Source organism: Streptomyces sp. NPDC088785 (genome assembly GCF_044750685.1).
Taxonomy (GTDB): Bacteria; Actinomycetota; Actinomycetes; order Streptomycetales; family Streptomycetaceae; genus Streptomyces.
Map to the genome: position 1 here is coordinate 167,761 of NZ_JBIVKH010000003.1, position 229,627 is coordinate 397,387.

At 71.8% G+C, this 229,627-nt stretch carries 199 protein-coding genes, 6 tRNA genes and 1 riboswitch (1 of these 206 cut by a window edge); of the genes, 112 read left to right on the forward strand and 93 right to left on the reverse strand.

The window, feature by feature from the left end; translation table 11 throughout:
* Positions 1–19: 19 nt before the first annotated feature.
* Entirely contained in the window at positions 20–232 is a 213-nt protein-coding gene (locus ACIP5K_RS11375; protein ID WP_401407912.1) for a hypothetical protein, read from the reverse strand.
* A 195-nt stretch (positions 233–427) separates the two neighbouring features.
* Between ACIP5K_RS11375 and ACIP5K_RS11380 the strand changes: the two genes are divergently transcribed.
* The 4 genes from ACIP5K_RS11380 to ACIP5K_RS11395 all read left to right on the forward strand — a co-directional run bounded on the left by ACIP5K_RS11380 (position 428) and on the right by ACIP5K_RS11395 (position 5,032).
* Positions 428–928 (forward strand): MarR family winged helix-turn-helix transcriptional regulator, encoded by a 501-nt coding sequence (locus ACIP5K_RS11380; RefSeq protein ID WP_401407914.1) that lies wholly within the window; start codon positions 428–430, stop codon positions 926–928.
* A gap of 20 nt (positions 929–948) precedes the next feature.
* Positions 949–3,501: an MFS transporter gene (locus tag ACIP5K_RS11385; RefSeq protein ID WP_401407916.1), complete on the forward strand. Its 2,553-nt coding sequence runs from the start codon at positions 949–951 to the stop codon at positions 3,499–3,501.
* Between the two features lie 207 nt (positions 3,502–3,708).
* The gene (locus ACIP5K_RS11390) at positions 3,709–4,527 is read left to right on the forward strand and encodes a YceI family protein (protein ID WP_401407918.1); all 819 of its coding nucleotides are present in this window, start codon (positions 3,709–3,711) and stop codon (positions 4,525–4,527) included.
* A 43-nt stretch (positions 4,528–4,570) separates the two neighbouring features.
* Complete coding sequence (locus ACIP5K_RS11395; RefSeq protein WP_401407920.1) at positions 4,571–5,032, forward strand: PPOX class F420-dependent oxidoreductase; 462 nt, start codon at positions 4,571–4,573, stop codon at positions 5,030–5,032.
* Positions 5,033–5,035: 3 nt separating this feature from the next.
* Here ACIP5K_RS11395 and ACIP5K_RS11400 read toward each other — a convergent pair whose 3' ends face one another.
* Both ACIP5K_RS11400 and ACIP5K_RS11405 read right to left on the reverse strand, forming a co-directional pair.
* Positions 5,036–5,797: a TetR/AcrR family transcriptional regulator gene (locus tag ACIP5K_RS11400; protein ID WP_401407922.1), complete on the reverse strand. Its 762-nt coding sequence runs from the start codon at positions 5,795–5,797 to the stop codon at positions 5,036–5,038.
* Between the two features lie 84 nt (positions 5,798–5,881).
* Positions 5,882–7,447 carry an MFS transporter gene (locus ACIP5K_RS11405; protein WP_401407924.1) on the reverse strand — a complete coding sequence of 522 codons (1,566 nt, stop codon included), beginning with the start codon at positions 7,445–7,447 and terminating at the stop codon, positions 5,882–5,884.
* Between the two features lie 114 nt (positions 7,448–7,561).
* On the opposite strand from ACIP5K_RS11405, the gene ACIP5K_RS11410 reads away from it, so the two are divergent.
* Entirely contained in the window at positions 7,562–8,428 is an 867-nt protein-coding gene (locus ACIP5K_RS11410) for an endonuclease/exonuclease/phosphatase family protein (RefSeq protein ID WP_401407926.1), read from the forward strand.
* 76 nt (positions 8,429–8,504) lie between these two features.
* On the opposite strand, the gene ACIP5K_RS11415 is transcribed toward ACIP5K_RS11410, so the two are convergent.
* The 5 genes from ACIP5K_RS11415 to ACIP5K_RS11435 all read right to left on the reverse strand — a co-directional run bounded on the left by ACIP5K_RS11415 (position 8,505) and on the right by ACIP5K_RS11435 (position 14,729).
* Positions 8,505–9,878, reverse strand: coding sequence for a glycosyltransferase (locus ACIP5K_RS11415; protein WP_401407928.1), 1,374 nt, complete (start codon positions 9,876–9,878; stop codon positions 8,505–8,507).
* Between the two features lie 26 nt (positions 9,879–9,904).
* Positions 9,905–11,800, reverse strand: coding sequence for an ATP-binding protein (locus tag ACIP5K_RS11420; RefSeq protein ID WP_401407930.1), 1,896 nt, complete (start codon positions 11,798–11,800; stop codon positions 9,905–9,907).
* A 68-nt stretch (positions 11,801–11,868) separates the two neighbouring features.
* Positions 11,869–12,618, reverse strand: a complete 750-nt coding sequence (locus ACIP5K_RS11425) for a response regulator transcription factor (protein WP_401407932.1) — start codon at positions 12,616–12,618, stop codon at positions 11,869–11,871.
* 75 nt (positions 12,619–12,693) lie between these two features.
* Positions 12,694–13,692, reverse strand: coding sequence for an amidohydrolase family protein (locus ACIP5K_RS11430; RefSeq protein ID WP_401407934.1), 999 nt, complete (start codon positions 13,690–13,692; stop codon positions 12,694–12,696).
* A 176-nt stretch (positions 13,693–13,868) separates the two neighbouring features.
* A complete protein-coding gene (locus ACIP5K_RS11435) occupies positions 13,869–14,729 on the reverse strand; it encodes a DUF2797 domain-containing protein (RefSeq protein ID WP_401407936.1) in 861 nt (286 codons plus the stop codon).
* A gap of 143 nt (positions 14,730–14,872) precedes the next feature.
* Here ACIP5K_RS11435 and ACIP5K_RS11440 point away from each other — a divergent pair, with 143 nt between their 5' ends.
* Together ACIP5K_RS11440 and ACIP5K_RS11445 are read left to right on the forward strand one after the other, a co-directional pair.
* The gene (locus ACIP5K_RS11440) at positions 14,873–15,268 is read left to right on the forward strand and encodes a hypothetical protein (RefSeq protein WP_401407938.1); all 396 of its coding nucleotides are present in this window, start codon (positions 14,873–14,875) and stop codon (positions 15,266–15,268) included.
* Between the two features lie 99 nt (positions 15,269–15,367).
* Positions 15,368–15,808, forward strand: coding sequence for a VOC family protein (locus ACIP5K_RS11445; RefSeq protein WP_401407940.1), 441 nt, complete (start codon positions 15,368–15,370; stop codon positions 15,806–15,808).
* 291 nt (positions 15,809–16,099) lie between these two features.
* On the opposite strand, the gene ACIP5K_RS11450 is transcribed toward ACIP5K_RS11445, so the two are convergent.
* The 3 genes from ACIP5K_RS11450 to ACIP5K_RS11460 form a co-directional block, all read right to left on the reverse strand.
* Entirely contained in the window at positions 16,100–16,525 is a 426-nt protein-coding gene (locus tag ACIP5K_RS11450) for a hypothetical protein (protein WP_401407942.1), read from the reverse strand.
* 165 nt (positions 16,526–16,690) lie between these two features.
* A tRNA-Arg gene (locus ACIP5K_RS11455) sits at positions 16,691–16,763 on the reverse strand.
* Positions 16,764–16,981: 218 nt separating this feature from the next.
* Positions 16,982–17,072, reverse strand: a tRNA-Ser gene (locus tag ACIP5K_RS11460).
* Positions 17,073–17,231: 159 nt separating this feature from the next.
* On the opposite strand from ACIP5K_RS11460, the gene ACIP5K_RS11465 reads away from it, so the two are divergent.
* Together ACIP5K_RS11465 and ACIP5K_RS11470 are read left to right on the forward strand one after the other, a co-directional pair.
* Positions 17,232–17,717 carry an SSI family serine proteinase inhibitor gene (locus ACIP5K_RS11465; protein WP_401407944.1) on the forward strand — a complete coding sequence of 162 codons (486 nt, stop codon included), beginning with the start codon at positions 17,232–17,234 and terminating at the stop codon, positions 17,715–17,717.
* Between the two features lie 203 nt (positions 17,718–17,920).
* Positions 17,921–21,871 carry a PAS domain-containing protein gene (locus ACIP5K_RS11470; protein WP_401407946.1) on the forward strand — a complete coding sequence of 1,317 codons (3,951 nt, stop codon included), beginning with the start codon at positions 17,921–17,923 and terminating at the stop codon, positions 21,869–21,871.
* A 50-nt stretch (positions 21,872–21,921) separates the two neighbouring features.
* On the opposite strand, the gene ACIP5K_RS11475 is transcribed toward ACIP5K_RS11470, so the two are convergent.
* From ACIP5K_RS11475 to ACIP5K_RS11515, 9 genes are all read right to left on the reverse strand, one after another.
* Positions 21,922–23,568, reverse strand: a complete 1,647-nt coding sequence (locus tag ACIP5K_RS11475; RefSeq protein WP_401408972.1) for a long-chain fatty acid--CoA ligase — start codon at positions 23,566–23,568, stop codon at positions 21,922–21,924.
* 111 nt (positions 23,569–23,679) lie between these two features.
* On the reverse strand, positions 23,680–24,252 hold the full coding sequence (locus ACIP5K_RS11480; protein ID WP_401407948.1) for a SigE family RNA polymerase sigma factor: 573 nt from the start codon (positions 24,250–24,252) through the stop codon (positions 23,680–23,682).
* Between the two features lie 210 nt (positions 24,253–24,462).
* Entirely contained in the window at positions 24,463–25,329 is an 867-nt protein-coding gene (locus tag ACIP5K_RS11485) for a DUF1906 domain-containing protein (RefSeq protein ID WP_401407950.1), read from the reverse strand.
* A gap of 76 nt (positions 25,330–25,405) precedes the next feature.
* Positions 25,406–26,572: a lipid-transfer protein gene (locus ACIP5K_RS11490; RefSeq protein ID WP_401407952.1), complete on the reverse strand. Its 1,167-nt coding sequence runs from the start codon at positions 26,570–26,572 to the stop codon at positions 25,406–25,408.
* Positions 26,569–26,991, reverse strand: a complete 423-nt coding sequence (locus tag ACIP5K_RS11495; RefSeq protein ID WP_401407954.1) for a MaoC family dehydratase — start codon at positions 26,989–26,991, stop codon at positions 26,569–26,571. The genes ACIP5K_RS11490 and ACIP5K_RS11495 overlap by 4 nt, the downstream gene beginning before the upstream one ends.
* Positions 26,988–28,172 (reverse strand): acyl-CoA dehydrogenase family protein, encoded by a 1,185-nt coding sequence (locus tag ACIP5K_RS11500; protein ID WP_401407956.1) that lies wholly within the window; start codon positions 28,170–28,172, stop codon positions 26,988–26,990. Before ACIP5K_RS11500 ends, ACIP5K_RS11495 begins: the two co-directional genes overlap by 4 nt.
* A 1-nt stretch (position 28,173) precedes the next feature.
* The gene (locus ACIP5K_RS11505; RefSeq protein WP_401407958.1) at positions 28,174–29,136 is read right to left on the reverse strand and encodes a bifunctional MaoC family dehydratase N-terminal/OB-fold nucleic acid binding domain-containing protein; all 963 of its coding nucleotides are present in this window, start codon (positions 29,134–29,136) and stop codon (positions 28,174–28,176) included.
* A gap of 5 nt (positions 29,137–29,141) precedes the next feature.
* The gene (locus tag ACIP5K_RS11510; protein ID WP_401407960.1) at positions 29,142–30,356 is read right to left on the reverse strand and encodes an acyl-CoA dehydrogenase family protein; all 1,215 of its coding nucleotides are present in this window, start codon (positions 30,354–30,356) and stop codon (positions 29,142–29,144) included.
* 315 nt (positions 30,357–30,671) lie between these two features.
* A complete protein-coding gene (locus ACIP5K_RS11515; protein ID WP_401407962.1) occupies positions 30,672–30,983 on the reverse strand; it encodes a hypothetical protein in 312 nt (103 codons plus the stop codon).
* Positions 30,984–31,363: 380 nt separating this feature from the next.
* Here ACIP5K_RS11515 and ACIP5K_RS11520 point away from each other — a divergent pair, with 380 nt between their 5' ends.
* Both ACIP5K_RS11520 and ACIP5K_RS11525 read left to right on the forward strand, forming a co-directional pair.
* A complete protein-coding gene (locus tag ACIP5K_RS11520) occupies positions 31,364–32,275 on the forward strand; it encodes a bifunctional DNA primase/polymerase (protein ID WP_401407964.1) in 912 nt (303 codons plus the stop codon).
* 88 nt (positions 32,276–32,363) lie between these two features.
* Positions 32,364–32,864, forward strand: a complete 501-nt coding sequence (locus ACIP5K_RS11525) for a hypothetical protein (RefSeq protein ID WP_401407966.1) — start codon at positions 32,364–32,366, stop codon at positions 32,862–32,864.
* 71 nt (positions 32,865–32,935) lie between these two features.
* Here ACIP5K_RS11525 and ACIP5K_RS11530 read toward each other — a convergent pair.
* Together ACIP5K_RS11530 and ACIP5K_RS11535 are read right to left on the reverse strand one after the other, a co-directional pair.
* Positions 32,936–33,020: transfer RNA gene (locus ACIP5K_RS11530), tRNA-Ser, on the reverse strand.
* 69 nt (positions 33,021–33,089) lie between these two features.
* On the reverse strand, positions 33,090–34,628 hold the full coding sequence (locus tag ACIP5K_RS11535; RefSeq protein WP_401407968.1) for a S1C family serine protease: 1,539 nt from the start codon (positions 34,626–34,628) through the stop codon (positions 33,090–33,092).
* 368 nt (positions 34,629–34,996) lie between these two features.
* Between ACIP5K_RS11535 and ACIP5K_RS11540 the strand changes: the two genes are divergently transcribed.
* From ACIP5K_RS11540 to ACIP5K_RS11550, 3 genes are all read left to right on the forward strand, one after another.
* Positions 34,997–35,800 (forward strand): glycerophosphodiester phosphodiesterase, encoded by an 804-nt coding sequence (locus ACIP5K_RS11540; RefSeq protein ID WP_401407970.1) that lies wholly within the window; start codon positions 34,997–34,999, stop codon positions 35,798–35,800.
* Between the two features lie 72 nt (positions 35,801–35,872).
* A complete protein-coding gene (locus ACIP5K_RS11545) occupies positions 35,873–36,511 on the forward strand; it encodes an ATP-binding protein (protein WP_401407972.1) in 639 nt (212 codons plus the stop codon).
* A gap of 102 nt (positions 36,512–36,613) precedes the next feature.
* The gene (locus ACIP5K_RS11550; RefSeq protein WP_401407974.1) at positions 36,614–37,576 is read left to right on the forward strand and encodes a DUF5926 family protein; all 963 of its coding nucleotides are present in this window, start codon (positions 36,614–36,616) and stop codon (positions 37,574–37,576) included.
* Between the two features lie 251 nt (positions 37,577–37,827).
* Here the strand turns inward: ACIP5K_RS11550 and ACIP5K_RS11555 are convergent, their stop codons facing one another.
* Together ACIP5K_RS11555 and ACIP5K_RS11560 are read right to left on the reverse strand one after the other, a co-directional pair.
* On the reverse strand, positions 37,828–38,472 hold the full coding sequence (locus ACIP5K_RS11555) for a hypothetical protein (RefSeq protein ID WP_401407976.1): 645 nt from the start codon (positions 38,470–38,472) through the stop codon (positions 37,828–37,830).
* A gap of 56 nt (positions 38,473–38,528) precedes the next feature.
* Complete coding sequence (locus ACIP5K_RS11560) at positions 38,529–39,302, reverse strand: bifunctional DNA primase/polymerase (RefSeq protein ID WP_401407978.1); 774 nt, start codon at positions 39,300–39,302, stop codon at positions 38,529–38,531.
* Between the two features lie 668 nt (positions 39,303–39,970).
* On the opposite strand from ACIP5K_RS11560, the gene ACIP5K_RS11565 reads away from it, so the two are divergent.
* The gene (locus ACIP5K_RS11565; protein WP_401407980.1) at positions 39,971–41,362 is read left to right on the forward strand and encodes a PP2C family protein-serine/threonine phosphatase; all 1,392 of its coding nucleotides are present in this window, start codon (positions 39,971–39,973) and stop codon (positions 41,360–41,362) included.
* Between the two features lie 120 nt (positions 41,363–41,482).
* On the forward strand, positions 41,483–42,934 hold the full coding sequence (locus ACIP5K_RS11570; RefSeq protein ID WP_401407982.1) for an aminopeptidase P family protein: 1,452 nt from the start codon (positions 41,483–41,485) through the stop codon (positions 42,932–42,934).
* An 83-nt stretch (positions 42,935–43,017) separates the two neighbouring features.
* On the opposite strand, the gene ACIP5K_RS11575 is transcribed toward ACIP5K_RS11570, so the two are convergent.
* Positions 43,018–43,479: an ATP-binding protein gene (locus ACIP5K_RS11575; RefSeq protein WP_401407984.1), complete on the reverse strand. Its 462-nt coding sequence runs from the start codon at positions 43,477–43,479 to the stop codon at positions 43,018–43,020.
* Between the two features lie 204 nt (positions 43,480–43,683).
* Here ACIP5K_RS11575 and ACIP5K_RS11580 point away from each other — a divergent pair, with 204 nt between their 5' ends.
* The 9 genes from ACIP5K_RS11580 to ACIP5K_RS11620 all read left to right on the forward strand — a co-directional run bounded on the left by ACIP5K_RS11580 (position 43,684) and on the right by ACIP5K_RS11620 (position 53,975).
* Positions 43,684–44,475, forward strand: coding sequence for a hypothetical protein (locus ACIP5K_RS11580; protein WP_401407986.1), 792 nt, complete (start codon positions 43,684–43,686; stop codon positions 44,473–44,475).
* Between the two features lie 194 nt (positions 44,476–44,669).
* Complete coding sequence (locus ACIP5K_RS11585; RefSeq protein ID WP_401407988.1) at positions 44,670–45,410, forward strand: YcnI family protein; 741 nt, start codon at positions 44,670–44,672, stop codon at positions 45,408–45,410.
* A 96-nt stretch (positions 45,411–45,506) separates the two neighbouring features.
* A complete protein-coding gene (locus ACIP5K_RS11590; protein ID WP_401408975.1) occupies positions 45,507–46,163 on the forward strand; it encodes an SCO family protein in 657 nt (218 codons plus the stop codon).
* Positions 46,160–46,657, forward strand: coding sequence for a copper chaperone PCu(A)C (locus tag ACIP5K_RS11595; protein ID WP_401407990.1), 498 nt, complete (start codon positions 46,160–46,162; stop codon positions 46,655–46,657). Before ACIP5K_RS11590 ends, ACIP5K_RS11595 begins: the two co-directional genes overlap by 4 nt.
* A gap of 15 nt (positions 46,658–46,672) precedes the next feature.
* Complete coding sequence (locus ACIP5K_RS11600; protein ID WP_401407992.1) at positions 46,673–48,688, forward strand: copper resistance CopC/CopD family protein; 2,016 nt, start codon at positions 46,673–46,675, stop codon at positions 48,686–48,688.
* 6 nt (positions 48,689–48,694) lie between these two features.
* On the forward strand, positions 48,695–49,975 hold the full coding sequence (efeB, locus tag ACIP5K_RS11605) for an iron uptake transporter deferrochelatase/peroxidase subunit (protein WP_401407994.1): 1,281 nt from the start codon (positions 48,695–48,697) through the stop codon (positions 49,973–49,975).
* A gap of 260 nt (positions 49,976–50,235) precedes the next feature.
* Positions 50,236–51,168 (forward strand): prephenate dehydratase, encoded by a 933-nt coding sequence (pheA, locus tag ACIP5K_RS11610; RefSeq protein WP_401407996.1) that lies wholly within the window; start codon positions 50,236–50,238, stop codon positions 51,166–51,168.
* Positions 51,169–51,799: 631 nt separating this feature from the next.
* Positions 51,800–53,071 carry a serine--tRNA ligase gene (serS, locus tag ACIP5K_RS11615; RefSeq protein WP_401407998.1) on the forward strand — a complete coding sequence of 424 codons (1,272 nt, stop codon included), beginning with the start codon at positions 51,800–51,802 and terminating at the stop codon, positions 53,069–53,071.
* Positions 53,072–53,147: 76 nt separating this feature from the next.
* The gene (locus tag ACIP5K_RS11620) at positions 53,148–53,975 is read left to right on the forward strand and encodes an HAD family hydrolase (RefSeq protein ID WP_401408000.1); all 828 of its coding nucleotides are present in this window, start codon (positions 53,148–53,150) and stop codon (positions 53,973–53,975) included.
* Positions 53,976–54,273: 298 nt separating this feature from the next.
* On the opposite strand, the gene ACIP5K_RS11625 is transcribed toward ACIP5K_RS11620, so the two are convergent.
* The 5 genes from ACIP5K_RS11625 to ACIP5K_RS11645 all read right to left on the reverse strand — a co-directional run bounded on the left by ACIP5K_RS11625 (position 54,274) and on the right by ACIP5K_RS11645 (position 58,332).
* On the reverse strand, positions 54,274–54,483 hold the full coding sequence (locus ACIP5K_RS11625) for a hypothetical protein (RefSeq protein ID WP_401408002.1): 210 nt from the start codon (positions 54,481–54,483) through the stop codon (positions 54,274–54,276).
* A 292-nt stretch (positions 54,484–54,775) separates the two neighbouring features.
* The gene (locus tag ACIP5K_RS11630) at positions 54,776–55,495 is read right to left on the reverse strand and encodes an ABC transporter permease subunit (protein WP_401408004.1); all 720 of its coding nucleotides are present in this window, start codon (positions 55,493–55,495) and stop codon (positions 54,776–54,778) included.
* Positions 55,496–55,515: 20 nt separating this feature from the next.
* Positions 55,516–56,427 (reverse strand): ABC transporter ATP-binding protein, encoded by a 912-nt coding sequence (locus ACIP5K_RS11635; protein ID WP_401408006.1) that lies wholly within the window; start codon positions 56,425–56,427, stop codon positions 55,516–55,518.
* Positions 56,424–57,311, reverse strand: coding sequence for an ABC transporter permease subunit (locus ACIP5K_RS11640; protein ID WP_401408008.1), 888 nt, complete (start codon positions 57,309–57,311; stop codon positions 56,424–56,426). The genes ACIP5K_RS11635 and ACIP5K_RS11640 overlap by 4 nt, the downstream gene beginning before the upstream one ends.
* A complete protein-coding gene (locus ACIP5K_RS11645) occupies positions 57,301–58,332 on the reverse strand; it encodes an ABC transporter ATP-binding protein (RefSeq protein WP_401408010.1) in 1,032 nt (343 codons plus the stop codon). The genes ACIP5K_RS11640 and ACIP5K_RS11645 overlap by 11 nt, the downstream gene beginning before the upstream one ends.
* A 296-nt stretch (positions 58,333–58,628) precedes the next feature.
* Here ACIP5K_RS11645 and ACIP5K_RS11650 point away from each other — a divergent pair, with 296 nt between their 5' ends.
* The 8 genes from ACIP5K_RS11650 to ACIP5K_RS11685 all read left to right on the forward strand — a co-directional run bounded on the left by ACIP5K_RS11650 (position 58,629) and on the right by ACIP5K_RS11685 (position 67,824).
* Positions 58,629–59,471 (forward strand): M24 family metallopeptidase, encoded by an 843-nt coding sequence (locus ACIP5K_RS11650; protein ID WP_401408012.1) that lies wholly within the window; start codon positions 58,629–58,631, stop codon positions 59,469–59,471.
* Positions 59,471–61,252 (forward strand): SDR family oxidoreductase, encoded by a 1,782-nt coding sequence (locus ACIP5K_RS11655; protein WP_401408014.1) that lies wholly within the window; start codon positions 59,471–59,473, stop codon positions 61,250–61,252. Before ACIP5K_RS11650 ends, ACIP5K_RS11655 begins: the two co-directional genes overlap by 1 nt.
* Before the next feature lie 95 nt (positions 61,253–61,347).
* On the forward strand, positions 61,348–62,232 hold the full coding sequence (locus ACIP5K_RS11660) for a metal-dependent hydrolase (protein ID WP_401408977.1): 885 nt from the start codon (positions 61,348–61,350) through the stop codon (positions 62,230–62,232).
* Between the two features lie 51 nt (positions 62,233–62,283).
* Complete coding sequence (locus ACIP5K_RS11665; protein ID WP_401408016.1) at positions 62,284–63,210, forward strand: MerR family transcriptional regulator; 927 nt, start codon at positions 62,284–62,286, stop codon at positions 63,208–63,210.
* Between the two features lie 147 nt (positions 63,211–63,357).
* Entirely contained in the window at positions 63,358–63,909 is a 552-nt protein-coding gene (locus ACIP5K_RS11670; RefSeq protein ID WP_401408018.1) for an RNA 2'-phosphotransferase, read from the forward strand.
* Positions 63,910–63,954: 45 nt separating this feature from the next.
* Positions 63,955–64,413: a hypothetical protein gene (locus ACIP5K_RS11675; protein ID WP_401408020.1), complete on the forward strand. Its 459-nt coding sequence runs from the start codon at positions 63,955–63,957 to the stop codon at positions 64,411–64,413.
* A gap of 365 nt (positions 64,414–64,778) precedes the next feature.
* The gene (locus ACIP5K_RS11680) at positions 64,779–66,590 is read left to right on the forward strand and encodes a DUF262 domain-containing protein (protein ID WP_401408022.1); all 1,812 of its coding nucleotides are present in this window, start codon (positions 64,779–64,781) and stop codon (positions 66,588–66,590) included.
* Positions 66,574–67,824, forward strand: a complete 1,251-nt coding sequence (locus ACIP5K_RS11685) for a CBS domain-containing protein (RefSeq protein ID WP_401408024.1) — start codon at positions 66,574–66,576, stop codon at positions 67,822–67,824. Before ACIP5K_RS11680 ends, ACIP5K_RS11685 begins: the two co-directional genes overlap by 17 nt.
* Before the next feature lie 19 nt (positions 67,825–67,843).
* Here the strand turns inward: ACIP5K_RS11685 and ACIP5K_RS11690 are convergent, their stop codons facing one another.
* Positions 67,844–68,746 (reverse strand): LLM class flavin-dependent oxidoreductase, encoded by a 903-nt coding sequence (locus ACIP5K_RS11690; protein WP_401408026.1) that lies wholly within the window; start codon positions 68,744–68,746, stop codon positions 67,844–67,846.
* Between the two features lie 283 nt (positions 68,747–69,029).
* On the opposite strand from ACIP5K_RS11690, the gene ACIP5K_RS11695 reads away from it, so the two are divergent.
* On the forward strand, positions 69,030–69,920 hold the full coding sequence (locus ACIP5K_RS11695; protein WP_401408028.1) for a Cof-type HAD-IIB family hydrolase: 891 nt from the start codon (positions 69,030–69,032) through the stop codon (positions 69,918–69,920).
* Here ACIP5K_RS11695 and ACIP5K_RS11700 read toward each other — a convergent pair.
* From ACIP5K_RS11700 to hisC, 6 genes are all read right to left on the reverse strand, one after another.
* Positions 69,910–70,962, reverse strand: coding sequence for a M23 family metallopeptidase (locus ACIP5K_RS11700; RefSeq protein ID WP_401408030.1), 1,053 nt, complete (start codon positions 70,960–70,962; stop codon positions 69,910–69,912). The two genes, ACIP5K_RS11695 and ACIP5K_RS11700, sit on opposite strands and share 11 nt — an antisense overlap.
* Positions 70,963–71,140: 178 nt before the next feature.
* Entirely contained in the window at positions 71,141–72,874 is a 1,734-nt protein-coding gene (locus ACIP5K_RS11705; protein ID WP_401408032.1) for a GAF domain-containing protein, read from the reverse strand.
* A 110-nt stretch (positions 72,875–72,984) separates the two neighbouring features.
* Positions 72,985–76,512, reverse strand: coding sequence for a thiol reductant ABC exporter subunit CydD (gene cydD / locus ACIP5K_RS11710; RefSeq protein WP_401408034.1), 3,528 nt, complete (start codon positions 76,510–76,512; stop codon positions 72,985–72,987).
* 55 nt (positions 76,513–76,567) lie between these two features.
* Positions 76,568–77,572, reverse strand: coding sequence for a cytochrome d ubiquinol oxidase subunit II (gene cydB / locus ACIP5K_RS11715; protein ID WP_401408036.1), 1,005 nt, complete (start codon positions 77,570–77,572; stop codon positions 76,568–76,570).
* A gap of 21 nt (positions 77,573–77,593) precedes the next feature.
* Positions 77,594–79,099: a cytochrome ubiquinol oxidase subunit I gene (locus ACIP5K_RS11720; RefSeq protein ID WP_401408038.1), complete on the reverse strand. Its 1,506-nt coding sequence runs from the start codon at positions 79,097–79,099 to the stop codon at positions 77,594–77,596.
* A 258-nt stretch (positions 79,100–79,357) separates the two neighbouring features.
* Positions 79,358–80,437: a histidinol-phosphate transaminase gene (hisC, locus tag ACIP5K_RS11725; protein WP_401408040.1), complete on the reverse strand. Its 1,080-nt coding sequence runs from the start codon at positions 80,435–80,437 to the stop codon at positions 79,358–79,360.
* A gap of 377 nt (positions 80,438–80,814) precedes the next feature.
* Between hisC and ACIP5K_RS11730 the strand changes: the two genes are divergently transcribed.
* From ACIP5K_RS11730 to ACIP5K_RS11740, 3 genes are all read left to right on the forward strand, one after another.
* Positions 80,815–81,927, forward strand: a complete 1,113-nt coding sequence (locus ACIP5K_RS11730) for a LacI family DNA-binding transcriptional regulator (protein ID WP_353943606.1) — start codon at positions 80,815–80,817, stop codon at positions 81,925–81,927.
* A gap of 226 nt (positions 81,928–82,153) precedes the next feature.
* Positions 82,154–83,233, forward strand: a complete 1,080-nt coding sequence (locus ACIP5K_RS11735) for a metallophosphoesterase family protein (RefSeq protein WP_401408043.1) — start codon at positions 82,154–82,156, stop codon at positions 83,231–83,233.
* A 183-nt stretch (positions 83,234–83,416) separates the two neighbouring features.
* On the forward strand, positions 83,417–84,298 hold the full coding sequence (locus ACIP5K_RS11740) for a hypothetical protein (protein ID WP_401408045.1): 882 nt from the start codon (positions 83,417–83,419) through the stop codon (positions 84,296–84,298).
* An 83-nt stretch (positions 84,299–84,381) separates the two neighbouring features.
* Here ACIP5K_RS11740 and thiC read toward each other — a convergent pair whose 3' ends face one another.
* Positions 84,382–86,184, reverse strand: coding sequence for a phosphomethylpyrimidine synthase ThiC (thiC, locus tag ACIP5K_RS11745; RefSeq protein ID WP_401408047.1), 1,803 nt, complete (start codon positions 86,182–86,184; stop codon positions 84,382–84,384).
* Positions 86,177–86,332, reverse strand: a riboswitch (TPP riboswitch). It overlaps the preceding gene by 8 nt.
* 71 nt (positions 86,333–86,403) lie before the next feature.
* On the opposite strand from thiC, the gene ACIP5K_RS11750 reads away from it, so the two are divergent.
* A complete protein-coding gene (locus ACIP5K_RS11750; RefSeq protein WP_401408049.1) occupies positions 86,404–87,759 on the forward strand; it encodes a YibE/F family protein in 1,356 nt (451 codons plus the stop codon).
* A gap of 67 nt (positions 87,760–87,826) precedes the next feature.
* Here the strand turns inward: ACIP5K_RS11750 and ACIP5K_RS11755 are convergent, their stop codons facing one another.
* From ACIP5K_RS11755 to ACIP5K_RS11770, 4 genes are all read right to left on the reverse strand, one after another.
* A complete protein-coding gene (locus tag ACIP5K_RS11755) occupies positions 87,827–88,294 on the reverse strand; it encodes an SsgA family sporulation/cell division regulator (RefSeq protein ID WP_401408051.1) in 468 nt (155 codons plus the stop codon).
* 100 nt (positions 88,295–88,394) lie between these two features.
* Positions 88,395–89,174, reverse strand: a complete 780-nt coding sequence (locus ACIP5K_RS11760; protein ID WP_401408053.1) for an IclR family transcriptional regulator — start codon at positions 89,172–89,174, stop codon at positions 88,395–88,397.
* Positions 89,175–89,338: 164 nt separating this feature from the next.
* Positions 89,339–89,557 carry a DUF5326 family protein gene (locus tag ACIP5K_RS11765; protein WP_401408055.1) on the reverse strand — a complete coding sequence of 73 codons (219 nt, stop codon included), beginning with the start codon at positions 89,555–89,557 and terminating at the stop codon, positions 89,339–89,341.
* 166 nt (positions 89,558–89,723) lie between these two features.
* Positions 89,724–90,041, reverse strand: a complete 318-nt coding sequence (locus ACIP5K_RS11770; protein ID WP_401408057.1) for a cupin domain-containing protein — start codon at positions 90,039–90,041, stop codon at positions 89,724–89,726.
* Positions 90,042–90,113: 72 nt separating this feature from the next.
* Between ACIP5K_RS11770 and ACIP5K_RS11775 the strand changes: the two genes are divergently transcribed.
* From ACIP5K_RS11775 to ACIP5K_RS11795, 5 genes are all read left to right on the forward strand, one after another.
* The gene (locus ACIP5K_RS11775) at positions 90,114–90,491 is read left to right on the forward strand and encodes a phage holin family protein (protein WP_401408059.1); all 378 of its coding nucleotides are present in this window, start codon (positions 90,114–90,116) and stop codon (positions 90,489–90,491) included.
* A 9-nt stretch (positions 90,492–90,500) separates the two neighbouring features.
* Positions 90,501–91,001, forward strand: coding sequence for a low molecular weight protein-tyrosine-phosphatase (locus ACIP5K_RS11780; RefSeq protein ID WP_401408061.1), 501 nt, complete (start codon positions 90,501–90,503; stop codon positions 90,999–91,001).
* Positions 90,998–92,137, forward strand: a complete 1,140-nt coding sequence (locus ACIP5K_RS11785) for a cystathionine gamma-lyase (protein WP_401408063.1) — start codon at positions 90,998–91,000, stop codon at positions 92,135–92,137. The genes ACIP5K_RS11780 and ACIP5K_RS11785 overlap by 4 nt, the downstream gene beginning before the upstream one ends.
* Positions 92,138–92,366: 229 nt before the next feature.
* Entirely contained in the window at positions 92,367–93,272 is a 906-nt protein-coding gene (locus tag ACIP5K_RS11790; RefSeq protein WP_401408065.1) for a LysR family transcriptional regulator, read from the forward strand.
* 59 nt (positions 93,273–93,331) lie between these two features.
* The gene (locus ACIP5K_RS11795) at positions 93,332–93,814 is read left to right on the forward strand and encodes an NUDIX domain-containing protein (protein ID WP_401408067.1); all 483 of its coding nucleotides are present in this window, start codon (positions 93,332–93,334) and stop codon (positions 93,812–93,814) included.
* 126 nt (positions 93,815–93,940) lie between these two features.
* Here the strand turns inward: ACIP5K_RS11795 and ACIP5K_RS11800 are convergent, their stop codons facing one another.
* Positions 93,941–95,410 carry a globin domain-containing protein gene (locus tag ACIP5K_RS11800; protein ID WP_401408069.1) on the reverse strand — a complete coding sequence of 490 codons (1,470 nt, stop codon included), beginning with the start codon at positions 95,408–95,410 and terminating at the stop codon, positions 93,941–93,943.
* A gap of 695 nt (positions 95,411–96,105) precedes the next feature.
* Here ACIP5K_RS11800 and ACIP5K_RS11805 point away from each other — a divergent pair.
* The 3 genes from ACIP5K_RS11805 to ACIP5K_RS11815 all read left to right on the forward strand — a co-directional run bounded on the left by ACIP5K_RS11805 (position 96,106) and on the right by ACIP5K_RS11815 (position 98,014).
* Entirely contained in the window at positions 96,106–96,972 is an 867-nt protein-coding gene (locus tag ACIP5K_RS11805; protein ID WP_401408071.1) for a GNAT family N-acetyltransferase, read from the forward strand.
* Between the two features lie 115 nt (positions 96,973–97,087).
* Complete coding sequence (locus ACIP5K_RS11810) at positions 97,088–97,552, forward strand: MarR family winged helix-turn-helix transcriptional regulator (RefSeq protein WP_401408073.1); 465 nt, start codon at positions 97,088–97,090, stop codon at positions 97,550–97,552.
* A 9-nt stretch (positions 97,553–97,561) separates the two neighbouring features.
* Complete coding sequence (locus ACIP5K_RS11815; protein ID WP_401408075.1) at positions 97,562–98,014, forward strand: GNAT family N-acetyltransferase; 453 nt, start codon at positions 97,562–97,564, stop codon at positions 98,012–98,014.
* A 100-nt stretch (positions 98,015–98,114) separates the two neighbouring features.
* On the opposite strand, the gene ACIP5K_RS11820 is transcribed toward ACIP5K_RS11815, so the two are convergent.
* The 4 genes from ACIP5K_RS11820 to dnaB all read right to left on the reverse strand — a co-directional run bounded on the left by ACIP5K_RS11820 (position 98,115) and on the right by dnaB (position 103,500).
* A complete protein-coding gene (locus ACIP5K_RS11820; RefSeq protein ID WP_401408077.1) occupies positions 98,115–99,578 on the reverse strand; it encodes a serine hydrolase domain-containing protein in 1,464 nt (487 codons plus the stop codon).
* Positions 99,579–99,699: 121 nt separating this feature from the next.
* Complete coding sequence (locus ACIP5K_RS11825; protein WP_401408079.1) at positions 99,700–100,434, reverse strand: VOC family protein; 735 nt, start codon at positions 100,432–100,434, stop codon at positions 99,700–99,702.
* A gap of 323 nt (positions 100,435–100,757) precedes the next feature.
* Positions 100,758–101,882, reverse strand: coding sequence for a DUF6183 family protein (locus tag ACIP5K_RS11830; RefSeq protein ID WP_401408081.1), 1,125 nt, complete (start codon positions 101,880–101,882; stop codon positions 100,758–100,760).
* 139 nt (positions 101,883–102,021) lie between these two features.
* Complete coding sequence (dnaB, locus tag ACIP5K_RS11835; RefSeq protein WP_401408083.1) at positions 102,022–103,500, reverse strand: replicative DNA helicase; 1,479 nt, start codon at positions 103,498–103,500, stop codon at positions 102,022–102,024.
* Positions 103,501–103,961: 461 nt separating this feature from the next.
* Here dnaB and ACIP5K_RS11840 point away from each other — a divergent pair, with 461 nt between their 5' ends.
* The gene (locus ACIP5K_RS11840) at positions 103,962–105,299 is read left to right on the forward strand and encodes an MATE family efflux transporter (protein ID WP_401408085.1); all 1,338 of its coding nucleotides are present in this window, start codon (positions 103,962–103,964) and stop codon (positions 105,297–105,299) included.
* 226 nt (positions 105,300–105,525) lie between these two features.
* Here ACIP5K_RS11840 and rplI read toward each other — a convergent pair whose 3' ends face one another.
* From rplI to rpsF, 4 genes are all read right to left on the reverse strand, one after another.
* Positions 105,526–105,972: a 50S ribosomal protein L9 gene (gene rplI, locus ACIP5K_RS11845; protein ID WP_401408087.1), complete on the reverse strand. Its 447-nt coding sequence runs from the start codon at positions 105,970–105,972 to the stop codon at positions 105,526–105,528.
* Positions 105,973–105,990: 18 nt separating this feature from the next.
* On the reverse strand, positions 105,991–106,227 hold the full coding sequence (gene rpsR / locus ACIP5K_RS11850; protein WP_003949403.1) for a 30S ribosomal protein S18: 237 nt from the start codon (positions 106,225–106,227) through the stop codon (positions 105,991–105,993).
* A gap of 60 nt (positions 106,228–106,287) precedes the next feature.
* Complete coding sequence (locus tag ACIP5K_RS11855; RefSeq protein ID WP_401408089.1) at positions 106,288–106,899, reverse strand: single-stranded DNA-binding protein; 612 nt, start codon at positions 106,897–106,899, stop codon at positions 106,288–106,290.
* Between the two features lie 72 nt (positions 106,900–106,971).
* Positions 106,972–107,262 carry a 30S ribosomal protein S6 gene (rpsF, locus tag ACIP5K_RS11860; RefSeq protein WP_010353482.1) on the reverse strand — a complete coding sequence of 97 codons (291 nt, stop codon included), beginning with the start codon at positions 107,260–107,262 and terminating at the stop codon, positions 106,972–106,974.
* Positions 107,263–107,550: 288 nt separating this feature from the next.
* On the opposite strand from rpsF, the gene ACIP5K_RS11865 reads away from it, so the two are divergent.
* The 3 genes from ACIP5K_RS11865 (at position 107,551) to ACIP5K_RS11875 (ending at position 110,296) form a co-directional block, all read left to right on the forward strand.
* Positions 107,551–107,871: a hypothetical protein gene (locus ACIP5K_RS11865; RefSeq protein ID WP_401408091.1), complete on the forward strand. Its 321-nt coding sequence runs from the start codon at positions 107,551–107,553 to the stop codon at positions 107,869–107,871.
* 127 nt (positions 107,872–107,998) lie between these two features.
* A complete protein-coding gene (femX, locus tag ACIP5K_RS11870; RefSeq protein WP_401408092.1) occupies positions 107,999–109,120 on the forward strand; it encodes a peptidoglycan bridge formation glycyltransferase FemX in 1,122 nt (373 codons plus the stop codon).
* A 144-nt stretch (positions 109,121–109,264) separates the two neighbouring features.
* Positions 109,265–110,296, forward strand: a complete 1,032-nt coding sequence (locus ACIP5K_RS11875) for an alanine racemase (RefSeq protein WP_401408093.1) — start codon at positions 109,265–109,267, stop codon at positions 110,294–110,296.
* A gap of 92 nt (positions 110,297–110,388) precedes the next feature.
* Here the strand turns inward: ACIP5K_RS11875 and ACIP5K_RS11880 are convergent, their stop codons facing one another.
* Both ACIP5K_RS11880 and ACIP5K_RS11885 read right to left on the reverse strand, forming a co-directional pair.
* A complete protein-coding gene (locus ACIP5K_RS11880) occupies positions 110,389–111,891 on the reverse strand; it encodes a glycosyltransferase family 87 protein (RefSeq protein WP_401408094.1) in 1,503 nt (500 codons plus the stop codon).
* Positions 111,892–112,019: 128 nt separating this feature from the next.
* Positions 112,020–114,767: a transglycosylase domain-containing protein gene (locus ACIP5K_RS11885; protein WP_401408096.1), complete on the reverse strand. Its 2,748-nt coding sequence runs from the start codon at positions 114,765–114,767 to the stop codon at positions 112,020–112,022.
* A 371-nt stretch (positions 114,768–115,138) separates the two neighbouring features.
* Here ACIP5K_RS11885 and ACIP5K_RS11890 point away from each other — a divergent pair, with 371 nt between their 5' ends.
* The 3 genes from ACIP5K_RS11890 to ACIP5K_RS11900 all read left to right on the forward strand — a co-directional run bounded on the left by ACIP5K_RS11890 (position 115,139) and on the right by ACIP5K_RS11900 (position 118,333).
* Complete coding sequence (locus ACIP5K_RS11890) at positions 115,139–115,819, forward strand: PadR family transcriptional regulator (RefSeq protein WP_401408098.1); 681 nt, start codon at positions 115,139–115,141, stop codon at positions 115,817–115,819.
* 43 nt (positions 115,820–115,862) lie between these two features.
* The gene (locus ACIP5K_RS11895) at positions 115,863–116,945 is read left to right on the forward strand and encodes an inositol-3-phosphate synthase (RefSeq protein WP_401408100.1); all 1,083 of its coding nucleotides are present in this window, start codon (positions 115,863–115,865) and stop codon (positions 116,943–116,945) included.
* Between the two features lie 134 nt (positions 116,946–117,079).
* Entirely contained in the window at positions 117,080–118,333 is a 1,254-nt protein-coding gene (locus ACIP5K_RS11900) for an MFS transporter (RefSeq protein ID WP_401408102.1), read from the forward strand.
* Between the two features lie 119 nt (positions 118,334–118,452).
* Here the strand turns inward: ACIP5K_RS11900 and ACIP5K_RS11905 are convergent, their stop codons facing one another.
* On the reverse strand, positions 118,453–119,925 hold the full coding sequence (locus ACIP5K_RS11905; RefSeq protein ID WP_401408104.1) for a CCA tRNA nucleotidyltransferase: 1,473 nt from the start codon (positions 119,923–119,925) through the stop codon (positions 118,453–118,455).
* 221 nt (positions 119,926–120,146) lie between these two features.
* On the opposite strand from ACIP5K_RS11905, the gene ACIP5K_RS11910 reads away from it, so the two are divergent.
* From ACIP5K_RS11910 to trxA, 7 genes are all read left to right on the forward strand, one after another.
* Positions 120,147–122,612 (forward strand): DUF6049 family protein, encoded by a 2,466-nt coding sequence (locus ACIP5K_RS11910; protein WP_401408106.1) that lies wholly within the window; start codon positions 120,147–120,149, stop codon positions 122,610–122,612.
* Between the two features lie 45 nt (positions 122,613–122,657).
* Positions 122,658–124,910, forward strand: coding sequence for a murein biosynthesis integral membrane protein MurJ (murJ, locus tag ACIP5K_RS11915; RefSeq protein WP_401408108.1), 2,253 nt, complete (start codon positions 122,658–122,660; stop codon positions 124,908–124,910).
* 120 nt (positions 124,911–125,030) lie between these two features.
* Positions 125,031–126,764 carry a protein kinase family protein gene (locus ACIP5K_RS11920; protein WP_401408110.1) on the forward strand — a complete coding sequence of 578 codons (1,734 nt, stop codon included), beginning with the start codon at positions 125,031–125,033 and terminating at the stop codon, positions 126,762–126,764.
* A gap of 46 nt (positions 126,765–126,810) precedes the next feature.
* Complete coding sequence (gene sigM / locus ACIP5K_RS11925; protein WP_401408112.1) at positions 126,811–127,524, forward strand: RNA polymerase sigma factor SigM; 714 nt, start codon at positions 126,811–126,813, stop codon at positions 127,522–127,524.
* Complete coding sequence (locus tag ACIP5K_RS11930; protein WP_401408114.1) at positions 127,521–128,495, forward strand: hypothetical protein; 975 nt, start codon at positions 127,521–127,523, stop codon at positions 128,493–128,495. The genes sigM and ACIP5K_RS11930 overlap by 4 nt, the downstream gene beginning before the upstream one ends.
* A gap of 143 nt (positions 128,496–128,638) precedes the next feature.
* Complete coding sequence (trxB, locus tag ACIP5K_RS11935) at positions 128,639–129,616, forward strand: thioredoxin-disulfide reductase (RefSeq protein ID WP_401408116.1); 978 nt, start codon at positions 128,639–128,641, stop codon at positions 129,614–129,616.
* 45 nt (positions 129,617–129,661) lie between these two features.
* Positions 129,662–129,994, forward strand: coding sequence for a thioredoxin (gene trxA / locus ACIP5K_RS11940; protein WP_401408118.1), 333 nt, complete (start codon positions 129,662–129,664; stop codon positions 129,992–129,994).
* A 149-nt stretch (positions 129,995–130,143) separates the two neighbouring features.
* On the opposite strand, the gene ACIP5K_RS11945 is transcribed toward trxA, so the two are convergent.
* From ACIP5K_RS11945 to rpmH, 9 genes are all read right to left on the reverse strand, one after another.
* Positions 130,144–130,761 (reverse strand): GNAT family N-acetyltransferase, encoded by a 618-nt coding sequence (locus ACIP5K_RS11945; protein ID WP_401408120.1) that lies wholly within the window; start codon positions 130,759–130,761, stop codon positions 130,144–130,146.
* 301 nt (positions 130,762–131,062) lie between these two features.
* On the reverse strand, positions 131,063–132,169 hold the full coding sequence (locus ACIP5K_RS11950; RefSeq protein ID WP_401408122.1) for a ParB/RepB/Spo0J family partition protein: 1,107 nt from the start codon (positions 132,167–132,169) through the stop codon (positions 131,063–131,065).
* Positions 132,166–133,242, reverse strand: a complete 1,077-nt coding sequence (locus tag ACIP5K_RS11955) for a ParA family protein (RefSeq protein ID WP_401408979.1) — start codon at positions 133,240–133,242, stop codon at positions 132,166–132,168. The genes ACIP5K_RS11950 and ACIP5K_RS11955 overlap by 4 nt, the downstream gene beginning before the upstream one ends.
* 318 nt (positions 133,243–133,560) lie before the next feature.
* A complete protein-coding gene (gene rsmG / locus ACIP5K_RS11960; protein ID WP_401408124.1) occupies positions 133,561–134,277 on the reverse strand; it encodes a 16S rRNA (guanine(527)-N(7))-methyltransferase RsmG in 717 nt (238 codons plus the stop codon).
* 112 nt (positions 134,278–134,389) lie between these two features.
* The gene (locus ACIP5K_RS11965) at positions 134,390–134,899 is read right to left on the reverse strand and encodes a protein jag (protein WP_401408126.1); all 510 of its coding nucleotides are present in this window, start codon (positions 134,897–134,899) and stop codon (positions 134,390–134,392) included.
* A gap of 54 nt (positions 134,900–134,953) precedes the next feature.
* The gene (gene yidC, locus ACIP5K_RS11970; RefSeq protein ID WP_401408128.1) at positions 134,954–136,243 is read right to left on the reverse strand and encodes a membrane protein insertase YidC; all 1,290 of its coding nucleotides are present in this window, start codon (positions 136,241–136,243) and stop codon (positions 134,954–134,956) included.
* Positions 136,244–136,251: 8 nt separating this feature from the next.
* Positions 136,252–136,602, reverse strand: coding sequence for a membrane protein insertion efficiency factor YidD (gene yidD, locus ACIP5K_RS11975; protein ID WP_401408130.1), 351 nt, complete (start codon positions 136,600–136,602; stop codon positions 136,252–136,254).
* Entirely contained in the window at positions 136,599–136,970 is a 372-nt protein-coding gene (rnpA, locus tag ACIP5K_RS11980; RefSeq protein WP_401408132.1) for a ribonuclease P protein component, read from the reverse strand. The genes yidD and rnpA overlap by 4 nt, the downstream gene beginning before the upstream one ends.
* Before the next feature lie 20 nt (positions 136,971–136,990).
* Positions 136,991–137,128: a 50S ribosomal protein L34 gene (gene rpmH, locus ACIP5K_RS11985; protein WP_006381191.1), complete on the reverse strand. Its 138-nt coding sequence runs from the start codon at positions 137,126–137,128 to the stop codon at positions 136,991–136,993.
* A 415-nt stretch (positions 137,129–137,543) separates the two neighbouring features.
* Here rpmH and dnaA point away from each other — a divergent pair, with 415 nt between their 5' ends.
* From dnaA to ACIP5K_RS12030, 9 genes are all read left to right on the forward strand, one after another.
* Positions 137,544–139,640: a chromosomal replication initiator protein DnaA gene (gene dnaA / locus ACIP5K_RS11990; protein WP_401408134.1), complete on the forward strand. Its 2,097-nt coding sequence runs from the start codon at positions 137,544–137,546 to the stop codon at positions 139,638–139,640.
* Between the two features lie 901 nt (positions 139,641–140,541).
* Entirely contained in the window at positions 140,542–141,672 is a 1,131-nt protein-coding gene (gene dnaN, locus ACIP5K_RS11995) for a DNA polymerase III subunit beta (RefSeq protein WP_401408136.1), read from the forward strand.
* Between the two features lie 169 nt (positions 141,673–141,841).
* Positions 141,842–142,717, forward strand: a complete 876-nt coding sequence (gene gnd / locus ACIP5K_RS12000; RefSeq protein WP_401408138.1) for a phosphogluconate dehydrogenase (NAD(+)-dependent, decarboxylating) — start codon at positions 141,842–141,844, stop codon at positions 142,715–142,717.
* Between the two features lie 70 nt (positions 142,718–142,787).
* Positions 142,788–143,912 carry a DNA replication/repair protein RecF gene (recF, locus tag ACIP5K_RS12005; protein WP_401408140.1) on the forward strand — a complete coding sequence of 375 codons (1,125 nt, stop codon included), beginning with the start codon at positions 142,788–142,790 and terminating at the stop codon, positions 143,910–143,912.
* A complete protein-coding gene (locus ACIP5K_RS12010) occupies positions 143,909–144,454 on the forward strand; it encodes a DUF721 domain-containing protein (protein WP_401408142.1) in 546 nt (181 codons plus the stop codon). The genes recF and ACIP5K_RS12010 overlap by 4 nt, the downstream gene beginning before the upstream one ends.
* A gap of 273 nt (positions 144,455–144,727) precedes the next feature.
* Complete coding sequence (gene gyrB / locus ACIP5K_RS12015) at positions 144,728–146,800, forward strand: DNA topoisomerase (ATP-hydrolyzing) subunit B (protein ID WP_401408144.1); 2,073 nt, start codon at positions 144,728–144,730, stop codon at positions 146,798–146,800.
* A 42-nt stretch (positions 146,801–146,842) separates the two neighbouring features.
* Positions 146,843–149,464, forward strand: a complete 2,622-nt coding sequence (gene gyrA / locus ACIP5K_RS12020; protein ID WP_401408146.1) for a DNA gyrase subunit A — start codon at positions 146,843–146,845, stop codon at positions 149,462–149,464.
* A gap of 18 nt (positions 149,465–149,482) precedes the next feature.
* A complete protein-coding gene (locus ACIP5K_RS12025; protein ID WP_401408148.1) occupies positions 149,483–150,181 on the forward strand; it encodes a DUF3566 domain-containing protein in 699 nt (232 codons plus the stop codon).
* A gap of 120 nt (positions 150,182–150,301) precedes the next feature.
* Positions 150,302–150,375: transfer RNA gene (locus tag ACIP5K_RS12030), tRNA-Ile, on the forward strand.
* A gap of 1,062 nt (positions 150,376–151,437) precedes the next feature.
* Here ACIP5K_RS12030 and ACIP5K_RS12035 read toward each other — a convergent pair.
* Positions 151,438–151,773 (reverse strand): DUF6344 domain-containing protein, encoded by a 336-nt coding sequence (locus ACIP5K_RS12035; RefSeq protein WP_401408150.1) that lies wholly within the window; start codon positions 151,771–151,773, stop codon positions 151,438–151,440.
* Between the two features lie 336 nt (positions 151,774–152,109).
* On the opposite strand from ACIP5K_RS12035, the gene ACIP5K_RS12040 reads away from it, so the two are divergent.
* Both ACIP5K_RS12040 and ACIP5K_RS12045 read left to right on the forward strand, forming a co-directional pair.
* Positions 152,110–152,238: a DLW-39 family protein gene (locus tag ACIP5K_RS12040; RefSeq protein WP_003999697.1), complete on the forward strand. Its 129-nt coding sequence runs from the start codon at positions 152,110–152,112 to the stop codon at positions 152,236–152,238.
* Positions 152,239–152,443: 205 nt separating this feature from the next.
* Positions 152,444–153,982, forward strand: a complete 1,539-nt coding sequence (locus ACIP5K_RS12045) for a hypothetical protein (protein ID WP_401408152.1) — start codon at positions 152,444–152,446, stop codon at positions 153,980–153,982.
* Between the two features lie 63 nt (positions 153,983–154,045).
* Here ACIP5K_RS12045 and ACIP5K_RS12050 read toward each other — a convergent pair whose 3' ends face one another.
* Together ACIP5K_RS12050 and ACIP5K_RS12055 are read right to left on the reverse strand one after the other, a co-directional pair.
* Positions 154,046–155,665 carry a serine/threonine-protein kinase gene (locus ACIP5K_RS12050; RefSeq protein ID WP_401408154.1) on the reverse strand — a complete coding sequence of 540 codons (1,620 nt, stop codon included), beginning with the start codon at positions 155,663–155,665 and terminating at the stop codon, positions 154,046–154,048.
* Between the two features lie 138 nt (positions 155,666–155,803).
* Positions 155,804–156,352 carry a helix-turn-helix domain-containing protein gene (locus ACIP5K_RS12055; protein ID WP_401408156.1) on the reverse strand — a complete coding sequence of 183 codons (549 nt, stop codon included), beginning with the start codon at positions 156,350–156,352 and terminating at the stop codon, positions 155,804–155,806.
* Positions 156,353–156,535: 183 nt separating this feature from the next.
* Between ACIP5K_RS12055 and ACIP5K_RS12060 the strand changes: the two genes are divergently transcribed.
* A tRNA-Ala gene (locus ACIP5K_RS12060) sits at positions 156,536–156,608 on the forward strand.
* 73 nt (positions 156,609–156,681) lie between these two features.
* On the opposite strand, the gene ACIP5K_RS12065 is transcribed toward ACIP5K_RS12060, so the two are convergent.
* A complete protein-coding gene (locus tag ACIP5K_RS12065; protein ID WP_401408158.1) occupies positions 156,682–157,380 on the reverse strand; it encodes a DUF5324 family protein in 699 nt (232 codons plus the stop codon).
* A gap of 317 nt (positions 157,381–157,697) precedes the next feature.
* Here ACIP5K_RS12065 and ACIP5K_RS12070 point away from each other — a divergent pair, with 317 nt between their 5' ends.
* Positions 157,698–158,225, forward strand: coding sequence for a peptidylprolyl isomerase (locus ACIP5K_RS12070; RefSeq protein WP_401408160.1), 528 nt, complete (start codon positions 157,698–157,700; stop codon positions 158,223–158,225).
* 117 nt (positions 158,226–158,342) lie between these two features.
* The gene (locus tag ACIP5K_RS12075) at positions 158,343–159,236 is read left to right on the forward strand and encodes a rhomboid family intramembrane serine protease (RefSeq protein WP_401408162.1); all 894 of its coding nucleotides are present in this window, start codon (positions 158,343–158,345) and stop codon (positions 159,234–159,236) included.
* Positions 159,237–159,513: 277 nt separating this feature from the next.
* On the opposite strand, the gene crgA is transcribed toward ACIP5K_RS12075, so the two are convergent.
* Complete coding sequence (crgA, locus tag ACIP5K_RS12080) at positions 159,514–159,771, reverse strand: cell division protein CrgA (RefSeq protein WP_111663030.1); 258 nt, start codon at positions 159,769–159,771, stop codon at positions 159,514–159,516.
* Positions 159,772–159,923: 152 nt separating this feature from the next.
* Between crgA and ACIP5K_RS12085 the strand changes: the two genes are divergently transcribed.
* The 6 genes from ACIP5K_RS12085 (at position 159,924) to ACIP5K_RS12110 (ending at position 164,421) form a co-directional block, all read left to right on the forward strand.
* Entirely contained in the window at positions 159,924–160,703 is a 780-nt protein-coding gene (locus ACIP5K_RS12085) for a DUF881 domain-containing protein (protein ID WP_401408164.1), read from the forward strand.
* 23 nt (positions 160,704–160,726) lie between these two features.
* Positions 160,727–161,419, forward strand: coding sequence for a class E sortase (locus ACIP5K_RS12090; protein ID WP_401408166.1), 693 nt, complete (start codon positions 160,727–160,729; stop codon positions 161,417–161,419).
* Positions 161,420–161,458: 39 nt separating this feature from the next.
* Entirely contained in the window at positions 161,459–161,620 is a 162-nt protein-coding gene (locus ACIP5K_RS12095) for a hypothetical protein (RefSeq protein ID WP_024760376.1), read from the forward strand.
* An 11-nt stretch (positions 161,621–161,631) separates the two neighbouring features.
* Positions 161,632–162,285 carry an aminodeoxychorismate/anthranilate synthase component II gene (locus tag ACIP5K_RS12100; RefSeq protein WP_401408982.1) on the forward strand — a complete coding sequence of 218 codons (654 nt, stop codon included), beginning with the start codon at positions 161,632–161,634 and terminating at the stop codon, positions 162,283–162,285.
* On the forward strand, positions 162,282–163,604 hold the full coding sequence (locus tag ACIP5K_RS12105) for a class E sortase (RefSeq protein WP_401408169.1): 1,323 nt from the start codon (positions 162,282–162,284) through the stop codon (positions 163,602–163,604). Before ACIP5K_RS12100 ends, ACIP5K_RS12105 begins: the two co-directional genes overlap by 4 nt.
* A 73-nt stretch (positions 163,605–163,677) precedes the next feature.
* Positions 163,678–164,421 carry a class E sortase gene (locus ACIP5K_RS12110; RefSeq protein WP_401408171.1) on the forward strand — a complete coding sequence of 248 codons (744 nt, stop codon included), beginning with the start codon at positions 163,678–163,680 and terminating at the stop codon, positions 164,419–164,421.
* A gap of 93 nt (positions 164,422–164,514) precedes the next feature.
* On the opposite strand, the gene pknB is transcribed toward ACIP5K_RS12110, so the two are convergent.
* From pknB to ACIP5K_RS12140, 6 genes are all read right to left on the reverse strand, one after another.
* Positions 164,515–166,509 carry a Stk1 family PASTA domain-containing Ser/Thr kinase gene (gene pknB / locus ACIP5K_RS12115; RefSeq protein WP_401408173.1) on the reverse strand — a complete coding sequence of 665 codons (1,995 nt, stop codon included), beginning with the start codon at positions 166,507–166,509 and terminating at the stop codon, positions 164,515–164,517.
* 205 nt (positions 166,510–166,714) lie between these two features.
* Complete coding sequence (locus tag ACIP5K_RS12120; RefSeq protein WP_401408175.1) at positions 166,715–168,181, reverse strand: peptidoglycan D,D-transpeptidase FtsI family protein; 1,467 nt, start codon at positions 168,179–168,181, stop codon at positions 166,715–166,717.
* The gene (locus ACIP5K_RS12125; protein ID WP_401408177.1) at positions 168,178–169,617 is read right to left on the reverse strand and encodes an FtsW/RodA/SpoVE family cell cycle protein; all 1,440 of its coding nucleotides are present in this window, start codon (positions 169,615–169,617) and stop codon (positions 168,178–168,180) included. Before ACIP5K_RS12125 ends, ACIP5K_RS12120 begins: the two co-directional genes overlap by 4 nt.
* Before the next feature lie 25 nt (positions 169,618–169,642).
* Positions 169,643–171,214, reverse strand: a complete 1,572-nt coding sequence (locus tag ACIP5K_RS12130; RefSeq protein WP_401408179.1) for a Stp1/IreP family PP2C-type Ser/Thr phosphatase — start codon at positions 171,212–171,214, stop codon at positions 169,643–169,645.
* A gap of 137 nt (positions 171,215–171,351) precedes the next feature.
* The gene (locus tag ACIP5K_RS12135; RefSeq protein WP_401408181.1) at positions 171,352–171,867 is read right to left on the reverse strand and encodes an FHA domain-containing protein; all 516 of its coding nucleotides are present in this window, start codon (positions 171,865–171,867) and stop codon (positions 171,352–171,354) included.
* A gap of 10 nt (positions 171,868–171,877) precedes the next feature.
* Positions 171,878–172,717 (reverse strand): FhaA domain-containing protein, encoded by an 840-nt coding sequence (locus ACIP5K_RS12140; protein ID WP_401408183.1) that lies wholly within the window; start codon positions 172,715–172,717, stop codon positions 171,878–171,880.
* A gap of 455 nt (positions 172,718–173,172) precedes the next feature.
* Between ACIP5K_RS12140 and ACIP5K_RS12145 the strand changes: the two genes are divergently transcribed.
* Positions 173,173–173,256 (forward strand) — tRNA-Leu (locus ACIP5K_RS12145).
* 257 nt (positions 173,257–173,513) lie between these two features.
* On the opposite strand, the gene ACIP5K_RS12150 is transcribed toward ACIP5K_RS12145, so the two are convergent.
* Entirely contained in the window at positions 173,514–174,167 is a 654-nt protein-coding gene (locus ACIP5K_RS12150) for an FMN-dependent NADH-azoreductase (RefSeq protein ID WP_401408185.1), read from the reverse strand.
* Between the two features lie 162 nt (positions 174,168–174,329).
* Between ACIP5K_RS12150 and ACIP5K_RS12155 the strand changes: the two genes are divergently transcribed.
* The 4 genes from ACIP5K_RS12155 to ACIP5K_RS12170 all read left to right on the forward strand — a co-directional run bounded on the left by ACIP5K_RS12155 (position 174,330) and on the right by ACIP5K_RS12170 (position 177,933).
* Positions 174,330–174,692, forward strand: a complete 363-nt coding sequence (locus tag ACIP5K_RS12155; protein ID WP_401408984.1) for a winged helix-turn-helix transcriptional regulator — start codon at positions 174,330–174,332, stop codon at positions 174,690–174,692.
* A 222-nt stretch (positions 174,693–174,914) separates the two neighbouring features.
* Positions 174,915–176,369, forward strand: coding sequence for a DUF2252 domain-containing protein (locus tag ACIP5K_RS12160; protein WP_401408187.1), 1,455 nt, complete (start codon positions 174,915–174,917; stop codon positions 176,367–176,369).
* A gap of 285 nt (positions 176,370–176,654) precedes the next feature.
* On the forward strand, positions 176,655–177,554 hold the full coding sequence (locus tag ACIP5K_RS12165; RefSeq protein WP_401408189.1) for a hypothetical protein: 900 nt from the start codon (positions 176,655–176,657) through the stop codon (positions 177,552–177,554).
* Positions 177,555–177,585: 31 nt separating this feature from the next.
* A complete protein-coding gene (locus tag ACIP5K_RS12170; RefSeq protein WP_401408191.1) occupies positions 177,586–177,933 on the forward strand; it encodes a rhodanese-like domain-containing protein in 348 nt (115 codons plus the stop codon).
* A gap of 78 nt (positions 177,934–178,011) precedes the next feature.
* Here ACIP5K_RS12170 and ACIP5K_RS12175 read toward each other — a convergent pair whose 3' ends face one another.
* The 6 genes from ACIP5K_RS12175 to paaA form a co-directional block, all read right to left on the reverse strand.
* Positions 178,012–179,175: an acyl-CoA dehydrogenase family protein gene (locus ACIP5K_RS12175; protein ID WP_401408193.1), complete on the reverse strand. Its 1,164-nt coding sequence runs from the start codon at positions 179,173–179,175 to the stop codon at positions 178,012–178,014.
* A gap of 169 nt (positions 179,176–179,344) precedes the next feature.
* Positions 179,345–180,442 (reverse strand): 2Fe-2S iron-sulfur cluster-binding protein, encoded by a 1,098-nt coding sequence (locus ACIP5K_RS12180; protein WP_401408195.1) that lies wholly within the window; start codon positions 180,440–180,442, stop codon positions 179,345–179,347.
* Positions 180,442–180,996 carry a 1,2-phenylacetyl-CoA epoxidase subunit PaaD gene (gene paaD / locus ACIP5K_RS12185; RefSeq protein WP_401408197.1) on the reverse strand — a complete coding sequence of 185 codons (555 nt, stop codon included), beginning with the start codon at positions 180,994–180,996 and terminating at the stop codon, positions 180,442–180,444. Before paaD ends, ACIP5K_RS12180 begins: the two co-directional genes overlap by 1 nt.
* Entirely contained in the window at positions 180,990–181,730 is a 741-nt protein-coding gene (paaC, locus tag ACIP5K_RS12190; protein WP_401408199.1) for a 1,2-phenylacetyl-CoA epoxidase subunit PaaC, read from the reverse strand. Before paaC ends, paaD begins: the two co-directional genes overlap by 7 nt.
* Positions 181,727–182,038: a 1,2-phenylacetyl-CoA epoxidase subunit PaaB gene (gene paaB / locus ACIP5K_RS12195; protein ID WP_401408201.1), complete on the reverse strand. Its 312-nt coding sequence runs from the start codon at positions 182,036–182,038 to the stop codon at positions 181,727–181,729. Before paaB ends, paaC begins: the two co-directional genes overlap by 4 nt.
* Positions 182,035–183,051: a 1,2-phenylacetyl-CoA epoxidase subunit PaaA gene (paaA, locus tag ACIP5K_RS12200; RefSeq protein ID WP_401408203.1), complete on the reverse strand. Its 1,017-nt coding sequence runs from the start codon at positions 183,049–183,051 to the stop codon at positions 182,035–182,037. The genes paaB and paaA overlap by 4 nt, the downstream gene beginning before the upstream one ends.
* A 289-nt stretch (positions 183,052–183,340) precedes the next feature.
* Between paaA and ACIP5K_RS12205 the strand changes: the two genes are divergently transcribed.
* The 3 genes from ACIP5K_RS12205 to ACIP5K_RS12215 are packed head-to-tail and all read left to right on the forward strand — an operon-like array spanning position 183,341 to position 186,208.
* Complete coding sequence (locus tag ACIP5K_RS12205; protein WP_401408205.1) at positions 183,341–184,144, forward strand: DUF5819 family protein; 804 nt, start codon at positions 183,341–183,343, stop codon at positions 184,142–184,144.
* Positions 184,141–185,379, forward strand: a complete 1,239-nt coding sequence (locus tag ACIP5K_RS12210; RefSeq protein ID WP_401408207.1) for an HTTM domain-containing protein — start codon at positions 184,141–184,143, stop codon at positions 185,377–185,379. Before ACIP5K_RS12205 ends, ACIP5K_RS12210 begins: the two co-directional genes overlap by 4 nt.
* Positions 185,380–185,389: 10 nt before the next feature.
* Positions 185,390–186,208, forward strand: a complete 819-nt coding sequence (locus ACIP5K_RS12215; RefSeq protein ID WP_401408209.1) for a TrmH family RNA methyltransferase — start codon at positions 185,390–185,392, stop codon at positions 186,206–186,208.
* An 18-nt stretch (positions 186,209–186,226) separates the two neighbouring features.
* Here ACIP5K_RS12215 and paaN read toward each other — a convergent pair whose 3' ends face one another.
* A complete protein-coding gene (gene paaN / locus ACIP5K_RS12220; protein ID WP_401408211.1) occupies positions 186,227–187,933 on the reverse strand; it encodes a phenylacetic acid degradation protein PaaN in 1,707 nt (568 codons plus the stop codon).
* A 207-nt stretch (positions 187,934–188,140) separates the two neighbouring features.
* Between paaN and ACIP5K_RS12225 the strand changes: the two genes are divergently transcribed.
* Together ACIP5K_RS12225 and ACIP5K_RS12230 are read left to right on the forward strand one after the other, a co-directional pair.
* Positions 188,141–189,649 (forward strand): 3-hydroxyacyl-CoA dehydrogenase, encoded by a 1,509-nt coding sequence (locus ACIP5K_RS12225; RefSeq protein WP_401408213.1) that lies wholly within the window; start codon positions 188,141–188,143, stop codon positions 189,647–189,649.
* Complete coding sequence (locus ACIP5K_RS12230; protein ID WP_401408215.1) at positions 189,646–190,236, forward strand: TetR/AcrR family transcriptional regulator; 591 nt, start codon at positions 189,646–189,648, stop codon at positions 190,234–190,236. Before ACIP5K_RS12225 ends, ACIP5K_RS12230 begins: the two co-directional genes overlap by 4 nt.
* A 7-nt stretch (positions 190,237–190,243) precedes the next feature.
* Here ACIP5K_RS12230 and ACIP5K_RS12235 read toward each other — a convergent pair whose 3' ends face one another.
* On the reverse strand, positions 190,244–190,786 hold the full coding sequence (locus ACIP5K_RS12235) for an Lrp/AsnC family transcriptional regulator (RefSeq protein WP_401408217.1): 543 nt from the start codon (positions 190,784–190,786) through the stop codon (positions 190,244–190,246).
* Between the two features lie 173 nt (positions 190,787–190,959).
* Between ACIP5K_RS12235 and pdhA (ACIP5K_RS12240) the strand changes: the two genes are divergently transcribed.
* From pdhA (ACIP5K_RS12240) to ACIP5K_RS12270, 7 genes are all read left to right on the forward strand, one after another.
* Positions 190,960–192,099, forward strand: a complete 1,140-nt coding sequence (gene pdhA / locus ACIP5K_RS12240; RefSeq protein ID WP_401408219.1) for a pyruvate dehydrogenase (acetyl-transferring) E1 component subunit alpha — start codon at positions 190,960–190,962, stop codon at positions 192,097–192,099.
* Positions 192,096–193,106 carry an alpha-ketoacid dehydrogenase subunit beta gene (locus ACIP5K_RS12245; RefSeq protein ID WP_401408221.1) on the forward strand — a complete coding sequence of 337 codons (1,011 nt, stop codon included), beginning with the start codon at positions 192,096–192,098 and terminating at the stop codon, positions 193,104–193,106. Before pdhA (ACIP5K_RS12240) ends, ACIP5K_RS12245 begins: the two co-directional genes overlap by 4 nt.
* A 53-nt stretch (positions 193,107–193,159) precedes the next feature.
* Positions 193,160–194,608, forward strand: a complete 1,449-nt coding sequence (locus tag ACIP5K_RS12250; RefSeq protein WP_401408223.1) for a dihydrolipoamide acetyltransferase family protein — start codon at positions 193,160–193,162, stop codon at positions 194,606–194,608.
* Positions 194,609–194,666: 58 nt separating this feature from the next.
* Complete coding sequence (locus ACIP5K_RS12255; RefSeq protein ID WP_401408225.1) at positions 194,667–195,587, forward strand: NTP transferase domain-containing protein; 921 nt, start codon at positions 194,667–194,669, stop codon at positions 195,585–195,587.
* 596 nt (positions 195,588–196,183) lie between these two features.
* Positions 196,184–197,464, forward strand: a complete 1,281-nt coding sequence (locus ACIP5K_RS12260; RefSeq protein WP_401408227.1) for a molybdopterin molybdotransferase MoeA — start codon at positions 196,184–196,186, stop codon at positions 197,462–197,464.
* A gap of 88 nt (positions 197,465–197,552) precedes the next feature.
* On the forward strand, positions 197,553–198,644 hold the full coding sequence (locus ACIP5K_RS12265) for a potassium channel family protein (RefSeq protein ID WP_401408229.1): 1,092 nt from the start codon (positions 197,553–197,555) through the stop codon (positions 198,642–198,644).
* 23 nt (positions 198,645–198,667) lie between these two features.
* Positions 198,668–199,648, forward strand: a complete 981-nt coding sequence (locus ACIP5K_RS12270) for an NAD(P)H-quinone oxidoreductase (RefSeq protein WP_401408231.1) — start codon at positions 198,668–198,670, stop codon at positions 199,646–199,648.
* A 46-nt stretch (positions 199,649–199,694) separates the two neighbouring features.
* Here ACIP5K_RS12270 and ACIP5K_RS12275 read toward each other — a convergent pair whose 3' ends face one another.
* Entirely contained in the window at positions 199,695–199,889 is a 195-nt protein-coding gene (locus ACIP5K_RS12275; RefSeq protein WP_401408233.1) for a hypothetical protein, read from the reverse strand.
* A 507-nt stretch (positions 199,890–200,396) separates the two neighbouring features.
* Here ACIP5K_RS12275 and ACIP5K_RS12280 point away from each other — a divergent pair.
* Positions 200,397–200,948, forward strand: a complete 552-nt coding sequence (locus ACIP5K_RS12280; RefSeq protein ID WP_401408987.1) for a bacterial proteasome activator family protein — start codon at positions 200,397–200,399, stop codon at positions 200,946–200,948.
* A gap of 408 nt (positions 200,949–201,356) precedes the next feature.
* On the forward strand, positions 201,357–202,910 hold the full coding sequence (locus ACIP5K_RS12285) for a protein kinase (RefSeq protein WP_401408235.1): 1,554 nt from the start codon (positions 201,357–201,359) through the stop codon (positions 202,908–202,910).
* A gap of 30 nt (positions 202,911–202,940) precedes the next feature.
* On the opposite strand, the gene ACIP5K_RS12290 is transcribed toward ACIP5K_RS12285, so the two are convergent.
* Both ACIP5K_RS12290 and ACIP5K_RS12295 read right to left on the reverse strand, forming a co-directional pair.
* The gene (locus ACIP5K_RS12290) at positions 202,941–203,396 is read right to left on the reverse strand and encodes a pyridoxamine 5'-phosphate oxidase family protein (RefSeq protein WP_401408237.1); all 456 of its coding nucleotides are present in this window, start codon (positions 203,394–203,396) and stop codon (positions 202,941–202,943) included.
* A gap of 107 nt (positions 203,397–203,503) precedes the next feature.
* Entirely contained in the window at positions 203,504–204,163 is a 660-nt protein-coding gene (locus ACIP5K_RS12295) for a response regulator (protein ID WP_401408239.1), read from the reverse strand.
* Between the two features lie 383 nt (positions 204,164–204,546).
* Here ACIP5K_RS12295 and pdhA (ACIP5K_RS12300) point away from each other — a divergent pair, with 383 nt between their 5' ends.
* From pdhA (ACIP5K_RS12300) to ACIP5K_RS12310, 3 genes are read left to right on the forward strand one after another with little or no spacing between them, the layout of a single operon-like run.
* The gene (pdhA, locus tag ACIP5K_RS12300) at positions 204,547–205,758 is read left to right on the forward strand and encodes a pyruvate dehydrogenase (acetyl-transferring) E1 component subunit alpha (protein WP_401408241.1); all 1,212 of its coding nucleotides are present in this window, start codon (positions 204,547–204,549) and stop codon (positions 205,756–205,758) included.
* 1 nt (position 205,759) lies between these two features.
* Complete coding sequence (locus ACIP5K_RS12305; protein ID WP_401408243.1) at positions 205,760–206,740, forward strand: alpha-ketoacid dehydrogenase subunit beta; 981 nt, start codon at positions 205,760–205,762, stop codon at positions 206,738–206,740.
* Between the two features lie 17 nt (positions 206,741–206,757).
* Positions 206,758–208,134, forward strand: coding sequence for a dihydrolipoamide acetyltransferase family protein (locus ACIP5K_RS12310; protein WP_401408245.1), 1,377 nt, complete (start codon positions 206,758–206,760; stop codon positions 208,132–208,134).
* Between the two features lie 70 nt (positions 208,135–208,204).
* Here ACIP5K_RS12310 and ACIP5K_RS12315 read toward each other — a convergent pair whose 3' ends face one another.
* A complete protein-coding gene (locus tag ACIP5K_RS12315; protein WP_401408989.1) occupies positions 208,205–209,035 on the reverse strand; it encodes a D-alanyl-D-alanine carboxypeptidase family protein in 831 nt (276 codons plus the stop codon).
* A gap of 200 nt (positions 209,036–209,235) precedes the next feature.
* Here ACIP5K_RS12315 and ACIP5K_RS12320 point away from each other — a divergent pair, with 200 nt between their 5' ends.
* Complete coding sequence (locus tag ACIP5K_RS12320) at positions 209,236–209,892, forward strand: GntR family transcriptional regulator (protein ID WP_401408247.1); 657 nt, start codon at positions 209,236–209,238, stop codon at positions 209,890–209,892.
* The gene (locus ACIP5K_RS12325; protein WP_401408249.1) at positions 209,889–211,199 is read left to right on the forward strand and encodes a nitrate/nitrite transporter; all 1,311 of its coding nucleotides are present in this window, start codon (positions 209,889–209,891) and stop codon (positions 211,197–211,199) included. The genes ACIP5K_RS12320 and ACIP5K_RS12325 overlap by 4 nt, the downstream gene beginning before the upstream one ends.
* Before the next feature lie 30 nt (positions 211,200–211,229).
* On the opposite strand, the gene ACIP5K_RS12330 is transcribed toward ACIP5K_RS12325, so the two are convergent.
* On the reverse strand, positions 211,230–212,054 hold the full coding sequence (locus ACIP5K_RS12330) for a maleylpyruvate isomerase family mycothiol-dependent enzyme (RefSeq protein WP_401408250.1): 825 nt from the start codon (positions 212,052–212,054) through the stop codon (positions 211,230–211,232).
* A gap of 182 nt (positions 212,055–212,236) precedes the next feature.
* On the opposite strand from ACIP5K_RS12330, the gene ACIP5K_RS12335 reads away from it, so the two are divergent.
* Positions 212,237–213,034, forward strand: coding sequence for a carbon-nitrogen family hydrolase (locus ACIP5K_RS12335; protein ID WP_401408251.1), 798 nt, complete (start codon positions 212,237–212,239; stop codon positions 213,032–213,034).
* A 369-nt stretch (positions 213,035–213,403) separates the two neighbouring features.
* On the opposite strand, the gene ACIP5K_RS12340 is transcribed toward ACIP5K_RS12335, so the two are convergent.
* Positions 213,404–213,904 carry an LURP-one-related/scramblase family protein gene (locus ACIP5K_RS12340; RefSeq protein ID WP_401408253.1) on the reverse strand — a complete coding sequence of 167 codons (501 nt, stop codon included), beginning with the start codon at positions 213,902–213,904 and terminating at the stop codon, positions 213,404–213,406.
* A gap of 180 nt (positions 213,905–214,084) precedes the next feature.
* Between ACIP5K_RS12340 and ACIP5K_RS12345 the strand changes: the two genes are divergently transcribed.
* The 3 genes from ACIP5K_RS12345 (at position 214,085) to ACIP5K_RS12355 (ending at position 218,819) form a co-directional block, all read left to right on the forward strand.
* Positions 214,085–215,578, forward strand: coding sequence for an FG-GAP repeat domain-containing protein (locus tag ACIP5K_RS12345; protein WP_401408255.1), 1,494 nt, complete (start codon positions 214,085–214,087; stop codon positions 215,576–215,578).
* 104 nt (positions 215,579–215,682) lie between these two features.
* Complete coding sequence (locus ACIP5K_RS12350) at positions 215,683–217,002, forward strand: hypothetical protein (RefSeq protein ID WP_401408257.1); 1,320 nt, start codon at positions 215,683–215,685, stop codon at positions 217,000–217,002.
* Complete coding sequence (locus ACIP5K_RS12355) at positions 216,999–218,819, forward strand: NHL domain-containing thioredoxin family protein (RefSeq protein ID WP_401408259.1); 1,821 nt, start codon at positions 216,999–217,001, stop codon at positions 218,817–218,819. The genes ACIP5K_RS12350 and ACIP5K_RS12355 overlap by 4 nt, the downstream gene beginning before the upstream one ends.
* Positions 218,820–218,846: 27 nt before the next feature.
* Here ACIP5K_RS12355 and ACIP5K_RS12360 read toward each other — a convergent pair whose 3' ends face one another.
* From ACIP5K_RS12360 to ACIP5K_RS12370, 3 genes are all read right to left on the reverse strand, one after another.
* On the reverse strand, positions 218,847–219,065 hold the full coding sequence (locus ACIP5K_RS12360) for a DUF6458 family protein (protein ID WP_401408261.1): 219 nt from the start codon (positions 219,063–219,065) through the stop codon (positions 218,847–218,849).
* Positions 219,066–219,195: 130 nt separating this feature from the next.
* Entirely contained in the window at positions 219,196–220,494 is a 1,299-nt protein-coding gene (locus ACIP5K_RS12365) for a M18 family aminopeptidase (protein ID WP_401408263.1), read from the reverse strand.
* A gap of 409 nt (positions 220,495–220,903) precedes the next feature.
* Positions 220,904–222,742, reverse strand: coding sequence for an acyl-CoA dehydrogenase (locus tag ACIP5K_RS12370; RefSeq protein WP_401408265.1), 1,839 nt, complete (start codon positions 222,740–222,742; stop codon positions 220,904–220,906).
* A 255-nt stretch (positions 222,743–222,997) separates the two neighbouring features.
* On the opposite strand from ACIP5K_RS12370, the gene ACIP5K_RS12375 reads away from it, so the two are divergent.
* The 3 genes from ACIP5K_RS12375 (at position 222,998) to ACIP5K_RS12385 (ending at position 225,780) form a co-directional block, all read left to right on the forward strand.
* Positions 222,998–223,489, forward strand: coding sequence for an SseB family protein (locus ACIP5K_RS12375; protein WP_401408267.1), 492 nt, complete (start codon positions 222,998–223,000; stop codon positions 223,487–223,489).
* Between the two features lie 138 nt (positions 223,490–223,627).
* Positions 223,628–224,596 (forward strand): pirin family protein, encoded by a 969-nt coding sequence (locus tag ACIP5K_RS12380; protein WP_401408269.1) that lies wholly within the window; start codon positions 223,628–223,630, stop codon positions 224,594–224,596.
* A 65-nt stretch (positions 224,597–224,661) separates the two neighbouring features.
* A complete protein-coding gene (locus ACIP5K_RS12385) occupies positions 224,662–225,780 on the forward strand; it encodes an AI-2E family transporter (RefSeq protein WP_401408271.1) in 1,119 nt (372 codons plus the stop codon).
* On the opposite strand, the gene ACIP5K_RS12390 is transcribed toward ACIP5K_RS12385, so the two are convergent.
* Positions 225,732–227,951 (reverse strand): SpoIIE family protein phosphatase, encoded by a 2,220-nt coding sequence (locus tag ACIP5K_RS12390; RefSeq protein ID WP_401408273.1) that lies wholly within the window; start codon positions 227,949–227,951, stop codon positions 225,732–225,734. The genes ACIP5K_RS12385 and ACIP5K_RS12390 overlap by 49 nt on opposite strands.
* A gap of 136 nt (positions 227,952–228,087) precedes the next feature.
* On the opposite strand from ACIP5K_RS12390, the gene aspS reads away from it, so the two are divergent.
* On the forward strand, positions 228,088–229,627 hold the 5' portion of the coding sequence (gene aspS, locus ACIP5K_RS12395; protein WP_401408275.1) for an aspartate--tRNA ligase. The gene runs 227 nt beyond the window's last position; the window shows 1,540 of its 1,767 coding nt (coding positions 1–1,540); it begins with the start codon at positions 228,088–228,090; the stop codon falls past the right edge of the window.

Genomic DNA, 229,627 nt, shown 5'->3' on the forward strand with positions numbered 1-229,627 from the left:
GGGCCGCGCGCCGGGAGAGCTAGGAGAGCGCCAGCCAGGCCACCGCCGCCACCACGATGATCGCGACGACGATGCCGACGATCAGTCCCGCGCCGGGACCGGACTTCACCGGCGCCGCCTGCGCGCGCGGCGAGGGAGCGCCGCCCTCGTCGACGAAGGCGCGGAACATCTGGGTGTTGCCCGCGGGGTCGATGTTGCCTTCGGGGCCCGGGCCCTGGGGGTTGTGTGCCATGGGGCAGGACCCTAGCGAATCGGGGCCACGGGCGCCACAGGTCACGTGGAGCCCCGTTGAGCTGCGGCTTTACATCATCCGACCCGGACGTTTGCCTAGTTTTTAGGGTCGAACGCCCTTTTTAGTTTGCCTGCGGCAACCAACTGCTTCTATGGTTGCCCTAAGCAACAAATAAGGTTTTGGTCAGGAGGTGCTGTGGCCGCACAGCGTCATTACGACGAACTGGCCCGACAGCTCAGCGCCTTCGGCGCCGTCAAGAGGGACATGGCGCGCATCCTGCCCCACGACTGTCCGGCAGGTTCGGCCGCCGTCCTCGCTCTCCTCAAGCGCTACGGCGACATGCGGATGAGCAGGATGGCCGAGCTGATGGCCGTCGACATGTCCGTGGCCAGCCGGCACGTGGCCCACACCGCGGACCGCGGCTGGATCGAGCGCCGCCCCGACCCCGCCGACCGGCGCTCGCGCATCCTCACCCTCACCGCCGAGGGGCACGCACAGATGGACGAGCTGGACGCACGGACGACCGAGTTGCTCGCCGAGCGGCTGAGCGACTGGTCCGACGACGAGGTCAACCAGCTCATCGCCCTGATGACGCGACTGCGCGACAGCTTCGGGGACTGCCGGACGACGGCGTCCCGGACACCGCTCCCCGTCGCCGCGCAGGATTCGACACCGACCACCCGTACACCCGCGTAACACGTAAGAAAAGGATTCCCATGGCAACATCCACACCGTCCGGTGTGCGGGGCAGCCATGCCGCCAAGCACGGAGGCAACGCCCCCGCCGCCGGCGCCACCATGACGCACCGTCAGATCATGGAGGCGCTGTCCGGGCTGCTGCTCGGCATGTTCGTCGCCATTCTGTCGTCGACGATCGTCACCAACGCTCTGCCCGAGATCGTCGGCGACCTCGGCGGCGGCCAGTCCGCCTACACCTGGGTCGTCACCGCCTCGCTGCTCGCGATGACCGCGACCACGCCCCTGTGGGGCAAGCTCGCCGACATCTTCAGCAAGAAGGCACTCGTCCAGATAGCCCTGGTCGTCTACGTCGGCGGCTCGGTCGTGGCGGGGCTCTCGCAGAGCCCCAGCATGCTGATCGCCTGCCGCGTGGTGCAGGGCATCGGCGTCGGCGGTCTGTCCGCCCTCGCCCAGATCGTGATGGCCGCGATGATCTCCCCGCGCGAGCGGGGCCGCTACTCCGGCTACCTCGGTGCCACCTTCGCCGTCGCCACCGTCGGCGGCCCGCTGCTCGGCGGTGTCATCACCGACACCTCGTGGCTGGGCTGGCGCTGGTGCTTCTACGTCGGTGTGCCGTTCGCGGTCATCGCGCTCATCGTGCTCCAGAAGACGCTGAAGCTCCCCACCGTCCGGCGGGAGAACGTCAAGGTCGACTGGGCCGGCGCCTTCTTCATCACCGCCGCGGTCTGCACCCTGCTCCTGTGGGTCACCTTCGCCGACGACAAGTACGACTGGATGTCGTGGCAGACCGCCGCGATGGTGGGCGGCGCGATCGTGCTCGCCCTGATCTTCGTCCTCGTCGAGTCGAAGGCCGCCGAGCCGATCATCCCGCTGCGGCTCTTCCGCAACCGCACGATCACGCTCGCCTCGATCGCCTCGCTCTTCGTGGGTGTCGCGATGTTCACCGGCACCGTGTTCTTCTCCCAGTACTTCCAGCTGGCGCGCGGCAAGTCGCCGACGATGTCCGGTGTCATGACGATCCCGATGATCGGCGGCCTGTTCATCTCGTCGACCGTCGCGGGCCAGATCATCACCAAGACCGGCAAGTGGAAGGCGTGGCTGGTCTCCGGCGGCGTCCTGATCACGGCGGGCCTCGGCCTGCTCGGCACGATCCGCTACGACACCCCGTACTGGCGCGTCGCGATCTTCATGGCCCTGATGGGTCTCGGCATCGGCATGACGATGCAGAACCTCGTGCTCTGCACCCAGAACCAGGTCGCCCCGCAGGACATCGGCTCGGCCAGCTCCACGGTCACCTTCTTCCGCTCCCTCGGCGGTGCGATGGGTGTCTCGGCGCTCGGTTCGATCATGTCCACCCGCATCACCCACTACGTCAAGGACGGCCTCGCCGACCTCGGCCCGAAGGGTGCCGCGCTCGGCCACGGCGGTACGGGCGGCGGCGCCATCCCGGACCTGGACAAGCTGCCCGCGCCGCTGCGCACGATCATGGAGAGCTCCTACGGGCACGGCATCGCCGACGTCTTCCTGATCGCCGCGCCGATCGCGCTGGTCGCCCTGATCGCGATGGTGTTCATCAAGGAGGTCCCGCTGCGTACGTCCGGCGGCCTGGACCAGGCCAAGGAGGCCGAGGCGACCGCCTCCGCCGCCCCCGCGGGCCTCGCCGGCGCCACGGCGGGCGAGCCGGAGAAGGTGCCGAGCCTGGTCGGCGCGGGCGAGCCCGCCGCCGATGCGCAGACCCAGCGCCTCGCGGCCGTCGCGTCGGCCCCGGCCGGCAGCGTCCCGGCGCAGCCCGGCACGGGCGGCGGCATCCCGGTGCACGGCTTCGTCCGCGGCGCCGAGTCCGCCCCGGTCCCGCGGGCCGCGGTCACGCTGATCTCCCTCGGCGGACGGCAGCTGGGCCGCGGCGTCGCCCAGGGCGACGGTTCGTACGCCGTCGACGCCCCCGGCGCCGGCTCCTACGTCCTGATCGCCTCCGCCGACGGCTACCAGCCGCAGGCCTCCACGGTGGTCGTCGGCGAGGACACCGGCAACGGCGTCGCCTACGACATCCTGCTCAGCGGCACCAGCGGCCTGAGCGGTGTGGTCAGGGCCGCGGAGACCAAGGCCGCCGTCATCGGCGCCATGGTCATCGTGACCGACGTCCGCGGTGACGTGCTGGCCACCGGGCTCTCCGGCCAGGACGGCGAGTTCACCTTCGCCGAGCTGGTCCCGGGCGCGGTGACCGTGGCCGTGAACGCGGCCGGGCACCGGCCGCTGGCCCTGCCCGTCGAGGTCGGCGGCACGGGCGTCACCCGCGTCGAGATCGAACTGAACTCCGGCTCCCAGGTGCAGGGCACCGTCCGCGCCGCGGGCCGCTCGCTGAACGACGCGCGGGTCACGCTCGTCGACGCCGCGGGCAACGTGGTCGCGACCTCCACCACCGGTGAGGACGGCGCGTACGCCTTCACCGACCTGGACGGCGGCGAGTACACGGTCATCGCGACCGGTTACCCGCCGGTGGCCACGCACCTGACCGTGAACGGCAGCGGCGTCGACGGTCACGACATCGAACTCGCCCACCCGGGCGAGTGACCGACCCCGGGTGACACCGGTGCGGCCCGCGTTTCGAGCGGAGACGCGGGCCGCACCGTCCGCCCGGATGTGGGAAAGGGGCCCCGGACCCGGTGGCGTCGTCAACGGCAGGGGACGGCCGAGACGCCGCGGGCCGGGGCCGTTTCACGTACGGGACGTACTCACCTCCCCTACGTGTGTGAGAACTTCAGCTAGGAGATGTGGACGATGGGACTCAGTGCGCGGATCCGGACGCGGGACGGGTGGGCTCTGCCGCACGCCGTCGTCACGGTGACCGACATGACGGGCGCGCAGGTGCTGCGCGCCGAGGCCGACGACGAGGGCGCCGTGCACGACGCGGCCGTCCTCGCCCCGGGCCCCTACACCGTGATCGTGACCGCCGTCGGGTACGGCCCCGCGGCCTCCACGGCGCTGGTCACCGCCACCGGGCGGGCCGAGGTCGGCACCGTCGTGCTGGCCCGGCAGGGTGGCGCCGAGCTGCCGCCGCCCGGCCCGTGGACCGTGGACCCGGCGCACTCCGCGGTCGCGGCGACCGCCCAGCACCTGGGCATCACCTCCGTGCACGGCCGGTTCACCGACTTCCGCGCACGCATCGACATCGCGCAGGACGTGGAGAAGTCCCGGGTGGAGGCCGTGATCCGGTCGGCGTCCATCGACACCGGCAACGGGATGCGCGACGGCCACCTGAAGTCCCCCGACTTCCTGGACGTCGAGACGCACCCCGAGATCACCTACCGGTCGACGGGCCTGACCCCGGCCGGCCCCGACCGCTGGACCGTGCACGGCGAGCTGAACCTGCACGGCGTGGTGCGCCAGGTCGACCTCGACCTCAGCTACCTCGGCACCGGCGCCGACCCGTGGGGCGGCACCCGCGCCGCGTTCAAGGCGACGGCCGAGCTGCGCCGCGAGGACTTCGCCATGAACTACAACCAGGTCGTCCAGGCGGGCATCGCCGCGATCGGCGCGACCCTCAGGGTCGAGCTCGACATCCAGGCGGTCCAGGGCGACGCGCTGCCCAGCATGTAGCGCGGGACGCGGGCGGACGGACGCGGGTCACTAGGCTCGGGGCATGGCTTCGAACATCGCGACCAATACCCGGGTGTCCCTGGACGAGTTGCTCGACTTCGTCCGTCCGCGGCACCGCGCCCTCCTCATCACCGCCCGCACCGACGGCACCCCGCAGGCGTCACCGCTGACCTGCGGGGTGGACGGTGCCGGGCGGATCGTCGTCTCCACCTACCCCGAGCGCGCCAAGACCCGTAACGCCAAGCGGGATCCGCGGGTGAGCGTGGTCGTGCTGAGCGACGAGTGGAACGGGCCGTGGGTGCAGATCGACGGCTCCGCCGAGGTCATCGACGCCCCCGAGTCGGTCGAGCCGCTCGTCGAGTACTTCCGCGCCATCTCCGGGGAGCACCCGGACTGGGACGAGTACCGCGAGGCGATGGTGCGGCAGGGCAAGTCGATCATCCGGATCACCCCGCGGTCGTGGGGCCCGGTGGCGACCGGCGGCTTCCCGGCGCGGCTGGCCTAGGCCCTAGCCCCGCCGCTCCCGCGCCACCAGCGCCGCGATGCCGGCGAGCTGGAGGTCGAGCGCGATGTGGAAGTCGAGGTCGCGCACCTGCTCGACCGTGCCCCCGGCCGCCACCTGCGCCAGCGTCTCCTCGGCGTGCCGCAGCATCTCCGGCTTGTCGGCCGGGGCGGTGAAGGTGGTCATCGTCCGCTGGAAGTACTCGTCCTGGGTCATGCCGACATCGGCGCACCGCTGCCGGAAGTGGCCCTCGACGGTGCCGTACCCGTACACGAACTGCATGACGCTGGCGATCGCGCCGCGCTGCGCGCTCATCGGCAGTCCGGTGCGGGCGAAGACGCGCTGCACCACGGCGGAGAACTCCAGCGAATTCGGCCCGATGTTCAGGTAGTTGCCGACCAGCGGCGAGATCCACGGGTGGCGCACCAGCAGCGCCCGGTACTCGGTGGCGAGCTCGCGCACCTGTGCGCCCCAGTCGTCGCCGTCGGCGCCCGTGTCGGTCACCCGGGGTTCGCCGAAGGCCCGGTCCAGGGCGAGTTCGAGCAGGTCGTCCTTGGTGTCGACGTACCAGTAGACGGACATCGCGGTGACGCCCAGCTCGCCCGCCAGCCGCCGCATGGAGAACTTGGCGAGCCCCTCGGCGTCGAGCAGCTTCACCGTGGCGTCGGTGATCCGCTCGCGGTCCAGGCCGCTGGGCTGCTCGCTGCGCCGGCCGCGTCCGGGCCTGCTCTCTTCGAGCCAGACGCTCATCCGCGCTGCCTTCGCCATGGCGCACCTTCCGTGGGTCGAGGGGCCGGGCCGGGCGGCCCCGGGCTCACACCCGCGGAATCCGCCCGTCCGTATGCATCGATGCTAGGGCTGTCCGGGGCCGGCCGGGACGGCGCCCGGAGCCGTCGCCCCTGCTGACTCTGCCCGCTCGGCGCGCCGGAGCAACGCGGCGGCGAGGAGTCCGCCGACGAGCACGGCGCAGGCGCCGACGAGCTGGCTGGTCTCCAGGCCCGCGGCGAAGGCGTCGGCGATCCTGGCCCGCTCACCGGCGGAGCCGGCGGCGGCGAGCGCCGCCGGGAGGGAGGCGGCGGAGACGGTGACGAGCGCCGCGAACCGGGCGTTGAGGACCGCACCGAGGACGGCGACCCCGAGTCCGTTGCCGAACTCGGCGAGGGTGCCGTTCACGCCCGCTCCGACGCCCGCCTTCGCGGGCGGGATGGCGCTCATGATCGCGTTGGCCATCGCGGGCATGGCGAAGGCGATGCCGACACCCATGACGACCAGGCCGAGGAGCATGCCGGCGTAGCTGTCGCCGCCGAGCACGGCGATCGCGGCGAGCCCCGCCGCCAGGCAGCTCATGCCCGCCGCGATGGTGACCGGGGTGCCCACCCGGGCGAGGACCCGGGCGCCGACGCCGGTGAGGTTCAGGGCGACGATGGTCAGCGCCAGCGGCGCCGTGCGCAGCCCGGCCTCCAGCGGCCCGTACCCGAGCACGAACTGGAGGTGCTGGGTGAGCAGGAACAGCGAGCCGCCCATGCCGAACGCGACGAGGATCGCCCCGGCGACGGCGCCCGTGAACTTCTGGTCGCGGAAGAAGTGCATGTCCAGCATCGGGTACGGGACGCGCAGCTCCCAGCCGACGAACGCGGCCAGGAAGCCGGCCCCGACCGCCGCCGGGACGAGCGTGGCGCCGGAGGTCCAGCCCTGGTCGGGGCCGTTGATGATGGCGTAGACGACCCCGGTCATGCCGACCGTGGACAGCAGCGCGCCGAGCAGGTCGGGCCGGTCGCCCCGCGGGTTCTTCGACTCCGGTACGAGCATCAGGACGGCGGCCAGTGCGAGGACCGCGACCGGGATGTTGACGAGGAAGATCGCGCCCCACCAGAAGTGGTCCAGCAGCACCCCGCCGATCAGCGGTCCCGCGGCGAAGCCCAGCGAGTTGACGGTGGCCCACAGGCCGATCGCCCGGACCCGCTCGGTGTCGTCGAAGATCTGCACGACGACGGCGAGCGTCGTGGTCATCAGCAGCGCGCCGCCGACGCCCATCCCGGCCCGCGCGGCGATCAACTGCGCGGTGGAGTCGGCGAGTCCGGCGACCAGCGAACCGATGCCGAACAGCACGAGACCGGCCGCGAGCATCTTCCTGCGGCCGTAGCGGTCCGCGGTGGAGCCCGCCGTGAGCAGCAGCCCGGACTGGACGAGCGAGTAGGCGCTGATCACCCACTGGATGTCGGAGGTCGACGCGTGCAGCTCCCGGGTGAGGGAGGGGATCGCGACGTTGAGGACGGTGTTGTCGAGCAGCACGGTCAGCTCGGCGAGGCAGATGACGCCGAGGATGATCCAGCGCTGCGGATGGCGGTCGGCCGGGGCCGGGGAGCGCCCGTCGGGGCCGTCCGGCCCGTTCGTGTTCTCGGCGGTCGTCGCCGTCATGCGGTCTCCTGTCGGGTCGGGCGGCGGGCACGGGAGGAGGCCCCGAGCGCCGCCGTACACCGTAAGGGGGAACTCTTACGGTGTACAAGCGCCTTTTCGGCATAGCGTTCGGCCATGCCGAGACGATCCCGAACGGTCCCGCGACTGGCGCTCTGCCTGGCCGTGTCGAGCCTGATCGGCGCGGCCCCCGCGGCCGCCGACGGGCAGCACGGACGGGCGGTCGCGCTGCGCGTCGCCACCTACAACATCCACTTCGGCGCCGGCATGGACGACGTCTTCGACCTCGACCGGCAGGCGGCCGCGCTGCGCGCCCTGCACGCCGACGTCATCGGCCTCCAGGAGGTCGACGTGCACTGGGGCGCGCGCAGCCGGGACCTGGACGTCGCGCGGGAACTCGCGGACCGGCTCGGGATGCGGGTGTCGTTCGCGCCGATCTACAGCCTGGATCCGGTGACCCCGGGCGGACCGCGGCGCGAGTTCGGGGTGGCCGTGCTGTCCCGGTATCCGATCCGCTCGGCCGCCAACCACGACATCACCCGCCTCTCCACCCAGGACCCGGACCCGGTGCCCGCCCCCGCGCCCGGCTTCGGCGAGGTGACGCTCAGGGTGCGCGGGGTGCCGGTGCAGGTCTTCGTGACGCACCTGGACTACCGCGCGGATCCCTCGGTGCGGGTGGCGCAGGTCGCGGACACCCGGCGCGTCATGGCCGCCGAGCGCGCGGCGGTGCGCGGGGCGCGGCAGGTGCTCCTCGGCGACTTCAACGCGACGCCGGACGCGGCGGAGCTGGCGCCGCTGTGGCGGGAGTTGCGGGACGCCGGGCCGGCGGGCGGGGTCACGTTCCCGGCCGACGCGCCGGTGAAGCGGATCGACTACGTCGCCGTGGGGCGCGGGGTGACCGTGCGGTCGGTGCGGGTGCCGGAGGAAGCGGCGGCGTCGGACCACAGGCCCGTCGTCGCCGACGTGACGGTCCGGCGGCCGTAGCCCGGAAGCCCGGATCGGCCCCGCCGGGGCTTGCCGCGTGGCTTGCCGCGTGGCTTGCCGCGCCGCCCGTCGGGCGTCAGCGCGGGTCCGTGGGGGTGGGTGCGGTGGGTGTGGCGGGTGCGGTGGGTGCTGCGCGTGTGGCGGGTGCGGTGGGTGCGGTGGGTGCTGCGGGCACGGTGGGTGCTGCGGGGAACACCCAGGCCCGGAAGAGCAGGAAGCGGAGCACGGTCGCCGCGAGGTTCGCCGTGAGGAGCACGCCCAGTTCGGCCGCGTGCGCGGGCGCGCCGGTCGCCGCGTGCAGGGCGGCCAGCGAACCGCTGGTCAGCGCGAGGCCGATGCCGAACACCACGAGCCCCTGCGCCTGTTGGCGGACGGCCCGGTCGCGGCCGCGCACCCCGAAGGTCAGCCGCCGGTTCGCCGCCGTGTTGGCGAACGCCGACACCAGCAGGGCGAGCGCGTTGGCGGCCTGCGCCCCCGAGAACGTACGGAAGCCGGAGTACAGCAGCAGGTAGAACAGCGTCGACAGCGCGCCGACCACGCAGAACCCGACCAGCTGCCGGGCGAGCCCCTTCGGCACCCCGGGCAGACGGCGGTCGCGCGGATCGTCGCCGAACGGGCGCGCGAGCCGGTCCAGGGGGAGGGAGCCGGTGGTGAGCGCCCGGCCCACGCGCCACACGCCCTTCAGGTCGTCGGCGGCGGTCCGCACGATGCGCACGGACGAGTCCGGGTCGTCGATCCAGTCGACGGGCACCTCGTGGATCCGCAGCCCGGCCCGCTCGGCGAGCACCAGCAGCTCGGTGTCGAAGAACCAGCCGGCGTCCTCGACCAGCGGCAGCAGCACCTGCGCGACATCGCGCCGGATCGCCTTGAACCCGCACTGCGCGTCGGAGAAGCGGGCCCGGAGCGAGCCGCGCAGGATCATGTTGTAGGCCCGCGAGACGAACTCCCGCCGGGGGCCGCGCACCACCCGCGAGGAGCGCGTGAGCCGCGAGCCGATCGCCAGGTCCGAGTGGCCGGAGATGAGCGGGGCGACCAGCGGCAGCAGCGCGTTCAGGTCGGTGGACAGGTCCACGTCCATGTAGGCGAGGACCGGCGCCTCGGACGCGGACCAGACGGTGCGCAGGGCGCGCCCGCGGCCCTTCTGGTCGAGCCGGACATGGCCGACGCCGGGCAGCTCGGCGGCCAGCCGGCGCGCCACCTGCGGGGTGGTGTCGGTGGAGGCGTTGTCCGCGATGGTGACGCGGAAGCGGTAGGGGAAGGTGCGCACCAGATGGGCGTGGAGTCCGCGCACGCACGCGGCGAGGTCCTTCTCCTCGTTGTGGACCGGGACGACGACGTCCAGGACGGGTACGTCGCCCGGGCCGCTGCCCACCGGCAGGTGCTCCCGCGCGGGCAGCGCGCCGAGGTGTGCGGCGGTGGGGCCGCCGCCCGGAGAAGAGTCGGTTCGCATGCCATGGACCTTCGCCAACCCGGCTGTCAGCGCTGTGTGGTGGACCTTTGGGGGGCCTGTGAGTCCGCGCGGGGGGTGCCGGGGGACTCGTGGTGACCTGGGCTGTCGTGACCCGGGCCGTGGTGATCCGGACCGTGGTGACCTGGGGCGTGGTGATCCGGGCCGTCGTGATGCGGACGACCGTGGTGACCTGGGCCGTCGTGACCCGGACCGTGGTGACCTGAGTCGTCGTGACCCGGACCGTCGTGACCAGGCTCAGCCTGGCCCAGACCGTCGTGGCCCGGACCGTCGTGACCAGGCTCGGCCTGGGCCGGTTCGTCGGGACCCGGCTCGGCCCGGCCTGGCTTGTCGTGAACCGGCTCGATCTGGCCCGGATCGACCTGGCCCGGCTCACCTTGGCCCGACTCAGCCTGGCCCGACTCGTCGTACGCGGGCAGGTGCACGGTGAACACGGTCCGCCCGGGGCAGCTGTCGACGGTCACGGAACCGCCGTGCGCGGCCGTGACGGCCCGCACGATGGCGAGCCCGAGCCCCGTGGACCCGGCCTTGCGCGACCGGGAGGAGTCCCCGCGCGCGAACCGCTCGAAGACGTGCGGCAGCAACTCCGTGGGGATGCCCGGCCCGTCGTCGCGCACGTCGACGCGGACCCGGGACCCGTCCCGGCGCACGCGGGCGGTGACGGTGGTGCCGGGCGGGGTGTGGGTCCGCGCGTTGGCGAGGAGATTGACGAGGACCTGCTGCAACCGCGCGGAGTCGGCGGACACCAGGGCGGGCTCGTCGGGCAGTTCCAGGCGCCACCGGTGGCCCTGCCCGGCCGCGCGGGCGTCGCTCAGCACGTCGACGACCAGCGGCGACAGGTCGGTCGGCCGGTACGCGAGCGGACGCCCCGCGTCGAGCCGCGCGAGCAGCAGCAGGTCCTCGACCAGGCCCGTCATGCGGTGCGCCTCCGACTCGATCCGGCCGAGCGCGTGCCGGGTGTCGGGGCCGACCTCCTCACGGCCGCGCCGGGTCAGCTCGGCGTACCCGCGGATGGAGGCGAGGGGCGTGCGCAGTTCGTGGCTCGCGTCCGCGACGAACTGCCGCACCCGTGTCTCGCTCTGCTGGCGGGCGTGCAGCGCGCCGTGGATGTGGTCGAGCATCCGGTTGAAGGCGGCGCCGACCTGCCCGACCTCGGTCCCGGGATCGGCCTCGGCGTCGGGTACCCGCTCGTAGAGGGTCACCTCGCCGCTGTGCAGGGGCAGTTCGGAGACCCGGGTCGCCGTGGCGGCGACCCGGCGCAGCGGCCGGAGGTTCACGCCGACCATCACGGCGCCGGCGATGCCCGCGGCGACCAGCCCCGCGAACGTGACCGACAGCTCGACGACGACCAGGGTCCGCACGGTGTCCTGCACCTGTGTCGCGGGGATGCCGACGACGACCAGGTCACCGTCCTCGGAGCGCACGGTCTTCACCCGGTACGTCCCCAGCCCGGACAGCTCGACGCTGCGGGTCTTCCCGTCCGCGGTCACGGCGGCGAGTCCGCCGCGCTGCCCGGCGGTGAGATCGGCGACGTTCGTGCCGCCGGTGCCCCGCACCGACGCGGTGACCCTGCCGTGCGCGACGACGGCGCCGACCGTGTCCTGCGGCGAGCCGCCGCCGACGACCCAGCGCAGATCGCGGTCCACGTCGCTGATGCCGGGCGGCAGGATCTGCCGCTGCCCACCCTGCCCGGCCTGACCGCCCTGCCCGGCCTGGCCGTTTTGGTCGTTCTGGTCGGCCTGGCCGTCCTGCCCGCCCAGGTCCCGGGGCCGCACGGCGGCCCGCTTGGCGATCTCCCGGAGGTCGGAGTCGAGCCGTTCGTACAGCGAGCCGCTCAGCGCCACCGTGGTCACGGTCCCGATCACCGCGGCGACGACCGCGATCAGCGCGATCGCCGACACCACGAGCCGGGTCCGCAGCGTGCGCGGGCCACGCGCCCCGCGGTGCGCACACCGCCGGCGGGCGCCCGGGGTCACGACACCGTCGTGGCGGCGGGCTTGATCAGGTACCCGGCTCCCCGGCGCGTGTGGATCATCGGCTCGCGGCCCGCGTCGATCTTGCGCCGCAGGTAGGAGATGTACAGCTCGACGACGTTGGCCTGGCCGCCGAAGTCGTAGCTCCAGACCCGGTCGAGTATCTGGGCCTTGCTGAGCACGCGCCGCGGGTTGCGCATGAGGAAGCGCAGCAGCTCGAACTCGGTGGCGGTCAGATGGATGTGGGCACCGCCGCGCGACACCTCGTGGCTGTCCTCGTCGAGCAGCAGGTCGCCCACGACCAGCACGGAGTCGCTCGCCCGGTCGGCGGCGCCGGTGCGCCGGATCAGTCCGCGCAGCCGCGCGACGACCTCCTCCAGGCTGAACGGCTTGGTCACGTAGTCGTCGCCGCCCGCCGTCAGCCCGGCGATCCGGTCCTCGACGGCGTCCTTGGCGGTCAGGAAGAGCACGGGCACGTCCGGCAGTTCACGGCGCAGCCGGCCCAGCACGCTCAGCCCGTCCATGTCCGGCAGCATCATGTCGAGCACGACGGCGTCGGGCCGGAACTCGCGCGCGCTCTGCACGGCTCCGGCGCCGTCGCCCGCGGTCCGCAGCTCCCAGCCCTCGTAGCGCAGCGCCATGGACAACAGCTCGGTGATCGACTGCTCGTCGTCCACAACGAGCACCCGGACGGGGCTACCGTCCGGCCTCAGCAGTTCGGTACGCCCCTGGGGCGAGGTCGTGGTCATGGCGCTACGATCCGGCGGCCCTCTGAGAGCACCCTTTCGCCCACCTGTGAAAACCCTGAGAAACGCCCGGCCCCGCTAGCCGATGGGCGCGGCCGGGGGCGGGAACAGGGCGGCGCCGTTGTCGTGGCAGACGGCCCGCACCCACTGCGACCCCAGGCCGAGCCGCTCGATCGCCTCCAGCTGATGCACGTACGGATACGGGATGTTGGGGAAGTCGCTGCCGAGCAGCACCCGGTCGCCGAGCGCGGCCAGCCGCCCCAACTCCCGCTCGGGGAACGGCGCCCGCCGCTCCACGAAGTCCGTGAACGCCATCGTGGTGTCGAGCCGCACCTCCCGGTACCGCTCGGCCAGGTCCAGGAACTCGGTGTATTCCGGCATCCCCAGGTGCGCGACGACGAGCGGCAGCCGGGGGTGGCGGGCGAGGACCCGGGCCATCGGTCCGGGCCCGGTGTGCCGGCCGGGCGCGGGCCCCGACCCGCAGTGCGTCACGACGGGCACGCCGGCCTCGGCCAGCAGCCCCCACACCGGGTCGAGCAGCGGGTCGGCGGGGTCGTACGCCCCGACCTGGACGTGCGCCTTGAAGACCCGCGCCCCGTCCTCGACCGCCCGCCGCACGTACTGCTCCGCCCCCGGCTCGGGGAAGAAGGTCGCCGTGTGCAGGCAGCCCTCGGTGCGCCGGGCGAAATCGGCCGCCCAGCCGTTCAGCCACTCGGCCATGCCGGCCTTGTGCGGGTACAGCATCGACGTGAAGGCGACGACCCCGAACTCCCGCAACCGCGCGACCCGCCGGTCCTCCTCCTCCCGGTACGTGATCGGCCACTCGCCGCCGACCAGCGGCCCGGCCGCGTCGAAGTACGCCCACACCTTGCGCAGCACGCGCTCGGGCATGAAGTGCGTGTGCACGTCGACGAGCCCCGGCAGCCCGTGCCGCTCCCGAAACCGCGCAACCAGCCCGGCCTCCGCGGGGTCGGGAATGGGGTCCGGGGCTGGGGCGGGGGCGGGGTCGGTGCCGTCATCGAGGCCCGGGCCGGGGCCCGGGATGCCGTCGGTGCCGATGCGGGCGTGATCATCCATCCCCCCACACTCACCCGCCGCCTTCCCCCTGTCCACACCCTCCGCACCTCCCCCTCCTCCCGGACTAGCCCACCCCGCACGCCACCCAACACCGCCTCCGCGAATCACCACCCCGCACCACAACCACCACCCACCCACACCCACACCCACCCACTCACTCACCCACCCACTCACCCCTAGAACAACCCGCCCTGCACCGCGGGCACCTCCCGTACCTCGAACCCCGCGCCGACGGCCCCCTCGCCGGCTCCCACCAGCGGCCACCCGGCGAGCACCCGCGTGTCCACCACGAGTCGGCGACCGCTCGCCTCGACCAGGTGCAGATCGGGCCCGGCGGCGGCCACCACGCGCCCCGCGACCACCGCCCCCTCGCCGAGCCCGCTCACCACGGCGTCGACCCCGTCCACCGCGCCGGGCCCGAACTCCGCCACGTGCCCGACGACCTCGCACGGCAGCCGCGCCAGCGACTCCGGCCAGCCGTCGAGCCCGACGGCGACCGCGTGCGCCCGCCCGAGACCGTCCCGCGCGCTCCCCGCCACCGCCGCCGCCCGCACGATCCGCTTGGTGCCGTACGGGATCCGGTCCGGCACCCCGAGCGCCACCCGCAGCAGCTCCTCGGCCCGCCGCGCGGCCATGAGCGGCCCCCGCCCCAGCCAGGTGTACGCGACGGCCCCCTGCTCCAGCAGCCGCGCGCTCCCTCTGCCGACCCCGGTGATCCCGACCTTCACCAGCCCGTCCCCGAACCACGCCAGGTACACGTGGTACGGCCGCGGGTCGTCGGCGATCGTGTCGGCGGCCACCGACCGCGCCCGGTCGATCCCCGCACACTCCGCGCACTGCGCCCGCGTCCCGCGCACCGGCACGTCGGCCCACCCCGGGCACGCGCTGCGCCGTCCGCCGCGCCACACGCCCAGGCACCGTCTCGGCCCCGCGACCCGGAACGCCACGCCCTCCCCGAACCGCACGGCGCTCTCCCGCTCCGCACCCCCGTCCCCCGTCCACCCCATGCCCGGCCCGTCGCCCACACGCCACCGCATCCCCGTGCACCACCACGTCATACGCCCAGGATGACGCCCCCCACTGACATCGCGGCCGACACCGACCCGCACGCCCCGATCTGAGTACGCCCTGAGTACGCGCGCTCTGCCGAGCCCCGGCGCACGACGCGAGACTCGACGACATGACTGAAGAACGCCTCCGGCCGTCCGCCCGCCCCGTCCTCGCGGCCCTCGTCCCCGCCGTCACCGCCATGGCCGCCTGGGCCGCCTGGCTGGGCTGGGACCAGCACCGCGACGTGCACCCCGACGGCTCGACCACCGGCCCCTACGCGGCCTGGCAGGTGATCGGCCTGGTCCTGACCCTGCTGCCCGCGGTCTACTGGTCGGCCTCCCGCCACCACGCGGCGGCCGCGACCCTCGGCACCAGCGCCGGCCTGACGGTGGCCGCCGCCTACGACTGGTCCGACGACTCCAGCGGCCTGTTCATGGTCGGTGTCGTCCTCCTCGCCCTCGGCAGCCTCGCCGCGACCGCGGCGGTCTCCGCCACGATCAGCACCACCCGCCGGACCGCCACCTGACCGAACCTCGCCACCCCGGGATGTCGAGAACGCCCCACCGGCTCCGTCCCGGGTACAACAGCGTCCGACAGCGGACGCGCGAGGAAGAGGGAGATCGCCATGGCGATTCAGCGGATGGACAACGTGGGCATCGTCGTCGAGGACATGGACGCCGCCGTCGCGTACTTCACCGAACTCGGCATGGAACTGGAGGGCCGGGCGGAGGTAAAGGGCCCCGTCGCCGACCGGTGCACCGGGCTCGACGGCGTCCACTGCGACATCGCGATGCTCCGCACCCCGGACGGCCACAGCCGCCTCGAACTCTCGAAGTACCGCACGCCGGCGGCCGGCGCCCCCGAGCCGCGCGAGCGCCCCCACAACGTCCTGGGCACCCACCGCGTCATGTTCGCCGTCGACGACCTGGAATCCACGGTCGCCCGCCTGCGCCCCCACGGCGCCGAGGTCCTCGGCGACATCGCCCGCTTCGAGGACAGCTACCTGCTCTGCTACGTCCGTGGCCCCGAAGGCATCATCGTCGGCCTGGCCCAGCAACTGACCTGACCGGCCACCCCCCGAACACGCCGAGGACCCCGGACCTCCCCGGGGCCCTCGGCCTGGGTGCACTCACCAGGATGCGAACCTGCAACCTCCTGATCCGCAGCTCTGACGGGTCAATCAGCAGGTGCTGGTGGAGGCAGTCGGCCGTTGTCGGTTGCCGGGGTTGCGGTGTCCGATTGCAGCACGTTCTCGGCAGCTTCACGGACGCTGGCGAGGTTGTTGCGGCTGTTCAGGGTGCCGGGCCTGTCGGGCCAGACGCCTCCATCCGCGACCGGGACAGGTCGTCGGCGGCGCTCACGGCTGTGGCGGGGCGTGACCGTCACCGGTGATCGCGGTACCGATGTGCTGAGCGGCGATCGACCGCTCCCCGGACGCCGTGATCACGACCGAACCGGCGCCAGGCGGCGGCAGCATCGCGGACAGCTCCGCACGCAGCTCGGCATCGTCCTGCAATGCGCGCCGCAGCAGCCTGCTCAGCACGGCCGCGGAGTAGGACTCGTCCTGTTCGTCGGCGGCCTCGTCCACCACACGCTCCAGCTCCGCCTGACCTGCTCCGTCCCGTCGTCGCCACACCGTCTGAAGGATGCGCTGCCCGAGCGTGGCGGTGGCGTCCGCCGCCGCATCCTGGGCCCGGGTGAGAACAGCCGCCCCGTACGTGCCCACGGCGGCCGTCAGATACGGACCAGCCTGCTCGACCAACTGAACGATCTCAGCACTCACTTGTTCCCCCGACCACGCGACTCCTGAAAGGAACCAGCGTAGAAAAGCCGGCCCCTGCATGAGACCGAAACGCCTGGACCGTCCATGGCGGTTCCCCCGGCCCCCCGCCCACGGCGGCCCAACGCAAGAGGCCCCCGGATCATCTCCGGGGGCCTCTTACCTGTGTGCACTCGGCAGGATTCGAACCTGCAACCTTCTGATCCGTAGTCAGATGCTCTATCCGTTAAGCTACGAGTGCTTGTTTTTTCTTGTTTTTCTGTCTTCCGCTCCCGGCCTTTCGGCCCGTCCCGGCGACAAGAAGAACATTACATGACTGCCGCCGTCATGTGAAATCCGTTAGCCACACCCGTTGTGACCTGCGAAAACGCGCCCGCGGTGGGTTCCGTGCGGGTCCCGCGCGGGGGTGGGAAGCAGCGAAGCCCCGGTCCTGGTGGACCGGGGCTTCGGATCTTGCTGCGGAGGCGGAGGGATTTGAACCCTCGATGGGATTTAAGTCCCAAACCGCATTAGCAGTGCGGCGCCATAGACCGGACTAGGCGACGCCTCCAGCACATCCCGCCTGCGCGAACGCGAGCGGCTGCGTGCAGATGATGACACAGCTGAGCGCCGTGTCACCAATCGGCTCCTACGGTACTAGGAGGCCGGGCCGCAGAGCAAAGGTCTTCGCGGGGCGCAACGTCGTGGCCGCGCCCGCGTTAAGCAGGGCATGCTGCTGCGCCGTCTCTCCCGTTGCGTCCTGGTCACCTCCGCCGCCACCGTCGCCGCCGTCACGGCCCTGCCCGCCGCCGCGCACGCCGACACCGGGCCGGGGCACGTCGCACCGCCCCCCTTCAGCGCCCTGGACGGCGTCGGCCGCGAGCCGGGCCGCGACCGGCTGACCGTCACCGTCGCCGACTCGGGCAACGGCCACGACGGCACGACCGACCTGCGGTGCGGCCCGGCCGGCGGCAGCCACCACGAGCCGGACGCGGCCTGCGCGACGCTCGACCGGATCGGGGCGGACGGCACCGACCCGTTCGCGCCGGTGCCCGCCGGGACGAACTGCACGATGCTGTACGGCGGGCCCGCCACCGCGCACATCACCGGCACCTGGCACGGCCGGCCCGTCGACGCCTCGTACAAGCTGAGCAACGGCTGCGAGACCGCGCGCTGGCACCGGCTGGAGCCCGTGCTGCCTGCTACCGCCCCGTGACCCTGGGTCCATCGGTCACGCCGCCTCCGTGCGATCGCCACATCCTCTTCGTCGCTTCCACGTGGGCTCCCTCTCATCCGGGGGCGCGCGGACAACCGGTGCCCGTAGACTCCCTCCCGTGACACGTTGTGCTTCGCGCGGCAAGATGGCTGGCGCGGTCGGCACGTCGCGGTAAAGCGGTACATCAGGGAGGAAGCGTCGTCGTGAGCAGCAGGCCATCCCGAGGCGCTGCTCGCCTCGCAGCCATACTTGACGCACTCCCGGACGCGTTGGTGCTGGTCAACACCAACGGGACCGTCGTCAACGCCAATTCGATCGCCCTGGAGGCCTTCGAGGCCCCGGGGACGGCGCTGGTCGGGCGCGGACTGCTCGACCTGCTGCCGGAGTTCGACTCCCGGCTGATCCCCGGCTCGATGCGGGTGCCCGACACCGTCACCGACGAGCGCGGGCGGACCAAGCCGACGCGGATGGTCGCCCGGCGCACGGACGGCAGCGAGTTCCCGGTCGAGGTCACCTCGGCCAACCTCGCCGACAGCGCCCGGGACGCCGTGGACCCGTACGGCTCCTCGTACGGCGGCGCCGGCGCCGGCTCGTTCAGCGGCACCGAGCTGCTGATGCTCGTCGTGCGCGACCTGTCGGGCACCGTCGACACCGAGGCCGAGCTGGCCCGTTCGCAGCGGCAGACCGAGATGATCCTGCGGGCCGCGGCCGAGGGCGTCGTCGGCACCGACACCGACGGGCGGATCGTGCTCGTCAACCCGGCCGCCGCGCAGATCCTGGGCTTCCGGGCGAGCGACCTGGGCGGACAGGAACTCCACCGTCTCGTCCTGCACTCGCGGCCCGACGGCGACGCGTTCCCCTACGAGGAGTCGCCGCTCGCCGACACCCTGCGCTCCGGACGCAAGCACCGGGTGCGCGGCCAGGTGCTGTGGGCCAAGAACGGCGACCGGGTGCCCGTCGACATGACGACGGCGCCGGTCCGCGACGGCGACCAACTGGTCGGCGCGGTCATGACCTTCACCGACCGCCGCCCCTACGACAAGCTGGTCGAGGAGCACGAGGAGGAGCTCGCCCGGCGCGACGAGGCCGCCGAGCAGGAGCGCGCCGAGCGCGACGCCGACCTGGCCCGGGTCCGCGACGAACTCGCCGCCGAACTGGCCGGCCTGCGTGAGCAGCACGCCGAGGAGCTGTCCGCCGAGCGGGAGCGCGGCGCCGCCTTCGCCGAGCGCGAGAAGGACCGTTACGAAGCTCTGGCCGCCCGGCACACCCAGCTCCTGGCCGTCCTCGGGCAGTCGCTGCGCGGGCCGCTGGAGGACCTGCGGCACGAGCTGGCGCAGCTCGCCGCCGACGACGCGGGCCAGCTGTGGCCGGAGGCGAACCAGGTCCTGCACCACCTGGCCGCCGGCTACTCGCGGATGACGACCCTCGTCGACAACGTCCTCGCCTACCAGTCGCTGGACGAGGGCGGCGGCGCCCTCACCCGTACGAAGGTGATGCTCGACGCCGTCGTGGCGGCGGGTGTCGACGGGGCCGTCGAGCTGATCGGGCCCGGCCGGGTGCAGTTCGCCGTGCACGCGCCGCCGATCGAGGCCGAGGTGGACGCCGGGCGGCTCGCCACCGCCCTCGCGCACCTGGTGGCCGACGTCGCCGGGATCGACGCGACCGGGAACGCGCGGGTGCCCGCCGGTGCCGGATACGTCGACAACACCGTGGTCGTGGCCGCCGCCCAGCGCGGCGAGAGCGTGCGCATCGAGGTGCGCGGCCCCTACGCCGGTGGCGACCCGGTGCACGAGCCGATCGTCCGGGGCATCGTGCGGGCGCACGGCGGTGTGCTCCAGACGCACGAGATGCCGGGCATGAGCGGCAGCGCGTACGTACTCGAAGTACCGATCGGGAGCGGGGCCGGTGTGGTCCCGACCAGCGCCCTGGCCCTGCCGGAGCCGGTGGCCGCGGAGCCCGCGGCGAGCGTGCCGGAGCAGGCCGGTTCGGCCGCGGGCGGCGGGCGACGGCGGGCACGCCGGGCCGCCGGGCCGTCGGTCGACTCGTTCCTGGAGAGCGGGCTGCCCGGCGGTGGGGCGGCCGCCGCACCGTCCGGCGGCACCGGCCGACGGCGCGGACGGCGCGCCGCCGAAGAGGGATCGCCCGCCGCCGCCGAGCCGGTCGCCGCGGCCGCCGCCCCCGAGGGCGACGGGACGCAGGCCGGGCCGGAGGCGTCCGGCGGTACCGGTCGGCGCCGGGCCCGCTCCGCGCCGGGTGGCGCGGCGGCCGAGGGGTCCGTGATGACCGCGGCCGAGCACGCGGCGGGTTCCCCGGCGCTGGGCGACACGGTGCCGCCGCAGGGCGTGCCCGCGCCGAGCGGCCGCCGGGCCCGGCGCGCCGACGGCGAGGAGCAGCGCGCGCTGCCCGCCCTGCCGTCCGGCCCCGCCGACCAGGGCCAGGGTCAGGGGCAGGGCAGCGAACTGGAGCTGGCGGGGGCCCCGGGGCAGCCGACGGGGCGGCGCGCACGCCGTGCGCTCGCCGCCGCGCAGGCCGCCCAGGCGCAGCAGGAGGCGGGTCCGCGCGAGGTGTTCGCGCTGCCGCCCGCGCAGGCCGACCGCGCCCCCGAACCGGCCCCGCAGGCCCCCGGTGTGCCGCAGGCGCCCGTCCCTCCGCAGGCCCCGGCGGCGGCGCAGGCCCCCGCGGCCCCGCAGGGCGACCCGGACGTACCGCGGCAGGAGCCGCAGGCCGCTCCCGCCGCCCAGTCCGCCGCCCAGCAGCCCCTGCCGCAGCAGCAGCCGCAGCCGCTCCCGCTGCCCGACGAGCAGCAGCACGCCGCCGCGCGGCACCCGGCGCAGGACCACACGCCCCTGCAACCGCACCCGACGCAGAGCACGCCCGCGCAGGGCACGCCCGCGCAGGCGCCGCGGGAGCCCGTGGCCCAGCCGCTGCCGCCCGCCCAGCCGCTGCCCGCCGAGGCGCCGCAGGAACCGGCCGCGCCGAGCGACGACACCCACTCGACGCAGGGCCGCGCGTTCAGCGTGCGCACGCTCGGCCAGGGCGTGCCGTTCGGCCGGCAGATCGCCCAGCAGCAGCGCGGCCAGCAGGCCGCACCGGCGCGGCCCGGGGCCACGCCCGGACAGGGCGTGCCGCAGCAGGAGGGCCAGACGCTCGGCGGCGCGTCGGGCCGGCGGCGCAAGCTGTCCAACCGGCAGGACCAGCCGGAGGGCACCGAGACCCCGGCCCAGGGGACGGCGGCGCGTCCGCACCCCCAGCCGCAGTCCGCGCCGCAGCCGCCGCTGCTGTCGTCGATGAACCCGTCCGAGGGCGGTGGCCGCTCGTACGCGATCGGTGCCCCCGACCAGAACGCCGACGAGGGCCCCGAGCCGCTCGACGGCCCCGGCGGTGCGGTCGAGGTCGCCAACCGGCCGCAGCCGCAGCCGATGGACGACGAACTGCCCCCGGAGCCGCTGGACAACCCGCGCCGCCTCCTGGTGTGGCCCGCACCGGACGTCACGACGCAGCAGGCGCTGAGCGAGCGCGGCTACCGCCCGGTGACCGTGCACTCCCGCGAGGAGGTCGACGCGCAGATCGCGGCGTTCCCGGCCGCGCTCTTCGTCGACCCGCTGACCGGGCCGATCACCCGCACCGCGTTGCAGTCGCTGCGCCAGGCCGCCGTGGCGGCGGAGGTGCCGGTCCTGGTGACCGCGGGTCTCGGGCAGGCGACGCGGGAGGCCGCGTACGGGGCCGATCCGGCGATCCTGCTGAAGGCGCTCGCGCCGCGCGACAGCGAGCAGCACCCGCCGCGGGTCCTGCTGATCGAGGAGCACGAGGAGATCGCGCTCGCCCTGACCGCGACCCTGGAGCGGCGCGGGATGCAGGTGGCGCGGGCCGCGAGCGACGCGGACGCGGTGACGCTCGCCGCGCAGATGCGGCCGAACCTGGTGGTCATGGATCTGCTCCAGGTACGCCGTCGGCGCGCGGGCATCATCGACTGGCTGCGGGCGAACGGGCAGCTGAACCGCACTCCGCTCGTCGTCTACACGGCCGCCGTCGACCACGACGACCTGCCGCGGCTCGCGGCGGGGGAGACGGTGCTGTTCCTGGCCGAGCGGTCGACCAGCAGCGAGGTGCAGGGGCGGATCGTGGACCTGCTGGCGAAGATCGGCACCAACTGACACGACAGGGCGGCCCGTTCGGGCCGCCCTGTTTCACGTGAAACAGTCCGTCACAGGCGGGTGACGTCCAGCTCCCCCTGCGCGTACTGCTTGCGCAGCACCTTCTTGTCGAACTTGCCGACGCTGGTCTTGGGGACCGCGGGGATGATGGTCCAGCGCTCGGGCAGCTGCCACTTGGCGACCCTGTCGGCGAGGAACGCGCGCAGCGTCTCGAAGTCCGCGACGGCGCCCTCCTTCAGCACGACGGTCGCGAGGGGCCGCTCGCCCCACTTGTCGTCGGGCACCGCCACGACGGCGGCCTCGGCGACGTCCGGGTGGGCCATCAGCGCGTTCTCCAGGTCGACGCTGGATATCCACTCGCCGCCGGACTTGATGACGTCCTTGGCGCGGTCGGTGAGGGTGAGGAAGCCGTCGGGGCTGATCGTGCCGACGTCGCCGGTCTTCAGCCAGCCGTCCGCGCTGAACTTGTCGTCGGGCCGCAGCGGCTCGGCGCCGGGCTCCGCACCGCCGTAGTAGGCGCCCGCGATCCAGTTGCCGCGCACCTCCAGCTCGCCCGCGGACGTGCCGTCCCAGGGCAGGATCTCGCCGCCGGGGCCGCAGAGCCGCGCCTCGACGCCGGCCGGGAAGCGGCCCTGGGTGAGGCGGTAGGCGAACTCCTCGTCGCTGCCCGGCTCGACGCCCGCCGGGGGACGGGCGACGGTGCCCAGCGGCGAGGTCTCGGTCATGCCCCAGGCGTGGCAGACCCGCATGCCCAGCGCGTCGAACGCCTTCATCAGGGAGGGCGGGCAGGCCGAGCCGCCGATGGTGACCTGGCCGAGCGAGGTGACGTCGCGCGGCTTGGCGGTCAGCTCGGCCAGCAGGCCCTGCCAGATGGTGGGCACGGCGGCGGCGTGCGTGGGCCGCTCGGACTCGATCATCTCGGCGAGCGGCGCGGGCTGGAGGAACCGGTCCGGCATCAGCATGTTCACGCCGGTCATGAAGGTGGCGTGCGGCAGTCCCCAGGCGTTGACGTGGAACTGGGGCACGACGACCAGCGAGGTGTCGGCATCGGTGAGTCCCATCGACTGCGTCATGTTGACCTGCATGGAGTGCAGGTAGATGGAGCGGTGCGAGTAGACGACGCCCTTGGGGTCGCCGGTGGTGCCGGAGGTGTAGCACATGGCGGCGGCCCGGCGTTCGTCCAGCTCGGGCCAGTCGTACGTGGTCGGCTTCCCGGCGATGAGGTCCTCGTAGTCGTGGACCCGGGGGCGGGCGCCGTCGAGCGCGGAGCGGTCACCGGGTCCGGAGACGACGAGGTGCTCGACCCCGGTCAGCCGCGGCAGCAGCGGGGCCAGGAGCGGCAGCAGCGAGCCGTTGACGATGATCACCCGGTCGGCGGCGTGGTTCACGATCCACACCAGCTGCTCGGCGGGGAGGCGGAGGTTGAGCGTGTGCAGCACGGCGCCCATGGCGGGGGCCGCGAAGTACGCCTCGACGTGCTCCGCGTTGTTCCACATGAGGGTGGCGACGCGGTCGTCGTCCCGGATGCCCAGGTCGTCGTGGAGTGCGTGGGCCAGCTGGGCCGCGCGGGCGCCCACCTCGGCGAACGTGCGGCGGTGCGGCTCGCCCTCGCCCGTCCACGTCGTGATCCGTGAGGTGCCGTGCACGCGGGTCCCGTGGTTCAGGATGCGGGTCACGGTCAGTGGTACGTCCTGCATCGTGCTCAGCACGGCGTCCTCCCGGTGGGCGCTACGGAGCAGTAGGGTTTCCGCCGATTCTCACCGCATACCACGCGGTATGTCACTAGTCCCGGGAATGATCGATCAAGCTCAGCGGTGCGCCGGCCGCAGCTCGGGGTCCTCGCGGAGCTTGCCCAGCGCCCGGGACACCGCGCTCTTCACGGTGCCGATGGAGACCCCGAGCACCTCGGCCGTCTGGGCCTCGCTCAGATCCTCGTAGTACCGCAGGACGACCATGGCCCGCTGTCGCGCGGGCAGTTTCGTGATGGCGCGCCACATGGCGTCGTGCAGCGCCTGCTGCTCGGCCGGGTCCCCGGCGGGCACCACCGGCGGCTCGGGCAGCTCGTCGCAGACGAACTCCTCGACCTTGCGCTTGCGCCACTGGGACGTCCGCGTGTTCAGCAGGGCCCGGCGCACATAGCCGTCGAGCGCCCGGTGGTCCTCGATCCGGTCCCACGCGACGTACGTCTTCGTGAGCGCGGTCTGCAACAGGTCCTCGGCGTCGCACGGGTTCGCCGTCAGCGACCGGGCGGTGCGCAGCAGAACGGTCTGCCGGGCGCGGACGTACGACGCGAACGACGGGTACGCCGGGTGGGTACCGGTGTGGGTACGCGTCGCCGGCTCCGATGCGCTGGGGCAGACAGACGCCGGGGTTGGGGTCATGGCTCCACGCTATGAGCGCGCTTTCCCCTCCGGATCGGCCGGAGGTCCCGAAGCGGCGTCCGCCTCAGGTTGTAGGAGGGGGGCTCACCCCACCTCCTGAAGGTGGAGGAGGGGATGAGGGCCCCTGAGGGTTCGGCCCTGAGGGGGCCCGCCCCGAGGGTCCGGCCCCGAGGGTCCGGCCCCGAGGGTCCGGCCCCGAGAGCGCGGGCCTCAGACGATCCGCGCCACCGGGGCGTTCACCAGATTCCGGTCGATCAGCAGGGTACGGCCGCCGTGCCGCTCCTTCACATTGCCCGCGTACTGGTGGATACGGCGCTCGGGGCGCCAGGCGGTCCGGCTGAGCGACGGCTCCCGGTACAGGTGCGGTGCGGTGTGCCAGCGCGCGAACCACACCACCGACGGCAGGTCCGGCACGCCCGCCCGCCGCGCCGACTGGAGGTGCCGCACGCCCGAGTCTGCGCTGCTGTAGAAGCCGGGGACGTACCCCCGCTCGCGCACCTCCCTGCTCCACGCGCGCACGAACGTCAGGGTGCGCTCCGCGCAGGCCCGCTTGCGGTAGTCGTACGCCTCCATGTCGAGGTAGAGCGGGCTGCTCGTCCCGATGCCGACCCGGCCGGCCCGGCGCACCGCGTCGCGGGCCTCCCGCACGCCCTGCGTCCACGGCCGCCGCCCGATGCCGACGCCCTTCTTGTGGCGGGCGCCGACGCACGGCGACTGCGAGCCCACGTACACCGGGAGCACGCTCCACCCCAGGGCGTCGACGGCCCGGGACCAGCCGCGGTTCAGGTGCGGCTGGCTCTTGCAGAACCGGCCGCGGCCGCCGAAGTAGACGCCCACCGCCCGGTAGTCGGAGGACCGCCAGCGCCGCATCGTGTCGCGGGACGGGGTCCGGCAGGTGTCGAAGGCCCGGCCGCGGAAGGTGCGCACCGGCGGCGCCCACGGCGCGGACGACGACGCCTCGGCCCCCGGCGCGTCCGGGCCCGCGGACCCGGCGCCCCGGCTCGCGGCGGCGGCCTGCGGGAGGGTCGCGCCGACGCCGAGCAGCAGGGCCAGGAACACCCCGAATCCCATGATCATCTTTTGTCGGTACATTCGGTACATAGGGCGAGTGAAGGGCCCGCGCGCACTTGGACACCGGGGACACGCGCCCCGTTCAGCCGTCCGCCCCCAGAATCAGACCCGAAGTGGGGACCCCGGTGCCCGCGGTCACCAGGGCCGTCGCCGCGCCCGGTATCTGGTTCACCGCCGTGCCCCGCAGCTGGCGCACCCCTTCCGCTATCCCGTTCATCCCGTGCAGATAGGCCTCCCCGAGCTGCCCGCCGTGGGTGTTGAGCGGCAGCCGCTCCTCGGCGACGAACCCGGCCGCCTCCCCGGGCCCGCAGAACCCGAACTCCTCCAGCTGCATCAGCACGAACGGCGTGAAGTGGTCGTAGAGGATCCCCACGTCGACGGCGTCCGGGCCCATCCCCGCCGTGCGCCACAACTGCCGGGCCACGACGCTCATTTCCGGCAGTCCGGACAGGTCGTCCCGGTAGAAGCTGGTCATCTGCTCCTGGGCTCGGCCCGCGCCCTGCGCCGCCGCGCGGATCACCACCGGCGGCTTCGGCAGATCGCGGGCCCGCTCGACACTGGTGACGACGATCGCCTGACCGCCGTCGGTCTCCTGGCAGCAGTCGAGCAGCCGCAGCGGCTCGACGATCCAGCGGGAGGCGGCGTGGTCGGCGAGGGTGATCGGTCTGCCGTAGAAGTACGCCGCCGGGTTCGTCGCCGCGTACCGGCGGTCCACGACGGCGACCTGGCCGAACACCTCGGGTCCGAGCCCGTACGTGTGCAGGTAGCGCTGCGCCGCCATCGCCACCCAGGACGCCGGGGTGAGCAGCCCGAACGGCAGGTTCCAGCCGAGGGCCGCGCCCTCCGCCGACGGCTCGCGGTGCTGCACGCCGGAGCCGAACCGGCGGCCCGACCGCTCGTTGAACGCCCGGTAGCAGACGACCACTTCGGCCACCCCGCTCGCCACCGCGAGCGCCGCCTGCTGCACGGTGCCGCAGGCCGCGCCGCCGCCGTAGTGCACCCGGGAGAAGAAGGACAGCTCGCCCATGCCCGCGGCCTGCGCCACGGTGATCTCCGGGCTGGTGTCCATGGTGAAGGTGACCAGGCCGTCGACGTCGGCGGGGGTCAGCCCGGCGTCGTCGAGCGCCGCGTGCACCGCCTCGACCGCCAGCTTCAGCTCGCTGCGGCCCGAATCCTTGGAGAACTCCGTGGCGCCGATCCCGGCGATCGCCGCGACGCCGCCGAGCCGGTCCCTGGTCCGCACGCTCATGCCGCGCCCCCGTCGTCCGCCGCGACCCCGGGCACGGTGACCGTGACCGTGCCGGTGACGTGGCTGCCGATGCCGTTCCTCCCGACGACCCTGACCCGTGCCGTCGCGCCGTCCGGGCCGGTCTCGACCTCCGTCACCTCGCCGGTCAGCACCATGGTGTCGCCCGGGTGGTTGGGCGCGCCGAGCCGGATCGCGACCTTGCGCAGCACCGCCGACGCCCCGAAGTGGTCGGTGATGTACCGGCCCACTAGGCCGTTCGTCGTCAGGATGTTCATGAAGATGTCGGGGGAGCCCTTCTGCCGGGCCAGCTCCGCGTCGTGGTGCACGTCCTGGTAGTCGCGCGACGCGATGGCGCCGGAGACGATCAGGGTCCTGGTGACGGGGATCTCCAACGGGGGCAGCACTTCTCCTGCCTTCATGCCGACTCGCCTCCCTCATCCGTGCCGGCGGCGATCAACTCGCCCAGCTCTTGCAGTACTTCGCCGCCGGAACCCAGATAGCCGTCGAGCTGGCGGCCCCACAGGAAGTGCCGGTGCACCGGGTGGTCCAGGTCGGCGCCCGTGCCGCCGTGCAGGTGCTGGCCCGTGTGCACCACGCGCTTGCCCGCCTCGCAGGCCCACCAGGCCGCGGTCAGCGCGTGGCCGCGGTGCCCGAGTCCGGCGTCCCGCCGCCAGGCCGCCTCGTACGCGGTGACCCGCATCGCCTCGATGTCCATGTGGGCCTCCGCCGCGCGGAGTTGGACGCCCTGCTTGGCCGCGAGGGGCCGGCCGAACTGCTCCCGCCGGTTGGTGTGGTCCACGGCTCTGGCCAGCGAGCCCGCGCAGACGCCGGCCTGTAGCCCGGCGAACGCGGTGCGGGCCGCCGCCAGCACGTCCGCGTACGCGCCGGCGCCGCCGAGCCGCTCGGCCGGGGTCGCGTCGAGCACCAGCCGGCCCGCCGACCAGGGCGCCGTCAGCTCGACCGGCTCGCACCGGGCGTCGGCCGCCCGCACCATCCACAGGCTGTGGGTAACTTTTTCGCGGACGGCCACCAGGACGTGCGTGGCGTCCCGCAGCCAGGGCACCCAGGGCACGACCCCGGTCAGCACCGCCCGCCCGGCGCCGCCGGGGCCGGGCGCCCCGTCCGACGCGGGGCCGGGCGCCCCGTCCGACGCGGGGCCGGTCGGCACGCCCGCCTCCGTGTCCGCCGCAGACGCCTGCCCGGCGGGCTCCTGCGGAGTGTCCGACGCGGAGACCATGATCCCCGTACGCCCCGGAAACGCCCCCGTCGCCACGGCGGAGCCGTCCCGCAGGCCCGGCAGCAGCCGCTCCCGCTGCCCGGCCGTGCCGTGCGCCGCGACCGCGAGCAGCCCGTACACACAGCTCGCCGCGAACGGCACCTGTGCCGTCGTCCTGCCCTGCTCCTCCAGCATCAGCACCAGGCCGAGCAGTCCGGTCTCCTCCACGGCGGCGGCCAGACCGGCGGAGCCCAGCGCCTTCCACAACTCGGTGTCCGTGCCGCCGCCGAGGCCCGCGAGCCGCTCCGGTGTGGACAGGTCGCCGAAGATCCGCGCCGCCAGCCCGCGCGCCGCCTCCTGCTCGGGCGTGGGAGTGAAGTCCATGTCAGGCCACCCCGTCCTCGACCGCCCGGAAGACGGGCAGCTCCAGGTCCTCGTCGGCCCGCAGGAAGTCGAGCCGCACGGGCAGCCCGATCCGAACCTTGTCGCAGGGCACCCCGATCACGTTGCTCACGATGCGGACGCCCTCGGCCAGCTCGATCAGCCCCACCGCGTACGGCGGGTCGAAGGCCGGGAAGGGCGGGTGGTGGATGACGACGTACGAGAAGACCGTGCCCTCGCCGCTCGCCTCGACGGTGTCCCACTCCTGACCGCCGCAGGCGTTGCAGCCCGGCAGCCACGGAAAGCGCAGCACGGCGCATCCCGTGCAGCGCTGGACCAGCAGCCGGTGCCGGGCGACGCCCTCCCAGAATCCGGCGTTGTCCCGGTTCACGACGGGGCGCGGCCGGGTCGCCGTCCTCGCGCGCGGCGCCGGGGCGGAACCCCGCCCGGCGGGGGCGTACTTGAGGATCCGGAACCGGTGTATGCCGGCCCGCTCGCCGTTGGCCCGCACGTCCATCCGGGTCGTGACGAAGTGGCCGGTGCCCAGCTTCGTCGTCTTCAGCGGCGACACCGACTCGATCACCGAGTCGTAGGTGATCACGTCGCCGGGCCGCAACGGCCGCAGGTACTCCTGCTCGCAGTCGGTGGCGACGACCGAGGTGAACCCCGCCCCGTCGAGCAGGGCGAACAGCTCGTCATGGGCGGGCGAGCGCCCCTCGTACCCGGACAGGCCGCCCATCGTCCAGGCCTGCAACATCGTCGGCGGCGCGATCGCGTCCGGGCCCCGGTACGCGGGACTGCTGTCGCCCATGGCCTCGCACCAGTGGCGGATCATCGGCCCGTTCACCGGGTCCTTGCCCTCGACGGCCGTCGCCGCGCTGCGCCCCTCGAACGTCTTCAGCTCCTCGTACACCCCGTCCGCCCCGGCCGCCCAAGCCACGCCGTCGCCGTCCCGCACCTCGGCCATGCGCCTCACCGCCTCCCCCGCCGCATCCCCAGCCGCATCGTGGCCACGATCTCCCGCTGCACCTCGCCGACCCCGCCGCCGAACGTGTTGATCTGCGCCGCCCGGTTCATCCGCTCCAACTCCCCGTCCCCCGCGACGGGATCGCCCCCGCCCTCCCCGAGCGGCCCCGCCGCCCCGAACACCCCCGGCGACCCGGACCGCACCCACCCGGCATCGCCCGCTATCTGCTGACACAGTCGATACGTCTCGACCGCGGATTCCGTTCCCGCGAACTTCACCCCGGCAGCGTCCCCGGGGGCCGGCCCACCCGCCCTCAGATCCCCCACCAGACGCCAGCTGAGCAGGCGCGTCGCCGCCAGCCGGGCATGCGCCTCGGCCAGCGCGGAACGAATCCACGGCGCGTCAACCCGGCGTTCGCCCGTCACCGGATCGGGGGTACGGGCGGCGGCGAGCACATCGGCGTAGAAGTCCTCGGCCTGCATCCCGATCGCGGCGAGGGCGACCCGCTCGTGATTGAGCTGGTCGGTGATGAGGCCCCAGCCGCCGTCGACCTCCCCGACGACGTTCGCGCCCGGGACGCGGATGCCGTCGTAGTACGTGGCCGTCGTGGTCAGCCCGCCGACGGTGCGGATCGGGGTCCAGGAGAATCCCGGCGCGTCGGTCGGCACGAGGACGATCGAGATGCCCCGGTGCTTGGGCGCCTCCGGGTCGGTGCGGCAGGCGAGCCAGATCCAGTCGGCGTTCTGCGCGTTGGACGTGAAGACCTTCTGGCCGTCGACCAGCCAGTCGCCGCTCGCCGCGTCCCGCACCGCGCGCGTGCGCAGCGCGGCGAGGTCGGTGCCCGCGGACGGCTCGCTGTAGCCGATCGCGAAGACCAGCTCGCCACTGAGGATGCGCGGCAGGAAGGCGGCCTTCTGCTCCTCGGTGCCGTACTTCATGAGGGTCGGGCCGACGGTGTTGAGCGTGACCATGGAGACCGGCGCGCCGGCCCGGTACGCCTCGTCGAAGAACACGAACTGCTCGTCGGGACCGCGCCCCTGCCCGCCGTACTCCACGGGCCAGCCGAGACCGAGCAGCCCCTCGGCGCCGATGCGGCGCAGCACCGCGCGCTGCCCGGCGCGGTCGTCGGCGGCGGGCGGGCCGTCCGGCATCAACGTGCGGAAATAGGCGCGCAGTTCGCCGCGCAGCTCGCGCTGGCGGTCGGTGGGGGCGAGGTGCACGGCGGCGGCCCTCCCGGACCTCGTACGAACAGGGACGGTCGAGCGGAAGACGGTTTCACGAGTCGCTGGACGGCTTCGCGAGCCTCTGGTCGGCTTCATGGGCCTCTGGTCGGCCCCGCAAGCCGCTGCTCGGCTCCACGAGTTTCTGACTGTCCGTCAGATGTCGTGTGCTGTCAAGAGATCGACCGCCCCCGGCGCGGGACCGCGCGCGGCCGCCGCCGCGCCGCGCACACGCCTGCGCGGCGGTGCCGGAGCACCGCCGCGCGGACTGTCACACACCCCGAGGTGAACCCCTGGCCGGCAGGGGCCCGCGGGTCACCAGAGCTGCGTGAAGTTCACCGCGATGTTGTGGTTGGACTGGTCGATCGCCGTGAAGGCCGAGCCGTTCACCTGAGCGGTGTTGCTCTGGTTCGAGGCGCCGCTGCCGACGGCCTGCTGCTGCGTGGTGGACGAGTTGCCGTTGTTGTCGTGGCCGACACCACTGCCAGTCACCGTCGCCACCCCCGCGTTCGATCCGTTGTCCGCGAACGAGCCGTTGTCCGCGATCGCCACCCCGGAGAAGAGGGCTGCGGCGAGCGGCAGGGCGGCGACGGCGGCGATGGCACGAGCGCTACGGATGGAAGCCATGTCTATTCCTCCAGAACAGGGAGTACGCACGGGGCTCGGACGGGGGTCCGGCACCCGGGAAGTACGGGTTGCGCCAGGGTGGTTGGCCGACCGCCCCGGCGATGTTCACGACGTCGCGGAACCAGAGTTGCCCACCGCATCCCCGGCGAACCACCCCAGAAGCCTCTCTTCACACGCAAGCGTGAGGACATGTCGATAAACCCTCTTCACGCCCACAAACCCCCAGCTCAGTCGCGAATGCGCTATCTCCGGGTGATCACACCCCAGACCCCCCATACGGTGAAGCGTTTCAGCACATTTTTGGTCAATCAGCCCCCGGCCCGCACCCCGGACGGCCCACCCCCCTTCCCTCTCTCGAACATTCGTACGAAAATGAAGCCATGGCCGCCATCGATCCGCACCCCTCCCACCGCCCGCCCCGCGCACCGGGCGCTCCGAACGCGCCCCTCGCGACCCTCGCTCTCGCGCACGCCCTCTCCGCGGCCGCGCGCGGGTTCGCCGTCTTCCCGCTGTCGCGCGGCAAGCTGCCCGCGCTGCCCTCCCCGCACCGCGACGACCCGCGGTCCGTGCCGCGCTGCCACGGCGAATGCGGGCTTCCGGGGCACGGGGTGTACGACGCCTCGACCGACCCGCGCCGGGTGCGCGCGCTGTTCGCCGCCGCGCCCCGGGCGACCGGGTACGGCATCGCCTGCGGTCTGCCCCCGCACCACCTCATCGGCGTCGACCTGGACACGAAGGCCGGCACGAACTCCACGGCTTCGCTGCGCGAACTGGCGTTGCGGCACCTCTTCACCATCCCGGACACGGTGGTCGTGAGCACGCCGAGCGGCGGGCGGCATCTGTGGCTGTCCGGGCCGCCGGACGCCGCGGTCCCCAACTCGGCGGGGCGGCTGGCCCCCGGCATCGACATCCGCGGCGCGGGCGGCTACCTCGTGGGCCCGGGCTCGCGCACCGACCACGGTGTCTACAGCACGGTCCCCGGCACCGCCCACCTCGCGCCGGCTCCCTGCCCGCCGGCCCTGCTGCACCTGCTCACACCGCCGGCCCGCCCGCACACCGCCGCGTCCGGCCCCGGCGGGCAGCACGGCACGGGCCTGGTCCAGTTCGTGCTGGGCGCCCACGAGGGCCAGCGCAACACCCGGCTCTTCTGGGCGGCGTGCCGCGCCTACGAGAACGGCATCGGCGCCGCCCTCACCGACGCCCTCGTCACCGCCGCGCTCCACACGGGCCTGTCCGAACGCGAGGCCCGTTCGACCATCGCCTCGGCGGCCCGGCTCACGGCGGGCGCCTGATCAGCGAGAACCGGCGCCGCGGAGGCGCCGGCCGGGAGAGGATGCCCACGGGTGCCACCGGGGCTCCCCCGGAGACAAGGACGACATCGTGACCGACTGGCGAAGACCGGCGACAGCGGCAGCGCTGCTGCCCCTCGCGGCCGTGGCCGCCTGCACGGGCGGCGCGGACCGGCCGGCGCAGGACGGAACACCGGCGCGGACGCCCCGCGCGACGGCGTCCGCCCCGGCCGCGCGTGAGCGGTCGCTCGAACACCAGGTCCAGACGGCGTTGGGCATCACGGCGACGGAGGACGACGACCCGACCTTCGTCGAGGGCGGGAGCGAACGCGTCGCCGACGGCATCCACACCCGCCCCGCCCTGCCGCGCGGCCGGTCCTACACCCTCACGGTCGTGTGCTCCGGAACGGGCACTGTGCGCCTGTCCGTCGTCGCGCGCGAGCACACCGAAAAGCCCCTCACCTGCGACGGAACTCCCACCCACGTCCGCATCACGGGCACCGCGGACCCCGTCGAGATCGACGTGGAGCCGCTGCCCGACGCGTCGGGGATGACGGCCTGGCGCGTCGACCGGGTGCCCCGCGGCGCGTGACCCCGGACCGGTGGGCCCTGCGCGCGAAGGCCCCCGACCGGTGTTGCTGGTCGGGGGCCTTCAACCTTGCGCGGTGGGTGTGGGATTTGAACCCACGGTGACTCTCGCCACGACGGTTTTCAAGACCGTTCCCTTAGGCCGCTCGGGCAACCCACCCCGCGCTCATGACGGCTCGGGGCCGTCGTGGCGCGGGGACCAGGGTAGCGGGTCCGCGCGGTGGGGCTGTCAGTTGCTGTCGCCCTTGCGCTCGCCGAGCGTCACGTCGACCGTGTGCTCCTTGCCGTCACGCGTGTACGTGAGCTTCACGGTGTCGCCGGGCTTGTGCGTCCAGATCTGCCCGATCAGGGTCGGGCCGGAGTCGACCACCGTGTCGTCGAGCTTGGTGATCGTGTCGCCGGACTTGAGGCCCGCCTTGGCCGCCGGGCCGTTCGGCGTGACCGCCGCGGAGCCGCCCGCGCCCTGCTCGGTGATCGTCGCCCCGCTGGTGTTCTCGTCCATGGAGACGGTGGCGCCGATGACGGGGTAGACCGGCTGGCCCGTCTTGATCAGCTGCTGGGCGACCATGTTGGCCTGGTTGATCGGGATGGCGAAGCCGAGGCCGATCGAACCGGACTGGCCCGAGCCGCCGAGGCCCCCGCTGGAGGCGGACTGGATGGCGGAGTTGATGCCGATCACGTTGCCGTTGCCGTCGAGGAGCGGGCCGCCGGAGTTGCCCGGGTTGATCGAGGCGTCGGTCTGGAGGGCGCTCATGTACGAGGCCTTGCTGCCGCTGGAGCCGTCGCTGGAGGCGACCGGACGGTCCTTGGCGGAGATGATGCCCGTCGTCACCGTGTTCGACAGGCCGAAGGGGGCGCCGATCGCGATGGTCGAGTCGCCGACGGCGACCTTGTCCGAGTTGCCCAGCGTCAGGGGCATCAGGTTGTTCGGCGCGTTCTTCAGCTTGATGACCGCGACGTCGTAGCCCTGCGCGTGACCGATCACCTCGGCGTCGTACTTCTTGCCGTTCGAGAACGTCGCCGACAGCTTGCCGCCGTCCACGGCCTCCGCCACCACGTGGTTGTTGGTGAGGATGTGGCCTTCCTTGTCGTACACGAAGCCCGTGCCGGTGCCGCCCTCGCCGTTGTTGCCCTCGGCCTCGATGGTCACCGTGCTGGGCATCGCCTTGGCGGCCACCCCGGCGACGGTGCCCGGGTCGCGCTTGACGTCGGCGGGGCTGGACGCGGAGACGGTCGTGGAGCCGGAGCCGCCGTCGTCGTTGCGCTCCGCCGCCCAGTAGCCGACGCCGCCGCCGACGACGCCCGCGACCAGCGCGGCCGCGATGATCCCGGCCACGAGACCGCCGCGCCTGCCGCCCTTCTTGGGCTGCGGCTGCTGGTAGGAGGAGCCCCAGGCCGTCCCGTCCGCGCCTCCGGCACCGCCGCCCGACGCGTACGCCGGTACGGCCGGCGGCGGGGGCGGCCAGTCGCCCACCGGCGCGGAGCCGCCCGTCGCGGGCGCTCCCTCCCCGGCGTGCGCCCCGGGCGCGCCCTGCGCTCCGTACTGCTCGGCGGGCGCCCCTGGCGTGCTCTGCGCTCCGTGCTGCTCACCCGGCGCCCCGGATCCGCCGGGCGCCGCTCCCTGCTTCACCGTGTCGTACCCGGCCCCCTGGGGCGCCGACGGGGCGGGCCCCGGCGCGGGCGGTGCGGGAGTAGCGGGAGCGTCCACCGGCACGGGAGGTGCGGACGGGGCCGGGGGGACCGAAGTGCCCTCGTTCTCGGTGCTCACAGCTTTCTCTCCTCGATCCACGGGCTGTCGTGTCGCCAGTCAGGTTGTGCGGGTACCCGATCTTCTTCGGGCTGAAGCGATCCTGAACCATCACCCTGTGATCGCTCCGGTCGCTCTTGATTGTCACAGCCCGCTTCGATCCGGGCGGCGGCCGCGGCGCGTCGGGCGTCGCTCACCACTCCGGACGTCGGCATGGTCCTGTCACGGTCCAGTCGTGCTGTTGTACGCCGTCAGCTTTTCCCACCGGGCGTCAGGGCACCATAAGACGTTCCTGTGCGCCCGCTGACATCCTTTATGTCGGACGAAACGGACGCATCCGCACGGCCGAACTTTCTCGTCGGCGCGCCGCGCGGTGGCACCATGACGCGGTGACCCACGCACCACAGCAGCGCATCCAGGTCGTCGCCCACCGCGGAGCCTCGGAGGACGCCCCCGAGCACACCCTGGCCGCGTACAGAAAGGCGATCGAAGACGGTGCGGACGCCCTCGAATGCGATGTGCGGCTGACCGCGGACGGCCACCTCGTCTGCGTCCACGACCGGCGCGTCAACCGCACGTCGAACGGCCGCGGCGCGGTCTCCGCGCTGGAACTCGCCGACCTGGCCACCCTCGACTTCGGCTCCTGGAAGGACCGGGAGGAGGGCCCGGACTGGGCGGGCAGCGCGGCCGACACCTCCGTCCTGACCCTGGAACGCCTCCTGGAGCTGGTCGCCGACGCCGGCCGACGGGTGGAACTGGCCATCGAGACCAAGCACCCGACACGCTGGGCGGGCCAGGTCGAGGAGCGGCTGCTGCTCCTCCTGAAGCGGTTCGGCCTCGACGCCCCCGCGCCCGACGAACCCTCCCCGGTGCGCGTGATGAGCTTCTCCTCGCGCTCCCTGCTGCGCGTCCAGGAGGCGTCCCCGACCCTGCCGACGGTCTACCTGATGCAGTTCGTCTCCCCACGTCACCGCGAAGGACGCCTCCCCAGGGGCGTGGGGATCGCGGGCCCCGGCATCCGCATCCTGCGCAGCCACCCCGGATACGTGGAGAAGCTCGCGCGCGCGGGCCACCAGGTCCACGTCTGGACGGTGAACGAGCCCGAGGACATCGACCTCTGCGTCCGGCTCGGCGTCGACGCGATCATCACCAACCGCCCCGCGGCCGTGCTGGAGCGCCTCGGCAGGGGATGATTTCCGGCCACCTTCGCCGCGGACGTCACGGGGAGTGCTCCGGCGCGTTCGGTGCGTATTCGATCGTTACGAGTGCGTCACCGCACGTGGATTGGCCGGTTTCCGGTCCAGTCCAATGGGGCATCCACTCCGTGGCGTGGGGCAAAGGAGGTCTCGGGGGTGGCGTTGGTGGTGGCACAGGAGGTGCCCGCTTCGTCGAGCATGGCCGTTCCCCATGGCCCTGCGGGCGTGGGCGAGGCAAGACACCGGATGCGGGATCAGCTCCGCGTCGGCGGGGTGCCGGAATCGGTCGTCGACGATGCGGTCCTGATCCTTTCCGAACTGCTCAGCAACGCGTGCCGGCACGGCAGGCCACTGGGCGACGATCCGGCCGGTGACGGCGACGTGCGGGCCGCCTGGCGGGTGGACGAGCGCGGCTGCCTGACGGTCGAGGTGACGGACGGCGGCGGCCCGACCCGCCCGGTTCCGGCCACCCCGTCGGTCACCGCACGCGGCGGCCGCGGGCTCAACATCATCACGGCGCTCTCCGACGACTGGGGCGTACGGGACGACCGCCGGGGCGAGGTCACCGTCTGGGTGGTCGTACACAAAGACGTGCACGCCCGGGGCGCGGCGCACCGCCGCGACGACTTCGCGACGCGCATCGCCGCGCCGCCCGTCACCGAGCTGTCCGGCCTGGACTTCGCGGACGCCTTCGACGACCTCGGCTGACCCGGCCCCCAGGCCGCGACCGTGCGGAGTCCCACCCGCGTCCCCACGAGGGGCTAGGCTCGCGCCCGTACTCAAGAGAGCCGTACCCGGGAGACACCGAAGATGGCCAAGAAGCGCCCTCAGACCAAGGGCAAGCCGCACGTCACCGACGGGACGATCCCGGTCGTCGGCGCCCGCGAACCCTGCCCCTGCGGCAGCGGCCGCCGCTACAAGGCCTGCCACGGCCGGGACGCCGCGCACGCGGTGACCGAGCTGGTGCAGCGCCCCTTCGAGGACCTCGCGGGCGAGGGCGACTGGGTGGCGCTGCGCGAGCTGGTGCCCGCCGCGACCGTGGAGCTGACCCTGAAGGACGGGCTGCCCGACGGCGTCCCGTCGGTCACCCTCGCGACCGTGCTGCCCATGGCGTGGCCCGCGCTGCGCCGTGACGACGGCTCGGTCCTGCTGGGCCTGCAGAACGACACGTCGTCCGGCGACCTCAGCCGCGACCTCGCCGACACCCTGCTGCGCGCCCTGGAGGCCGAGCCGGGCAACCCCGTGCAGGCCCGGCGCGCGCCGGCGGACGGACCGCGCCTCCAGGACGTGCTCGACCCCGACGGCGCTTTCGAGCCGGTCGTGCACACAGGCTTCGAGTTCTGGGTCCCCGACTCGGAGAACGCGTCGGGCGACGTGGCCGCCTCCCTGGAGCGGGCCAACGCCGCGGCCATCCCCACCGTGCGGCTGACCGGGGTGGACAGCGCCTACTGGTGCGAGACCCCGGAGAAGAACCACCTGCGGTGGGTCATGCCGCACCCCGAGGAGAAGCTCCTCGACGCGCTCGCCCGGCTGCACGCGGCCGGCACGTCCTCGCTCGGCGAGGGCACCCGGCTCGTCGGCTCCTTCCGGGCGCACGGTCTGACGGTGCCGGTGTGGGACCTGCCGAGCGCGGTCGGGGCCGACGACATCGAGAAGCCGGCCGCCGAGTTCGCCGAGCGGCTCGCCGCCGCGCTCGCCACGGACGCGCCGCTGACCGCGGACGAGCGCCGCGCGCGCGGCGGGCTCACCAACCGTCAGGTGACCCTCAGCTGATCCACCGCCCGCGTCGGGCCCCGGCCGTCGGGCTGACCGACCGGTCAGCCGCTCAGGGGCCGGGACACGCCGTCCGGACAGGGTGACTCCGGTCACAACTCCCAGTAGTCGCAGGTAAATCCATGTCCGAATAGAAGAGATCGAATTTGCTAACCGGCGATCTCTTGTTACCGTTCAAGTAGCCCGGTTGCTGGTGCATCCCCCGTCGCCAGCAACCGGGCGCTTTCATGCCCGCTTCCCGGCAGGACGGCTCAACGCCCCTGCGGTGGTGCCGAATTGCTGCCCGAGCGCAGCAGCAGCGGGCCCTCGCCCGTCGCCGCGTACTCCGCGACCGCCGCGTACTCCGCGGCCCGCCCGCGGGTCGGCTCCCGGGGCGTCTCGCACAGCCCCGGCTCGTCCTCCGCGCCCGTCGCGCAGTGGATCTGCACCGTGCGTCCGCCGGGCGCCATCAGGGTCAGGACGGCGTCCAGTTCCGCGCCCGTCGCGTTGCGGTAATAGGTCCGCCCCCAGGTGTCCCGGCCCTGCGTGAGGACGCACGTCTGCGCCTCCACGCCGTCCGGGGAGGTCAGTTGCGGGCCGCAGTGGGTGGCCGTCGCGAGGCCCAGGCCGAGGCTCCTGAGGAGCGCGGAGTCCCGCGGCCGCGGGGCGTCGCCCGCGGTGTCCCGCGCGGGCGCGTCGTCGACCTTGTCCGCCGTGCCCGGCCGGGGCGGCTCCGCCTGCTCCGCGACCGGCCGCGCGGGCTCGTCTTCGCCCACCGGACCCGCGGCCGCGCCCGCCAGCGGGAGCACGGCGGTGAGCACCACCACGGCGAGCAGTCCGAGCAGTCGCAGGCGCGCCCGGGGACGCTCCGGTGCGGGACGGTGCGGGGCGTCGGGGAGGGGTGGCGCGGCGGGCATGCGCCGAAGATATCGGCGCACACCCCGCACCACGGCGCGCCGCGCGCCCGATCCCCCTACATCTCGGGCGCGCTCACACCCGTACGAGTGAGGGCGTCCACGACCGCGTCGACCACGGCCTCCACGCCGGGCACCCAGGGGGCCGCCGATCCCGGCAGCGGCGCGCGCTCCCAGCGGACCTGTCCGGCGCCCGTGCGGGACGGCGGCAGCGCCACATAGCCGCCCTCGCCGTGGAAGCGCAGCGAGCCGGGGACGAAGTCCTGCGCGTACAGCAGCTCGCCGAGCTGCTCAAGGGAGTACGGCGCGACGAGGATGAAGAGCCGCTCCGGGGTCGCGATCACCGGGCCGAGCCGGATCTCCCTGCGGTCGAGGGTGGCGAGCGCGCGGGCGCCCGCGACGGCCGGCAGGCTCACGGCGCAGGGCGCGCGCCCCTCCAGTGCTCCGACCGCCGGTCCGCCGTCCGGCCCGTGGTCCGGGCCGGCCCCGGATCCCGCGCGGGCGCCGGGCTCCCCGCGGGCACCCGTCGGGGCGCCCGTGGCGAGCACGATCGGCGCCGCCGGGCGGTTGGTCCACCACCAGCGCACCATGCGCGCGTCCGTGGTCGCGGCGAGCAGCCCCGGGTCGAAGGGGTGGGCGCCCGGCACCGTGCACTCGGGGTCCGGGCAGGCGCACCGGACGCCGTCACGGCGTCCCGCCGCTTCGAGCCCTATGCCCGGCAGAACCGGCCACCGCCACGCCGTCGCGAACGTGAGGGCCGCGCTGATCAGGTCAGACTTCCCGCTGTCACGCCTGGACAGGAGCCTGCGTCGCCTTCCGAGGATCTCGCGCATGAGCGCTCGTTCCTTTCCGTAGCCGAAGAGAACGCTATGGGCCACATCGCACCATGTGTCGATCAGTCACTGCGCGTACGTGCTGGAGCGCCCGACCCCGGCCGGAAGCACCGGCCCGGGGCAGGGGGTAACCCCTATAGTCCGTGCGCCTGCTGCGTCCTTTGAAAGCCTGGCGTGGGGTGGCGACGCCTGGCGTTTGCCGTCCCGCGTATTTCTCGCCGTCTCCCCCACGGGAGGATGGGCACGGTCGTCATGGGTTAAGACGCCCGGGTCCGTCACCAGGTTCCCGGGTGGATCGTGGCGGATCCCAACTGCCCCTGGTCTTCACCGAGTACGTACCCCGCACGGCCGTGATGACGCTCTGGTGACCACAGCTGAACGAGGCCAGTCGATCGCAATACACCGATCACTGAGTCGTTTTTTGGCCAAGTTGGAGCGATCTGGATCGAGGCGAGATCGCCAGTGGATCAAGGAGGGGACAAGATCTCTTTACCTCAAGAGGCACTTCCACACCAGGAACACCGGGAAACCCCGCAGGACAATGCTGGACATCCCCTCTCCACTGCGTGTAGATGTGGAGACATTGCTAGCGGCGCAGAGCTAATAAGGCTGACATGGGGGTTTGCGATGCTATCGAGCAATATGCACCGGCCGGAAAGCCGGATGTCATGACGGCCCCCCGTCTGCCGAAAGTGGCTGGAATCGATTCCCCTCCTGGACAGGTTCCCTCTCCCGCCCACGCGGTCGCGCCCGCACCCGCCGTCCCCCCGGCGCCGTCCGTCCCGCCCGCCCCCGGCGCCGCGGTCCAGGACCGCCTCGCCGGCTGGGTGTCGGATCTGACGACCCTCCACGAACTCACGGAACGGCTGACCCGTACCGCCGCGCTGGAGGACGCGCTGCACGAGCTGCTGCGCGCCGGAGCCGCCCTCGTCGGCGCCCGCCGCGGCCTCGTCGTCCTGGAGCCGGGCGACGGACTCGGCCCGGACACCACCGTCGGCCTGGGCCTGTCCCGGCCCGATCTCGGCCACATCGAGACGGTGCCGCGCGGCGCGACCTCGTGCGGACGGATCCTCGACGGACTCAGCACCGACCCGGAGGCGCGCGCCGACCTGCTCGCCGAGGACGGGCTCGACCCGCGCCACCGCGAGGTCGCCGCCCGCCTCGGCTTCGCGGCGAGCTACGCGCTGCCGCTCGCCACCGACGCGGCGGGGCGGCTGGGCGCCGCGGTCTGGCTCTACGACGAGCCGGCCGAGCCCGGCGAGCGCCCCCGCCACCTCATCGGCCTGTACGCCGCGTACGCCACCGAGCACCTGGCCCGCCTCCTCGAACGGGAGCGCACGCGCGCGTGGGCGGACACGATCGCCGAGGAGCTGCTGCCCGCCCGGCTGCCCCGGGTCCCCGGTGTGCAGCTCGCCGTACGGCATCGCACCGGGCCGCGCGGCGGCGGCGACTGGTACGACGCGCTGCCCCTGCCTGAAGGGGCGCTCGGCCTCGCCGTCGGATCGGTCACCGGCTCCGGCGCGAGCGCGGTCGCCGCGATGGGCCGGCTGCGCGCGTCGCTGCGCGCGTACGCCGTCATGGAGGGCGAGGACCCGGTCGCGGTCCTGTCCGACCTGGAACTGCTGCTGCGGCTGACCGAACCCGCGCGCAGCGCCACCGCGCTCTTCGCCTACTGCGAGCCGGCCCAGCGCACCATCGTCCTGGCCGGCGCCGGGCACACCCCGCCGCTGGTGATCGGCGAGCGGCGCACCGAGTTCGCCGAGACGACCCTGTCGGCACCGCTCGGGATGCTCGCCTGCTGGGAGGCGCCGAGCGCGGAGATCACGCCGGAGCCGGGCGAGACGGTCCTGCTGTACACGGACGGCCTGCTGCGCCGCACCGGCGACGCCATGGACCGCGCCTTCACCCGGCTGCACGCCGCCGCGTCGAGCGCTTCCCGAGCGGTCCGCGAGGACCCCGACGCCCTCGTCGACCACATCCTGCGCACCGTGCTCCCCGACGGTCCGGACGCGGCCGACAGCGACGAGGACGTCGTGCTGCTCGCCGCGCGCTTCGAGTAGGCGCGCACACACGGCCGGTGAGCGGCCCGGTACCGGGCCGTCCGGCCCTGGACCCCCTTCCGTACGCTCGTACGATGGAGGGGGTCCATCGCCGTATTCAGGCTGTATTCAGGAGGAACCGTGTCGGAGGAGCTCACCCCGGAAACCCCGGAAGAAGAGCCCATCAAGCAGCGCAAGAACGGCCTCTACCCGGGCGTGTCGGACGAGCTCGCCGAGAACATGAAGTCCGGCTGGGCCGACACCGAGCTGCACGACCTGCGGCCGATCGCGCAGGCCGCCGAGACCGCCGCCCGCCGTGCCGCCCTGTCCGCCCGCTTCCCGGGCGAGCGCGTGGTCGTGCCCGCGGGCAACCTGAAGACCCGCTCGAACGACACGGAGTACGCCTTCCGCGCCTCCGTCGAATACGCGTACCTGACCGGCAACCAGACGGAGGACGGCGTCCTCGTCCTGGAGCCCACGGCGGACGGCCACCGCGCCACGATCTACCTCCTGCCGCGCTCGAACCGCGAGAACGGCGAGTTCTGGCTCGACGGCCAGGGCGAGCTGTGGGTGGGCCGCCGCCACTCGCTGACCGAGGCCGCGACGCTCTACGGCATCCCCGCGTCCGACGTGCGCGAGCTGCCGGACGCGCTGCGCGGGGCCACCGGCCCGGTGCGCGTCCTGCGCGGCCACGACGCCGCCGTCGAGGCCGCCCTGACCGACAAGGTCACCGCGGAGCGCGACGAGGAGCTGCGCGTCTTCCTCTCCGAGGCGCGGGTCGTGAAGGACGCCTTCGAGGTCGGCGAGTTGCAGAAGGCCGTCGACTCGACCGTGCGCGGCTTCGAGGACGTCGTGAAGGTCCTCGACAAGGCCGAGGCCACAAGCGAGCGCTACATCGAGGGCACGTTCTTCCTTCGCGCGCGCGTGGAGGGCAACGACATCGGCTACGGCTCCATCTGCGCCGCCGGCCCGCACGCCTGCACCCTGCACTGGGTCCGCAACGACGGCCCGGTCCGCGCGGGCGACCTGCTCCTGCTGGACGCGGGCGTCGAGACGCACACGTACTACACCGCCGACGTCACCCGCACGCTGCCGGTCAACGGCACGTACAGCGACATTCAGCGGAAGATCTACGACGCCGTGTACGAGGCCCAGGAGGCCGGCATCGCGGCGGTCAGGCCGGGCGCCAAGTACCGCGACTTCCACGACGCCTCGCAGCGCGTGCTCGCCGAGAAGCTCGTCGAGTGGGGCCTGGTCGAGGGGCCGGTCGAGCGCGTCCTGGAGCTGGGGCTCCAGCGCCGCTGGACCCTGCACGGCACCGGCCACATGCTCGGCATGGACGTCCACGACTGCGCGGCCGCGCGCACCGAGGCGTACGTGGACGGCACGCTGGAGCCCGGGGTGTGCCTGACCGTCGAGCCCGGCCTGTACTTCCAGGCCGACGACCTGACGGTGCCGGAGGAGTACCGCGGTATCGGCGTCCGGATCGAGGACGACATCCTCGTCACCGAGGACGGCAACCGGAACCTGTCGGCCGGGCTGCCGCGCCGGTCCGACGAGGTCGAGGCGTGGATGGCCGGTCTCAAGGGCTGACCCGCTGCGGATTCCGTCCGAAGGGCCGTGGCGTCGCGTCACGGCCCTTCGGCGTCCCGGCCGGGCCGCCGCCGGAAAGGTGCTCAGACCGCTGCCATCAGCGGCGACGCCCCGGTCCGCCACTTGAGGATCTTGTCGAAGCTGACCACGGCGCCGCCCCGGCCCGGCTTGTTCACGACGTGCACATGATCGGCGAGTTCCCGGATGAGGCACAGGCCGCGGCCGTTCTCCGCGTGCGCGGGCACGGGCCGGCCGAACGCCCGGGCCCTGCGCGTCGGGAAGCCCGGGCCCGAGTCGGCCACCTCGATGCGGCAGGTCTCGCCGTCCAGATAGGCGGTCACGCGGTACGCGCCCGAGGTGCCCCCGGCGGCCGCGGAGCCGCCGTGCTCCACCGCGTTCGCACACGCCTCGCTGAGCGCGACCGACAGGTCGTAGGAGATGTCGGGGTCGACGCCCGCGGTCTCCATGGTGCCCATGAACAGGCGCCTGGCCAGCGGGACGCTCGCGGCGTCGCGGCGCAGATGGAGGGACCACCAGATGCTCATGCTCCAGCCTCCAGGTCGCGGCTCGACATACCGTTACGTATTGCCTCCACCGGCCTTGCGCAATCACGGAGTTGAGGTGATTGCGCCCATATAGCCGACGCGCGGACCCGCGCGGACCGCACACGGGCCGCTATAGGGGGAGATTCGGGACCTTGTGGACCTGCCGCGTGGGGAGGGTGGGCCCAGTGCGATGATGAGCCCGCCATGACTGCCCCCCACGGATGCCGCACGTACGGCGCTTCCGACCTCCGGATGCTGAGGGCCGCGGTGTTCGCCGCGGTCTGCGTCGTGCTGTCCGCGGCGGGGCACGTCCTCGGGTCGACCGCCACCGTGCCGCTGTGGACGCTGGGGCTCGGCTCCCTCCTCGCCTTCTGCGCGGCTCTGCCGCTGGCCGGGCGCGAGCGCTCGCTGCCGGGCATCGCCGCCACCCTGGGCGCCGGGCAGATCGCCCTGCACAGCCTCTTCGGCCTGGGCCAGCAGCACGGCTCCATGGCCATGGACACCGCCCCGCCGTCCGTCGTGGAGCGCGCCGCCCAGCTCATGTGCGGGGCGGGCGCCTCGGCGCTCAGCCCGGCGCAGGCCCGCCGGATCCTCGACGACGCGGGGGTGCAGGCGGCCGGCGGCCACCACGACATGGTGATGGGCGGCGGCTCCTCGATGGCCCTGCTGCCGTCGCTGCCGATGCTCATCGGCCACCTGCTGGCCGCGGCCGGCGCCGGGTGGCTGCTGCGCCACGGCGATCTCGCCCTGGGCCGCATCGTGCGGCTCTCGCGGCATTCGGCGCAGGGAGTCGCGGCGGCGGCGCGCGCCCGTGCCCTGCGCGCGGCGCTCGCGCTCGTCCGCGCCCTGCGGGCCGGGCTGCCCGGAGCGCCCGGCGTGCTCCCGCGCGCCGCGCGGACCGGGTTCGTCGCACCACCGGCGCCGCGGGCCGCGGCGCTGGCGCACTCGGTGATCCGGCGCGGGCCGCCCGCCGACGCGTTCCTTCTCGCCGCCTGACACGGCCTCTCTCGCTCCTCCGCGCAGTGCGTGGGGTGAGGTGTGCCGTGCGGCACACGCGTACCCACCTTTTTCGTCGCCTCAAGGCGGGCCGTTTCGTCACGGCCCCCTGATGCGGCCCGTTCGGTGCGCGCCTCTCACCCTTCGCCGGATCCCACCGCAGGTGGGTCCCTCTGAACGTGGAGCTCTCTGTCATGAAGAAGATGTCCCGTGCCGCCCTCGTCGGTGCCGCCGCCGTCTCCTCCGTCGTCCTCGTCTCCGCCCCCGCCTTCGCGCACGTGAGCGTGCAGCCGGAGGGCGCCGCCGCCAAGGGCGGTTACGCGGTGATCGACTTCAAGGTCCCCAACGAGCGGGACGACGCGGCCACGACCAAGCTCGAGGTCAGCTTCCCGACCGACCACCCACTCGCCTCCGTGATGCCGGAGCCGGTGCCGGGCTGGAAGGTCGAGGTCACCAAGTCCAAGCTCGACAAGCCGCTGGAGATGCACGGCGAGAAGCTCACCGAGGCCGTCTCCAAGGTGACCTGGACCGCGACCGGTTCCGGCGCCGACAAGGGCGTACGGCCCGGCTACTTCCAGAAGTTCCCGGTGTCCGTCGGCCAGCTGCCGACCGACGCCGACCAGCTCGTGTTCAAGGCGCTCCAGACGTATGACGACAAGGAGGTCGTGCGCTGGATCGAGCCGCAGCAGAAGGGCCAGGAGGAGCCGGAGAACCCGGCGCCCACCCTCACCCTGTCGGCGGCGGCCGACGATGAGCACGGCGCCTCCGGCGCCGCCGCGTCCGACGACCACGAGAAGGCGGCGACCGCCTCCTCCTCCGACACGTCGTCCGACAGCGACACCACCGCCCGCGTGCTCGGCATCGTCGGCATCGTCGTCGGCGTCGCCGGTGTGGCGTTCGGCGTCCTGGCGGGCCGTCGGCGTACCAACGGCTGAGCCACCCAGGGCGGGTGCCGGGGTCGCGGTGGGCGGCCCCGGCATCCGCCGGCCCCCTCACAACCGGGAAATACTTGTATGCGCACCACCATGAAGATGAGCAAGAAGACCCTGATCGCCGCCGCCGGCCTGCTGTCGGCGGGCGCCCTCGCGCTGACCGCGTGCGGCAGCGGCGACGGCGGCGACAAGCCGGTCACCGAGGTCTCCGCCGAAGCGGGTTCGGATCGGCCCGCGACCGTCCTCGACAAGCCGTTCGAGAAGCCGGACCTGGTCCTCACCGACACCCACGGCAAGAAGTTCGACCTGCGCGAGGAGACCAGGGGCAGGCCGACGCTGGTCTACTTCGGCTACACGCACTGCCCCGACGTCTGCCCGCTGACGATGAGCAACCTCGCCGTCGCCAAGAAGTCGCTGCCCAAGGCGGAGCAGAAGAAGCTCCGGGTCGTCTTCGTCACCACCGACCCGGACCGGGACACCCCGGCCGTGCTCGGCAAGTGGCTCAAGGCGCAGGACCCCGACTTCATCGGCCTGACCGGCGACTTCGCCACCATCCAGGGCGGCGCCCGCACGCTCGGCATCTCCATCGAGCCGACGCAGAAGGACAAGAACGGCAAGCTCGTGTCGATGCACGGCACGCAGGTCATCGCGTTCTCGCCGAAGACCGACGCCGGGTACGTCCTGTACGGCGAGGACGCCACCGCCGACGACTACACCAAGGACCTGCCCCGGCTGGTCCGAGGAGCGAAGCCGTGAGGCGCGCGCCGCTGGCCCTCGGCGCCGCGGTCCTCGCGTCCGGGCTCGCGCTCGCCGGCTGCGGCGGCCCGTCCGCCGGGAAGCCCGACGTGAAGGTCACGGACGCGTTCATCCCCGCGCCCGCCTCGGGCGACATGGCGGCCGGCTTCTTCATCGTCCACAACAGCGGCGCCGCCGACACCCTCACCTCGGTGAGCAGCACCGTCGCCGGTGACGTGACCATGCACAGCACCAAGAACGGCGTCATGCGCGAGCAGGAGTCCTTCGCCGTACCCGCCGACGGCGACCTCGACTTCGAACGCGGCGGCAACCATCTGATGTTCGAAAACCTCAAGCAGAAGCCGAAGGAAGGCGACAGGGTGACGGTGCGGCTCCACTTCGCCGGGTCCGGGACCGTCGAGGTCGCGTTCCCGGTGAAGGCCGCCACCTACAACCCGTCCACCTCGTCGTCCTCGTCGTTTTCGTCGTCGCACGCGTCTCATTCGTCTCAGTGAGGGGCTGACCCGTACGTGAAGACCATCGCTCCGCGCTTCCGGCACCTGGTGCTGCTGTTCCTCGCCGTCACCGGCGCGCTCCTGGCCGGCGCCGCGCCCGCGTCCGCGCACGCCGCGCTGACCGGGAGCGACCCCGGGCAGGGAGCGGTGGTCCAGCAGGCGCCGCAGCAGGTGTCCCTGACCTTCTCCGAGGAAGTCGCCATGTCCGGCGGCTCGGTGCGCGTGCTCGATCCGTCGGGCAAGCGCGTCGACAACGGCAAGGTCGGCCATCCGAAGGGCACCACCTACACGGTGGGCCTGCACGCGGGCCTGCCCGACGGCACGTTCACCGTCGCCTACCAGGTCGTCTCGGCCGACAGCCATCCCGTCTCCGGCGCCTACACGTTCTCCATCGGCGCCCCCTCCAAGACCTCCGCCGTGGTCGCCGACCAGAACGCGGGCGGGGGCGTCGTCGGCACCCTGTACGGCGCCGGGCGCTACGTCTCGTACGCGGGCTTCGTGCTGCTCGTCGGCGGCGCCGCGTTCGTGCTCGCCTGCTGGCCGCGCGGCGCCGCGGTCAAGCCGGTGCAGCGGGTCGTGGTCGGCGGCTGGACCGCGCTCACCGCGGCCACCATCGCCCTGCTCCTGATGCGCGGCTCGTACACCGGGTCCGGCAAGGTCTCCGACATCTTCGACATGTCGCTGCTCGGCCAGGTCCTCCAGACCAAGTCGGGCGCCGCGCTCACCTCACGGCTGCTGCTGCTCGCGGCGGCCGCGCTCTTCATCGCGGTGCTGTTCGGCGCCTATGTGAAGCGCGCCGAGGAGGGCGACAAGAAGGAGATCAAGGACCTCACCTTCGGGCTCGCCGTCGGCGGCGCGGTCGTCGCCGCCGGTCTCGGCGCCACCTGGGCCATGGCGGAACACGCCTCCACCGGCATCCAGACGGGGCTCGCGATGCCCGTAGACGTCCTGCACCTGCTGGCCGTCGCCGCCTGGCTGGGCGGGCTGACCACACTGCTCGTCGCCCTGTACCGGGCGCCGTCCATCGGGACGACGGCGGTGCGCCGCTTCTCCCGGGTGGCCTTCGGCAGCGTCGTCGTGCTCGCCGCCACCGGTCTGTATCAGTCGTGGCGGCAGCTCGGTTCGTGGTCGGCGCTGACCGGAACCACGTACGGACGGCTGCTCCTGATCAAGGTCGGGCTGGTCGCCGTGCTCGTCGGCATCGCCTGGATCTCCCGCCGGTGGACCGGCCGGATCACCGCGTCGGCGGGGACCGTGGCGGAGCAGCGGACGGCGGGCGGCACCTCGGTGACGCAGGCGACGACGCCGGGGATGACGGCTGAGACTGCGGCCGGGACGGCGGTTGGGGAGTCGGCCGCCGAAGTCTCGGCCGAGGCCGAATCGGCCGAGAAGGCCGAGAAGGCCGAGAAGGCCGAGAAGAAGGAGCCGGTCGCCGTCGCCGCGGGGGGCCGGAGCGACAACCCCCGGCGCGCCGCCCAGCTCGCCCGGCAGCGCGCCGCGATGACCACCGCGCGCGAGAAGCGTGTCCGCGACGCCGACCCGCACCGCTTCGGCCTGCGCCGCTCGGTCCTCGCCGAGGCGGCCGTCGCGGTCGTGCTGCTCGCCGTCACCACGGTGCTGACCTCCACCGAGCCCGGCCGCACCGAGGAGGAGGTCAAGTCCGCCTCCTCGGCCGCCCAGGCCCAGGCGGGACCGCTGTCCCTGAAGGTGCCGTTCGACACCGGCGGCACGGACGGCAAGGGCACGGTGCTGCTCGACATCGATCCCGGCCGCACCGGCGACAATGAGATGCACGTCTACGTACAGCGCCCCAACGGCAAGGGCTTCGACGTCCCCGAGGTGAAGGTCGCCCTCACCCTGAAGGCGAAGAACATCGGGCCGCTCAGTGTCACGCCCGCCCGCATCGCCACGGGACACTGGAGCGCGAGCGGGGTGCAGATCCCGGTCGCCGGCGACTGGAAGATCGAGGTGACCGTGCGCACCTCGGACATCGATCAGGTCACTGTCTCCAAGAACGCGAAGATCGGCTGAACCACCATGGCGGACACCGAAAGCCGTACCGAAGCCCCCGTGTCGGCGCCGCCGCCCGGCATCACCCGGCGCCGGCTGATCGGCACGGCGGGCGCGACCGGCGTGGCCCTGGGCGCCGTCGGCGCGGGCGCGGGCTACGCCGCGGCGTCCTCGGACTCCGCCGGGCAGCCGACGGCGCTGACGTCGCTCGGCTCCGACGCGGTGATGTTTCACGGGAAACATCAGCCCGGCATCACCACGCCGATGCAGGCCCGGGGCCATCTCGTCGCCTTCGACCTGGCGGCCGGCGCGGGCCGCAAGGAGGCCACCGCGCTGCTGCGCCGCTGGTCGGCGACGGCCGAGCGGCTCATGGCGGGGGAGCCGGCGACGTCCGGCGACACCGATGTCGCGCGGGACGCGGGGCCGTCGTCCCTCAGCGTCACCTTCGGATTCGGGCACAGCTTCTTCTCCCGTACGGGGCTGGAGAAGCAGCGGCCGGGCGCCCTGGACCCGCTGCCCGACTTCTTCTCCGACCACCTCGACAAGGCGCGCAGCAACGGCGACCTGTGGGTGCAGATCGGCGCGGACGACGGGCTCGTCGCCTTCCACGCGCTGCGCGCGCTCCAGAAGGACGCGGGCGGCGCGGCCCGGGTCCGCTGGCAGATGAACGGCTTCAACCGCTCGCCCGGCGCCACCGCCCGGCCCATGACGACCCGCAACCTGATGGGCCAGATCGACGGCACCGACAACCCGAAGACCTCCGACGCCGACTTCGACCGGCGGATCTTCGTCCCGTCGTCGGGCTCGGCGCAGTCGCCCGCCTGGATGGCGAACGGCTCGTACGCGGTCGTCCGGCGGATCCGGATGCTCCTCGACGACTGGGAGCAGCTGTCGGTGCCGGCCCAGGAGTCCGTCATCGGGCGGAAGAAGGCGACGGGCGCCCCGCTGACCGGCGGCACCGAGAGCACGGAGATGAAGCTCGACGAGACGGGCGCCGACGGCGACCTGGTCGTCCCGCTCAACGCCCACGCCCGCATCACCCGCCCCGACCAGAACGGCGGGGCCGCGATGCTGCGCCGCCCGTTCTCCTTCCACGACGGCATCGACGCGGACGGGGCCCCCGACGCGGGGCTGCTCTTCATCTGCTGGCAGGCGGATCCGCTGCGCGGCTTCGTCCCCGTGCAGCGCAAGCTCGACCGGGGCGACGCCCTGTCGCGCTTCATCCGCCACGAGGCGAGCGGACTGTTCGCGGTGCCGGGCGGGGCGGACAAGGGCGGGTACGTGGGGCAGGCGTTGCTGGAGGGGTGACGGGGGTGGGGCCTCTGTTCGGCGCCCGGTGGAGGGGGTCCGTGCGTGGACGCCGGTGGATGGGGGGGCCGTGCGTGGACGCCGGTGGATGGGGGGGCCGTGCGTGGCCGCCGGAGGATGGGGGGCCGTGCGTGGCCGCCGGAGGATGAGGGGTCGTGCGTGGCCGCCGGCGGATGAGGGGTCCGTGCGTGGACGCCGGTGGGCCGTGGCCGGTGACGCGTCCGGGAGCCGGGGCGGGGCGGGCCCATTAGGGTGACCCCATGCCAGCCAGCTACGCGTATCTCGGCCCCGAGGGCACCTTCACCGAAGTCGCCCTGCGCACCCTGCCGGAGGCGGCCACCCGGGAGCTCATGCCGGTGGTGTCGGTGCCGGCCGCGCTGGACGCGGTCCGCTCCGGCGAGGCCGAGGCCGCGTTCGTGCCGATCGAGAACTCCGTCGAGGGCGGCATCACCACCACGCTGGACGAGCTGGTCGCGGGCGCACCGCTGATGATCTACCGCGAGGTGCTGCTCGACATCACTTTCGCGCTGCTGGTGCGGCCCGGCACCAAGCTCGGCGACATCAAGACGGTCACCGCGCACCCGGCCGCACAGCCGCAGGTCCGCAACTGGATGCGGGCCCACCTGCCGGACGTGGTCTGGGAGTCCTCGGCGTCGAACGCGGACGGGGCCCGGCTCGTGCGGGAGGGCCGCTTCGACGCCGCGTTCGCCGGTGCCTTCGCGGCGTCCACGTACGGGCTCGAACCGCTGGTCACCGAGATCCACGACGCGGAGAACGCGCAGACCCGGTTCGTGCTGGTGGGCCGCCCGGCCCGGCCCGCGGCGCCGACCGGCGCCGACAAGACCTCGGTCGTCATCTGGCAGCGCGAGGACCACCCCGGCGCGCTGATGGAGCTGCTCCAGGAGTTCGCCCTCCGCGGGGTCAACCTGATGCTGTTGCAGTCCCGGCCGACGGGCAAGGGCATCGGCGACTACTGCTTCGCGATCGACGCCGAGGGGCACATCTCCGACCGCCGGGTCGCCGAGGCGCTGATGGGGCTGAGGCGGTCGTGCCCGCAGATCCGCTTCCTCGGCTCGTACCCGCGGGCCGGGGTCGCCGCGGCCGAGGTGCGGGAGCCGCGTCCGGGGACGTCGGACGGCGAGTTCGTGGCGGCGTCGGACTGGCTGGCGCGCTGCCAGGACGGCCGCGGCTAGCCCCGGTCCCCGACCGCCGCCGGATCCGGGTTCTCCACCGCCGGGTCCGGCTCATTTCTGCTCTCGCACCCGGTCCTACCTGCCGATTTTCTTCGTCCACAAAAGTTATCCACAGGTGACCTTCTCGACCTGGGGACAAGTCGACAGGAAGGTGCCGCATGGTCGACAAATCGCCCTACAGCCCCCAAGATCGTCCACAACCCCGCACGTCACCCCTCGTCCACTCTTTTCCCTTGATCAACTCTTTGGAGTGAAGCATTTCCACCCGAAAGTGAGCATGGAGCAGGTTTGGGTAGGGAATCTTTCGCGCTGCATGCGGCTTTCGGAACGATCACTTCCGTCGTCCACAGTTCTTTCTCACAGCCTGTGGATAACTCGCCGGGGCTGTGCATTCCTGTGGACAACGAGAAGCCAAGTCCCGTCCCGCACAAGGGAGTCGGGTCAAGCCGCACAGGCCGCCATGCCTCTTTCCGGGGAAAGTGGCCGATTTTATTGACGTGCGGCAGCGCGCCGTGCGGCGGCCTTTTCCGGCGCACCTCCGCCCGTAATTCACATTCCGGCAAATAGGGCATAAACCAACGCATCGGATATCGGGTCGTGGGCCGGAACCGCGCACCGGTAGCCTGGAGGGGTGATTGACCTTCGCCTGCTCCGTGAGGACCCCGACCGTGTTCGCGCCTCCCAGCGCGCCCGTGGAGAGGACGTCGCGCTCGTCGACTCCGTCCTGTCCGCCGACGAGCGGCGCAGGTCGTCCGGGCTCCGCTTCGACGAACTCCGCTCCGAGCAGAAGTCGCTCGGCAAGCTGATCCCCAAGGCCTCCCCCGAGGAGCGCCAGGAGCTGCTGAAGAGGACGGGCGAGCTGTCCGCCGCCGTGAAGGCGGCCGAGGCCGCTCAGCGCGAGGCGGAGGAGGAGTCGCAGCGACTCGCCCTCCAGCTGGGGAACATCGTGCACCCCGACGTCCCGCGCGGCGGCGAGGAGGACTTCGTCGTCCTGGAGACGCACGGCACGATCCGCGACTTCGGCGCCGAGGGCTTCGAGCCCAAGGACCACCTGGAGCTCGGCGAGGCGCTCGGCGCCATCGACGTCGAGCGCGGCGCGAAGGTCTCGGGCTCGCGCTTCTACTACCTCACCGGTGTCGGCGCCCTGCTGGAACTGGCGCTGGTCAACGCCGCGATCGCGCAGGCCACCGAGGCCGGCTTCACGCCGATGCTGACGCCCGCCCTGGTGCGCCCGCGCGCCATGGAGGGCACCGGCTTCCTCGGCCAGGCCGCGGAGAACGTGTACCACCTGGAGAAGGACGACTACTACCTGGTCGGCACCTCCGAGGTCCCGCTCGCCGCGTACCACATGGACGAGATCGTCGAGGCGAACCAGCTGCCGCTGCGCTACGCCGGCTTCTCGCCCTGCTTCCGCCGCGAGGCGGGCACGTACGGCAAGGACACCCGCGGCATCTTCCGCGTGCACCAGTTCGACAAGGTCGAGATGTTCTCCTACGTCCACCCCGACGACGCGGAGAGCGAGCACCAGCGTCTCCTGGAGTGGGAGAAGCAGTGGCTGACCGCCCTGGAGCTGCCGTTCCAGGTGATCGACGTCGCCACCGGTGACCTCGGCTCCTCGGCGTCGCGCAAGTTCGACTGCGAGGCGTGGATCCCGACCCAGGGCAAGTACCGCGAGCTGACCTCGGCCTCGAACTGCGACGGCTTCCAGGCGCGCCGCCTGTCCATCCGGATGCGCGACGGCAAGAAGGTGCAGCCGCTGTCCACGCTGAACGGCACGCTGTGCGCCGTCCCGCGCACCATCGTGGCGATCCTCGAGAACCACCAGCAGGCCGACGGCTCGGTGCGCGTCCCGGAGGTCCTCCGGCCGTACCTCGGGGGACGCGCCACCCTGGACCCCAAGTAAGCGCAGGCCCCGACGGGCCGCGGCACCCGCGGCGGCCCGCACCTGCACCCCTGCACAGCCTGGAGCCGAACGCCAAGTGAGCCATCCCGCTCCCCCCGCCACCGCTTTCCCGTACAAGCTCGTCGCGACGGACCTCGACGGGACGCTGCTGCGCCCCGACGAGACCGTCTCCGAACGCACGCGTGAGGCACTCGTCGCGGCCGCCGCGGCGGGCGCCGCGCACATCGTCGTGACCGGCAGGGCGGTGCCCTGGACCCGGCACATCCTCGACGACCTCGGCTACGAGGGCCTCGCGGTGTGCGGGCAGGGCGCGCAGGTGTACCACGCGGGGGAGCGCCGGCTGCTGACGTCCGTGACGCTCGACCGGCAGCTGGCCGGGCTCGCGCTCTCCAAGATCGAGGCCGAGCTCGGCCCGCTGGCGCTCGCCGCCAGCCGGGACGGGCTCGACGGCGAGGTCATCGTCGGCCCCGGCTACCAGGTGGGCGAGGGGGACCTGCCGGCCGTCCCGTTCACCGACGTCTCCGAGCTGTGGGCGGCGCCGCTGAACAAGGTGTACGTGCAGCATCCGGGCCTCACCGACGACCAGCTCGCCGAGGTCGCGCGCGCGACGGCCGGGGACCTGGTGGGCGTCACGATGGCGGGCGAGGGCATCGTGGAGCTGCTCCCGCTGGGTCTGTCCAAGGCCACGGGGCTGTCGCTGGCGGCCCGCCGCCTGGGTGTGAAGGCCGTGGACACCATCGCGTTCGGCGACATGCCCAACGACATTCCGATGTTCGGCTGGGCCGCCCACGGCGTGGCGATGGCCAACGCGCACAGCCAGCTCAAGGCCGTCGCCGACGAGGTGACGACGTCCAACGCGCAGGACGGCATCGCGGTGGTCCTGGAGCGGTTGCTGGGAGCCTGACCCCCGCGTCGCGGGCCGGGCCCGTCCCCCGGGGTGGGCGGCCCACGTGCCGCCGAGGGCACGTGCTCGAAGCGGCCGCCCCGGGCAGCGCCCCCGGGGCGGGGCTCCACGGAGTGCAGTGACTACTCCGGAGCTCGCCTCGGGCTGCCCTGTCGGAAGCCCGACGGACCGGTGACGGTCATCGCCGTGCTCCTCTCCCCGTGGAAGGACGCCGGTGGCGGAGGAACGGCACCGGCATGGTGGCTCCACCACTGTCCCGCCCCGCCGGGCCCACCGCCACCGAATTGATTCCGGGCGATCACCGGCGGCGCCACCGTCTGCGCCGCGCCTTGCTGAAGAACCATCCCGCCGGCGGTTCGTCGGACCGCCAGGGCTCCGGCTCGGGGGCCTGTCGGCTCCAGCGGGCCGTCAGCATGCGGGCGCGGGCGGACGGCTCGGCCGTCTCCGCGTCGCGGATGAAGTCGGCGTCCAGGACCACGTCGTCCCAGGTGTCGCGGCCCTCGGTCATGGCGGTCCTCCTCGGGTGTCGGCTCCGGGACTGAGTGGCGGGACGCAGTGTCAGGACAGGTGTCGGGGCGGGTCGTCGGGGCGGGGTGTCGGGGCGGGGTGTCGGGGCGGGGTGTCGGGGCGGGGTGTCGGGGCGGGGCGGGGTGTCGGGACAGGTGGGTGCATATCGGGCGGTGCGCCCTCCCACCAGTGTGCCGATGGGAGGGTGAGGGCGGCGTGAGGACGGCGCCGGGGCCGGACGGGCCGGGTCTGCTCCTTCCTCCCCGGGTTCCCGCCCGGGTTCCTCCCCGCGCCTACTCCTCCCCCGCCAGCGTCAGCGAGCGCAGCTTCTGGCCCGCGTACCAGGTCGCCAGGCCGGTCACGGCCACCAGCAGCACCGTGGCGAGCGGCAGCCCGACGTCCGAGGTGACGAGGTCGCCGCCGGTCACCTTGTGGGCCACGGCGAGGGACCACTGCTGGACGCTGAGCGTGCGCGCCCCGGACACCAGCGAGCCGAACAGCGCCTCCCAGACGAGGGCGTACACGAGGCCGAAGACGACCGCGTGCCGGGTGACCGTGCCGAGCAGCAGGAAGATCGCGGCATACGCGATCGAGGCCACGAGGGCGGCGATCGTGTAGGCGACGGCGATCTGCTGCCCGTTCCCGTTCAGGATCAGGCCCGCGACGAGGGTCGGGACGGCCGAGAACACCATGGTCACGGCGATGGCGACGATCAGCTTGGTGAAGATGATCGTGGGCCGCTTGACCGGCTTGGCCAGCAGATAGACGACCGATCCGTCGTCGATCTCGGGGCCGATCGCGCCGGTGCCCGCGATGACACCGATCAGCGGCACCATCGTGGCGAGCGCGAACCCGCCGAGCACGTCGGCGGCCGTCTGGTCGTCGGCTCCGGTGAGCCCGCGGACCAGCCCGGAGATCACGATGAGCAGCAGGGGCAGCGCGAAGAGGATGAGGGCCCGGCGGCGGCCGAGCAGAGCCCGGTAGGTGAGCCGGGCGACAGTGGGGTCGTACATCAGGGCCTCCTGTGCCGTGACTAGGCCGCGACCAGATAAGAGAAGACGGACTCGAGGGACTCGTCGGACGGCGAGACGGTGAGCAGGCGGATGCCGTGCTCCCGGGCGACCCGCGGCAGCAGCGCCGTGAACCGGCCGAAGTCGACGGCCTGGATCCGCAGCGCACCCTCCTTCAGGTCGACTTCGATGCCGGCCGTCGAGGGGTCCGCGATCAGCGCGGCGGCCAGGGCCCGGTCGTCGCTGGAGCGGATCAGATAGCGGTGCGGCCGGTCGGTCATCAGGCGGCGGATCTTGCGGAAGTCACCGCTGGCCGCGTGCCGTCCGGCGACGATCACCTCGATGTGGGAGGCCAGCTGCTCGACCTCTTCGAGGATGTGCGAGGAGAACAGCACGGTGCGGCCCTCGCCGCCCATGCGGCGCAGCAGGTCCATGAGCTGCATGCGCTGGCGCGGGTCCATCCCGTTGAACGGCTCGTCCAGGAGCAGCACCGACGGGTCGTGGACGAGCGCGGAGGCCATCTTCACGCGCTGCCGCATGCCCTTGGAATACGTCGAGATCTTGCGGTCCTGCGCGTACTCCATCTCGACCGTGGCGAGCGCCCGCTGCGCCTCCTTCTTGCCGAGGCCGTGCAACTCGGCGTTGGCCACGACGAATTCGACGCCCGTGAGGAAGTCGTACATGCCTTCGCGCTCGGGGACGATGCCGATGTGGCGGTAGATCTGCTCGTTGCGCCAGATCGGCTGTCCGTCGAGGGTGACCGTGCCGTTCGACGGGGCGAGGAACCCGCCCATCATGTTGATCAGCGTGGACTTTCCCGCGCCGTTGGGCCCGAGGAGGCCGGTGACGCCGGGGCCGATGGTCATCGTCACGTCGTTGACGGCGACGACATTGCCGAACCACCGGGAGACGTGGTCGATTTCGATGGCGGTCACAGTCCGACCTTCCGGTAGCGGCGCATCAGCAGGCCGTAGGAGCCGGCGACGAGGGCGAGGACGACGAGCAGGTAGACCACGCCCTGGCCGGCGGAGGGGCCGTGCTCCCCGGGGAAGGCGGACGTGGCGCCCAGGAAGGCGGTCTGCACGCCGTCGATGAGGGTGATCGGGGAGAAGAGGCCGAGCCAGGACACCGCGCTGCCGTTGTCCTGGCTGTCGGCGATGGCCTGGACGGTGGAGACCGCTCCGTAGGAGATGGTCAGGGCGGCGATGACCGCGGCGATGCCGAAGCCGCGGCGCGGTGTGACGGCGGAGACGACGAGGCCGATCCCGGCGAAGAGCAGCGACAGCAGCAGCACGGACACCAGTCCCTGGCCGAATCCCTTGGTCTGGTCGGTGAAGTCGAGCTTGGCGAGCAGCGCGCCCACGTAGAGCACGATCAGCGGCGCCGCCGTGAGGATGAACAGGGCCGACGCCATGGCCGCGTACTTCGCCGCCACGTAGTCGACGCGCTCGATGGGGCGCGAGAAGTACAGCGGCACCGTCTTGAAGCGCAGGTCGCGCGAGACGGCCTGGGGCGCCTGCGAGGCGACGTACAGGCCGATGACCGCCTGGAGGACGATCGCGTAGCGCGTGTAGTCGAGCGGGAGGTCCTTTGCCTTGGTGGCGACAGCGACCGCGACCATGATCAGTGCGGGGAGGCACATCACGACGAAGAGCAGCATCGGCAGCACCTTCGACTTGGCCGAGCGGCCCAGTCCGTACGCGCCGCGCAGGCTCTGCGAGAAGAGCGAGCGGCGGGCGTACGCGCGGCCCAGGCGCGGGCCGTCGTAGTGGCGGTAGCCGATGTTGTGGATCTGGGTGCTCAAGGGCTCAACGCTCATCGCGCGCGCCTCCCGTCTGCTGTGCGGCGGCGGTGGCGGCCCAGGCCGCGGCCCGCTCGGTGGCCGGCCCGTCGGCGGCGGGCTCCTCGGTGGTCGGCCGGAAGACCTCCGCGATGTGGTGCCGGCGCTGCTCCATGCGGACGAGCCCCAGGCCGAGGTCGGCGACGACGTCGCGCACGATGTCGTAGGTCTCGTCCCCCTGCGCGGTGATGAGCACCGTGTGGCCCGCGCCGGGCAGTTCCCCGCCGGAGGTGGTCTCGATGCCGCGCCGGGCGAAGGCCTCGCGCAACGCGCCGGTCCCGTCCGGGTGTTCGTCGCTGTCGGTGACCTCGATCGCGAGGGTCGCCGTGGACTGGGTGAAGTCGGTGGTGGAGCTGGAGCGCAGCAGCGTGCCGCCGTCGATGACGACGACGTGGTCGCAGGTGCGCTCCAGCTCGCCCAGCAGGTGCGAGGTGACGAGCACCGAGATGCCGAAGTCGCTGTGCACCCGGCGGATCAGGTCGAGCATGTCGTCGCGGCCAACGGGGTCCAGGCCGTTCGTCGGCTCGTCCAGGAAGACCAACTGCGGGTCGTGGACGAGGGCCTGGGCCAGCTTCACGCGCTGCTTCATCCCGGTCGAGTAGCCGCCGATGGGGCGGTAGCGCTCCTCGTACAGGCCGACGTGGCGCAGTGTGTCGGCCGTGCGCTCGCGCGCCGCGGTGGGGGGCAGGCCGGACATGCGCGCCATGTGGACGACGAACTCGGTGGCCGAGACGTCGGGTGGCAGGCAGTCGTGCTCCGGCATGTACCCGACCCGCTCGCGGATCTCGGCGCCCTTGGTCGCGACGTCGAGCCCGAGCACCTCGGCACGGCCCTCCGTCGCCGGGGACAGACCCAGCAGGATCTTGATCATGGTGGACTTGCCGGCGCCATTGGCTCCCACGAGCCCGGTCACTCCGGGCCCGATGTCCATGGTCAGCCGGTCAAGCGCGGTCACCCGGGGGAACCGCTTGCTCAGGCTTTCGGTCGCGATCACAGTCACGTCTTCGAAGGTAGTGGCGCACGCCACACCACGCGTCAGACCAGGGTGTCGACCTCGTATGAGACCTGAGTATTACGGGTCCGTAGGGGTCATCCCCGAGTAGCCCGTCCTCGCGGGGAGGGTCACCCGTGCCGGGTGCGGCGCCGTCCACAACCGGGAGGTTCTCCACAGACTTGCGCAGGCCCCTTGACGTCGCCGCCAGCCATTGTCACATTCATCAGTGTCAAGTTACGAGCGCGTACGGCGACGGCCCCGGCGACCGGGTCCGGGCGGCCGTGACACGGACGGACGGTGGCATGACCTCAGCAGTGGTACGTGAACTCTCCGCGGAGCTGCGGGGGTTCCGGGAGGTGCAGACGCTCGCGTACGAGTGCGCGGAGGCCGTCGCGGCGCAGCTGAAGCCCGGGGTGACCGAGCGCGAGGCGGCGCGGATGCAGCGGGAGTGGCTGCGCGAGCGCGGCGTGCGGGACTGGTTCCATCTGCCCTTCGCCTGGTTCGGGGACCGCACGGCGTTCGTGAACTTCCGGATACCGCTCCAGTTCTTCCCCACGAACCGCAGGCTGGAGCCGGGGATGCCGTTCATCCTCGACATGGCCCCGGTCTTCAAGGGCTACACCGCGGACATCGGCTATTCGGGCTGCCTCGGGCTCGATCCTGTGCACGACAAGCTGCTCGCGGACCTGGAGGCGCACCGCGAGCTGCTGCTGCGCGAGGTGCGCGAGCGGCGCCCGCTGCGCGAGATCTACGAGAGCGTCGACCGGCTGATGGTCCGGCAGGGGTATGCGAACCGGCACCGGGCCTACCCGTTCGGGGTGATCGCCCACAAGGTCGACCGGGTCGCGGAGCGCCGGTTCAACCCGACGCTCTTCGGCTTCGGCACGCAGTCGCTGAAGGGCCTGGCGAGCGACGCACTGCACGGGCACCGGGACGGCTGGTCACCGCTGTGGTCGCCGTACCGCTTCTCCGACCATCCGCCCCGGCCCGGCCTGTGGGCGGTGGAACCCCACCTCGGATTCCGGGGCACGGGCGCGAAGTTCGAGGAGATCCTCGTGGTCACGGACTCCGCGGACCCCGAGGAGAGCGCCTTCTGGCTCGACGACGATCTGCCGCACGTGCGGCGCTGGGCGGAGGACATCTGATGGCGGACCTGACGACGATCCACGGGGCGCGCGAGCGCCGGGTGCACACGGGCGGCGTCGAGCTGTGCGTGGTGGAGCTGGGTGACGCGGCACGGCCGACCGTCGTCCTCGTGCACGGCTACCCCGACTCCAAGGAGGTCTGGTCGGAGGTCGCCACCCGCCTCGCGGACCGCTTCCACGTGGTGCTCTACGACATCCGCGGCCACGGGCGCTCCACCGCGCCCAAGCCGCTGCGCGGCGGCTTCACCCTGGAGAAGCTGACCGACGACTTCGTGGCGGTCATCGACGCGGTGAGCCCCGACCGGCCGGTCCACGTGGTGGGGCACGACTGGGGCTCGGTGCAGTCGTGGGAGTTCGTCACGGTACGCCGCACCGAGGGCCGGATCGCGTCCTTCACCTCGATGTCGGGGCCGTCCCTCGACCACTTCGGGCACTGGATCAAGCAGCGCGTGAAGCGGCCCACACCGCGCAGGGTGGGCCAGTTGCTCGGGCAGGGCGCCAAGTCCTGGTACGTGTACATGCTGCACACGCCCGTCCTGCCGGAGCTGGCCTGGCGCGGGCCGCTCGGCAAGCGCTGGCCGAAGATCCTGGAGCGCGTGGAGCGGATCCCGGCCGGCGACTACCCGACGGCGTCGCTGCCCTCGGACGCCGCGCACGGCGCCTGGCTCTACCGGGACAACGTCCGGGCGCGGCTCTCCCACCCGCGCGAGGACGCGTACGCGCACGCGCCCGTGCAGCTCATCACGCCGCTCGGCGACGCCTTCCTGTCGCCGAAGCTGTACGACCGGCTGGAGGTGTGGGCGCCGCGGCTGACGCGCCGCACGCTGCCGGCCAAGCACTGGGTGCCGCGCACCCGTCCCGACCAGCTCACCGCGTGGATCGGCGAGTTCGTCACCGCGACCGAGGAGCAGGAGGACGGGGTGCCCGTGCAGCGCAGGACGGCCGACGGCAAGTACGCGGAGCGGTTCGGCGGCCAGCTGGTGCTCGTCACCGGGGCGGGCAGCGGCATCGGGCGGGCCACCGCGTTCGCGTTCGCCGAGGCCGGCGCGCGGCTGATCGCCGTCGACCGGGACGCCGAGAGCGCCGCGCGCACGGCCGAGATGGCGCGGCTCGTCGGTGCCCCCGAGGCCTGGGCGGAGACCGTCGACGTCGCGGACGAGCAGGCGATGGAGAAGCTCGCCGAGAAGGTCGCCGCCGAGTACGGGGTGGTCGACGTCCTGGTGAACAACGCGGGGATCGGCCTGTCGGGCTCCTTCTTCGACACCACCCCCGAGGACTGGAAGAAGGTCCTCGACGTGAATCTGTGGGGGGTCATCCACGGCTGCCGGCTGTTCGGCAAGCAGATGGCGGAGCGCGCTCAGGGCGGCCACATCGTGAACACCGCGTCCGCGGCCGCGTACCAGCCGTCGAAGGCCCTGCCCGCCTACTCGACCTCCAAGGCGGCGGTCCTGATGCTCAGCGAGTGCCTGCGCGCGGAGCTGGCCGGGCAGGGCATCGGCGTCTCCGCGATCTGTCCGGGCCTGGTGAACACGAACATCACGTCGACAGCCCGGTTCGTCGGCGCCGACCGTGCCGAGGAGGAGCGCCGGCAGAAGAAGTCGTCCCGCCTGTACGGTCTGCGCAACTACCCGCCGGAGAAGGTGGCCGACGCGATCCTCGCCGCCGTCGTGCACGACAAGGCGGTCGTCCCGGTCACCCCGGAGGCCCGCAGCGCCCATCTCATGTCGCGCTTCACCCCCAGGGCCCTGCGGGCCGTCGCCCGGCTGGAGCCCCCGCTGTGAGCGCGGCGGCGGAGCACCGGGACCGCCCGCAGGACCCCGCCCACCCGGAGCGCCCGGAGGGTCCCGAGGGTCCCGGCGGTCCGGAGCAGCACGCGATCGCCCCGCGGCGGGTCTCCTTCGACTGGGAGTCGACGCCCCTGCACTGGATACCGGGCGAGCCGACCGCCACCCACGTCATCAACGTGCTGCATCTGTTGCTGCCCGCGGGCGAGCGCTGGTTCGTGAAGGTCTTCAAGGAGGGGCTGCCCCTGGTCCAGGACCCCGCGCTGCTGCGCGACGTGAAGGGGTTCATGGGCCAGGAGGCGACCCACAGCGTCCAGCACACCCACGTGCTGGAGCACTTGGCGGCCCAGAAGCTGGAGACGGCCGACTACACCCGGTACGTCGACTTCCTCTTCGAGCGGCTGCTCGGCGAGCGGCCACCCCTGGGGATGCCGATACCGGAGCGGGAATGGCTGCGCCACCGGCTGGCGGTCGTCGCGGCGATCGAGCAGTTCACGGCGGTCCTGGGCGACTGGGTGCTGCGCGCCGACGCGCTCGACCGCGCGCACTGCGACCCGGTCATGCTGGACCTGCTGCGCTGGCACGGCGCGGAGGAGGTCGAGCACCGCGCGGTCGCCTTCGACATGTACCAGCACTGCGGCGGCGCGGGCCTGCCGCGCTACGCCCGCCGGGTCGCCGGCATGGCCGTCACCGCTCCGGTGATGCTCTACCTGTGGGCCTGGGGCGCCGCCTACCTGATCCGCCACGACCCGCAGCTCGCCGGCCGGCTTCGCTACTCCCTGGCGGAGCACAATCGGGCGGTGCGCAAGGGGCTGCTGCCGTCCTGGCGCGACCTGGGTGGGGCCATACCCCGTTATCTGCGCCGGTCGTACCATCCCTCGCAGGAGGGTTCGCTGCGCAGGGCCGTCGCGTATCTGGCCGTCTCACCGGCGGCCAGGGCCGCGGCCGGGGCGATCGGACGTTCGGCGATCGCGTGAGCGGACCGGGACCTTCCGCCGAATGACCGGTACGACCGAGGGACGTGGGCTGTGACGGAGCGAGCGGGGCAGCCGGCCGCCGAGTACCGGATCGAGGACCTGGCCCACCACAGCGGCGCCACGGTCCGGACGATCCGCGCCTATCAGGACCGCGGGCTGCTGCCGCGTCCCGAGCGCCGCGGCCGGGCCAACGTGTACACGGACACGCATCTGGCCCGGCTGCGCCAGATCGCCGACCTCCTCGACCGGGGCTTCACACTGGCGTCCATCAAGGAACTCCTGGAGGCCTGGGACGCGGGGCGCGGCCTCGGCGGTGTCCTCGGCCTGGTCGCCGAGGTCGACAAGCCGTGGACGGACGAGCGGGCGGGCCGTATCACCCGGGCCGAGCTCGACGAGCGGTTCGGCGGCGACCCCGACGAGGCCGCCGTGCGGGACGCGATCGACCTGGGAGTGCTGGAGCGGGTCCCGGACACGGACGACGAGTTCCTGGTCCCGAGCCCGCAAGAGCTGGCCGTCGCGGTGGAGTTGTATGCGGCCGGTGTTCCGCTGTCGGCGATCTCCAGCCATCTGCGGGAGTTGAGGGGTCAGGTCGAGCACATAGCGGCCCGTTTCCTGGAGTTCACGACCGAGCATGTCTTCGCGCGCTATCTCGGCCCGCAGCCGCCGACCGACGCGGAAGCGGCCGAAGCGGCGTCGCTGGTCCGTCGGCTGCGTCCGCTCGCCCAGCAGTCCGTCGATGCCGAACTGGCGCGGGCCATGCGCCTGTTCGCGACCCGCCATCTGCACCGGCACCTGTCGGCGGGCCCGGTGCACCCGCCGAGCGACGAACCGCAGGCCGTCGCGGTACCGGCCGAGACAATGCGGGCCGTGAGCGCGCTGGTTGGCGCCGAGAACGTGTCGGCGTTCGTCGCGGCCGCCGCCCAACGGGAAGTACAAGCACGTACATTGGACGCATTGACCGCAAGTCACGACAAATGACACCTTGTTGGTCAAGTGCACCATAACCGGCGCCACTTGTCCACAGAATCGCCAAATACCCTGTGGATAACTGGACTTGCTTGTGGATCAAACATGCGAGCCCGAAATCGGGAGGAATTTTCACCGGCCGTCCGGCACCCTGACACCATGCCGGAGCCCCTGGATGAACAACGCACCGTGAAGGTGTCGAAGTACCTCTCCACACACCTGCGCCATCAGCCCGAGCGGCTCGGGCTCACCCCCGACGAGGCCGGCTGGGTGGAGATCGGCGACCTGCTCGCCGCCACCGCCGCGCACCGGTTCCCGATCACCCGCACCGAGCTCGACCACGTCGTCGCCACGAACGACAAACGGCGCTTCACCATCGACGGCACCCGGATCCGCGCCAACCAGGGCCACACCATCGACGTCGACCTGGGCCTCGCCCCGGCCGAACCGCCCGCGTACCTCTACCACGGCACCGTCGCCCGCTTCCTCGACGCGATCCGCGCCGAGGGCCTGCGCCCCATGGACCGGCACGACGTACACCTGTCGGCGGACCGCGGCACGGCCACCCGCGTCGGCGCCCGGCGCGGCCGCCCGGTCGTGCTCCCGGTCGACGCGGGCGCGATGCACCGCGACGGCCACGTCTTCCGCGTGAGCGCCAACGGCGTCTGGCTCACCGCCGCCGTTCCCCCGCGCTACCTGCGCTTCTCCTGACGTTCCCGCGGAACGACGGGACCCGTTGCGGCATCATCAACAGGTATGGACCACCTGTTTCCCCCGCTGCCCACCACCGAGACGGCCGTCGACGCGCTGCGCGAGATAGCCCGCGAGTTCAACCTGGAGATCGAGGTCACGCACGACATCGGTGCCGACCAGACCTCCCGCCGCAGCCACGCCGGCCTGGGCGTCACCACCGACCCCGACGGCTCCCTGCCCCACGAGGCCTACGTGGAACTGGGCGGCACCCCCCGCATCGACGTGCGGCTCTTCCCCGAGGACGACGCGCTGATCAAGGTCGAGGGCGTCGAGTTCCACGACATCCCGCGCGAGGAGGTACCGGCGTTCCTGCGCGCCTGCTACACCGACCGCGCCCACGTCCGGGGCCGCCGCTTCCCGCCCGGCTACCGCCTCGTCGTCTCCCTCCCCGGAGACCGCACGTACAAGGAACACCTGCCGTCGATCGGCCTCACCCGCTGGATGAGCGCGCGCGTGCGCTGAGCCGACCGGGCCGGAACCGGAACCGGAACCGGAACCGGCCAGGGCCGGGGCCTGAACCGGGTCCGGGCCCGATCCGCCGCACCATGCGTCGCCAGGGACGAGCTGACGTTCGATCAACTGCCGCTGCAACAGCGCGTGTTGCCAGTGGCGGTATCGCGACGATTGCGGCAAACGCCTTCGCCTGCGGGCGTGCTTCGGGCATGATCCGATGGGACATGCCCGTCGCCGGTACGTCCGCGGGCCGGAGCCGTACGCCGGAGCACCGCACCGGAGCCATGCACCGGAGCCGTGGGGCGGGACGAGGCGGCGCCCGTACGAACCTGGGGGTACACGTGGTGGCGCTGGATGGCCCGAGCCTGGGCCGGATGCTGGAGGACGTCGCGGCCGGGAAGATCCAGTTGCCGGACTTCCAACGTCAGTGGAAGTGGGACGACGACCGGATCCGCGCCCTGCTGGCCACGGTGACGCTCGACTACCCACTGGGCGTGGCCATGACCCTGGACACGGGCGGCGAGGCGCAGTTCAGGGCCCGCCCGCTGTACGGAACCGTGGTGGCGCCCGGCACCGTGCCCGAGCAGCTCCTGCTCGACGGGCAGCAGCGGCTGACCTCGCTGTTCCAGGCGCTGCGCTCGGACCGGCCGGTGGAGACGAGCGACGCGCGCAACAAGCCCACCCAGCGGTGGTACTACATCGACATCGCGCTGGCCGTGGACGAGAAGGCCGACCGGGACGAGGCGATCCGATCCGTCCCCGCGGACCGGCTGCTGCGCGGCGCCTTCGGACGGACGCACCTCGATCTGACCAGCAGGGAAGCCGAGTGCCGGGCCGGTTTCTTCCCTCTCAACCTGGTGTTCGACGCCGATGCCACCGGCAGGTGGCAGCGCACCTACGTCAGCGCGTCCGAGGACCGCTGGGACATCTGGTCCGCGTTCCAGGCGCGGGTCATCGACACGGTCAAGGGCTTCAAGGTGCCGCTGATCCGGCTGCCGAGAGAGACCCAGAAGGACGCCGTCTGCTCGGTCTTCGAGCGGGTCAACACCGGCGGCGTGGTCCTGAACGTGTTCGAACTGCTCACCGCGACCTACGCCGGGGACGATCGATACAGCCGGGAGCACGGCCGGGACTTCAGCCTCAGCGAGGACTGGCGGTCGGCCAAGCAGATGCTCAGCAGCAGCTGCCCCGTCCTCGGCTCCATCGACGCCGACAGCCGGCACGAGACCGGGCTGACCAGCCTGGACTTCCTCCAGACGATCGCCCTCGTGCAGACCTGGGAACGCAAGCAGCAGTTCCTGGCGGCCAATCCGGGCTCGGCCAACCCGCCCGCGGTCAGCTGCAAGCGCCGCGACCTGCTGCACCTGCCGCTGGACGACTACTGCGCGCTCGCGCCCAAGGTCACGAGCGCCTTCGCCTGGGTCGGCAAGTTCCTCGCCTCGCAGCACGTCTTCAAGGAGCGGGACCTGCCGTACGGCTCGCAGCTCGTACCGCTCGCCGCCATCGCCACCCTCCTGGGCCGCGAGAACTGCGAGGACCCGGCCATCAGGGACGGCCTGGCCCGCTGGTACTGGTGCGGTGTGCTGGGCGAACTGTACGGAGGCGTCACCGACACCCGGTTCGTCCGCGACGTGGACCAGGTCGTCGCCTGGCTGAGGGACGGCGGCCCGGAGCCGGACACCATCGCCGAGGCGTCCTTCCAGGAACAGCGCCTGCACCGGCTGACCTCGCGCAACAGCGCCGCCTACAAGGGCATCTACGCGCTGCTGATGAAGGAGGGCGCGGCGGACTGGCTCCACCCGGACGAGACCATCAGCGAGCAGAACCTGATCGGCTGGAACGTCGACATCCGGCAGGTCTTCCCCAAGGCGTGGTTCGAACGGCAGGGAGCGGACGGCGCCCGGATGACCAGCATCGTCAACAAGACCGCCCTCTCGTCCGAGACGCACCAGAGCGTCGGCGGCAACGCCCCCTCCGTCTACCTCGTCGCCCTGGAGAGGGCGGCAGCCATCAGCGGCGACTGGCTCGACGACATGATCGAGACCCACCACATCAGCCCGAAGGCCCTCCGCGACGACGACTTCGACTCGTTCTACCGGGACCGGGCCGGGCGCCTGCTGAGCCTCGTGGAGCGGGCGATGGGCAAGGCGACCGTACGAGAAGGCGCCGATGTCGATCTCGGGTGAACGCGACGTGGCGGGGCTCGCCGGTGCCACGCTGAGCCGCCGCCAGCTGCTCGCGCGCTGGGACATCCGCTTCCGCAACCACGCGGCGGTGTCCCGTATCGCGGTCGACCTGGGCAACGCCGGGCTGACCACGGTGCCCGACCTCTCCGTCGGGCCGCTCGACGGAGAGATCCGCGTGGTGCCGGTGTCCGACGGCGACACCGGCCACCCCGCACCGGAGCACACGATCGGCGAGGTCGCGGGACAGGACGCCGCGCCCCCGGAGCGCCCCACGGGCCCGGACGGCGCCCAGCACACGGAACAGGGCGGACGACGGGCCGAGGGCACCGAAGACACCCGAGCCACTGAAGGCACCAGAGCCACCGAAGGCACCGAAGGCACCCGAGCCACCACGGACACCAGAGACACCGCAGGCAACGGAGGCACCACAGACACCTCAGCCACCACACACCCCGACGAGTCGGCGGACGCCGCAACGCCGAGCGAGGACCCCGTCGGGCTCCTGCCGCAGACCGCGCTGAGGGTCGGCGCCTTCCGCTCGGCCCGCAGCGGCGTCATCTCCGTCACGCCCGACGACACCCTGCCCCGAGCCATGGGCATCATGGCCGAACGCGGCTTCTCCCAGCTGCCGGTCCTCGACGGCGTCGGCACCCTGACAGGCGTCGTCACCTGGGCCTCGATCGCCCATATGCACGCCACCGGCCGGGACGCCACGGTCCGGAACTCGCTCACCAGCGAGTACCACGCGGTCGAGTCGAACGCGTACCTCCTGCCCCTGGTCCCCATGATCCGGGCCTACGGATTCGTCCTGGTCCGCGACACCACGGGCTCGGTGACCGGCATCGTCACCGCGGCGGACCTCGCCGACCAGTTCGTGGTCATCGCCCGTCCGTTCTTCGTGCTCGGCGAGATCGAACGACGCCTGCGCCGCTGCCTCGGCCGGGCGTACGGCGAGGAGGACGTGCGCAAGGTGCACAAGGACCGCCGACGCCGGCAGGTGGACCAGCTGATGTTCGGCGAGTACATCCGCCTGCTCGACGACGAGGAACGCTGGCGGAAGCTCAACTGGCCCGGCGTGGATCGCGGCCACTTCGTCGGCCTGCTCCGCCGCGTGAAGGACGTCCGCAACGGCGTCATGCACTTCAACAGCGGATATCCGGACGACGAGGCCACCGTCCTGCTCGACCGGTTCGTGGGCATCCTCCGCAGCTACGACCCCGACGCCGCCCCATGACGCCGCAGCCCCCCGGCGCTCAGCGGAGCTGAGCGGGGGCCTCGACGGCGATCTTCTCGAAGACGCCCTGGTCGGCGGCGAAGTCCGAGTCGGGGATGGGCCAGTGGACGACCAGCTCGGTGATGCCCAGCGCCGCGTAGCGGCCGGCGAAGTCGACGAAGGCGTCGACGGACTCCAGCGGGCCCGTGCGGTCCGGGGTGAAGCCCGTGAGCAGGATCTTGTCGAGCTCGGCCGCGTCGCGGTCGATCGCGGAGCACGCGTCGGAGAGCCGGTCGAGCTGTCCGCCCACGGCCCGCACCGACTCCTCGGACGTGCCGGACTCGTACAGCTTCGGATCCCCGGTGGTCACCCACGCCTGCCCGTGCCGGGCCGCCAGCCGCATTCCGCGCGGACCGGTCGCGGCCACCGCGAACGGCAGCCGCGGCCGCTGGACGCAGCCGGGGATGTTGCGGGCCTCGACCGCCGTGTAGTGGTCGCCCGCCCACGAGACGGCGTCCTCGGTCAGCAGCCGGTCCAGCAGCGGCACGAACTCGCCGAAGCGGTCGGCCCGCTCACGCGCCGACCAGGGCTCCTGGCCGAGTGCCGTCGCGTCGAAGCCGGTGCCGCCCGCGCCGATCCCCAGGGTGATCCGGCCGCCGGAGACGTCGTCGAGGGAGATCAGCTCCTTCGCGAGCGTGACCGGGTGCCGGAAGTTCGGCGACGTGACGAGCGTGCCCAGCCGCAGCCGCTCGGTGACGGCCGCCGCGGCGGTCAGCGTGGGCAGCGCCCCGAACCACGGACCGTCCCGGAACGTGCGCCAGGACAGGTGATCGTAGGTGTACGCGGCATGGAACCCGAGTTCCTCGGCGGCCCGCCACTTCGCACGCCCTCCTTCGTGCCATCGGTCGACAGGGAGGATGACGGTGCTGAGACGGAGTTCCATACCGCCGAGCCTACGACGGCCCGCCCACGTCCCCGCGGTGGCCACCCACCGCGCGCCTCCGGCGCCCCGACGCCACCCCCGCACGCCACCGACACGCCTCCACCGCCGCTGCACCGCCACCTCCCCGCACCCCCACTTCCCCGCACCCCCAGACCCGCACCGCCACCCCCAGCACTCCCCTGACGCACCCCCACCGATGAGCCCCCATCGCCCCGAACCCCTCCGGGCCCCCGAACCGGCACCCCACTCATCTGCGCGCCCCGCCGCACGGCCGTGCGCGCAGATGCGGGACGATGGGGCGGTGACCTCATCGACTCCAGGGACCCGGCTCCCGGCCCCCTCCGCGCCCCGGCTGATCGCCACGGACCTCGACGGCACACTGCTGCGCGACGACAAGACCGTCTCCCCGCGGACGGTCGCCGCGCTCGCCGCCGCCGAGGAGGCCGGCATCGAGGTCTTCTTCGTGACCGGCCGGCCCGCCCGCTGGATGGACGTCGTCAGCGCGCACGTCCACGGCCACGGCCTGGCCATCTGCGGCAACGGGGCCGCCGTCGTGGACCTGCACGAAGGCCCTGGGAAGTATCGTTTCGCCAAGATCCGTGACCTGGCGGTGCCGGACACCCTGGAGGTCGTACGGGTCCTGCGCGCGGCCGCGCCGGGCACCGCGTTCGCCGTCGAGCGGACCGGCGGCCTGCACCACGAGCCGACGTACCCGCCGCTGCACGTGGAGCCGGGGGAGAGCGTCGCGCCCGCCGAGAAGCTGCTCGCGGGGGACTCGGACGTCGCCGACCAGCCGGTGCTCAAGCTGCTGGCGTACCACCCGGACCTCGCCCCGGACGCGTTCCTGGCGCTGGCCCGCACCGCCGTCGGCGACCTGGCGGCCGTCACCCGGTCCAGCCCGAGCGCCCTGCTGGAGATCAGCGCCCGCACCGTCTCCAAGGCGAGCACGCTCGAACTGTGCTGCCGCGAGCGCGGCATCTCCCCGGCCGAGGTCGTGGCGTTCGGCGACATGCCCAACGACATGGAGATGCTCGCCTGGGCGGGCACCTCCTACGCGATGGGCAACGCCCACCCCGACGTGCTCACCGTCGCGACCGGCGTGACGGCGACCAACAACGAGGACGGTGTCGCCCGCGTCATCGAGGAGCTGCTGGCGGCCCGCGCTACAGCCTGACGCCCCGCTCGGCGAACCACCTCACCGGGTCGATCCCCGACCCCAGATAGGGCGTGAGCCGCACCTCGAAGTGCAGGTGCGGCCCCGTCGAGTTGCCGGTGGTGCCGGCCTGCCCGAGCCACTGCCCGGCCCTGACCCTCTCGCCCTGGTCGACGGCGGCGGCCGCGAGATGCGCGTACTGCGTGTAGTAGCCGCCGGGGTGGCGCACGACGACCTCGATGCCGAAGCCGCCGCCGCAGGACACGCTGACCACCCGCCCGGCCCCGGCGGCCCGCACCGGCGTGCCGATGCCGACCGCGAAGTCCTGCCCGGTGTGCCGGTGCGCCCAGTGCGCGCCCGCGCTGTCGAAGCCCGCGGACAGCCGGTACGCCGTCACCGGTGTCAGCCACGCGCGCGTGGAGCGAAATTTCGGCTGCCGCATCCGCACGGGACCGCGGCACCGCCCCGCCGCCGCCGACCCGTCCGCCTCGCTCTGCAACTGCGCCCGCGCCGACTCCAGACGGGCCCCGATGCTCTCCTTGAGGCGCGCGAGCCGCACCGTGCGCGCCCTGAGGGTGTGCCACGCGGCCGACGCCGCGCGCTGCCCCGCCGCCAGCCGCCGCTCGGCCCGCCGGCTCTTCTCCACCGCGTTGTTCACCGCCAGGTCCGCCTGCCACACCGCGCGCTGACCGTGCATCAGCTCCTCGGGGCGGGAGCTGAGCAGCATCTGGGCCGTCAGCGGGAGGTCACCACCGCTGCGGTACTGGGCGCGGGCGATCCGGCCGAGGTCGTCGTGGAGCGCGGCGATCTCGCGTCGCTCCCGCGCGAGCAGCCGTTCCAGCTTCCGCGCCCGTTCCCGCTGGACGGCCGCCGCCCTGCGCCCCTGCTCGTAGCGCTGGGACGCCGCTGACGCCTGCTCAAGGAGGCGTGCCACCTCGGCACTCGGCTCCGGGCCCTCCGCCCCCTCGGAGAGGGCGGGCGTGCCGCCCAGGGCGACGAGCGCGCACATCAGCAGCGCCGGTACGAGGAGCGAGCGGCTGGCACGACGGGGTCCTTGGCGCATGTCCCGGATCGTCACCCGCCCCGCGGCCGCCCTCTCGCAGGACTGGTACGGGCGGGGCACGCCATGCCCCGTACGGCGCAGAAACGTACCTCCAATCAGGGCCCGGCGGACCGGACCCGCGCCGCCGGACACCGCCCCGCCCCACCACGGCCCACCGCGCCCCGCGCCCCCCGCGCTCTCAGTACGGCGCCTGCCACACGACCGTCGTGCCGCCCCCGTCGTCCCCGGTCCCGGGCCCGTACCAGCTGTCGCCACCCAGCGACTCCGCCCGCCGCTTGAGGTTCTTCAGGCCGCTGCGCCGCCCGCCCTCGGGGATGCCGACCCCGTCGTCGGCGACCGTCAGCCGTACGCCCTGCTGCCCGTCCGGCAGGACCGTGCCGGCGTCCACGACGACGTCGATGTGGTCCGCACGCGCGTGCCGGAACGCGTTCGACAGCGCCTCCCTGAGGGCGGCGATGAGGTTCTTGCCGGTGAGTTCGCCGACGACCGTGTCGACCGGGCCGAGGAAGCGGTGCGAGGGCTTGAAGCCCAGCGGCACGGCCGCCATGTTGATCTCCCGCAGCACGCGCGTGCGCAGCCCGGAGGGCGCCTCCGCGGGACCCTGCTGGAGGGCGAAGATGGCGGTGCGGATCTCCTGGATGGTGGTGTCCAGCTCGTCGACGGACTTGCCGATCCCGGCCTGCACCTCGGGCACGACCGAGCGGCGCTGCGCGGTCTCCAGCATCATCCCGGTGGCGAAGAGCCGCTGGATGACGAGGTCGTGCAGGTCACGCGCGATCCGGTCCCGGTCCTCGAAGACGGCGAGCCGCTCCCGGTCGCGCTGCGCCTCCGCCATCATCAGCGCGAGCGCCGCCTGCGAGGCGAACTGGGTGGCGAGCGTGCGCTCCGCCTCGGTGAACGGCCGTCCGCCACGCGCGCGTGGCGTCACGAGCGTCCCGAGGACGCGTCCCTCGCTCTGCAACGGCAGCATCATGGCCGGGCCGAAGCCGCCCGCCAGGTCGGTCATGGCGCGCGGGTCGCCGGCCGAGTCGTCGATGAAGACGGCGTGGCCGTCGAGGAGTTCGGCGACGATCTCGCTCTCCGGCGGCACGATCACCCCGAGCATGGCGCTCGGCTCGTCGGAGGCGACGGCGACGATCTCCATGCCGCCCTCCTCGGCGGGCAGCAGCACGATCCCGGCGGCCGAGTCGGACAGCTGGCGGGCCTGTTCGGCGACGACCTGGAGGGCGTCCTCGGCGTCGCCGCCGGAGAGCAGCGCGGTGGTCACGGCCACCGATCCGTCGATCCACCGCTCGCGCTGCCGGGCCGCTTCGTAGAGGCGCGCGTTGCCGATGGCGATGCCCGCCTCCGTGGCGAGCACCCGGACCATGTTGAGGTCGTCGTCGTTGAACTCGCCGCCGCCGTTCTTCTCCGTGAGGTACAGGTTGCCGAAGATCTCTCCCTGTACGCGGATGGGGACGCCCAGGAAGGACCGCATCGGCGGATGGTGCGCGGGGAAGCCGCACGAGCGCGGGTCGTCCGCGAGGTCGGCCAGGCGCACCGGCCCCGGGTCGCGGATGAGCGCGCCGAGCAGCCCCTTGTGTCCGTCGGGCAGCCGTCCGATGCGGGCGGCCGCCTCCCCGTCGACGCCGTAGTAGACGAAGTCGGAGAGCCCGTCGCCGTCCTCGGAGACGACACCGATCGCCGCGTAGGTGGCGTCCGCCAGCTCGGCGGCGGTCTCGCAGATCCGGTCGAGGGTGGTGTGCAGCTCCAGGCCGGTCCCCACGGACCGCATCGCCTCCAGGAGCTGCGGCACGCGCGCGGTCAGCTCGGTCGACAGACCTTGCAGGCTGCGGGTGGCGAGGGCGGCGGCCGCCGCGGCGTCGGAGTCGGCCTGGGCGTCGGGTGCGGCGGGGTCGGGAGGTGCAGCCATGACCTTGAGAGTAGTTAGTCCTATTTAGCGAGGAAAGTCGAGGTCGTCCCGGGGGTCGTCCGCGGACCGCGCCGCACGGCGCCCGGCGGGCCGGCCGGCCGTCCCCCGCCTCATCCCACGGCGCCGGCCACCGGCCCCGCGCCCACCAGCAGATCGGTCTCGCCCTCCCGCTCCCGCATCCGCCGCAGGGGTCCGTCGACGGCCGCCAGCTCGGCGTAGGGGCCGCGCTGCACGACGCGCCCGCCGTCGAGGACGATCACCTCGTCGACGGCGTCCAGACCGGCGAGCCGGTGCGTGATCAGCACGGTCGCCCGTCCCCGGGTCGCGTCGAGCAGGTCCGCGGTGAGCGCGTCGGCGGTCTCCAGGTCCAGGTGCTCGGCGGGCTCGTCCAGGACGAGGACGGGGAAGTCGGCGAGGAGCGCGCGGGCCAGCGCGAGCCGCTGCCGCTGCCCGCCGGAGAGCCGCGCCGCGTGCTCGCCCACCAGGGTGTCGAGCCCGTCGGGCAGCGCGTCCGCCCACTCCAGCAGCCGTACGCGGCCGAGCACGGCCCGCAGCTCGCCCTCACCGGCGTCCCGCCTGGCGAGCAGCAGGTTCTCGCGCACGGAGCTGTCGAAGAGGTGCGCGTCCTGGGCGCAGAGCCCGACCAGCCGGCGCACGGCGTCGCTGTCGAGCGCACGGGCGTCCGTGCCGCCGAGCGTGTACGTGCCCGTCTCGGGGTCGAGGAAGCGCAGCAGCACCTGCGCGAGGGTGGTCTTGCCGGAGCCGGACGGGCCGACGACGGCCACCCGGCGGCCCCGCTCCAGGGTCAGCCCGACGCCCGCGAGCGCGGGCCGCGCCCCTTGCTCGTAGCGCGCCCCGAGATCCCGCACCACGAGCGGGAAGGGCTCCTGCGGCGCCGGCGCGGGCCGCTCGGGCTCGCGTACGGGCTCGGGGGCGTCCAGGACCTCGTAGACCCGCTCGGCGCTCCGGTGGACGCGCTGGCGGTACTGCACGGCGAGCGGCAGCCCGAGGACCGACTCGAACGCGGCGAGCGGGGTCAGCACCACGACGGCGAGCGCGACCCCGTCGAGCTGGCCCGCGCGGACGCCCTGGACGCCGACGAGCGCGGCCGCGGCCACGGTGAGGCCGGTGATCAGCGCGGTGAGGCCGTCGCCGAGCGCGGTCGCGGTGGCGGCGCGCGAGGCGATCCGGGTCAGCGCGGAGTCGGCCTCGCGGGCCTCGGCCGTGCGGCGCGGCAGGGCGCCCGCGACGGTCAGCTCGGCGGTGCCGGTGAGCAGTTCGGCGGCGCGGGTCGCGAGGACGCCCCGCGCGGGCGCCAGCCGCCGCTCGGCGCGGCGGGACACGGCCCCCGTCAGCAGCGGCACGCCGACCCCGGCGAGCAGCAGCCCGGCGGCGAGGACGGCGCCCGCGGCGGGCAGCATCCAGGCGGTGAAGGCCACCGAGCCGGCGCCGACCAGCGCGGCCACCGACGCGGGCAGCAGCCAGCGCAGCCAGTAGTCCTGGAGCGTGTCCACGTCGGCGACGAGGCGGGACAGCAGGTCACCCCGGCTCCGGGTGCGCAGTCCGGCGGGCGCGAGCCGCTCCAGACGGCGGTAGACCGCGACCCGGGTGTCGGCCAGCATCCGCAGGACGGCGTCGTGCGAGACCAGCCGCTCCGCGTACCGGAAGCAGGCCCGGCCGATGCCGAACGCGCGCGTGGACGTCACCGCGACCATCAGATAGAGCACCGGCGGCTGCTCGGAGGCCCGCGAGATCAGCCATCCCGAGGTGGCCATCAGGCCGACGGAGCTGCCGAGCGCGAGGGCGCCGAGCAGCAGCGCGAGGAGCAGCCGCGAGCGGCGGGGGCGGGCGGCGGCGCGGAGCCGGGCGAGGACGTGGCGGCGCCCCTGCCGCGCGTCGCGTGCTTCGCCTGCCCGGTCGGCGGCCTGCCGCCCGGGCTGCGCGGGCACCGCGGCGGGCGCCGGGGCCGCGGGGGCCGGGCCGACCCGCTCGGCGTCCGGCGCGTCCGGTGCCTCGACGCGCACCACCCGGTCGGCCACGGCGAGCAGCGCGGGCCGGTGCACGACGAGGAGGACGGTCCGGCCGACGGCGAGCCTGCGCACGGCCTCGACGATGCCCGCCTCGGTCTCGCCGTCCAGGGCGGCGGTCGGCTCGTCGAGCAGCACCACCGGCCGGTCGGCGAGGAAGGCGCGGGCCAGGGCGAGCCGTTGCCGCTGTCCCGCCGAGAGCCCGGCGCCGTCCTCGCCGAGCCGGGTCGCGACGCCCGCGGGCAGTGCCTCCACGAACTCCAGGGCGCCCGCGTCCCGCAGGGCGCCGCGCACCGCGGCGTCGTCGGCGCCGGGGCGCGCGAGCCGCACGTTGTCGGCGATCGACCCCGCGTACAGCTGCGGCCGCTGCGGAACCCACGCCACGCGCGCGTGCCACGCGTCCCGCGACAGGTCCGCCAGGTCGGCGCCGCCCACCAGGACCCGGCCGGCCGACGGCCGGACGAAGCCGAGCAGCGCGCCGAGCAGGGTCGACTTGCCCGCCCCGCTGGGTCCCACGAGGGCGACCGTCTCCCCTTCGGCCACCTCGAAGGAGACGCCGCGGACCGCGTCCGCGTCCCGTCCCTCGTGGCGGACCGTCACCCGGTCGAGGGCCAGGCCCCCGCCCGCGGGGACCTCCCGCGTGCCGCTCTCGGGCAGCGGGGTCTCCAGTACGGCGAAGATCTCCTCCGCCGCCGCGAGCCCCTCGGCCGCCGCGTGGAACTGGGCGCCCACCTGCCGCAGCGGCAGATACGCCTCGGGCGCGAGCACGAGGATCACCAGGCCCACGTACAGGTCCATTTCGCCGTGCACGAGCCGCATGCCGATGGTGACGGCCACCAGCGCGACGGAGAGCGTCGCGAGCAGTTCCAGCGCGAACGACGACAGGAAGGCGATCCGCAGGGTGCGCACGGTCGCCCTGCGGTACTCGCCGGTGATCTTGCGGATGGATTCGGCCTGCGCCTTGGCGCGGCCGAACACCTTCAGGGTCGGCAGGCCCGCGACCACGTCGAGGAAGTGCCCCGACAGCCGGGACAGCAGCCGCCACTGCCGGTCCATCCGGGACTGGGTGGCCCAGCCGATGAGCATCATGAAGACGGGGATGAGGGGCAGCGTGCCGACGATGATCGCCGCCGACACCCAGTCCTCGGTGACGACGCGGACGAGTACGGCCACCGGAACCACCACCGCGAGCCCCAGCTGCGGCAGGTAGCGCGAGAAGTAGTCGTCCAGCGCGTCCACGCCCCGCGTGGCGAGCGCCACCAGCGAACCGGTGCGCTGGCCCGCGAGCCACCCCGGGCCGAGCCGCGCGGCGCGCTCCAGGAGCCGTCCGCGCAGCTCGGACTTGACCGCCGCGCTCGCCCGGTGCGCGGCCAGCTCGGTCACCCAGGCCACCAGCCCGCGCCCGGCGGCGACCGCCGCGAGGAGCAGCAGCGGGGTGGCGAGCCGCCCCGCGTCGAACCCGTGCTGGAAGGCCCCCACCACCACCTCGGCGATGAGCATCGCCTGAGCGATGACCAGGCCCGCCCCGACGGCGCCGAGGACGACCACCGCGATCAGGAAGACACGGGTGGCCCGGGCGTACCGGAACAGACGCTGGTCGATCGGTTTCACGTGAAACACACCCTCACGTAGGCGGGTCGGAGTGCGGGGGCGGGCGGGCCGGTGCTCAGTGCGCGGCGTCGGCGATGTGGTGCGTGCCGATCCGCTTGCGGAACACCCAGTAGGTCCAGCCCTGGTAGAGCAGCACGATCGGGGTCGCGATCCCCGCGCACCAGGTCATGATCTTCAGGGTGTACGGGCTGGACGACGCGTTGGAGGCCGTCAGGCTCCAGTCCGGGTCGAGCGAGGACGGCATGACGTCCGGGAACAGCGCCAGGAAGAGCATCGCGACGGCCGCCGCGATGGTGACGCCGGACAGCGCGAACGACCAGCCCTCACGCCCCATCCTGATGGCGCCGAGCGCTCCGACCAGGGTGACCACGGCCACGATCATCGCGCCGAGCGACCAGCCGTCGCCGGTGTGCACCTGGGTCCAGATCAGGAAGACGAGCGCGAACACCGCGGTCAGCAGACCGACCACGAGCGCCAGCCGCCTGGCCCGCATCCGGATGTCGCCCACCGTCTTCAGGGCGGTGAACACCGCGCCGTGGAAGGTGAACAGCGTCAGGGTGACCAGGCCGCCGAGGATCGCGTACGGGTTGAGCAGGTCCCAGAAGTTGCCGACGTACTCGAAGTTCTCGTCGATCTTCACGCCGCGCACGATGTTGCCGAAGGCCACACCCCACAGCAGCGCCGGGATCAACGAGGTCCAGAAGATGGCGTGTTCCCAGTTCGTCTGCCACTTGTCCTCCGGCCGCTTCGCCCGGTACTCGAAGGCGACGCCCCGGACGATGAGGCAGACCAGGATGATCAGCAGGGGCAGGTAGAAGCCGGAGAAGAGCGTGGCGTACCACTCGGGGAAGGCGGCGAAGGTCGCGCCGCCGGCGGACAGCAGCCAGACCTCGTTGCCGTCCCAGACCGGTCCGATCGTGTTGATCAGGACGCGCTTCTCGGTGCGGTCACGGGCCAGCAGCTTGGTGAGGATGCCGACCCCGAAGTCGAATCCCTCCAGGAAGAAGTATCCGATCCACAGGACCGCGATGAGGACGAACCAGACGTCGTGAAGTTCCATGACAGATGCGCTCCCTGGGCCTCAGTACGAGAAGGCCATCGGCTTGTCGGCGTCCCGGTCCCCGCCGATCCTGGTGGGCGGGTTGAGGTCGTCGTCGGTCAGCTCGGGGGGCCCGGCCTTGATGTACTTCACGAGCAGCTTGACCTCGATCACGGCGAGCACCGCGTACAGCAGGGTGAAGACGGTCATCGAGGTGATCACCTCGCCCTGCGAGACGCTGGGGGAGACCGCGTCACGGGTTTGCAGCACGCCGTAGACGACCCACGGCTGCCGGCCCATCTCGGTGAAGATCCAGCCCCAGGAGTTGGCGATCAGCGGGAACCCGATCGTCCACAGGGCGGCGAGCCAGTAGAGCCTGGCGAACTTCGGGCTGAGCGCCTTGTTCTTGAAGAGCACGAGGTGCGGCACCTCGTCCTCACCCACCCGCAGGTGCTGGGGCAGCATGAACTTCTTGCGGGTGAGCCAGAGTCCGACGATGCCGAGGGCGAAGGACGCCATCCCGAAGCCGATCATCCAGCGGAAGGCCCAGAAGGTGACGGGGATGATCGGGCGGTAGTCGCCGGGCCCGTACTTCTCCTGCTCGGCCTTGTTGGTGTCGTTGATGCCGGGGATGTACGAGGTGAAGTTGTCGTCGGCGAGGAAGGACAGTATCCCGGGGATCGACAGCTCGACGGAGTTGTGTCCCTGGCTGACGTCGCCGTACGCGAACACCGAGAACGGCGCGGAGTTCTGTCCGTCCCACAGCGCCTCGGCGGCGGCCATCTTCATGGGCTGCTGCTTGAACATGACCTTGCCGAGCTGGTCGCCGCTGACGGCGGTGAGCAGACCGCCGACGATCACGGTGATCAGACCGAGGCGCAGCGACGTCTTCATCGTGACGATGTGCTTCTTGCGCGCCAGGTGGAAGGCGGCGATGCCGACCATGAACGCGCCGCCCGTGAGGAAGGAGGCGGTCAGGGTGTGGAAGGCCTGGGTGAGCGCCGTGTTCTGGGTGAGCACGTGCCAGAAGTCGGTCAGCTCGGCGCGGCCGTTGGCCTTGTTGTACCGGTAGCCGACCGGGTGCTGCATCCAGGAGTTGGCCGCCAGGATGAAGTACGCCGACAGGATCGTGCCGATCGAGACCATCCAGATGCAGGCCAGGTGGATCTTCTTGGGCAGCTTGTCCCAGCCGAAGATCCACAGGCCGATGAAGGTCGACTCGAAGAAGAAGGCGATCAGGGCCTCGAAGGCGAGCGGCGCCCCGAAGATGTCACCGACGAAGCGGGAGTAGTCCGACCAGTTCATGCCGAACTGGAACTCCTGCACGATGCCGGTGACGACTCCCATCGCGATGTTGATCAGGAAGAGCTTTCCCCAGAACTTCGTGGCCCTGAGGTACTTCTCTTTGCCTGTCCGCACCCAGGCGGTCTCCAGCCCGGCGACCAGCGCCGCCAGCGAGATCGTCAGGGGGACGAACAGGAAGTGGTAGACGGTCGTAATGCCGAACTGCCATCGCGCCAGGGTCTCCGGCGCCAGAGCCAGGTCCACTGCGTCTCTCCTTACATCGCTGTGGTCACAGCGGCAGTTTGCCCCTTTAATCCCACAAATCCCGGGAGGAACCGGGACACGCTTGTGAACGCGTTCACATTCACAAGCATTATGTCGTACTGGCTGTCGGGATCCGAAGGGGGGTCCCCCCACTGCGAGCAACGCCACACGGGCAGCACCGGGAACGGCGGACGGCCGGCCGGGGAGCGCTGGTGCACGCTCCCCGGCCGGCCGTCCGCCCGCGCCTCCCGGCCTCGGCTACAGCTCCTTGCGGAACGTCTCCGCCGCCTGGAGGAAGATGTCATTGGCCTCGGTCTCCCCGATCGTGGCCCGCATCCCCTCACCGGCGAACGGCCGGACGACCACCCCGGCCGCCTCGCAGGCCGCCGCGAAGTCCAGGGTGCGCTCCCCCAGCCGCAGCCACACGAAGTTGGCCTGCGTCTCGGGCACGATCCAGCCCTGCGCGCGCAGCGCGCCCACGACCCGGGTGCGCTCGGACACCAGCGAGCCGACCCGGCCGAGCAGCTCGTCCTCCATGCGCAGCGAGGCCACCGCCGCGTCCTGCGCGAGCTGGCTCACCCCGAACGGCACCGCCGTCTGGCGCAGCGCGGCCGCCACCGGCTCGTGCGCGATGGCGAAACCGACCCGCAGGCCGGCGAGGCCGTACGCCTTGGAGAAGGTCCGCAGCACCGCCACGTTCGGCCGGTCCCGGTAGATCTCCACGCCGTCCGGCACCTCGGGGTCGCGGATGAACTCCCGGTACGCCTCGTCGAGCACCACCAGGACGTCGGCGGGCACCCGGTCGAGGAACCGTTCCAGCTCCGCGCGGCGCACCACGGTGCCGGTGGGGTTGTTGGGGTTGCAGACGAAGATCAGCCGCGTGCGGTCGGTGATGGCGTCGGCCATCGCGTCGAGGTCGTGCACCTCGTCGCCGGTCAGCGGCACCCGCACCGAGGTCGCGCCGCTGATCTGCGTGATGATCGGGTAGGCCTCGAAGGACCGCCAGGCGTAGATCACCTCGTCGCCCGGTCCGCTGGTGGCCTGGAGCAGCTGCTGGGCCACGCCGACCGAGCCGGTGCCGGTGGCCAGGTGCGTCACCGGCACCCCGAAGCGGTCCGCCAGCTCGTTCAGCAGGCCGGTGCAGGCCATGTCCGGGTAGCGGTTGAACGCCCCGGCCGCGGCGATCGCCCGCTCCATGACCCCGGGGAGCGGCGGATACGGGTTCTCGTTGGAGGAGAGCTTGTACGCCACCGGGCCCCCGACGGCCGCGGGCTTGCCCGGCTTGTAGGCGGGAATGCCCGCCAGCTCCGCGCGCAGCTTCGGGTTGGTCTCGCTCACCGCTGTCCTCCTTGTGGCCACCGTTCCAATACTGCTCACCTTAAGAGGATTCGCCACCGCTCCCAATGGGCCGGCGCCTCCCGGTTCCTCCGGGACGGGTGCGGCGTACGGCGAGGGGGGAGCGCTCCACGTACTGGCGCGCGCCGGTGGCTCGCGCCGTGGCGCGCATCACCCGTGAAGGTGAGTTGAGACCTGTTCGCAACATCGTCGACTTGGCAGGCTCATGCGTGCCGACAAGCGACGTACTAGTGTGTTGGCTACCAACTCCCCTCGATTCCAAGGTCATTGACGGTTCATCACCTTGCAGAAACGTGCCTGTCAACCCCGGCATATGCGCCCCCGCCATGCAGCCGCATGAGCCCTACTATCGGCTCGCCATGACAGCAGCAGGGAAGCACCAGGTGAGCCGGGCGGAGACGACCCGCAGAGGCACCCGGCCGGGCAGAGCGGGCATCAGAGATGTCGCCGCCGCCGCGGGGGTCTCCATCACGACTGTCTCCGATGCACTCAACGGCAAGGGCCGGCTTCCCGACGCCACCCGACGCCACGTCCGCGAGGTCGCCGACCGGCTGGGCTACCGCCCCTCCGCAGCGGCCCGAACGCTCCGTACCGGCAAGTCCGGCCTCATCGGCCTGACCGTGACGACCTACGGGGATGAACCTTTCACCTTCACCGAATTCGCGTACTTCGCGGAGATGGCCAGAGCCGCGACCTCGGCGGCGCTCGCCCGCGGCTACGCCCTCGTCATCCTGCCCGCCACCTCACGACACGACGTCTGGTCGAACGTCGCCCTGGACGGCACCGTCGTCATCGACCCCTCCGACCACGATCCGGTCGTCAGCGAGCTGGTCCGCCAGGGCCTGCCCGTCGTCTCGGACGGACGCCCCGGAGGCACCCTGCCGGTGACCGCCTGGGTCGACAACGACCACGAGGCCGCCGTACTGGGCATCCTCGACCACCTCGCCGAGGCCGGCGCCCGCCGCATCGGCCTGCTCACGGGCACCACCACCGACACCTACACCCACCTCTCCACCTCCGCGTACCTGCGCTGGTGCGAGCGGATCGGGCAGGAGCCGGTCTACGAGTCGTACCCCGCGCACGACCCGTGCGCGGGCGCCGTCGCCGCCGACCGGCTGCTCGCCCGGCCCGACCGCCCCGACGCGGTGTACGGCCTCTTCGACCCCAACGGCACGGACCTGCTCGCCGCGGCCCGGCGCTACGGCCTGCGCGTCCCCGAGGACCTGCTGCTCGTCTGTTGCAGCGAGTCGAACGTGTACGCGAACACCGAGCCGCCCATCACCACCCTGTCCCTCAAGCCGCGCCGCATCGGCACGGCCGTCGTCCAGCTGCTCATCGACGCCATCGAGGGCCTGGAGTCCGACCAGCCGGTCGAGCAGGTGATACCGACGGAGCTGATCGTGCGGACGTCCTCGATGCGCCGCGCGTCCCGCACCACGGTCAGCCCACCGCGCTCCCCGAAACAGGGCTGACCGCTCCGGGCCGGCCCGCGACCGTGGACCGGCCCGGAATTCAGCGAGGAAAAGTCCGCACCAATTCGGGAGAAAAGAGGGGCGAACAGCCCCCCGTCACCGATTCACCACCCCTGGTGCATCACACAGCGCGAGCCGCATTCCTATGATGGGCGCACGACACCGCGGGCCGCTGCGACCAGGCAGTCCGATCCGGTGCACAGGCGGCGCAATGGTGGAGGGGTCGATGACTCAGGGGGCCGGTCAAGGACCCGCAGCGCGCACGGAGACGCTGCGTGACTTCCGCGTTCCCGCGTACGTCCATGACGTACCGGCGAACGCGATGACGACCGAGCCCGCCCCCGGAGCGGAGAATCCCGAGGGATTCCCGGAGGGCTACACGCCGACGGAGCGCGATCTGCCGGTCATCAGCCGCACCGATCCGGTCCCCGGCGACCTCCCGCAGCCCGCTCCCGCGACGGGCGAGGGGCCCGGCCCGCTGTTCGTCGTCGGCGATGTGCACGGCTACCTCGACGAGCTGATCGCCGCCCTCCAGGAGAAGGGCCTGATCGACGCCGAGGGCAACTGGGCGGCGGGCACCGCGCGCCTGTGGTTCCTCGGCGACTTCACCGACCGCGGGCCCGACGGCATCGGCGTCATCGACCTGGTCATGCGGCTCTCCGCCGAGGCCGCGGCCGCGGGCGGCTACTGCAAGGCGCTCATGGGCAACCACGAGCTGCTGCTGCTCGGCGCCAAGCGGTTCGGCGACACCCCCGTGCACTCCGGGGCGGGCACGGCCACCTTCCAGGCCGCCTGGCTCCTCAACGGCGGACAGAAGTACGACATGGACCGTCTTCAGGACGTCCACCTGCAATGGATGTCCCGGCTCGACGCCATCGAGATCGAGGACGACCACCTGCTGATGCACTCCGACACCCTGTCGTACCTGGACTACGGCGACTCCATCGAGGCCGTCAACGACACCATCCGCGAGACCCTCACGCGCAACGACGCGGACGAGTGCTGGGACCTGTTCCGCAAGTTCACCAAGCGGTTCGCGTTCCGGGACGAGGAGTCCGGCCCCGGCGCCGTCCGCGACCTGCTCGGCGCCTTCGGCGGCAGCCGCGTGGTGCACGGCCACAGCCCGATCCCGTACCTCCTGGGCCAGGTCGGCGGCGAGTCCGGCGGCGACGACGCCGAGGAGGGCCCCGGCCGGCCGGCCGTCGAGGGACCGCACGTGTACGCGGGCGGGCTCGCCATCGCGATGGACGGTGGTGTGACCATGGCCGGAAAACTCCTGGTCCAGCAACTGCCGATGGATATCTGACAGTTGATCGAAAGTCCGCGGTAACCGGAGGATTCCTCTGGCCACCGGGCCAATTTCCGGAAACCCCCTGTCACCGCCGGCCGTGGCAGCTCTACCATCGGCTTATCCGTAGCAGGCTCCCCTCCGTTTCTGCCCGACGGCCCGCACCCATGCGGGCCACCAAGCCCTACGGAGCATCGGGGGATGCACATGAACAGCGCTCCGCATTTGCTGAACGAGGACCGCCCCGAGTTCGAGCGGATCCTCGATGAGGCGCTGCGTACCGCACCGAACCGGCCTGAACTCGCCGCAGTGGGCCAGCGGCTCAACCCCGAACAACTGCGCACCATGGCACTCAACGCGGCGGCGTTGATCACTTCCGCGGCCGCCGGCGAGTACCAGCACTACCTGTCGGTCCGCGAGGATCTGCGTACCTCCCCGCGGCCGCGACCGCTCGACGAAGGAGGCACCTCCGGCACGATCCCGGACGACAGAGGCGGCACCCCCCTGGGTTTCGCCGCCACCGTGAGTGAGGTCGCGGAGACGACCGGACCCGGCATCGCCGCGGTCGCCGTCGTCCTCTTCCCGGTGCTCGCGGGGACGGCCGCCGCGATCTTCCTGCTGGTCGGCTACATCCTGAAAATGCTCAACCCGCCACCCGACTTCGCCGGCACGCTGCTCACGGCCGGCTGGATCTTCGGGGCGCTCGCCGCGGCGGGCATCCTCGTCGCCGCGGTGTGCCTGCTGCTGGCCGCCCTGCGCAACGGAGCGACCTCGCTCCAGGCCGGCAGCCACGGCGTGGCGAACGAGCGGGTGGAGCGCGCCAGGGAGGCCTGGGCCACGGCGCTCCTGGAGCGCGGCATCCTGCCGTTCCTGCGGGAGGCTCTCGCCGACCCGTCCGCGGGCGGCGGCACACGCGGCGCGGGCCGGACCGGCGCCACCGGCCGGATGCCCCAGCTCGGCTACAACCGGCCGGGATTCAGCAGCCCGGACGGCGGCGGCACCGCCACCGGACAGCGCGCGGGGTACTCGAGCCCGGACTTCTCCAGCCCGGACTTCGGCGGCCCCGAGCACCGGCCCGACTGACCGTCCGGCGGGCGCGGGGCCGCGACCCCGGCCCGGGGCGAGGTGCACGGGCCCCGGGCCGCGGTCGCGCGCGTCCGTACGGGTCAGTCGGCGATCGGCAGATACACGCGGTTGCCCGCCTGCGCGAACTCCTTCGACTTCTGCTCCATGCCCGCCTCGATCTCGGACCGGTCCGCCAGGGCCGTGCCGTGCTCGCGCCGGATGTCCTGGGAGATCTTCATCGAGCAGAACTTCGGACCGCACATCGAGCAGAAGTGCGCGGTCTTCGCGGGCTCGGCCGGCAGCGTCTCGTCGTGGAACTCGCGCGCCGTGTCCGGGTCGAGGGCCAGGTTGAACTGGTCCTCCCACCGGAACTCGAAGCGGGCGTCGGACAGCGCGTCGTCCCACTCCTGCGCGCCGGGGTGCCCCTTGGCGAGGTCGGCCGCGTGCGCGGCGATCTTGTAGGTGATGACGCCGGTCTTCACGTCGTCCCGGTTCGGCAGGCCCAGGTGCTCCTTGGGCGTGACGTAGCAGAGCATCGCCGTGCCCCACCAGGCGATCATCGCGGCGCCGATCCCGGACGTGATGTGGTCGTAGGCCGGGGCGACATCGGTGGTCAGCGGGCCGAGCGTGTAGAACGGCGCCTCCTCGCAGATCTCCTGCTGGAGGTCGATGTTCTCCTTGATCTTGTGCATCGGGACGTGGCCCGGACCCTCGATCATCGTCTGCACGTGGTGCCGCTTGGCGATCGTGTTCAGTTCACCGAGGGTGCGCAGCTCGGCGAACTGCGCCTCGTCGTTGGCGTCCGCGATGGAGCCGGGGCGCAGGCCGTCGCCGAGCGAGTACGTGACGTCGTAGGCGGCGAGGATCTCGCACAGCTCCTCGAAGTGCTCGTAGAGGAAGCTCTCCCTGTGGTGCGCGAGGCACCAGGCGGCCATGATCGAGCCGCCGCGCGAGACGATCCCGGTCTTGCGGTTGGCCGTCAGCGGGACGTACGGCAGGCGGACCCCGGCGTGCACGGTCATGTAGTCGACGCCCTGCTCGGCCTGTTCGACGACCGTGTCCTTGTAGATCTCCCAGGTCAGCTCCTCGGCCCGGCCGTCGACCTTTTCGAGGGCCTGGTAGAGCGGCACGGTGCCGATCGGGACGGGGGAGTTGCGCAGCACCCACTCGCGCGTGGTGTGGATGTTGCGGCCGGTGGAGAGGTCCATGACGGTGTCGGCGCCCCAGCGGGTCGCCCAGGTCATCTTCTCCACCTCCTCCTCGATGGACGAGGTGACGGCGGAGTTGCCGATGTTGGCGTTGACCTTCACCAGGAACCGCTTGCCGATGATCATCGGCTCGATCTCCGGGTGGTTCACGTTCGCGGGCAGCACGGCGCGGCCCGCGGCGATCTCCTCGCGGACGATCTCGGGCGCGACGTTCTCCCGGAGGGCCACGAACTCCATCTCCGGGGTGATCTCGCCCCGGCGTGCGTACGCGAGTTGGGTCACCGCCTGCCCGGCGCGGCCGCGGCGCGGCTGGCGCGGGCGGCCGGGGAAGACCGCGTCCAGGTTGCGCAGTCCGCCGCGCGGCGAGGTGTGCTTGATGCCGTCGTCCTCGGGGCGGACGGGGCGTCCCGCGTACTCCTCGGTGTCGCCGCGGGCAATGATCCAGTTCTCCCGCAGGGGGGCCAGCCCCCGGCGGACATCGGTGTCGACGGTCGGATCGGTGTACGGGCCCGAGGTGTCGTACAGCGTGACCGACTGCCCGTTGGTGAGATGCACCTGACGGACCGGCACCTTGAGGTCGGGGCGCGAGCCCGCGGGGCCCGTCACGTATCCCTTGTGCCAGCCGATGGACTTCCCGGCCTCCCCGGGGTTCTCACCCTGGTCGAAGGCAGGCGTGCGTGCGTCCGTTGTGGTCATGAGACCTACTCCCTACGCCGGCATTACCCGGTAACAGGTTCGGCGGTCGACGCAGCCGTCCTCATCCGCGTGTTTCACGTGAAACACGCCGTGTGATGAAGGTCAGCGCCCTCTCAGCCCGGTGCTCCGAGCTCCCGCGTGTGCAAAGGTGCCTCCACGCTAGCGCCCCTTCGGACGCGTTGAACAGAGGGCCCCCGTCGTTCTTGCGATGATCGGTCGGTGACCAGCACCCAGCAGCCGCCTCCGCCGCCCTCGCCGCCCCATGGACACGGCCCGTCCGAGGGAGGGCACGGCCACTCCCACAGTCACGGGCCGGCGGCCCCGGTCTCCCGGCACCTGCGGAAGGTCATCGCGGCGGTCCTGATCCCGTTCTCCGTGGCGGTGGTGGTGGGCCTCGCGGTGCTGTGGCCCGGCGGCGCGCCGTCCCACCAGCGCACGGGGGTCGGCTTCGACCGGCAGACGCAGCAGGCCACGGTGGCCGCCGTCGAGAAGGTCTCCTGTGCGTCCGTGAACGCCTCGGGGAACGCCCCGGCCGGTGACGCCTCCACGGCCGAGGGGTCCGCCGCGCGGCAACAGGCCCGCGGCACCTGCGAGAACGCGACGATCCGGATCAACACCGGCAAGGACAGGGGCCGTACGTTCACGGAGGTCGTCCAGCCGGACTCGCCACGGCAGTTGCGCGGGGGCCAGAAGGTGATCGTGGCCTACGCGCCGGACGCCCCGGAGAATTTGCAGTACTCGGTCACCGATGTGAATCGCAAGATCCCGATGGTGCTGCTGGCCGGGATCTTCGCCCTGGCCGTGGTGCTGGTCGGGCGGCTGCGGGGCGTCATGGCGCTGGTCGCGCTCGCGGTCAGCTTCCTGGTGCTGACGCTCTTCATCCTGCCCGCGATCCTCCAGGGCTCGAATCCCCTGGTGGTGGCGGTCGTCGGGGCCAGCGCCATCATGCTGATCGCCCTCTACATGTGCCACGGCCTGTCGGCGCGGACCTCCGTCGCCGTCCTGGGCACCCTGGTCTCCCTGGTGCTGATCGGGCTGCTGGGCTCGCTGTTCATCGGCTGGGCCGCTCTGACCGGCAACACGGACGACAACACCGGCCTGATCCACGGGCTGTATCCGGACATCGACATGAGCGGGCTGCTGCTGGCCGGCGTCATCATCGGCTCGCTCGGCGTGCTCGACGACGTGACCGTCACCCAGACGTCGGCGGTCTGGGAGCTGCACGAGGCCAACCCGTCGATGGGCTGGCGCGGCCTGTACCGCGCGGGCATCCGGATCGGCCGCGACCACATCGCGTCGGTCGTCAACACCCTGGTCCTGGCGTACGCGGGCGCTGCGCTGCCGCTGCTGCTGCTGTTCTCGATCGCGCAGAGCAGCGTGTCGGACGTGGCCAACAGCGAGCTGGTGGCCGAGGAGATCGTCCGCACGCTGGTCGGCTCGATCGGTCTGGTCGCCTCCGTGCCGGTGACGACGGCGCTGGCCGCACTGGTGGTCTCCGCCGACCGGCCGGGCCCGCAGGGCCCCGCCAGGACCGCTCCCGCACGCGGTGGCAGGGGCCGACGGCGCAAGGGGTGAGCGCGGAACCGCTCGGGTGCACCGCGCCGCTGAAGCGTGACGTCGACGGTGCGCCGGGCCGGGGGAGTCAGCCGGCGCTCTGTTCCTCGGCCAGGATCCGGTCCAGCGCCTCGTCGAGGTCCGCCTCGAAGTCGGCGAGGGCCTGTTCATGACCGAGCGGCACCAGCTTGTCGGTGCGGTCGAGGAAGGCGATGATCGGCGCGACCCCGGCCCGGAACAGCGCCTGATCGGTGCCCACCTGGAGCCGGATGTGGACCTCGCCCGGCAGCTCGGTGGTGGAACCGCTCCCCGACAGCTCGACGGGGGAGACCCGCACATCGCCGTCGCCCGTCGCGCCGTTGACCCCGTCGACGAGGAGCTCCCGGCCGAACGCCCAGGTCACGGGCGCGTCTCCGGGGAGATGGAAGGTCAGCCGCACGGCGTACGGATCGGTGGACTCGTACCGGAGCTCCACCGGGATACGGAAAGCGAGTTCCTCGGAGACGAGGAAGCTCATCATGACCTCTGCCTGAACTGCTTGGACCGACTCGCGCATCGCCTACCCCGTCAACTTGCCGTCGATTGGCCAGGAATACCCTTCCTGACACTGCTGGCATCTTGCTCAACGTACACGGGAGATCACAAGGAGTGAGTTTTCAGATGCTGATAGAGAAGGCGAGTGTCTCCACGAGCCGGCCGATCTCGCCCTGCAATCGGCGCGTGACGGGAAGCAGCTTCTCGACCTGGTGGGAGGGGAGGGAAACGGCCACGGTCGCGGCGGTGGAACCGACGGTGATCGGGAACGCCGCGCAGGCCGAGCCGAGCGCGTACTCCTGCCGTTCCACGACGGGTTCCATGCGCTCCAGCGCACCGAGTTTCCGCAGCAGGGCCCAGTGGTCACGCGGTGAGTACGGGGTGAGGGACGAGACGGGGTAGCGCTCCAGATGGTCCCTGCGGGCGTCGTCGTCGAGCTGCGAGAGCAGGCACTGGCCGACGGCGTGGGCGTGGCCGGTCTCCCGGAAGTCGGCCCACTCCTCGACGGCCGGATTGGCCGGGGTGTCGGCGACCGCGACGACCTCGATCTCGCCGTCGCGGTAGACCGCGAAATAGACCGGCACCCCGAGCGTGTCGCGCCACTGCTCCATCGCCTCGATGATCATGCTGCGACGTTTCTGCTGCGCTCCGCTGCTGCTCAGTCGCTCGGCCGCGTCGCCGAAGACGAAGACGCCCTTCTCCTTGCGGAGATATCCCTCATGGGTGAGCGTGCGCAGCAGGTGATAGGCCGTGGGCAGCGCGACACCCGCCTCCCTCGCGAGCTGCTTGGCGGGCGCCCCCTCGGCGTGCGAGGCGACCGCTTCCAGCAGGCGCATCGCCCGGCGGACCGAGCCGATGAGCGTCGTCTGCGAGGTGGCGGGTGCGGGATCAGCCGTGGCCAAGGTGTACTCCCGGTGCGCATGGGTCCCCCCGCGTACCCGGGGCTCACGGGGGCAAAGCAGTCGGATTCTGGACTTTAGCCCTTGGCCACCGCCTGATCGGGCCCGGATCCGAAACTTCCCCCGGTCGTGCGACCCGGCTCACCGGGCGGGGACGCGCCCCGGGATCACCAGTCGCTGCCCCGCGAGGACGACGAGCCCGTCAGGAACCGCCGTACGAGATAGATCAGGCCACCGACGAGCGCCGCGAACACCAGCACCTTGAAGAGCAGCCAGACCACGAAGCCGACGACGCTGGCGATCAGCCCGCCGAACACGACCAGCGCGATGACCGGCACCGCGACCCACTTCACCCACCACGGCATCCCCGCGAATATCTCTCGCATCGCCCTTGCTCCTTCTCCGTGTCCCGCTCCGGGACCCCTCCGCCGCCCCGTGCCGGGACTCTGCTGTCTTCCTGTCCTGAATGCTGGCACGCCGTGCAGGTCGGCGGGGGGCCGCGAGCCCTTGTCCTCCCCTGACCCGACCCTTAGGGAACCCCCGGGTCCGCGGTCAGCCCTCCGGAGGGGAGAAGACCACGAGCACCCTCAGATCCTCGCTGATGTGGTGGAACTTGTGGGCGACACCGGCCGGGACGTAGACCACGCTGCCCCGCCCCACCTGCGTGGTCTCCATGCCGACGGTGATCGAGGCGCGGCCGCTGACCACGAGGTAGACCTCGTCCTGCCCGTGCGGCTGCTGCGGGTCCTGCTCCCCCGCGTCCAGCGCGTAGAGCCCGACCGACATGTTCCGTTCGCGCAGGAACTGGAGATACGCGCCGTCGTTGGCCGCGCGCTCCGCCTCCAGTTCGTCCAGCCGGAATGCCTTCATCGCCCTCGCCGTCCCCACTGTCCACCCACGTCGTCAGCCGCGTCATCGGCCCCGTCTGCCACGATCAGACACATGAAGAATTTCGTAGTCAAGACGATCGCCAACGCGGGCGCCCTGGCCGTGGCGGTCTGGGTGCTCGACAAGATCACGCTGACCGGCGCCAGCACGCCGAAGAAGGTCGGCACGCTGATCGTCGTCGCCCTGATCTTCGGGCTGGTCAACTTCATCGTGAAGCCGATCGTGAAGCTGCTGACCCTCCCGCTCTTCATCCTCACGCTGGGCCTGATCACGCTGATCGTGAACGCCCTGATGCTGCTGCTGACGTCGTGGCTGGCCGGGAAGCTCGACGTCGCCTTCCACGTGGACGGGCTGTGGACCGCGATCCTCGGCGGCCTGATCATCTCGATCGTCTCCTGGGCGCTGAACCTCGTCCTGCCCGACGAGGACTGAGCCGCCGCCATGACCAGCACTCCGTTCCGCGTCTGCTTCGTCTGCACCGGCAACATCTGCCGCTCGCCCATGGCCGAGCACGTCTTCCGCCGCCATGTCGAGGAGGCGGGGCTCGACGGCCTCGTCGAGGTCGACAGCGCGGGCACCGACGGCTGGCACGAGGGCGACGGCGCCGACCCGCGCACCGTCCGCGTGCTGCGGGAGGGCGGCTACCCGAGCGCGCACACGGCCCGCCAGTTCCACGCCGACCGGTTCGACCGGCTCGACCTGGTGATCGCCCTCGACTCCGGCCACCTGCGGGCCCTGCGCCGGCTGGCCCCGACCCCGCGGGACGCGGAGAAGGTGCGGCTGCTGCGCTCCTACGACCCCGCGGCCGACGGCCCCGACGTGCCCGATCCCTACTACGGCTCCCTGGACGGTTTCGAGGAGTGCCTGAGAATGGTCGAGGCGGCGAGCGGCGGCCTGCTCGACGCGGTGCGCGAGGGCCTGGAGGGGCGGGGGACGACATGACGGAGCCGGGGCGGCCCACGGGCGGCGGGGACGGGACACGCGCGGTCAGGGCGGGGCTCCCCGAGCCGGTGAAGAACGAACCCACCCTTCCGGGGCCGGTGTTCGCCGCACACTTCCACCTGCCCGGCGATGTGTCGGGGCCCTACGCGTACGGCCGGGACGAGAACCCGACCTGGACCCATCTCGAACGGGCCGTCGGCGAGCTGGAGGCACCGGACCGGCCCGGCGTCCCCTGCCTGGCCTTCGCCTCGGGCATGGCGGCCATCTCCGCCGTCCTGTTCTCGCAGCTGCGCGCCGGTGACGCGGTGGTCCTGCCGTCCGACGGCTACCAGGTCTTCCCGCTCGTCCGCGAGCAGCTCACCGCCTACGGCATCGAGGTGCGCACCGCACCGACCGGCGGGGACGCCCAGCTCGACGTCCTGGACGGGGCGCGGCTGCTGTGGCTGGAGACGCCGTCCAATCCCGGGCTCGACGTCTGCGACATCCGCCGGCTCGCCGACGCCGCCCACGCGCGCGGGGCGCTGGTCGCCGTCGACAACACCCTCGCCACCCCGCTCGGGCAGCGCCCGCTGGAGCTCGGCGCGGACTTCTCCGTGGCCAGCGCCACCAAGCAGCTCACCGGCCACGGGGACCTGCTCCTGGGCTACGTCGCCTGCGCGGACGCCGGGGCGGCGGCCTCGGTACGGCGCTGGCGCAAGATCGTCGGGGCGATCCCCGGGCCGATGGAGGCCTGGCTCGCCCACCGGTCGCTGGCCACGCTGGAGCTGCGGGTGGCCCGGCAGAACGCCAACGCGCTGGCGGTGGCCCGGGCGCTGCGCGGGCGCGTCACGAATCTGCGCCATCCCGGGCTGTCCGACGACCCGGCGCACGCCGTCGCCGCCCGGCAGATGCGGCGCTTCGGCTGCGTCGTCTCCTTCGAACTGCCCTCGCGCGAGCGGGCCGAGCGCTTCCTCGCCGCCCTGCGCCTGGTCGACGAGGCCACGAGCTTCGGCGGCGTCCGCTCGACCGCGGAGCGCCGCGGCCGCTGGGGCGGGGACGCCGTCACCGAGGGCTTCATCCGCTTCTCCGCGGGCGCCGAGGACACCGAGGATCTGGTGGCGGACGTGCTGCGCGCGCTGGCGGAGACGGCGGACTGACCTCGCCGGTCCCGCGCCGGGCTCCGCGCGTCTAGTACCGGGCTACGTACAACGAACGGTCCGAGCCTCCCCCCTCGTGGCTCGGACCGTCCTCGGTTCTGCGTGCGAAGAACCGCGCAAACAAGGCTAGTTGACTCTGTGTCAGTGTCCAATCACCCTAGCGACAGAAACCTATCGACATATTTATAGTTGAGCGCGATCCGGCGGCTGGGAGGGAAGGGGTACCGCCATGGATATCGCCCTGCTGCGCACCTTCGTGACCGTTCACCGCGCCGGGTCCTTCACCCGGGCCGCCGCGCTGCTCGGCCTCTCCCAGCCGGCCGTGACCTCTCAGATACGCACGCTGGAGCGGCAGTTGGGGCGCCCGCTGTTCCTGCGGCGGGCGCGCGGGGTGACGCCCACGACGATCGGCGACGAACTGGCGCACAAGGCGGCGCCGCACCTCGACGCGCTGGTGGAGATCACGGAGACCGGGCTCGACGAGGAGTCCAGCGTCCGCACCCTGCACCTCGCGGGCCCGCCGGAGTTCACCGCGGAGCGCGCGCTCCCCGCCCTGACCGCGCTGACCAGGGACGACGGCCAGAGCATCGCCCTGCGGGCCTCGTTCGGCACGGCCGAGGAGACCTTGGAGGGGCTCGCTGCCGGACACCACGATCTGGCCATCACGACCGTCCGCCCGCGCGGCACCCTGCTCACGGCGACCCCGCTCTGCGACGAGGAGCACGTGCTGGTCGCCGCGCCGCGCTGGGCCGCCCGGATCGGCTCCGGCAAGCTGCACCGGGACGCGGCGCCCTCGCTGGAGCGGTTCCCGGTGGTCGAGGTGCACGAATCGCTGCCGCTGGTCACCCGGTACTGGACGGCCGTCTTCGACTCCCGGCCCGCCGTCGCCGGGACGGTCGTCGTCTCCGATCTGCGGGCGGTGCTGTCCTGCGTGATCGCGGGCGCCGGGCTGGCCGTCCTCCCGCGCTACCTGTGCGACGCGGCACTGGACCGGGGCGAGATCGTCGCCCTGCTCGATCCGCCGGTGCCGCCGCTGCGCACCTATTTCCTGGCCGTGCGCACCGGCACATTCGCCCTGCCGCACATCGCGCGGGCGCACGAATGGCTGCTGCGCGCTGCCGTGGACTGGTCGTGAGCGGGGCGCCGAACGGTGCGGAATGTTTCACGTGGAACCAACCGGGCCACATTTCTCCCATGACCGTCCGACCCGTGGTCAAGCGCACCGCACGCGCCGTTCTGCTCGACGGCGACGACCTCATCCTGATCAAGCGGACCAAACCCGGCGTGGATCCGTACTGGCTGACCCCCGGCGGCGGGGTGGAGCCCGAGGACGCCACCGTCGTGGACGCCCTGCACCGCGAGGTGCACGAAGAACTCGGCGCCAAGGTGGTCGACGTCGTGCCCTGCTTCGTGGACACCATCGAGCACATCGGCGAGGACGCCGACACCACCGGGGTGAAGGTCCAGCACTTCTTCGTCTGCCGCCTGGAGTCCATGGACCTCAGCCAGCGGCACGGCCCCGAGATCGACGAGCCCTGCGGCGAGTACGAGATCGTGCGGGTGCCGTTCACGCGTGTCGGCATCGCCTCGGTCCATCTGGTGCCGCTCTCCCTGCGGCACTTCCTGGACGGCAACATCGAGGGCGTGCGGGCGATGCACGCACCCGATCTGGGCTGAGGCCGCCGCACGTCTGGGCCCACGCCGTCGTAGGTCTGGGCCCACGCCGTCGTAGGTCTGGGCCCACGCCGTCGTACGTCTGGGCCCACGCCGTCGTACGTCTGGGCCCACGCCGTCGTACGGACGTCAGGTCGCCGCCGCGACCAGGTCCTCCAGGGAGTCGTGGCGGATGCGGTCGCCGGGGATGCCGGCGGAGCGCAGGGCGTCGACACCGCTGCGGATCATGCCGGGCGGCCCGGACAGATAGGCGTCGTACTCGTTCCAGGGGCCGTACTCGCGGACCGCGTCCGGCAGGTGGAGATGCGCCTGCTGGTCGACGATCGGGCGGACCGACAGCCAGTGGTGGCTCTGCTGGAGCCGGAGCATGGTGTCGATGTCGTACAGGTCGTGGTCGGTGCGGGCCCCGTAGAACACCTCGACGGGGCGCCGTCTTCCGTGTTCCGCGACATCCTCGACCAGCGCCTTGATGGGGGCGATGCCGGTGCCGCCGCCCAGGCAGAGCAGGCCGCTGTCGGTGTTGTGGTCGACCGTCATGGAGCCGGCGGGCGGGCCGAGCCGCAGGACGTCGCCGGGGCGGGCGCGGTGCACCAGCGCGTTCGAGACCCAGCCGGCCGGGACCGCCTTCACGTGGAAGGAGAGCAGCCCGTCGGAGCGGGGCGCCGACGCGAACGAGTAGTGCCGCCAGATCCGCGGCCACCACGGTGTCTCCAGCGTCGTGTACTGCCCGGCGAGGAACGGGTAGGGCTGGTCCGGCCGGACGGTCACGACGGCGATGTCGGGGGTGCGCAGATCGTGGGCGACGACCTCGGCGAGCCACCAGGCGGGGGCCTTCGCCTCGTCCTCGGCCGCCGCGTCGATCATCACCTGGGAGATCGTCGTGTAGGTGCGGACCCAGGCGGCCTCGGTCTCGGCGGACCAGCTGTTCCGCGCGTACTGGGTGAGCGCCGCGATGAGGCACTCGCCGACGGCCGGGTAGTGCGCGGCGTGCGTGCCGTACTTGCGGTGGCCGCGGCCGAGGTTCTTCAGGTACGGGACCAGGACGAGCTTGTTGTCGACGTGCTCGGCGGCGGTCAGCAGCGCCCGCAGGAGCCGGTCGCGCTGGGTGTCCATCGCGGCGGGGAACAGCGGACGCAGCTCCGGGTGGCGCACGAAGAGCAGGGCGTAGAAGTACGAGGTGACCTGGTCGGCGACCGGGCCGACCTCCTCCATGGTGCGGCGCACGAGGATCGCGTCCGGGGAGGCGTGGTCCCGCAGCGAGCGCGGGGGGCGGGGCTCCGCGACAGGGCCGACGTGGGCGGTGGTGGGACCGGAAGGGCCGGCGACGGGCGCGGCGGGGTCCACCGGGACCTCGGGCGCCGCGGGCGCCTCGGGCGCCGCGGGGGCCTGAACGGCCTCGGCGGCCGCAGTGGTCTCGGTGGCCGCGGGCGGCGGCTCGCGGCGGGTGCGGGGCTCGGGTATCCGGCCCTCGTCCGTCGGCTGTCCGCCGATCTCCGGATCCGGGGTCCTGCGCGGCGTGAACCAGCCGCCCCCGCCGTCCGAACCGGAATCGGCCGACGTAGTGGTCGGAGCGTCCATGCTGTGCCTCGCCTCGAACATCTTTCGGTCGGTCTACGAACTTCCCTGCTCCTCGGTGCTCTCCCGAGCACGACGCGAGCGGAAGCCTTGCGGTTTCCCCCGTGTGGTTCGACTAGTCAATGCGGCCCACATTGAACACTGCATTTCGACCCGCTACGGACAAGTAAGGCAACAATGTGACATTGTCCGCAGTCCCCTCTTCGCAGCCTGCCACCCGCTGTCATTGCGCGGAGCGCAAAGCGGAAAGCGCAGGTCTTCGATCTTTCCGTCCGGTTAGGCTGCGTCGGCCTGCGTACACCGCGGCCTGCCGTTCCCACGGCGGCCCGTGCGGTGCGGACAGGAACCGGAGTCGACCCTACCGGCAGCCGTCAAGACCCCCGCATCTCCCGTCGCCACTACCGTCGCCACTCCCGTTCCACGGGATCTCGCGGGCAATGCAATTGCCTCAATTCCCGGCCGAGCCGCACGAATTCCTCCCTCTTCCGCCCTCTTCCGCAGATCACTCCCCGTGCGAGAGGGAAGGCGCACTTCGCACCACGGGGGCGCCGGTCGATCTTCCTTGTGACATGTCGCCCGACGTCCGTTTCACGTGAAACCTCGGCGCGGTCCCCGGTGACCGCGCCGGTCCGGTGCCCGCCACGACGTGGCCGAAAGCACCACATCACTGCGGGCAAAGCGGTGGACGGCACGGGGCCGAGTCCGACAGCCTGACCTGCGTGTCGACACCTTCCCTCGCCGATCTGCCCATGCGCCGTCTCACGCGCGCGGACCTCTCCGCCTGCGCCGATCTCTCGGAGGACCGGGGCTGGCCCCGCGAAGAACACAAATGGGGCCTGCTGCTGAGCGCCGGCACCGGCTACGGCATCGACGACCCCGACGGCGGACTCGCCGCCGCCTGCGTGGTGACCTCGTACGGGCCCGGCGAGCGGCCCGAACTCGAAGCGATCGGCATGGTCCTGGTCGCCGCACGCCATGCCCGGCAGGGGGTCGGCAGGCGCCTGATGCGTGCCGTCGTCGAACAGGCGGGCTCGACTCCGCTCACCCTGCACGCGACACCGAACGGCCGGCCCCTCTACGAGGAGCTGGGGTTCAAGGTCACCGGCCGGGCCGAGATGCTGCGCGGCCGGTTCGTCGCCGAGGACACCGCCCCGGGCATCGCCACGCGCCCGGCCACCGCGGAGGACCTCGCGGCGATCCTGCGCCTGGACGCGGAGGTGTTCGGCCCGGACCGCACGCACGTCATCGCCCGGCTGCCGGCCTTCTCGGACCAGCTGCGCGTGGCGGAGGAGGGCGGCCGGCTCATCGGCTACGCGGGGCTCTGGCCCAACATGGAGACCCATGTCGTCGGCCCGCTCATCGCGCGCGACACCGAGACCGCGAAGGCCCTGGTCACCGCGCTCGCGGCGGGCACCGACCGGCCGCTGCGCACCGACGTCGACGTACGCCATGAGGAGCTGCTCACCTGGCTGAAGCAGCGCGGCCTCGAAGGGGTCGCGTTCAACGCGGTGATGAACCACGGCGCGCCGGACCTGCCCGGCGACTGGACCCGCCGGTTCGCTCCGCTGACGGTGGCGGCGGGCTAGCGGACGAAGGCACCGGCCCGCTACTTGCATGCGCCGATTATTTGCATACGCTGGCAATCGCGGGCCATCGACTACTCTGGTACGCAGCCACTCCGGGACGGAGGATCCACCAGTCATGACCGCCACAGACCCCGCACTCACCGCTCTCGCCCAGGGCTGGTGCGCGCTGTCCCTGCTGCACGGGCGGATCGAGACGCACATCGAGCGGGCCCTTCAGGCCGGACACGGCCTGAGCGTGCGCGAGTACTCCCTGCTCGACGTCCTGAGCCGGCAGCACGACGGCGACGGTGGACACCTCCAGATGAAGCAGGTCGCCGACGCCGTCGTCCTCAGCCAGAGCGCGACGACCCGGCTCGTCACCCGCCTGGAGGACCGGGGCCTGCTCCAGCGCTACCTGTGCCCCACCGACCGGCGCGGCATCTACACCAACGTCTCCGAGGACGGCCTGCGACTCCTGGAAGCGGCCCGCCCGACCAACCAGGCCGCTTTGCGCGAGGCCCTCGACACCGCGGCCACGGATCCCGAGCTCGCGCCGCTGGTCCGGGCCGTCGAGGAACTACGGGTCCCCGCCCAGCCCTAGGCTGCCGCCATGGGAGATCTTGAAATACGAGCGGCCGAGGCCGAGGACGTGGCCGCGATCGTGGCGATGCTGGCGGACGACCCGCTGGGCGCGCGGCGCGAGACACCGGACGACCTCGCGCCCTACCTGGCCGCGCACGCCCGGCTCGCCGCCGACCCGAACCAGCACCTGGTCGTCGCCGTCCGCGACGGCCGGGTCGTCGGCACCCTTCAGCTCACCGTCATCCCCGGGCTGTCCCGGCAGGGTGCCGTCCGCTCGATCATCGAGGCGGTGCGCATCCACGCCACCGAGCGGGGCAACGGGCTCGGTACGCAGCTCATCGGCTGGGCCGTCGACGAGTCCCGACGCCAGGGGTGCCAGTTGGTGCAGCTGACCTCCGACGCCACCCGCACCGACGCCCACCGCTTCTACGAGCGGCTCGGCTTCACGCCTTCCCACGTGGGATTCAAGCTCCAGCTCTGACGGTGCCGACGGCGGGCGCGGGTGCCGCCGAGGGGCTGTTTCACGTGAAACAGCCCCTCGCTGCCGAGCCCGCCCAGCCCGCTCAGCCCGCTCAGCCCGCTCAGCCGGGAAGCCCCCGCCACCCGTCCGGGTCCACCCCACCGGGCACCGGCGCCCCCGCGTCGTACGGCTCGCGCGTGAAGACGAACGAGCCGAGGTCCAGGTGGCTCACCGTCCCGTCGGGCCGCCGCACGGCCCGCAGCGGCTCCCCCGCGTAATAGCCGTCGAGCCCGGTCCACGTCCCGTCGCCGTTCGCCCGGAACCGCGAGCGCCGTCCCCCGCCCGACACCGGGCCGAGATCGACCGCGCCGTCCGCCGCCAGGCGCAGCGCCACGATCTGCGTGCCCCAGTACCAGGGGCCGGTCAGCTCCAGGACCGCCGGATCGACCTCGCGCAGCGGACGCCACGGCGCGGGGATGCGCGGCTCGGCGTCGGCGACGATGCCCAGCAGGTCCGCGGCGACCGTCCCCGAGGCGATGCCCGTCGTGGAGTTGGCCAGGACGACGGAGGCGAGCCCTTCCTCCTCGCTCACCCACAGAGCCGCCACGAACCCGGGCAGCGACCCGGTGTGCCCGGCGAGGATCCGGCCGTCCTTGCGCACGAGCTGCATGCCGAGGCCGTACGACGTCTCCCAGTCGCCGGGCAGCGTCGGGGCCGCGGGGGTGCGCATCTCCCGGACGGAGTCCGCGCTCAGCACTCGGTCGTCGCCCGTGCGGAGGAAGCCCGCGAAGACGGCGAGGTCCCGTGCCGTGGACCAGAGCTGACCGGCCGGGGCCATCAGCCCGAGGTCCTCGCTCGGCTCCGGCAGCAGCACATCGGCGTAGGGGTGCACGGCCCAGCCACCGGCGTGCGGCATCTGCGGCTGGGCACCGGTGCGGGTCAGCCCGAGCGGATCCAGCACCTCGCCGCGCAGGGCCTCCTCCCAGCCGACCCCGCGCACGGCCTCCACCAGGGAGCCCAGCAGCGTGTAGCCGGGATTCGAGTAGTGGTGGCGCCGCCCGACGGGATGCCGGAACGGCTGCTCGCCGAGGACGTCGGCCAGGGTCGGGCGCAGCGCGGCGGCCGACCGCTCCCACCACTCACCCGGCGTCTCGGCCGCCAACCCGCCGGTGTGCGAGAGGAGTTCGGCGATGGTGACGTCCCCGGCGCCGGTGCCGGGCAGGTGCTTCTCCAGCGGGTCGCCCAGGTCGAGCAGCCCCTCGTCCCGCAGCCGCAGCACCAGCACGGCGGTGAACGTCTTGGTGATCGACCCGATCCGGTACTGGACGTGCTCGTCGGGCCCGTGTCCGTCCACCGAGGTGCGCGCTCCGGTCCACACCACCTCCCCGTCCCGGGCCACCGCGGCGACCAGGGACGGCGCCCGCCCCTCGCTCTGCGCGACGGCGACGCGGTGCAGGAGGCTGCGTCGGGTACCGGGCAGCAGCTCTTCCGCGGAGTCGGCGAGCTCGGAGAACTCCGTGGGCGCGGGGAGGTCGGTGAGTTCGGAGAGGTCGGAGAGGTCGGAGCGTTCCGTGGGTGACGTCATGGGCCCAGTCCACCGTGCGCTTCGCCCCACGTCGAGCCGATTTCGCCGCCGGCAGACGCCACGGACCAGCCGGAACCACTCGTCCTGGCGAGGCGTCAGCACCCAGAACCGCCTGCTTGTCCTAGCGAGGCGTCAGCACACAGAACTCGTGGCCGTCGGGGTCGGCCAGCACCACCCGGCCGGCCTCGCCCCGGCCGGCGTCGACGCGCGTCGCCCCCAGCGAGACGAGCCGGTCGACCTCCGCGGCCGGGTCGGTGCCGGGCGGCGGAGCGAGGTCGAAGTGCAGACGGTCCTTCCCCGTCCTCGGCATCAGGGGCGGGCCGCCCCACGTGAGCTTGGGCCCGCCGTGCGGGGACCGGATCGCGGTCTCCTCGTCCTGGTCCCACACCAGGGGCCAGTCCAGCGCCCGGCTCCAGAAGTACCCGGCCGCCTGGGAACCGTCGCCGGCCAGCGCCCCGATGAACCCGCACTCGGCGAGGAAGCTGTTGCCCGGCTCGATGACACAGAACTCGTTGCCCTCGGGGTCGCCGAGCACCACGTGCCCCTCCTCCGGGCGTTGACCGATGTCGAGGTGTTGGGCGCCGAGCGCGAGGGCCCTCTCCACCACCTGCTTCTGGTCGTCCAGGGAGGTGCTGGTGAGGTCGAAGTGCATGTGGTTCTGGCTGGTCTTCGGCTCCTGGGCGGCCACGAAGCGCAGCCGGAACCCGGTTTCGTCACCGGGCCGCAGCGTGACGCCGCCGCCGGATTGCTCGTCGGGCTCCTCGCGGAGGTCCCAGCGGAGGAACTCCGCCCAGAACCGTGCGAGGCGGAGCGGGTCGAGCGCGTCGAAACAGAGGGCGTGCAGGCGGGCAGGCATCGGCGGATCTCCCGGGCAGGGGCGGGCACGTGTGTAGGAGCCTGCCCAGTCGGCGTCCCATGGTCAAGAGCCGCCGGACCGGGGGCCGTTCCGCGTTCGCGTGTCCCTTTCCCAGCGAGCTTGGAGCCGGGCGGACACTCGTGCCCGCGCTGCTCAGGCCCATTGTTGTGCGCCGGCCACGACTTCGCGCCACCCGCCGCATCGTCGCTGCCCGGACCGGTACCCCGATTGTGGAGTTGCTCGGCCGGGCGGACCCCCTGGTAACCCGCTGAGCCAGGCGGTGCTGGGCGCTCCAGCTCACGAATGCGGGAGCTTCGGGCACCTCAGTCAGTATCGGTTGAAGCCAGCACGAGCAGTCGTCGGCGGTCTGGAGTGAGAGCGGCGAGACCGACATCCCAGGCCACCTGCTCGAACCACGTCGTCTTGGCCTCGAAGCCGTACCAGGTGCAGTCCGCTGCCCGGGCTTCCACCTCTGCGAAGGGAGCGCCTTCCGGGCATCCACCCAGAGCGGCGAAGGACCGCCAGGCCGCCAACCGGCCGTAAGCACCGCGGGATCCGGAGTTGTACGCCCCGCCGGTGGATGCTGCCGCGAAGAGCACTCGCCATACCTGGGCCGCTGACTGGACCGCGACGGACAGGGGGGCCTTCTTCCCCACGCCTCGCAGACAATCCAGCCCCAGAGCCAGGAGCGCGTTCGTGACCGAGGCGGTGTCCAGAGGTGCGGCGAGGTCGAAAGCTCTCGCCTCGATACGCCCGTTGGACTCTTCGGCCCAGCTCGCCACGGCCGCGGCCATGGCAGTGCCGACCGCCTCTGTCGTCACATCCACCCACGATGGGACGTCCGTGTGGGCGATCACCGCCGGTTTGCTGCTCTTGGACGGTTCGTACGGCATCGAGTGACTGCTGCCACGGGTGCTGTAGCTCGGTAGATCGAGAGATGCTTCGACATCGGACAGTGCCATGGGCAGCCAACGCAGCGGGTGATGACTCCAATGCGGCGACGCCGCCCACCCCGCGATCGCCGGGATTTCCTCCACGACTACACCCCTGAGAACCAGTTCGTGGACCAGACAGGCTCGAAGCTCCTCCGAAGCACGGCCTGTGAACGCCACGCTCAGGTCCGTGGCCTCGTGACCGGAAGCCAGCAGCGAGGCAGCGTAGCGGTCCAGTTTCCTGCTGGTGTCCGCCGTCGATGAGGCCAACCGCACTGCTTGGGTGGCGTTCTCAGAACCGCCTGTGGTGGCCAGCAGCCGAAGCACATGGTCGAAGACACTGCTGTACTGCCACATCTGCTCCCTGGCCCCGTACGTCTTGGCGAGAGCGATACCGAGGTCTGCGGCGGAGACAGCGTCCCCTTGCGCGACCCACCCGTCGGCCACAGCCCACACGCCAGCGACGTTTTCGAGATCCGGCAGCTCCGTCACGATCTTCTGTATCTGATCAACCACGCCCCTGAGCCTAGGGATCCGACAGCCCTGCCTCACTTCATTAAGCCGGCCAGGGTGACCGCCGGGCTCACCCAAGGGCCGATCAGGGGACACGGCGACGCGGAAAGGGACACGCCGGCGCGGAACCTACAAGGCACCCTCAGGTCTGCGCCATGTCCACGAAGCGCGAGTAGTGGCCCTGGAACGCGACGGTGATCGTGGCCGTCGGGCCGTTACGGTGCTTGCCGACGATGATGTCGGCCTCGCCCGCGCGCGGCGACTCCTTCTCGTAGGCGTCCTCGCGGTGCAGCAGGATGACCATGTCGGCGTCCTGCTCGATGGAGCCGGACTCACGCAGGTCGGAGACCATCGGCTTCTTGTCGGTGCGCTGTTCGGGGCCACGGTTCAGCTGCGAGAGCGCGATCACCGGGACCTCCAGCTCCTTGGCCAGCAGCTTCAGGTTTCGAGACATGTCCGAGACCTCCTGCTGACGGCTCTCGGAGCGCTTCGAGCCACCGGCCTGCATCAGTTGCAGATAGTCGATGATCACGAGCCGGATGTCGTTGCGCTGCTTCAGGCGGCGGCACTTCGCCCGGATCTCCATCATCGACAGGTTCGGGGAGTCGTCGATGTAGAGCGGTGCGGCCGACACCTCGGGCATCCGGCGCGCGAGCCGCGTCCAGTCCTCGTCCGTCATCGTGCCCGAGCGCATGTGGTGCAGTGCCACGCGCGCCTCGGCGGACAGCAGACGCATCGCGATCTCGTTGCGCCCCATCTCGAGGGAGAAGATGACGCTGGGCAGGTTGTTCTTGATGGACGCCGCCCGTGCGAAGTCCAGCGCCAGCGTCGACTTGCCCATGGCGGGGCGGGCCGCGATGACGATCATCTGGCCCGGGTGCAGACCGTTGGTGAGCGAGTCGAAGTCGGTGAACCCGGTCGGCACACCGGTCATCTCGCCGCTGCGCGAGCCGATCGCCTCGATCTCGTCGAGCGCGCCCTCCATGATGTCGCCGAGCGGGAGGTAGTCCTCGCTGGTGCGCTGCTCGGTGACGGCGTAGATCTCGGCCTGCGCCCTGTTGACGATCTCGTCGACGTCGTCGTCGGCCGCGTATCCCATCTGCGTGATGCGCGTCCCCGCTTCGACGAGCCGGCGCAGGACGGCACGCTCGTGGACGATCTCCGCGTAGTACTCGGCGTTCGCCGCCGTCGGAACCGTCTGGACGAGGGTGTGCAGATACGATGCGCCGCCGACCTTGTTGATCTCGCCGCGCTTGGTCAGCTCGGCGGCGATGGTGATCGGGTCGGCCGGCTCGCCCTTGGCGTAGACGTCGAGGATCGCCTGGAAGATCGTTTCGTGGGCGGGCTTGTAGAAGTCGGCGCCCTTGAGGACCTCGACCACGTCCGCGATCGCGTCCTTGGACAGCAGCATGCCGCCGAGCACGGACTGCTCGGCGTCGAGATCCTGCGGCGGAACGCGCTCGAACGTGGCGGGACCGTCGTCCCAGCCGCTGTCCTCGCGGCCCCGCTCGTGCTGGTCGCCCTGCCGGCCACCACCGCCCCGGCGCTCCCGGGAAGGGGGCAGGCGATCGCTGGGACCGCTGTCGGCCCAGGGGTCGTCCAACGGCTCGGAGATACTCACCGGGCCACCTCCTCCCGTCCGCCGAGCGGACCTCGCCGTGCCCGTCATTCCTACGGCACGACACTGACAAATAAAGGGGCCCGAGTCCGGTTCTGACGCGTCGGATATGTGCAGGTTTCCGAGGTCGGCGGACACAGTGGGCGCCGCTCCACCGTAGGCGCCTCCGCACCGTCAGCCAATCTGGTTATCCACAGGCTCTGTGGAAGACGGCGCTCTCTCTGTGGAGAACTGGGGAAATCCTGTGCACGACCCGGTGGACAGCCCTGTGAACAAGCCCTCAGCCATTCCTGCGCAACCCATCTGACCTGCCCTTATCCCGTCCACCGGCTGTGCAGGAGAAAAACTTTCCCAGTCGGCCCAAGATCTCCGCACAGGGCGTTCGACACCGTACGAGAGCGGGCACCAAGTAAGGGTCTTAATGGCATTGCATCTCTTACCTGTGGAAGATTAGATTGGTGCCCATGACACAGGCTCCCGTGACGCCCAAAGCCGCCAGACGACGGCACGACCGAGAGATCGTGGCTCTCGCCGTTCCGGCCTTCGGCGCACTCGTCGCGGAGCCGCTCTTCCTCATGGCCGACAGCGCCATCGTCGGCCACCTCGGCACCTCCCAGCTGGCGGGGCTCGCCGTCGCCTCGGCCCTGCTGACCACGGCGGTCAGCATCTTCGTCTTCCTCGCCTACGCCACCACCGCGGCCGTCGCCCGGCGGGTCGGCGCGGGCGACACCCGGGCCGCGATCCAGCAGGGCATGGACGGCATCTGGCTCGCGCTCCTCCTGGGCGCCGCCGTCGTCGCGGTCGTGCTGCCCACCGCACCGGGCCTGATCGGCCTCTTCGGCGCCTCGGACACCGCGGCCCCGTACGCCACCACCTACCTGCGCATCTCCACCCTCGGCATCCCCGCGATGCTCGTGGTCCTCGCCGCGACCGGCGTCCTGCGCGGACTCCAGAACACCAGGACCCCGCTGTACGTGGCCGTCGCCGGGTTCGTCGCCAACGGCGTGCTCAACCTCGCCCTGGTCTACGGCGCCGGACTCGGCATCGCGGGATCCGCCTGGGGCACGGTCATCGCACAGTTCGGCATGGCGGCGATCTATCTGATCGTGGTCGTCCGGGGCGCCCGCCGGCACGGCGCCTCGCTCCGCCCCGACCTGCCCGGCATCCGCGCCTGCGCCCAGGCAGGCACCCCGCTGCTGGTCCGCACCCTCGCCCTCCGCGCGGTCCTGATGATCGCCACGGCGGTCGCGGCCCGGCTCGGTGACGCCGACGTCGCCGCCCACCAGATCATCCTGTCCCTCTGGAGCCTGCTGGCCTTCGCCCTCGACGCCATCGCGATCGCGGGTCAGGCGATCATCGGCCGCTATCTGGGAGCGGACGACGCCGAGGGAGCCCGCGACGTCTGCCGTCGCATGGTGCAGTGGGGCATCACGGCCGGAGTCGTCCTGGGCGTCCTGGTGGTCGCCACGCGCCCGCTCTTCGTCCCCCTGTTCACGAGCGACCAGGTCGTCCAGGACGCGGCGCTGCCCGCTCTCATCGTGGTCGCGCTCTCCCAGCCCGTCTGCGGCATCGTCTTCGTGCTCGACGGAGTCCTCATGGGCGCGGGCGACGGACCGTACCTCGCCTGGGCCATGCTGATCACCCTGGCGGTCTTCACCCCGGTCGCCCTCCTGGTCCCCGTCCTGGGCGGAGGGCTCACGGCCGTCTGGGCGGCGATGACGCTGATGATGGCGGTCCGGATGGTGACCCTCTGGATGCGCTACCGCTCCGGCCGCTGGGCCGTCACCGGCGCGATCCGCTGACGGCACGGACGCCCGCCGCGAGCACCGTCTCCCCGAAAGCCGACCACCCGAACACCCGAAATTTGACCGCCGCGGCCCACCGGATCGCCGTTTCACGTGAAACGGCGAGACCTCGCGCTCCGGCCCGCCGTCCCGGCACACCCCTGGCACCACGACACGCAGATGGGGCCCGCACCCCGAAGGGTGCGGGCCCCACAACTGGCTTCAGCGCTGCTCAGGGCAGTGCTCAGGCAGCGACGACCTCGACGTTGACCTTGACGGACACCTCGGGGTGCAGACGCACGGTCGCCTCGTGGGCGCCCAGCGTCTTGATCGCCGAGCCCAGCTCGACACGGCGCTTGTCGACCTTCGGGCCACCCGCGGACTCGATCGCCGAAGCGACGTCGGCCTGGGTGACGGAACCGAAGAGACGACCGGCGTCGCCGGAGCGGACGGCCAGACGGACCTTGACGGACTCGAGCTTGGCCTTGACCTCGTTGGCCTGCTCGATCGTCGCGATCTCGTGGATCTTGCGGGCGCGGCGGATCTGCGCCACGTCCTGCTCGCCACCCTTGGTCCAGCGGATCGCGAAACCACGCGGGACCAGGTAGTTGCGGGCGTACCCGTCCTTGACGTCGACGACGTCGCCGGCGGTGCCGAGGCCGGAGACCTCGTGGGTCAGGATGATCTTCATTTTTCGGTCACCCTTCCCTTATCGCGCGGTGGACGTGTAGGGCAGCAGCGCCATCTCACGGCTGTTCTTGACGGCCGTGGCGACGTCACGCTGGTGCTGCGTGCAGTTGCCGGTCACGCGGCGGGCACGGATCTTGCCGCGGTCGGAAATGAACTTCCGCAGCATGTTCGTGTCCTTGTAGTCCACGTACGTGACCTTGTCCTTGCAGAAAGCGCAGACCTTCTTCTTAGGCTTGCGCACAGGCGGCTTCGCCATGGTGTTTCTCCTGTGTGATCAAGAAGTGTGGGTGCGAGCCCGGCCCCGGAGGGCGCGTCCCTAGAAGGGGGGCTCGTCCGAGTAGCCGCCGCCGGAGCCGCCGGAGCTTCCGCCCCAGCCGCCACCGCCGCCGCCCTGCTGGCCGCCGCCCGCGGGCGAGCCGGTCGCCCAGGGGTCGTCGGCGGGAGCACCGCCGCCGCCACCCTGCTGCTGACCGCCGCCGGAGCCACCGCCCCAGCTGCCGCCCTGCTGGCCGCCGCCACCGCCGCCGCCGTAGCCGCCCTGGCCACCGCGACCGCCGCCACCGCCACTGGTCTTGGTGACCTTGGCCGTGGCGCTGCGCAGGCTGGCGCCGACCTCGTCGACGTCCAGCTCGTAGACCGTGCGCTTGACGCCCTCACGGTCCTCGTAGGACCGCTGCTTCAGCCGGCCCTGCACGATCACGCGCATGCCTCGCTGGAGCGACTCCGCGACGTTCTCCGCCGCCTGACGCCAGACCGAGCAGGTCAGGAACAGGCTCTCGCCGTCCTTCCACTCATTGGTCTGCCGGTCGAAGGTGCGGGGAGTGGACGCGACACGGAACTTCGCGACCGCCGCACCGGAGGGGGTGAAGCGCAGCTCGGGATCGTCGACAAGATTGCCGACGACCGTGATGACGGTCTCGCCTGCCATGGGGTACCTCTCGGCGGGTTTGCTGCGGACTGCTTGCTGCTACTCGAATCCCGAGTGGCTGAACCGGGAGGTTCAGTGGGTCTCGGGGCGGAGGACCTTGGTCCGGAGGACCGACTCGTTCAGGTTCATCTGGCGGTCGAGCTCCTTGACGATCGCGGGCTCAGCCTGCAGATCGATGACCGAGTAGATGCCCTCGGGCTTCTTCTTGATCTCGTACGAGAGACGACGACGGCCCCAGGTGTCGACCTTCTCGACCTTTCCGTTGCCCTCACGGACGACGGAGAGGAAGTTCTCGATCAGGGGGGCGACAGCGCGCTCCTCCAGATCGGGGTCGAGGATGACCATCACCTCGTAGTGACGCATGTGGAACCCACCTCCTTTGGACTCAGCGGCCACGGTCGTTCCGTGGCAGGAGGGTTGTTTATGCGTGAGCAACCGTATCGGCCACCACTGACAATCGGCCCTCCGAGGGAGAACCGCGCAGTTCAGTGGGTATCAGTCCCTGGACGGGACGTGGGCAGACACTGATGCAGACGGTACAGACTACCCGCACCCCGGCTTCCGGTTGAAATCCGACAGGGTTCGACCGCAGTCTGTACACATCGGGTGTGTACGGCGCTACCATGCGCCGCCTTCCGCAGGAGGTGCCCTATGGCACAAGCAATGCGACCCACCAGCACGAGCGCCGGCTCCCTCTTCGCCAGCGACGGCAAGGCCCATCCGCTCCCCGACACCCTGCTCTACGTGACCGCGGTGCTCGGCCTGATCGCGCTCATCACCTCGATCTGGAGCAACCTCCATCTCCTCAGTTCCTGGACCGGGCTCGTCGGGATCTTCACCGGCGCCTACGGCCAGTACGTCTCGGCGACCACCAGGGAGCGGTTCGGCCTGATCCTCGGGCTGGGGGCGTCGGCCGTCGGCTTCTTCATCGGCATGGCCCACGGCGGCCTCTTCGGCGGGGTCATCGGCTGAGCCCGCCGCTTCGCGCGGACTTACTCCGACACGGCCAGTCGGGGCGCTCACGGGGCACAGTAGGCTTCGGCGCGAGAGCCGGAGCCCCTGTATCCATGGGGACACACCAGCCCGAGGAGCGCCCCGAATGAGCCTGACCCTGAGGACCATCAGCCGAGAGCAGCATCTGGCATACATCCAGAGCCTGCCGTCGGCGAGCCACATGCAGGTCCCGGCGTGGGCCGACGTGAAGGCTGAGTGGCGCTCGGAGAGCCTGGGCTGGTTCGACGACAGGAACGGCGAGATGGTCGGCGCGGGCCTGGTCCTGTACCGCCAGCTGCCCAAGATCAAGCGCTATCTCGCGTACCTGCCCGAGGGCCCGGTCATCAACTGGTACGCCCCGAACCTGGAGGAGTGGCTGCGCCCGATGCTGGCGCACCTCAAGCAGCAGGGCGCCTTCTCGGTGAAGATGGGCCCGCCGGTGATCATCCGGCGCTGGGAGGCCCCCTCCATCAAGAAGGGCATCCAGGACCCCGACGTGAAGCGCCTGCGCGACGTCGAGGCCGACTTCATCGAGCCCCGCGCCTTCGAGGTGGCCGACAAGCTGCGCCGCATGGGCTGGCAGCAGGGCGAGGACGGCGGCGCCGGCTTCGGCGACGTCCAGCCGCGCTACGTCTACCAGGTGCCGCTCGCCAACCGGTCCCTGGAAGAGGTCCACAAGAACTTCAACCAGCTGTGGCGCCGGAACATCAAGAAGGCCGAGAAGGCCGGTGTCGAGGTCGTCCAGGGCGGCTACCAGGACCTCGCCGAGTGGCAGCGCCTGTACGAGATCACGGCCGAGCGCGATCACTTCCGGCCGCGCCCGCTCTCGTACTTCCAGCGCATGTGGACGGCCCTCAACTCCGAGGACCCCAACCGCATGCGGCTGTACTTCGCCCGGCACAACGGGGTGAACCTGTCGGCCGCCACGATGCTCGTCGTCGGCGGGCACGTCTGGTACTCCTACGGCGCCTCCGACAACATCGGCCGCGAGGTCCGCCCCTCGAACGCGATGCAGTGGCGCATGCTGCGCGACTCCTACGCGCTGGGGGCGACCGTCTACGACCTGCGCGGCATCTCCGACTCGCTCGACGAGACCGACCACCTCTTCGGCCTGATCCAGTTCAAGGTCGGCACGGGCGGCCAGGCCGCCGAGTACCTCGGCGAGTGGGACTTCCCGCTCAACAAGCTGCTCCACAAGGCGCTCGACATCTACATGTCGCGACGCTGACGGGGGCCGGAACCGGTCCCGCCGGGGTTCGGTACGTCACTTCAGGCACCGCCCGCCCCGCGGACCCGGCACAATCCATGTAGCTCCAAAGTTTCTTCATACCTCTGCTACACCGCAGCCACGAGAAAGGTTCCGGGACCGGCCATGGCGCTCACGCTCTACGTCGACACCGCGCGCTGGCGGGCACATCACAAGCACGTGCTCGAGCAGTTTCCGGGGCTCGTCCCCGTCTGCAAGGGCAACGGCTACGGCTTCGGCCACGAGCGGCTGGCGGAGGAGGCCACGCGCCTCGGCGCCGACACCCTCGCCGTGGGGACCACGTACGAAGCCGCCCGGATAAAGGACTGGTTCAGCGGTGACCTGTTGGTCCTGACCCCGTTCCGGCGCGGCGAAGAACCGGTTCCGCTGCCCGATCGCGTCATCCGCTCCGTCTCCTCCGTCGACGGGGTGCACGGCCTGGTCGGCGCCCGCGTCGTCATCGAGGTCATGTCCTCGATGAAGCGGCACGGCGTGACCGAGCAGGACCTGCCCCAGCTCGCCCACGCCATCCAGGACGTCCGCCTGGAGGGCTTCGCGATCCACCTGCCGCTGGACCGCACCGACGGCTCGGACGCCGTCGAGGAGGTCATCGGCTGGATGGACCGGCTGCGCGCGGCCCGGCTGCCGCTGCACACCATGTTCGTCAGCCACCTCAAGGCGGACGAACTGGCGCGGCTCCAGCAGCAGTTCCCGCAGACCCGCTTCCGCGCGCGCATCGGCACCCGGCTGTGGCTGGGCGACCACGACGCGACCGAGTACCGCGGCGCGGTGCTGGACGTCACGCGCGTCGCCAAGGGCGACCGGTTCGGCTACCGCCAGCAGAAGGCGGCCTCCGACGGCTGGCTGGTGGTCGTGGCGGGCGGTACGTCGCACGGTGTGGGCCTGGAGGCCCCGAAGGCGCTGCACGGCGTCATGCCGCGCGCCAAGGGCGTCGCCCGGGCCGGCCTGGCGACGGTGAACCGCAACCTCGCGCCGTTCGTCTGGTCGGGCAAGCAGCGCTGGTTCGCCGAGCCGCCGCACATGCAGGTCTCGATCCTGTTCGTGCCGTCGGACGCGGCCGAGCCGAAGGTCGGCGAGGAGCTGGTGGCCCACCTGCGGCACACCACCACGCAGTTCGACCGGATCGTGGAGCGCTGAGCCGGAGCACGACGCACGACGCACGACGAGCACGGGACGGGCCGGACACTGGCACAGTGTCCGGCCCGTCCCGCATCCGTGTCCGTGTCCGGTCAGTGGCGTGAACCGTCGGGGCTCTTGCCCCAGTCCACCGCCGTGGGCGGCTGTTCCCCGTGGGCGGCGTGCCGCGGGGGATGGGCCGCGTACCCGAGGACGAAGACGTCCTCCGCGCCGTCCAGCGGACCGCCCGAGGGGTCGTCGTCCCCGGACCGCCGCACCACGTCCCGCTCGGGCAGCCAGATGTCCCGCACGATGACGGCGCACAGGTAGAGCGTGCCCAGGAGGTGCACCGCGATCGCCAGTTGGTAACCGTCGGTCGGCAGGCCCTGATGCTTGTCGCCGCTGGTCGTGTAGGCGAGATACAGCCAGATCCCGAGGAAGTAGCCGACCTCGCAGGCCTGCCAGATCAGGAAGTCCCGCCACTTGGGCCGCGCCAGGGCCGCGAGCGGGATCAGCCACAGTACGTACTGCGGCGAGTAGACCTTGTTGGTCAGGATGAAGGCAGCGACCACCAGGAACGCCAGCTGGGCGAAGCGGGGCCGTCGCGGGGCGGTGAGGGTCAGCGCCGCCACGCCGAGGCAGGAGAGCACCATCAGGGCCGTGGCGAGGGTGTTGACCACGTCGGTGCTGAGCGGCGTGTCCATGTGCTGGGAGAGGATCAGCCAGAACGAGCCGAAGTCGACGCCGCGCTCCTGGCTGAACGTGTAGAACTTCGACCAGCCCTCGGGCGCGAGGATCAGCACCGGCAGGTTCACCACCAGCCACGAGACGACCGCCCCGAGCGTCGCCACGCCGAACTCCCGCCACCTGCCGGCCCGCCAGCACAGCACGAGCAGCGGTCCCAGGAGCAGGAAGGGATAGAGCTTGGCGGCGGTCGCGAGTCCCAGCAGCACGCCGAAGGCGAGGGTGCGGCCGCGCGACCACATGAGCATCGCGGCGGCCGTGAGGGCCACGGCGAACAGGTCCCAGTTGATGGTGGCGGTCAGTGCGAACGCGGGCGCCAGGGCGACCAGGAGACCGTCCCAGGGCCGCCGGCGGTGGGTCCTGGCGACGCACACGGCGATGACCGCCGCGCAGATCATCAGCATCCCGGCGTTGACCATCCAGTAGACCTGCTCCTGGTGCTGGATGGTGCCGCCGCCGGGCGTCAGCCACGCGGCGACCTCCATGAACACACCGGTGAGGACCGGGTACTCGAGGTAGTCCATGTCGCCGGGCAGCTTGTCGAAGTACGGCACGAGGCCGTCGGCGAAGCCGCGTCCCTGGAAGAGGTGCGGAATGTCCGAGTAGCAGGCGTGCGTGTACTGGGAGCTGGCGCCGTAGAACCAGGCGCCGTCGTAGCAGGGGAACTTCTGCACCATGCCCAGCGCGAACATGCCGAGCATGACGAGCACGATGACGCGCACGGGGGTCCACCAGGAGGCGCCGAGCAGCGCCCGCCGCCCGAGGGGGCCGCCGATGAACTCGCTGCCGGCCCTGGCGACCTCGTCCTCTCTGGTCGGCCGTACGGGGTCCGGCTGCTGCGGGTTCACACGCGTCGTCTCTGCACTGGGCATGCCGCACATCCTGCCGTACGCGGCGGGGAACGGGGCGAGGGCCGCCGCACCCGTCGGTGCGACGGCCCTCGGCCGGCGGGGAGCACGTCGTGTTTCACGTGAAACACGCTGCGTCACCGTGGTCGGCGCTAGCCGTTCCCTCCGAAGAGGCCCCCGCCGTTGTCGTTGCCTCTGATGTCTCCGGAGCTCTCGGTGGGCGAGGGCGACGTCGAGGGTCCGCCGTCGGTCCCGCCGTCCGCGCCGCCGGTCATCCCGCCGTCGTTGTTGCAGTTCCAGTCCCACTTGTTGCAGGACTCGGTCGGCGTCGGGGACGGATCGGCCGAGGTCCGGCTCGGCGTCGGGGAGGGCGGAGCGGAGGAGGTGGGCGGCGTGCTCGGCGTCGGCGTGGGAGTCGGGCTGGCGGTCTCGCCGACGACCTTGCCGATGGGCTGCGGGGCCTCGAAGGACTCGTACTTCTGTCCCTGCATGGCCTGCGACATGTAGTCGTGCCAGATCTGCGCCGGGAACGACGCACCGTGGATCTTCTCCTGGTTGCCCGTTCCGTACATCTCCAGGAACTTGCGGTTCTTGGAGTTCTCGTTGTCGTCCATCCGGTACATCGTGATGGCCGTGGACAGCTGCTTGGTGTAGCCCACGAACCAGGCCGATTTGTTGCCGTCGGTGGTACCGGTCTTGCCGGCCACGTCACGGCCCGGCAGCCGCGCGGCCGTACCCGTGCCCTTGTCGACGACCGTCTTGAGGACGTCGGTCACGTTGTCCGCGACGTTCGCGTCGAAGGCCCGCTTCGGCGTCGCGTCGTGCCGGTAGATCCGGTTGCCCTTGTGGAAGACCTCGTTCACCGAGTACGGGTCGTTCTGCTGGCCGCTGGACGCGAACGTGGCGTAGGCGCCGGCCATGCGGATCGCGCTCGGGTCCGAGGTGCCGAGGGAGAAGGAGGGGTAGTTGGCGCTGGCGAAGCTGTTCTCCAGCAGGCCCGCGCTCAGCGCGGACTCCTTCACCTTGTCCAGGCCGACGTCCATGCCCAGCTGCACGTAGGCGGAGTTCACGGACTCGCGCATCGCCTCACGCAGGTCGATCTGGTAGCTCGGACGGTTGTAGGAGGCGCCGCCGTCGTTGGTCTGGAGCCACTCCTTGCCCTCCTTGTCCGTCCAGACGGATCCGTCGTAGTTCTGGATCTTCAGCTTGTTCTTGCCGCTGTAGAGGCTCTTCGGCGAGGCGATGGTGCGCGCGCTGTCGGGCTGCTCCGTCCCCAGGTCCGGGTTCCGCACGCCGTACTTGAAGGCGGCCGCCAGGACGAAGGGCTTGAAGGTCGAACCGACCTGGGCGCCCGTGACGTCGGCGTTGTTGGTGAAGTGCTTCGTGGCGTCGGCGCCGCCGTAGATGGCTTCGATCGCGCCGTTCTCGGGGTTCACCGAGGCGCCGCCGAACTGGACGTACTTGTCCTTCTCCCGCTGGTCCGGCTTGATGCTGTGCTTGCGGACCTTCTTCACCGCGTTCTCGAGCTGGTTCACCTTCTTCTTGTCGAAGGTGGTGTGGATCTCGTAGCCGCCCTTTTGCAGGTCGTTGGCGCTGATCCGGCCCTTGCTGTTGTTGATCACGTACGCCTTGGCGAGGTCGACGAGGTAGCCGACCTGACCGCTCAGCTGGAGGTTGGCGCGCGGGCTCTTCAGCTTGGGGAAGCCGTCCTCGATGTACTCGGCGCGCTTGGCGGCGGTGAGCCGTCCGTCCTTCACCTCTTCACCGAGGATCCAGCCCCAGCGCGCCTTGGCGCGTTCCGAGTTCTTCTCGCGGGTCGCGTTGACCGGGTCGATCTCGGGGGAGCCCGCGGGGTCGTAGTACGTCGCGCCCTTGAGGACGGAGGCGAGGAACGCCGTCTGGCTGTCGTTCAGGTCGGCGGCGTTCTCGTCGAAGTACGTGCGCGCGGCGGCCTGGATCCCGTAGGCGCCGCGCCCGTAGTACGCGGTGTTGAGGTAGCCGGCCATGATCGTCCGCTTGTCGACCGTCCGGCCGACCTTTATGGAGACGAACAGTTCCTTGAGCTTGCGGGACACCGTCTGCGACTGGTCGTCCAGCATCGCGTTCTTCACGTACTGCTGGGTGATCGTCGAGCCACCCTGGGTCTGGCCGCCCTTGGCCATGTTCACCACGGCGCGGGCGATACCCATCGGGTCGACGCCCTTGTCGGTCTCGAAGGTCTTGTTCTCCGCCGACATGACGGCGAAGCGCATGGACTTCGGGATGTCCTCGTAGTTGATGATCTGCCGGTTGGTCTCCCCACCGGTCGCGACCATCTGGCTCCCGTCGGACCAGTAGTAGACGTTGTTCTGGGCCTTGGCCGTCTTGGCGATGTCCGGGGGATCGACCAGCGCGTAGGCGATGCCCGCGGCGACCATGAGGCTTCCGAGGAAACCCACGCCCACACCCGTCACGAGCCGCCAGGACGGCATCCAGCGGCGCCAGCCGTCCTTGTTGGCGCGCGGGTAGTCGATGATCCCCTTCTTCTTCTCCGGACGGCCGGAGCCGCGGCCCCTGCCGCGTCCCGGACCGCTCGGACCGTCGGGGCCGCCGCCGCCACGACGGCCGCCACCACCGGCTCCACCGCGGCCGCCGCCCTCGGGGGCCCTGCGCCTTCCTCCACCACTGCGCTGGGCGGCGCGGCGCGCCTCGGCCCGCCCGCCCCAGGGACGGTCCTCGGTCCCGCCCTCGGACGGCCCCGACGACCCCGACGACATCGGGGCGTCGTAGGAACCGGACGGTGAACCGGTGGAGCCACGGGGTGCCGCGCGGCGACCCGACTGTGCTCCGGACGCTCCACGACGGGCCGCGGCACGCCCGCCACCCTGCGGTGGCGGCGCTTTGCGACGGTGCTCGCTCATCGAACGACTACTCCTCGGGCAGGCGCGCTCGCGCGCCTGGACGACGGCTGGTTTCCGGTCCCCCCGACATACGGATGCGCCCCTTCCGGCGCTCACCCGTACTGCCCCCCGGGACGACGACGTCATCAGGCGTCACTCGGTTCCCGGTGGTCTGCATGGCGGACAGACTACGCACCGTCAAAACCCACCTAGGGCCGAAGTTCACCCCAAAACAGGCAAGTCACTGCGTGCGAATCGGTGATGTGACGCCGTTCACCGTGATCCCTCTTGTCGCGATCGCAGGGTCGTTCTATCGTCGAGATGTATCGAGCCGATACATCAGCACGACATAAAGAGTCGATACATGGGCCCGCGACAGTGAGGAGGCGACGATGAGCCGACGTTCCGGCATCCTCGAATTCGCCGTACTCGGACTGCTTCGCGAGTCCCCGATGCACGGCTATGAGCTGCGCAAACGACTCAATACGTCGCTGGGGGTCTTCCGTGCCTTCAGTTACGGGACGCTGTACCCCTGCCTCAAGACGCTGGTCGCCAACGGCTGGTTGATCGAGGAGTCGGGCCCCGGTCCCGCCGACACTCCTGCCGCACCACTCGCAGGGCGTCGCGCCAAGATCGTCTACCGGTTGACGGCGGAAGGTAAGGAACACTTCGAGGACCTGCTCGCGCAGACCGGCCCCGATGCGTACGAGGACGAGACCTTCGCCGCGCGATTCGCCTTCTTCGGGCAGACGTCGCGCGATGTTCGGATGCGCGTCCTCGAGGGCCGTCGCAGTCGGCTGGAGGAGCGTCTAGAAAAGATGCGCCTCTCCTTCACCCGCACCCGCGAGCGCCTGGACGACTACACGCTTGAGCTCCAGCGACACGGCATGGAGTCCGTGGAGCGCGAAGTGCGCTGGCTGAACGAGCTCATCGAGAGCGAGCGCGCGGGACGGGACCAGCGACGGTCCGACCCCGAGAGCGCGGCTCGACACGACACATCTGGAGAGACGGGCGGCCTGCCCCGGCACCGGGACAGCACCCGGCCGGATCCGTCCGATGACACCGTTATGTGAAGTCCGCACAGGACTTCACCAGTACACACAGGGAGCAACCGGAATGGGTTCGGTTCGCGTAGCCATCGTCGGCGTGGGCAACTGCGCCGCCTCGCTGGTTCAGGGCGTCGAGTTCTACAAGGACGCTGACCCGGAGACCAAGGTCCCCGGCCTCATGCACGTCCAGTTCGGCGAGTACCACGTCGGTGACGTCGAGTTCGTCGCCGCGTTCGACGTCGACGCGAAGAAGGTCGGCCTCGACCTCGCGGACGCCATCGGCGCCTCCGAGAACAACACCATCAAGATCTGCGACGTCCCGAACTCGGGCGTCCAGGTCCAGCGTGGCCACACGCTCGACGGTCTCGGCAAGTACTACCGCGAGACGATCGAGGAGTCCGCCGAGGCCCCGGTCGACGTCGTCCAGATCCTCAAGGACAAGCAGGTCGACGTTCTCGTCTGCTACCTGCCCGTCGGCTCCGAGGACGCGGCGAAGTTCTACGCCCAGTGCGCCATCGACGCCAAGGTCGCGTTCGTCAACGCCCTTCCGGTCTTCATCGCCGGCACCAAGGAGTGGGCGGACAAGTTCACCGAGGCGGGCGTCCCGATCGTCGGCGACGACATCAAGTCGCAGGTCGGCGCGACCATCACGCACCGCGTGATGGCGAAGCTGTTCGAGGACCGCGGTGTCCGTCTTGAGCGCACCATGCAGCTCAACGTCGGCGGCAACATGGACTTCAAGAACATGCTGGAGCGCGACCGCCTCGAGTCGAAGAAGATCTCGAAGACGCAGGCCGTCACCTCGCAGATCCGCGACCGTGAGCTGGGCGAGAAGAACGTCCACATCGGCCCGTCCGACTACGTCGCGTGGCTCGACGACCGCAAGTGGGCGTACGTCCGCCTGGAGGGCCGCGCCTTCGGCGAGGTCCCGCTGAACCTGGAGTACAAGCTCGAGGTCTGGGACTCCCCGAACTCCGCGGGTGTCATCATCGACGCCCTGCGCGCCGCGAAGATCGCCAAGGACCGCGGCATCGGCGGCCCGATCCTCTCCGCGTCCTCGTACTTCATGAAGTCCCCGCCGGTTCAGTACTTCGACGACGAGGCCTACAGCAACGTCGAGAAGTTCATCAAGGGCGAGGTCGAGCGCTGAGCGCCGACTTCTCCTGACGGCCGGCCCGGATGTTTCACGTGAAACCGTGAGGCATCGGCCGCCCGAGGCTGGTGAGGCCCCTGGATCGCACGCGCGTGCGCCGGGGGCCTTCCTCGTATGTGAAGCTGTCGCCCATGGCTGTCGTCCGTGACCTGCGTGTCCTGCTGTGTCTGCGTGACTTCCGGGGCCTGCTCACCCTGCGGCTGCTGTCCCAGGGCGCCGACGGCGTCTACCAGGTCGCGCTCGCCACCTACGTGGTCTTCTCCCCGGAGAAGCAGACCTCCCCCGCGGCGATCGCCTCCGCGATGGCGGTCCTGCTGCTGCCGTACTCGCTCGTGGGCCCGTTCGCGGGCGTCCTGCTGGACCGCTGGCGCCGCCGCCAGGTCTTCCTCTACGGCAACCTGCTCCGCGTCGTGCTCGCCTCCGCGACGGCCGGCCTCATGGTGAGCCGGGCCCCGGACTGGCTGTTCTACGCCTCCGCGCTCTGCGTCACCGCGGTCAACCGCTTCGTCCTGTCGGGCCTGTCGGCCGCCCTCCCACGCGTGGTCGACGCCGACCGGCTCGTCATCGCGAACGCGCTCTCGCCGACCGCGGGGACGCTCGCCGCGACCGTGGGCGGCGGCCTGGCCTTCCTGGTGCGGGTCGTCGCCTCGGACTCGGACGCGGCCGTGGTGCTCCTCGGCGCCTTCCTCTACCTCTGCGCGGCCCTCGCCTCGCTGCGCATGGACGTCCAGCTCCTGGGCCCGGACCCCGAACTGGTGCGGCCCCGTCTCGCCTCCGCGCTCTCCGGCGCCGCGCGGGACCTGGCCTCCGGCGTACGGCACCTGGTCTCGCGGCCCGACGCCGCGCGCGCTCTGGCCGCGATGACCGCCATGCGGTTCTGCTACGGCGCGCTGCTCGTCATGGTGCTGATGCTGTGCCGCTACGCCTGGTCCTCCACGGATGCGCAGGGGCTGGCCCTGCTCGGTACGGCGGTGGGGATCTCGGGAGCCGGATTCTTCGTCGCCGCCGTCATCACCCCGGCCGCCGCGCGACGCTTCGGGCCCGCCGGCTGGATGGCGCTGTGCGCCGTCGTCGCCGCCGTCCTGGAACTCGCCCTGGGGCTGCCGTTCGACCCGGTCCCCACCATGGTCGCCGCCTTCGTCCTGGGCCTGACGACGCAGGGGGCGAAGATCGCCACCGACACCGTCGTGCAGTCCTCGGTCGACGACGGCTTCCGCGGCCGGATCTTCTCGGTCTACGACGTCCTGTTCAACGCGTCGTTCGTGGGCGCGGCCGGAGTCGCGGCGCTGATGCTGCCGCAGGACGGCCGCTCGGTCCCCCTGGTGGTTCTGGTCGCAGCGGTCTACGCGGCCGTCGCGCTGACGATGCGCCGCCGTTTCACGTGAAACAACGGCCGCACCCGCGCACCCCGACGCCGCACCCCGACCGAGCGGGGCCCTGTTTCACGTGAAACAGGGCCCCGCCGTCCTCGCGAGCCGTCGACGGGCGCCGCCGGCGGAAGCGGTCAGTCCTGGGCCTGCTCGGCCCACCACTCCTTGAGCGCCGCGACCGCGGCGTCGTGCTCCATCGGCCCGTTCTCCAGACGCAGTTCCAGCAGGAACTTGTAGGCCTGGCCGATCACCGGCCCCGGAGTCACCCCCAGGGTCTCCATGATCTGGTTGCCGTCGAGGTCCGGACGGATCGAGTCCAGCTCCTCCTGCTCCTGGAGCCGCTCGATGCGCTCCTCCAGGCCGTCGTAGGCCCGCGAGAGCGTGTTCGCCTTGCGCTTGTTGCGGGTCGTGCAGTCGGAGCGGGTCAGCTTGTGCAGCCGCCCGAGGAGCGGCCCGGCGTCGCGCACGTACCGGCGCACCGCCGAGTCCGTCCACTCACCGGTCCCGTAGCCGTGGAAGCGCAGGTGCAGCTCGACGAGGCGGGAGACGTCCTTCACCAGCTCGTTGGAGTACTTGAGCGCGGTCATGCGCTTCTTCGTCATCTTGGCGCCCACCACCTCGTGGTGGTGGAAGGAGACCCGGCCGTCCTTCTCGAAGCGGCGCGTGCGCGGCTTGCCGATGTCGTGCAGCAGGGCGGCGAGGCGCAGCGTCAGGTCCGGGCCGTCGGTCTCCAGCGCCATCGCCTGCTCCAGGACGATCAGCGTGTGGTCGTAGACGTCCTTGTGCCGGTGGTGCTCGTCGCGCTCCAGGCCCAGGGCGGGCAGCTCGGGCAGGACCCGCTCGGCCAGACCGGTGTCGACGAGCAGGGTCAGACCCTTGCGCGGGTGCGCCGAGAGGATCAGCTTGTTCAGCTCGTCCCGGACGCGCTCGGCGGAGACGATCTCGATCCGGTCGGCCATCGCCGTCATCGCGGCGACGACGTCGGGAGCGACCTCGAAGTCGAGCTGCGCGGCGAAGCGGGCGGCCCGCATCATCCGCAGCGGGTCGTCGGAGAAGGAGTCCTCGGGCGTGCCCGGCGTGCGCAGGACGCGCTCGGCCAGGTCCCGCAGCCCGCCGTGCGGGTCGACGAACTCCTTCTCCGGGAGCGCGACGGCCATCGCGTTCACGGTGAAGTCGCGGCGGACGAGGTCCTCCTCGATGGAGTCGCCGTACGACACCTCGGGCTTGCGGGAGGTGCGGTCGTACGCCTCGGAGCGGTACGTCGTGACCTCGACCTGGAAACTCTGGTCCACGCCGTCGACCCGGGCGTCCTTCTGGCAGCCCACGGTGCCGAAGGCGATCCCGACCTCCCAGACCGCGTCGGCCCACGGCCGGACGATCTTGAGGACGTCCTCGGGGCGGGCGTCGGTGGTGAAGTCCAGGTCGTTGCCGAGCCGCCCGAGCAGTGCGTCCCGGACCGAGCCGCCGACCAGGGCGAGAGAGAACCCGGCCTCCTGGAATCTGCGGGCAAGGTCGTCCGCGACAGGCGAGACGCGCAGCAGTTCGCTGACGGCGCGCTGCTGCACCTGGCTCAGGGCACTGGGATTTTCTTCATTGGCGTTCGGCACAACAGGACAGGGTACGTGCCTCCCGCCACCCGGGCCGAACCGTTTGCCGGGGTCCCGGCGTCCTCCCTGTCGCGGCCCCCTACCCTGGCTGCACGATCTTGTGGGGCGGACCCAGGCACTCAGCCACAGCCCTGCTCGTTACGATGCGTGGACACATCTGCGACCACTGACGACGACGAGGGACGGACGAGCGCGTGGCCGAGGCGGCAGACTACCCAGGGATGAGTCCCTCACCTGCCCGCCGACTGCTGCGGCGCACGGGAGCTCTGCTCGCCGCGGCGCCGCTGCTCGCGGCGCCCACACTGCTGGCCGGCGCCCTGCCCGCCCGGGCGGAGCCCCCCACCGTCGCCACCGCGGCGGCGACCGGCACGACCACGGTCGACGTAGCGGTGAACGACCTGTCGCCGAGCGCGCCGGTCGACGGCGACACCCTGACGGTCAAGGGCACGGTCACCAACAAGGGCAGGCAGCCCGTCACCGACGCGCACATCGGCCTGCGGGTCGGGATGGCGTACAGCGGGCGCACGGCCGTGGACCAGGCCGCCAGGAGCGCGACGGGCGGCGCTCCGGACGGCTCCGAGGTCGGCAGCAAGTACGCGCAGAAGTTCGCCCGGCTGGAGCCCGGTGTCACCCGGGACTTCACGCTGTCCGTCCCGGTGAAGGCGCTGAACCTGAGCGCCGACGGGGTCTACCAGATCAGCGCGGCCCTCATGGGTCAGACCTCGTCCGCCCCGTATCAGCAGACGCTCGGCATCCAGCGGACGTTCCTGCCGTGGCAGCCCGCCGCCTCCGGCACCAGGACGCGGACGACGGTCCTGTGGCCGCTGATCTCCCGGACCGGCCTCACGGCCGAGACGGGGACGAGCGAGACGCAGACGGCCGTCTTCGCCAACGACGACCTCGCCCGGGAGATCTCCCCCGGTGGGCGTCTCCAGCAGATGCTGGCGCTCGGCAGCTCGCTGGACGTCACCTGGGTGATCGACCCCGACCTGCTCGCCTCGGTGGACGCCATGACCGAGGCGTACAAGGTCAAGGGTGCGGACGGCAGGCTGAGCGCCGGCCGCCACCAGGGCGTCGCCAACGCGTTCCTCAAGGACCTCCAGGCGGCGGTGCGGGACCAGAAGGTGGTCACGCTGCCGTTCGCGGACCCCGATCTGGCCTCGCTCGCCCACAACGGCACGAAGGTCACCGGCTCGCTCAGCCACCTGAAGGAGGCCACGGATGCCGCCGAGTCGACCGTGGAGACGATCCTGCACGTGACGCCGGACGCGTCCTACGCGTGGCCCGTCGAGGGCGCCGTCGACCGGGACATCGTCAAGGTCGCCACCTCCGCGGGCGCCGACAAGATCATCGCGCGCAACGACAGCCTGAGCGAGTCCGACAGCCTTCAGTACACGCCGTCCGCCGCCCGCCCCATCGGCGGCGGCGCCACCGCGGTGGTCGCCGACGCGCGCCTGTCGACCGCGTTCCAGGGCGACATGACCGGCGCCGAGCGCTCCACGCTCGCCGTGCAGGAGTTCCTCGCCCAGAGCATGACGCTCGGCCGGCAGACCGACCGGCAGCGCACGGCCCTCATCGCCCCGCAGCGCACGCCCACGGCCAGCCAGGCCCAGACCCTGGCCAAGGCCGTGGCGGCGCTCCAGGGCGGCACCTGGACGCAGTCGCAGAGCCTGGCCGCGACCGCCGCGGCGAAGCCCGACCCGGGCGCGACCACCCGCGTCCCGTCCGCCCGCGCGTACCCCGGCAAGCTCCGCCGCCAGGAGCTGCCGCAGTCGGCCTTCGAGCAGATCCAGTCCATGCAGCGGGAGTTGGAGAACTTCAAGGCCGTCCTGACCGAGGAGTCCCGCGTGGTGACTCCGTTCGGCCGGGCCGTGGACCGCGAGATGTCGACCTCGTGGCGCGGCCGGACCGGGGCCTCGGACAGTTTCCGCACCGGCGTCTCGAAGTATCTGTCGGGCCTCACCGACCAGGTGTCGCTGATCGACAAGTCCGAGGTGAAGCTCTCCGGGCGCAGCGCGACCATCCCGGTGTCCGTCCAGAACAACCTCTGGCAGGACGTCGACCACCTCAAGCTGCGGCTCACGTCCGACAACGGCACCCGCCTGAAGATCGGCGACGGCGCCTGGCAGGACCAGGAGGTGACGATCACCAGCGGCCACAGCCAGTCGGTGAAGTTCACCACCACGGCCAAGGCCACCGGCCCGGTCTGGGTCTACGCGCAGCTGCTCACCGAGGACAACCAGCCGTACGGCAAGCAGATCGCGTTCCAGGTCGACGTCACCGAGGTCACGCCGACCGTGATGCTCGTCATCGCCGGTGGCGTCCTGCTGCTGGTCCTGGCCGGGTTCCGCATGTACACCCAGCGCAAGCGCGCCTCGGCCGAGCGGGCCGAGCAGCCCGTCGAGCCCGTGGAGCCCGTGGAGCCCGCCGAGGCCGCCGAGGCCGCCGAGCCCGGTACGGAGGACGCGGACGGCCCGAACGGCAGGGGCGAGACGGACGCCCCGGACCCCGCGGACGCCACGGACGGTCCGCACGGCGCGCCGGAACCGGCCGCGCGGGAGGAGTCCGAGCAGAGCGAGGCATCCCCCGCACGGGCCGACGTCCCGCAGCAGCCGAGTGACCCGACGGCTGACACCGCTTCCGAAAGCGCGGCCCCGTCGGGCCCGGGTGAGAGAGTGGACCGTTGAGCGATGTCGTGGCCGGTGGGCCGGGGACGATGAGGTGGGGTAACCATGAACGCGCCGTACGACGGTGATCGTGGCCAGGGCTCGGGCGGCTCTGCCTCGGGCGACGGCCACCCGTACGCCGGCTCACACGGTGCCGGTGGGCAGGTCCCGCCGCCCCAGCCGGGCCCGGACGCCTACCCGCAGGACGCGTACCTCCAGGACGCCTACGGCCAGGACCCGTACCGCGGTCAGGACCTGACCGCGCAGGATCCGGTCGGCGAGGCGCTGTACGACCGCGCCGCGCACCCGCCACCGCCCCCGGGCAGCTACCAGGCGCAGCAGCCGCTCTACGCGCCGCCCGCGAACAACCAGTACCAGCCCGACCCGCGCGTGTGGGCGCAGACGCCGCCGCCGGAGCCGGAGGGCCCCACGCAGTACCTGCCGTACGGCGACGACGCGCGGACGACCCAGTTCGTGGGCGTCGACGACCTGGTGACGCAGGCGGGCGAGGAGCGGCACGAGCCGGACGCCTTCGCGCACCTCTTCCGCGACCAGCAGCCCGGCTACAGCGGCGGCAGGCCGCCGGTGGCACCGCAGCCGGTCGACGACCCGACCCAGGTGCTCGGCCAGGCCGCGGTGCCCGTGCCACCGCCGCCCGCCGCGCCCGCCCCCGCGGCGCCCAAGAAGGGCGGCCGCGCCTCCAGCCTCATGAAGTCGAGCGCGGTGATGGCGGCGGGCACGCTCGTCTCCCGCCTCACCGGCTTCGTCCGCACCATGGTGATCACCGCGGCGCTCGGCGCCGGACTGCTCGGCGACACCTGGACCGTCGCGTACACCCTGCCGACGATGATCTACATCCTGACCGTCGGCGGCGGCCTGAACTCGGTGTTCGTGCCGCAGCTGGTGCGCGCGATGAAGGACGACGACGACGGCGGCGAGGCCTTCGCCAACCGGCTGCTCACCCTCGTGATGGTGGCGCTCGCGGCCATCACGGCGATCGTGGTGTTCGCGGCACCGCTGCTGATCCACCTGATGTCCAACCCGGTCGCCAGCGACCCGGACGCGGACCGCGTCGGCATCGCCTTCGCCCGCTACTGCCTGCCCACGATCTTCTTCATGGGTGTGCACGTGGTCATGGGCCAGATCCTGAACGCCCGCGGGAAGTTCGGCGCGATGATGTGGACCCCGGTCCTCAACAACATCGTCATGATCTTCACGTTCGGCATGTTCCTGTGGGTCTACGGCCCCTGGTCCGAGACCGGGATGAAGGTCTCCACCATCCCCGACGAGGCCGTCCGCCTCCTGGGGATCGGCACCCTGCTGGGCCTGGTCGTGCAGTCGCTGGCGATGATCCCCTACCTGCGCGAGACCGGCTTCCGGTTCCGCTTCCGCTTCGACTGGCGGGGCCACGGCCTCGGCAAGGCCGTCAAGCTCGCCAAGTGGACCGTGCTGTTCGTCCTCGCCAACCAGGCCGGCGTCGTCGTCGTGACCCAGCTCGCCACCGCGGCCGGCAAGGCGTCCCCCGTGGACGGCACCGGCATCATGGGCTACTCCAACGCCCAGCTGATCTGGGGCATGCCGCAGGCGATCATCACCGTCTCGGTCATGGCCGCGATGCTGCCGCGCATCTCGCGCTCCGCCCACGACGGCGACGCGGGCGCGGTCCGCGACGACATCTCCTCCGGCCTGCGCACCTCGGCCGTGGCGATCGTGCCCGTCGCGTTCATGTTCGTGGCGCTCGGCGTCCCGATGTGCACCCTGCTCTTCGGCTCAAGCGGCATCGAGTCCGCCCAGTCCATGGGCTACATCCTCATGGCGTTCGCCCTCGGCCTGATCCCGTACTCCGTGCAGTACGTCGTCCTGCGCGGCTTCTACGCGTACGAGGACACCCGCACCCCCTTCTACAACACGGTGATCGTCGCCGCGGTCAACGCCGCCGCGTCGGCCCTGTGCTACGTGATCCTGCCCGCACGCTGGGCCGTCGTCGGCATGGCCCTCTCGTACGGTCTCGCCTACGCGATCGGCGTCGGTGTCGCGTGGCGGCGGCTGCGCAAGCGGCTCGGCGGCGACCTGGACGGGGCGAACGTCGTCCGTACCTACGCGCGGCTCTGCCTGGCGTCCGTACCCGCTACGGTCATCAGCGGTGGAATCGGGTACGCGCTCACCAAGGCCCTCGGCCACGGGGTGCTCGGCTCGATCGCTGCGCTGCTCGTCGGCGGCGTGGCGCTGCTGGGTGTCTTCTACGTAGCAGCCCGCAAGATGCGAATCGAAGAACTGAATTCACTGGTCGGAATGGTCCGTGGCCGTCTCGGCCGCTGACTCGGCCCGAAGTGCGCACAACCATCGGCGACCACCGCGTGTCGTGCATAGCGCCGGACTGTGGGCACAATTGGGTTTGGCGTCGCAGTGAGTGCAACGGATGGGGAGGCAGGAACGACGGTGGCGGAACGGAGCACGGCTGCCGTCGACGTGGCCGACAACGGCGGGGACGAACCGCTGACCGCCAAGGCGGACAAGGCGGAGCGGGCCACGTCCGACGGTGCGGTCGACAGCGGGAAGCGGGACAGCACGGCGTCCGAGACGCCGGTGGACACCGCGGAGACGGGCACGCACGTGAGCCCCGGTAGGACAGCGCCTCCCGAGCTGCACAGCGGGCACAAGCTCGCCAGGCGCTATCGGCTCGAAGAGTGCGTCACACGTCTGGACGGTTTCAGCAGCTGGCGCGCGGTCGACGAGAAGCTGCGCCGCGCCGTCGGCGTGCACCTGCTGCCCGCCGACCATCCGCGGGCGCGCTCGGTGCTCGCGGCGGCCCGCTCGTCGGCGCTGCTCGGCGACCCCCGCTTCGTCCAGGTCCTGGACGCGGTCGAGGAGAACGATCTCGTCTACGTCGTCCACGAGTGGCTGCCCGACGCCACCGAGCTGACCGCGCTCCTCGCGCTGGGCCCGCTCGAGGCGCACGACGCGTACGACATGGCCACGCAGGTCTCGCACGCCATGGCCGCCGCCCACCGCGAGGGCCTCGCGCACCTGCGGCTCACCCCGAGCGCCGTGCTGCGCACCTCCACGGGCCAGTGGCGCATCCGCGGCCTGGCCGTGAACGCGGCGCTGCGCGGGATCTCCTCCGACACCCCCCAGCGCACCGACGCCGAGGCGATCGGCGCGCTCCTGTACGCCTCGCTGACGCAGCGGTGGCCGTACGAGAGCGACGCGTACGGCCTGGCCGGGCTGCCCAAGGAGGTCGGGCTGATCGCGCCGGACCAGGTGCGGGCCGGCGTCCACCGCGGCCTCTCCGAGCTGGCCATGCGCGCGCTCGCCAACGACGGAGCCACCGCGTCCCGCCAGGAGCCCCCGTGCACCACGCCGGAGGACCTGGTGAAGGCCATCGGCGAGATGCCCAGGATCCGGCCGCCGGAGCCCGCGTTCACCGCGCCCCCGGAGTACCAGCGCACCACCTACCAGCAGGGCACCTACGGGCGCTCCGCCGTGCCCGGTGCCACGCAGGTGATCCCCACGCCGCCGCCCCCGCTCCAGAGCCGCACCGGCAAGGCCCTCAAGTGGGCCGTCTCCGCCCTGCTGATCGCCGCGCTGGGTCTGGGCAGCTGGCAGCTCGCGGACGCCCTCATGGACCGCAACAGCTCCGGCGGCACGGAGGACACCCACACCACGGACGACGGTGGCAAGGGCGGCGAGAAGAAGATCACCAAGCCGATCGGCATCGCGGCCGCCAAGGAGTTCGTCGCCGCGGGCGACCCCCAGTCCCCGCTGGACGTCGGCAAGACGTACGACAACGACAGCGCGTCCTACTGGCGCACCCACGCCTTCGTCGACGGCCCCGACATCGTCATAAAGCCGGGTGTAGGCATTGTGTACGACCTGGGATCCGCCAAGGACGTGTCCGCCGCGTCGATAAAGTTCCGCTACGGGGGCGACCACACCACGGTCGCCCTGTACGCCTCGGACTCGCTCAGCCCCAGCCCGTCCGCCCTGAGCGGCATGAAGCGGATCGGCGCCAAGACGGACACCACGAACACGTCCGTGAGCATCAAGGCCGACAAGCCGGTCAGGACGCGCTACGTGCTCGTCTGGCTGACCGCGCTGCCGCACGCGGGCCAGGACGGGTACAGCGGCGCCGGTTACAAGCAGGGCATCACGAACATGAAGTTCACCGGCTGACGCACCGGGGCCCGGCGGGGGTCCGGCACGGGGAGGGGGTTCGGCAGTGGACGACGCCTACGGCGGAGCGAGCGATCAGGACCTCCTCACCCGTCACGTCGCGGGGGACAAGGACGCCTTCGGCGAGCTGGTCCGCCGGCACCGCGACCGGCTGTGGGCGGTGGCCCTGCGGACCCTGGGGGACCGCGAGGAGGCCGCCGACGCGGTGCAGGACGCCCTCGTCTCCGCGTACCGCGCCGCCCACACCTTCCGCGGGCAGTCCGCCGTGACGACCTGGCTGCACCGCATCACCGTCAACGCGTGCCTGGACCGGGCCCGCAAGGCGGCCTCCCGCAGAACCGCGCCGGTCGACGACACCGAGCGCCTCGAGCAACTCCTGGAGCCCCACGAGTCGGCGGCCGAGCCCGCCGAGCGCAATGATCTGCACCGGGAACTTCTGGGCGCACTGGAGTCCTTGCCGACCGATCAGCGCGCCGTGCTCGTTCTCGTCGACATGCAGGGCTACCCGGTGGCCGAGGCCGCCAGAATCCTCGATGTCCCCACAGGAACCGTGAAGAGTCGCTGTGCCCGTGGCCGGGCCCGGCTGCTGCCGCTCCTGGCGCACCTGCGGACGGAGAACGGCACGGAGGCAGGTGGCGGGAACCCGCTCCCCGGAAGGAACCGTCCGCGGGGGACATCCGTCCCACCCGCAGCGGGACCTCAGGACGAGGCCGGACCCCAAGACTCGACCGCGGTGAAGGGCGGAGGTGGGCGAGCGTGACATCCACGACCGACAGGGCGGAACACCCCGAGGTCACCGAGATCTCCGATCTCGCCGAGGGTCTGCTCCCCCTGTCCCGCAGCTCCGCCGTCCGCCGCCACCTCGACGGCTGCGTCCTGTGCGCCGACGTCTACACCTCGCTGGAAGAGATCCGCGGCGTGCTCGGCACTCTCCCCGAGGCGCCCCGCATGCCCGAGGACGTCTCCGCACGGATCGACGCCGCGCTGGCCGCGGAAGCCCTCCTGGACGTCGTCGCGTACGAGGACGCAGAGAGCGGCGAAACCGGTGCGCCGCGCGGCGACGGGATCAGCGGGCCACCGGACGACGGGACCGGCGCGCGTGAAACGGCGTCTGTTTCACGTGAAACATCGACCGATCGCGCCCGCTCCGTCGGCCCCGCCGGCTCCGCACCGCGCCCCGCCGACCGGCCGACCGGCCACCCGTCCGGCGCGACCGGACCGGGACGCGGGTCCCGCGCCTCCCGGCGCCGCACCGGCGTCGCCATCGGAGCCGTCCTCACCGCCGCGGCGATCGGCACGGGCGTCCTGCTCCTCCAGAGCGGGGACAGCCCCTCCACCGCGAGCAAGAAGCCGGCCGGTGCCAGCCAGGGACCGTCGAGCTTCGCCCGAGGAACGCTGGAGACGAAGGTCTCCGAGCTGCTGCGCGCAGGGGGCTCGGCGCCCCTCGGGACCGAGGGCGTCGCCCCCAAGTCGTCCCCGAAGAACCCGGACGTGCCGAAGGCCGCCATGGGGCCGCCCGCGTGCGTCCAGCGCGGCACCCACCGCAACGAGGACCCGCTCGGATTCAAGCAGGGCACGTACGAGGGGAAGGACGTCTATCTCCTCGTGCTGCCCCACAAGAGCGACCCGGCCCACCGCGTCACGGCCTTCATCGTCGACGCGACCTGCGCGGCGAAGAACTCGGCCACGGCGGGCGAGCTGCTGTACACCCACTCCTACAAGCGCGGCTGACCGACAGCCGGGCGAGGTCCCGGCGTGCACCCGGACACGTCGGGAATGCATGCCCCGTAGGATCCGTTGGGTGGGGTGAGAGTCCTGAGGAAGAGGCTCCCCCGGCAGTACGCAGCAGTCCCGCAGAGACGAGGAATCAAGCCGTGAGTGACGTCCGTAACGTGATCATCATCGGCTCAGGGCCCGCCGGCTACACGGCGGCGCTCTACACCGCGCGCGCGTCGCTGAAGCCGCTGGTGTTCGAGGGTGCCGTCACCGCCGGTGGCGCCCTGATGAACACCACCGAGGTGGAGAACTTCCCGGGCTTCCAGGACGGCATCATGGGCCCCGAGCTCATGGACAACATGCGCGGCCAGGCCGAGCGCTTCGGCGCCGAGCTCATCCCGGACGATGTCGTGGCCGTCGACCTCACCGGTGAGATCAAGACCGTGACCGACACCTCGGGCACCGTGCACCGCGCCAAGGCCGTCATCGTCACCACCGGCTCCCAGCACCGCAAGCTGGGCCTGCCGAACGAGGACGCGCTGTCCGGCCGTGGCGTCTCCTGGTGCGCGACCTGTGACGGGTTCTTCTTCAAGGACCAGGACATCGCCGTGATCGGCGGCGGCGACACCGCGATGGAGGAGGCCACCTTCCTCTCGCGCTTCGCCAAGTCCGTGACGATCGTGCACCGCCGCGACACCCTGCGCGCCTCCAAGGCGATGCAGGAGCGCGCCTTCGCCGACCCGAAGATCAAGTTCGTGTGGGACAGCGAGATCGCGGAGATCAAGGGCGACCCGAAGCTCGCCGGTCTGACGCTGCGCAACCTGAAGACGGGCGAGACGTCCGAGCTGCCGGTCACGGGCCTGTTCATCGCGATCGGCCACGACCCGCGCACGGAGCTGTTCAAGGGCCAGCTGGAGCTGGACGGCGAGGGCTACCTGAAGGTCCAGGCCCCGTCGACGCACACGAACCTGACCGGTGTCTTCGGCGCCGGTGACGTCGTGGACCACACCTACCGTCAGGCGATCACGGCCGCCGGCACCGGCTGCTCCGCCGCTCTGGACGCCGAGCGCTTCCTGGCCGCCCTCTCCGACGGTGAGGTCGCCGAGCCCGAGAAGACCCCGACCGCCACCGTCTGATCCCGACCTCCCCTCTCGCACCCCCAAAGAAAAGAGGAGCCCGCTGTGGCCGGCAACCTGAAGAACGTGACGGACGCCTCCTTCGACGAGGACGTCCTGAAGAACGACAAGCCCGTCCTCGTCGACTTCTGGGCCGCCTGGTGCGGTCCGTGCCGCCAGATCGCCCCGTCGCTCGAAGCGATCGCGGCCGAGTACGGCGACAAGATCGAGATCGTCAAGCTCAACATCGACGAGAACCCGGGCACGGCCGCCAAGTACGGCGTCATGTCCATCCCGACGCTGAACGTCTACCAGGGCGGCGAGGTCGCCAAGACCATCGTCGGTGCCAAGCCGAAGGCCGCCATCGTGCGCGACCTCGAGGACTTCATCGCCGAGTGACGCTCCGGCGACGCCGTTTCACGGACCACCGCCGTTGTTTCACGTGAAACATGAACGGGCCGACCCGAGAGGGTCGGCCCGTTCCACGTTGTCGTCCTTCTCCGCCGCCGTCCAGGACCTCGGCCCCGGCGACCTCGGCCCCGGCGCCTCTACAGCGGCCGGAGAGCGGGTTCCTTCTGCACCGCGCCGAGCAGCCGGTCCAACGCCATCTCCACGTCCTCTTTCCACGACAGCGTCGTCCGCAGCTCCAGCCTCATGCGCGGATACGAGGGATGCGTCCGGACCGTCTTGAAGCCGACGGCCAGCAGATGGTCGGCGGGCAGCAGACAGGACGGCTCCTTCCACTGCGCGTCGCCGAAGGACTCGATCGCCTTGAAGCCCCTGCGCAGGAGATCCTTCGCGACGGTCTGCACGATGACTCTCCCCAGTCCCTGACCCTGATAGTTCGGCTGGATCCAGGCCGTCATCAGCTGGACGGCATCGGGGGAGACCGGGCTCGTCGGGAACGACAGGGAGCGCGGGACATACGCGGGCGGCGCGTAGAGCACGAAGCCGACCGGGACGTCGTCGACGTAGACGACGCGGCCGCAGGAGCCCCACTCCAGCAGAACCGCCGAGATCCAGCCTTCCTTCTCCAGCTCCGGCGTCCCCGCCTTCACCGCGGCCTGGCCGCTGACCGGGTCCAGTTCCCAGAAGACGCACGACCGGCAGCGCTGGGGAAGGTCCGGGAGGTTGTCCAGCGTGAGCGGTACGAGCCGACGCCCCATGAAGGCAGATCCTCGCTTTCTCCGCCGGCCGCAGCGCGGGCGGCTGTCAGAGCGCCTCGCTCCCTGAGCAGGCTGCCGACGAACCCGCCGACCGCGCCCAGTCCGAGACCCGCGGTCATCAGTCCGGTACGACTCACCGATCGCATGACCCCGCCCCCTTGAGGTACTGCCGGGTGGATGCGCTCTTCCCGATCGCATCGTAACCACGATGCGATTCCATCGATACCGTAAGAAAGCAAAGAGCGGGCCGCGTTCCGGCACACACCGGACACCGCCCGCTCCCAGGTACCGCGCAGGACGGTCAGTCCTGCGGGTCCTCCTCGTACTCCTCGGAGAGTCCGTGCTGAAGAACCGGCCCCTCGCCCGGAGCGAGCGAGCCGAGGATGCGCTCCAGGTCGTCCATCGAGGCGAACTCGACGACGATCTTGCCCTTCTTCTGGCCCAGGTCGACCTTCACCCGCGTCTCGAAGCGGTCCGAGAGACGTGACGCGAGACTGCTCAGCGCCGGGGAGACCCGCCCGCCGGCCCGCGGGCCCTTGGCCCGGGTCGTGCTCGTGGGCCGCGATCCCATCAGGGTCACGATCTCCTCGACGGCCCGCACCGAAAGCCCCTCGGCGACGATGCGGTGGGCCAGCCGGTCCTGCTCCTCCGAGTCCTCCACGGAGATCAGCGCCCGGGCATGGCCCGCGGACAGCACACCCGCGGCCACCCGTCGCTGCACGGCCGGGGAGAGCTTCAGCAGACGCAGGGTGTTGGAGACCTGCGGGCGGGAGCGACCGATCCGGTCCGCCAGCTGGTCGTGCGTGCAGTTGAAGTCCTTGAGCAACTGGTCGTAGGCGGCTGCCTCTTCCAGCGGGTTCAGCTGTGCCCGGTGCAGGTTCTCCAGGAGCGCGTCCAGGAGAAGCTTCTCGTCGTCCGTGGCCCGCACGATGGCGGGGATGCGGTCGAGGCCCGCCTCACGGGTGGCCCTCCAGCGCCGCTCGCCCATGATGAGCTCGTAGCGGGCCGGTCCCACCTGCCGCACCACGACGGGCTGAAGCAGGCCGACTTCCTTGATGGACGTGACCAGCTCGGCGAGGGCGTCCTCGTCGAACACGTCACGCGGCTGGCGCGGGTTGGGCGTGATCTCGTCGAGCGGCAGCTCGGCGAAGTAGGCACCCGCGGGCGCCTCGTGGGCGTCGCCCACACCGTTCGCCGCCGGCTGCTCCGTTTCACGTGAAACACCGCTGTGCGACAGCGATGCCACCTTCGCCGCGGCCACACCGCGCTCCGCCGTCAGCACCGACGCCGCGGCGGGAGCGGAAGAGGCTCCCCCTCCCGACGCGGCCGGCATCGACTTCTCAGGCGTGGGGGCAGCCGGAATCAGTGCGCCGAGACCACGGCCCAGTCCCCTCCGTCGCTCGCTCACTGAATCCCCTCCGAGGTGGTCTGCTGGTCGAGTTGAGTGCCCGCGTGGGCGTGCTGGGCGTCGTAGTGGATGCCGACGCCGCGCAACGCCATCTCGCGCGCCGCCTCCAGGTAGGAGAGCGCACCGCTCGACCCCGGGTCATAGGTCAGCACGGTCTGGCCGTAGCTGGGTGCCTCCGAGATACGCACCGAGCGAGGGATGCTCGTCCGGAGCACTTCCTTGCCGAAGTGGCTGCGGACCTCCTCGGCGACCTGGGAGGCCAGCCGGGTGCGTCCGTCGTACATCGTGAGCAGAATCGTCGAGACGTGCAGCGTGGGGTTGAGGTGCCCGCGGACGAGATCCACGTTGCGCAGCAACTGGCCCAGGCCCTCCAGCGCGTAGTACTCGCACTGAATCGGGATCAGTACCTCCGCGCCGGCGACCAGCGCGTTGACCGTCAGCAGGCCGAGCGACGGCGGGCAGTCGATGAGGACGTAGTCCAGCGGCTGCTCGTATGCCAGGATCGCTCGCTGGAGGCGGCTCTCACGGGCCACCAGCGAGACCAGCTCGATCTCCGCACCGGCGAGATCGATGGTGGCGGGAGCGCAGAACAGCCCCTCCACGTCCGCGACCGGCTGGACGACGTCGGAGAGCGGCCTGCTGTCCACCAGCACGTCGTAGATCGAGGGCACCTCGGCGTGGTGGTCGATCCCCAGCGCCGTCGAGGCATTGCCCTGAGGGTCCAGGTCGATCACCAGGACGCGTGCGCCGTGCAGCGCGAGCGACGCGGCAAGGTTCACCGTCGTCGTGGTCTTGCCGACCCCGCCCTTCTGGTTGGCCACCACCATGACGCGGGTCTGCTCGGGACGCGGCAGGCCCTCGCCCGCGCGGCCGAGAGCTTCTACTGCCAGTTGGGCAGCGCGACCGATGGGTGTGTCGTCCATCGGGGGCGGTGTTTCACGTGAAACATCCTCCCCCGCCGACTCGGTGCGGGGACCGGGGACCGGATCGGTCATCGGTCCCGCGATGTTGGCGTCGGACCGCAAGGATTCACTCTCCTCGACTTCAGGCTCGCAATGAACAGAGCCTCCCATGCCTTCGGGGTCGAGAACCAGCGAGGCCCGGTCTTCTGTGGACGAATCCCCTTCTGTGGACAACTTCGTGCCCGTGACAGGGGACGGCGCACGAATTCCGAGGGGTTTACGGTCGCGGGGAGCGGCCGCTGCGCGGCCGCGACTGATGATGCCATGCAGCAGTGAGCGACGTTTCACGTGAAACACGATGCACCGCGGCTCGGCACGCATCCGTGCGACACCCCGAGACGCGTACGTTTGCCGGATTTTGTGGAGTACCGCCGGCCCTCGGGGCAGATCGGACAGATCGGCGGTACTCATCGCCTCCGCGTCGGGCGGTCAGCGCCTGCGCCGGGTGCGCCCCGTGCGGGCGGCCTTGGCCCGCTTGGCGGCGAACCGCACGCCACCCGGGCTCTCGCCCACCTCGACCCGCACCACGGTCGAGAGCGGATCGACCACGCCCTCGCCGACCTGAAGCACCGAGGTCTCCACGGCTCCGAGCTTGCTCAGGGCGGCACCGGCCCCCTTCAGCTCCTCCACGGCCGTGTCGCCCTTGAGCAGCAGCATCTCTCCGTACGGACGCAGCAGCGGGACGCCCCACGCCGCGAGACGGTCCAGCGGCGCCACGGCGCGGGCCGTGACGACGTGGACGGGCGGGAGCTTGCCGAGGACCTCCTCGGCCCGGCCGCGCACCACGGTCACATGGTCGAGCCCGAGCAGTTCGACGACCTCGGTGAGGAACGTCGTGCGCCGCAGCAGCGGTTCCAGGAGCGTGATCTTGAGGTCGGGACGGACCAGGGCCAGCGGGATGCCCGGCAGTCCGGCGCCCGACCCGACATCGCACACGGTCACGTTCTCGGGCACGACCTCGGAGAGCACCGCGCAGTTCAGGATGTGCCGCTCCCACAGCCGCGGCACTTCGCGGGGGCCGATGAGACCACGCTGCACTCCCGCGTCCGCGAGCAGCTCCGCGTACCGGACCGCGTCCGGGAAGCGCTCGCCGAATGCCGACCGGGCAAGCTCCGGAGCCGGGGGGAGTTCTGCTGCCTCCGTCACGGGGACCGTCCTTCCGTACCTCACCGCTCCCACCGCGTGGGTGGCTGATGAACAGGCTGACAAAGATCGGCCCCGCCTGCGAACAGACGGGGCCGGGGGTACGACGTGCCGATCAGGCGGGAAGCACGACGACGAAGCGCTGCGGCTCCTCGCCCTCGGACTCGCTGCGCAGCCCGGCGGCCTTGACCGCGTCGTGCACGACCTTGCGCTCGAACGGCGTCATCGGCTGCATCTTGACCGGCTCGCCGGAGCTCTTCACCTCGGCCGCGGCCTTGGCGCCCTGCTCGGTGAGCTCGGCGCGCTTCTTGGCCCGGTACCCGGCGATGTCCAGCATCAGCCGGCTGCGGTCCCCGGTCTCCCGGTGCACCGCGAGGCGGGTCAGCTCCTGGAGCGCTTCGAGGACCTCACCGTCACGGCCGACCAGCTTCATCAGGTCGCGGCCGTTGGCGTCGCTGACGATGGACACCGCGGCCCGGTCGGCCTCGACGTCCATGTCGATGTCACCGTCGAGGTCGGCGATGTCCAGCAGACCCTCGAGGTAGTCCGCAGCGATCTCGCCCTCCTGCTCGAGGCGGGTCAGGGTGTCGCCACCCTCAGGAGCGGAGGTGGTGCCTTCCGTCACGGGAGGACTCCTTCTTGAGTCAAAGGCTTAACGCCAGCGTCTTACGTCGAGGTCTTACTTCTTGGTCGGCGACTTGGGCCGCTGCGGGCCCTTGCGCTGCCCGGACTTGGCCTTGCTGCGCGCCTGGTTGCCACCGGCCGGCTTGGCCCCGCCCTGCGGCTTGGCGTCCTGGGGCTCGGTCTTCTTCTCCAAGGAGGTCTTCGCGCCGGGCTGTGCGGTGCCCTCGGTCTTGCCGGTCGGCGCGGTCTGGCGCTGCGACTTGGACTGGCGCTTGGGCTGCTGGCGCTTGGGGGCGCCCGAGGCCGGCGTGCCGTCCTCGTCCAGGACGGCGGTCGCGGACGAGCTCGCCACCACGGTGCCGTCGGCCTGGGCCGCGAGGCTGGCCTTGGTCAGTCCGTTGATGAACTTGCGCTCGTACTCGTTGCGGTCCCGGCCCTTGGCGACGATCGCCTTGACGATGTTCCGCTCGCGCTTGGTGCGGGTCGCCCCGTGTCCGACCACGTGCTTCTGGAGGATCTCCAGCATCTTGGCCTGGGCCTTGCTGCCCGGGGTGGGGTTCCGGCTGATCACGTACATCTGCTGGCCCATGGTCCACACGTTGGTGGTCAGCCAGTAGACGAGGACACCGACGGGGAAGTTGATGCCCATGAACAGGAAGATCAGGGGGAAGACGTACATCAGCATTTTCTGCTGCTGCATGAACGGCGTCTTGACGGTGAGGTCGACGTTCTTCGTCATCAGCTGGCGCTGCGTGTAGAACTGCGACGCCGACATCATGATGATCATGACCGCGGTGACGACGCGGACGTCCATCAGCGAGGCGCCCATCTTGGCGACCTCGGCGGCACTGTCCGTGAACTTGGACGCCAGCGGGGCGCCGAAGATGTGGGCCTTCTGGGCGCTGTCGAGCAGCGACTGGTCGATGACGCCGATCTTCTTGTTCTCGGCGATGCCGGCCAGCGTGTGGTACAGCGCGAAGAAGAACGGCGACTGCACGAGGATGGGAAGGCACGAGGAGAGCGGGTTGGTGCCCGTCTCCTTGTACAGCTTCATCATCTCTTCGGACTGACGCTGCTTGTCGTTCTTGTAGCGCTCCTGGATCGCCTTCATCTGCGGCTGGAGCAGCTGCATGTTCCGCGTCGACTTGATCTGCTTCACGAAGAGCGGGATCAGGCAGATGCGGATCAGCACCACCAGGGACACGATGGAGAGACCCCAGGCCCATCCAGTGTCAGGGCCGAAGACGGCGCCGAAGACCTTGTGGAACTGGACGATGACCCAGGACACCGGGGTCGTGAGAAACGCGAAGACACCAGAGATCGCGTTGACGATATCGGAAATCATGTCCCTGATCAGGCTCCTTGGGCATGGGGCGGGGTCGCTGCGGACGGGCTGTCCTGGGCAGTGGCGTCGTCGTCCTGAACGACGGGGGCCGCTTTCTTGTCCCCGCGCAAGGCGTCGCGGAGCATCTCGTGCCAGCGCGGCCGCTTACGTGGCGGAACGTGGTCGACACCGCCGGGGGACCACGGATTGCACCGGAGGATCCGCCAGGCGGTGAGGGCTGTTCCCTTGATCGCGCCGTGCCGGTCGATGGCCGTGAAGCCGTAGTGGGAGCACGACGGGTAGTACTTGCACACGGGACCGAGCAGCGGACTGATGGTCCACTGATAGATCTTGATCAGTGCAAGCAGTGGGTACTTCATCGCGCGCCCCCTCCCAGCAGCCGCTGTAGAGCGGCATCCAGGTCTCGGGCCAGCTGTGCGTGGGAGGCGTCACCCGCACCGGGCAACGCACGTACGACTACCAGGCTACCTGGGGGCAACTGAGCCACCCGGTCGCGCATGAGGTGTCGAAGTCTGCGCTTCACCGCGTTCCGGACGACGGCACCGCCCACGGCCTTGCTCACGACGAAACCCGCACGTGACGGGGGAACGCTCTCCCCAGGCACGTGCGGGTCCGTAGTACCGCTGCGTAGATGGACGACGAGAAGCGGGCGTCCGGCCCGACGGCCTCGCCGTACCGCGGTCGCGAAGTCCTCGCGCCGCCTCAGCCGATTCTCGGTAGGCAGCACGTCATGACCTGTTAATGCGATCAGGCGGACAGGCTGGCGCGACCCTTGCCACGACGGTTGGCGAGAATCGCACGACCGGCGCGGGTCCGCATGCGAAGGCGGAAACCGTGGGTCTTGGCGCGACGACGGTTGTTCGGCTGGAAGGTGCGCTTGCTCACTCGGGGGCTCCTGGAAAACGTGGGTTGGCGGGACATCGCCTGGCTGTCACCGTGCGCCCACGAGTAGCTCGCAATACGCCCGAGTGCACCGCTAGACGGACCACAGAAAGACTGAAAACGCGTGGACCGTGACCTTGCCCATCGGAGGCAGGCGGCAGCAGCCATCGACAACTCGACCTGGTTACGGTACGCGCGGCTACGCCATCCGGTCAAACCAGCGTCACGCGGGAGACACTGTCCACAGGCTGGGGACAACAACTTGAACCGCAGCGGTCGCGCTGACTACCGTGGCTGAACTCCGATTCGTTCCCTTCTCACCACCCCACCCGGTTTCCTTCCCGACCCGGCTCCGGCCTCCCCACCCAACCCGTCCCAGGAATCACACGTTCGTGGGACCAGCGAGAGAGCGTGCCCTGTGGCTGATGTACCTGCCGATCTTGCCGCAGTGTGGCCACGAGTTCTGGAGCAACTCCTCGGGGAAGGGCGCGGGCAGGGCGTCGAGACGAAGGACGAACACTGGATCAGGCGCTGCCAGCCCTTGGCCCTGGTCGCCGACACCGCCCTGCTCGCGGTGCCCAACGAATTCGCGAAGGGCGTACTCGAAGGCCGGCTCGCGCCGGTCGTGAGCGAGACCCTCAGCCGCGAGTGCGGCCGGCCCATCCGCATCGCGATCACGGTCGACGACTCCGTGGGCGAGACGCCCGCGCCCCCGGCCCCGCCGGTGCAGCAGCAGCGGTACGAGGGCTACGAGAACACGGAGCAGTCCGCACCGCCCGCCCAGGGACACGAGCCGTACGAGAGCCGTGACACCCGCGACGGGTACGACGCCCGAGATGCCCGGGACGGCCGGGACGGCCGCGAGTCCTACGACGGCTACGACCCGTACGAGCGCCGGGGCCGGGACGACCGCGGCCAGGGCGGCGCCCGCAACGACCAGCGCGACCAGCAGCCGCAGGCCCCGCGCGAGCAGGACCGGGAGCGCGAGGACCAGCTGCCGACGGCCCGCCCCGCCTACCCGGACTACCAGCGCCCCCAGCCCGGCGCGTGGCCCCGGCCGCAGCAGGACGACTACGGGTGGCAGCAGCAGCGGCTCGGCTTCCCCGAGCGCGACCCGTACGCGACGCCCCCGCAGCAGCCCCAGCACGACTACCGGCAGCAGGAACGCTCGCCCTACGAGCAGCAGGGTTACGAACCGGAGCGCGGCCGCTACGGTCAGCAGCAGGAGCGTTCGCCCTACGAGCAGAAGCCGGCGGAGCGTCCCTCCTACGAAGAGCGCTCCCCCTATGACGAGCACGGCGGCTACGACACGTCACCGCGCGAGATCCGACCGCGGCGGGACGGCGGCGAGTCCCCGATGGGCGGCCGCCCCGGCCACGACAGCCGGCCCGGGCACGACGGCGGTCCCGGCCGCCGGGTGCCGTCGGGGGCCCCCGGCCCGCTGGCCGCGCAGCCGGCGCCCGCGACGGGCCCCGGCGAGCCGACCGCGCGCCTGAACCCCAAGTACCTCTTCGACACGTTCGTCATCGGCGCGTCGAACCGTTTCGCGCACGCGGCCGCGGTCGCGGTCGCCGAGGCGCCGGCCAAGGCGTACAACCCGCTGTTCATCTACGGAGAGTCGGGGCTCGGCAAGACCCACCTGCTGCACGCCATCGGGCACTACGCGCGCAGCCTCTATCCGGGCACGCGCGTGCGGTACGTGAGCTCCGAGGAGTTCACCAACGAGTTCATCAACTCGATCCGCGACGGCAAGGGCGACTCGTTCCGCAAGCGGTACCGCGAGATGGACATCCTGCTCGTCGACGACATCCAGTTCCTCGCGGACAAGGAGTCGACGCAGGAGGAGTTCTTCCACACCTTCAACACGCTCCACAACGCGAACAAGCAGATCGTGCTCTCCAGCGACCGGCCGCCCAAGCAGCTGGTGACCCTGGAGGACCGGCTGCGCAACCGGTTCGAGTGGGGCCTGATCACGGACGTCCAGCCGCCCGAGCTGGAGACCCGTATCGCCATCCTCCGTAAGAAGGCGGTGCAGGAGCAGCTCAACGCCCCGCCGGAGGTCCTGGAGTTCATCGCGTCCCGCATCTCGCGGAACATCCGCGAGCTGGAGGGGGCGCTGATCCGCGTCACTGCGTTCGCCTCGCTCAACCGGCAGCCGGTCGACCTGGGGCTGACGGAGATCGTCCTCAAGGACCTCATCCCCGGCGGCGAGGACGCCTCGCCGGAGATCACCGCGCCGGCCATCATGGCGGCGACCGCGGACTACTTCGGGCTCACGGTGGAGGACCTCTGCGGATCCTCGCGCAGCCGCGTGCTCGTGACGGCCCGCCAGATCGCGATGTATCTCTGCCGGGAGCTGACCGATCTCTCCCTGCCGAAGATCGGCGCGCAGTTCGGCGGCCGCGACCACACGACCGTGATGCACGCCGACCGCAAGATCCGCGCTCTGATGGCCGAGCGGCGGTCCATCTACAACCAGGTCACCGAGCTGACCAACCGCATCAAGAACGGCTGACTGCGGGCCGTTGACGGCTCTCGTACGTCCCTGAAGGGCGCTCCGGAAGGCTTCCGGAGCGCCCTTCTTCGTGTGGGGGCGGGGTCGGCGCGGCCGCCGGACCTGGGTCGGTGTTCGATTCCGCGCCGGGTTACGGGAGTTCTCCACAGATGTGCCGTCTTTTTTTGGTCCACACCCTGGGGACCGGAAAGTTGTCCAGACGGCATCCACAGCGCAGGCGCGTGATGGGGCATCAGGGCAGGTCAGAGGGCTGTGGATTCGTGGACAGACGATCTCCACAGTCTGTGGACAGATTTTTCTTCCACAGGGTGTGCATGACGTTGTCCACCGCCGACCCACAGGATGCCAGCTGTTGTGCACAGTGATCCGGAGCTTCTCCACACGGCTGTCCACTGTTCGGCAACCCGACGCGCCTCGTCACCGGCGCGAGTGAAAGGCGTCACACCAAGGGGGTCGGTTGGGCTGTGGGGAACGCGGGTAAAGCTGGGGACGGCGCTGGGGAGAAGTCGGCCTTGCCTGTGCATGGGGTGTGCAGAACTTTCGGCCGTCCACAGAAGTGCCCGGTTGTCCACCGCCTCGGCCCACAGGCGCAGTGGACAAAAAATCGCCTCTGACCTGCGAAAAAGAGGTTTTCCACGGTTTCCACAGCCCCTACTACTACTCCCAACTAGAGAGAGCTGGGAATCCGCATCGAAGCGGGGGCTGTGCACAACTCGCTCTCGGCACCCCGACCGCGCCTCGGCACGACTTGACCGAGGGAGGCACCGACTGTCAGTGCGGTGCGTCAGACTGGTCCCCGGTGTTCTCCCCAGCTGTGGGCCGAGCGACACCGACGTCAGCCGACGAAGACCGAAGACCGATGCAGGGCGAGAGCAGCCAGCAACAGCAGGAGGCGGCTTAAGTGAAGATCCGGGTGGAACGCGACGTACTCGCGGAGGCGGTGGCCTGGGCGGCGCGCAGCCTTCCGGCACGACCGCCTGCGCCCGTCCTCGCGGGCCTTCTGCTGAAGGCCGAGGAGGGCGCGCTCAGCCTGTCGAGCTTCGACTACGAGGTGTCGGCGCGGGTCTCCGTGGACGCGGAGATCGACGAGGAGGGCACGGTGCTCGTCTCCGGCCGCCTCCTCGCGGACATCTGCCGCGCCCTGCCGAACCGACCGGTGGAGATCTCCACAGACGGTGTACGGGCGACCGTGGTCTGCGGTTCCTCGCGGTTCACCCTCCACACCCTGCCGGTGGAGGAGTACCCGGCGCTGCCGCAGATGCCCACCGCCACGGGCACCGTCCCGGGCGAGGTGTTCGCCTCCGCCGCGCAGCAGGTCGCCATCGCCGCCGGTCGCGACGACACGCTTCCCGTCCTCACCGGTGTGCGCATCGAGATCGAGGGCGAGACGGTGACGCTGGCGTCCACCGACCGCTACCGCTTCGCCGTCCGCGAGTTCCTGTGGAAGCCGGAGGACCCCGAGGCGTCCGCGGTCGCCCTGGTGCCCGCCAAGACGCTCCTGGACACCGCCAAGGCGCTCACGAGCGGCGACACGGTCACCCTGGCGCTGTCCGGCTCCGGCGCGGGCGAGGGCCTCATCGGCTTCGAGGGCGCGGGCCGTCGCACGACGACCCGCCTCCTGGAGGGCGACCTCCCGAAGTACCGCACGCTGTTCCCGACGGAGTTCAACTCGATCGCCGTCATCGAGACCGCCCCCTTCGTGGAGGCCGTCAAACGCGTGGCCCTCGTCGCCGAGCGCAACACCCCGGTGCGGCTCAGCTTCGAGCAGGGCGTGCTCATCCTGGAGGCCGGCTCCAGCGACGACGCACAGGCTGTGGAGCGGGTGGACGCCCAGCTCGACGGCGACGACATCTCCATCGCGTTCAACCCGACGTTCCTGCTGGACGGCCTGAGCGCGATCGACTCCCCGGTCGCCCAGCTGTCGTTCACGACGTCCACCAAGCCCGCGCTGCTCTCCGGCAGGCCGGCCGTGGACGCCGAGGCGGACGACGCGTACAAGTACCTGATCATGCCGGTGCGGCTGTCGGGCTGAGGCCACCGCGGGGCGGGCCGCTCCCGGGTCCACCGGAGCGGCTATGCCCACAGGTGGGCGGAAGCGTCCGGGTTTAGGCTCGGACGCGGGTACGGGACGGCACGCGCGCGTGGCCGCCCGTACCGCTCCACCCCCACCTCACGCCCCGTCGCAACGTAAGGAACCACTGATGCAGCTCGGTCTCGTCGGCCTCGGCAAGATGGGCGGCAACATGCGCGAGCGCATCCGCCGCGCAGGCCACACCGTCATCGGCTACGACCGCGACCCGGACCTCGCGGACGTCCACAGCCTCGAAGAGCTGGTGGGCAGTCTCCAGAGTCCGCGCGTGGTGTGGGTGATGGTCCCCGCCGGTGCCGCCACCCAGTCCACGGTCGACGAGCTGGCCGAGCTGCTCGAACCCGGCGACGTCGTCGTCGACGGCGGCAACTCGCGCTGGACGGACGACGAGAAGCACGCGGTCGAGCTCGGCATCAAGAACATCGGCTTCGTCGACTGCGGCGTCTCCGGCGGCGTGTGGGGCCTGGAGAACGGCTACGCGCTGATGTACGGCGGCGCGGCCGAGGACGTGGCGAAGGTCCAGCCCGTCTTCGACGCCCTGAAGCCGGAGGGCGACTTCGGCTCGGTGCACGCGGGCAAGGTCGGCGCCGGCCACTTCGCGAAGATGGTCCACAACGGCATCGAGTACGCGATGATGCAGGCCTACGCCGAGGGCTGGGAGCTGCTGGAGGCCGTGAACTCGGTGACCGACGTCCGCGAGGTCTTCCGCTCCTGGCAGGAGGGCACGGTCATCCGTTCCTGGCTGCTCGACCTGGCCGTCAACGCCTTGGACGAGGACGAGCACCTGGAACAGCTGCGCGGCTTCGCCCAGGACTCCGGCGAGGGCCGCTGGACGGTCGAGGCCGCCATCGACAACGCCGTCCCGCTGCCCGCGATCACCGCGTCGCTCTTCGCGCGTTTCGCCTCGCGCCAGGACGACTCGCCGCAGATGAAGATGATCGCGGCCCTGCGCAACCAGTTCGGCGGCCACGCCGTCGAGAAGAAGTAGCCCGTTCGGAAGCCATCCACAGCGGTGGACAACCGCTGTGAGAAACGTTGGGGGAGGTCGGCCCACGACCATGCACGTCACGCATCTGTCGCTGGCCGACTTCCGCTCGTACCCCCGGGCCGAGGTCGCCCTCGAACCGGGGGTCACCGCCTTCGTGGGCCCCAACGGCCAGGGCAAGACGAACCTGGTCGAGGCCGTCGGCTATCTGGCCACCCTGGGCAGCCACCGGGTCTCCTCCGACGCTCCCCTGGTGCGGATGGGCGCCGAGCGCGCCGTCATCAGGGCCCAGGTGCGGCAGGGCGAGCGCCAGCAGCTGGTCGAGCTCGAACTCAATCCCGGCAAGGCCAATCGTGCCCGCATCAACAGGTCGTCGCAGGTCAGGCCGCGTGACGTGCTGGGGATCGTGCGGACCGTGCTGTTCGCGCCCGAGGACCTCGCGCTCATCAAGGGCGATCCGGGCGAGCGCCGCCGCTTCCTCGACGAGCTGATCACCGCCCGCTCCCCGCGCATGGCCGGGGTCCGCTCCGACTACGACCGCGTCCTCAAGCAGCGCAACACGCTCCTGAAGTCGGCGGCCCTCGCCCGGCGGCACGGCGGCCGCTCCATGGACCTGTCCACGCTCGACGTGTGGGACCAGCACCTCGCGCGCGCGGGCGCGGAGCTCCTCGCCCAGCGGCTCGACCTGATCGCGACCCTGCAACCGCTGGCCGACAAGGCGTACGAGCAGCTGGCCCCCGGCGGCGGACCGGTCGCGCTGGAGTACCGGCCGTCGTCGGCCGAGATCGTCGGCCACGCGCGCGAGGAGCTCTACGAGCAGCTGCTCGCCGCTCTGGAGGGCGCCCGCAAGCAGGAGATCGAGCGGGGCGTCACCCTCGTGGGGCCGCACCGGGACGAGCTGCTGCTCAAGCTGGGCCAGCTCCCCGCCAAGGGGTACGCGAGCCACGGCGAGTCCTGGTCGTACGCGCTGGCGCTGCGCCTGGCCTCGTACGACCTGCTGCGCGCGGAGGGGAACGAGCCGGTGCTCGTCCTGGACGACGTCTTCGCCGAGCTGGACGCCCGCCGCCGCGAGCGCCTGGCGGAACTCGTCGCGCCCGGCGAGCAGGTCCTCGTCACGGCCGCGGTCGACGACGACGTCCCCGGCGTGCTGGCCGGGACCCGGTACGCGGTCTCCGAAGGCACGGTGGAGCGGCTGTGAGCGCCGAGGAGCCCCAGCCGTCGCAGCCCGCGGGCGGGCCCGAGCCGTCGGGCGTCGACCTCGCGCGCGTGGCCCTGCGCGCGGCAAAAGAAGCGGCACGCGCGCGTGGGGCCTCCGCGCAGCAGAAGAAGCAGGCGCGGCGCGGTGGCGGACTGCGGTCCGGGGCGCGGGCGGACGGGCGGGACCCGATGGGGCTCGGCGCGGCCATCAACCGGCTGATCACCGAGCGCGGCTGGGAGGCCCCGGCCGCCGTCGGCGGGGTGATGGGCCGCTGGCCGCAGATCGTGGGTGAGGATCTCGCCAAACACTGCGTGCCGCAGAAGTACGACGAGGACGAGCGCGTCCTGGTGGTGCAGTGCGACTCCACGGCCTGGGCGACGCAGGTCAGGATGCTGGCTCCGCAGCTGGTCAGGCGCCTGAACGAGGACCTCGGGCACGGCACGGTGCGCCGGATCGACATCAGGAATCCCGGTGGTGGCCCGCGCCGCTACGGCCCCCTGCGCGCCCCCGGAACCACCGGTCACGACGCCACCTACGGGTGAGAGCGCGGTCACGGTCGCTGCTGGTTGACACCTCGAAGCGCTGAGTGCCGCTGTGAGCCTCCTGGAGCCCCTTTCCGCATAGGGGGAGTCGGCCGAGACCGGTTGAGGGCGGCACGTGCGGACTCAGGTACCGGCAAACCCCCATCACTGTCGGCGCTACCGGTACACTGGAGTGCAATCCCGCCCCACTTGTGGGACGCACCGAGCAACGCCGACCAGGGCTTACCGAACCAACACGCCGCAGCCGCTCCGGCCACCAACCGGTCTTGGCTTGTGCTGTGCCAGAAAGGGCGCTTCGTGGCCGATTCCGGCAACCCCAACGAGAACACCCCGTCCACCGACGCCGAGAGGCACGTGGGGGCCACAGAGGCCTCGTACGACGCCAGTGCGATCACCGTCCTCGAAGGGCTGGACGCGGTCCGCAAGCGACCCGGCATGTACATCGGCTCGACCGGTGAGCGTGGCCTGCACCACATGGTGCAGGAGGTCGTGGACAACTCCGTCGACGAGGCGCTGGCCGGCCACGCGGACACGATCGACGTGACGATCCTCCCCGACGGCGGCGTCCGCGTCATCGACAACGGCCGTGGCATCCCCGTCGGCATCATCCCGTCCGAGGGCAAGCCGGCCGTCGAGGTCGTGCTGACCGTCCTGCACGCGGGCGGCAAGTTCGGCGGCGGCGGGTACGCCGTCTCCGGCGGTCTGCACGGTGTCGGCGTATCGGTCGTGAACGCGCTCTCCACCAAAGTCTCGGTGGACATCCGGACCGAGGGGTACCGCTGGACGCAGGACTACAAGGCGGGTGTGCCGACGGCGCCCCTGGCGAAGCACGAGGCCACCGAGGAGACCGGCACCTCGGTCACCTTCTGGGCCGACGGCGACATCTTCGAGACCACCGACTACTCCTTCGAGACGCTGTCGCGGCGCTTCCAGGAGATGGCCTTCCTCAACAAGGGCCTGACGATCAAGCTCACGGACGAGCGCGAGTCGGCCAAGGCCACCGCCGGTGCGGACGCCCCCGAGGCGGGTGACGACACGGCCTTCGAGCCGCGGACGGTGACGTACCACTACGAGGGCGGCATCGTCGACTTCGTGAAGTACCTCAACTCCCGCAAGGGCGAGGTCGTCCACGACTCGGTGATCGACCTGGAGGCCGAGGACAAGGAGAAGCTCCTGTCCGTCGAGGTCGCCATGCAGTGGAACAGCAGTTACAGCGAGGGCGTCTACTCCTTCGCGAACACGATCCACACGCACGAGGGCGGCACCCACGAAGAGGGCTTCCGTGCCGCGCTGACCGGTCTCATCAACCGGTACGCGCGCGACAAGAAGCTGCTGCGCGAGAAGGACGACAACCTCACGGGTGACGACATCCGCGAGGGTCTGACCGCGATCATCTCGGTGAAGCTGGGCGAGCCGCAGTTCGAGGGCCAGACGAAGACCAAGCTGGGCAACACCGAGGCGAAGACCTTCGTCCAGAAGGTCGTGCACGAGCACCTGACGGACTGGCTGGACCGCAACCCGGTCGAGGCGTCGGACATCATCCGCAAGTCCATCCAGGCGGCCACCGCGCGCGTGGCGGCCCGTAAGGCGCGCGACCTGACGCGCCGCAAGGGCCTGCTGGAGTCGGCGTCCCTGCCCGGCAAGCTCTCGGACTGCCAGTCGAACGACCCCACCAAGTGCGAGATCTTCATCGTCGAGGGTGACTCCGCCGGTGGTTCGGCGAAGTCCGGCCGCAACCCGCAGTATCAGGCGATCCTCCCGATCCGGGGCAAGATCCTCAACGTCGAGAAGGCGCGGATCGACAAGATCCTTCAGAACCAGGAGATCCAGGCGCTGATCTCCGCCTTCGGCACCGGGGTCCACGAGGACTTCGACATCGAGAAGCTCCGCTATCACAAGATCATCCTGATGGCGGACGCCGACGTCGACGGCCAGCACATCAACACCCTGCTGTTGACGTTCCTGTTCCGCTTCATGCGGCCCCTGGTCGAGGCGGGCCACGTCTTCCTGTCGCGGCCCCCGCTCTACAAGATCAAGTGGGGTCGGGACGACTTCGAGTACGCGTACTCGGACCGCGAGCGCGACGCTCTCCTGGAGCTGGGCCGCCAGGCCGGCAAGCGCACCCGGGACGACTCGGTCCAGCGCTTCAAGGGCCTCGGCGAGATGAACGCCGAGGAGCTGCGCATCACGACCATGGACCAGGAGCACCGCGTCCTGGGCCAGGTCACGCTCGACGACGCCGCCCAGGCCGACGACCTGTTCTCGGTCCTGATGGGTGAGGACGTCGAGGCGCGCCGTTCGTTCATCCAGCGCAACGCCAAGGACGTCCGCTTCCTCGACATCTGAGTCGGTCTCAGCTGACCGCCACAGAAAGGATCTTCACCAGCAATGGCCGACGAGAACACCTCCGTGCCCCCGTCCGAGAACCCGGACGGCAGCGCTGTCGCGATGCGGATCGAGCCCGTCGGGCTCGAGACGGAGATGCAGCGCTCCTACCTCGACTACGCGATGTCCGTCATCGTGTCCCGCGCGCTGCCCGACGTACGGGACGGCCTCAAGCCCGTCCACCGCCGAGTCCTGTACGCCATGTACGACGGCGGCTACCGGCCCGAGAAGGGCTTCTACAAGTGCGCCCGCGTCGTCGGCGACGTCATGGGCAACTACCACCCGCACGGCGACTCCTCGATCTACGACGCCCTGGTGCGCCTCGCGCAGCCGTGGTCGATGCGCATGCCGCTGGTGGACTCCAACGGAAACTTCGGCTCCCCGGGCAACGACCCGGCGGCCGCCATGCGCTACACCGAGTGCAAGATGGCGCCGCTGTCCATGGAGATGGTCCGGGACATCGACGAGGACACCGTCGACTTCACGGACAACTACGACGGCCGCTCCCAGGAGCCGACCGTCCTGCCGTCCCGCTTCCCGAACCTGCTGATCAACGGCTCGGCCGGCATCGCGGTCGGCATGGCCACCAACATCCCGCCGCACAACCTGCGCGAGGTCGCGGCCGGCGCCCAGTGGTACCTGGAGAACCCCGAGGCCTCCCACGAGGACCTGCTCGACGCCCTGGTCGAGCGCATCAAGGGCCCCGACTTCCCGACCGGCGCCCTCGTCGTCGGCCGCAAGGGCATCGAGGAGGCGTACCGCACCGGCCGCGGCTCCATCACGATGCGCGCGGTCGTCGAGGTCGAGGAGATCCAGAACCGCCAGTGCCTGGTGGTCACGGAGCTTCCGTACCAGGTCAACCCGGACAACTTGGCGCAGAAGATCGCCGACCTCGTCAAGGACGGCAAGATCGGCGGCATCGCGGACGTCCGCGACGAGACGTCGTCCCGCACCGGCCAGCGCCTGGTCATCGTGCTCAAGCGCGACGCGGTCGCCAAGGTCGTCCTCAACAACCTGTACAAGCACACCGACCTCCAGACGAACTTCGGCGCCAACATGCTGGCGCTCGTCGACGGCGTGCCGCGCACGCTGTCGCTCGACGCGTTCATCCGCCACTGGGTGACGCACCAGATCGAGGTCATCGTCCGCCGGACGAAGTTCCGGCTGCGCAAGGCCGAGGAGCGCGCGCACATCCTGCGCGGCCTCCTGAAGGCCCTGGACGCCATCGACGAGGTCATCGCCCTCATCCGGCGCAGCGACACCGTGGACATCGCGCGAGAGGGCCTCATGGGCCTCCTCCAGATCGACGAGATCCAGGCCAACGCCATCCTCGAGATGCAGCTGCGCCGGCTCGCCGCCCTGGAGCGCCAGAAGATCGTCGCCGAGCACGACGAACTCCAGCTCAAGATCAACGAATACAACGCGATCCTGGCCTCCCCCGAGCGGCAGCGCCAGATCATCAGCGAGGAGCTCCAGGCGATCGTCGACAAGTTCGGCGACGACCGGCGCTCCAAGCTGGTCCCCTTCGAGGGCGACATGTCCATCGAGGACCTCATCGCCGAAGAGGACATCGTCGTCACGATCTCGCGCGGCGGTTACGTCAAGCGGACCAAGACGGACGACTACCGCTCCCAGAAGCGCGGCGGCAAGGGCGTGCGCGGCACGAAGCTCAAGGAAGACGACATCGTCGACCACTTCTTCGTGTCCACGACGCACCACTGGCTGCTCTTCTTCACCAACAAGGGGCGCGTGTACCGCGCGAAGGCGTACGAGCTTCCGGACGCCGGCCGCGACGCGCGCGGGCAGCACGTGGCGAACCTGCTGGCCTTCCAGCCGGACGAGGCGATCGCCGAGATCCTCGCGATCCGCGACTACGACGCCGCGCCGTACCTGGTGCTCGCCACCAAGGCGGGCCTGGTGAAGAAGACGTCCCTGAAGGACTACGACTCGCCCCGTTCGGGCGGCGTCATCGCCATCAACCTCCGTGAGGCGGCGGACGGTTCGGACGACGAGCTGATCGGCGCCGAGCTGGTCTCCGCCGAGGACGACCTGCTGCTCATCAGCAAGAAGGCGCAGTCCATCCGGTTCACCGCGACGGACGACGCGCTGCGTCCGATGGGCCGTGCCACGTCCGGTGTGAAGGGCATGAGTTTCCGCGAGGGAGACGAACTGCTCTCGATGAATGTCGTCCGGCCAGGTACGTTCGTCTTCACCGCCACCGACGGTGGGTACGCGAAGCGGACCAACGTCGACGAGTACCGCGTCCAGGGGCGAGGTGGCCTCGGCATCAAGGCTGCCAAGATCGTGGAGGACCGTGGTTCGCTGGTCGGCGCGCTGGTGGTCGAGGAGACCGACGAGATCCTCGCCATCACGCTGTCCGGCGGTGTGATTCGTACGCGAGTCAACGAGGTCAGGGAGACGGGCCGTGACACCATGGGCGTCCAACTGATCAACCTGGGCAAGCGCGATGCCGTCGTCGGCATCGCACGTAACGCCGAGGCCGGCCGTGAGGCCGAGGAAGTCGACGGGGCCGCCGAGCTGGTGGACGGCGCCGAGACCGACGAATCGGCCCAGGGCGAGACGGCCGTCGGAACGGACGAGGGCGAGCAGTCCTCGGCCGAGTAGCGCGAGGAGAGAGTCATCGTGAGCGGAGCCACGGGCGCAGGCTCTACCGGAACATCCACCGGTACGGAATCGGAGAGCGGCCGTGGCTCCGCTCGCGACGTCAAGGACTCGAGCGGCTCGGCGAACGCGCACGAGTCTCATGGATCCCAGGGGGGAACTGTGACGGACACCCGAGGTCCGCAGACCCAGCAGCAGTACGCCGCCGGCGGTGGCGGGGCCCTGCCCGGCGAGCGGCAGCAGTCGCAGCAGCAGGCCCAGCCGTATCACCCGCCGCAGGCGTACCAGAACGCGCCGGGGGGCGGTGGAGCGGTCCGCAGGCCGCGCACCGGCGCGCGCACCACCCCGCGCACCCGCAAGGCCCGCCTGCGCGTGGCCAAGGCCGATCCGTGGTCGGTGATGAAGGTCAGCTTCCTGCTGTCCATCGCCCTCGGCATCTGCACGATCATCGCGGCCGCCGTGCTGTGGATGGTCATGGACGCCATGGGCGTCTTCTCCACGGTCGGCGGCACGATCTCCGAGGCCACGGGCTCGAACGAGGGCAACGGTTTCGACCTCCAGTCGTTCCTGTCGCTCCCGCGCGTGCTGATGTTCACGACGGTCATCGCGGTCATCGACGTCGTCCTGGCGACGGCTCTCGCGACGCTCGGCGCGTTCATCTACAACCTCTCCGCGGGCTTCGTCGGCGGCATCGAGCTCACGCTCGCCGAGGACGAGTGAGCGCGGCGGCGTTCTGAAGACGCGCTGGTGGGTGGGCCAGGACTATCGATTTTGGGACTGGCCCCCCAGTGCGCTAATCTTCAGGAGTCAGCGCGCGGGACACACACCGCAGAGCGCGGCGGGGCTATAGCTCAGTTGGTTAGAGCGCATCCCTGATAAGGATGAGGCCACAGGTTCAAATCCTGTTAGCCCCACACATGCATCGAAGGCCCCCAGCCGATATCGGCTGGGGGCCTTCGACGTATACCGACGGCATCGGGCGAGCAGATGTCCGCGGGGGTGCCGGGCCAGGCGGACGGTGGGGACCGGCTCGAACGCCGACGGCCGAGATCATGAGGCTGTGGCGTTCGGAGGCAGCCGCTGTCAGACTCGCGGCATTCGGTGACGCATGGCCCTTTTCCTCTGGCGTCATCAGAATCTCGCGCGCCGGGGCGTGATCGTCCGAGCGCTGTGCTCCGCGACAGCCCGGGAACCTTAGCTACGCCGAAGTCGTGGAGCAGCGCGGGCGAGGCCGAGTGCCATGGTTCGTCGGGGGAATCGCCCTGATCTTCCTGGTGTTGCTCGGCCTTGCGCACCTATGAGCGCCACGCGCGCCCTTCCACTGACATCAGCGGCTGACTCCGCTCGGCCCGTACGCCGGCCGGGCATGCCGAAAGGGCCCGCTCAGCCGGAAGAGATGGCTGGGGCCTGGTGGGGCGGCTTGGCGTCTTCTGATGGTGTGGGGCCACCCGGGGGCGGTCCGGTGAGTCGTCGGGGGCGTGGGCGTGCCGCTGTACGCGGTGCCGCGTCGCCGTCCCGTGTGCGCGGTGCGTCGTCGTGCTCTAGGGCGTACGGCGTACCGCGTGAAGAATGCTGCCTGCTTGATGCTGCGTACTGGGTGGAGCGTGCTGCCTGGAACTGTCGGTGGGACCGGCGTCCCGCGCGGCCTTCAGGGCTGCCGCGGCTGTGATGCGCCCTTCGAGGCGCTGCCGGTGTCAGGCACTACCTGTTGTCAGGTACTACCTGTCGGGTACTACCTGCGGGTACTGCTACTGCCTGTCGGGTACTGCCTGTCGTGCCTACGGCTTCCTACGCGTCGTGTGCTGCGTATCGGATGCCGGATACCGCCGTACTGCTTGCTGTGTGCTGGTCGCGTGCTGCAAATGTTCTGTACCGCTGGTGCTGACCGCTGGTCCGTCCACAGGGTGTGCCGCGCGTGTGGGCGTCGGCTTCCGCTGCTCGTCCGCTCGGTGCGGTCGCGGGTGGTGCCGTACGGGCTACAACTGCCCCGCGAGTGCTTCGTTCGCCAGATCCGTGTCGCTGTCGGACTGCTCGGAGTCGGCCGGCGGGCGGTGGCGGCAGCTGGGGGAGGAACCGTGGGCCTCGGCGCGGATGCGCTGCTTCATCGTCGGTGGCAGCGACCTTTTGAAGGCCCAGAAGGGATGGGCCGTCGCGGCGGCGGGGGCTTCGGCCTCGACGGCCCGGTGCGCCTCCTCCGACTGCTGGACGGGAGCGGCCGCGGCGGCCGTGGTGACGAGACCGAGCGCCGAGAAGAGCGCGATGAAGGCAGAGATGACGATGGTCCACATCGTCATGACCTTGTTCTTGGTCATGACCCCTCACTTTCAGGTAGGGCGATTTGCGTACTTTCCTCATGATGTGTACGCAGGGTCCCGATGGTGGGACCGACCCTCGTGGCGCGTCGATCTTCAGATGAACACCACTCGGATGGCCTCAAGGAGGGGCGAGCGGGTACATGGGTGCTGAAAAGCAGTGAATCTCACAGTCCGGGAATGCGACAGGGTGCGAACCCTGGACCTGAATCCTCCGCTTCGACTGCTGTGAAGCAGGCGGGAGTTGAGGCGGATCCAGGTCACCGATCGGTATCGGTCGGTGTGTATAGTCGGGCGCCAGAGGTCCCCTACGTCAAGGAAAGACGAGGTCGCGCGGTGAAGAAGCTTCTCCTGGTCGCACTGGCCGCCATCGGCGGGCTCCTCGTGTACCGCCAGATCCAGGCGGATCGCGCCGAGCAGGATCTGTGGACGGAGGCGACCGACTCCGTGCCCACGGGTTCGTGAGTATCGACAACTGAGTCGTCACGGAACCCCGGCCGCAGTAGCGGCCGGGGTTCCGTGCTGTCCGGGTGCGGGGCGCGCCGAGCTGTGCTCGGCCCTCGACGGCCCGTTCGCGTATGCGACGACGTCCTGTGCGTCGGCAAAGTGGGTGGCGCGATTACGGCGCACGGCGGACAGTGCGCGCCCCGGGGCGGCAGGATGACGGTTCATGAGGGGACTCATGAGGCGGCTGGTGGAGGGGCGACGCGGCCGGGCCCTGGTGACGGTCGTCGCCGGAGTGGCGCTGAGCGGGGTCCCGGTGTGGGCCGGAGCGGCGGACGCGGCTGCGGTGGGGGGCGCGTCCGGTGCGGCTGACACGGCCGAGGTGGTGGGCGCGTCCGGTGCGGGGGCGAGCGACCCGTACGTCTTCGCCGAGGGCGCGCAGAACGTACGAGGTGGACAGAGCGGGGCGGGAGCGCCCCGGCTCATGACCGGCCGGACGTACCGGAGCTCACTCGGTGCCGGGGCCGACGGCACCGCGCACTACCGCGTGGAACTGGACGGTGCCGCGAACGTCTACCTCTCCGTGGTCGCCGTTCCGCCGCTCGGCGCGGCCGTGCGGGCGGCCGCCTCGGACGGGATCACCGTGACCCTCCAGGACGCCGGCGGGAACGAGTGCGACTCCCAGCGCGCCACCTTCCGTTCCGGTGCGTACCCCCGGCCGGTCGTGGCGGTGGTCCAGCGGCTGGTGCAGACGGGCGGGGTGCGGTGCCAGGCCGCCGGTTCCTACGACGTGGCCGTGGAGCGGGTCGCCGAGGCCGGCTCGACGGGCGGGACCTGGGGGCTCGAACTGCGGACGGCCACCGAGCCGGGCCTGGTCACCCCAGTGCCCAGTGCCGGGCCGCGCGGCTGGTCGTCGGCGTCGGTGCAACCCCCGTCCGGAACCGGCGCGCAGCGCAGCGGCGGCACCGGCTTCAACGATGCGCGGGCCCTGTCGGACGGGGCCTGGAGGGACCGGGTCGGTCCCGGGCAGAGCCACTTCTTCCGCGTCCCCGTGGACTGGGGACAGCAGCTGTCCGTCGAGGCCGACCTGGGCGTCTCGGCGGGCGGCTCCGCGCGGGAGGCGGAGGTGGACGACGCGTTCGACGTCCAGCTGTACAACCCGGCGCGGGCCCCGGTCGCGGCCAGGGACGCCGGTTACGCGGGTGGGGCGGCTTCGGTGGCGTTCGATCCGCTGCCGCCCGTGGCCTACGAGAACCGGTACACGGCGCGCGACGACCACGCGGCGATGCGGTTCGCCGGCTGGTACTACCTGAAGGTCACCGTGAATCCCGCGGTCGCGCAGAAGGTGGGGGACCGGGCGCCCGTGGTGACGCTGCGGGTGACGGTCGCCGGGGACGCGGCCCGGCCGCCGGACTATGTGCGGGACGCGGGGGATTTCCAGGTCACCGAGGCGGACCTGAAGGCAGCGCAGAACGGTGCGGGCGGGGCCGTGTGGAAGGACCCGGGGGCCGGGGAGGGCGGCGCCGCGGGCGGGTCCTCCGAGAAGGGGCGCGGGAGCGGCGACCCGGGCGGCCCCTCCGGCTCGGGCGCCGACGCGGGTGCGGCGGGCCCGGGTTCCGCTTCTTCCTCCTCCACGTCATCGGGGAGCACGGCGATGACGGTGATCGGTGTCGCCGGTATCGGGACGGGGACGGGGCTGCTGCTGGTGCTCGCGGTGTGGCGGGTGGTCGCGGTGCGAAGGGTGCGGGTTCGGGTGCGGAGCTAGCGGAAATCGCGGGCCCGGCGGAAATCGCGGGCCCGGCGGACAGGGCGGATCCGGCGGCAGGTGTCAGGCCTGGGTCAGGGCCCAGATCCCCACCGCTATGCAGATCAGCGCGAGGAGCACGACCGGCATCGTCACCCGTGGGGGTGGTCCCGGACGGCGCCGGGGAACTTCCCTGCCCTCCGATGCGTACAGAGAGTGACGGACCTGGTCGCGGGAGGGTGTGGCCGTCACTGTGAGTGCGGGATCGGGGGAGAGGGGAGACGGGTTGTGGGGGGACGCGGCAGTGGGGGCCGGGGGTTTCACCCGGCGCGCGAGGACCGGTGTGGGCGGTGGCGTGACGGGCTGGGCCGGTGGCATCGGGGGCGCCACGGGCGGGAGCGGCGGCTGTTCCTCGGGGGCGGCAGGCGGCGGGAGATGGAAGCTGCCGGTCTCCGACATGGAAGGGAGAGGGGCGCGCGGTGTCGAGTACCCGGTGTCCTGGGGCTGTTGAGCATCCTGCGCGTCCTGCGAGTTCTGCGAGACCTGCGAGTGCTCAGGTCGCTCCTGAGCGGGCTGGGCCTGTTGAGAGGACTGAGGGTGTTCCGGGACCTGGGGATGCTCAGCGCCCGGCGCGAAGACGGGCATGGGCGCGGGCGCGAGCGGTGGCGGAGGCGGAGGTGGAGGCGTAGGCATGGGAAGGGGCTGGGGCATGGGCTGGGGCGTGGGCGGCGACTGTGGCCGCTCCGGTACCACCGTCGACCGCGTGTGCGAGGAAGCACGAGCCGCCGAAGGGGCCTGGGGCGGGCGGGCCCTGCGACCGCGGGTGGCCGGGCCCTCCGGGCCGAATCCCGGCGGGAGCGGCCCGAGATGGTCGAAGACCTCGATCAGCTCGTCGTCGGGGCCCGGCTCCGGCAGCAGCTCCGCGGCGGCGAGCAGCGCCTTGCGGGCCCCGGTCGCGGTGCGGAAGCGCGCTTCGGGATCGGGTTGCAGCAGCCCGGCGAGGACGCCCCACAGCGGTCCGGGCACGCCCTGCGGAGCCCCGGGAGTGCCGTGCTCCGCGAAGTGCTCGATCAGGGCCCTGCTGTCCGGCTTGGCTCCTTCGAGGAGATAGAGCGCGACGAGCCCGGCGGCGAACAGGTCGGCGGGGAAGTCCGGCTCGGAGCCGAGCTCCTGCTCGGGCGCGATGTAACCGGGCGTGCCCACCACGTAGTTGGCCTCGGTCAGCCGCGGCTCGCCCTTGCGCATCGCGATGCCGAAGTCCGACAGGCGCAGGTGCGGCAGTCCGGTGCCGGTGGCCTCCAGGAGGATGTTGGCCGGTTTGATGTCCCGGTGCACCACGCCCTCCCCGTGCACCGCGGCGAGCCCGGCCAGCAGCTGGTCGAGCAGGAGGCAGACGAAATGCGGGGGCAGCGGGCCGTAGTCGCCGATCAGATGGGCCAGCGAGCCGCCCGCCACCAGGTCCATGGTGAACAGGACCTTGTCGTCGTCCGCCGCCCAGCTGGCCGGGGCCAGCACATGCGGATGGTCGATGCGCAGTGCCTGCTCGCGCACGAAGCGCAGCAGGGTGTGGGCGTCGCTCTGCTGGAGGACCTTGGCCGCCACATAGCGGTGGCGGCGGTGGTCCCAGGCGCGCCACACGGCGCCCACTCCCCCGCGGCCGATGGGGTCGGCCAGTTCGTACCGGCCGGCGAAGACCTCACCCATGGTCGTGCGTCGCTCCCCTCCCGGGCCCACGCTGCGCAGGGCTCCATCGGACGTCGCGCGAGATCCCCCGGCGCGGTCCGTGACCACCGTCGACGCCGGTGGTCACGGCACCGGCTGCCGTGCGGTGACCTCGGCGGGTCAGTTCTGGTGCGCCTGGTAGTGCGCGACCGCGTCCGAGGTGCGGCCGGCGCCGTACACCCGGAGGAACTCTGCCAGTTCCGGGTGGGTCGAGGCGAGGGAGTCGGCCGCGTCGATGATGTCGCCGGCGGCGGAGACGGAGCGCAGCAGCGACTGGATCTCACGCACCACGCGCTTGACCGTCGGAGCGCCCGAACCGGAGGACGACGGGCCGGTGTTGGTGAGGACCGAGCCGCCCTGCGACTTCTTGATCTCGTCCATGCGCTCGGTGGCCTCGGCCGCGCTGACGCTGCCGTCGGCGACCTGCCCGGACAGCTCCTGGAGCTGCTGGACGCGCTGCACCACCGCGGGGTTGCCGATCTTGGCGCGCTGGCCGCTCATCAGCTGGGACAGCATGGGCGCGGACAGACCGAGCACTCCCGCCAGACGGGCCTGGTTGAGGCCGAGGTCCTCGATCAGCCGACGGAAGAGCGCCCCCAGCGGCTCTCCGTACCAGCTGCGCTGGAGCTCCCGGGCTCTTGCGGTAGCTTCCTGCTGTGCGGCGTCCATTGCGTCTCCCCATCGCTTCCCCAAGTACGGTGCTTCGCTGCCGCGAAGCACGTGGGGCATCTTACGGAGAGTGGTTGTCCGCCGGGACCCCCAATCCTTTTGCGGGATCCCGGGGGTGACCCGGTACTCTGGTCTGCGGTGCTCACCCGGAGCGTGTCTCGTCCGGGCCGACGCGTCGTTTTCGGGGCCTTAGCTCAGTTGGTAGAGCGCTGTCTTTGCATGGCAGATGTCAGGGGTTCGACTCCCCTAGGCTCCACCGAGAAGAACCCCCTCGACCTGTGCGAACACGGTCGAGGGGGTTCTTTCGTGGGACGCGGTGACGCGCTGGGTCAGTGCTTGTCCTCGGGGCTCGCCTCGGCTTCGGCCTGCTTGGCCTCCACCTCGGGGTCGAGGACGTCTTGGCCGCTGCCGTCGACCGAGGTCAGCGGGGCGCCGTCGGGCACCTCGGTGGCGGCCGGCGGCTCGACGAGCCAGTCCGGGTTGGCCTGCTTGTCCCACCACTTCCACGCGGCGTACGCCCCGCCCGCCACGAGGCCGAGCACGGCCAGGCCCTTGGCGAGACGCCCGGCACGGGCCCGGCGCTCCTGCTTGCGGACCAGCTTCTGGATCTGGGCCGGGGAGACCTGGCCGCGCAGTGCGGCCAGGGCCGCGGCGCTGCGGGCCGTCGCCTCTTCGCGGACCGGGCCGGCCGCGGCCACGGCGTGCTCCAGCCGCGGCTTCGAATAGTCGGCGGCCTGGCGGGCGGCGGTGCGGGTGCGGGCAGCCGCTTCGTGCGCGGCGTGGTCGACCTTCGGCGGCACATGGGTGCGGGCCTGCTCCAGGCGCGGTGCCAGGTGCGCGTCGTACTGGACGCGCGCCTGCTGGGCGGCCTGCGAGACCTTAGGAGCGAGCACGACGCGGGCGTCGTGCGCGTACTGCGCGGCCTTGTCCTTGGCCGTCCCCGCGTAGGGCGCCACCACTTCCGCGGCGTGCAGCACGCTGTCCTTCGCCGAGCCGGTCGCGGCGCGCACGCTGTCGATGCGGGTCACGTGATCCTCCTCCTCGGTGGCGTACAGGTTTTTCACCTTTCCACCCTTTTGCTGATCATGCCTGCTGGAAGTGATTTACCGCGGTAAGGCTTGGTTAAGGATTCGTACCGGCTGGTAGGAGCCGGTGCGCGGTGGCGGGGAACGGTAAGAACGGTTAGGTCGGGTAAGGGCGTTAAAGAGGCTTGTCGACGACAATGCCACGGATCGTTGCGGGGCGCTCCTGCTCTGTATCGAGTAGACCGGTTTTGGCGGCTGAAACCCCCGCTCCCGTGCCGTGCGAGGATCGGGCGAGCACAGGAGACGACGGAAGGCGGATCGTGGCCGAGCAGCTGTATGCCACCCTCAGGACCAACCAGGGCGACATCGAGGTCAGGCTTCTGCCGAACCACGCGCCCAAGACGGTCAAGAACTTCGTGGAGCTCGCGCGGGGTGAGCGGGAGTGGACCAACCCGGAGACGGGCGAGAAGTCCACGGCTCCGCTGTACGACGGCACGGTCTTCCACCGCGTGATCAGCGGCTTCATGATCCAGGGCGGCGACCCGCTGGGGAACGGCACGGGCGGCCCGGGCTATCAGTTCGGCGACGAGTTCCACCCCGACCTGGCCTTCAACAAGCCGTTTCTGCTGGCGATGGCCAACGCGGGCCCGGGGACCAACGGCTCGCAGTTCTTCGTCACCGTCTCGCCGACCGCCTGGCTGACCCGCAAGCACACCATCTTCGGCGAGGTCGTCGACGAGGCGAGCCAGAAGGTCGTGCAGGCCATCGCCAACGCGCCCACGAACCCGCGCACGGACCGCCCGCTCAACGACGTGATCATCGAGTCGGTGGCCGTCGAGACCCGATAGCGCCGGCGCCGGTACGGCCGCAGGGAACCAATGCGCCCCGCCCGTCCGTAAGGATGTGCGGGGCGACGCGTTGCCGCGCGGCGCCTCTCCACCGCTCTCATTGAGGGGACGACCGACATGGAACAGGCGCCCGGCAGCCCGCAGGAACCGCAGGACGAGCGGGGCCTGCCCGGCTGCTACCGGCATCCCGACCGGCCCACCGGCATCCGCTGCATCCGCTGCGAGCGCCCGATCTGCCCGGAGTGCATGGTCAGCGCCTCGGTCGGGTTCCAGTGCCCGGAGTGTGTGCGCAGCGGATCGGGGACGGGGCACGCGCCCACGGCCAACCGGCCGCGCACCCTCGCGGGCGGCACGATCGCGGCGGACCCGCGCCTGGTCACCAAGGTGCTGATCGGGATCTGCGTGCTCGTGTACCTGGGGCAGCAGGCGGTGGATCTGTTCGACGGCCGCTTCGAGCTGATCGGCCGGGCCATGGTGCCCGGCTTCGACACCCCGCAGGGTGTCGCCGAGGGCCAGTGGTACCGGCTGGTGACCTCGATGTTCATGCACGTGAGCATCACGCACATCGCCTTCAACATGCTGACGCTGTGGTGGATCGGCGGCCCGCTGGAGGCGGCGCTCGGGCGGGCCCGTTTCCTCGCCCTGTATCTCGTCTCGGGGCTGGCGGGCAGCGCCCTGTGCTACCTGCTGATGGCGCCGAACGAGGCGTCGCTCGGCGCCTCCGGGGCCATCTTCGGGGCCCTCGGCGCGACGCCGATCATGATGCGCCGCCTCAACTACGACCTGCGGCCGGTCATCGGGCTGCTCGTGGTCAACCTGATCATCACGTTCGCCTGGGGAGGCATCGCCTGGCAGGCCCACGTCGGCGGGCTCGTGGCGGGTCTGGCCATCGGGTACGCCATGGTGCACGCCCCGCGCGAGCACCGCTCCCTGGTCCAGTACGGGACCTGCGCGCTGGTTCTGCTGGCCACCGTCATCACCGTCGTCGTCAGAACGGCCCAGCTCACCTGAGCACGGTTATCCACCGTTGTTGTCCCCGGTTGTCCACAGCGGACCGTGGAAAGCGCGCAACGAGCCGGAAACGACGTCGCCCCTCGCCTCTGACCTGGGGTTTTCCCGGGAGAGGCAAGGGGCGAACGTGTGCTCGACGGGTGCCTGATTAGTCACACCAGCGTCAACGGGCTGAGGGTTATCCACAGATCGTAGAGTTATCCCCACTGTGGAAAAGTGTTGTGGATAACTCAGTGGATAGCTTGGGGCAGAGCTGGCGCCCCGGCCGGTCCGTGCGCTATTTCCACTGGGTGGAGACGCCGAACCCGGCGGCGATGAAGCCGAAGCCCACCACGATGTTCCAGTTGCCGAAGGCCTCGATGGGCAGCTGGGTGTCCGACACATAGAAGACGACGATCCAGGCCAGCCCGATCAGGAACAGGGCGAGCATCACGGGAGCCACCCAACCGCGGTTGGTCAGCTTGATGTTGGCTGCCTGCTTCGACGCCGGCGGCGGCGTGTAGTCGGCCTTCTTGCGGATACGTGACTTCGGCACGAGGGGCTCTCCTGTCGATGCGCTGCGTGGCCGCGCAGGGAACGTGGGCTGGCTCCGGGCAGCGTACAAGCGGAACTTCAAAGGACTATGAGCGCTCCCCCGGCCGTCCGTTAGCGTAGTGCTTCCACGGCGTCGAAGGAGATAAGGGTACGTTGAGCAATTCTCCCGACCCCCGAAACCGTCCTGACCAGGGCGATGCCCGCGGCCGATTCCGGCCGGTGCGGGTGCTCACCGTGGGAGTTTTCGCCCTTGCCGGGCTGATCTTCTTCACCAGTTTCAATACGGCCAAGGGCACCAATATCCGCACGGATGCCTCGCTGCTGAAGCTCTCCGACCTCATCCAGGAGCGCAGCCACAAGAACCAGGAACTGGAAGCGGCCAACAGCGGCACCCGCGGGGACGTCGAGCGGCTCGCGCAGCGCGACGACGGCTCGACCAAGGCCGAGGACGCGAAGCTGGACCGCCTCCAGGAGGCGTCCGGCACCAAGAAGGTGAGCGGCCGGGCGGTCTCCGTCACGCTCGACGACGCCCCGCCCGACGCCACCGTCCGGCTCCCCGGCTACCCCGACCCGCAGCCCGACGACCTCGTCATCCACCAGCAGGACCTCCAGGCCGTGGTGAACGCCCTGTGGCACGGCGGCGCCAAGGGCATCAAGGTCATGGACCAGCGCCTGATCGGCACGTCCGCGGTGCGCTGCGTCGGCAACACCCTGATCCTCCAGGGCCGCGTCTACTCGCCCCCGTACAAGATCACGGCGGTCGGCGACCCGGAGAAGCTCAAGGCGGCCGTCGCCGCCTCGCCGGAGATCCAGACGTACATGCTCTACGTCAACGCCTACGGACTCGGCTGGAAAGTCGAGGACGACGGGGCGATGACTCTTCCCGGCTACTCGGGCACAGTGGATCTCCACTACGCGAAGCCCGTGGAGTAGCTGCCCCTGGGGGACCGGTGTCGGTGCGAGTCGTCGTCCGCACGTTCAGCGAGCTGTGCATCACGGCCGGCGCCGTGATCGTGCTTTTCGTCGTCTACGTACTGTTCTGGACCGGTGTGCAGGCCGACAGCGCGATGGACCGCCAGATCGACGACCTCCAGAAGCAGTGGGCGAACCGGCCGGTGGCCGGCGCCGCCCCCACGGACCGGCCGACCGCCACCGCGCCGCCGCAGCCCACCGCGTACGAGGACGGCGAGCCGTTCGCCGTGATGTACATCCCGCGGCTCGGTTTCACGTGGAACAAGCCGGTCCTGGAGGACACCGACGTCGGCACCCTGAAGAAGGGGCTCGGCCACTACGCGGCGACCGCCCGGCTCGGGCAGAAGGGGAACTTCGCGGTGGCGGGCCACCGGCGCACGTACGGCGACCCGTTCAAGGACTTCCCGAAGCTGCGCCCCGGTGACGACGTCGTCCTCACCGACGGCACGACCTGGTTCACGTACGTCATCGACACCGGGCCCTACAAGACGCTGCCCAGCGATGTCGCCGTCGTCGACCCCGTCCCGCGCAGGTCCGGCTACAGGGAGCCGGGCCGCTACCTGACCCTCACCACCTGCGAGCCCGAGTGGGGCCACAGCCATCGGCTGATCGTGTGGGGGCACCTCGATTCCACTCAGCCTGTGGAGGCCGGGAAACCGAAAGCCCTGCGCCGTTAGTCTGGTGCCGTAGCGGACGGTGTGGAGGGAGCGACCGGCATGTACGGCTGGATCTGGCGGCATCTGCCGGGAAACGCTTGGGTGAGGGCACTGATTTCGATCGTGCTGGTTCTGGCAGTCGTCTATGCGCTGTTCCAGTACGTCTTCCCGTGGGCCGAGCCGCTGCTGCCCTTCAACGACGTAACGGTGGACGGTCAGTGAGCACTGGAACGATCCGCGACGAGAACCGCAGGACGCGCGTCCTCGTCGTCGACAACTACGACAGCTTCGTCTTCAACATCGTCCAGTACCTGTACCAGCTGGGCGCCGAGTGCGAGGTGCTGCGCAACGACCGGGTGACGCCCGCGCACGCCCAGGACGGCTTCGACGGCGTGCTGCTGTCGCCGGGCCCCGGCACGCCCGAACAGGCGGGGGTCTGCATCGAGATGGTGCGCCACTGCGCCGCCACCGGTGTGCCCGTCTTCGGCGTCTGCCTCGGCATGCAGTCGATGCAGGTGGCGTACGGGGGCGTGGTGGACCGGGCGCCGGAGCTGCTGCACGGCAAGACGTCCCTGGTGCGGCACGAGGGCAAGGGCGTCTTCGCCGGGCTGCCCGACCCCTTCACCGCGACCCGCTACCACTCGCTGGCCGCCGAACCGGCCACGGTCCCGGCCGAGCTGGAGGTCACGGCCCGCACCGAGGACGGCATCGTCATGGGGCTGCGCCACCGCGAACTGCCCGTCGAGGGCGTCCAGTTCCACCCGGAGTCCGTGCTCACCGAGCACGGGCACCTGATGCTGGCCAACTGGCTCGCCGAGTGCGGCGACACCGGCGCGGTCGCCCGATCGGCCGGGCTGGCCCCGGTCGTGGGCAGGGCCTCGGCGTGACCGCGCTGCGCCCCGAGCGCGACGGGGGAGGAGGGGACTCGGGGGAGCTGGCGGACGCCGTGGGGCGGCTCGACGACCCCCTCAGCGACCCCTTGCCGGGGCAGCATCCCTCACCGTGGTTCAGGTCGACGCCGGAGGAGCCGCAGGCCGAGCCCCAGCGGCCCGAACCGGAGCCCGAGTGGTACGACCCCGCCGGGTACGCGACGGACTGGTACAGCGGCGCTCAGGGGCCTTCCGGGGCCACACCCGCGTCCACGCCCCCACCGGCCTCCCGGACCCCGTCCCCCGCGCCCGCACCACGAGCACCGGCTCCCGCACCCGCCGCACCCGCGCCCACCGCCGGCCCGGCCGCGCCCACCCCCGAGCCCCCCTACCTGCGTTCCGCGCGCGACGACGAGACGGTCGCGCTGCGCACCGCCGACACCCGGGCGGCGGCCGAGCCCCGGGCTGCGGCGGCCGAGCCCCCTGCGGCGGCCGGACCGGAGCGGCCCGCCGCCACCGGCGGGCGCGCCGAGCGCCGCCGGGCGGCCAAGCGGGGCGGCGGCCGACGGCGCGCGGGAGCGGCCCCCGCCGAGGAGGGGACGACGGCCGACGACGCCCCGCCGCTGAGCCGCGTCGAGGCCCGCCGGGCGGCGAAGGCGGCCAAGCCGGGCGCCGGGGTGATAGCCAGCCGCGCGATCGGCGAAGTCTTCATCACCCTCGGGGTGTTGATGCTGCTGTTCGTCACCTACCAACTCTGGTGGTCGAACATACGGGCCCACAACCTGGCGGGCAGCGCGCGCGACCATCTGGAGGACGACTGGGCGAGCGGCAAGCGCAAGCCGGGTTCGTTCGAGCCCGGGCAGGGCTTCGCGATCCTCTACATACCGAAGCTGGACGTCGTCGTGCCGATCGCCGAGGGCATCAGCAAGACGAAGGTCCTCGACAAGGGGATGGTCGGCCACTACGGCAAGGACAGCATCCCGACGGCGATGCCGGACGCGAAGACCGGCAACTTCTCGCTCGCCGGGCACCGCAACACCCACGGCGAGCCGTTCCGCTACATCAACCGGCTCCAGCCGGGCGACCCGATCGTGGTCGAGACGCAGGACAAGTACTACGTGTACAAGATGTCGAGCAGGCTCGACCAGACCTCGCCGTCGAACACCTCGGTGATCGCCCCGGTGCCGGCGGGCTCCGGATTCACCAAGGCGGGTCGTTACATCACCCTGACGACGTGTACGCCGGAATTCACCAGTACGTATCGAATGATCGTCTGGGGCAAGATGGTCGAGGAGCGTCCGCGCAGCAAGGGCAAGCCGGACGCGCTCGTCGAATAGCGAGTCGCGCGGCACAGTCGGGCCGGCGCGGTCGACCACCGGCAGTACGGGCACAGGGACGGGGCAACAAGCAGTGGCAGCGACGACCACCGACCACGACGAGGACGCGGCCGAGCCGAAGTCCCCCTCGCCCTCGCCGCGCCGCGGACGGATCGCGACGGCCGTCAGCGTCTTCGGCGAACTCCTCATCACGGCCGGCCTGATCCTCGGCCTGTTCGTCGCCTATTCACTGTGGTGGACGAACGTCGTCGCCGATCGTGCCGCCCACAAGCAGGGCGACCGGGTCCGCGAGCACTGGGCCGGCGGCGCCGCCGGCCCCGGCGCCCTGGACACCAAGGACGGCATCGGCTTCCTGCACGTACCGGCGATGAAGAACGGCGAGGTGCTGGTCGAGAAGGGCACCTCGTCGAAGATCCTCAACGACGGAGTCGCCGGCTACTACACCGATCCGGTGAAGGCCGACCTGCCGACCGCCGACAAGAACGGCAACTTCTCGCTGGCCGCGCACCGCGACGGGCACGGCGCCAAGTTCCACAACATCGACAAGATCGAGAAGGGCGACCCGATCGTCTTCGAGACGAAGGACGACTGGTACGTCTACAAGGTCTACGACATCCTCCCGGAGACCTCGAAGTACAACGTCGACGTGATCGACCGGGTGCCCAGGGAGTCGGGCGTCAAGAAGCCCGGGAAGTACATCACGCTGACGACCTGCACCCCCGTCTACACGTCGCAGTACCGCTATGTGGTGTGGGGCGAGCTGGAGCGCGTGGAGAAGGTGGACGGCGACCGGACGCCGCCGAAGGAGATCCGGTAGGCGGGACGGCGCCCCGCCGGCCGGGCACGGCGGAAGGCCCCGCACCTCCCGGAGGAGGTGCGGGGCCTTTCCCGTGCGTGCCGTCGCGGGCCGTCAGCCGTTGTTGCCGCCGAAGAGCCCGCCGTTCCCGTTGCCGCCGTTCCCGCCGTTGCCGCCGATCGTGGTCAGGGTGATCGGGGTGTTGGCCGGGTCGACCTGACTGCCGGGGGCCGGGTCCGCGTTGGCGACCATCGCGTTCCCGTCGCGGCTGCTGCCGTCCGCGAACTGGATGTTCTTGAACCCGGCGTCGTTCAGCAGCTTCGTGGCGTCCTTCACGGACTTGCCGCGCACCTCGGGCACCGCCGTCTGGGCCGGGGCCTTCGCCACGGTCAGGGTGACCGTGGAGTTGGGGTCGGCCTGCGAACCGGCCACGAGGCTCTGCTTGAAGACCTTGCCGGCGTCGACCGAGGCGTTCTCCTCCTCGGAGCAGGACGCCTTCAGGTTCGCCTCCTGCAACTTGGCGGTGGCCTGGTCGCAGGTGAGGTTGGTGCCGGAGGAGACGTCGGGGACCTGGGTCTGCGCCTTCTCCTTGGACACCACGAGGGTGACCGTGGAGCCGGACTGCTTCTCCGTGCCCGGGTCGGGCTTCTGCTCCAGGACCTTGCCCGGCTCCTGCGTGGACTCCTCGGACTTCACGTCCACCTCGAAGCCCTTGTCCTCCAGGGCGGCGCGGGCGTCGTCCTCGGACTTGTTGATGACGTTCGGGACCGCCACCTTCGGCGCCCCCGTCGACATCCGCACGGTGATCGTCTCGCCCTTGCCGAGCGTCCCGTCCTGGGGGTCCTGCTCGCAGACGGTCTTCGCGGGCTCGTCCTTGCACGCCATGCTGGAGCCCTTTTCGACCTTCAGGTCGACATTGCCCGCCTTCTTCGTGGCGGACTCGAAGGTCTCTCCCACCAGATTCGGCACTGTCACCTTGGCGTCGTCGCCGCCGCTGCCGCTGCTGATCCACTTGCCGATCAGGATCGCCCCGATCAGCACCAGGACACCCGCGACCACCAGCAGGATCGTCGACGTGCGGTTCTTGCCCTGCTGCTGGCGGCGGCGGTCGGGGCGGTCCTCGTAGCCGTAGCCGCCGTCGTCCGCGTTGACCGGGGGCAGCATCGACGTCGGCGCCGAGCCGTTCTGCTGACCGAGCATCATCGTCTGCTGGTCGCCGGAGCCGCCGCCGTAGCCGACCGCGCCCATGGCGGCGGTGGCGGCGACGGGCTGGCCGTCCAGACAGGCCTCGATGTCGGCGCGCATCTCGTCGGCCGACTGGTAGCGGTAGTCGGGGTCCTTGGTCAGCGCCTTGAGGACGATGGCGTCCATCTCGGGCGTGATCTCGGAGTCGAAGACCGACGGCGGCTGCGCCTCTTCGCGCACGTGCTGGTAGGCGACGGCGACCGGCGAGTCACCCACGAACGGCGGACGGACCGTCAGCAGCTCGTACAGCAGGCAGCCGGTCGAGTAGAGGTCGGACCGGGCGTCGACCTGCTCGCCCTTGGCCTGCTCGGGCGAGAGGTACTGGGCCGTGCCGATGACCGCGGCGGTCTGCGTCATCGTCATGCCGGAGTCGCCCATGGCGCGGGCGATGCCGAAGTCCATGACCTTCACCTGACCGTTGCGGGTCAGCATGACGTTGGCCGGCTTGATGTCGCGGTGGACGATGCCCGCCCGGTGCGAGTACTCCAGGGCCTGGAGGATGCCGACGGTCATCTCCATGGCACGCTCCGGCAGGAGCTTGCGCCCGGAGTGCAGCAGCTCGCGGAGGGTGGAGCCGTCGACGTACTCCATCACGATGTACGGGATGGAGACCTGGTCGACGTAGTCCTCGCCCGTGTCGTAGACCGCCACGATCGCGGGATGGTTGAGCGAGGCGGCCGACTGGGCCTCCCGGCGGAACCGGGCCTGGAACGACGGGTCGCGCGCGAGGTCCACCCGCAGCGTCTTCACCGCCACGGTGCGGCCGAGCCGGGTGTCGTGCGCGAGGTAGACCTCCGCCATGCCACCACGGCCGAGCACCTGGCCCAGCTCGTACCGGCCGCCGAGGCGACGCGGCTCTTCCATGGTTACCTACCAGCCCTCTCCGTCGGTCCCGACCGTCCCGTGCGGGGTCGGGCGGTGTGCTGTCCGGGCATACCGTACCCGGCTTGCCCAGCGTGACCTGGCCGCCACCGAGACCCGTGACAGGACCGGTATCGCCACGTGCGTCAATGTGAAGAACAGGTGACCGGGCTCACAGATCCTGGTGAAGCCCGGTCACGCCCGTCCGCTACTTGCTGTTGATGACCGCTTCCATCACGCTCTTCGCGATCGGAGCGGCCAGACCGCCACCGGAGATGTCGTCACGGTTGGCGGCGCCGTCCTCGACGACCACGGCCACCGCGACCGGCGTGCCGGAGCTGGTCTTGGCGTAGGAGACGAACCAGGCGTACGGCTTCTCGCTGTTGTCGACGCCGTGCTGGGCGGTACCGGTCTTGCCGCCGACGGTCGCACCGGCGATCTTGGCGCTGGAGCCCGTGCCGCCCGGGTCGTTGACGACGGTCTCCATCATCGACTGGAGCTTCTGCGCGTTCTCCTCGGAGAGCGGCTTGCTCATCTCCTCCGGCTCGGTCTTCTCGATGACGTCGAGGTTCGGGGCCTGGAGCTGGTCCACCATGTAGGGCTTCATCAGCTTGCCGTCGTTGGCGATCGCGGAGGCGACCATGGCCATCTGGAGCGGCGTGGACGCGGTGTCGTACTGGCCGATGGAGGAGAGCGCCACCTGCGAGTCGTTCATGTCGTCGTCGAAGTTCGACGCGTTCGAGCGGACCGGGACGAACTGCTGGTCGTTGAAGCCGAACTTCTCGGCCTCGTCGAGCATCGTCTTGTTGCCCATGTCCTGGCCGAGCTTGCCGAACACCGAGTTGCAGGAGACCTTCAGGGCGTCGCGCAGTGAGACGTTCTCGCAGGCGATGCTGCCCTCGTTCTTCAGGGGCGTCCGGGTGCCCTTCATGATGAACGGCACCGGCGAGTCGGTCTTCGCGTCGATGTCGCCGACCTTGCCGCTCTCCAGCGCGGCCGCGGCCGTCACCAGCTTGAACGTGGAGCCGGGCGGGTACGTCTCGCGCAGCGCGCGGTTCAGGAGCGGCTTGTCCTTGTCCTTGTCGAGCTTGGAGAAGGTGCTGCCGTCGTCGTTGGTGTTCCCGGCGAACGACGACGGGTCGTACGACGGCGTCGAGGCGAGCGCGAGGATCTTGCCGGTGGACGGCTCGATGGCGGCGACGGCACCCTTGCCCCGGTTCTTCAGGCCGTCGTACGCGGCCTTCTGCGCCTTGGCGTTGAGGGTGGTGACGACGTTGCCGCCCTCCTTCTTCTTGCCCGTGATCATGTCGAGCGTGTTGCGGAAGAAGAGCCGGTCGTCGTTGCCGGTGAGGATGCCGTCCTCCAGGGACTCCAGCTGGGTGGCGCCGACGACCTGCGAGGCGTAGCCGGTGACGGGCGACCACATGGGCCCGTCCTTCCAGGTCCGCTTGTACTTCAGGTCGGTGCCGCTGGTCGCCTTGGAGCCGGTGATCGACTTGCCGTCGACGATGATGTCGCCGCGCGGCGTCGAGTACCGGGCGATGGCGACCCGGCGGTTGCTGTCGTCGGAGGCGAGGCTGTCGGCCTTGACGTACTGGAGCCAGTTGTCGCGGATCAGCAGGGTCAGGACCAGGAGTCCGCAGAAGATCGCGATGCGGCGCAGGGGCTTGTTCACGGTCGGACCACCTGGGTCATCTCGGCGTCGGGGCTGGGCGTCGGGCTGGGCGCGGGCCGGCGAGCGGTGTCGCTGATGCGCAGCAGGATGCCGATGAGAGCCCAGTTCGCGATCACGGACGAACCGCCGTACGCGAGGAACGGCATCGTCATACCGGTCAGCGGGATGAGCCCCATGACACCGCCGGCGACCACGAAGACCTGGAGCGCGAAGGCGCCGGACAGACCGACGGCGAGCAGCTTGCCGAAGGGGTCGCGGGCGGCGAGGGCGGTGCGCACACCGCGCTCGACGATCAGCGCGTAGATCAGCAGCAGCGCCATCAGGCCGGCCAGGCCCAGCTCCTCGCCGAACGTGGCGAGGATGAAGTCGGAGTTCGCGGCGAACCGGATCAGGTCCGAGTGGCCCTGGCCGAGGCCGGTGCCGAGGGTGCCGCCGGAGCCGAACGCCCACAGCGCCTGCATGGCCTGCTCGGAGTGGCCCGCGACGCCCTGCCGGCTGAGCAGGTACTCCTTCATGGGGTCGAGCCAGGCGTCCACCCGCTGCTGGATGTGCGGCTCGAAGCTCGCCACGCCGACGGCGCCGACCGCGGACATCATCAGACCGAAGACGATCCAGCTGGTCCGCTCGGTGGCGACGTACAGCATGATGACGAACATTCCGAAGAACAGCAGCGACGTGCCGAGGTCGGTCTCGAAGACCAGGATGAGGATCGAGATCCCCCACACCACGAGGATCGGGCCGAGGTCGCGGCCGCGCGGCAGGTACAGGCCCATGAAGCGGCGCGAGGCCAGCGCCAGCGCGTCCCGCTTCACCATCAGGTAGCCGGCGAAGAAGATCGCGAGGACGATCTTCGCGAACTCACCGGGCTGGATGGAGAAGGACCCGATGTGGATCCAGATCTTGGCGCCGTACAGGTTCACACCCAGGCCCGGCACCAGCGGCAGCAGCAGCAGGACGATCGCGCCGAGCATCGAGATGTACGTGTAGCGCTGGAGGACGCGGTGGTCCTTCAGGAAGATCAGGACCGCGATGAACAGCGCGATGCCGATGGCCGTGTACATCAGCTGCTTGGGCGCGGCGCTGCCCGCCTGGTGGATCGACTGGAGCAGCTCCGACTGGTCGAGCCGCCAGATGACGACGAGTCCCAGGCCGTTGAGGAGCGTGGCCAGCGGCAGCAGCAGCGGGTCCGCGTACGCCGCGAATTTCCGTACGACGATGTGGGCGACGCCGGCGAGCAGGCCGAGGCCGAGCCCGTAGCCGAGCAGGCCGGCCGGCAGCGAGCCGTCGAGCGCGAGGCCCACGTTGGCGTACGCGAAGACGGGGATGACCACCGCGAACGCCAGCAGCGCCAGCTCGGTGTTGCGCCGGCTGGGTGCGCCGATCGCGCCGATGGTCGACGTATGGGTCGTGGAACTACTACTGAGAGAACTGCTCATGGCGTGCTGAGGCCCCCAACGGCTTCTACTGCTGTGCGCACGCCTTGGCCAGCTGCTGCTCTTCGTCGGAGAGAGTGGGGCCAGGAGTGGGCGTGGGAGAGGACTTGGACTTGCCGGACGGCGACGAGGACGGGTCCGGCGTGGGGGTGGCGGTCGCCACGCGGAACGACGCCTTCGACGCCGTGCCCGTGCCGGCGGTGGTGCCGCCGGCCTCGCCCTCGCCGGTCTTCGCGTTCTTCTCGTTCTCGGCCTTTTGCCGCTCGGCCTGCTTCTCGCATGCCGTGGCCTGTGCGGAGAGTTCGTCGATCTTGTCCTGGGCGGCTGCCAGGTCGCCTTCGGTGATGGTCTCCTCGACCTGCTTCTTCTGGTACGGAGGCAGGTACTTGAGGTCGATCTCCGGGTGGTCCTTCTCCACCTTCGACAGGCTCACCCAGGCGAGGTCCTGGTTGATGCCGCGGTAGAGCGCCACGTGGTCGTCGTTCGAGCCGACGTAGTACTGGGTCTGCGTCCAGCGGTAACCGCCGTAGAGGCCGCCGCCGATGACGCCGAGGGCGAGCACGATGAACAGCGATCTCTTGATCCACCGGCGGCCGCGGCGCGGCTTGACGAAGTCTTCCTCGGTGTACGCGTCGAAGTCCCCCTCGGACGCGTAGCCCGCGCTGTCGCCGCTGCCGGGCGGACCGAACTCGCCGCCGCCGCGGTGCTGGCCCTGGCCCTGGCCCGGCACCGGCCGGCCCGAGCCGCGGCCGAGTGCCGCCGCGCGGCCCGCCGGGGTCTCCATGGCGCCGCCGTCGTGCAGCTGGTGCTGGTTCTCGGCGACCGCGCCCACGATGACCGGGGCGTCGGAGAGGTGTCCGGCGAGGGTGTCGCCGCCGTCGATGTCGAGGACGTCGGCGATGATCACGGTGATGTTGTCGGGGCCGCCGCCGCGCAGCGCCAGCTGGATCAGGTCCTGGACCGTCTCCTGCGGGCCCTGGTAGCTGGCGAGGGTCTCCTCCATCGTCTGGTGGGAGACGACGCCGGACAGGCCGTCGGAGCAGATCAGATAGCGGTCGCCGGCCCGCACCTCGCGGATGGAGAGGTCCGGTTCGACGTGGTCGCCGCTGCCCAGCGCGCGCATGAGGAGGGACCTCTGCGGGTGCGTGGTGGCCTCTTCCTCGGTGATGCGGCCCTCGTCGACGAGGCGCTGCACCCAGGTGTGGTCCTGCGTGATCTGGGTGAGGACGCCGTCGCGCAGCAGGTAGGCGCGCGAGTCGCCGACGTGCACGAGGCCGAGCCGCTGGCCGGTCCACAGCAGGGCGGTGAGGGTCGTCCCCATGCCCTCCAGCTGCGGGTCCTCCTCGACCATCATGCGCAGCTGGTCGTTGGCCCGCTGCACGGCGGTGCCGAGCGAGGTCAGGATGTCGGAGCCGGGGACGTCGTCGTCGAGGGCGACGATGGTGGAGATCACCTCGGAGGAGGCGACCTCACCGGCGGCCTGGCCGCCCATGCCGTCGGCGATCGCGAGCAGGCGCGGGCCGGCGTAGCCGGAGTCCTCGTTGCCCTCGCGGATCATGCCCTTGTGCGATCCGGCGGCGAAGCGCAGTGACAGACTCATGCGCACCTGCCCCGTTGATTCCGACTCCGGGTACATCCGCACGGTGCCCACCCTCCGGTCGGGAGCGTGCCGGTGTCCCGGTCCGGGACAACCGCGTCGGCTCGCTCGCTCCGCTCGCGCCTAATCATGATGTAGCACTACTTCCGCAGCTCGATGACGGTCTTGCCGATGCGGATCGGTGCACCCAGCGGGATCGGCGTGGGGGTCGTCAGGCGGTTCCGGTCGAGGTACGTGCCGTTCGTGGACCCGAGGTCCTCGACGATCCACTGGCCGTCCCGGTCCGGATAGATCCGGGCGTGCCGGCTGGACGCGTAGTCGTCGTCCAGCACGATCGTGCTGTCGTGGGCCCGGCCGAGCGTGATGGTCTGCCCCTGGAGGGCGACCGTGGTGCCGGTGAGGCTCCCTTCGGAGACCACCAGCTTGCTCGGGGCGCCGCGTCGCTGACGGCCCCCGGCCTGCTGCTGGCGCTGCTGCGGCGGCGCGGCCGCCTGGCGTGCGGTCTGCTGCTGGCGTCCGCTGTCACGGCGCGAGCCGCGCGCGGTCACCCGTGTGCCGAACAGGTCGCTGCGGATGACCTGTACGGCCACGATCACGAACAGCCACAGAACGGCCAGGAAACCCAACCGCATGACCGTCAGGGTCAGCTCTGACATTGCCCCCGCTTCACCCTTCGGCTTGCCGGTAAACGATGGTGGTCTGGCCCACGACGATCCGCGAGCCGTCGCGGAGCGTAGCGCGGGTCGTGTGCTGGCCGTCCACCACGATGCCGTTCGTGGACCCGAGGTCCTGGATCGTGGAGGGGGTGCCGGTGCGGATCTCGCAGTGCCGGCGCGAGACGCCGGGGTCGTCGATCCGCACGTCGGCCTCCGTGGAGCGGCCGAGCACGAGGGTGGGGCGGGAGATCTGGTGGCGGGTGCCGTTGATCTCGATCCAGTGCCGGACGCGGGCGCCCGGCTGGGGGCCCGCGGCAGCCGCGGGCCGGTGCGCGGCCGGGGCCTGTGCGGGCCGGCCGGGCGGGGGTGCGGGCGGCATCGGCGGTGCGGCCGCCGGCGGGTAGCCGTAGCCGCCGGGCGCCTGCGGACGGGCGGCCGCGGGCCGCTCCGGACGCTCGGGCTGCGCCTGGCTGGTGGAGGAGGCGAGGGTGCGGCTGCGCACCCGGTACAGACCCGTGTCCAGGTCGTCCGCCTTCTCCAGGTGCACCTTGATGGGGCCCATGAAGGTGTAGCGCTGCTGCTTCGCGTAGTCGCGCACCATGCCGGACAGCTCGTCGCCGAGCTGTCCGGAGTAGGGGCTCAGGCGCTCGTAGTCCGGTGCGCTGAGCTCCACGATGAAGTCATTGGGGACGACGGTCCGCTCGCGGTTCCAGATCGTCGCGTTGTTGTCGCACTCGCGTTGCAGCGCGCCCGCGATCTCGACGGGCTGCACCTCGGACTTGAAGACCTTCGCGAAGGTGCCGTTGACCAGACCTTCGAGACGTTGCTCGAACTTCTTCAGGACTCCCATGGGGCACCTCCTTCTCCGTAGCTGTCCTGCTTGCCGTGCCTGTCGGGCTGCCGTGCTTCGTCGTACTGCTTACTGATCGTATCCACGCGCCGGGAAATCGGCTGGTTCCCCCTGTCCGCCCGGTCGATGAGTGTCGACGCTCACAGACCGCTCCGAGGCCTCCGGTACGGCCCCTGTGAAAGGGATCGTAGAGGTGGCCTCAGGACAGTGTCCCGTACGCGGCTGTGGAGCGGTCGGGGTCCGGCAAGGCCGCTACCGGACTGTGTCCGACGCGCGGCCCCGCGGCGCCGCCGCCCCATGATGGGGGGCGTCGGCCACCTGCATCGGGTGCCCGCAGGGGGGCCGTCGGATGCCTGCGGAATCGGATGTGAATCCACCCCTGGCAGCGTGCTAATCTTCTGCATGTCGGAAGGCGCCGCGCCCACCAGGGCAAGGAGCCGGAGGACACACCCAATGCGCGGGTGGCGGAATAGGCAGACGCGCTGGATTCAGGTTCCAGTGCCCGAAAGGGCGTGGGGGTTCAACTCCCCCCTCGCGCACAGCGAAAAGCCTCGCAGATCTTCGGATCTGCGGGGCTTTTGCGTTGCCCCGGACAGGGCGGGGCAGGCCGGGGCACGACAGGACGGGGCGTGCCCGCGGGCGGGGGCGTTCCGCGCGGGGGCCGTCCCGCGCGGGGCGTGCGGCGGTTCGTGGGGGCACGCGGGGGCGTGCGCGCGCGTGAGGCGCCCCAGGTCCGTGACCTGGGGCGCCTCTGTGGGGTATGTCACCCCGGCGTGCTGCGTGCTGCGTGCTGCGGTCAGGCGGCGATGCGGGCGGCCACGGCCTTGCCCTTCTCCTGCGCGTCCTGGAGGGCCTTCTCGCGGGAGGCCTCGAAGAGGGGGACCAGCTCGGACATGGCCGGGTTCGTCGGCGCCATGGTCAGCTCGGGGACGATGAAGTCCAGGTCGAGCTGGAGGGTGTCGCGCAGGGTGGCGGCCAGGAAGTTCTGGACGTACTCCATGCCCTCGCGCGGGGTGCCCGGCGCGTAGGAGCCGCCGCGGCTGGCGACGACGGTGACCGGGGTGCCCTTGGCGGCCGGGGCGTCGATGCCCGCGGTGCGGCCGAACAGGATCACGTTGTCGAGCCAGGCCTTCAGCGTCGACGGGATCGAGTAGTTGTACATCGGGGCGCCGATCAGGATGGCGTCCGCGTTCTCCAGCTCCTCGATCAGGCGCACGCGCTCGGCGAAGGCGGCGGCCTGCTCGGGGGTGTGGCCCTCCGCGGGCGTGAAGCCGGCGAGGTGGCTGTCGGCCGTGATGTGGGGCACCGGGTCCACCGCCAGGTCGCGGTAGACGACCGTGCCCTCGGGGTGCTGCTCGAGCCAGGCGTTGCGGAAGGCCTCCGTCACGGGGCGCGAGGACGAGGCGGGACCGGCGAAGACCGAGGAGTCGAGGTGCAGCAGGGTGGCCATGGGGGGTTCTCCCGAAAATATCGGCTGAAGATGAGTACGTAGCTAGTAATAGCACAGGTACTTACTTTTTCTCACCCCCGTATGAGAAACCAGTACTCTGGACGCATGGCGGGCAGCGAGCAGGACAGGAAGCGGGCGGACGCATGCGACGCGGCGGCGTCCATGACCCACACGCCGGGGGCGTGCTCGACGGTCGACATCGGGATGACCCGGGTCTTCGGGCTGCTCGGCAAGCGTTGGACGGGGCTGATCGTGGCCGCGCTGATGCAGCGGCCCGTGCACTTCGCCGACCTGCGCCGGGCCATCCCCGGCATCAGCGAGCGCATGCTGTCCGACCGGCTGACGGAGCTGGGCACCGTCGGCCTCGTCGTGCGCCAGGTCGACGAGGGGCCGCCGCTGCGCGTCTCCTACCGGCTGACCGAGGCCGGCTCGGCCCTGCGGCCGTCGCTGAACGAGCTGGGGGACTGGGCCGCGAAGTATCTGGGGGCCGAGGGCGGGACGTGCCCGGAGGAGTACCGGAAGTAGGGCCTTCTCGGGCGGGGCGTTGATGGGTGGGTGGCCGGCTGGAGGCTTTCGGGGGCCGGGCGGGGGTGGTGCCGTTGTGCACAGGCTTCGGGTTTTCCACAGGGTCCGGCGGGGTGGTGCGCGCGGCGGTACGGTCGTGGCCGGTTCGCCGGCGACGGACGGGCGATGTGACGAGCGGCGCAGTGCGTGCGGGGTTCCGCACGAGTGGGGGAGGCGGTCGGTATGAGCGGGATCGGCGATGTGGTGGCGCTGCCGCGGCAGGGCGAGGGGTCCGGGCGGGTCGGGCGGCTGCCGCGGGTGGCCGGGTTCGCGGCGCCCTTCGCGGAGGCGGCGAAGGGGGCGTCCCCCAAGGCCGCCGGCAAGGCCCTGCGCAAGGCCGTCCCGCGGTCCGCGCACGCCGACTTCACGGTGGACGCGGACCGGCCCGACGCGGTGACGGCCGTCGCGGAGTCCAACCGTGGCAGGATCGAGGAGCTGACCCCGATCCGGGTCGGGCGGATGACCGCGACCCCCTTCGCCTTCCTGCGCGGCTCGGCCGGGCTGATGGCGTACGACCTGGCGCGCACCCCGCTGACCGGCGCCGGCGCCCAGATCTGCGGCGACGCCCACGCGGGCAACTTCGGTCTGTACGGCGATGCGCGCGGCGGCCTCGTCATCGACCTGAACGACTTCGACGAGACGGTGCACGGCCCCTGGGAGTGGGACGTGAAGCGGCTCGCCGCCTCGCTGGTCCTCGCCGGGCGGGAGGCCGGGGCCGACGAGGACACCTGTGCGCAGGCGGCGCACGACGCGGCCGGTGCCTACCGGCGCACCATGCGCCTGCTCGCCAGACTGCCCGCGCTCGACGCGTGGAACGCGATCGCGGACGAGGAGCTCGTCTCGCACGCCGACGCCCACGATCTGCTCGGCACGCTGGAGCGGGTCTCGGAGAAGGCGCGGAACAACACCAGCGGACGGTTCGCCGCCAAGTCCACGATCGGCGTGGAGGGCGGCGGGCGGCGGTTCGTGGACGCGCCGCCGGTCCTGCGGCGGATACCCGACCAGGAGGCGGCCGCCGTCGCCGCCTCGCTCGGCGCCTACCTGGAGACCGTCTCCGAGGACCGGCTGCCGCTGCTCGGGCGGTACGCGATCCACGACGTGGCGTTCCGCGTCGTCGGCACCGGCAGCGTGGGGACCCGGTCGTACGTGGTGCTGCTCCTGGACCACCGCGGTGAGCCACTGGTGCTCCAGGTGAAGGAGGCACGGCCCTCGGCGCTGCTCCCGCACCTGCCGGCGGTGGGCTTCGCGACGGACGGCGTCGCGCACGAGGGGCGGCGCGTGGTGCTCGGGCAGCAGCGGATGCAGGTGGTCAGCGACTCCCTGCTGGGCTGGACCTCGGTCGGTGAACGGCCCTTCCAGGTGCGGCAGTTCCGCAACCGCAAGGGCAGCGTCGATCCGGCCGCGCTCGCCGCCGACCAGTTGGACGACTACGCGCGGATGACCGGCGCGCTGCTCGCCCGCGCCCACGCCCACAGCGCGGACCCGCGGCTGATCGCCGGGTATTGCGGGAAGAACGAGGAGCTGGACGAGGCCGTCGCGTCGTTCGCGGTGACCTACGCGGACCGCACGGAGGCCGATCACGGGGAGCTGGTGCGGGCGGTACGGGAGGGGCGGGTGGCTGCCGAGACGGGGGTCTAGCTTCTTCCGGTCCGGTGCGGTGCGGTCCGGTGCGGTGCGGTGCGGTGCGGTGCGGTGCGGTGCGGTGCGGTGCGGTGCGGTGCGGTGCGGTGCGGTGCGGTGCGGTGCCGGAGGGGCTGGGCCTGGCTGGGTCGGGTGGTTTCGGGCGCCTGAGGTGTCGTCCTCCGGGGCGGCCGGGAGGGCCGGGGCGGTGTCGGGGCCGCTTCGGGAGGTGGCGCGTCGTGGGTGGGGAGGCGGTGATCGGTGACTGGCCTGTCCCGGTGGGCCGTGCCCTACGCTGGACGGGTGACGACCCCGGAGACCGACGACGTGGCAGGCCAGCCCGAGGAGCAGCCTCGGGAGCGGCTCAAGGACCAGCTGAAGGAACGGATCGAGCGGTCCCGGGAGCAGGCTCGGGAGCAGACGCGGGAGCGGCCCGAGGAGCGGCTGGAGCGGGCGGTGCGCGCGGCCGAGCAGGCCCTGATCGAGTTCGAGATCGCCGTGGAGACCTTCCGCGTCGAGGTGGAGAACTTCTCGCGCCTGCACCACCAGAAGCTCGGCCCGATGTACGCCCGGCTCGACGAGCTGGAGGCGCTGATCGCCGAGGCGACGGCGGACCGCACCGGGGACCCGGAGGACCGCGGCAGGGCCGACGAGGCGCGGGCGCGGGTACTGCCGATGCCCGGCGTGGAGGAGCTGTTCCACGGGTGGATGGACGGGGACGGACTGTTCCCGGAGGCCGTCGCGATGCTCACCGACCAGCCGGTGCGCCCGCCGCAGCGGGTGCGGCCCAGCGAGGAGGCCCGCAAGCTCTACCGCGAGCTGGTCCGCGAGGCGCACCCGGACCTGGCCCAGGACGACCGGGAGCGGGAGCGGCGCGACGAGTTCATCTCGCGGGTGAACGCGGCGTACGCGCGGGGCGACGCGCCGCTGCTGCGGGAGCTCGGCGAGGAGTGGGCCGCCGGTCCGGTGCCGCCGGAGCGGGAGCCCTCGCCGAGCGAGGAGCTGTACGCCCGGCTCGACTGGCTGGCGCAGCGCAAGGAACTGCTGACGGCCGTGGCCCGGGAGCTGGAGGAGGGGGCGATCGGCTCGATGCTGCGGATGGCGCCGGACGACCCGGACAAGCTGCTCGACGAGATCGCCGAGCAGTTGCTCGCGCAGGTCGCCGAGCGGGAGGCCGAGCTGGAGCGGATCACCGCGGGCTGAGTCCGCGGGGCGGTCGGGTAGCGTCAGGGGCATGGTCTTCGGTTCTGGTGTGCCCACGGTCGGTGTCGACGAGCTCAAGGAAGGCGACTTCCTGCTCGACGTGCGGGAGGACGACGAGTGGCTCGCGGGTCACGCCGCGGGCGCCCTGCACGTTCCGATGAGCGAGTTCGTCGCGCGGTTCGGCGAGTTCACCGAGGCGGCCCCGCAGGACGGCCGGGTCAACGTCCTGTGCCGGGTCGGCGGGCGTTCCGCCCAGGTGACGGCCTATCTGGTGCAGCAGGGCATCGACGCGGTGAACGTCGCGGGCGGCATGCAGGCGTGGGAGGCGGCCGGCCGGCCCGTCGTGGACGACCAGGGACAGCCGGGCTCCGTCGTCTGATCCGGGCGGCCCGGAGCGGGGCCCCGAGCCGGTTTCGGGGCCGCCGGTGTGACCGCCGGTCGGACCGGCGGCGGGTCGTCAGCCCAGTGGATGGGCGGCGAGCAGGTCGCCGAGGGCCTCTTCATGGGCGGCGGCCGGGCCGAGCGAGAGCTCCAGGTGCTTGGCCCAGGCGTGATAGCGGTGCAGCGGGTAGTCGGTGTCGGCGCCGAAGCCGCCGTGCAGGTGTTGCGCGGTCTGCACGACGCGCCGCACCCCGTCGGACGCCCAGCTCTTGGCGACCGCGACATCACCGGCGACCGGCAGCGCGCCGCCCGCCCCGGTGCTCAGGCGCCAGGCGGCCTGCCACAGGGTGACCTCCATGGCGCGCAGGTCGATGTAGCGGTCGGCGGCCTGCACGGCGACCGCCTGGAACGTGGCGATCGGATGGCCGAACTGCTCGCGCTTGCCCGCGTAGTCGCTGGTCATCCTCAGCACGCCCTCGCCGAGGCCGAGTGCGAGCGCGCAGGTGCCGGTGACGAGCAGATCGTGCAGCCGGGGCCAGGCCGCCGTGTCCGTGATCAGGTGCCGGTCGTCCAGGCGCACCCCGTCCAGGCGCAGTTCGGCCAGGCGCTCGCCGGTCGTCGAGATCTGCTCGGTGAACGTGAGCCCCGCCGTCGGTTCCGCACCCCGGGCCGGGCCGGGCAGCACCGCGAGGACCGTGCCGCCGTCGCCGGTGTGCGCGGGGACCAGGATCCGGTCGGCGCCCCAGGCCCACGGCACCGCCGTCTGCACCCCGTCCAGGACCCAGCCGCCCGCGCCCGCCGCGCCTTCCTGGCGGGCGGTCACCGCCAGCTCGGCCGGGTCGTGCCCGCTGCGGCCGGCCGCGGCGACGGTCAGGGCGAGGCCGCCGTCCGCCGCGCCGGGAAGGATCTCCCGCTTCAACTCCGCGCCGCCGTACACCTCCACGGTCGTCGCCGCCGCGCTGTGCTCCAGGAGCGGGATGCGGGCGAGGACCTTCGCGGACTCGCGCAGCACCAGGCAGAGCGCGATGGCGTCCAGTCCGGCCCCGCCGTGCTCGGGCGTGAGGAGCAGGCTCAGCAGGTCGGCGTCGGCGGCCTTGGACCACAGCGCGCGGTCGAAGTCCTCGGCGACGGCCCCGGAGGTGAGCGAGGGGCTGGGCACGCTGTCGGGCGCGACCGGTGCGAACACCGCCCGCGCCGCCTCGACGGCCGCCTGTTGCTCCTCGGAGAAGGTGAAGTCCACCGGCTGTCCTCCCGTTCCTGCGCGACTCCCAGCGGGATCTGACGGAGCGTCAAGATAGAACAGGTTCTACGAGAAGGGAACAGCGCGAGGGGGCAGGGAGAGGGAGCAGTGCGAGGGAACCGGGCGGGGGAACCGGGTGGAGGCGCGGCCGGGTGGGCCGGGGGCGGGGTCAGCGGTCGAAGTCCAGCTCCACCCGCTCCGTGGTCGGACGGGACTGGCAGGCCAGGACGTATCCCGCTTCGGTCTCCTCCGGCTCCAGGGCGAAATTGCGGTCCATGCGCACCGAACCCGTGACGAGGAAGGCGCGGCAGGTGCCGCAGACGCCGCCCTTGCAGGCGTAGGGCGCGTCCGCCCGGTTGCGCAGCACCGCTTCCAGGAGCGATTCGCCGTCCTGTACCGGCCAGCTGCCGGACCGTCCGTCGAGCTGCGCGGTGACGGTGCTGTGCGCGGGGGCGGTCACCGGGCCGCTCGCGGCGGCCGGTGCGGTGCGGTCGGTGGCCGGGCCGTCGTCCACGTGGAAGATCTCCTCGTGGATCCGGCTCCGGCCGACGCCGAGATCGCGCAGGGCCCGCTCGGCGCCCTGCACCAGGCCGTAGGGGCCGCACAGGAACCAGCCCGCGATCCGCTCCACCGGCAGCAGGGCGGGCAGCAGCGCCGTCAGCCGCTCCCGGCCGAGCCGCCCGGAGACCGGGCCGGCCTGCCGCTCCTCCCGGGAGAGGACGGTGACCAGCTGGAACCGGTCGGGGTAGCGGTCCTTCAGGTACGCCACCTCCTCCAGGAACATCGTCGACGCCGTGGTGCGGTCGCTGCGGATCAGGCAGAAACGGGCGTCCGGCGTCCGCTCCAGCAGCGTCGTGGCGATGGAGAGCACCGGGGTGATCCCGCTGCCGCCGACCACCGCCGCGAAGTGCCCGGGCGCCGGGTCGAGGGTGAAGCGGCCGGCCGGGGTCATCACCTCCAGCTCGTCCCCCACGGCGATCTCCTTGTGGGCGAACGTGGAGAACGCGCCGCCGTCGACCAGGCGCACGCCGACCCGCAGGGTGCGCGGGGCGCCGTCGGCGGGCGCCGCCGAGCAGATCGAGTACGTGCGGCGGACCTCCGTGCCGTCCACGGTGCGGCGCAGTGCGAGGTGCTGGCCCGGGGCGTGCCGGTACTGCTCGCGCAGCGGGCCGGGGACGGCGAGGGTCAGCGCCACGGAGTCGTCGGTGAGCCGGTCGACCGCCGTGACCCGGAGCCGGTGGAAGCGGGCCCGCGCGGGTGCTGCCATCACAGCTCCTTGAAGTGGTCGAAGGGTTCACGGCAGTCGAGGCAGCGGCGCAGCGCCTTGCACGCGGTGGAGGAGAAGCGGCTGAGCAGTTCGGTCGCGGTCGAGCCGCAGTGCGGGCAGGCCACCGGGTCCCAGGCGGCGGGCGCGGCGGCGGGCGCCGTGCCGTGCCGGGTGGGCCCGAGCGGGACGGGGACCGGGCCGGCGGGGTCGCGGGTGGGGCGCGGCGGTGCGATCCCGAACTCGCGCAGCTTGCGGCGGCCTTCGGCGCTGATGTCGTCCGTGGACCAGGCCGGGGAGAGGACGGGGCGGACGGTGACCTCGGGCACGCCGTGCTCGTGCAGGGCCCGCTCGATGTCCGCCGACATGGCCTCGATCGCGGGACATCCCGTGTACGTGGGGCTCAGCTCGACCTCGACGCGGCCCGGCCCGAGGCTGTGCACGGCCCGCAGGACGCCCAGCTCCTCCAGGGTCAGCACCGGCAGTTCGGGGTCGGGCACCGAGCCCGCCACGTGCAGCAGTTCGGTCTCCAGCGGGGTGGGGGGCGCGGTCACCATGTCGCTCCCGGGTGGCTGCGGTGCAGGTGCTGCATCTCGGCGAGCATCCGGCCGAACGACTCGGTGTGCAGGCCCTGCCGGCCCGCCCCCGCCTGCCAGCCGCCGCTCTGCGGGCCCTGCGGGACGGTGAGCGTCGCCTCCCGCAGGACGTCCGTGACGGTCGCCGTCCAGGCGGTGCGCAGCTCCGCCCAGTCGATCTCCACGCCGGGCAGCGGCTGGAACATCTCGCCGGTGAAGCGCCAGAGCGCGTCCACCGCGCGCCGCATCCGCGCGTGGCTCTCCGGGGTGCCGTCGCCGAGGCGGAGGGTCCACTGCCGGGCGTGGTCCTGGTGGTAGGCCACCTCCTTGACGGCCTTGGCTGCCAGGGGGGCGAACTCGCCGTCGCCGGCGGCCAGCCGACCGTACAGAAGGTGCTGGTACGTGGAGAAGAACAGCTGGCGGGCGATGGTGTGGGCGAAGTCGCCGTTCGGCTGCTCGACCAGCTGGAGATTGCGGAACTCGCGCTCCTCGCGCAGGTACGCCAGCTCGTCCTCGTCGCCGGCCGTGCTCAGCAGGACGCGGGCCTGGCCGAGCAGGTCCAGCGCGATGTTCGCCAGCGCCAGCTCCTCCTCCAGGACCGGGGCGTGGCCCGCCCACTCCCCCAGGCGGTGCGAGAGCACCAGGGCGTCGTCGCCGAGGGCCAGGGCGGCGGCCGTGCCGTCGGCCTGCCGGGTCGGGGTCGTCCGGTGCGTCACAGGTGCTTCACCCCTTCCGGGATCTCGTAGAACGTCGGGTGCCGGTAGGGCTTGTCGGCGGACGGCTCGAAGAACGGGTCCTTCTCGTCGGGAGAGGAGGCCGTGATCGCCGCGGACGGGACGACCCACAGGGAGACGCCCTCGCCGCGGCGCGTGTACAGGTCCCGCGCGTTGCGCAGGGCCAGCTCCGCGTCCGGGGCGTGCAGGCTGCCGGCGTGGGTGTGGGCGAGGCCGCGGCGGGAGCGGACGAAGACCTCCCACAGGGGCCACTCGCCGGCGCCGCCGGGCGCCTTCGGGGTCTCGCTCATGCCGCCCTGCCTTCTCGTGTCGAACCGCCGGGTGCGGGGTCGGTCGTGGCGTGCCGGGCCGCGTGGGCCGCGGCGGCCTCGCGCACCCAGGCGCCCTCGTCGTGGGCGCGCCTGCGCTGGGTGATCCGCTGTTCGTTGCACGGGCCGTTGCCCTTGAGGATCTCCTTGAACTCCGACCAGTCGATCGCGCCGAAGTCGTGCTGTCCCCGCTCCTCGTTCCACACGAGGTCCGGGTCGGGGAGGGTCAGGCCGAGGGAGGCGGCCTGGGGGACGCAGATGTCGACGAAGCGCTGGCGCAGCTCGTCGTTCGAGTGGCGCTTGATCTTCCACTCCATCGACTGCGCCGAGTGCGCCGACTCGTCGTCCGGCGGGCCGAACATCATCAGGGACGGCCACCACCAGCGGTCCACCGCGTCCTGCGCCATCGCGTGCTGGGCCTCGGTGCCCCGGCTGAGGGCGAGCAGCAGCTCGAACCCCTGGCGCTGGTGGAAGGACTCCTCCTTGCAGACGCGGACCATCGCGCGCGCGTACGGACCGTACGAGCAGCGGCACAGCGGTACCTGGTTCGTGATCGCCGCGCCGTCCACCAGCCAGCCGATCGCGCCGACGTCGGCCCAGGTCAGCGTCGGGTAGTTGAAGATCGACGAATACTTCTGGCGGCCGCTGTGCAGCTTGTCGAGCAGCTCGTCGCGGCTGGTGCCCAGGGTCTCCGCCGCGCTGTAGAGGTACAGGCCGTGGCCCGCCTCGTCCTGCACCTTCGCCATCAGGATCGCCTTGCGGCGCAGGGACGGTGCGCGCGTGATCCAGTTGGCCTCCGGCTGCATGCCGATGATCTCGGAGTGCGCGTGCTGCGCGATCTGCCGTACGAGCGTGGCCCGGTAGGCGTCGGGCATCCAGTCGCGGGGCTCGATGCGCTCGTCCGCCGCCACCGCCGCGTCGAACACCGCTCGGAACGCCGCGGTGTCGTCGGCGTGGTCCGCGCTCTCCACGTGGTGCGGGGTTGCTGTCGCCATTCCCGGTCCCCTCGAACTCGGCTGTCGATGACGATCCGGTCCGCCGCCGTCGGGCCTTCCACCACTCCCGACCGATCGTTCGGTTCGTCGGATTCAATGGTGGGACCCGGCGCCGTAAGGTGTCAACCCTGAATGACCCGGCCTGTGGATAACCTCGGCCGCCTGTGCTTCGGGGCCGCTCCCCAGTACCGTGCCGGTGCGCCGCACCAGCGGGTCGACGGCGCGCGGCCGGCGCGGCGGTGGACGGGCCGGGCGACGACGGGACCGGGACGGGGATCGGGGAACAGTGATGAAGACGGAAGCAGGCGCTGCGGGCGAGGCCGGCCGGCCCGCACCGGAGCCGCCCGGCGGAGCGCCCGACGACGCGCCCGGCGGGGCGCGGGACGCGTCGGCGCCGCAGACCGGGCGCCAGGGCCTCGCCGCTCTCCCCCCGGCCTACCGGGTGGCCGCCTCGCTGGCCCTCGCGGGCATCGCCGTCGTCGCGTGCGTCCACGTCCTGATGGTGTTCCTGCACGTCGCTCCGTCGAACACGATGTCCAAGCGGCACGGCGAGGCGGTGGACAGGTGGGTCTACCCCGAGTTCGAGCAGAACTGGAAGCTGTTCGCCCCCAATCCGTTGCAGCAGAACATCGCCGTCCAGGCCCGCGCCGAGGTCCGCGACGCGACCGGGACCGCCCGCACGACCGACTGGTACGACCTGTCGGCGCAGGACGGCGCCGCCATCAGGGGCAACCTGCTGCCCAGCCACACCACGCAGAACGAACTGCGCCGCGCCTGGGACGTCTACCTCGGCTCGCACGACGCGCAGAACCGGTCGACCAGCCTGCGGGGCATGCTCTCCGAGCAGTACCTGCGCCGCATCCTCGTGCTGCGGTTCGACCGGCTGGGAGTCGCCGGCCGGGACGGCGTGATCGAGCGCGTCCAGATCAGGTCCCGGTCGGTCACGATCGCGCCCCCGAAGTGGAGTGACGAGAAGGTGAACCAGAAGCCGGTCTACCGGGTGCTCTCCTGGTGGAAGGTGACCTCGCGCGACGCGCCCCTCGACAGCGGCGCGCACGTACGCGCGCAGGACCCCACGGACGGTGCCCGATGAGCGGCTTCCAGCACGAGGCGGCAGCACGGCGCACGAGCCCGGGACAGCGCGTCACCGAGGCGCTGCGCGCCGGGATCGAGCGGGTCACCGCCTCGGCGCTCGGCCCCTACCAGAGCGCCGTGGTCCGCATCGGCTTCTCGGCGACCTGGCTGCTGTTCCTGCTGCGCGAGTTCCCGCACCGGCGGGAGATGTACGGCCCGGACGCCCCGTGGAGCTGGGGCATGGCGCAGCAGCTGATCTCGAACAACGACGCGCTCACCGCGCTGATGTGGTCGGACGGCCAGGTGTGGTTCGAGTGCGTCTACGTCGCCGCGATCCTCGCCGCCGCCCTGCTGCTCCTGGGCTGGCGCACCCGCACCATGTCGGTGCTGTTCATGATCGGTGTGCTGTCGCTCCAGAACCGCAGCGTGTTCATGGGGGACGGCGGCGACAACGTCATCCACCTCATGTCGATCTACCTGGTGTTCACCCGGTGCGGGCAGGTGTGGTCGCTCGACGCGCGCCGCGCGGCACGCGCGCGTGAGGGCGCCCCGGGCGTCGACCGGACCGGGCCCGTCCTGTGGTGGGCGATCGGGCTCGCGCTCTCGGCGCTCACGTTCCTGGGGAAGCTGCACCTGGACTGGCTGATCCTGTTCTGGGGGCTGTGGCTCGTCCACGGCATGTGGTGGTTCGCCGGCCACCGGCATCCGCGGGGCGGCGCGCGCCGGATGTACGACGTCGTCGCCAACGTCACCCACAACGCGGCCCTGCTGATCATCATGGTCGAGGCGTGCCTGATCTACGCGACGGCCGGCTGGTACAAGATCCAGGGCGGCCGCTGGCAGGACGGCACCGCCGTCTACTACCCGCTCCACCTGGACTACTTCTCCCCGTGGCCCGCCCTGGGCGACCTGCTCAGCGCGTTCGGCCCGATGGTGATGCTCGTGACGTACGGGACGGTCGCCGTCCAGGTCGCCTTCCCGTTCACCGTGTTCAACCGCAGGGTCAAGAACGTGCTGCTGGTGGCCATGATCACGGAGCATCTGTTCATCGCCGTCGTGCTGGGGCTGCCGTTCTTCTCGCTCGCGATGATCGCCGCCGACGCGGTGTTCCTGCCGACCTCGTTCCTGCGGTGGATCGGCGGGCGGGCGGCACGCGCGCGTGAGCGGGTGCGGGGCGCCCGCGCGGACGGGGACGCCCCGGTGCCGGAGCAGCGCCCGGCGGACGACGTCGAGCCGGCGGCGGTGCGCACGTAGGCTTCCTGCCATGAGCGGGACGAGCACGGCGGACGGCGCACACGGCGGACCCCACGAGGGCGCGGACGACGCCGGCCGGGCCGTACGGGCCTGGCGGCGCGCCGCCGACGCCGCCGTGCTCCTCGACGGCTTCCACGCCCTCAAGCACGCCCTGCGCTTCGGCGCCGACGTGCCCGTCGCGCTCGCCGTCGACAAGGCGGCGGCCCGCGCCCTGGCCGACGATCTCGCGCCCGACGTCGCGCGGGAGCTGGCCGCGCGGCTCGTGGAGGTGCCGGGCGACGTGCTGCGCTCCCTCGTGCCGCGGCTGCACCCGACCGGGGTGGCCGCGCTCGCCGGCCGCCCGGAGCGCGCCGGGAACCTGGCCGCCATCGGCCGCACGGGCCGCACCACGCCGGTGATCGTCCTCGACGAGCCGCGCAACCTCGGCAACGCGGGCGCCGTCATCCGCCTGGCCGCCGGGTACGGGGCGACCGGCGTCGTCACGACCGGCAGCCTCGACCCCTGGCACCCCACCGTCGTACGGGGCGGGGCCGGGCTGCACTTCGCGACCGCGGTGGAGCGGCTGGCGGTCGACGAACTGCCCGCCGGGCCGCTGTACGCGCTCGACCCCGAGGGCGCCGACATCCGCGGCCTGACCCTGCCCGACGACGCGCTGCTCGCCTTCGGGTCCGAGCGCAGCGGCCTGTCCGGGGCGCTGCGCGCGCGGGCCGACCACCTGGTGTCGCTGCCGATGCGGCCCCAGGTCTCCAGCTACAACCTGGCCACCAGCGTCGGCATGACCCTCTTCCACTGGAGCGCGCACAGCACGCGGGCCCCCGGGCGGCCGTAGCGGCCCGGGGCCGGGCTTCTAGACGCCGTCGCGGCGGACCTCCACCACCCGGAAGCGGTTCGCCACGAAGGCGCCGTCGCACAGGGCCGCGTTCGCCGCCGGGTTGCCGCCCGAGCCGTGGAAGTCGGAGAACGCCGCCGTCTGGTTCACGTACACCCCGCCCGTCAGGTTGAGCGAGAGCTGGGCGCACTCCTCCAGGCAGACCTCCTCGACGTCCCCGGCCACGTCGTCGGAGGTCGTGTAGGCGCCGACGGTCATGGCGCCCTTCTCGCGCACCGTGCGCCGCAGCAGCTCCAGCGCCTGCGCGGTGGAGTCGACGGCGACCGCGAAGGAGACCGGGCCGAAGCACTCGCTCAGCCAGACCGCCTCGGCGTCCGGCTTGGCGCCGTCGAGCTTCACGATCACCGGGGTGCGCACCACGGCGTCGGGGAACTCCGGGTGCGTGATCTCCCGGGAGGGCAGCGCGACCTCGCCGAGCCCGGCCGCCGCCTCCAGGCGGGCCTTCACGTCGGGGTTCACCAGCGCGCCCAGCAGCCCGTTCGCCCGCGCGTCGTCGCCGAGCAGGCCGTCGACCGCCGCCGCGAGGTCCGCGACCACCTCGTCGTACGACTTGGGGCCCGCGTCGGTGGTGATGCCGTCGCGCGGCACCAGCAGATTCTGCGGAGTGGTGCACATCTGGCCGCTGTACAGGGACAGCGAGAACGCGAGGTTCGCCAGCATGCCCCGGTAGTCGTCGGTGCTGTCGACGACGACCGTGTTGACGCCCGCCTTCTCCGTGTACACCTGCGCCTGGCGGGCGTGGGTCTCCAGCCAGTCGCCGAAGGCCGTCGAGCCCGTGTAGTCGATGATCCTGATCTCGGGGCGCACGGCGAGGGTCTTCGCGACGCCCTCGCCGGGCCGCTCGGCCGTGAGCGCCACCAGGTTCGGGTCGAAGCCCGCCTCGGTGAGCACCTCGCGGGCCGCCTGGACGGTGAGCGCGAGCGGCAGCACCGCGCGCGGGTGGGGCTTCACCAGGACCGCGTTGCCGGTGGCGAGGGAGGCGAACAGGCCCGGGTAGCCGTTCCACGTCGGGAAGGTGTTGCAGCCGATCAGGAGCGCGACTCCGCGCCCGACCGGGGTGAACTCCTTGGTCATCAGCAGCGGGTCGCGCTTGCCCTGGGGCTTGGACCACTGCGCCGTGTCCGGGGTGCGCGCCTGCTCCGCGTACGCGTACGCCACCGCTTCCAGGCCGCGGTCCTGCGCGTGCGGGCCGCCCGCCTGGAACGCCATCATGAACGCCTGGCCGCTGGTGTGCATGACCGCGTGCGCGAACTCGTGCGTGCGGGCGCTGATCCGGGCCAGGATCTCCAGGCACACCACGGCCCGCAGCTCGGCGCCCGCCTTCCGCCACGCGCGCAGGCCCGCGCGCATGGCGGGCAGCAGCACGTCCGCGTCCGCGTGCGGATACGTGAGGCCCAACGCGATGCCGTACGGCGAGACCTCCTCGCCGACGAAGTCGTCCGTGCCGGGCTGGCCGAGGTCGAGGCGGGTGCCCAGCAGGGCGTCGAAGGCGGCCTTGCCCTCGGCCATGCTCAGGCTGCCGCTCTCCCCGCCCGCCCCGTAGGCCTTCGGGTGCTCGGGGTGGGGGGACCAGTACGCGCGGGTGCGGAGGGTCTCCAGCGCCTGGTCGAGGGTGGGCCGGTGCTGGGCGATCAGGTCGTGCGCGGTGCGTTCGGCGGCGGCCATGGCGGACCAACTCCTCCTCGGTGCCGGCTCGTCGTCGGGCCGGCGGGCTGGGTGGGACCGGGCGGTGCGGGGCTGGGCGACGGCACCCGGCAGGAGCTAGAGTAACCGAACGATCGGTCGGGACAAGGGGGCGGGGAGAAGCTGTGGAAAACCCCTCCATAAAGCCCCGGGGCCCCGGGGCGGACGCCTGTGCGGGAGGATCTCGCCATGACTGCACATGACCGCCTCGTCGGCGTGGTCGGCACCGGCACCATGGGTCAGGGCATCGCCCAGGTCGCGCTCACCGCGGGCCATCCCGTCCGGCTCTACGACGCCGTGCCGGGCCGGGCCGGCGCAGCCGCCGACGCGATCGTCGCGCGCCTGGACCGGCTCGTCACGAAGGGGCGGATGAGCGCCGAGGAGCGCGCGCTCGCCGTCGCCCGCCTGGAGCCCGCGCAGACCCTCCACGAGCTGGCCCCCGCGGCCCTCGTCGTCGAGGCCGTCCTGGAGCGACTGGACGTCAAGCAGGAGCTGTTGCGCGAGCTGGAGGACATCGTCACCGACGACTGCCTCCTCGCCACGAACACCTCGTCCCTGTCCGTGACGGCGATCGGCGGCGCGCTGCGCGTGCCCGGCCGCTTCGTCGGACTGCACTTCTTCAACCCGGCGCCGCTGATGCCCCTGGTGGAGGTCGTCTCCGGCTACGCCACGGACGTCACGGCGGCCACGCGCGCGTACGAGACCGCCCGCGCCTGGGGCAAGACCCCGGTGGCCTGCGCCGACACCCCGGGCTTCCTGGTGAACCGGATCGCGCGGCCCTTCTACGCGGAGGCGTTCGCGGTCCACGAGGAGCAGGGCGCCGACCCCGCCACCATCGACGCGGTGCTGCGCGAGAGCGGCGGCTTCAGGATGGGCGCCTTCGAGCTGACCGACCTCATCGGCCAGGACGTGAACGAGGCGGTCACCCGCTCCGTGTGGGAGGGCTTCTTCCAGGACGCGAAGTTCCGCCCCTCGCTGTCCCAGCGCCGGCTCGTCGAGGCCGGGCGGCTCGGGATCAAGACGGGACAGGGCTGGTACGCGTACGGGGACGGCGAGGAGCGGCCCGAACCGCACACCGCCGCCCCGGCGGACCCGCCCGCGCGCGTGACGGTCGAGGGGGACCTGGACAACGCGGGCGAGCTGATCGCGATGATGCGCGAGGCGGGCATCGAGGTCACGCAGGAGGACGAGGACAAGGGCACCCGCATCGTGCTGCCCGGCGGCGGCCAGCTCGTCCAGGCGGACGGGCAGACGTCCGTCGAGTTCCGGGACGTCGTCTACTTCGACCTCGCGCACGACTACCGCTCCGCGACCCGCATCGCCCTCGCCGCCTGCCAGGACGGCAATCCGCGCACCCTGCGCGAGGCCGTGGGGCTCTTCCAGGCGCTCGGCAAGGAGGTCAGCGTCATCGGGGACGTGCCCGGCATGATCGTCGCCCGCACGGTCGCCCGGATCATCGACCTCGCGCACGACGCCCTCGCGCGCGGGGTGGCCACCGCGGAGGACATCGACACCGCGATGCGGCTCGGCGTCAACTACCCCCTCGGCCCCTTCGAGTGGAGTCGCCGCCTCGGCCGGAACTGGGCCTGCGGGCTGCTGGAGGAACTGCACGAGCGGGACGCGTCCGGCCGCTGCGCGCCGTCCTTCGCCCTGCTCAGGCACTCGTACGACCCCAAGAAGTGGGAGGGCTCCGCGTGACCACAGCACGGCGTGACACCTACACCCCGCAGTCCCTGCTCGCGGTCGCCGTGACCGTCTTCAACGAGCGCGGCTACGACGGCACGTCCATGGAGCACCTGTCCAGGGCGGCCGGCATCTCCAAGTCGTCGATCTACCACCACGTGTCGGGCAAGGAGGAGCTGCTGCGCCGGGCCGTCAGCCGGGCGCTCGACGGGCTCTTCGGGATCCTCGACGAGGAACCCGCGCGCGTGGGCCGCGCGGTCGAGCGCCTGGAGCACGTCACCCGGCGCATGGTCGAGGTGCTGACCGCCGAACTGCCCTACGTGACCCTGCTGCTGCGGGTGCGCGGCAACACCGCCACCGAGCGGTGGGCCATGGAGCGGCGCCGGGAGTTCGACCACCAGGTCGCGGAGCTGCTGACGGCCGCCGCCGCCGACGGGGACGTGCGCGGCGACATCGACGTGCGGCTCGCCACCCGGCTCGTCTTCGGCATGATCAACTCTGTCGTGGAGTGGTACCGGCCCGGCCGCGGCGAGCTGGACAGCGCAGAGGTGGCCGAGGCCGTCGCCAAGCTGGTCTTCCAAGGGCTGCGCGAAGAGGGCTGAGCGGGCCTCAGGCGTCCGCCGGGCCCGGGTTCCCGGCGCCGCCCGGCTCCGCCGCGGACCCCGGGCCGCCCGCGTCGCCCATGCCGAGGGTCTCCTCCTCGAAGACCAGCAGGGTGCGGGTGCTGAGCACCTCGGGAATGGCCTGGAGCTTGGTGAGGACCAGTTCGCGCAGCGCGCGGTTGTCGCGCGTGTGCACCAGGATCAGGACGTCGAAGTCGCCGCTGACCAGGGCGATGTGCGCGGCCTCCGGCATCCGGCGCAGCTCGTCGCGGACCGTGCGCCAGGTGTTCTGGACGATCTTGAGCGTGATGTACGCGGACGCGCCCTGGCCGGCCCGCTCGTGGTCGACGCGGGCGCCGAAGCCGCGGATCACCCCGTCCTCGATGAGGCGGTTGATCCGCGCATACGCGTTCGCCCGCGACACGTGGACGCGCTCGGCCACGGAGCGTATCGAGGCCCGTCCGTCGGTCCGCAGCATCTGGAGGATGGCGCGGTCGATGGCGTCCAGGGGGCGGGTCGCGTCGCCGTCGGCCATTTGTTCAGATGCCATGTGCCCCCGCCTCCCTACCATGGACGTACTGCATTCATCTCAGGCTGTGGAGAACCGTTTGTCCACAGCCTTGAGGGGCCTGTAGCCAAAATGTGCCGACGACCGAACAATCGGTAGGTGAGGCGGGTCGCACCCGACGCGCCCGCGAACCGCTCCCACGAGGAGGTGTCGTCATGACGGTGATGGAACAGCGGGACACCCGCGCCGAGCCCGTTCCGCCGCCCGCCTGGCAGCCCCGCACGGACCCGGCGCCGCTGCTGCCGGACGCGGAGCCGTACCGGGTCCTGGGCACCGACGCCGCCGCGCAGGCCGATCCGGAGCTGCTGCGCCGGCTGTACGCGCAGGTGGTGCACGGCCGCCGGTACAACGCGCAGGCGACCGCCCTGACCCGGCAGGGCCGCCTCGCCGTGTACCCCTCCACGACCGGGCAGGAGGCCAGTGAGGTGGCCGCCGCGCTCGTCCTCCAGGAGCGCGACTGGCTCTTCCCCAGCTACCGCGACACCCTCGCCGCCGTCGCCCGGGGCCTCGACCCCGTGCAGGCGCTCACCCTGCTGCGGGGCGACTGGCACACCGGGTACGACCCGCGCGAGCACCGCATCGCCCCGCTGTCGACGCCGCTCGCGACCCAGCTGCCGCACGCCGTGGGACTCGCCCACGCGGCCCGCCTCAAGGGCGACGACGTGGTGGCGCTCGCCATGGTGGGCGACGGCGGCACCAGCGAGGGCGACTTCCACGAGGCGCTGAACTTCGCCGCCGTCTGGCGGGCCCCGGTGGTCTTCCTCGTCCAGAACAACGGGTTCGCCATCTCCGTGCCGCTGGCCAAGCAGACCGCGGCGCCCACCCTGGCCCACAAGGCCGTCGGGTACGGGATGCCGGGCCGCCTGGTCGACGGCAACGACGCGGTGGCGATGTTCGAGGTGCTCGGCGACGCGGTCGCCCGCGCGCGTGAGGGAGGCGGCCCGACCCTGGTCGAGGCCGTCACGTACCGCATGGACGCGCACACCAACGCCGACGACGCGACCCGCTACCGCACCGACGCCGAGGTCGAGACCTGGCGGGCGCACGACCCGGTGCTCCTGCTGGAGCGGGAGCTGACCGCGCGCGGGCTCATCGACGAGGCGGGTGTGCGGGCCGTGCGCGACGACGCGGAGGCCATGGCGGCCGGGCTGCGCGAGCGCATGAACCAGGACCCGGAGCTCGACCCGATGGACCTGTTCGGCGACGTGTACGCCGAGGGGACCACGCACCTGCGCGAGCAGGCCGCCCAGCTGCGGGCCGAGCTCGACGCCGAGGCCGAGGGGGACCGGGCATGACCACGGTCGCGAGGCCGCCCGCGGCCAAGCCCGCCACCATGGCCCAGGCGCTCGGCCGCGCCCTGCGCGACGCCATGGCCGAGGACCCCACCGTGCACGTCATGGGCGAGGACGTGGGCACCCTGGGCGGCGTCTTCCGGATCACCGACGGGCTCGCCGCCGAGTTCGGCGAGGACCGCTGCACCGACACGCCGCTCGCCGAGGCGGGCATCCTCGGCACCGCCGTGGGCATGGCGATGTACGGGCTGCGGCCGGTCGTGGAGATGCAGTTCGACGCGTTCGCGTACCCCGCCTTCGAGCAGCTGGTCTCGCACGTCGCGCGCATGCGCAACCGCACGCGCGGCGCGCTGCCGATGCCGCTCACCGTGCGCATCCCCTACGGCGGTGGCATCGGCGGCGTCGAGCACCACAGCGACTCCTCCGAGGCGTACTACATGGCGACGCCCGGGCTGACCGTCGTCACCCCGGCCACGGTCGCGGACGCGTACGGCCTGCTGCGGCAGTCGATCGCCTCGGACGACCCGGTGGTGTTCCTGGAGCCCAAGCGGCTGTACTGGAGCAAGGACGCCTGGGACCCCGAGCGGCCGGCGGACGTCGCGCCGATGGGCACCGCGGTGGTCAGGCGGCCGGGGACGGGCGCCACGCTGATCACGTACGGGCCGTCGCTGCCCGTCTGCCTGGAGGCGGCCGAGGCGGCCGTGGCGGAGGGCTGGGACCTCGAAGTGATCGACCTGCGCTCGCTGGTGCCGTTCGACGACGCCACGGTGACCGCGTCCGTGCGGCGCACCGGGCGCGCGGTCGTGGTCCACGAGTCGACCGGTTTCGGCGGCCCCGGCGGGGAGATCGCCGCCCGGATCGGCGAGCGGTGCTTCCACCACCTCCAGGCGCCGGTGCTGCGGGTGGCCGGGTTCGACATCCCGTATCCGCCGCCGATGCTGGAGCGGCACCACCTGCCCGGAGTGGACCGTGTGCTCGACGCGGTGGCGCGATTGCAGTGGGACCAGTGAACATGGGACCCGTGACAGGGCCGGCGAGGGGTCCGGTGAGGGACGGTGGGCTGATGGCGCAGGTGCTGGAGTTCAAGCTGCCCGACCTCGGGGAGGGTCTGACCGAGGCGACGATCGTGAGCTGGCTGGTGAGCGTCGGTGACGTGGTCGCCGTCGACCAGCCGGTGGTGGAGGTGGAGACCGCCAAGGCGATGGTCGAGGTGCCGTGTCCCTACGGGGGCGTGGTGACCGCCCGCTTCGGCGACGAGGGGTCCGAGCTGCCCGTCGGCGCCGCGCTGATCACGGTCGCCGTCGGCGCAGAGAACGCGGGTGCAGAGGACGAGGGCGCCGAGGACGCGGGTGCCGGGGCCGCGGGTGCCGCGCACGGCGGAACCGCACCGGCCGCCGCGCCCGCACCGGCCGCCGCGCCCGCGGAGAAGTCCGCCGCGTCGGGGAACGTGCTGGTGGGGTACGGGACCAGCGCCGCGCCCGCCCGGCGCAGGCGGGTCCGCCCCCCGGCGGCCCAGGGGGCGCCCGAGCCGGCGGAGGCCGCGGGCGGCCTCCGGCGGCCCGCGGGCCCGGTCGCCGTGATCTCGCCGCTCGTGCGCAGGCTGGCGCGGGAGAACGGCCTCGACCTGGGGCGGTTGACCGGTTCGGGACGGGACGGGCTCATCCTGCGCTCGGACGTGGAGCGGGCGATGGCCGAACGCACGGCGGCCCCGGCCGCCACCGCCGCACCGGTCGTCACGGTCGCCCCCGCGGCCCCGGCCGTCACCGTCACCCCGGCCGCCCCGGCCGACGCGGCGTCGGGATCGGCCGCCCAGGGGCATCGCACCCCGCTGCGCGGCATCCGCGGGGCCATCGCCGACAAGCTGTCCCGCAGCCGTACCGAGATACCCGACGCCACCTGCTGGGTGGACGCCGACGCCACGGAACTGCTGCACGCGCGCGCCGCGATGAACGCGGCGACCGGGCCGTCCGCCGGGCCGAAGATCTCCGTGCTGGCGTTGTTCGCCCGGATCTGCACGGCGGCCCTGACCCGCTATCCGGAGCTGAACGCGACGGTGGACACGGAGCGCCGCGAGATCGTCCGGCTGGACGGGGTGCACCTCGGGTTCGCCGCGCAGACCGAGCGCGGCCTCGTCGTCCCCGTCGTCCGGGACGCGCACACGCGCGGCGCCGAGTCGCTGAGCGCCGAGTTCGCGCGGCTCACCGAGAAGTCCAGGACCGGGACCCTGACCCCCGGGGAACTCACCGGCGGCACCTTCACGTTGAACAACTACGGGGTGTTCGGGGTCGACGGCTCCACGCCGATCATCAACCACCCCGAGGCGGCCATGCTCGGCGTCGGCCGGATCGCGGCCAAACCCTGGGTGCACGGAGGGGAACTGGCGGTCCGCCAGGTCGTCCAGCTCTCCCTCACCTTCGACCACCGCGTCTGCGACGGCGGCACGGCGGGCGGCTTCCTGCGGTACGTGGCGGACTGCGTGGAACAGCCGGCGGTGCTGCTGCGCACCCTCTGACCCGTCGGCCCGGGCTTCGCGGGGTGGCAATGATCGGTTCTGCGCCCATACTCGGGGGATGACCGAAGCCGACCCGCCCGGCCGCCGCGGCGCGCCCGCGTACGACGCCGTCGTGCTCGCGGGCGGCGCCGCGCGCCGGCTCGGCGGCGCCGACAAGCCCGGGGTGCGGGTCGGTGGGCGGGCTCTGCTGGACCGGGTCCTCGCCGCCTGCGCCGGGGCCCGGCACACCGTCGTCGTGGCCGCGCCCCGGCCGACCGCGCGCCCGGTGGGCTGGGCCCGCGAGGAACCGCCGGGCGGCGGGCCGCTCGCCGCGCTGGGAGCGGGGGTCCGGGCCCTCGACGGTGCGCCGGAGCCCCGGCCGGACACGGTCGTCGTGCTCTCCGCCGATCTGCCCTTCCTGGAGCCGCGCACCGTGCGGCTGCTGCTCGACACGCTCGCCGGGCAGCAGGCCGAGGGGGCGCTGCTGACCGACGGCGAGGGCCGGGACCAGCCGCTCGTCGCCGCCTATCGGGTGGCGGCGCTGCGCCGTGCCCTGGCGGACCTGACGCGGGAACACGGGGCGCTCACGGGGCTGCCGTTGCGCCGCCTCACCCAGGGTCTGCGCCTCGCCCGCCGCGCGGACCCCGTCGCTCCCGCCGCCTCCTTCGACTGCGACACCTGGGACGACATCGCCGCCGCCCGATCACGGATCAGGGAGCATGGGCACGTGTTGGATGAATGGATCTCCGCAGCCAAGGACGAACTGGGCATCGACCTGGACGTCGACACCGGCGTCCTGCTCGACCTCGCCCGTGACGCCGCGCACGGGGTCGCGCGCCCCGCGGCACCGCTGACGACGTTCCTCGTCGGATACGCGGCCGGCCGGGCGGGCGGCGGCCCCGAAGCCGTGGCCGCGGCCGCCGCCAAGGCCGCCGCGCTCGCCGGCCGGTGGGCCGAGGAGGCCGCCGCGGCGGACGCCGAGCCCGGCGACGCGCCGTGAGCGGGCCGCACGCGCGCGCCGCGCACGCCGACCCGCTGGACAGCGACGTCGAAGAGGCGCTCGCCCTGGCCAACGGCGGCCGGAGCGGCCCCCGGCCCGGCGACTCCCCGGCCCCGGACCCGGCCCCCACCCCCACCACCTCTGCCGCTCCCACCACGTCCGGCACCCGCACGACTTCCGCATCCCCCACCTCCCCCGCACCCCCCGCCTCCGCGCGCTCCGGGCGGGCCTCCGCCCCGGTCGGCCCGGAGCGCGACCCGCGGTCCGCGGCACCGGGCGCCCAGACCGCGCCCGGCCCGCACGGCCAGGGCGAGCCGACGTCCTGGTCCGAGGCCCGCCGCAGCGCCGCCCGGGCGGGCCGGTCGGCCGTCGAGCACCGGACCCGCGCCGCCCGGCACCAGGCACCCGGCCACCCCCGCACGAAAGACCCCCGCACGAAAGACGCCGGTACGGCAGAACCCCGAACGGCAGAACCCCGTACAGCAGACGCCCGTACGGCAGACGCCCGTACGCCAGACGCCCGTACGGCAGACGCCCGTACGGCAGATCCCCGTACCGCAGACGCGCGTGCCGACGGCCTCCGCCTCACCACCACCGTGCCGGCGAGCGCGGTCGACGCGCTCGACGCCGTCGCGCCCGTCCCCGTGGACGAGAACCAACTGCCGCTGCCCGGGCTGCCGTTCGTCACCCCCCTGCCGCCTCCGGCGCCCGGCGCCGAGGCCGCGCCGGTGCCGCCCGGCGCCACCAGCACCCCGCTCGACCGGGCGCTCGGGCTGGTGCTCGCCGCGCCGCTCGCCGCCCTGAGCGACCTGCCGTCCTTCGACACGTCCGCCATGGACGGCTGGGTCGTGGCCGGACCGGGCCCCTGGGACGTCCGGCACGACGGCATCCTCGCCGGACACGGGCTGCCGCCCCGGCTGTCCGACGGGGAGGCGGCGCCGGTCGCGACCGGCGCCCGGATCCCGTCGGACACCACCGCCGTCATCCGCTCCGAGCACGGCCACCTGGACGCGCAGGGCCGGCTGCACCCGTTGCGCGACGTCACGCACGGGCAGGACATCCGGCCGCGCGGCCAGGAGTGCCGCGGCGGTGAGCCGCTGCTGCCCGCGGGCTCGGTCGTCACCCCTGCGGTCCTCGGCCTGGCGGCCGCCGCCGGCTACGACGAACTGGTCGTCGTGCCCCGGCCCCGGGTCGACGTCCTCGTCCTGGGCGACGAGCTGCTGACCTCGGGGCGGCCCCGCGACGGCCTGATCCGGGACGCGCTCGGTCCGATGCTGCCGCACTGGCTGCGCGCGCTCGGCGCCGAGGTGACGGCCGTGCGCAGGCTCGGCGACGACGCGAAGGCGCTGCTCAAGGCGGTGCGGAAGTCCACCGCCGACCTCGTCGTCACGACCGGCGGCACGGCCTCGGGCCCCGTGGACCACGTCCACCCCACCCTGCGCGCCGTCGGCGCCGAACTCCTCGTGAGCGGGGTCGCGGTCCGCCCCGGCCACCCGATGCTGCTCGCCCGCCTCTCGGAGGGGCAGCACCTCGTGGGCCTGCCCGGCAACCCGCTCGCGGCCGTCTCGGGGCTGCTCACCCTCGCCGAACCGCTGCTGCGGGAGCTGTCCGGCCAGGGCGCGCACACCGAGCCGTACAGCGCGCCGCTGCACACCACCGTCCCCGGGCACCCCGGCGACACCCGGCTGGTCCCCGTCGTCGTCCGGCAGGACGAGGGCAGCGGGCACGACTGGGCGGTGCCGCTGCGCTACAACGGCCCGGCCATGCTGCGCGGCATCGCCGCCGCCGACGCCCTCGCGGTGATCCCGGTCGGCGGCGCCAAGGAGGGCCAGGAGGTCGAGATCCTCGACCTGCCGTGGTCCTGGGGGTCACGATGACCGCCGGGTCCCGCGCCGTCGATGCCCACATATCCGGGCCCCGCACCGGCGGGGCCCTCAACTCGCGCGCGGAAGAAGGGTGTTTCACGTGAAACTGGCCGGCCATGACGCCATGGCGCGCCAAGCGGACGAGCGCACGACGACCTACCGGGTGAAACTGCCGCGGCGGGTCGTCGAGCGGCCGCTGCGCCAGGTCGCCCGCCGTGTCCTGATGGCGCTGACCGTACTGGTCGCCACCGCGCTGATCGTGTGGGGCGATCGCAGCGGCTACAACGACACGTCCGACGGCAAGGTCGACCTCCTCGACTCCTTCTACTACGCGACCGTCACCCTCTCCACCACCGGCTACGGCGACATCGTGCCGGTCAGTGACGCCGCCCGCCTCGTCAACATCTTCGTCATCACGCCGCTGCGCGTGCTCTTCCTGATCATTCTGGTCGGCACGACGCTGGAAGTCCTCACCGAACGGACCCGGGAGGAATGGCGCCTGAACCGCTGGAGGTCCACCTTGCGTGACCACGTCGTCGTCGTCGGCTTCGGAACCAAGGGCCGCAGCGCCGTGGAGACGGTCTGCGCCACCGGTCTGAAGCCTGAACAGGTCGTGGTGGTCGACCCCAGCGCCAAGGCCATCGAGGCCGCCAACGCGCTCGGCTACGCGGGCGTCACCGGCGACGCGACCCGCAGCAGCGTGCTGCTCCGGGCCGAGGTGCAGCGCGCCCGGAAGATCATCATCGCCACGCAGCGCGACGACACCGCGGTGCTGGTCACGCTGACGGCCCGGCAGCTGAACCGGGCCGCGAAGATCGTCGCCTGTGTGCGCGAGGAGGAGAACGCGCCGCTGCTGCGCCAGTCGGGCGCCGACGCCGTCATCACCAGCGCCAGCGCGGCGGGTCGGCTGCTCGGTCTGTCGGTGCTCAGCCCGCACGCGGGCATGGTCATGGAGGACCTGATCCAGAAGGGCAGCGGCCTCGACCTGGTCGAGCGCACGGTGACCAAGTCCGAGGTCGGGCTGAAGCCGCGGGACACCGACGACCTGGTGGTCAGCGTCGTGCGCGGGCACCGCGTGCTCGGCTACGACGATCCGGCGGTCGGCACGCTCCAGCTCACCGACCGGCTGATCACCATCGCGCGCGTCACACCCACCCGGCAGGTGGTGCCCGACACGAAGCCGTTGCCGTAGGCGACGGGAGTAGCCTCGCGGCCATGTATGCGATCACGATTGCGGAACCCGGCGGACCCGAGGCACTCGTCTGGACGGAGGTCCCCGACCCCGTGCCGGGCGAGGGGGAGGTCCTCGTCGAGGTCGTCGCCAGCGCCGTCAACCGCGCCGACCTGCTCCAGCGGCAGGGTTTCTACACCCCGCCGCCCGGCTCCTCGCCGTACCCCGGCCTGGAGTGCGCGGGGCGGATCACGGCGGTCGGCTCCGGGGTCGGCGGCTGGTCGGTCGGCGACGAGGTGTGCGCGCTGCTCGTCGGCGGCGGCTACGCCGAGAAGGTCGTCGTGCCCGCCGGGCAGCTGCTGCCGGTGCCCCGCGGCATCGACCTCGTCACGGCCGCCGCGCTGCCCGAGGTGACCTGCACCGTCTGGTCGAACGTCTTCATGATCGCCCACCTGCGCCCGGGAGAGACCTTCCTGGTGCACGGCGGGTCCAGCGGCATCGGCACCATGGCGATCCAGCTGGCGAAGGCCGTCGGCGCCAAGGTCGCGGTCACCGCGGGCACCAGGGCGAAGCTGGACTTCTGCGCCGAGCTGGGCGCGGACATCCTGGTGAACTACCGCGAGCAGGACTTCGTCGAGGAGATCAAGAACGCCACGGACGGCGCCGGGGCGGACGTCATCCTCGACAACATGGGCGCCAAGTACCTGAACCGCAACGTGGACGCCCTCGCCGTCAACGGGCGGCTCGCCATCATCGGCATGCAGGGCGGCGTCCAGGGCGAGCTGAACATCGCGGCGCTGCTCGGCAAGCGCGGCGCCATCACGGCGACCACGCTGCGGGCCCGCCCGCTCGCCGAGAAGGCGGCCGTCGTGGCGGCGGTGCGCGAGCACGTGTGGCCGCTGATCGAGGGCGGGCACGTGCGGCCGGTCGTGGACCAGTCGCTGCCGATGAGCGACGCGGCGCAGGGCCACCGGGTCCTGGAGGAGTCGGGCCACATCGGCAAGGTGCTGCTGACGACCGCGTAGCCCGTACCGGTACCGGTACGGGATCCGTCCGGGCGGTCCGGGCCGGTCAGCGGCGCAGGCGCAGCGCCAGGAAGCCGAGCCCGAGCCCGGTCAGGAGCAGCCCCGCGCCCAGGGGCAGCACATCGGCGAGCGGCCCGCCCGGCCCGCGCCGCACGACGGGCTGCCGGGCGGCTGCGGGCCGCTCGGTGTCGCGTGCGGCGGGCGTCGTCGCGGCCGGTTCGGACGGGGGCGGCGGCGCCACGCGCGCGGGCTCCCGCGGCGGGGGCAGCTCCCGTCCCGGCGGCGTGCGCCCGACGCCCGCGCGGGACCCGGCGAGCGACCCGTACGGGGAGGGCTCCGCCGGACGCGCGTGGGGACCGGCGTGCACGGCCGCACCGGCAACGCCAATAGCACCGCCAGCGTCAACGCCAATGCCAATGCCACCGCCACCGCCACCGCCACCGCCACCGCCAATGCCAACGCCACCGGCACCGGCCGCCGGTCCGGCCGCCCCCAGGCCCCCCAGCACCCCTGGCGCCACGAGCAGCAGGGCCGTCGTGGCCGCCGCCCGTCGAAGCCGTCGCATGGCCTGCCCCTTTCGACGCGCGCCCCGGTACCGCCCCGGGGGCCGATCACCCGATGCCTGGGCCAAGCCTCACATAGCGGGACGGAACGGGCACTCCGGATTTCGGGGCCCGTGCGGGCGGTGGATCAGCCGGTATCGGGGGCACCACGGTCATGTGAGCGTTCGGTGCGAGAGAATGGCGGCATGGAGATGCCGAGGAACGAACAGTCGCCGGAGAACCCGCAGATCTTGGTCGTGGGCCAGGACGGAATGGCTCTGGGCGGCGGTGGAGACGACGGCTCCCGCGAGGTCCCGGTGACGGAGATGGTGGAACAGCCCGCCAAGGTGATGCGGATCGGCAGCATGATCAAGCAGCTGCTGGAGGAAGTGCGCGTCGCGCCGCTGGACGAGGCGAGCCGGCAGCGGCTCAAGGAGATCCACGCCAGCTCCGTCAAGGAGCTGGAGGACGGCCTCGCCCCGGAGCTGGTCGAGGAGCTGGAGCGGCTCTCCCTGCCCTTCACGGACGGCGCGACACCGACCGACGCGGAGCTGAGGATCGCGCAGGCCCAGCTGGTGGGGTGGCTGGAGGGCCTGTTCCACGGCATCCAGACCACGCTGTTCGCCCAGCAGATGGCGGCGCGGGCCCAGCTGGAGCAGATGCGCCGGGCGCTGCCGCCGGGCGTCGGCGGCGGTGGCGACGGCGACGAGGGCGAGGACCCGCGCACGGGCGGCCGGTCGGGCGGCCCGTACCTGTAGCCCATCGGTTGGACCATCGGTGCCTGGAGGACGGGCCCGGCCCGCGCCGCCCGCGCGGGCCGGGCCCGTCCCCCGTGCCGTCACCGCCCCGCGTGAGCTTCACCACCGGGCGGCGAACCGTGATGCCCCTTACGTGACCGTTGTGCAAGGCAGTGGTCAGCGGACCTGCACAGAATTGGCGCGCACGATTTGCATGGCCTGCACGCCAACGGGTTTGATGTCCGGTCCGTCTCGGGCCGGGGCGGTGTCCGGAGCCTGTAGCGTGGCCGCGACGGAGACCGTAATTCACAACCGCGCGTACTCCGACGGGATGCAGGAATCCGGCAGTACGGACAGAAACGACGGCGAGGACCGATGGCACAGGCAGGCGCTCAGGGCCCGTCCGACCCCGAGGCGGCTGGCGGCGGTATGTCAGATGCGCCGGAGATGTGGGGCAACGGCGGGCTCGTCGGGGACGGCCGGTACCGGCTGACCCACAGACTCGGCCGGGGCGGCATGGCCGAGGTGTTCGCGGCCGAGGACGTGCGTCTCGGCCGCACCGTCGCCGTCAAGCTGCTCCGCGCCGACCTCGCCGAGGACCCGGTCTCCAAGGCCCGCTTCACGCGCGAGGCCCAGTCGGTCGCCGGCCTGAACCACCACGCGGTGGTCGCGGTCTACGACTCCGGCGAGGACTACGTGAACGGCTCGACCGTTCCGTACATCGTCATGGAGATCGTCGAGGGCCGCACCATCCGCGACCTGCTGCTGAACGCGGAGGCGCCGGGCCCCGAGCAGGCCCTGATCATCGTCTCCGGCGTCCTTGAGGCGCTCGCCTACTCGCACCAGCACGGCATCGTGCACCGCGACATCAAGCCCGCGAACGTCATCATCACCAACACCGGCGCGGTGAAGGTGATGGACTTCGGCATCGCGCGCGCCCTGCACGGCGCGCAGTCGACGATGACGCAGACCGGCATGGTCATGGGCACGCCCCAGTACCTCTCCCCCGAGCAGGCGCTCGGCAAGGCCGTCGACCACCGCTCGGACCTCTACGCGACCGGCTGCCTGCTCTACGAACTGCTCGCGCTGCGGCCCCCGTTCACCGGTGAGACGCCGCTGTCCGTCGTCTACCAGCACGTCCAGGACTCCCCCGTGCCGCCGTCCGAGGTCTCGGACGCGGTGCCGCCGGAGCTGGACGGCCTCGTCATGCGCTCCCTCGCCAAGGACCCGGACGACCGGTTCCAGACGGCCGAGGAGATGCGCGGGCTCGTCCAGTACGGGCTCCAGATGCTGTACGAGCAGGGCGGCCACACCGGCACCTGGAACACCGGCCCGGTCGGCGTGCACGAGGGCGGCACCCCCGCGATGGGCGTCGCGGCCACCACGGCCATGCCGCACCCCGGCGACAGCGGCACGGCCGCCCAGCCGATGCTGCGCCCGCCGGGCGACGACGGCGGCTTCGAGGGCGGCGGCAACAAGGGCGGCGGCCGCGGCAAGCTGTGGATCGTGGCCGTGCTCGCGGTCATCGCGATCGCGGTCGGCGTGGCCTTCGCGCTCAGCAAGAGCGGCGGGGACGGCGGCGGCGGTGGGACGGACCGGTCGCCGACGCCGACCAAGTCCGAGAAGAAGGAGTCCAAGGAGCCGTCGGACGAGGCGACCACCGAGGACACCGGGACGGACACCTCGGGCGGCTACACCGGGGAGCCCACCCGGCAGCCGACGCAGCAGCGCCCCACCACCCGGCAGCCGACCAGCCAGGCCCCGTCCGACACCGGCTCGCCGACCGACGCCACCAACGGCGGCGGGACGAACACGAACGGCGGCGGTGGCACCGACGGCGGCACGGACGGCGGGACCGACGGCGGCACGGACGGCGGGACGTCGGACGGCGGCACCGACGCCGGGACGGACGCCGGGACCACCGAGGGCAACTCGGCGGGCAACGGCGGCACGACGCCGACCCCGCCGACCGCGTCCCCCTGATCCCCTCTCCGCAGGCCCTCCCCGACCGCGTCAGGGCCTGCGGACGCGCGGCTCCGGCCGCCCCGCCACCGCGGCCGAACCGCCCCGCAGCTCGTGCACCGTCATGAACTGCGGGGTGACGCGCAGGTAGACCGGGTCGTAGACCTCGCCGTCCGCGAAGTGCGGGGCGGATCCGAAGAGCTCCAGTTCGGCGGTGGTGGGCTCGGTCAGCTCGCAGGTGCCGACGCACTGCACCGACCACTGGCCCGGCTCGCCCGGCCGCTCGGTGCCGAGGTTGTCCGCGCCGTACGCGACGACGCTGCCGACGCACGCCTGGTGGTACTCGTAGCCGCGGTGCATGCGCAGCAGCAGGCTGCCCCCGGCCACGACGTGGCGGGCGGCGGCGAGGAAGGGCAGGGCGCGCATGCTGGTGGCGACCCTCCCGTAGGGAACACGGGAGAGGAGCTCGAAGCCGCGGTCCAGGTCCGGCTGCGTCTGGGAGGGCATGTCACCACTGTGCGCCGCGCGCACCGCGCCGCAGAAGAGGAGCCCGCCCCCCGCGCGGGGGACCTACGTCCCGGCCGGGCGGCCCGGCCAGGGCGGAGCGGACGCGCTCAGCGCTTCTCGGCCTGCATGCGGGCGACGTACGCGGCCGCCTGCGAGCGGCGCTCCATGCCGAGCTTCGACAGCAGGCTGGAGACATAGTTCTTGATCGTCTTCTCGGCGAGATGGAGGCGCTCGCCGATCGCGCGGTTGGTCATGCCCTCGCCGATCAGGTCCAGGATCCTGCGCTCCTGGTCGGTGAGGCCGGAGAGCCGGTCGTCCTCCTTGCTGCGGCCGCCGTCGCGCAGCCGCTCCAGGACCCGGGCGGTCGCGACGGGGTCGAGCAGCGACTTGCCCGCGGCGACGTCCCGCACGGCCGTCAGCAGTTCGTTGCCGCGGATGGCCTTCAGCACGTACCCCGAGGCGCCGGCCATGATCGCGTCGAAGAGGGCCTCGTCGTCCGCGAACGACGTCAGCATGAGGCACTTGATCGACTCGTCCTGGGAGCGGATCTCCCGGCACACCTCGACCCCGCTGCCGTCCGGCAGCCGCACGTCCAGGACGGCGACGTCGGGCCGGGTGGCGGGGATGCGCACCAGCGCGTCGGCCGCGGTGCCGGCCTCGCCGACGACGTCGATGTCGTCCTCCACCGAGAGCAGCTCATGGACGCCCCTGCGGACCACTTCGTGGTCGTCGAGGAGAAATACCTTGATTTTTCCGTCTTCGCGCACGGAGTCAGTCTCACATACGGACTCGTGCCGCGCTCTAGATGACCTAGGGGTGAGCGGGATAACGTGCCGGTGTTCCGGCCCCCTGCCACGCTGATACCAGGTGCCGTCGCACAGCTGTTGACCTGCGGCGCTCCGTCCGATGTGCGGTTACTAGGAAATCCAATCAAGCACTTACTTGGAAATCCAAGCAAAATCGCAGGTCAGATGGGGTTTCGCAGATGTGTGCCCCACTGGGTAACGTGCTGGGTGAAGGGTGCTTGCCGGAGCACTTGTCGCGCCTGTCTCCGACAACCTCGCACCCACCCCGTGCGTGGACGGATCAGGCGAGCCGAGCCGACTGGCCATCCGGCAATCCCGGGGGCCGGACCGACGGAGGAGCACACGTGACCGTTGACAGTGCTGCCAGCACTGGCGCACCGCGCACCCCGCGCAAGCGGACCGCAGCGGGCAAGCCCGCAGCGGGCAGGACCGCGAAGAAATCCCCCGGGAGGGCCGCGGCCGCCAAGGGGCAGCCGGACCTGGTCCAGCTGCTGACCCCGGAGGGCGAGCGGGTCAGGAACCCCAAGCACTCGGTGTACGACAAGTACGTCGCCGACATCACCGACGACTCGCTGCGCGGCCTGTACCGCGACATGGTGATGGCCCGCCGCTTCGACGCCGAGGCCGTCACGCTCCAGCGCCAGGGCGAGCTGGGCCTGTGGCCCTCGCTGCTCGGCCAGGAGGCCGCCCAGGTCGGCTCCGGGCGCGCGACCCGCGACGACGACTACGTCTTCCCGACCTACCGCGAGCACGGCGTCGCCTGGTGCCGCGGGGTCGAGCCGGAGAACCTGCTCGGCATGTTCCGCGGCGTGAACAACGGCGGCTGGGACCCGAACAGCAACAACTTCCACCTGTACACGATCGTCATCGGCTCGCAGACGCTGCACGCCACCGGCTACGCCATGGGCATCGCCAAGGACGGCGCGGACTCGGCCGTGATCGCGTACTTCGGCGACGGCGCCAGCAGCCAGGGCGACGTCGCGGAGTCCTTCACGTTCTCCGCGGTGTACAACGCCCCGGTGGTGTTCTTCTGCCAGAACAACCAGTGGGCGATCTCCGAGCCGACCGAGAAGCAGACCCGGGTGCCGCTCTACCAGCGCGCGCAGGGCTACGGATTCCCCGGCGTCCGGGTGGACGGCAACGACGTGCTCGCCTGCCTCGCCGTGACCCGGTGGGCGCTCCAGCGGGCCCGGGACGGCGAGGGCCCGACGCTGGTCGAGGCGTTCACGTACCGGATGGGCGCGCACACCACCTCCGACGACCCGACGAAGTACCGGGCCGACGAGGAGCGCGTCGCGTGGGAGGCGAAGGACCCGATCCTGCGCCTGCGCACCTACCTGGAGAAGCACACCGACACCGGCGCGGAGTTCTTCGCGGAGCTGGAGACCGAGAGCGAGACGCTCGGCCGGCGGGTGCGCGAGGCCGTGCGCGGCATGAAGGACCCGGACCGGATGGCGATGTTCGAGCACGGCTACGCGGACGGGCACGCGCTCGTCGACGAGGAGCGGGCCCAGTTCGCCGCCTACCAGGCATCGTTCGCGGAAGAGGGTGCCTGAGATGGCCGTACAGAAGCTCCCGATCGCCAAGGCGATCAACGAATCCCTGCGCACGGCGCTGGAGAACGACCCGAAGGTCCTCGTCATGGGCGAGGACGTCGGCAAGCTCGGCGGCGTCTTCCGGGTCACCGACGGGCTCCAGAAGGACTTCGGCGAGGACCGGGTCATCGACACCCCGCTCGCCGAGTCGGGCATCGTCGGCACCGCGATCGGCATGGCGCTGCGCGGCTACCGGCCCGTCGTGGAGATCCAGTTCGACGGGTTCGTCTTCCCCGCCTACGACCAGATCGTCACGCAGCTCGCGAAGATGCACGCCCGCGCGCTCGGCAAGGTCAAGGTGCCGGTCGTCGTGCGCATCCCCTACGGCGGCGGCATCGGCGCGGTCGAGCACCACAGCGAGTCGCCCGAGGCGCTGTTCGCGCACGTGGCCGGCCTGAAGGTGGTCACGCCGTCGAACGCGTCCGACGCGTACTGGATGCTCCAGCAGGCCATCCAGAGCGACGACCCGGTGATCTTCTTCGAGCCCAAGCGCCGCTACTGGGACAAGGGCGAGGTCGACACCGAGGCCGTCCCTGCCCACCTGCACCGGGCCGCCGTCGCCCGGGCGGGCACCGACCTGACGCTCGTCGCGTACGGGCCGATGGTGAAGGTCTGCCTGGAGGCCGCCGAGGCCGCGGCGGAGGAGGGCACCTCCCTGGAGGTCCTGGACCTGCGCTCCATCTCCCCGCTGGACTTCGACACCGTGCAGGCGTCGGTGGAGAAGACCCGGCACCTGGTGGTCGTGCACGAGGCACCGGTGTTCCTGGGCTCCGGCGCGGAGATCGCCGCCCGGATCACCGAGCGGTGCTTCTACCACCTGGAGGCGCCCGTCCTGCGGGTCGGCGGGTACCACACGCCGTATCCGCCGGCGCGCCTGGAGGAGGAGTACCTGCCGGGTCTCGACCGGGTGCTCGACGCCGTCGACCGCTCGCTGGCGTACTGAGGAAGAGGTCGAACGTCATGGTGCGCGAGTTCAAGATGCCCGACGTGGGCGAGGGTCTGACCGAGGCGGAGATCCTCAAGTGGTACGTACAGCCCGGTGACACGGTCACCGACGGGCAGGTCGTGTGCGAGGTGGAGACGGCGAAGGCCGCCGTCGAGCTGCCGATCCCGTTCGACGGGGTGGTCGGCGAGCTGAAGTTCCCCGAGGGCACGACCGTGGACGTCGGACAGGTCATCATCTCGGTGCGGACGGCCGGGGAGGACGGCCCCGCCGCCGACCCCGTCCAGGAGACGGTCGAGGAGCCCGCCGAGGAGCCCGCGGCGCGGGAGCCGGCCGGCCGGCAGCCGGTCCTCGTCGGCTACGGCGTCGCCGAGTCCTCCACCAGGCGGCGCGCCCGCAAGGACCCGGCCGCCGCCAACGGCACCGCGGCGGCCGTCCTCACCGAGCAGCGCCCGCTGGCCAAGCCGCCGGTGCGCAAGCTGGCCAAGGACCTCGGGGTCGACCTGACCACCGTGGTCCCGGCCGGCGCCGACGGGATCATCACGCGGGAGGACGTGCGCGCGGCGCTCGCCGCGGTCGCGCCCGCCGAGCCCGCGGCCCCCCAGGCCCCGGCCCCGGCGCAGACCCCCGCCCCGGCCGGGGCGCCGGCCGCGGCGTCCGCGCCCGCCGCCGCGCACGACACGGCGCGCGAGACCCGGATCCCGGTCAAGGGCGTCCGCAAGGCGACCGCGCAGGCGATGGTGGCCTCGAAGTTCACGGCGCCGCACGTCACCGAGTTCGTGACGGTCGACGTGACGCGCACGATGAAGCTCGTCGAGGAGCTGAAGTCCGACAAGGACCTGGCGGGGCTGCGGGTCAATCCGCTGCTGCTCGTCGCCAAGGCGCTGCTCGTCGCCATCCGGCGCAACCCGGAGGTCAACGCGTCGTGGGACGAGGGGACCGACGGGAAGGCGGAGATCGTCCAGAAGCACTACGTGAATCTGGGCATCGCCGCCGCCACGCCCCGCGGGCTGATCGTCCCGAACATCAAGGACGCCCACGCCAAGACGCTGCCCGAACTGGCGTCCGCGCTGGGGGAGCTGGTGGCCACGGCCCGCGAGGGCCGGACGTCGCCGGGTGCCATGCAGGGGGGCACCGTCACCATCACCAACGTCGGTGTGTTCGGCATCGACACCGGGACGCCCATCCTGAACCCGGGCGAGTCGGCGATCCTCGCCGTCGGGGCGATCAGGCTCCAGCCCTGGGTGCACAAGGGCAAGGTCAGGCCGCGGCACGTGATGACGCTGGCGCTCTCCTTCGACCACCGGCTGGTGGACGGGGAGCTGGGATCCAGGGTGCTGGCGGACGTGGCGGCCGTGCTGGAGCGGCCGAAGCGGCTGCTGACCTGGGGCTGACCGATGTGCGAAGGACCCGCGCGCCCGGCGTTCGCCGGCCGCGCGGGTCCTTCGCTCCCCTCGCGGGGTCCTACCGCTTGAAGCCGTAGTCCATGAGCTTCTTGGCGTCCGAGGTGCGCGCCGAGACCGACGACGACTTCAGGACCGTGCCGATCACCGTCTTGCCGCTGCGGGTCGCCGCGAACACCAGGCAGTAGCCCGCCTCCGGGCCGGAGCCGGTCTTCACGCCGATGGCGCCCGAGTACGAACCCAGCAGGGTGTTCGTGTTGGTCCACGTCATGTAGCGGTAGCCACCGGACTTCGTGGTGACCTTGCGCTTCGTCGACTTGGTCTTCACGACCGCGCGGAACGTCGAGTTCTTCATGGCGCTGCTCGCGATCTTCGTGAGATCACGCGGCGTCGAGTAGTTCGACCCGTTGCCTATGCCGTCGAACGAGTCGAAGTGGGTGTTCTTCAGGTTGAGCTTCTTCGCCTCGGCGTTCATCTTGCCGATGAACGACTTCACGCGCGCCGATCGCGTCGAGCCCGAGCCGAACTTGTCCGCGAGGGCGTAGGCCGCGTCGCAGCCCGACGGCAGCATCAGCCCGTAGAGCAGCTGGCGGACGGTGGGCTTGTCGCCGACGATCAGGCGCGCCGACGAGGCGTTGTTGCGGACGATGTAGTCGCTGTACGCCTTCTGGACCGTGACCTTGCTGTCCAGGTTCAGGTGCGACTGGGCCAGCACGACCTTCGCGGTCATGATCTTGGTGGTGGAGCCGGTCGACCGCCGGGTGTCGGCGGCCTTGGTGAACAGCGTCGAGCCCGTTCCGTTGTTCATCACGAAGCCGCCCTTGGCGGCGATGGTCGGCTTGACCGGTGCGGCGGCCTGGGCGGAGGTGGTCACGGCTCCGCTGGTGAGCATGGTTCCCGCGACGAGAACGGCGATGCCCGTTATGCGAGTTTTCAAGGTTTACGCTCCAAATGCCCCTGGGGGGCGGCCCGTTGGGATAGGGCGCCCGCACTGAAGAGACGAATGAGGCGGGTGAAGGGTTGCACTGCCTCCGGTATCCCGCATGGTGGACGGCGGTCGGCTTGCGTACGTGATGTATCTATGATGTGCGCATGCCCTCGACCGTCACCGAAAAACGCCCGCCCGCCGCGGAGCGCGTCTACGCCCACGTGAAGCGCGCCGTACTCGAACGCCGTTACGAGGGAGGGACGTTGCTCACCGAGGGCGAGCTGGCCGAGGCGGTCGGCGTCTCCCGCACGCCGGTCCGCGAGGCCCTGCTGAAGCTGGAGGTCGAGGGGCTGCTGCGGCTCTACCCCAAGAAGGGCGCGCTGGTGCTGCCCGTCTCCGCGCAGGAGATCGCCGACGTCGTGGAGACCCGGCTGCTCGTCGAGGAGCACGCGGTCCGCAAGGCGGTGCCCGCCTCCCCGTACCTGATCGGGCGGCTGACCGAACTGCTCGCGTTGCAGCGCACCCAGGTCGCCGCCGGGGACCTCGCCGAGGCCGCCGCCACCGACCGCTGCTTCCACGCGGAGATCGTGCGCAGCGCCGGGAACGCGATCCTGGCCCGCGTCTACGACCAGATGCGCGACCGGCAGCTGCGGATGGGCGTCGTCGTGATGCAGGCCCACCCGGACCGCACGGCGAAGACCCTCGCCGAGCACGAGGAGATCCTGGACGCGCTGCGCGCCGGGGACATGGAGGCCGCCGTGGCGGTGGTCCGCCGGCACGTCACGCGCGTGCGCGTCCTGGCCCGGGGTGAGGACCGATGAGCAGCTCCGCCGCCGCCCCTTCCCTGCCCGGCGATCCGCCCGGCGGCCGCCGGGCCGTCCTCGTGTGGTCGATCGGGGTCGCCGTCTACTTCGTCGCCGTCGTCTTCCGCACGTCGCTGGGCGTGGCCGGGCTCGACGCCGTCGAGCGCTTCCACATCAACGCCTCGGCCCTGTCGACCTTCTCCATCCTCCAGCTGCTCGTGTACGCGGGCATGCAGATACCCGTCGGCCTGATGGTCGACCGGCTCGGCACCAAGAAGGTCCTCACCCTCGGCGTGGTGCTGTTCACCGTCGGACAGCTCGGCTTCGCCTTCTCGTCCTCGTACGGCATGGCGCTCGCCTCGCGCGCGATGCTGGGCTGCGGGGACGCCATGACGTTCATCAGCGTGCTGCGGCTGGGCACCCGCTGGTTCCCCGCGCGGCGCGGTCCGCTCGTCGCGCAGCTCGCCGGCCTGGTCGGCATGGCGGGCAATCTGGTCTCCACCCTGGTGCTCGCCCGGCTGCTGCACGGGGTCGGCTGGGAGACGGCGTTCGCGGGCAGCGCGCTGCTGGGCGTCCTCGTCCTGGTCCTGATGGTGCTGTTCCTCAAGGACCACCCCGAGGGCTTCGAGCCCGCGCCGCTGCCGACGACGCACAAGGGCGCCGCGTACGTGCGCGCCCAGATCGCCGCGTCCTGGCGCGAGCCGGGCACCCGGCTCGGCCTGTGGGTGCACTTCACCACGCAGTTCCCCGCGATGGTGTTCCTGCTGCTGTGGGGGCTGCCGTTCCTGGTGGAGGCGCAGGGGCTGTCCCGCGGCACGGCCGGTGAGCTGCTGACGCTCGTGGTGCTCTCGAACATGGTCGTCGGGCTCGTCTACGGGCAGGTGGTCGCCCGGCACCACACGGCGCGGCTGCCGCTGGCGCTCGGCACGGTCGGCGTCGTGGCGGTGCTGTGGGCGGCGCCCATGGCGTGGCCGGGGCACGCGCCGATGTGGCTGCTGCTCGTGATGTGCGTGGGCCTGGGCGCGTGCGGCCCCGCCTCGATGATCGGCTTCGACTTCGCGCGGCCCGCGAACCCGCCGGAGCGGCAGGGCACCGGGTCCGGGATCGTCAACATGGGGGGCTTCGTCGCCTCGATGACGACCCTGCTGGCCGTCGGTGTGCTGCTCGACGCGACCGGCGACAACTACCGGATCGCGTTCGCCGCGGTGTTCGTCCTCCAGGCGCTCGGCGTGAGCCAGATCCTGCGGCTGCGCAAGCGGGCGGCGCGGGCGGAGCGGGAGCGGCTGGTCGCTTCCCGGGTGGCCTCGGTGCACGTGCCCGTGTGATCCGGGGGAGTCCCGCCCCCGGCGCCGGGGCTAGTGGGTGACGACCATCGCGTGCAGGATCGCCGACGCCAGGTCCGCGTCGCCCTCGATCTTCAGCCGGTCCGCGACCGCCTCGGGAGTGACCCGGCCGCAGGCGAGACGGACGTACGTCTCCCAGTCCAGGGCGAGCGTCGCCGCCGGGCCGAGCGAGGGGGCGCCGTCGATCGTGCCCCGGCCGTCGGCGTCCACCCGGACCGTGCGCAGGAACTCGACCGGGCCGTGCACGTCGAAGACCACCGCCGAGTTCGCCGGGGCGCCCGCGTCCTTCGCGACGGTCTTCGGGAGCACGGCGAGGAGCATGTCCCGCACGACGAGCGCGCCCGGGGAGTCCAGGTTGCCCGGGCGGCCGAGCGCCGCCCGCAGGTCCTGCTCGTGCACCCAGATGTCGAACGCGCGCCGCCGCAGGGCGAACTCCAGCGTCTCCTCGGCCGCGCGCGGGCCGCGCACCACGGTGCCGGGCTCGCGGCTCTCGTTGCGCAGCTGACGGGAGCGGCGAATGATCGTGTACTCCAGCTCGGAGACCATCTCCGGCGCCGTGTGGTGGCGGCGGACGTCGACCTGGACCTCCGTGTACCGCTGGGCCTCCGTCTTCACGTGGTAGAGGTCGCGGGGCAGGGTGTGGATGGGCCGGGGGTCGCCGAGCATCTCGCAGTCCATGCCGATGACGTGCGAGACGATGTCCCGCACCGACCAGCCGGGGCACGGGGTGGCCCGGCTCCACTCGCCCTCCGCGAGCGGGGTGACCAGCTCGGATATCGCTTCCACGGAGTGGGTCCAGGCGTCGGCGTAGGACTGAAGGCTGGGGTGGAGACTCACGGAAGGGGACCCCTCGAGCGGTTGGTACACGGGCGGTGACGTGTGCTGCGGGCACGTGCGGCGTGGGTGTCTTGAGAGGCTAAGTTACGCTGCCCGGAGGCACCCCTGCAGTGCTTTCGTGTGACGATCGTAGGCCGTTGTTGACGTGAAGCCGACGGCTCGAATGCCAGGACGGTGGTACTGTGCGCGCCTCTCTCATCCAGATCGCGGTAAACGAGGACGAATCGGTCAACTCCCGTCGGGACCGTGTCGGTTCGCTGGTACGGGATCAGGCCGGTTCCGCCGATCTCGTCGTGCTCCCCGAGCTGTGGCCGACCGGGGCCTTCGCCTACGAGCTGTTCGCGTCCGAGGCCGAGCCGCTGGAGGGGCCGACCTTCGAGGCGATGGCCGCGGCGGCGCGGGACGCGGGTGTGTGGCTGCACGCCGGGTCGATCCCCGAGCGGGACCCGGACGGTCCGCTCTACAACACGGCGCTTGTTTTCTCCCCCGACGGCGAGCTGGCCGCCGCCTACCGCAAGATCCACCGGTTCGGCTTCGACAAGGGCGAGGCGGTGCTCATGAGCGCCGGGCGGGAGCTGGTGACGGTCCGTCTGCCGGAGACCGTCGCCGGTGTGACGACCTGTTACGACCTGCGCTTCCCCGAGCTGTACCGGGGGCTGGTGGCGCGCGGCGCCGAGACGCTGATCGTCTCCGCCGGGTGGCCGGAGCGGCGGCGTGCGCACTGGACGCTGCTGGCGCGGGCGCGGGCGGTCGAGAACCAGGCGTACGTGCTGGCCTGCGGGACCGGCGGGGGGCATGCCGGGGTGGCGCAGGCGGGGCACAGTCTCGTGGTGGATCCGTGGGGGGAGGTGCTCGGCGAGGCCGGCGCCGGGGAGGAAGTGCTCCGCGTCGAGTTCGATCCCGCTCGGGTCGGGGCCATCCGTGAGCAGTTCCCGGCGCTCAAGGACCGGGTGCTGGGGTTGGACGCCCCGCACCACTGATCCGGCCGCCGCTCATGCGGGTCCCCGCGCTCGCGGCCTGTCCTCCACCCGCGGGGCGGTGGCCGCTTCTCGCGCGGTTCCTCGCGCCCCCTGTGGCGAGCTGCGCTCGCCTTCGGGGTTCGTTTTTGTCTGTGGGGCGGTGGCCGCTTCTCGCGCAGTTCCTCGCGCCCCCTGTGGCGAGCTGCGCTCGCTTTGGGGTTCGTTTTTGTCTGTGGGGCGGTGGCTGCTTCTCGCGCGGTTCCCCGCGCCCCTGTGGCGAGCTGCGCTCGCTTTGGGGTTCGTTTTTGTCTGTGGGGCGGTGGCTGCTTCTCGCGCGGTTCCCCGCGCAGCTGAAGCGAGCTCGGGGAACCGTATGAGTGGTCGTGATGGTCAGTCCGTGGCGCCGTGTTCCTTCTCCGCGAGATGGATCACGCAGACCGCCACCGCGATCAGCAGCGCCGGATCGGCGTCCTCCCGGATCACGTTCACCCCGTACGTGTCGCGCACCCGCAGCCAGCGCCGGGAGATCTCGGCGAGGAGTTCGCCCTCGTACTCCACGGCGAACTCGCGGTCCAGGATCTTGCCGCTGACGTCGAGTTCGGTCCGGCCGTCGGCGAGCGCGACCCGGTAGTGGTTGCGCAGCAGGGAGAGCCGCTTGCGCTTGACGCGCGCCAGCTCCTCGTCGGCGCGCTCGATCACCATCGTGTCGCGCAGCGCGAACATCTTCTGGTGGATGTCGATGAGGACGCGCCCGTCGGGCCCCTTCAGCTCGAAGGTGTCGCGCAGCCGCATCGCCTTGCCGTCGACGAGGAACGCCTTGCGGCCGTTCTCGTCCTCGATCCAGTAGTCCTCGCCGACGGCGAAGAGCCGTTCCCTCACTTCGTAGCGCATACGTCGAGGGTTCCCCCGGGCCGCCGCCCGGACCCCTCCCGGAGCCCTAAAGGAGCAGTGCCGGCTCAAGACCCGCAGAAAACAAGACAGTTCAGTGGTAGCTGCAACCATTAGTGGAACGGCCGGGTCCTAAGAGGTGGACGTGACTCGACGACCTGACCAATCGAAGGAACTCCTCACATGGCACGCGCACGACTTCGTCTCACCGCACCGCTGATGGCCGCAGCTCTCGTCGGCGCCGGCCTCGCCGCCCTGTCGCTGGCCCCGGGCCAGGCGGCGGCCGCGACCGCCGGCAGGGCCGACCGCGCCGACGACTTCAACGGCGACGGCTACGCCGACCTCGTCTCCGGCGCGGCGGGCGGCACCGTCTCCGGCGCGGCGGGCGCCGGCTACGTCGCGGTGACCTACGGGTCGCCGACCGGCCTGAAGGCCACGAACAAGGCCCTGATCAGCCGCTCGACGGCCGGGGTCCCCGGTTCCGCCGCCGCCAAGGAGGGCTTCGGCGCGTCCGTCACCAAGGGCGACCTCGACGGGGACGGCTTCAGCGACCTCGTCATAGGCAGCACCAAGTCCACCACCGGCGCCGTCGTCCTGTGGGGCTCCGCCTCCGGCCTGACCGGCGGCACCGCGATCGCCACCTACGGCCGCACGCCCCGGATCGGCGACTTCGACGGCGACGGCCGGGCCGACCTGGCGCTGCTCGCCGCGATGGGCTCCTACGGCGACGACCCCGAGCACCAGGCCGCCGCGCTGTGGAAGGGCCCGCTCACCCGGGCGGGCGCCCCCGCCAAGAAGCTCTCCTTCATGGACAAATCCGAGTGGTGGGGCTACGGCCAGGACGGCGCGGGCTGCGTCGACGACGAGAGCGGCTGTGTCGACGGCCCGGACTCCACGACCGGCCCCGTCTTCTTCGAGGCCACCGGCGACCTCAACGGCGACGGCCGCGACGACCTCGCGCTGCGCTCGTACAACGGCGACGGCATGTGGAACAACACGGTGCTCTACGGCAGCGCGGCGGGCTTCAAGCGCGGCTGGGCCCCGGAGACCCAGGGCGCCCTCGCGGTCGGTGACGTCAACGGCGACGGCCGCGACGACCTCGTCGTCGGCTCCGACCCCGAGGACTCCGACATCGGCGAGACGAACCAGAAGATCACGCTGGCCCTCGGCACCGCGAGCGGGCTCGACGGCGACCACCTCCAGACCTTCGACCAGTCGCTGCCCGGCTTCTACGGCGCCCAGGAGGACGGCGACCACCTCGGCTCGTGCGTCGCGGTCGGCGACGTCACCGGCGACGGCAGGGCCGACGTCGCGCTCGGCATCTCCGGCGAGAACTTCAGCGGCCAGACCGACGCGGGCGCGGTCGCGCTGCTGCCCGGCTCCGCGACCGGCGTCACCGGCACCGGCTCCGTCGTCCTGAACCAGAACTCGGCGGACGTGCCCGGCGTCGCGGAGAGCGGCGACCTGTTCGGCTCCGACTGCGCGCTGCTCGACGTGGACGGCGACGGCCACCGCGACCTGGCGGCCTCCGCCACCGGGGAGAACGCCGCGTCCGGCGCGGTCTGGGCGTTCCCGGGCTCCGCGAGCGGCGTGAGCGGCACCGGCTCGGTCGCGATCAACCCGACCGACCTCGGCGCCCCCGACGTCAAGTCCCTCTTCGGCAGCCCCCTCGAGTAACACCCCCGCCTGGACGCGGCCGACCCGGCACCGGGCGGCCGCGTCCGCGCGTTCCGGGCGCCGTCCGACAGGCGGAATCCGCACACGTCACGTCTCCTTGACCCATGACCAGGGACGACGAGCTCGCCGCGCTGAAGGCCCGGGTGCGCGAACTGGAGGCCGCGCGCCGCCCGCCGCGCCGCTTCCGCGCGACGTCGGCCCTCGCCGTGGTCCTCGTCGCCCTCGCGGCGCTCCTCACCCCGCTGGGCGTGGTCTCCGTCTGGGCGCACGACCTGATCGGCGACACCGACCGCTACGTGCGGACCATGGCGCCGCTCGCCGACGACCCGGAGGTGCGCCGCGCCGTCAGCGACCGGGTGACCACCGCCGTCATGGACCGGATCGACGTCGCGGACCTGCTCTCCGGCATCGCCCCCGCCGACCGGCCCCTCCTGGAGAAGGCGCTGTCGGCGGCCGACGGCCCCCTGACCAGCGGCCTGACCTCCCTGGTCCGGGGCACCACCGAACGGTTCGTGGCGAGCGCCGCCTTCACCACCCTGTGGGAGCGGCTCAACCGCACCGCCCACACCGCCGTCGACAAGGCCCTCACCGGCCGCACCGACGGCGCCGTGCGGGTCCGCGACGGCGAGGTCACCCTCGATCTCGCCCCGGTCGTCGACCAGGTCAAGGCGGCCCTCGTCGACCAGGGCCTCACCGTCGCCGGGAACCTGCCCGAGGTGCACACCAGCATCACCCTGATGGAGTCCACCGGCGCCCTGGCCCGGGCCCGCACCGGATTCCGGCTGCTCCAGCTGCTGTCCTGGGCGCTGCCGCTGCTCGTCGTCGTGCTCGCCGCCGGTGCGGTGCTGTGCGCCCGCCGCAGGCGGCGCGCCCTGGTCACCGCCGCCCTCGCGATCGCCGCGGGCGCGCTCGTCCTCGGCCTCGCGCTCTGGATCGGCCGGGCCGTCTACCTGGACGCGCTGCCCGCCGACGTCTCCCGGCCCGCCGCCGGGGTCGTCTACGACACCCTGGTCCGCTTCCTGCGCGCCGCGGTCCGCGTCGTCGCCACCGTCGGCGTGGTCGTCGCCCTCGCCTCCTGGCTGAGCGGGCCCGGCCGCTGGGCGCGGGCGGTGCGCGGCGCGTGGACGGGCGCGATCCGTTCCGTACGGGAGACCCTCGTCGGCGAGGGCTCCGGCACGTTCGGCCCGGTCGGGCCGTGGGTGCACCGGATGCGGACGTGGCTGGACCTGACGGTCGCCGCCGTCGCCGCGGCCGTGCTCCTCGCGTGGTCGTACCCCACCGCTGCGGTGGTGCTCTGGATCGCGGTCGTCGCCGTCTGCGTCCTCGCCGTCCTCGAATTCCTCGACGCCCCGGCCCTCCCGGACGAGCCCGCCCCGGCCGCCGCCGCACCGCCGCCACCCACCCGTGGCACCCTTGGATCATGAACGACCCCGCTTCCGCCCCCGCCCGCCGCCGCGCCCGGGTCCGGGCCCCCGAACTGGTCGGCCGCGGTGGCTGGCTGAACACCGGCGGGGTCGAGTACACCCTCGCCGACCTGCGCGGACGCATCGTCGTCCTGGATTTCTGGACGTTCTGCTGCATCAACTGCCTGCACGTCCTCGACGAGCTGCGGGAGCTGGAGGAGCGGCACCGGGACACCGTGGTGATCATCGGGGTGCACTCGCCGAAGTTCGTGCACGAGGCCGAGCACGCGGCGGTCGTCGACGCCGTCGAGCGGTACGGGGTGGAGCACCCGGTGCTGGACGACCCGGAGCTGGCGACCTGGAAGCAGTACGCGGTGCGGGCCTGGCCCACGCTCGTCGTGATCGACCCCGAGGGGTACGTCGTCGCGCAGCACGCCGGTGAGGGGCACGCCCACGCGATCGCCGCGCTGGTCGAGGAGCTGGCGGCCGAGCACGCGGCGAAGGGCACGCTGCGGCGCGGCAACGGCCCGTACGTGGCGCCCGAGCCGGTCGCCACCGATCTGCGCTTCCCCGGCAAGGCGCTGCTGCTGCCGTCGGGGAACTTCCTGGTCAGCGACACCACCCGGCACCAGCTGGTGGAGCTGGCGGCGGACGGCGAGTCCGTCGTGCGGCGGATCGGCAGCGGTCGGCGCGGCTTCGGTCCGGAGTCGTTCAACGAGCCGCAGGGGCTCGCCCTGCTCGACGCGGACACCGTCGTCGTCGCCGACACCGTCAACCACGCGCTGCGCGCCGTCGACCTCACGACCGGCGCGATCAGCACCCTCGCGGGCACCGGCAGGCAGTGGTGGCAGGGGTCGCCGACCAGCGGCCCGGCCCGGGCGACCGATCTGTCCTCGCCGTGGGACGTGGCCGTCTTCGGCGGCAGGGTGTGGATCGCCATGGCCGGGGTGCACCAGCTGTGGACGTACGACCCGGAGCGGGGGACGGTCGCCGTCGCGGCCGGGACCACGAACGAGGGGCTGGTCGACGGACCGGGCGCCGAGGCGTGGTTCGCGCAGCCGTCCGGGCTCGCGGCCACCGACGACCGGCTGTGGGTGGCGGACTCCGAGACGTCGGCGCTGCGCTGGGTGGACCTCGACGGCGCCGTCCACACGGCCGTCGGCACCGGCCTGTTCGACTTCGGGCACCGCGACGGCGACGCGGGGCAGGCGCTGTTGCAGCACCCGCTGGGCGTCACCGCGCTGCCCGACGGCTCGGTCGCGGTGTCGGACACGTACAACCACGCGCTGCGCCGCTACGACCCGGCGACCGGCCGGGTCAGCACCCTCGCCACCGATCTGCGCGAGCCGAGCGACGCGGTCCTCACGGGGGACGGGGACATCGTCGTCGTGGAGTCCGCGCGGCACCGGCTGACCCGGCTGCGGCTGCCCGAGGAGGCGGTGCGCGTCGCGCCCGTCGCCCACCGCACGCGGCGCGCCGCCACCGAGATGGCGGGCGGCAGGGTGCGGCTGGACGTCGTCTTCCGGGCGCCGGCCGGGCAGAAGCTCGACGAGCGGTACGGGCCGTCGACCCGGCTCCTCGTCTCCGCGACACCGCCCGCGCTGCTCGCGGCCGGGGACGGGCCCGGCACCGACCTCTCGCGTGAACTGGTGCTGGACCCGGCGGTGCCGGAGGGGGTGCTGCACGTGTCCGCCATGGCCGCGTCCTGCGACGACGACCCGGCCCAGGCGTACCCGGCGTGCCACGTCCACCAGCAGGACTGGGGGGTGCCCGTCGTGGTGGTCGCGGACGGCGGGGCGCGGCGGCTGCCGCTGGTGCTCGCGGGCCTGGACGCCTAGGGCGCCGCCCGCGCGGTGGGGCCGGGATCAGATGCGGTGGTCCCGCTCCTCCTCGATCACCGTCGTGTGACCGCCCGCCATGCCCCGCCGCTTGCCGATGCTGCGGAAGGCGAAGACCCCGATCAGGCCGACGATCATCAAGATCCAGCCGACGAGGTCGAGATTGACGTCCTGAATGTGCCAGTCGGTCGCGAACGCGAGGATCGCACCGACGGCGATCAGGATGATGCAACCGCCCAGGCTCATGAGGTCCGCCTCCTGCCGTGTGTCCGTGTACGTGCTCGGATGTGCTTGCGAAGCCCGGGTACCCGGACTCCGGTGCATCACACGGCAGTTGAGGCGATCCCTCCGGTCAGCCCTCCGGTCGGCCCTCCGCTCAGCCCGCCAGGAAGGCGGTGAGCGCGTTCGCCAGGTGGAACGGGTCGTCCGCGCCGCACAGTTCGCGCACGCTGTGCATGGAGAGGATCGCCGCGCCGATGTCGACGGTCTTGATCCCGTGCCGGGCGGCGGTGATCGGGCCGATCGTCGTCCCGCACGGCATCGCGTTGTTGGAGACGAACGCCTGGTAGGGCACGCCCGCCTTCTCGCACGCGGCGACGAAGACGGCGCGGCCCACGCCGTCGGTGGCGTACCGGTTGTTGACGTTCACCTTCAGGATCGGTCCGCCGTTGGCCCGCGGGTGGTGCGTGGGGTCGTGGCGCTCGGCGTAGTTGGGGTGCACGGCGTGCCCGGTGTCCGAGGAGAGGCAGATGGTGCCGGCGAGGGCGCGGGCCCGGTCCTCCAGGGAGCCGCCGCGGGCGAGGACCGACCGCTCCAGCACGTTCCCGAGCAGCGGGCCGTCGGCGCCGGTGTCGGACTGCGACCCGTTCTCCTCGTGGTCGAACGCGGCGAGCACCGGGATGTACGGCAGCTCGTCGTGCTTGCCGACCTCGGTGAGGGCGGCGGTGCAGGCGTGCACGGACAGCAGGTTGTCCATGCGGGGCCCGGCGACCAGCTCCTTGTCGCGGCCCAGGTAGGCGGGGGCCTCGAGGGCGTACGGCATGAGGTCCCAGCCGGTGACGGAGCCGCGCTCCAGCTCGTACTCGTCCTCGACGAAGCCCAGCAGGTCGCCCTCGTGGACGTCGCCGCCCAGGCCCCAGATGGGCTGCATGTGGCGCTGCTTGTCGAGCTTCAGGCCGTCCGTGTTGACCCCGCGGTCGAGGTGGACGGCGAGCTGGGGCACGCGCAGCAGGGGCCGGTCGATGTCGATCAGGCGCTCGCTGCCGTCGCGCAGGGTGAGCCGGCCGGCGAGGCCGAGGTCGCGGTCGAGCCAGGAGTTGAGCAGCGGGCCGCCGTAGATCTCGACGGCGATCTGGCGCCAGCCGTTGCTGCCCATGTCGGGTTGCGGCTTGACGCGCAGGTTCGGGGAGTCGGTGTGGCCGCCGACGATCCGGTACGGGGTGTGGGGCTTCGCTCCGCGCGGCACGTACCAGGCGATGAGCGCGCCGCCCCGCGTGACGTACTTTCCACCGGTCTCGCCGTTCCAGGCGTCGGTCTCGGCGACCTGCTGGAAACCGGCCTTCTCCAGGCGGGCGGCTGCCGTGGCCACCGCGTGGTACGGGGTGGGGCTCTCCGCGAGGAAGGTCATCAGGTCGTCGGTGTGGCCGCGGTCGAAGGGGCCGGTGGAGGTGCTCATGCCGCCAGGGTAGTGCGGGGTGGGCGGGCTGTGCCTGTGGCGGTCCCGGGCCGTCCTGTCTGCCCGGCCCTGTCCTGCTTGCCCCCGGCTCCCACCGTCTCCGTCCGCGGGCCGGTGGGGCTTCTCGCGCAGTTCCCCGCGCCCCTGAAGCCTTGCGCTGCGCGCGGCTTCCCTCGTGTTCGGCCGCGGGCCGGTGGTCGCTTCTCGCGCCGTTCCTCGCGCCCCTGAAGCCTTGCGCTGCGCGCGGCTTCCCTCGTGTTCGTCCGCGGGCCGGTGGCCGCTTCTCGCGCCGTTCCCCGCGCCCCTGAAGCCTTGCGCTGCGCGCGGCTTCCCTCGTTTTCGTCCGCGGGTCGGTGGTCGCTTCTCGCGCCGGTCCCCGCGCCCCCTGGGGGGCGCGGGGGCGGGGCGGTCAGAAGGCCGACTCGTCCAGGGTCATGACGTCCAGGCCGGACTCGCTGGTGGACTGGGCCAGCTTGCGGGCGCCGGTGACGCCGGGGAGGACGTTCGCCGCGAAGAACTTGGCGGCGGCGACCTTGCCCTGGTAGAACGCGGCGTCCTTGCCGGAGGCACCGGCGGCGAGCCGCTCGGTGGCGACGGCGGCGCCCTTGACCAGGAGGTAGCCGACGACCACGTCGCCGGAGGCCATCAGCAGGCGGGTGGTGTTCAGGCCCACCTTGTAGATGTTCTGGGCGTCCTGCTCGGTGGCGGCCAGGTCGGTCAGCATGACGCCGACGATGGCCTCCAGCTCGACGGCGGCCTTGGCCAGCGACTCGCGGGCCCCGGCCAGCTCCTCGCCGCCGCTCTCCACGGCGAGGAACTTCTTGATCTCCTCGGCCAGGCCGTTCAGCGCGGCGCCCTGGTTGCGGACGATCTTGCGGAAGAAGAAGTCCTGGCCCTGGATGGCCGTGGTGCCCTCGTAGAGGGTGTCGATCTTGGAGTCCCGGATGTACTGCTCGATCGGGTACTCCTGGAGGAAGCCGGAGCCGCCGAAGGTCTGGAGCGACTGCGCGAGCTGCTCGTAGCCCTTCTCCGAGCCGTAGCCCTTCACGATCGGCAGGAGCAGGTCGTTCAGCGCGTGCTCGGCCGAGGCGTCCTCGCCCGCGGTCTCCTTGACCTGGATCGCGTCCTGCACCGAGGCGGTGTAGAGGACCAGCGAGCGCATGCCCTCCGCGTACGCCTTCTGCGTGAGCAGCGAGCGGCGCACGTCCGGGTGGTGCGTGACGGTGACCTTGGGCGCGGCCTTGTCGCCGAAGGCGGCGAGGTCGGAGCCCTGGACGCGCTCCTTGGCGTACTCCAGCGCGTTCAGGTAGCCCGTCGACAGCGTCGAGATCGCCTTCGTGCCGACCATCATGCGGGCGAACTCGATGATGCGGAACATCTGGCGGATGCCGTCGTGCTTGTCGCCGATCAGCCAGCCCTTGGCGGGGTGCTGGTCGCCGAAGGTCATCTCGCAGGTGTTGGACGCCTTGAGGCCCATCTTGTGCTCGACGTTGGTCGCGTACACGCCGTTGCGCTCGCCCAGCTCGCCGGTCTCCCAGTCGAACTCGAACTTCGGGACCAGGAAGAGCGACAGGCCCTTGGTGCCGGGGCCGTGGCCCTCGGGGCGGGCGAGGACGTAGTGGAGGATGTTCTCCGACATGTCGTGCTCACCGGACGTGATGAACCGCTTCACGCCCTCGATGTGCCACGAGCCGTCGTCCTGCTGCACGGCCTTGGTGCGGCCGGCGCCGACGTCCGAGCCGGCGTCCGGCTCGGTCAGCACCATCGTCGAGCCCCACTGCTTCTCGACGGCGATCTCGGCGACCTTCTTCTGCGCCTCGTTGCCCTCCTCGAAGAGGATGCCCGCGAAGGCGGGGCCCGAGGAATACATCCAGATCGCCGGGTTCGCGCCCAGGATCAGCTCGGCGAAGGCCCAGATCAGGGAGCGCGGGGCGGTGGTGCCGCCGATCTCCTCGGGCAGGCCGAGGCGCCAGTACTCGGCGTCCATGAAGGCCTTGTAGGACTTCTTGAACGACTCCGGGACCGGCGCGGTGTTCGTCGTCGGGTCGAAGACCGGCGGGGTGCGGTCCGCGTCCGCGAACGACTCGGCCAGGTCGTTCTCGGCGAGACGGGTCGTCTCTTCGAGGATGCTCCTGGCTGTGTCGACGTCCATCTCCCCGAACGGTCCGGTGCCGTACAGCTTGTCGCGGCCGAGCACCTCGAAGAGGTTGAACTCGATGTCGCGGAGATTCGACTTGTAGTGCCCCATGGCGACGGCTCCGTAAAGGCTCGGGAGAGACCGGCCGCGGCCGGTCTCGTATGCATACCAACTAGTAACCACCAGGATGCTACCCGTCGGTAATAAGATGCAACCCCTGCGGGGCCGACTGTGACGGAACGCTCGGCCGCGGGGGGCCGTCGCGTGCCGGAATTCCACCACCAACAGCCCCTGGATGTCCGGCAGTTCGGTGAACACGGGCCGCTCGGCCGCGCCGCCCCGCCGGCCCTCGGTACTCTTGGCCCCATGTACGGATACGAGCGGGCCCCGGGCGGGGCGGGCGGCCAGCAGCAGTACGCGCCGCCGCAGCAGGGCATGCCCCCGCAGGCCGGCATGGGCGGGTACGGGCAGCAGGCGCCGCCGCTGTACCCGGAGCCGTCGCCGCCGTCGCTCGCCGACGCGGTCCGCGCGTTCACCACCGGCTCGATGTCCGCCGAGGACTTCCAGCAGATCTTCGCCACGTCGAAGGTCTACTGCCCGCGCGGCGACAACCCGGGGTTCCTGGCGCTGCACAACACGCAGCAGCCGGTGATCCCGATGTTCACCACGCTCAAGGAGCTGCGCCGGTACGCGGGCAAGGAGTCCAAGTATTTCGTCATCACCGGCGCCGAGGTGATCGACCTGCTGCCCACCGGATACGGCTTCGTCCTCGACATGGAGGGCGAGCACCGGATGGTCTTCGACGCGAAGGCCGTCGAACAGATGGTCGATTTCGCCATGCGGCGGATGTACGGCTGAGCCGCGGGCGGCCGAGCGCCATGACCCCGCACCCCGAACGCCCGGAGGGAATGCCCTCCGGGCGTTCGGCGTTCCAGGTGGCAGAAAGTTCTACGTTCAACTAATATCGAGGCACGAGGAACCGAGGAGGTCCCCAAAATGCCCGCTGTGACCGTCGAGAACCCGCTGACCCTGCCCCGTGTGACCGCGCCGGCCGACTCCGTGGCGCGCCCCGTGCTCGCCGTGACGACCGCGCCCACCGGCTTCGAGGGCGAGGGCTTCCCGGTGCGCCGCGCGTTCGCCGGGATCAACTACCGCCACCTCGACCCGTTCATCATGATGGACCAGATGGGCGAGGTGGAGTACGCGCCCGGAGAGCCCAAGGGCACCCCCTGGCACCCGCACCGCGGCTTCGAGACCGTCACGTACATCATCGACGGCACCTTCATCCACCAGGACAGCCACGGCGGCGGCGGCACCATCACCGACGGCGACACCCAGTGGATGACGGCCGGCTCGGGCCTGCTGCACATCGAGGCGCCGCCGGAGTCCCTCGTCATGTCCGGCGGCCTCTTCCACGGCCTCCAGCTGTGGGTGAACCTGCCCGCCAAGGACAAGATGCAGGACCCGCGCTACCAGGACATCCGCGGCGGCCAGGTCAAGCTGCTCACCACCGAGGACGGCGGCGCGCTGCTCCGCGTCATCGCCGGTGACTTCGACGGCCACGAGGGCCCCGGCATCACCCACACGCCGATCACGATGGTGCACGCCACCGTCCGCCCCGGCGCCGAGGCGACCCTGCCCTGGCGCGAGGACTACAACGGACTGGTCTACGTCCTCGCCGGACGCGGCACCGTCGGCACCGACCGGCGGCCCGTCCACACGGGGCAGACGGCCGTGTTCGGCGCGGGCTCGTCCCTGACCGTGCGGGCCGACGCGTCGCAGGACGCGCACACCCCCGACCTGGAGGTCGTGATCCTGGGCGGCCGGCCGATCCGCGAGCCCATGGCGCACTACGGCCCGTTCGTGATGAACACCAAGGCCGAACTCCAGCAGGCCTTCGACGACTTCCAGGCCGGCCGCCTGGGCGTCGTCCCCAGCGCGGAGCGGCTGCCGCACACCAGCTGACAGCACGTCACCCGCGTGGCCCCGCCCGGAAGGTCGGGGCCACGCGCGCGTGATGGCCTGGGGGAGTGCAGACGACCCGAGAGTCCCAGGAACCGGCCGCAGGACGCCCCAGGAGCACGCCCCTGCTCCCCGAGGGGGCCCGGCGCACCGCCGCCTGGTGCACGGTGGCCCTGCTCGTCACCGGGGTCGCCGCCGTCGGCATCTGGCTCTGCGTCGTGTTCAAGTCGGCGGTCACCCCGGTCCTGCTCGCACTGCTCGGGACCGCGCTGCTCGCCCCCGTGTTCGAGTGGCTGAACAAGCACAAGGTGCCCCGCGCCCTCGCCGCCGTGCTGACCTGCGTCGCCCTGGTCGCCGTCGTCGGCGGCGCCGGGTACATCGTGGTCAAGGCGCTCATCGACACCGGCGACCAGATCGTCGACTCCGTGCAGGACGCGGGCGACTGGATCCGCGCGCACTTCGGCCTGTCCGGCGCCGACGACCTCGGCAACGTCGCCGACAACGCCAAGAGCCTGCTCTCCAAGTGGGGCTCAAGCCTGGCCGGCGGCGTGCTCACCGGGCTCTCCGTGATCGGCTCGCTGCTCGCGACCTCCGTGCTCGCGCTGCTGCTCACGTTCTTCTTCCTCAAGGACTCCGACCGGGCCGTCGGACTGGCCCACGCCGTCGCCCCGCGCGGCGCCGGCGAGGTCATCGAGGCCATGGGCCGCCGCGCCTACGAGGCGATCTCGGGATTCATGCGCGGGACGACCTTCATCGCGCTCATCGACGCCCTGTGCATCACCATCGGCCTGCTGATCCTGGGCGTGCCGGGCGCGGTGGGACTGGGCGCGCTCGTCTTCGTCGGCGCCTACATCCCCTACCTCGGCGCCACCATCTCCGGCGCCGTCGCCGTCCTCGTCGCCCTCGCCGACCGCGGCTTCGTCATCGCCCTGTGGACGCTCGGCGTGATCCTCGCGGTGCAGCAGCTGGAGGGGCACATCCTCCAGCCCATGATCCAGTCGCGCACGGTGCAGATGCACCCGGCCATGGTGATGCTGGCCATCGCCGCGGGGGCCTCCGTCGCCGGCATCCTCGGGATGCTGCTCGCGGTGCCGCTGACGGCCGCCGCGTTCGGGATCATCGGGGAGCTGAAGGGACGTTACAGCGGTCCGCCGGAGCCCGCGGTCCCCCGGGAGACCGCCGACTGAGCGACGCCCGGCCCGCCGCGGTCCGCCGGGTCCGGGTCCGGGGCCGGGGCCGGGTCCCGCACCGGGGCCGGCGGCTCGTACAGCTCGAACCAGATGCTCTTGCCCTCGCCCCGCGGGTCGACGCCCCACTTCTGCGCGAGCAGCTCCATCAGCACCAGGCCGCGCCCGGACGACGCCAGCTCGCCCGGCCTGCGCTTGTGCGGCAGGTCGTCCGAGGCGTCGGCGACCTCCACCCGCAGCCGCCGCGGCCCCTCGCAGCCGCGGCCGACCTCCGCGACCAGCAGCGCGTCGCCGTCGGTGTGCACCAGCACATTGGTGACCATCTCGGAGACCATCAGGACCGCCGAGTCGACCTGGTCCTCGTCGGTCCAGTCGTGCAGCAGCTCGCGCAGCTGCTGACGGGCGACGGCGATCCGCTCCGGCTCGGCCTGCGCGACGGTCATGGCGGTGCGCCGGGCCGTGACGGGCACCCGCGACTCGGTCGCCCGGCGCAGCAGGAGCAGGGCTATGTCGTCCTCGCGGCGGTCCGCGAGCGGGCCCGTGGTGTGGTGTGAGGACGGCCCGTGGACCGCCTGGACGAGGGCGTCCGCCAGCTCCTCCAGATTGTCGGCGGGGACCGTCTCCAGCGTCGTACGGATCCGGGACCAGCCCGAGTCGAGATCGTGCCCGCCCGTCTCGATCAGGCCGTCCGTGCAGATCAGCAGGGTCTCGGACGGTTCGAGGGCGAGCGGGGTCGTCGGATAGTCGGCGTCCGGGTCGATGCCGAGCGGCAGTCCGCCCGCGGTGGGACGCATCATCACCGTGCCGTCGGCGGTGCGTATCGCGGGGTCCGGGTGGCCCGCGCGGGCCACCTCCAGGGTGCCCGTGACCGGGTCGGCCTCGACGTACAGGCAGGTCGCGAAGCGCTGGTCCGCCGGGCCCGCCGGGTCGGCGGCGCCGGCGGTGATCCCGTACAGGAAGCGGGAGGCGCGGGAGAGGACCGCGTCGGGGCGGTGCCCCTCCGACGCGTAGGCGCGCAGCGCGATCCGCAGCTGGCCCATGAGGCCCGCCGCCTGCACGTCGTGGCCCTGGACGTCACCGATGACCAGCGCGATCCGCCCGCTGGGCAGCGGAATCATGTCGTACCAGTCGCCGCCGACCTGGAGCCCGCCGCCGGTCGGGACGTAGCGGGCCGCGATGGTCATGCCGGGGATCTCGGGGCCGATCGTGGGCAGCATCGACTTCTGGAGCCCGTCGGTCAGCGCCCGCTCCGACTCCGTGACCCCGGCCCGGGAGAGGGCCTGCGCCAGCATCCGGGCCACCGTGGTCAGCACCGAGCGCTCGTCGGGGGTGAACGTGACCCGGTAGGCGAAGCCCGCCATCCACGCGCCGATGGTGCGCCCGGCGACGACCAGCGGCAGGAACGCCCACGACTGCCGGTTGAAGCGGGCCGCGAGCGGCCAGGCCGCCGGATAGCGGCGCCGGTACTCCTCGGGCGCGGAGAGGTAGACGGCGCGACCGGTGCGGCAGACCTCCGCCGCCGGATAGTCCGTGGCGAGGTCCATGTCCGTGAAGGGGCCCTCGGAGCCCGGCTGGTGGCCGTGGTGGCCGATGACGGTGAGCCGGTCGCCCGCGACGCCGAACACGGCGAGCCCGTCGGGCGAGAAGCCCGGCATGGACAGGCCGGCCGCGACCCGCAGCACCTCCGCCGTGGAGTCCGCCTCGGCGAGGGCGCGCCCCGCGTCCAGCAGGAACGCCTCGCGGGAGCGCCGCCAGTCGCCGGTGACGGGGGTGCGGGCGGAGGCGCCGGGCGGCGGCTCGGCCACCTCCTGAAGGGTGCCGATCACCTCGAACAGGTCCGGGGCGTCGCCCGCCACCACCGGCTTGGAGCGGCTGCGCACGGTCCGCACGACCCGGCCCCGGTCGTCCATGATGCGCAACCGGGCCTCGGCGAGGGTGCCCTCGGCGACGGCGAGCCGGATGATGCCGTCGATCTCGTTCCAGTCCACCGGGTGGAAGCGGGCGCGGGCGCCGGACTCCGAGAGGGTCGTGTGCCGTGCGGGCAGCCCGACGAGCCGGGCGGCCTCCGCGTCGAAGGTGACGGTGCCCGTCCGGTTGTCCCAGCGCCACAGGCCGGTCGCGAGGGCGGAGAGGACGTCCTCCACCGGAGGGAGGGGGTCACCAGTGCGCATTGCTCCACTCTAGGAAGAGGTGATCGGTCCCTGCCACCGAGAGTGTTCGGCGGGCGGCCGCCGGGCGGCCGGTACCCTTGGGGAGATCCGGGTTGTCTCCCCGGGAACCCCAAGCGCAAAGGCTGGATGAACGACGATGCATCGGTACAGGTCCCACACCTGCGGCGAGCTCCGCGCCTCTGACGTCGGCTCCGACGTCCGGCTGAGCGGCTGGCTGCACAATCGCCGAGACCTGGGCGGCATCCTCTTCATCGATCTCCGCGACCACTACGGCATCACGCAGCTCGTCGCCCGCCCGGGCACGAAGGCCGCCGAGGTCCTGGACAAGCTCACCAAGGAGACCGTCGTCCGGGTGGACGGCAAGGTCGTCTCCCGCGGCGCGGACAACGTGAACGGCGAGCTGCCGACCGGCGAGATCGAGATCGAGGCCGCCGAGGTCGAGGTCCTGGGCGCGGCCCAGCAGATCCCCTTCACGATCAACGCGGACGACGGGGTGAACGAGGAGCGGCGCCTGGAGTACCGCTTCCTCGACCTGCGCCGCGAGCGCATGCACCGCAACATCATGCTGCGCAGCGCGGTCATCGCCTCGATCCGCTCGAAGATGGTCGCCCTCGGCTTCAACGAGATGGCGACGCCGATCCTCACCGCGACCTCCCCCGAGGGCGCCCGGGACTTCGTCGTCCCCTCCCGCCTGAACCCCGGCAAGTTCTACGCGCTGCCGCAGGCCCCGCAGCAGTTCAAGCAGCTGCTGATGATCTCGGGCTTCGACCGCTACTTCCAGATCGCGCCGTGCTTCCGCGACGAGGACGCGCGCGCCGACCGCTCGCCGGGCGAGTTCTACCAGCTCGACGTCGAGATGAGCTTCGTGGAGCAGGAGGACGTCTTCCGGCCCATCGAGAAGCTCATGACGGAGCTGTTCACGGAGTTCGGCGGCGGCCGCGAGGTCACCAGCCCGTTCCCGCGCATCCCGTTCCGCGAGTCGATGCTGAAGTACGGCAACGACAAGCCGGACCTGCGCGCCCAGCTCGAACTCGTCGACATCACCGACGTGTTCGAGGGCTCCGAGTTCAAGGCGTTCGCCGGCAAGCACGTGCGCGCGCTGCCCGTGCCGGACACGGCCGGGCAGTCCCGCAAGTTCTTCGACGGCCTCGGTGACTACGCGGTGGAGCAGGGCGCCAAGGGCCTGGCCTGGATCCGCGTCGGCGAGGACGGCGCGTTCGCCGGCCCGATCGCGAAGTTCCTGACGGAGGAGAACGTCAAGGTCCTCACCGACCGCCTCGGCCTGAAGGCCGGTCACGCCGTGTTCTTCGGCGCCGGCGAGTTCGACGAGGTCTCCAAGATCATGGGCGCCGTCCGCGTCGAGGCCGCCAAGCGCGCCGGCCACTTCGAGGAGGGCGTGTTCCGGTTCTGCTGGATCGTCGACTTCCCGATGTACGAGAAGGACGAGGAGACCGGGAAGATCGACTTCTCCCACAACCCGTTCTCCATGCCGCAGGGCGGCATGCAGGACCTGGAGGAGAAGGACCCGCTCGACATCCTGGCCTGGCAGTACGACATCGTCTGCAACGGCATCGAGCTGTCCTCCGGCGCGATCCGCAACCACGAGCCCGACATCATGCTCAAGGCCTTCGAGATCGCGGGCTACGACCGTGACACCGTCGAGGCCGAGTTCGCGG

Coding starts and splice junctions, on each gene's coding strand:
- ACIP5K_RS12380 (WP_401408269.1), top strand. CDS start 223,628: ATGCCCGCTGTGACCGTCGAGAACCCGCTGACCCTGCCCCGTGTGACC.
- ACIP5K_RS12370 (WP_401408265.1), bottom strand. CDS start 222,742: ATGGGGCACTACAAGTCGAATCTCCGCGACATCGAGTTCAACCTCTTC.
- ACIP5K_RS11800 (WP_401408069.1), bottom strand. CDS start 95,410: ATGTTCGAGGCGAGGCACAGCATGGACGCTCCGACCACTACGTCGGCC.
- ACIP5K_RS12140 (WP_401408183.1), bottom strand. CDS start 172,717: ATGGGAGTCCTGAAGAAGTTCGAGCAACGTCTCGAAGGTCTGGTCAAC.
- ACIP5K_RS11885 (WP_401408096.1), bottom strand. CDS start 114,767: ATGAGCGAGCACCGTCGCAAAGCGCCGCCACCGCAGGGTGGCGGGCGT.
- ACIP5K_RS11395 (WP_401407920.1), top strand. CDS start 4,571: ATGGCTTCGAACATCGCGACCAATACCCGGGTGTCCCTGGACGAGTTG.
- ACIP5K_RS12155 (WP_401408984.1), top strand. CDS start 174,330: ATGACCCACACGCCGGGGGCGTGCTCGACGGTCGACATCGGGATGACC.
- ACIP5K_RS12095 (WP_024760376.1), top strand. CDS start 161,459: ATGTACGGCTGGATCTGGCGGCATCTGCCGGGAAACGCTTGGGTGAGG.
- ACIP5K_RS12350 (WP_401408257.1), top strand. CDS start 215,683: ATGACCAGGGACGACGAGCTCGCCGCGCTGAAGGCCCGGGTGCGCGAA.
- ACIP5K_RS11640 (WP_401408008.1), bottom strand. CDS start 57,311: ATGAGCGTTGAGCCCTTGAGCACCCAGATCCACAACATCGGCTACCGC.
- ACIP5K_RS11875 (WP_401408093.1), top strand. CDS start 109,265: ATGGCGCTCACGCTCTACGTCGACACCGCGCGCTGGCGGGCACATCAC.
- cydB (WP_401408036.1), bottom strand. CDS start 77,572: ATGGAACTTCACGACGTCTGGTTCGTCCTCATCGCGGTCCTGTGGATC.
- ACIP5K_RS11585 (WP_401407988.1), top strand. CDS start 44,670: ATGAAGAAGATGTCCCGTGCCGCCCTCGTCGGTGCCGCCGCCGTCTCC.
- ACIP5K_RS11675 (WP_401408020.1), top strand. CDS start 63,955: ATGGACCACCTGTTTCCCCCGCTGCCCACCACCGAGACGGCCGTCGAC.
- ACIP5K_RS11700 (WP_401408030.1), bottom strand. CDS start 70,962: ATGCGCCAAGGACCCCGTCGTGCCAGCCGCTCGCTCCTCGTACCGGCG.
- ACIP5K_RS11900 (WP_401408102.1), top strand. CDS start 117,080: ATGGCTGTCGTCCGTGACCTGCGTGTCCTGCTGTGTCTGCGTGACTTC.
- femX (WP_401408092.1), top strand. CDS start 107,999: ATGAGCCTGACCCTGAGGACCATCAGCCGAGAGCAGCATCTGGCATAC.
- ACIP5K_RS11880 (WP_401408094.1), bottom strand. CDS start 111,891: ATGCCCAGTGCAGAGACGACGCGTGTGAACCCGCAGCAGCCGGACCCC.
- ACIP5K_RS11780 (WP_401408061.1), top strand. CDS start 90,501: ATGACCAGCACTCCGTTCCGCGTCTGCTTCGTCTGCACCGGCAACATC.
- ACIP5K_RS12180 (WP_401408195.1), bottom strand. CDS start 180,442: ATGGCAGCACCCGCGCGGGCCCGCTTCCACCGGCTCCGGGTCACGGCG.
- ACIP5K_RS11560 (WP_401407978.1), bottom strand. CDS start 39,302: ATGCGCGAGATCCTCGGAAGGCGACGCAGGCTCCTGTCCAGGCGTGAC.
- ACIP5K_RS11740 (WP_401408045.1), top strand. CDS start 83,417: ATGCACATGAACAGCGCTCCGCATTTGCTGAACGAGGACCGCCCCGAG.
- ACIP5K_RS12320 (WP_401408247.1), top strand. CDS start 209,236: ATGCCCTCGACCGTCACCGAAAAACGCCCGCCCGCCGCGGAGCGCGTC.
- thiC (WP_401408047.1), bottom strand. CDS start 86,184: ATGACCACAACGGACGCACGCACGCCTGCCTTCGACCAGGGTGAGAAC.
- ACIP5K_RS11810 (WP_401408073.1), top strand. CDS start 97,088: ATGACCGCCACAGACCCCGCACTCACCGCTCTCGCCCAGGGCTGGTGC.
- ACIP5K_RS11630 (WP_401408004.1), bottom strand. CDS start 55,495: ATGTACGACCCCACTGTCGCCCGGCTCACCTACCGGGCTCTGCTCGGC.
- ACIP5K_RS11435 (WP_401407936.1), bottom strand. CDS start 14,729: ATGCGGTGGCGTGTGGGCGACGGGCCGGGCATGGGGTGGACGGGGGAC.
- ACIP5K_RS11475 (WP_401408972.1), bottom strand. CDS start 23,568: ATGCAGGACGTACCACTGACCGTGACCCGCATCCTGAACCACGGGACC.
- rpsR (WP_003949403.1), bottom strand. CDS start 106,227: ATGGCGAAGCCGCCTGTGCGCAAGCCTAAGAAGAAGGTCTGCGCTTTC.
- ACIP5K_RS11490 (WP_401407952.1), bottom strand. CDS start 26,572: ATGAGCGTGCGGACCAGGGACCGGCTCGGCGGCGTCGCGGCGATCGCC.
- ACIP5K_RS12270 (WP_401408231.1), top strand. CDS start 198,668: ATGTATGCGATCACGATTGCGGAACCCGGCGGACCCGAGGCACTCGTC.
- ACIP5K_RS11690 (WP_401408026.1), bottom strand. CDS start 68,746: ATGGAACTCCGTCTCAGCACCGTCATCCTCCCTGTCGACCGATGGCAC.
- ACIP5K_RS11445 (WP_401407940.1), top strand. CDS start 15,368: ATGGCGATTCAGCGGATGGACAACGTGGGCATCGTCGTCGAGGACATG.
- ACIP5K_RS11785 (WP_401408063.1), top strand. CDS start 90,998: ATGACGGAGCCGGGGCGGCCCACGGGCGGCGGGGACGGGACACGCGCG.
- ACIP5K_RS11820 (WP_401408077.1), bottom strand. CDS start 99,578: ATGACGTCACCCACGGAACGCTCCGACCTCTCCGACCTCTCCGAACTC.
- ACIP5K_RS12160 (WP_401408187.1), top strand. CDS start 174,915: ATGAGCGGGATCGGCGATGTGGTGGCGCTGCCGCGGCAGGGCGAGGGG.
- ACIP5K_RS12050 (WP_401408154.1), bottom strand. CDS start 155,665: ATGGGTGAGGTCTTCGCCGGCCGGTACGAACTGGCCGACCCCATCGGC.
- ACIP5K_RS11480 (WP_401407948.1), bottom strand. CDS start 24,252: ATGACCCCAACCCCGGCGTCTGTCTGCCCCAGCGCATCGGAGCCGGCG.
- ACIP5K_RS12170 (WP_401408191.1), top strand. CDS start 177,586: ATGGTCTTCGGTTCTGGTGTGCCCACGGTCGGTGTCGACGAGCTCAAG.
- ACIP5K_RS12135 (WP_401408181.1), bottom strand. CDS start 171,867: ATGTCAGAGCTGACCCTGACGGTCATGCGGTTGGGTTTCCTGGCCGTT.
- ACIP5K_RS12125 (WP_401408177.1), bottom strand. CDS start 169,617: ATGAGCAGTTCTCTCAGTAGTAGTTCCACGACCCATACGTCGACCATC.
- recF (WP_401408140.1), top strand. CDS start 142,788: ATGCACGTCACGCATCTGTCGCTGGCCGACTTCCGCTCGTACCCCCGG.
- ACIP5K_RS11890 (WP_401408098.1), top strand. CDS start 115,139: ATGAGCCGACGTTCCGGCATCCTCGAATTCGCCGTACTCGGACTGCTT.
- ACIP5K_RS11400 (WP_401407922.1), bottom strand. CDS start 5,797: ATGGCGAAGGCAGCGCGGATGAGCGTCTGGCTCGAAGAGAGCAGGCCC.
- ACIP5K_RS11650 (WP_401408012.1), top strand. CDS start 58,629: ATGACCTCAGCAGTGGTACGTGAACTCTCCGCGGAGCTGCGGGGGTTC.
- ACIP5K_RS12305 (WP_401408243.1), top strand. CDS start 205,760: ATGGCCGTACAGAAGCTCCCGATCGCCAAGGCGATCAACGAATCCCTG.
- ACIP5K_RS12235 (WP_401408217.1), bottom strand. CDS start 190,786: ATGGCATCTGAACAAATGGCCGACGGCGACGCGACCCGCCCCCTGGAC.
- ACIP5K_RS12215 (WP_401408209.1), top strand. CDS start 185,390: ATGAGCGGGACGAGCACGGCGGACGGCGCACACGGCGGACCCCACGAG.
- paaB (WP_401408201.1), bottom strand. CDS start 182,038: ATGAGCGAGACCCCGAAGGCGCCCGGCGGCGCCGGCGAGTGGCCCCTG.
- ACIP5K_RS12355 (WP_401408259.1), top strand. CDS start 216,999: ATGAACGACCCCGCTTCCGCCCCCGCCCGCCGCCGCGCCCGGGTCCGG.
- ACIP5K_RS12310 (WP_401408245.1), top strand. CDS start 206,758: ATGGTGCGCGAGTTCAAGATGCCCGACGTGGGCGAGGGTCTGACCGAG.
- paaD (WP_401408197.1), bottom strand. CDS start 180,996: ATGGTGACCGCGCCCCCCACCCCGCTGGAGACCGAACTGCTGCACGTG.
- ACIP5K_RS11485 (WP_401407950.1), bottom strand. CDS start 25,329: ATGATCATGGGATTCGGGGTGTTCCTGGCCCTGCTGCTCGGCGTCGGC.
- ACIP5K_RS11385 (WP_401407916.1), top strand. CDS start 949: ATGGCAACATCCACACCGTCCGGTGTGCGGGGCAGCCATGCCGCCAAG.
- ACIP5K_RS11705 (WP_401408032.1), bottom strand. CDS start 72,874: ATGGCTGCACCTCCCGACCCCGCCGCACCCGACGCCCAGGCCGACTCC.
- ACIP5K_RS12365 (WP_401408263.1), bottom strand. CDS start 220,494: ATGAGCACCTCCACCGGCCCCTTCGACCGCGGCCACACCGACGACCTG.
- ACIP5K_RS12205 (WP_401408205.1), top strand. CDS start 183,341: ATGAAGACGGAAGCAGGCGCTGCGGGCGAGGCCGGCCGGCCCGCACCG.
- ACIP5K_RS11430 (WP_401407934.1), bottom strand. CDS start 13,692: ATGGATGATCACGCCCGCATCGGCACCGACGGCATCCCGGGCCCCGGC.
- ACIP5K_RS11565 (WP_401407980.1), top strand. CDS start 39,971: ATGACGGCCCCCCGTCTGCCGAAAGTGGCTGGAATCGATTCCCCTCCT.
- ACIP5K_RS12225 (WP_401408213.1), top strand. CDS start 188,141: ATGACTGCACATGACCGCCTCGTCGGCGTGGTCGGCACCGGCACCATG.
- ACIP5K_RS11790 (WP_401408065.1), top strand. CDS start 92,367: ATGGATATCGCCCTGCTGCGCACCTTCGTGACCGTTCACCGCGCCGGG.
- rpsF (WP_010353482.1), bottom strand. CDS start 107,262: ATGCGTCACTACGAGGTGATGGTCATCCTCGACCCCGATCTGGAGGAG.
- ACIP5K_RS11865 (WP_401408091.1), top strand. CDS start 107,551: ATGGCACAAGCAATGCGACCCACCAGCACGAGCGCCGGCTCCCTCTTC.
- ACIP5K_RS11550 (WP_401407974.1), top strand. CDS start 36,614: ATGGCCAAGAAGCGCCCTCAGACCAAGGGCAAGCCGCACGTCACCGAC.
- ACIP5K_RS11695 (WP_401408028.1), top strand. CDS start 69,030: ATGCGGGACGATGGGGCGGTGACCTCATCGACTCCAGGGACCCGGCTC.
- ACIP5K_RS12315 (WP_401408989.1), bottom strand. CDS start 209,035: ATGCTCACCAGCGGAGCCGTGACCACCTCCGCCCAGGCCGCCGCACCG.
- ACIP5K_RS11575 (WP_401407984.1), bottom strand. CDS start 43,479: ATGAGCATCTGGTGGTCCCTCCATCTGCGCCGCGACGCCGCGAGCGTC.
- ACIP5K_RS11590 (WP_401408975.1), top strand. CDS start 45,507: ATGAGCAAGAAGACCCTGATCGCCGCCGCCGGCCTGCTGTCGGCGGGC.
- ACIP5K_RS12345 (WP_401408255.1), top strand. CDS start 214,085: ATGGCACGCGCACGACTTCGTCTCACCGCACCGCTGATGGCCGCAGCT.
- ACIP5K_RS11580 (WP_401407986.1), top strand. CDS start 43,684: ATGACTGCCCCCCACGGATGCCGCACGTACGGCGCTTCCGACCTCCGG.
- ACIP5K_RS11390 (WP_401407918.1), top strand. CDS start 3,709: ATGGGACTCAGTGCGCGGATCCGGACGCGGGACGGGTGGGCTCTGCCG.
- ACIP5K_RS11465 (WP_401407944.1), top strand. CDS start 17,232: ATGCTGCTGCGCCGTCTCTCCCGTTGCGTCCTGGTCACCTCCGCCGCC.
- ACIP5K_RS11775 (WP_401408059.1), top strand. CDS start 90,114: ATGAAGAATTTCGTAGTCAAGACGATCGCCAACGCGGGCGCCCTGGCC.
- ACIP5K_RS11425 (WP_401407932.1), bottom strand. CDS start 12,618: ATGACCACGACCTCGCCCCAGGGGCGTACCGAACTGCTGAGGCCGGAC.
- ACIP5K_RS11815 (WP_401408075.1), top strand. CDS start 97,562: ATGGGAGATCTTGAAATACGAGCGGCCGAGGCCGAGGACGTGGCCGCG.
- ACIP5K_RS12340 (WP_401408253.1), bottom strand. CDS start 213,904: ATGCGCTACGAAGTGAGGGAACGGCTCTTCGCCGTCGGCGAGGACTAC.
- ACIP5K_RS12055 (WP_401408156.1), bottom strand. CDS start 156,352: ATGGACGCCGCACAGCAGGAAGCTACCGCAAGAGCCCGGGAGCTCCAG.
- ACIP5K_RS11840 (WP_401408085.1), top strand. CDS start 103,962: ATGACACAGGCTCCCGTGACGCCCAAAGCCGCCAGACGACGGCACGAC.
- ACIP5K_RS11515 (WP_401407962.1), bottom strand. CDS start 30,983: ATGGCTTCCATCCGTAGCGCTCGTGCCATCGCCGCCGTCGCCGCCCTG.
- paaA (WP_401408203.1), bottom strand. CDS start 183,051: ATGGCGACAGCAACCCCGCACCACGTGGAGAGCGCGGACCACGCCGAC.
- ACIP5K_RS12285 (WP_401408235.1), top strand. CDS start 201,357: ATGTCAGATGCGCCGGAGATGTGGGGCAACGGCGGGCTCGTCGGGGAC.
- ACIP5K_RS11765 (WP_401408055.1), bottom strand. CDS start 89,557: ATGCGAGAGATATTCGCGGGGATGCCGTGGTGGGTGAAGTGGGTCGCG.
- ACIP5K_RS11440 (WP_401407938.1), top strand. CDS start 14,873: ATGACTGAAGAACGCCTCCGGCCGTCCGCCCGCCCCGTCCTCGCGGCC.
- ACIP5K_RS11945 (WP_401408120.1), bottom strand. CDS start 130,761: ATGGGGCGTCGGCTCGTACCGCTCACGCTGGACAACCTCCCGGACCTT.
- ACIP5K_RS11375 (WP_401407912.1), bottom strand. CDS start 232: ATGGCACACAACCCCCAGGGCCCGGGCCCCGAAGGCAACATCGACCCC.
- ACIP5K_RS12035 (WP_401408150.1), bottom strand. CDS start 151,773: ATGACCAAGAACAAGGTCATGACGATGTGGACCATCGTCATCTCTGCC.
- ACIP5K_RS11405 (WP_401407924.1), bottom strand. CDS start 7,447: ATGACGGCGACGACCGCCGAGAACACGAACGGGCCGGACGGCCCCGAC.
- ACIP5K_RS11495 (WP_401407954.1), bottom strand. CDS start 26,991: ATGAAGGCAGGAGAAGTGCTGCCCCCGTTGGAGATCCCCGTCACCAGG.
- ACIP5K_RS12250 (WP_401408223.1), top strand. CDS start 193,160: ATGGCGCAGGTGCTGGAGTTCAAGCTGCCCGACCTCGGGGAGGGTCTG.
- ACIP5K_RS12390 (WP_401408273.1), bottom strand. CDS start 227,951: ATGCGCACTGGTGACCCCCTCCCTCCGGTGGAGGACGTCCTCTCCGCC.
- ACIP5K_RS11680 (WP_401408022.1), top strand. CDS start 64,779: ATGCTGGAGGACGTCGCGGCCGGGAAGATCCAGTTGCCGGACTTCCAA.
- ACIP5K_RS12290 (WP_401408237.1), bottom strand. CDS start 203,396: ATGCCCTCCCAGACGCAGCCGGACCTGGACCGCGGCTTCGAGCTCCTC.
- ACIP5K_RS11910 (WP_401408106.1), top strand. CDS start 120,147: ATGAGTCCCTCACCTGCCCGCCGACTGCTGCGGCGCACGGGAGCTCTG.
- ACIP5K_RS12325 (WP_401408249.1), top strand. CDS start 209,889: ATGAGCAGCTCCGCCGCCGCCCCTTCCCTGCCCGGCGATCCGCCCGGC.
- ACIP5K_RS11825 (WP_401408079.1), bottom strand. CDS start 100,434: ATGCCTGCCCGCCTGCACGCCCTCTGTTTCGACGCGCTCGACCCGCTC.
- ACIP5K_RS11555 (WP_401407976.1), bottom strand. CDS start 38,472: ATGCCCGCCGCGCCACCCCTCCCCGACGCCCCGCACCGTCCCGCACCG.
- ACIP5K_RS11795 (WP_401408067.1), top strand. CDS start 93,332: ATGACCGTCCGACCCGTGGTCAAGCGCACCGCACGCGCCGTTCTGCTC.
- paaN (WP_401408211.1), bottom strand. CDS start 187,933: ATGGCCGCCGCCGAACGCACCGCGCACGACCTGATCGCCCAGCACCGG.
- pheA (WP_401407996.1), top strand. CDS start 50,236: ATGCCAGCCAGCTACGCGTATCTCGGCCCCGAGGGCACCTTCACCGAA.
- efeB (WP_401407994.1), top strand. CDS start 48,695: ATGGCGGACACCGAAAGCCGTACCGAAGCCCCCGTGTCGGCGCCGCCG.
- ACIP5K_RS11770 (WP_401408057.1), bottom strand. CDS start 90,041: ATGAAGGCATTCCGGCTGGACGAACTGGAGGCGGAGCGCGCGGCCAAC.
- ACIP5K_RS12255 (WP_401408225.1), top strand. CDS start 194,667: ATGACCGAAGCCGACCCGCCCGGCCGCCGCGGCGCGCCCGCGTACGAC.
- ACIP5K_RS12280 (WP_401408987.1), top strand. CDS start 200,397: ATGGAGATGCCGAGGAACGAACAGTCGCCGGAGAACCCGCAGATCTTG.
- ACIP5K_RS12375 (WP_401408267.1), top strand. CDS start 222,998: ATGTACGGATACGAGCGGGCCCCGGGCGGGGCGGGCGGCCAGCAGCAG.
- ACIP5K_RS11415 (WP_401407928.1), bottom strand. CDS start 9,878: ATGCGAACCGACTCTTCTCCGGGCGGCGGCCCCACCGCCGCACACCTC.
- ACIP5K_RS11500 (WP_401407956.1), bottom strand. CDS start 28,172: ATGGACTTCACTCCCACGCCCGAGCAGGAGGCGGCGCGCGGGCTGGCG.
- ACIP5K_RS11895 (WP_401408100.1), top strand. CDS start 115,863: ATGGGTTCGGTTCGCGTAGCCATCGTCGGCGTGGGCAACTGCGCCGCC.
- ACIP5K_RS11520 (WP_401407964.1), top strand. CDS start 31,364: ATGGCCGCCATCGATCCGCACCCCTCCCACCGCCCGCCCCGCGCACCG.
- ACIP5K_RS12210 (WP_401408207.1), top strand. CDS start 184,141: ATGAGCGGCTTCCAGCACGAGGCGGCAGCACGGCGCACGAGCCCGGGA.
- ACIP5K_RS12130 (WP_401408179.1), bottom strand. CDS start 171,214: ATGAGTCTGTCACTGCGCTTCGCCGCCGGATCGCACAAGGGCATGATC.
- yidC (WP_401408128.1), bottom strand. CDS start 136,243: ATGATTTCCGATATCGTCAACGCGATCTCTGGTGTCTTCGCGTTTCTC.
- ACIP5K_RS11735 (WP_401408043.1), top strand. CDS start 82,154: ATGACTCAGGGGGCCGGTCAAGGACCCGCAGCGCGCACGGAGACGCTG.
- ACIP5K_RS11655 (WP_401408014.1), top strand. CDS start 59,471: ATGGCGGACCTGACGACGATCCACGGGGCGCGCGAGCGCCGGGTGCAC.
- ACIP5K_RS12075 (WP_401408162.1), top strand. CDS start 158,343: ATGGAACAGGCGCCCGGCAGCCCGCAGGAACCGCAGGACGAGCGGGGC.
- ACIP5K_RS11730 (WP_353943606.1), top strand. CDS start 80,815: ATGACAGCAGCAGGGAAGCACCAGGTGAGCCGGGCGGAGACGACCCGC.
- pdhA (WP_401408219.1), top strand. CDS start 190,960: ATGACGGTGATGGAACAGCGGGACACCCGCGCCGAGCCCGTTCCGCCG.
- ACIP5K_RS11505 (WP_401407958.1), bottom strand. CDS start 29,136: ATGGCCGAGGTGCGGGACGGCGACGGCGTGGCTTGGGCGGCCGGGGCG.
- ACIP5K_RS11685 (WP_401408024.1), top strand. CDS start 66,574: ATGTCGATCTCGGGTGAACGCGACGTGGCGGGGCTCGCCGGTGCCACG.
- ACIP5K_RS11670 (WP_401408018.1), top strand. CDS start 63,358: ATGCCGGAGCCCCTGGATGAACAACGCACCGTGAAGGTGTCGAAGTAC.
- ACIP5K_RS11410 (WP_401407926.1), top strand. CDS start 7,562: ATGCCGAGACGATCCCGAACGGTCCCGCGACTGGCGCTCTGCCTGGCC.
- gyrA (WP_401408146.1), top strand. CDS start 146,843: ATGGCCGACGAGAACACCTCCGTGCCCCCGTCCGAGAACCCGGACGGC.
- murJ (WP_401408108.1), top strand. CDS start 122,658: ATGAACGCGCCGTACGACGGTGATCGTGGCCAGGGCTCGGGCGGCTCT.
- ACIP5K_RS12150 (WP_401408185.1), bottom strand. CDS start 174,167: ATGGCCACCCTGCTGCACCTCGACTCCTCGGTCTTCGCCGGTCCCGCC.
- gnd (WP_401408138.1), top strand. CDS start 141,842: ATGCAGCTCGGTCTCGTCGGCCTCGGCAAGATGGGCGGCAACATGCGC.
- ACIP5K_RS11955 (WP_401408979.1), bottom strand. CDS start 133,242: ATGGGAGGCTCTGTTCATTGCGAGCCTGAAGTCGAGGAGAGTGAATCC.
- ACIP5K_RS11625 (WP_401408002.1), bottom strand. CDS start 54,483: ATGACCGAGGGCCGCGACACCTGGGACGACGTGGTCCTGGACGCCGAC.
- pknB (WP_401408173.1), bottom strand. CDS start 166,509: ATGGAAGAGCCGCGTCGCCTCGGCGGCCGGTACGAGCTGGGCCAGGTG.
- ACIP5K_RS12045 (WP_401408152.1), top strand. CDS start 152,444: ATGAGGGGACTCATGAGGCGGCTGGTGGAGGGGCGACGCGGCCGGGCC.
- rplI (WP_401408087.1), bottom strand. CDS start 105,972: ATGAAGATCATCCTGACCCACGAGGTCTCCGGCCTCGGCACCGCCGGC.
- ACIP5K_RS11755 (WP_401408051.1), bottom strand. CDS start 88,294: ATGCGCGAGTCGGTCCAAGCAGTTCAGGCAGAGGTCATGATGAGCTTC.
- ACIP5K_RS11855 (WP_401408089.1), bottom strand. CDS start 106,899: ATGGCAGGCGAGACCGTCATCACGGTCGTCGGCAATCTTGTCGACGAT.
- ACIP5K_RS12245 (WP_401408221.1), top strand. CDS start 192,096: ATGACCACGGTCGCGAGGCCGCCCGCGGCCAAGCCCGCCACCATGGCC.
- ACIP5K_RS12360 (WP_401408261.1), bottom strand. CDS start 219,065: ATGAGCCTGGGCGGTTGCATCATCCTGATCGCCGTCGGTGCGATCCTC.
- yidD (WP_401408130.1), bottom strand. CDS start 136,602: ATGAAGTACCCACTGCTTGCACTGATCAAGATCTATCAGTGGACCATC.